Origin of the sequence: Otoolea muris, from assembly GCF_943193115.1 — a bacterium.
Lineage (GTDB): Bacteria > Bacillota > Clostridia > Lachnospirales > Lachnospiraceae > Otoolea > Otoolea muris.
In genome coordinates this window covers 115,343-308,794 of record NZ_CALPCY010000001.1, presented here as the reverse complement: position 1 = coordinate 308,794, position 193,452 = coordinate 115,343, and the positions used below count along the sequence as shown (strand labels likewise).

The 193,452-nt window shown below is 49.3% G+C and carries 230 protein-coding genes, 1 tRNA gene and 15 pseudogenes (1 of these 246 running past the window's edge); 189 read left to right on the top strand and 57 right to left on the bottom strand.

The window, feature by feature from the left end; translation table 11 throughout:
- Window positions 1–24: 24 nt before the first annotated feature.
- Window positions 25–360, top strand: a pseudogene (locus NFS31_RS01705) (winged helix-turn-helix domain-containing protein).
- Window positions 361–501: 141 nt separating this feature from the next.
- Here the strand turns inward: NFS31_RS01705 and NFS31_RS01700 are convergent.
- Entirely contained in the window at window positions 502–849 is a 348-nt protein-coding gene (locus tag NFS31_RS01700; protein WP_251490961.1) for a helix-turn-helix domain-containing protein, read from the bottom strand.
- Between the two features lie 528 nt (window positions 850–1,377).
- On the opposite strand from NFS31_RS01700, the gene NFS31_RS01695 reads away from it, so the two are divergent.
- The 7 genes and pseudogenes from NFS31_RS01695 to NFS31_RS01665 all read left to right on the top strand — a co-directional run bounded on the left by NFS31_RS01695 (window position 1,378) and on the right by NFS31_RS01665 (window position 5,323).
- On the top strand, window positions 1,378–1,818 hold the full coding sequence (locus tag NFS31_RS01695; RefSeq protein ID WP_251490959.1) for a sigma-70 family RNA polymerase sigma factor: 441 nt from the start codon (window positions 1,378–1,380) through the stop codon (window positions 1,816–1,818).
- Window positions 1,819–1,837: 19 nt separating this feature from the next.
- Window positions 1,838–2,050 carry a helix-turn-helix domain-containing protein gene (locus NFS31_RS01690; RefSeq protein ID WP_022741024.1) on the top strand — a complete coding sequence of 71 codons (213 nt, stop codon included), beginning with the start codon at window positions 1,838–1,840 and terminating at the stop codon, window positions 2,048–2,050.
- A 442-nt stretch (window positions 2,051–2,492) separates the two neighbouring features.
- On the top strand, window positions 2,493–2,687 hold the full coding sequence (locus tag NFS31_RS01685) for a DUF6462 family protein (protein ID WP_251391339.1): 195 nt from the start codon (window positions 2,493–2,495) through the stop codon (window positions 2,685–2,687).
- Between the two features lie 111 nt (window positions 2,688–2,798).
- A complete protein-coding gene (locus NFS31_RS01680; protein ID WP_331482417.1) occupies window positions 2,799–2,981 on the top strand; it encodes a hypothetical protein in 183 nt (60 codons plus the stop codon).
- A gap of 33 nt (window positions 2,982–3,014) precedes the next feature.
- Window positions 3,015–4,257 (top strand): annotated as a pseudogene (locus NFS31_RS27320) (tyrosine-type recombinase/integrase).
- A gap of 425 nt (window positions 4,258–4,682) precedes the next feature.
- The gene (locus tag NFS31_RS01670; RefSeq protein WP_251490953.1) at window positions 4,683–5,144 is read left to right on the top strand and encodes a DUF6075 family protein; all 462 of its coding nucleotides are present in this window, start codon (window positions 4,683–4,685) and stop codon (window positions 5,142–5,144) included.
- On the top strand, window positions 5,144–5,323 hold the full coding sequence (locus NFS31_RS01665; RefSeq protein ID WP_004066881.1) for a hypothetical protein: 180 nt from the start codon (window positions 5,144–5,146) through the stop codon (window positions 5,321–5,323). Before NFS31_RS01670 ends, NFS31_RS01665 begins: the two co-directional genes overlap by 1 nt.
- Window positions 5,324–5,484: 161 nt before the next feature.
- Here the strand turns inward: NFS31_RS01665 and NFS31_RS01660 are convergent, their stop codons facing one another.
- A complete protein-coding gene (locus NFS31_RS01660) occupies window positions 5,485–5,691 on the bottom strand; it encodes a tyrosine-type recombinase/integrase (RefSeq protein ID WP_465223426.1) in 207 nt (68 codons plus the stop codon).
- A gap of 52 nt (window positions 5,692–5,743) precedes the next feature.
- Here NFS31_RS01660 and NFS31_RS01655 point away from each other — a divergent pair, with 52 nt between their 5' ends.
- Window positions 5,744–5,959 carry a tyrosine-type recombinase/integrase gene (locus NFS31_RS01655; RefSeq protein ID WP_416389412.1) on the top strand — a complete coding sequence of 72 codons (216 nt, stop codon included), beginning with the start codon at window positions 5,744–5,746 and terminating at the stop codon, window positions 5,957–5,959.
- Window positions 5,960–6,159: 200 nt separating this feature from the next.
- On the opposite strand, the pseudogene NFS31_RS01650 reads toward NFS31_RS01655, so the two are convergent.
- Window positions 6,160–6,519, bottom strand: a pseudogene (locus tag NFS31_RS01650) (helix-turn-helix domain-containing protein).
- 153 nt (window positions 6,520–6,672) lie between these two features.
- Between NFS31_RS01650 and NFS31_RS01645 the strand changes: the two are divergent.
- The 4 genes from NFS31_RS01645 (at window position 6,673) to NFS31_RS01630 (ending at window position 9,478) form a co-directional block, all read left to right on the top strand.
- A complete protein-coding gene (locus tag NFS31_RS01645; RefSeq protein WP_160581639.1) occupies window positions 6,673–6,861 on the top strand; it encodes a helix-turn-helix domain-containing protein in 189 nt (62 codons plus the stop codon).
- A complete protein-coding gene (locus NFS31_RS01640) occupies window positions 6,854–7,552 on the top strand; it encodes a response regulator transcription factor (protein WP_162221497.1) in 699 nt (232 codons plus the stop codon). Before NFS31_RS01645 ends, NFS31_RS01640 begins: the two co-directional genes overlap by 8 nt.
- On the top strand, window positions 7,549–8,778 hold the full coding sequence (locus tag NFS31_RS01635; RefSeq protein ID WP_162221496.1) for a sensor histidine kinase: 1,230 nt from the start codon (window positions 7,549–7,551) through the stop codon (window positions 8,776–8,778). The genes NFS31_RS01640 and NFS31_RS01635 overlap by 4 nt, the downstream gene beginning before the upstream one ends.
- A 64-nt stretch (window positions 8,779–8,842) precedes the next feature.
- Window positions 8,843–9,478 carry an ABC transporter ATP-binding protein gene (locus tag NFS31_RS01630; RefSeq protein ID WP_251490950.1) on the top strand — a complete coding sequence of 212 codons (636 nt, stop codon included), beginning with the start codon at window positions 8,843–8,845 and terminating at the stop codon, window positions 9,476–9,478.
- Here the strand turns inward: NFS31_RS01630 and NFS31_RS01625 are convergent.
- The 3 genes from NFS31_RS01625 to NFS31_RS01615 all read right to left on the bottom strand — a co-directional run bounded on the left by NFS31_RS01625 (window position 9,373) and on the right by NFS31_RS01615 (window position 12,177).
- A complete protein-coding gene (locus NFS31_RS01625) occupies window positions 9,373–10,740 on the bottom strand; it encodes a recombinase family protein (protein WP_251490947.1) in 1,368 nt (455 codons plus the stop codon). The two genes, NFS31_RS01630 and NFS31_RS01625, sit on opposite strands and share 106 nt — an antisense overlap.
- Window positions 10,741–10,877: 137 nt before the next feature.
- Window positions 10,878–11,564: a hypothetical protein gene (locus NFS31_RS01620; RefSeq protein WP_251490942.1), complete on the bottom strand. Its 687-nt coding sequence runs from the start codon at window positions 11,562–11,564 to the stop codon at window positions 10,878–10,880.
- A gap of 247 nt (window positions 11,565–11,811) precedes the next feature.
- Window positions 11,812–12,177, bottom strand: coding sequence for a helix-turn-helix transcriptional regulator (locus tag NFS31_RS01615; RefSeq protein WP_251490939.1), 366 nt, complete (start codon window positions 12,175–12,177; stop codon window positions 11,812–11,814).
- Window positions 12,178–12,346: 169 nt separating this feature from the next.
- On the opposite strand from NFS31_RS01615, the gene NFS31_RS01610 reads away from it, so the two are divergent.
- From NFS31_RS01610 to NFS31_RS01600, 3 genes are all read left to right on the top strand, one after another.
- Window positions 12,347–12,520: a hypothetical protein gene (locus NFS31_RS01610; protein WP_251490936.1), complete on the top strand. Its 174-nt coding sequence runs from the start codon at window positions 12,347–12,349 to the stop codon at window positions 12,518–12,520.
- Window positions 12,521–12,522: 2 nt separating this feature from the next.
- Window positions 12,523–12,588 (top strand) — tRNA-OTHER (locus tag NFS31_RS01605).
- A 154-nt stretch (window positions 12,589–12,742) separates the two neighbouring features.
- On the top strand, window positions 12,743–12,955 hold the full coding sequence (locus NFS31_RS01600) for a hypothetical protein (protein ID WP_251490933.1): 213 nt from the start codon (window positions 12,743–12,745) through the stop codon (window positions 12,953–12,955).
- Between the two features lie 15 nt (window positions 12,956–12,970).
- On the opposite strand, the gene NFS31_RS01595 is transcribed toward NFS31_RS01600, so the two are convergent.
- Window positions 12,971–13,135, bottom strand: a complete 165-nt coding sequence (locus NFS31_RS01595) for a hypothetical protein (protein WP_251490930.1) — start codon at window positions 13,133–13,135, stop codon at window positions 12,971–12,973.
- A 91-nt stretch (window positions 13,136–13,226) separates the two neighbouring features.
- Here NFS31_RS01595 and NFS31_RS01590 point away from each other — a divergent pair, with 91 nt between their 5' ends.
- The 63 genes and pseudogenes from NFS31_RS01590 to NFS31_RS01280 all read left to right on the top strand — a co-directional run bounded on the left by NFS31_RS01590 (window position 13,227) and on the right by NFS31_RS01280 (window position 57,028).
- Complete coding sequence (locus NFS31_RS01590; protein ID WP_251490925.1) at window positions 13,227–13,403, top strand: hypothetical protein; 177 nt, start codon at window positions 13,227–13,229, stop codon at window positions 13,401–13,403.
- A 40-nt stretch (window positions 13,404–13,443) separates the two neighbouring features.
- Complete coding sequence (locus tag NFS31_RS01585; protein ID WP_251490922.1) at window positions 13,444–13,764, top strand: hypothetical protein; 321 nt, start codon at window positions 13,444–13,446, stop codon at window positions 13,762–13,764.
- Between the two features lie 16 nt (window positions 13,765–13,780).
- Window positions 13,781–13,942, top strand: a complete 162-nt coding sequence (locus NFS31_RS01580; protein ID WP_251490919.1) for a hypothetical protein — start codon at window positions 13,781–13,783, stop codon at window positions 13,940–13,942.
- A 20-nt stretch (window positions 13,943–13,962) separates the two neighbouring features.
- Entirely contained in the window at window positions 13,963–14,856 is an 894-nt protein-coding gene (locus NFS31_RS01575; RefSeq protein WP_251490916.1) for a phosphoadenosine phosphosulfate reductase domain-containing protein, read from the top strand.
- 61 nt (window positions 14,857–14,917) lie between these two features.
- A complete protein-coding gene (locus NFS31_RS01570) occupies window positions 14,918–15,955 on the top strand; it encodes a hypothetical protein (protein WP_251490913.1) in 1,038 nt (345 codons plus the stop codon).
- Between the two features lie 31 nt (window positions 15,956–15,986).
- Window positions 15,987–16,181, top strand: a complete 195-nt coding sequence (locus NFS31_RS01565; protein WP_251490910.1) for a hypothetical protein — start codon at window positions 15,987–15,989, stop codon at window positions 16,179–16,181.
- A gap of 413 nt (window positions 16,182–16,594) precedes the next feature.
- Window positions 16,595–17,470 carry a rolling circle replication-associated protein gene (locus NFS31_RS01560; RefSeq protein ID WP_251491003.1) on the top strand — a complete coding sequence of 292 codons (876 nt, stop codon included), beginning with the start codon at window positions 16,595–16,597 and terminating at the stop codon, window positions 17,468–17,470.
- Window positions 17,467–17,763, top strand: a complete 297-nt coding sequence (locus tag NFS31_RS01555) for a hypothetical protein (protein ID WP_251490907.1) — start codon at window positions 17,467–17,469, stop codon at window positions 17,761–17,763. Before NFS31_RS01560 ends, NFS31_RS01555 begins: the two co-directional genes overlap by 4 nt.
- 3 nt (window positions 17,764–17,766) lie before the next feature.
- Window positions 17,767–17,970: a hypothetical protein gene (locus NFS31_RS01550; protein WP_251490904.1), complete on the top strand. Its 204-nt coding sequence runs from the start codon at window positions 17,767–17,769 to the stop codon at window positions 17,968–17,970.
- A gap of 1 nt (window position 17,971) precedes the next feature.
- Window positions 17,972–18,472, top strand: a pseudogene (locus tag NFS31_RS01545) (DNA cytosine methyltransferase); the annotation flags it as partial.
- 201 nt (window positions 18,473–18,673) lie between these two features.
- Window positions 18,674–19,399, top strand: coding sequence for a DNA cytosine methyltransferase (locus tag NFS31_RS01540; protein WP_251491000.1), 726 nt, complete (start codon window positions 18,674–18,676; stop codon window positions 19,397–19,399).
- On the top strand, window positions 19,392–20,093 hold the full coding sequence (locus NFS31_RS01535) for a hypothetical protein (RefSeq protein ID WP_251490902.1): 702 nt from the start codon (window positions 19,392–19,394) through the stop codon (window positions 20,091–20,093). The genes NFS31_RS01540 and NFS31_RS01535 overlap by 8 nt, the downstream gene beginning before the upstream one ends.
- A gap of 94 nt (window positions 20,094–20,187) precedes the next feature.
- A complete protein-coding gene (locus NFS31_RS01530) occupies window positions 20,188–20,412 on the top strand; it encodes a hypothetical protein (protein WP_251490899.1) in 225 nt (74 codons plus the stop codon).
- Complete coding sequence (locus NFS31_RS01525) at window positions 20,382–21,038, top strand: DNA methyltransferase (protein WP_251490897.1); 657 nt, start codon at window positions 20,382–20,384, stop codon at window positions 21,036–21,038. The genes NFS31_RS01530 and NFS31_RS01525 overlap by 31 nt, the downstream gene beginning before the upstream one ends.
- Window positions 21,039–21,053: 15 nt before the next feature.
- Window positions 21,054–21,404 carry a DUF7768 domain-containing protein gene (locus tag NFS31_RS01520; RefSeq protein ID WP_251490895.1) on the top strand — a complete coding sequence of 117 codons (351 nt, stop codon included), beginning with the start codon at window positions 21,054–21,056 and terminating at the stop codon, window positions 21,402–21,404.
- Window positions 21,401–21,763, top strand: a complete 363-nt coding sequence (locus tag NFS31_RS01515) for a hypothetical protein (protein ID WP_251490892.1) — start codon at window positions 21,401–21,403, stop codon at window positions 21,761–21,763. Before NFS31_RS01520 ends, NFS31_RS01515 begins: the two co-directional genes overlap by 4 nt.
- On the top strand, window positions 21,760–22,344 hold the full coding sequence (locus NFS31_RS01510; RefSeq protein WP_251490888.1) for an HD domain-containing protein: 585 nt from the start codon (window positions 21,760–21,762) through the stop codon (window positions 22,342–22,344). Before NFS31_RS01515 ends, NFS31_RS01510 begins: the two co-directional genes overlap by 4 nt.
- Before the next feature lie 207 nt (window positions 22,345–22,551).
- On the top strand, window positions 22,552–23,337 hold the full coding sequence (locus NFS31_RS01505; RefSeq protein WP_251490885.1) for a VRR-NUC domain-containing protein: 786 nt from the start codon (window positions 22,552–22,554) through the stop codon (window positions 23,335–23,337).
- Window positions 23,338–23,356: 19 nt separating this feature from the next.
- The gene (locus NFS31_RS01500; RefSeq protein ID WP_251490882.1) at window positions 23,357–23,614 is read left to right on the top strand and encodes a hypothetical protein; all 258 of its coding nucleotides are present in this window, start codon (window positions 23,357–23,359) and stop codon (window positions 23,612–23,614) included.
- 16 nt (window positions 23,615–23,630) lie between these two features.
- Window positions 23,631–23,972: a hypothetical protein gene (locus NFS31_RS01495; protein WP_251490879.1), complete on the top strand. Its 342-nt coding sequence runs from the start codon at window positions 23,631–23,633 to the stop codon at window positions 23,970–23,972.
- Between the two features lie 14 nt (window positions 23,973–23,986).
- Window positions 23,987–24,346: a hypothetical protein gene (locus NFS31_RS01490; RefSeq protein ID WP_251490876.1), complete on the top strand. Its 360-nt coding sequence runs from the start codon at window positions 23,987–23,989 to the stop codon at window positions 24,344–24,346.
- Between the two features lie 59 nt (window positions 24,347–24,405).
- Window positions 24,406–24,585 carry a hypothetical protein gene (locus NFS31_RS01485; RefSeq protein ID WP_251490873.1) on the top strand — a complete coding sequence of 60 codons (180 nt, stop codon included), beginning with the start codon at window positions 24,406–24,408 and terminating at the stop codon, window positions 24,583–24,585.
- Window positions 24,572–24,805, top strand: coding sequence for a hypothetical protein (locus tag NFS31_RS01480; protein ID WP_251490871.1), 234 nt, complete (start codon window positions 24,572–24,574; stop codon window positions 24,803–24,805). The genes NFS31_RS01485 and NFS31_RS01480 overlap by 14 nt, the downstream gene beginning before the upstream one ends.
- A 136-nt stretch (window positions 24,806–24,941) precedes the next feature.
- On the top strand, window positions 24,942–25,148 hold the full coding sequence (locus tag NFS31_RS01475; protein WP_251490869.1) for a hypothetical protein: 207 nt from the start codon (window positions 24,942–24,944) through the stop codon (window positions 25,146–25,148).
- A gap of 117 nt (window positions 25,149–25,265) precedes the next feature.
- A complete protein-coding gene (locus NFS31_RS01470) occupies window positions 25,266–26,030 on the top strand; it encodes a ParA family protein (protein WP_251490866.1) in 765 nt (254 codons plus the stop codon).
- Window positions 26,031–26,062: 32 nt separating this feature from the next.
- Entirely contained in the window at window positions 26,063–27,496 is a 1,434-nt protein-coding gene (locus NFS31_RS01465; RefSeq protein WP_251490863.1) for a ParB/RepB/Spo0J family partition protein, read from the top strand.
- A gap of 11 nt (window positions 27,497–27,507) precedes the next feature.
- A complete protein-coding gene (locus NFS31_RS01460; RefSeq protein ID WP_251491015.1) occupies window positions 27,508–27,660 on the top strand; it encodes a hypothetical protein in 153 nt (50 codons plus the stop codon).
- Complete coding sequence (locus NFS31_RS01455) at window positions 27,617–28,096, top strand: sigma-70 RNA polymerase sigma factor region 4 domain-containing protein (protein ID WP_251490861.1); 480 nt, start codon at window positions 27,617–27,619, stop codon at window positions 28,094–28,096. Before NFS31_RS01460 ends, NFS31_RS01455 begins: the two co-directional genes overlap by 44 nt.
- Before the next feature lie 183 nt (window positions 28,097–28,279).
- Complete coding sequence (locus NFS31_RS01450) at window positions 28,280–29,083, top strand: phage terminase small subunit-related protein (RefSeq protein WP_251490858.1); 804 nt, start codon at window positions 28,280–28,282, stop codon at window positions 29,081–29,083.
- A 132-nt stretch (window positions 29,084–29,215) separates the two neighbouring features.
- Window positions 29,216–29,698, top strand: coding sequence for a hypothetical protein (locus NFS31_RS01445; protein WP_251490856.1), 483 nt, complete (start codon window positions 29,216–29,218; stop codon window positions 29,696–29,698).
- Entirely contained in the window at window positions 29,688–31,520 is a 1,833-nt protein-coding gene (locus NFS31_RS01440; RefSeq protein WP_251490854.1) for a phage terminase large subunit family protein, read from the top strand. The genes NFS31_RS01445 and NFS31_RS01440 overlap by 11 nt, the downstream gene beginning before the upstream one ends.
- On the top strand, window positions 31,520–31,756 hold the full coding sequence (locus tag NFS31_RS01435; protein ID WP_251490852.1) for a DUF6148 family protein: 237 nt from the start codon (window positions 31,520–31,522) through the stop codon (window positions 31,754–31,756). The genes NFS31_RS01440 and NFS31_RS01435 overlap by 1 nt, the downstream gene beginning before the upstream one ends.
- A 518-nt stretch (window positions 31,757–32,274) precedes the next feature.
- Entirely contained in the window at window positions 32,275–33,945 is a 1,671-nt protein-coding gene (locus NFS31_RS01430; protein WP_251490850.1) for a phage portal protein, read from the top strand.
- On the top strand, window positions 33,932–35,041 hold the full coding sequence (locus NFS31_RS01425; protein ID WP_251490997.1) for a head maturation protease, ClpP-related: 1,110 nt from the start codon (window positions 33,932–33,934) through the stop codon (window positions 35,039–35,041). Before NFS31_RS01430 ends, NFS31_RS01425 begins: the two co-directional genes overlap by 14 nt.
- Before the next feature lie 14 nt (window positions 35,042–35,055).
- Complete coding sequence (locus tag NFS31_RS01420) at window positions 35,056–35,394, top strand: hypothetical protein (RefSeq protein ID WP_251490848.1); 339 nt, start codon at window positions 35,056–35,058, stop codon at window positions 35,392–35,394.
- Between the two features lie 16 nt (window positions 35,395–35,410).
- Window positions 35,411–36,469, top strand: coding sequence for a major capsid protein (locus tag NFS31_RS01415; RefSeq protein WP_251490847.1), 1,059 nt, complete (start codon window positions 35,411–35,413; stop codon window positions 36,467–36,469).
- 65 nt (window positions 36,470–36,534) lie between these two features.
- Window positions 36,535–36,813: a hypothetical protein gene (locus NFS31_RS01410; RefSeq protein WP_251490845.1), complete on the top strand. Its 279-nt coding sequence runs from the start codon at window positions 36,535–36,537 to the stop codon at window positions 36,811–36,813.
- Complete coding sequence (locus tag NFS31_RS01405) at window positions 36,810–37,367, top strand: phage tail protein (RefSeq protein WP_251490842.1); 558 nt, start codon at window positions 36,810–36,812, stop codon at window positions 37,365–37,367. Before NFS31_RS01410 ends, NFS31_RS01405 begins: the two co-directional genes overlap by 4 nt.
- A 4-nt stretch (window positions 37,368–37,371) precedes the next feature.
- Window positions 37,372–37,869 carry a hypothetical protein gene (locus NFS31_RS01400; protein WP_251490839.1) on the top strand — a complete coding sequence of 166 codons (498 nt, stop codon included), beginning with the start codon at window positions 37,372–37,374 and terminating at the stop codon, window positions 37,867–37,869.
- On the top strand, window positions 37,860–38,243 hold the full coding sequence (locus NFS31_RS01395) for a hypothetical protein (RefSeq protein ID WP_251490836.1): 384 nt from the start codon (window positions 37,860–37,862) through the stop codon (window positions 38,241–38,243). The genes NFS31_RS01400 and NFS31_RS01395 overlap by 10 nt, the downstream gene beginning before the upstream one ends.
- A 3-nt stretch (window positions 38,244–38,246) precedes the next feature.
- Window positions 38,247–39,677, top strand: a complete 1,431-nt coding sequence (locus NFS31_RS01390; protein ID WP_251490834.1) for a phage tail sheath family protein — start codon at window positions 38,247–38,249, stop codon at window positions 39,675–39,677.
- Window positions 39,678–39,694: 17 nt separating this feature from the next.
- Window positions 39,695–40,213, top strand: a complete 519-nt coding sequence (locus NFS31_RS01385; protein ID WP_251490831.1) for a phage major tail tube protein — start codon at window positions 39,695–39,697, stop codon at window positions 40,211–40,213.
- Window positions 40,214–40,284: 71 nt separating this feature from the next.
- On the top strand, window positions 40,285–40,689 hold the full coding sequence (locus tag NFS31_RS01380) for a phage tail assembly protein (protein ID WP_251490828.1): 405 nt from the start codon (window positions 40,285–40,287) through the stop codon (window positions 40,687–40,689).
- 333 nt (window positions 40,690–41,022) lie between these two features.
- On the top strand, window positions 41,023–44,379 hold the full coding sequence (locus NFS31_RS01375; protein WP_251490825.1) for a phage tail tape measure protein: 3,357 nt from the start codon (window positions 41,023–41,025) through the stop codon (window positions 44,377–44,379).
- Window positions 44,372–44,587 (top strand): tail protein X, encoded by a 216-nt coding sequence (locus tag NFS31_RS01370; RefSeq protein ID WP_251490823.1) that lies wholly within the window; start codon window positions 44,372–44,374, stop codon window positions 44,585–44,587. The genes NFS31_RS01375 and NFS31_RS01370 overlap by 8 nt, the downstream gene beginning before the upstream one ends.
- The gene (locus tag NFS31_RS01365; RefSeq protein ID WP_251490821.1) at window positions 44,584–45,882 is read left to right on the top strand and encodes a LysM peptidoglycan-binding domain-containing protein; all 1,299 of its coding nucleotides are present in this window, start codon (window positions 44,584–44,586) and stop codon (window positions 45,880–45,882) included. Before NFS31_RS01370 ends, NFS31_RS01365 begins: the two co-directional genes overlap by 4 nt.
- Window positions 45,882–46,196: a hypothetical protein gene (locus NFS31_RS01360; RefSeq protein WP_251490819.1), complete on the top strand. Its 315-nt coding sequence runs from the start codon at window positions 45,882–45,884 to the stop codon at window positions 46,194–46,196. The genes NFS31_RS01365 and NFS31_RS01360 overlap by 1 nt, the downstream gene beginning before the upstream one ends.
- Window positions 46,196–46,597, top strand: a complete 402-nt coding sequence (locus tag NFS31_RS01355) for a phage tail protein (protein ID WP_251490817.1) — start codon at window positions 46,196–46,198, stop codon at window positions 46,595–46,597. Before NFS31_RS01360 ends, NFS31_RS01355 begins: the two co-directional genes overlap by 1 nt.
- Before the next feature lie 5 nt (window positions 46,598–46,602).
- A complete protein-coding gene (locus tag NFS31_RS01350) occupies window positions 46,603–46,935 on the top strand; it encodes a hypothetical protein (RefSeq protein WP_251490815.1) in 333 nt (110 codons plus the stop codon).
- Window positions 46,919–48,070 carry a baseplate assembly protein gene (locus tag NFS31_RS01345; protein ID WP_251490813.1) on the top strand — a complete coding sequence of 384 codons (1,152 nt, stop codon included), beginning with the start codon at window positions 46,919–46,921 and terminating at the stop codon, window positions 48,068–48,070. Before NFS31_RS01350 ends, NFS31_RS01345 begins: the two co-directional genes overlap by 17 nt.
- Window positions 48,063–49,502 (top strand): phage tail protein I, encoded by a 1,440-nt coding sequence (locus tag NFS31_RS01340; RefSeq protein WP_251490811.1) that lies wholly within the window; start codon window positions 48,063–48,065, stop codon window positions 49,500–49,502. Before NFS31_RS01345 ends, NFS31_RS01340 begins: the two co-directional genes overlap by 8 nt.
- Before the next feature lie 16 nt (window positions 49,503–49,518).
- Complete coding sequence (locus NFS31_RS01335; protein WP_251490808.1) at window positions 49,519–49,830, top strand: hypothetical protein; 312 nt, start codon at window positions 49,519–49,521, stop codon at window positions 49,828–49,830.
- A gap of 3 nt (window positions 49,831–49,833) precedes the next feature.
- The gene (locus NFS31_RS01330) at window positions 49,834–50,328 is read left to right on the top strand and encodes a hypothetical protein (RefSeq protein WP_251490805.1); all 495 of its coding nucleotides are present in this window, start codon (window positions 49,834–49,836) and stop codon (window positions 50,326–50,328) included.
- Complete coding sequence (locus tag NFS31_RS01325; protein WP_251490803.1) at window positions 50,328–50,492, top strand: hypothetical protein; 165 nt, start codon at window positions 50,328–50,330, stop codon at window positions 50,490–50,492. Before NFS31_RS01330 ends, NFS31_RS01325 begins: the two co-directional genes overlap by 1 nt.
- A 2-nt stretch (window positions 50,493–50,494) precedes the next feature.
- Window positions 50,495–50,833, top strand: coding sequence for a hypothetical protein (locus tag NFS31_RS01320; RefSeq protein ID WP_251490800.1), 339 nt, complete (start codon window positions 50,495–50,497; stop codon window positions 50,831–50,833).
- 3 nt (window positions 50,834–50,836) lie between these two features.
- Window positions 50,837–51,889, top strand: a complete 1,053-nt coding sequence (locus NFS31_RS01315) for a hypothetical protein (RefSeq protein WP_251490797.1) — start codon at window positions 50,837–50,839, stop codon at window positions 51,887–51,889.
- Window positions 51,890–51,970: 81 nt separating this feature from the next.
- Window positions 51,971–52,381: a diversity-generating retroelement protein Avd gene (avd, locus tag NFS31_RS01310; RefSeq protein ID WP_251490793.1), complete on the top strand. Its 411-nt coding sequence runs from the start codon at window positions 51,971–51,973 to the stop codon at window positions 52,379–52,381.
- A 449-nt stretch (window positions 52,382–52,830) separates the two neighbouring features.
- Window positions 52,831–53,982: a reverse transcriptase/maturase family protein gene (locus NFS31_RS01305; protein ID WP_251490790.1), complete on the top strand. Its 1,152-nt coding sequence runs from the start codon at window positions 52,831–52,833 to the stop codon at window positions 53,980–53,982.
- Window positions 53,912–54,343: a hypothetical protein gene (locus tag NFS31_RS01300; RefSeq protein WP_251490787.1), complete on the top strand. Its 432-nt coding sequence runs from the start codon at window positions 53,912–53,914 to the stop codon at window positions 54,341–54,343. Before NFS31_RS01305 ends, NFS31_RS01300 begins: the two co-directional genes overlap by 71 nt.
- Window positions 54,340–54,747, top strand: coding sequence for a hypothetical protein (locus tag NFS31_RS01295; protein WP_251490784.1), 408 nt, complete (start codon window positions 54,340–54,342; stop codon window positions 54,745–54,747). The genes NFS31_RS01300 and NFS31_RS01295 overlap by 4 nt, the downstream gene beginning before the upstream one ends.
- A gap of 14 nt (window positions 54,748–54,761) precedes the next feature.
- The gene (locus NFS31_RS01290) at window positions 54,762–56,267 is read left to right on the top strand and encodes a CHAP and LysM peptidoglycan-binding domain-containing protein (protein WP_251490781.1); all 1,506 of its coding nucleotides are present in this window, start codon (window positions 54,762–54,764) and stop codon (window positions 56,265–56,267) included.
- A 17-nt stretch (window positions 56,268–56,284) separates the two neighbouring features.
- Complete coding sequence (locus NFS31_RS01285; RefSeq protein WP_251490778.1) at window positions 56,285–56,452, top strand: hypothetical protein; 168 nt, start codon at window positions 56,285–56,287, stop codon at window positions 56,450–56,452.
- Window positions 56,453–56,470: 18 nt separating this feature from the next.
- Window positions 56,471–57,028: a phage holin, LLH family gene (locus NFS31_RS01280; protein ID WP_251490775.1), complete on the top strand. Its 558-nt coding sequence runs from the start codon at window positions 56,471–56,473 to the stop codon at window positions 57,026–57,028.
- A 101-nt stretch (window positions 57,029–57,129) separates the two neighbouring features.
- Here NFS31_RS01280 and NFS31_RS01275 read toward each other — a convergent pair whose 3' ends face one another.
- From NFS31_RS01275 to NFS31_RS01260, 4 genes are all read right to left on the bottom strand, one after another.
- The gene (locus NFS31_RS01275) at window positions 57,130–57,345 is read right to left on the bottom strand and encodes a hypothetical protein (protein WP_251490772.1); all 216 of its coding nucleotides are present in this window, start codon (window positions 57,343–57,345) and stop codon (window positions 57,130–57,132) included.
- Window positions 57,346–57,400: 55 nt separating this feature from the next.
- Window positions 57,401–57,667 carry a hypothetical protein gene (locus NFS31_RS01270; RefSeq protein ID WP_251490769.1) on the bottom strand — a complete coding sequence of 89 codons (267 nt, stop codon included), beginning with the start codon at window positions 57,665–57,667 and terminating at the stop codon, window positions 57,401–57,403.
- Window positions 57,668–57,722: 55 nt separating this feature from the next.
- The gene (locus NFS31_RS01265) at window positions 57,723–58,076 is read right to left on the bottom strand and encodes a hypothetical protein (protein WP_251490765.1); all 354 of its coding nucleotides are present in this window, start codon (window positions 58,074–58,076) and stop codon (window positions 57,723–57,725) included.
- Window positions 58,077–58,210: 134 nt separating this feature from the next.
- The gene (locus NFS31_RS01260) at window positions 58,211–58,549 is read right to left on the bottom strand and encodes a hypothetical protein (protein WP_251490762.1); all 339 of its coding nucleotides are present in this window, start codon (window positions 58,547–58,549) and stop codon (window positions 58,211–58,213) included.
- 169 nt (window positions 58,550–58,718) lie between these two features.
- Between NFS31_RS01260 and NFS31_RS01255 the strand changes: the two genes are divergently transcribed.
- The 6 genes and pseudogenes from NFS31_RS01255 to NFS31_RS01230 all read left to right on the top strand — a co-directional run bounded on the left by NFS31_RS01255 (window position 58,719) and on the right by NFS31_RS01230 (window position 62,958).
- Window positions 58,719–58,979: a DUF1778 domain-containing protein gene (locus tag NFS31_RS01255; protein WP_251490759.1), complete on the top strand. Its 261-nt coding sequence runs from the start codon at window positions 58,719–58,721 to the stop codon at window positions 58,977–58,979.
- On the top strand, window positions 58,954–59,148 hold the full coding sequence (locus tag NFS31_RS01250) for a hypothetical protein (RefSeq protein WP_251490756.1): 195 nt from the start codon (window positions 58,954–58,956) through the stop codon (window positions 59,146–59,148). The genes NFS31_RS01255 and NFS31_RS01250 overlap by 26 nt, the downstream gene beginning before the upstream one ends.
- 12 nt (window positions 59,149–59,160) lie before the next feature.
- Complete coding sequence (locus NFS31_RS01245) at window positions 59,161–59,736, top strand: hypothetical protein (protein WP_251490753.1); 576 nt, start codon at window positions 59,161–59,163, stop codon at window positions 59,734–59,736.
- 65 nt (window positions 59,737–59,801) lie between these two features.
- Window positions 59,802–59,996 (top strand): annotated as a pseudogene (locus NFS31_RS27315) (ABC transporter ATP-binding protein); the annotation flags it as partial.
- Complete coding sequence (locus NFS31_RS01235) at window positions 59,980–62,340, top strand: FtsX-like permease family protein (RefSeq protein ID WP_251490750.1); 2,361 nt, start codon at window positions 59,980–59,982, stop codon at window positions 62,338–62,340. The pseudogene NFS31_RS27315 and the gene NFS31_RS01235, both read left to right, overlap by 17 nt.
- Window positions 62,341–62,574: 234 nt before the next feature.
- The gene (locus tag NFS31_RS01230; protein ID WP_251490747.1) at window positions 62,575–62,958 is read left to right on the top strand and encodes a TnpV protein; all 384 of its coding nucleotides are present in this window, start codon (window positions 62,575–62,577) and stop codon (window positions 62,956–62,958) included.
- Between the two features lie 118 nt (window positions 62,959–63,076).
- On the opposite strand, the gene NFS31_RS01225 is transcribed toward NFS31_RS01230, so the two are convergent.
- The gene (locus NFS31_RS01225; protein WP_251490744.1) at window positions 63,077–63,934 is read right to left on the bottom strand and encodes a helix-turn-helix domain-containing protein; all 858 of its coding nucleotides are present in this window, start codon (window positions 63,932–63,934) and stop codon (window positions 63,077–63,079) included.
- 313 nt (window positions 63,935–64,247) lie between these two features.
- Between NFS31_RS01225 and NFS31_RS01220 the strand changes: the two genes are divergently transcribed.
- The 13 genes from NFS31_RS01220 to NFS31_RS01160 all read left to right on the top strand — a co-directional run bounded on the left by NFS31_RS01220 (window position 64,248) and on the right by NFS31_RS01160 (window position 78,048).
- Window positions 64,248–64,538, top strand: a complete 291-nt coding sequence (locus NFS31_RS01220) for a hypothetical protein (RefSeq protein WP_016303745.1) — start codon at window positions 64,248–64,250, stop codon at window positions 64,536–64,538.
- Window positions 64,522–64,827: a molecular chaperone gene (locus NFS31_RS01215; protein ID WP_120412423.1), complete on the top strand. Its 306-nt coding sequence runs from the start codon at window positions 64,522–64,524 to the stop codon at window positions 64,825–64,827. The genes NFS31_RS01220 and NFS31_RS01215 overlap by 17 nt, the downstream gene beginning before the upstream one ends.
- A 492-nt stretch (window positions 64,828–65,319) precedes the next feature.
- Window positions 65,320–66,708, top strand: coding sequence for a plasmid recombination protein (locus tag NFS31_RS01210; RefSeq protein ID WP_251490741.1), 1,389 nt, complete (start codon window positions 65,320–65,322; stop codon window positions 66,706–66,708).
- Window positions 66,709–66,767: 59 nt separating this feature from the next.
- Window positions 66,768–67,394 carry a CHC2 zinc finger domain-containing protein gene (locus NFS31_RS01205; protein ID WP_251490738.1) on the top strand — a complete coding sequence of 209 codons (627 nt, stop codon included), beginning with the start codon at window positions 66,768–66,770 and terminating at the stop codon, window positions 67,392–67,394.
- Window positions 67,384–68,511 (top strand): virulence-associated E family protein, encoded by a 1,128-nt coding sequence (locus NFS31_RS01200; RefSeq protein ID WP_251490994.1) that lies wholly within the window; start codon window positions 67,384–67,386, stop codon window positions 68,509–68,511. Before NFS31_RS01205 ends, NFS31_RS01200 begins: the two co-directional genes overlap by 11 nt.
- Window positions 68,512–68,787: 276 nt before the next feature.
- Window positions 68,788–68,961: a hypothetical protein gene (locus NFS31_RS01195; RefSeq protein WP_004054174.1), complete on the top strand. Its 174-nt coding sequence runs from the start codon at window positions 68,788–68,790 to the stop codon at window positions 68,959–68,961.
- Between the two features lie 109 nt (window positions 68,962–69,070).
- On the top strand, window positions 69,071–69,241 hold the full coding sequence (locus NFS31_RS28450) for a recombinase family protein (protein ID WP_251490735.1): 171 nt from the start codon (window positions 69,071–69,073) through the stop codon (window positions 69,239–69,241).
- Window positions 69,242–69,395: 154 nt separating this feature from the next.
- On the top strand, window positions 69,396–69,602 hold the full coding sequence (locus tag NFS31_RS01185) for a helix-turn-helix domain-containing protein (RefSeq protein WP_251490991.1): 207 nt from the start codon (window positions 69,396–69,398) through the stop codon (window positions 69,600–69,602).
- 91 nt (window positions 69,603–69,693) lie between these two features.
- Complete coding sequence (locus NFS31_RS01180; protein WP_251490733.1) at window positions 69,694–71,700, top strand: type I restriction-modification system subunit M; 2,007 nt, start codon at window positions 69,694–69,696, stop codon at window positions 71,698–71,700.
- Window positions 71,697–73,058 carry a restriction endonuclease subunit S gene (locus tag NFS31_RS01175; protein ID WP_251490730.1) on the top strand — a complete coding sequence of 454 codons (1,362 nt, stop codon included), beginning with the start codon at window positions 71,697–71,699 and terminating at the stop codon, window positions 73,056–73,058. Before NFS31_RS01180 ends, NFS31_RS01175 begins: the two co-directional genes overlap by 4 nt.
- Window positions 73,048–73,935 carry a hypothetical protein gene (locus tag NFS31_RS01170; protein ID WP_251490727.1) on the top strand — a complete coding sequence of 296 codons (888 nt, stop codon included), beginning with the start codon at window positions 73,048–73,050 and terminating at the stop codon, window positions 73,933–73,935. The genes NFS31_RS01175 and NFS31_RS01170 overlap by 11 nt, the downstream gene beginning before the upstream one ends.
- A gap of 4 nt (window positions 73,936–73,939) precedes the next feature.
- Window positions 73,940–74,962, top strand: coding sequence for a PDDEXK nuclease domain-containing protein (locus tag NFS31_RS01165; RefSeq protein ID WP_251490724.1), 1,023 nt, complete (start codon window positions 73,940–73,942; stop codon window positions 74,960–74,962).
- A gap of 2 nt (window positions 74,963–74,964) precedes the next feature.
- On the top strand, window positions 74,965–78,048 hold the full coding sequence (locus NFS31_RS01160; protein ID WP_251490721.1) for a type I restriction endonuclease subunit R: 3,084 nt from the start codon (window positions 74,965–74,967) through the stop codon (window positions 78,046–78,048).
- A gap of 262 nt (window positions 78,049–78,310) precedes the next feature.
- Here NFS31_RS01160 and NFS31_RS01155 read toward each other — a convergent pair whose 3' ends face one another.
- The 5 genes from NFS31_RS01155 to NFS31_RS01135 form a co-directional block, all read right to left on the bottom strand.
- Window positions 78,311–78,643, bottom strand: coding sequence for a plasmid mobilization protein (locus NFS31_RS01155; protein ID WP_251490718.1), 333 nt, complete (start codon window positions 78,641–78,643; stop codon window positions 78,311–78,313).
- A 319-nt stretch (window positions 78,644–78,962) separates the two neighbouring features.
- Complete coding sequence (locus NFS31_RS01150; protein ID WP_251490715.1) at window positions 78,963–79,337, bottom strand: hypothetical protein; 375 nt, start codon at window positions 79,335–79,337, stop codon at window positions 78,963–78,965.
- Between the two features lie 65 nt (window positions 79,338–79,402).
- A complete protein-coding gene (locus tag NFS31_RS01145) occupies window positions 79,403–81,316 on the bottom strand; it encodes a recombinase family protein (protein WP_251490713.1) in 1,914 nt (637 codons plus the stop codon).
- Complete coding sequence (locus NFS31_RS01140; RefSeq protein ID WP_251490710.1) at window positions 81,316–81,531, bottom strand: transposon-encoded TnpW family protein; 216 nt, start codon at window positions 81,529–81,531, stop codon at window positions 81,316–81,318. Before NFS31_RS01140 ends, NFS31_RS01145 begins: the two co-directional genes overlap by 1 nt.
- Before the next feature lie 533 nt (window positions 81,532–82,064).
- Entirely contained in the window at window positions 82,065–82,448 is a 384-nt protein-coding gene (locus NFS31_RS01135) for a TnpV protein (protein ID WP_251490706.1), read from the bottom strand.
- A 165-nt stretch (window positions 82,449–82,613) separates the two neighbouring features.
- Between NFS31_RS01135 and NFS31_RS01130 the strand changes: the two genes are divergently transcribed.
- Window positions 82,614–84,158, top strand: coding sequence for a recombinase family protein (locus NFS31_RS01130; protein ID WP_251490703.1), 1,545 nt, complete (start codon window positions 82,614–82,616; stop codon window positions 84,156–84,158).
- A 103-nt stretch (window positions 84,159–84,261) separates the two neighbouring features.
- On the opposite strand, the gene NFS31_RS01125 is transcribed toward NFS31_RS01130, so the two are convergent.
- The 5 genes from NFS31_RS01125 to NFS31_RS01105 all read right to left on the bottom strand — a co-directional run bounded on the left by NFS31_RS01125 (window position 84,262) and on the right by NFS31_RS01105 (window position 86,540).
- Window positions 84,262–84,630: a hypothetical protein gene (locus tag NFS31_RS01125; RefSeq protein WP_016286587.1), complete on the bottom strand. Its 369-nt coding sequence runs from the start codon at window positions 84,628–84,630 to the stop codon at window positions 84,262–84,264.
- A gap of 61 nt (window positions 84,631–84,691) precedes the next feature.
- Complete coding sequence (locus NFS31_RS01120) at window positions 84,692–85,222, bottom strand: GNAT family N-acetyltransferase (protein WP_016284634.1); 531 nt, start codon at window positions 85,220–85,222, stop codon at window positions 84,692–84,694.
- Window positions 85,223–85,251: 29 nt separating this feature from the next.
- Window positions 85,252–85,740 (bottom strand): GNAT family N-acetyltransferase, encoded by a 489-nt coding sequence (locus NFS31_RS01115; RefSeq protein WP_120412421.1) that lies wholly within the window; start codon window positions 85,738–85,740, stop codon window positions 85,252–85,254.
- Between the two features lie 48 nt (window positions 85,741–85,788).
- Window positions 85,789–86,274 (bottom strand): GNAT family N-acetyltransferase, encoded by a 486-nt coding sequence (locus tag NFS31_RS01110; protein WP_004604839.1) that lies wholly within the window; start codon window positions 86,272–86,274, stop codon window positions 85,789–85,791.
- 23 nt (window positions 86,275–86,297) lie between these two features.
- Window positions 86,298–86,540: a hypothetical protein gene (locus tag NFS31_RS01105; RefSeq protein ID WP_004604838.1), complete on the bottom strand. Its 243-nt coding sequence runs from the start codon at window positions 86,538–86,540 to the stop codon at window positions 86,298–86,300.
- A 113-nt stretch (window positions 86,541–86,653) separates the two neighbouring features.
- Here NFS31_RS01105 and NFS31_RS01100 point away from each other — a divergent pair.
- Window positions 86,654–86,905: pseudogene (locus NFS31_RS01100) on the top strand (VirD4-like conjugal transfer protein, CD1115 family); the annotation flags it as partial.
- Window positions 86,906–87,332: 427 nt separating this feature from the next.
- Complete coding sequence (locus NFS31_RS01095) at window positions 87,333–87,701, top strand: hypothetical protein (protein WP_251490700.1); 369 nt, start codon at window positions 87,333–87,335, stop codon at window positions 87,699–87,701.
- 317 nt (window positions 87,702–88,018) lie between these two features.
- Here the strand turns inward: NFS31_RS01095 and NFS31_RS01090 are convergent, their stop codons facing one another.
- A complete protein-coding gene (locus tag NFS31_RS01090; RefSeq protein WP_251490697.1) occupies window positions 88,019–89,389 on the bottom strand; it encodes a sensor histidine kinase in 1,371 nt (456 codons plus the stop codon).
- Between the two features lie 4 nt (window positions 89,390–89,393).
- Window positions 89,394–90,095, bottom strand: a complete 702-nt coding sequence (locus NFS31_RS01085) for a response regulator transcription factor (protein WP_251490695.1) — start codon at window positions 90,093–90,095, stop codon at window positions 89,394–89,396.
- Between the two features lie 164 nt (window positions 90,096–90,259).
- Between NFS31_RS01085 and NFS31_RS01080 the strand changes: the two genes are divergently transcribed.
- The 10 genes from NFS31_RS01080 (at window position 90,260) to NFS31_RS01035 (ending at window position 96,566) form a co-directional block, all read left to right on the top strand.
- Window positions 90,260–91,042, top strand: a complete 783-nt coding sequence (locus NFS31_RS01080; RefSeq protein ID WP_160566847.1) for an ABC transporter ATP-binding protein — start codon at window positions 90,260–90,262, stop codon at window positions 91,040–91,042.
- The gene (locus NFS31_RS01075) at window positions 91,039–91,764 is read left to right on the top strand and encodes an ABC transporter permease (protein WP_016284668.1); all 726 of its coding nucleotides are present in this window, start codon (window positions 91,039–91,041) and stop codon (window positions 91,762–91,764) included. The genes NFS31_RS01080 and NFS31_RS01075 overlap by 4 nt, the downstream gene beginning before the upstream one ends.
- 11 nt (window positions 91,765–91,775) lie before the next feature.
- Entirely contained in the window at window positions 91,776–92,540 is a 765-nt protein-coding gene (locus tag NFS31_RS01070) for an ABC transporter permease (protein ID WP_251490692.1), read from the top strand.
- A 3-nt stretch (window positions 92,541–92,543) separates the two neighbouring features.
- Window positions 92,544–92,840, top strand: a complete 297-nt coding sequence (locus NFS31_RS01065) for a hypothetical protein (RefSeq protein WP_016228411.1) — start codon at window positions 92,544–92,546, stop codon at window positions 92,838–92,840.
- Window positions 92,841–92,864: 24 nt separating this feature from the next.
- A complete protein-coding gene (locus NFS31_RS01060) occupies window positions 92,865–93,341 on the top strand; it encodes a tyrosine-type recombinase/integrase (RefSeq protein WP_331482418.1) in 477 nt (158 codons plus the stop codon).
- A 641-nt stretch (window positions 93,342–93,982) separates the two neighbouring features.
- Window positions 93,983–94,552 carry a TetR/AcrR family transcriptional regulator gene (locus tag NFS31_RS01055; protein ID WP_251490686.1) on the top strand — a complete coding sequence of 190 codons (570 nt, stop codon included), beginning with the start codon at window positions 93,983–93,985 and terminating at the stop codon, window positions 94,550–94,552.
- An 18-nt stretch (window positions 94,553–94,570) separates the two neighbouring features.
- Complete coding sequence (locus NFS31_RS01050) at window positions 94,571–95,035, top strand: YbhB/YbcL family Raf kinase inhibitor-like protein (RefSeq protein ID WP_251490683.1); 465 nt, start codon at window positions 94,571–94,573, stop codon at window positions 95,033–95,035.
- A gap of 103 nt (window positions 95,036–95,138) precedes the next feature.
- Entirely contained in the window at window positions 95,139–95,555 is a 417-nt protein-coding gene (locus tag NFS31_RS01045) for a MerR family transcriptional regulator (RefSeq protein ID WP_251490988.1), read from the top strand.
- Between the two features lie 27 nt (window positions 95,556–95,582).
- Window positions 95,583–95,792 carry a 4-oxalocrotonate tautomerase DmpI gene (gene dmpI, locus NFS31_RS01040; protein ID WP_251490679.1) on the top strand — a complete coding sequence of 70 codons (210 nt, stop codon included), beginning with the start codon at window positions 95,583–95,585 and terminating at the stop codon, window positions 95,790–95,792.
- A 48-nt stretch (window positions 95,793–95,840) separates the two neighbouring features.
- Window positions 95,841–96,566 carry an SDR family NAD(P)-dependent oxidoreductase gene (locus NFS31_RS01035; RefSeq protein ID WP_251490676.1) on the top strand — a complete coding sequence of 242 codons (726 nt, stop codon included), beginning with the start codon at window positions 95,841–95,843 and terminating at the stop codon, window positions 96,564–96,566.
- A 112-nt stretch (window positions 96,567–96,678) separates the two neighbouring features.
- Here the strand turns inward: NFS31_RS01035 and NFS31_RS01030 are convergent, their stop codons facing one another.
- Window positions 96,679–97,095, bottom strand: coding sequence for a pyridoxamine 5'-phosphate oxidase family protein (locus NFS31_RS01030; protein WP_251490985.1), 417 nt, complete (start codon window positions 97,093–97,095; stop codon window positions 96,679–96,681).
- A gap of 81 nt (window positions 97,096–97,176) precedes the next feature.
- Window positions 97,177–97,533: a winged helix-turn-helix transcriptional regulator gene (locus NFS31_RS01025; RefSeq protein WP_251490674.1), complete on the bottom strand. Its 357-nt coding sequence runs from the start codon at window positions 97,531–97,533 to the stop codon at window positions 97,177–97,179.
- 235 nt (window positions 97,534–97,768) lie between these two features.
- On the opposite strand from NFS31_RS01025, the pseudogene NFS31_RS01020 reads away from it, so the two are divergent.
- From NFS31_RS01020 to NFS31_RS01010, 3 genes and pseudogenes are all read left to right on the top strand, one after another.
- Window positions 97,769–98,559: pseudogene (locus NFS31_RS01020) on the top strand (ATP-binding protein); the annotation flags it as partial.
- A gap of 18 nt (window positions 98,560–98,577) precedes the next feature.
- On the top strand, window positions 98,578–98,664 hold the full coding sequence (locus tag NFS31_RS01015; protein ID WP_251490982.1) for a transposon-encoded TnpW family protein: 87 nt from the start codon (window positions 98,578–98,580) through the stop codon (window positions 98,662–98,664).
- A 108-nt stretch (window positions 98,665–98,772) separates the two neighbouring features.
- Window positions 98,773–99,594 (top strand): PD-(D/E)XK nuclease family transposase, encoded by an 822-nt coding sequence (locus NFS31_RS01010; protein WP_251490671.1) that lies wholly within the window; start codon window positions 98,773–98,775, stop codon window positions 99,592–99,594.
- A gap of 389 nt (window positions 99,595–99,983) precedes the next feature.
- Here NFS31_RS01010 and NFS31_RS27310 read toward each other — a convergent pair.
- Window positions 99,984–100,085 (bottom strand): annotated as a pseudogene (locus NFS31_RS27310) (DUF6783 domain-containing protein); the annotation flags it as partial.
- Between NFS31_RS27310 and NFS31_RS28445 the strand changes: the two are divergent.
- Window positions 100,050–100,166 (top strand): annotated as a pseudogene (locus tag NFS31_RS28445) (DUF6783 domain-containing protein). The pseudogenes NFS31_RS27310 and NFS31_RS28445 overlap by 36 nt on opposite strands.
- On the opposite strand, the gene NFS31_RS27305 reads toward NFS31_RS28445, so the two are convergent.
- Together NFS31_RS27305 and NFS31_RS01000 are read right to left on the bottom strand one after the other, a co-directional pair.
- The gene (locus NFS31_RS27305; RefSeq protein WP_251490980.1) at window positions 100,142–100,342 is read right to left on the bottom strand and encodes a GNAT family N-acetyltransferase; all 201 of its coding nucleotides are present in this window, start codon (window positions 100,340–100,342) and stop codon (window positions 100,142–100,144) included. The pseudogene NFS31_RS28445 and the gene NFS31_RS27305 sit on opposite strands and share 25 nt — an antisense overlap.
- Window positions 100,343–100,600: 258 nt before the next feature.
- Window positions 100,601–100,876 (bottom strand): hypothetical protein, encoded by a 276-nt coding sequence (locus tag NFS31_RS01000; protein WP_251490668.1) that lies wholly within the window; start codon window positions 100,874–100,876, stop codon window positions 100,601–100,603.
- A 123-nt stretch (window positions 100,877–100,999) separates the two neighbouring features.
- On the opposite strand from NFS31_RS01000, the pseudogene NFS31_RS00995 reads away from it, so the two are divergent.
- Window positions 101,000–101,635, top strand: a pseudogene (locus NFS31_RS00995) (IS66 family transposase); the annotation flags it as partial.
- Window positions 101,636–102,048: 413 nt separating this feature from the next.
- Here the strand turns inward: NFS31_RS00995 and NFS31_RS00990 are convergent.
- The 4 genes from NFS31_RS00990 to NFS31_RS00975 form a co-directional block, all read right to left on the bottom strand.
- Window positions 102,049–102,663, bottom strand: coding sequence for a response regulator transcription factor (locus tag NFS31_RS00990; RefSeq protein ID WP_251490665.1), 615 nt, complete (start codon window positions 102,661–102,663; stop codon window positions 102,049–102,051).
- Window positions 102,632–104,197: a sensor histidine kinase gene (locus tag NFS31_RS00985; protein ID WP_251490662.1), complete on the bottom strand. Its 1,566-nt coding sequence runs from the start codon at window positions 104,195–104,197 to the stop codon at window positions 102,632–102,634. The genes NFS31_RS00990 and NFS31_RS00985 overlap by 32 nt, the downstream gene beginning before the upstream one ends.
- Window positions 104,198–104,336: 139 nt before the next feature.
- The gene (locus tag NFS31_RS00980) at window positions 104,337–106,343 is read right to left on the bottom strand and encodes an ABC transporter permease (protein ID WP_251490659.1); all 2,007 of its coding nucleotides are present in this window, start codon (window positions 106,341–106,343) and stop codon (window positions 104,337–104,339) included.
- A gap of 10 nt (window positions 106,344–106,353) precedes the next feature.
- Complete coding sequence (locus NFS31_RS00975) at window positions 106,354–107,103, bottom strand: ABC transporter ATP-binding protein (protein ID WP_251490656.1); 750 nt, start codon at window positions 107,101–107,103, stop codon at window positions 106,354–106,356.
- 82 nt (window positions 107,104–107,185) lie between these two features.
- Between NFS31_RS00975 and tnpA the strand changes: the two are divergent.
- Window positions 107,186–107,611: pseudogene (tnpA, locus tag NFS31_RS00970) on the top strand (IS200/IS605 family transposase).
- A gap of 8 nt (window positions 107,612–107,619) precedes the next feature.
- Here tnpA and NFS31_RS00965 read toward each other — a convergent pair.
- From NFS31_RS00965 to NFS31_RS00925, 9 genes and pseudogenes are all read right to left on the bottom strand, one after another.
- A pseudogene (locus tag NFS31_RS00965) lies at window positions 107,620–107,917 on the bottom strand (sensor histidine kinase); the annotation flags it as partial.
- Window positions 107,848–108,135: a hypothetical protein gene (locus NFS31_RS00960; RefSeq protein ID WP_251491012.1), complete on the bottom strand. Its 288-nt coding sequence runs from the start codon at window positions 108,133–108,135 to the stop codon at window positions 107,848–107,850. The gene NFS31_RS00960 and the pseudogene NFS31_RS00965, both read right to left, overlap by 70 nt.
- Window positions 108,125–110,125: an ABC transporter permease gene (locus NFS31_RS00955; RefSeq protein ID WP_251490653.1), complete on the bottom strand. Its 2,001-nt coding sequence runs from the start codon at window positions 110,123–110,125 to the stop codon at window positions 108,125–108,127. Before NFS31_RS00955 ends, NFS31_RS00960 begins: the two co-directional genes overlap by 11 nt.
- Window positions 110,122–111,342 carry an ABC transporter permease gene (locus NFS31_RS00950; protein WP_251490649.1) on the bottom strand — a complete coding sequence of 407 codons (1,221 nt, stop codon included), beginning with the start codon at window positions 111,340–111,342 and terminating at the stop codon, window positions 110,122–110,124. Before NFS31_RS00950 ends, NFS31_RS00955 begins: the two co-directional genes overlap by 4 nt.
- Complete coding sequence (locus NFS31_RS00945) at window positions 111,320–112,207, bottom strand: ATP-binding cassette domain-containing protein (RefSeq protein WP_251490646.1); 888 nt, start codon at window positions 112,205–112,207, stop codon at window positions 111,320–111,322. Before NFS31_RS00945 ends, NFS31_RS00950 begins: the two co-directional genes overlap by 23 nt.
- 1 nt (window position 112,208) lies before the next feature.
- Complete coding sequence (locus NFS31_RS00940; RefSeq protein ID WP_251490643.1) at window positions 112,209–113,345, bottom strand: WD40 repeat domain-containing protein; 1,137 nt, start codon at window positions 113,343–113,345, stop codon at window positions 112,209–112,211.
- Window positions 113,346–113,347: 2 nt separating this feature from the next.
- Entirely contained in the window at window positions 113,348–114,382 is a 1,035-nt protein-coding gene (locus NFS31_RS00935; RefSeq protein ID WP_251490640.1) for a hypothetical protein, read from the bottom strand.
- A 116-nt stretch (window positions 114,383–114,498) separates the two neighbouring features.
- Window positions 114,499–115,785 carry a sensor histidine kinase gene (locus NFS31_RS00930; RefSeq protein ID WP_251490638.1) on the bottom strand — a complete coding sequence of 429 codons (1,287 nt, stop codon included), beginning with the start codon at window positions 115,783–115,785 and terminating at the stop codon, window positions 114,499–114,501.
- Window positions 115,773–116,447 (bottom strand): response regulator transcription factor, encoded by a 675-nt coding sequence (locus NFS31_RS00925; protein ID WP_251490634.1) that lies wholly within the window; start codon window positions 116,445–116,447, stop codon window positions 115,773–115,775. The genes NFS31_RS00930 and NFS31_RS00925 overlap by 13 nt, the downstream gene beginning before the upstream one ends.
- A 246-nt stretch (window positions 116,448–116,693) precedes the next feature.
- Here NFS31_RS00925 and NFS31_RS00920 point away from each other — a divergent pair, with 246 nt between their 5' ends.
- The 10 genes from NFS31_RS00920 to NFS31_RS00875 all read left to right on the top strand — a co-directional run bounded on the left by NFS31_RS00920 (window position 116,694) and on the right by NFS31_RS00875 (window position 122,243).
- Window positions 116,694–116,873 (top strand): helix-turn-helix domain-containing protein, encoded by a 180-nt coding sequence (locus tag NFS31_RS00920; protein WP_251490631.1) that lies wholly within the window; start codon window positions 116,694–116,696, stop codon window positions 116,871–116,873.
- A complete protein-coding gene (locus NFS31_RS00915) occupies window positions 116,788–117,090 on the top strand; it encodes a hypothetical protein (protein WP_251491009.1) in 303 nt (100 codons plus the stop codon). The genes NFS31_RS00920 and NFS31_RS00915 overlap by 86 nt, the downstream gene beginning before the upstream one ends.
- A 1-nt stretch (window position 117,091) precedes the next feature.
- Window positions 117,092–117,601 (top strand): GNAT family N-acetyltransferase, encoded by a 510-nt coding sequence (locus tag NFS31_RS00910; protein ID WP_251490628.1) that lies wholly within the window; start codon window positions 117,092–117,094, stop codon window positions 117,599–117,601.
- A gap of 32 nt (window positions 117,602–117,633) precedes the next feature.
- Window positions 117,634–117,837: a hypothetical protein gene (locus tag NFS31_RS00905; protein ID WP_331482404.1), complete on the top strand. Its 204-nt coding sequence runs from the start codon at window positions 117,634–117,636 to the stop codon at window positions 117,835–117,837.
- A gap of 21 nt (window positions 117,838–117,858) precedes the next feature.
- On the top strand, window positions 117,859–118,098 hold the full coding sequence (locus NFS31_RS00900) for a PIN domain-containing protein (protein ID WP_251491006.1): 240 nt from the start codon (window positions 117,859–117,861) through the stop codon (window positions 118,096–118,098).
- A 192-nt stretch (window positions 118,099–118,290) separates the two neighbouring features.
- Complete coding sequence (locus NFS31_RS00895) at window positions 118,291–118,623, top strand: hypothetical protein (protein WP_251490625.1); 333 nt, start codon at window positions 118,291–118,293, stop codon at window positions 118,621–118,623.
- Between the two features lie 38 nt (window positions 118,624–118,661).
- The gene (gene speD / locus NFS31_RS00890) at window positions 118,662–118,997 is read left to right on the top strand and encodes an adenosylmethionine decarboxylase (protein ID WP_251490622.1); all 336 of its coding nucleotides are present in this window, start codon (window positions 118,662–118,664) and stop codon (window positions 118,995–118,997) included.
- A 159-nt stretch (window positions 118,998–119,156) separates the two neighbouring features.
- Window positions 119,157–120,248, top strand: coding sequence for a DUF4178 domain-containing protein (locus tag NFS31_RS00885; protein ID WP_251490619.1), 1,092 nt, complete (start codon window positions 119,157–119,159; stop codon window positions 120,246–120,248).
- A gap of 27 nt (window positions 120,249–120,275) precedes the next feature.
- Window positions 120,276–120,698 (top strand): DUF350 domain-containing protein, encoded by a 423-nt coding sequence (locus tag NFS31_RS00880; protein WP_251490616.1) that lies wholly within the window; start codon window positions 120,276–120,278, stop codon window positions 120,696–120,698.
- A gap of 39 nt (window positions 120,699–120,737) precedes the next feature.
- Entirely contained in the window at window positions 120,738–122,243 is a 1,506-nt protein-coding gene (locus NFS31_RS00875; protein WP_251490614.1) for a polyamine aminopropyltransferase, read from the top strand.
- 235 nt (window positions 122,244–122,478) lie between these two features.
- Here NFS31_RS00875 and NFS31_RS00870 read toward each other — a convergent pair whose 3' ends face one another.
- On the bottom strand, window positions 122,479–122,793 hold the full coding sequence (locus NFS31_RS00870; RefSeq protein ID WP_160225677.1) for a hypothetical protein: 315 nt from the start codon (window positions 122,791–122,793) through the stop codon (window positions 122,479–122,481).
- A gap of 95 nt (window positions 122,794–122,888) precedes the next feature.
- Window positions 122,889–123,371, bottom strand: coding sequence for a hypothetical protein (locus NFS31_RS00865; RefSeq protein WP_251490612.1), 483 nt, complete (start codon window positions 123,369–123,371; stop codon window positions 122,889–122,891).
- 121 nt (window positions 123,372–123,492) lie between these two features.
- Between NFS31_RS00865 and NFS31_RS00860 the strand changes: the two genes are divergently transcribed.
- Window positions 123,493–123,678, top strand: a complete 186-nt coding sequence (locus NFS31_RS00860; protein WP_251490610.1) for a hypothetical protein — start codon at window positions 123,493–123,495, stop codon at window positions 123,676–123,678.
- 59 nt (window positions 123,679–123,737) lie between these two features.
- Here the strand turns inward: NFS31_RS00860 and NFS31_RS00855 are convergent, their stop codons facing one another.
- Window positions 123,738–124,649: a LysR family transcriptional regulator gene (locus NFS31_RS00855; RefSeq protein WP_251490608.1), complete on the bottom strand. Its 912-nt coding sequence runs from the start codon at window positions 124,647–124,649 to the stop codon at window positions 123,738–123,740.
- 199 nt (window positions 124,650–124,848) lie between these two features.
- Between NFS31_RS00855 and NFS31_RS00850 the strand changes: the two genes are divergently transcribed.
- A complete protein-coding gene (locus NFS31_RS00850) occupies window positions 124,849–126,210 on the top strand; it encodes an MATE family efflux transporter (protein WP_251490606.1) in 1,362 nt (453 codons plus the stop codon).
- Here the strand turns inward: NFS31_RS00850 and NFS31_RS00845 are convergent.
- Together NFS31_RS00845 and NFS31_RS00840 are read right to left on the bottom strand one after the other, a co-directional pair.
- The gene (locus NFS31_RS00845) at window positions 126,187–127,140 is read right to left on the bottom strand and encodes an SGNH/GDSL hydrolase family protein (protein ID WP_251490604.1); all 954 of its coding nucleotides are present in this window, start codon (window positions 127,138–127,140) and stop codon (window positions 126,187–126,189) included. The genes NFS31_RS00850 and NFS31_RS00845 overlap by 24 nt on opposite strands.
- A 104-nt stretch (window positions 127,141–127,244) precedes the next feature.
- Window positions 127,245–128,804 (bottom strand): CDP-glycerol glycerophosphotransferase family protein, encoded by a 1,560-nt coding sequence (locus tag NFS31_RS00840; protein WP_251490600.1) that lies wholly within the window; start codon window positions 128,802–128,804, stop codon window positions 127,245–127,247.
- 735 nt (window positions 128,805–129,539) lie between these two features.
- Between NFS31_RS00840 and NFS31_RS00835 the strand changes: the two genes are divergently transcribed.
- A complete protein-coding gene (locus NFS31_RS00835) occupies window positions 129,540–131,159 on the top strand; it encodes a response regulator (RefSeq protein WP_251490597.1) in 1,620 nt (539 codons plus the stop codon).
- Window positions 131,160–131,226: 67 nt separating this feature from the next.
- Here NFS31_RS00835 and NFS31_RS27300 read toward each other — a convergent pair whose 3' ends face one another.
- Complete coding sequence (locus NFS31_RS27300) at window positions 131,227–131,538, bottom strand: DUF6783 domain-containing protein (protein ID WP_334303034.1); 312 nt, start codon at window positions 131,536–131,538, stop codon at window positions 131,227–131,229.
- Here NFS31_RS27300 and NFS31_RS00830 point away from each other — a divergent pair.
- The 15 genes from NFS31_RS00830 to argF all read left to right on the top strand — a co-directional run bounded on the left by NFS31_RS00830 (window position 131,495) and on the right by argF (window position 151,014).
- Window positions 131,495–133,306 (top strand): sensor histidine kinase, encoded by a 1,812-nt coding sequence (locus NFS31_RS00830; RefSeq protein ID WP_251490594.1) that lies wholly within the window; start codon window positions 131,495–131,497, stop codon window positions 133,304–133,306. The genes NFS31_RS27300 and NFS31_RS00830 overlap by 44 nt on opposite strands.
- A 15-nt stretch (window positions 133,307–133,321) precedes the next feature.
- The gene (locus tag NFS31_RS00825) at window positions 133,322–134,290 is read left to right on the top strand and encodes a substrate-binding domain-containing protein (protein ID WP_251490592.1); all 969 of its coding nucleotides are present in this window, start codon (window positions 133,322–133,324) and stop codon (window positions 134,288–134,290) included.
- A gap of 272 nt (window positions 134,291–134,562) precedes the next feature.
- Window positions 134,563–135,591, top strand: coding sequence for a galactose ABC transporter substrate-binding protein (locus tag NFS31_RS00820; protein ID WP_251490589.1), 1,029 nt, complete (start codon window positions 134,563–134,565; stop codon window positions 135,589–135,591).
- 197 nt (window positions 135,592–135,788) lie between these two features.
- A complete protein-coding gene (locus NFS31_RS00815; protein WP_251490586.1) occupies window positions 135,789–136,922 on the top strand; it encodes a substrate-binding domain-containing protein in 1,134 nt (377 codons plus the stop codon).
- An 84-nt stretch (window positions 136,923–137,006) separates the two neighbouring features.
- The gene (locus NFS31_RS00810; RefSeq protein ID WP_251490583.1) at window positions 137,007–138,515 is read left to right on the top strand and encodes a sugar ABC transporter ATP-binding protein; all 1,509 of its coding nucleotides are present in this window, start codon (window positions 137,007–137,009) and stop codon (window positions 138,513–138,515) included.
- A 17-nt stretch (window positions 138,516–138,532) separates the two neighbouring features.
- A complete protein-coding gene (locus NFS31_RS00805) occupies window positions 138,533–139,525 on the top strand; it encodes a galactose/methyl galactoside ABC transporter permease MglC (protein ID WP_251490580.1) in 993 nt (330 codons plus the stop codon).
- Between the two features lie 862 nt (window positions 139,526–140,387).
- Window positions 140,388–141,293: a hypothetical protein gene (locus NFS31_RS00800; protein WP_251490577.1), complete on the top strand. Its 906-nt coding sequence runs from the start codon at window positions 140,388–140,390 to the stop codon at window positions 141,291–141,293.
- Window positions 141,294–141,566: 273 nt separating this feature from the next.
- Entirely contained in the window at window positions 141,567–142,436 is an 870-nt protein-coding gene (locus tag NFS31_RS00795) for a hypothetical protein (RefSeq protein ID WP_251490574.1), read from the top strand.
- A 319-nt stretch (window positions 142,437–142,755) separates the two neighbouring features.
- Window positions 142,756–144,006, top strand: coding sequence for an argininosuccinate synthase (locus NFS31_RS00790; protein ID WP_251490573.1), 1,251 nt, complete (start codon window positions 142,756–142,758; stop codon window positions 144,004–144,006).
- 181 nt (window positions 144,007–144,187) lie between these two features.
- Window positions 144,188–145,573, top strand: a complete 1,386-nt coding sequence (gene argH, locus NFS31_RS00785) for an argininosuccinate lyase (protein ID WP_251490570.1) — start codon at window positions 144,188–144,190, stop codon at window positions 145,571–145,573.
- 5 nt (window positions 145,574–145,578) lie between these two features.
- Complete coding sequence (gene argC / locus NFS31_RS00780; protein ID WP_251490567.1) at window positions 145,579–146,523, top strand: N-acetyl-gamma-glutamyl-phosphate reductase; 945 nt, start codon at window positions 145,579–145,581, stop codon at window positions 146,521–146,523.
- 92 nt (window positions 146,524–146,615) lie between these two features.
- The gene (gene argJ, locus NFS31_RS00775) at window positions 146,616–147,824 is read left to right on the top strand and encodes a bifunctional glutamate N-acetyltransferase/amino-acid acetyltransferase ArgJ (protein WP_251490564.1); all 1,209 of its coding nucleotides are present in this window, start codon (window positions 146,616–146,618) and stop codon (window positions 147,822–147,824) included.
- Window positions 147,821–148,690: an acetylglutamate kinase gene (gene argB, locus NFS31_RS00770; RefSeq protein ID WP_251490561.1), complete on the top strand. Its 870-nt coding sequence runs from the start codon at window positions 147,821–147,823 to the stop codon at window positions 148,688–148,690. Before argJ ends, argB begins: the two co-directional genes overlap by 4 nt.
- A 228-nt stretch (window positions 148,691–148,918) precedes the next feature.
- Entirely contained in the window at window positions 148,919–150,103 is a 1,185-nt protein-coding gene (locus NFS31_RS00765; protein WP_251490559.1) for an aspartate aminotransferase family protein, read from the top strand.
- Entirely contained in the window at window positions 150,100–151,014 is a 915-nt protein-coding gene (gene argF, locus NFS31_RS00760; protein ID WP_251490556.1) for an ornithine carbamoyltransferase, read from the top strand. Before NFS31_RS00765 ends, argF begins: the two co-directional genes overlap by 4 nt.
- Before the next feature lie 526 nt (window positions 151,015–151,540).
- Here argF and NFS31_RS28165 read toward each other — a convergent pair.
- Window positions 151,541–151,684, bottom strand: a complete 144-nt coding sequence (locus NFS31_RS28165; protein ID WP_416389416.1) for a DUF6783 domain-containing protein — start codon at window positions 151,682–151,684, stop codon at window positions 151,541–151,543.
- On the opposite strand from NFS31_RS28165, the gene NFS31_RS27295 reads away from it, so the two are divergent.
- A complete protein-coding gene (locus tag NFS31_RS27295; protein WP_416389411.1) occupies window positions 151,628–151,801 on the top strand; it encodes a DUF6783 domain-containing protein in 174 nt (57 codons plus the stop codon). The two genes, NFS31_RS28165 and NFS31_RS27295, sit on opposite strands and share 57 nt — an antisense overlap.
- A 79-nt stretch (window positions 151,802–151,880) precedes the next feature.
- Here the strand turns inward: NFS31_RS27295 and NFS31_RS00750 are convergent, their stop codons facing one another.
- The gene (locus NFS31_RS00750) at window positions 151,881–152,288 is read right to left on the bottom strand and encodes an RrF2 family transcriptional regulator (protein WP_251490550.1); all 408 of its coding nucleotides are present in this window, start codon (window positions 152,286–152,288) and stop codon (window positions 151,881–151,883) included.
- Between the two features lie 417 nt (window positions 152,289–152,705).
- Between NFS31_RS00750 and cysK the strand changes: the two genes are divergently transcribed.
- The 4 genes from cysK (at window position 152,706) to NFS31_RS00730 (ending at window position 156,176) form a co-directional block, all read left to right on the top strand.
- Window positions 152,706–153,638 (top strand): cysteine synthase A, encoded by a 933-nt coding sequence (cysK, locus tag NFS31_RS00745; protein WP_251490547.1) that lies wholly within the window; start codon window positions 152,706–152,708, stop codon window positions 153,636–153,638.
- 145 nt (window positions 153,639–153,783) lie between these two features.
- Window positions 153,784–155,085 carry an O-acetylhomoserine aminocarboxypropyltransferase/cysteine synthase family protein gene (locus NFS31_RS00740; protein WP_251490545.1) on the top strand — a complete coding sequence of 434 codons (1,302 nt, stop codon included), beginning with the start codon at window positions 153,784–153,786 and terminating at the stop codon, window positions 155,083–155,085.
- Between the two features lie 75 nt (window positions 155,086–155,160).
- The gene (locus NFS31_RS00735; protein ID WP_251490542.1) at window positions 155,161–155,328 is read left to right on the top strand and encodes a hypothetical protein; all 168 of its coding nucleotides are present in this window, start codon (window positions 155,161–155,163) and stop codon (window positions 155,326–155,328) included.
- A gap of 8 nt (window positions 155,329–155,336) precedes the next feature.
- Window positions 155,337–156,176: a Cof-type HAD-IIB family hydrolase gene (locus NFS31_RS00730; RefSeq protein WP_251490539.1), complete on the top strand. Its 840-nt coding sequence runs from the start codon at window positions 155,337–155,339 to the stop codon at window positions 156,174–156,176.
- Here the strand turns inward: NFS31_RS00730 and NFS31_RS27290 are convergent.
- Entirely contained in the window at window positions 156,110–156,268 is a 159-nt protein-coding gene (locus tag NFS31_RS27290) for a DUF6783 domain-containing protein (RefSeq protein ID WP_334303033.1), read from the bottom strand. The two genes, NFS31_RS00730 and NFS31_RS27290, sit on opposite strands and share 67 nt — an antisense overlap.
- Here NFS31_RS27290 and NFS31_RS28160 point away from each other — a divergent pair.
- Window positions 156,260–156,349 carry a DUF6783 domain-containing protein gene (locus NFS31_RS28160; RefSeq protein ID WP_416389415.1) on the top strand — a complete coding sequence of 30 codons (90 nt, stop codon included), beginning with the start codon at window positions 156,260–156,262 and terminating at the stop codon, window positions 156,347–156,349. The two genes, NFS31_RS27290 and NFS31_RS28160, sit on opposite strands and share 9 nt — an antisense overlap.
- Here NFS31_RS28160 and NFS31_RS00725 read toward each other — a convergent pair.
- Complete coding sequence (locus NFS31_RS00725) at window positions 156,339–157,304, bottom strand: LysR family transcriptional regulator (RefSeq protein ID WP_251490536.1); 966 nt, start codon at window positions 157,302–157,304, stop codon at window positions 156,339–156,341. The two genes, NFS31_RS28160 and NFS31_RS00725, sit on opposite strands and share 11 nt — an antisense overlap.
- Before the next feature lie 156 nt (window positions 157,305–157,460).
- On the opposite strand from NFS31_RS00725, the gene NFS31_RS00720 reads away from it, so the two are divergent.
- The 4 genes and pseudogenes from NFS31_RS00720 to NFS31_RS00705 all read left to right on the top strand — a co-directional run bounded on the left by NFS31_RS00720 (window position 157,461) and on the right by NFS31_RS00705 (window position 160,497).
- Window positions 157,461–158,354, top strand: a complete 894-nt coding sequence (locus NFS31_RS00720) for a DUF6282 family protein (protein WP_251490533.1) — start codon at window positions 157,461–157,463, stop codon at window positions 158,352–158,354.
- Window positions 158,351–158,497: pseudogene (locus tag NFS31_RS28155) on the top strand (SLC13 family permease); the annotation flags it as partial. The gene NFS31_RS00720 and the pseudogene NFS31_RS28155, both read left to right, overlap by 4 nt.
- A gap of 220 nt (window positions 158,498–158,717) precedes the next feature.
- The gene (locus NFS31_RS00710; protein ID WP_275563865.1) at window positions 158,718–159,122 is read left to right on the top strand and encodes an SLC13 family permease; all 405 of its coding nucleotides are present in this window, start codon (window positions 158,718–158,720) and stop codon (window positions 159,120–159,122) included.
- Window positions 159,123–159,246: 124 nt separating this feature from the next.
- A complete protein-coding gene (locus tag NFS31_RS00705) occupies window positions 159,247–160,497 on the top strand; it encodes a sodium/glutamate symporter (protein WP_251490527.1) in 1,251 nt (416 codons plus the stop codon).
- A gap of 139 nt (window positions 160,498–160,636) precedes the next feature.
- Here NFS31_RS00705 and pepT (NFS31_RS00700) read toward each other — a convergent pair whose 3' ends face one another.
- Complete coding sequence (gene pepT / locus NFS31_RS00700) at window positions 160,637–161,863, bottom strand: peptidase T (RefSeq protein ID WP_251490525.1); 1,227 nt, start codon at window positions 161,861–161,863, stop codon at window positions 160,637–160,639.
- A gap of 291 nt (window positions 161,864–162,154) precedes the next feature.
- On the opposite strand from pepT (NFS31_RS00700), the gene NFS31_RS00695 reads away from it, so the two are divergent.
- The 3 genes from NFS31_RS00695 (at window position 162,155) to NFS31_RS00685 (ending at window position 163,722) form a co-directional block, all read left to right on the top strand.
- A complete protein-coding gene (locus NFS31_RS00695) occupies window positions 162,155–162,517 on the top strand; it encodes an AAA family ATPase (RefSeq protein WP_331482400.1) in 363 nt (120 codons plus the stop codon).
- Window positions 162,518–162,583: 66 nt separating this feature from the next.
- The gene (locus tag NFS31_RS00690) at window positions 162,584–162,724 is read left to right on the top strand and encodes a hypothetical protein (RefSeq protein ID WP_251490522.1); all 141 of its coding nucleotides are present in this window, start codon (window positions 162,584–162,586) and stop codon (window positions 162,722–162,724) included.
- Complete coding sequence (locus NFS31_RS00685; RefSeq protein ID WP_251490520.1) at window positions 162,721–163,722, top strand: LysR family transcriptional regulator; 1,002 nt, start codon at window positions 162,721–162,723, stop codon at window positions 163,720–163,722. The genes NFS31_RS00690 and NFS31_RS00685 overlap by 4 nt, the downstream gene beginning before the upstream one ends.
- A gap of 65 nt (window positions 163,723–163,787) precedes the next feature.
- Here the strand turns inward: NFS31_RS00685 and NFS31_RS28145 are convergent, their stop codons facing one another.
- Window positions 163,788–163,961 (bottom strand): YitT family protein, encoded by a 174-nt coding sequence (locus NFS31_RS28145; RefSeq protein WP_416389414.1) that lies wholly within the window; start codon window positions 163,959–163,961, stop codon window positions 163,788–163,790.
- Window positions 163,962–164,155: 194 nt separating this feature from the next.
- On the opposite strand from NFS31_RS28145, the pseudogene NFS31_RS28140 reads away from it, so the two are divergent.
- The 3 genes and pseudogenes from NFS31_RS28140 to NFS31_RS00675 all read left to right on the top strand — a co-directional run.
- Window positions 164,156–164,311: pseudogene (locus tag NFS31_RS28140) on the top strand (peptidase T); the annotation flags it as partial.
- A gap of 60 nt (window positions 164,312–164,371) precedes the next feature.
- Window positions 164,372–165,724, top strand: a complete 1,353-nt coding sequence (locus NFS31_RS00680; protein ID WP_251490517.1) for a M18 family aminopeptidase — start codon at window positions 164,372–164,374, stop codon at window positions 165,722–165,724.
- 12 nt (window positions 165,725–165,736) lie between these two features.
- Window positions 165,737–167,206 carry an APC family permease gene (locus NFS31_RS00675; protein ID WP_251490514.1) on the top strand — a complete coding sequence of 490 codons (1,470 nt, stop codon included), beginning with the start codon at window positions 165,737–165,739 and terminating at the stop codon, window positions 167,204–167,206.
- Window positions 167,207–167,369: 163 nt separating this feature from the next.
- Here the strand turns inward: NFS31_RS00675 and NFS31_RS00670 are convergent, their stop codons facing one another.
- Window positions 167,370–167,927, bottom strand: a complete 558-nt coding sequence (locus NFS31_RS00670; RefSeq protein ID WP_251490511.1) for a Uma2 family endonuclease — start codon at window positions 167,925–167,927, stop codon at window positions 167,370–167,372.
- 192 nt (window positions 167,928–168,119) lie between these two features.
- On the opposite strand from NFS31_RS00670, the gene ylxM reads away from it, so the two are divergent.
- The 16 genes from ylxM to pgeF all read left to right on the top strand — a co-directional run bounded on the left by ylxM (window position 168,120) and on the right by pgeF (window position 181,180).
- Window positions 168,120–168,464 (top strand): YlxM family DNA-binding protein, encoded by a 345-nt coding sequence (ylxM, locus tag NFS31_RS00665; RefSeq protein WP_251490508.1) that lies wholly within the window; start codon window positions 168,120–168,122, stop codon window positions 168,462–168,464.
- 84 nt (window positions 168,465–168,548) lie between these two features.
- A complete protein-coding gene (ffh, locus tag NFS31_RS00660; RefSeq protein WP_251490505.1) occupies window positions 168,549–169,910 on the top strand; it encodes a signal recognition particle protein in 1,362 nt (453 codons plus the stop codon).
- Between the two features lie 134 nt (window positions 169,911–170,044).
- Complete coding sequence (rpsP, locus tag NFS31_RS00655) at window positions 170,045–170,284, top strand: 30S ribosomal protein S16 (protein WP_160226559.1); 240 nt, start codon at window positions 170,045–170,047, stop codon at window positions 170,282–170,284.
- Between the two features lie 28 nt (window positions 170,285–170,312).
- A complete protein-coding gene (locus tag NFS31_RS00650) occupies window positions 170,313–170,540 on the top strand; it encodes a KH domain-containing protein (protein ID WP_160226562.1) in 228 nt (75 codons plus the stop codon).
- A gap of 66 nt (window positions 170,541–170,606) precedes the next feature.
- Entirely contained in the window at window positions 170,607–171,119 is a 513-nt protein-coding gene (rimM, locus tag NFS31_RS00645) for a ribosome maturation factor RimM (RefSeq protein WP_251490502.1), read from the top strand.
- A 31-nt stretch (window positions 171,120–171,150) separates the two neighbouring features.
- The gene (gene trmD / locus NFS31_RS00640; protein ID WP_251490499.1) at window positions 171,151–171,900 is read left to right on the top strand and encodes a tRNA (guanosine(37)-N1)-methyltransferase TrmD; all 750 of its coding nucleotides are present in this window, start codon (window positions 171,151–171,153) and stop codon (window positions 171,898–171,900) included.
- 12 nt (window positions 171,901–171,912) lie between these two features.
- On the top strand, window positions 171,913–172,053 hold the full coding sequence (locus NFS31_RS00635) for a hypothetical protein (protein WP_251490496.1): 141 nt from the start codon (window positions 171,913–171,915) through the stop codon (window positions 172,051–172,053).
- A gap of 12 nt (window positions 172,054–172,065) precedes the next feature.
- A complete protein-coding gene (locus NFS31_RS00630; protein WP_251490493.1) occupies window positions 172,066–174,147 on the top strand; it encodes a GGDEF/HDGYP domain-containing response regulator in 2,082 nt (693 codons plus the stop codon).
- 70 nt (window positions 174,148–174,217) lie between these two features.
- On the top strand, window positions 174,218–174,586 hold the full coding sequence (locus NFS31_RS00625) for an Hpt domain-containing protein (protein WP_251490491.1): 369 nt from the start codon (window positions 174,218–174,220) through the stop codon (window positions 174,584–174,586).
- Window positions 174,573–177,134: a response regulator gene (locus NFS31_RS00620; RefSeq protein ID WP_251490488.1), complete on the top strand. Its 2,562-nt coding sequence runs from the start codon at window positions 174,573–174,575 to the stop codon at window positions 177,132–177,134. Before NFS31_RS00625 ends, NFS31_RS00620 begins: the two co-directional genes overlap by 14 nt.
- Window positions 177,135–177,260: 126 nt before the next feature.
- Window positions 177,261–177,608 (top strand): 50S ribosomal protein L19, encoded by a 348-nt coding sequence (rplS, locus tag NFS31_RS00615; RefSeq protein ID WP_160226571.1) that lies wholly within the window; start codon window positions 177,261–177,263, stop codon window positions 177,606–177,608.
- Window positions 177,609–177,679: 71 nt separating this feature from the next.
- Window positions 177,680–178,228 (top strand): signal peptidase I, encoded by a 549-nt coding sequence (gene lepB / locus NFS31_RS00610; protein WP_251490485.1) that lies wholly within the window; start codon window positions 177,680–177,682, stop codon window positions 178,226–178,228.
- Window positions 178,229–178,294: 66 nt separating this feature from the next.
- A complete protein-coding gene (gene ylqF, locus NFS31_RS00605; RefSeq protein WP_251490481.1) occupies window positions 178,295–179,155 on the top strand; it encodes a ribosome biogenesis GTPase YlqF in 861 nt (286 codons plus the stop codon).
- Window positions 179,152–179,802, top strand: a complete 651-nt coding sequence (locus NFS31_RS00600) for a ribonuclease HII (protein ID WP_251490477.1) — start codon at window positions 179,152–179,154, stop codon at window positions 179,800–179,802. The genes ylqF and NFS31_RS00600 overlap by 4 nt, the downstream gene beginning before the upstream one ends.
- Complete coding sequence (locus tag NFS31_RS00595; protein ID WP_275563864.1) at window positions 179,799–180,185, top strand: YraN family protein; 387 nt, start codon at window positions 179,799–179,801, stop codon at window positions 180,183–180,185. The genes NFS31_RS00600 and NFS31_RS00595 overlap by 4 nt, the downstream gene beginning before the upstream one ends.
- A 149-nt stretch (window positions 180,186–180,334) precedes the next feature.
- Window positions 180,335–181,180, top strand: coding sequence for a peptidoglycan editing factor PgeF (gene pgeF, locus NFS31_RS00590; protein WP_251490475.1), 846 nt, complete (start codon window positions 180,335–180,337; stop codon window positions 181,178–181,180).
- A 163-nt stretch (window positions 181,181–181,343) separates the two neighbouring features.
- On the opposite strand, the gene NFS31_RS00585 is transcribed toward pgeF, so the two are convergent.
- Window positions 181,344–181,547, bottom strand: coding sequence for an alpha/beta-type small acid-soluble spore protein (locus NFS31_RS00585; RefSeq protein WP_251490471.1), 204 nt, complete (start codon window positions 181,545–181,547; stop codon window positions 181,344–181,346).
- Between the two features lie 278 nt (window positions 181,548–181,825).
- Between NFS31_RS00585 and rsmD the strand changes: the two genes are divergently transcribed.
- From rsmD to NFS31_RS00570, 3 genes are all read left to right on the top strand, one after another.
- Window positions 181,826–182,392 carry a 16S rRNA (guanine(966)-N(2))-methyltransferase RsmD gene (rsmD, locus tag NFS31_RS00580; protein WP_251490468.1) on the top strand — a complete coding sequence of 189 codons (567 nt, stop codon included), beginning with the start codon at window positions 181,826–181,828 and terminating at the stop codon, window positions 182,390–182,392.
- Window positions 182,389–182,877 (top strand): pantetheine-phosphate adenylyltransferase, encoded by a 489-nt coding sequence (gene coaD, locus NFS31_RS00575; RefSeq protein ID WP_251490466.1) that lies wholly within the window; start codon window positions 182,389–182,391, stop codon window positions 182,875–182,877. Before rsmD ends, coaD begins: the two co-directional genes overlap by 4 nt.
- 95 nt (window positions 182,878–182,972) lie before the next feature.
- Entirely contained in the window at window positions 182,973–183,572 is a 600-nt protein-coding gene (locus NFS31_RS00570) for an ATP synthase subunit B family protein (protein ID WP_251490463.1), read from the top strand.
- Between the two features lie 104 nt (window positions 183,573–183,676).
- On the opposite strand, the gene NFS31_RS00565 is transcribed toward NFS31_RS00570, so the two are convergent.
- A complete protein-coding gene (locus NFS31_RS00565) occupies window positions 183,677–184,669 on the bottom strand; it encodes a nucleoside recognition domain-containing protein (RefSeq protein ID WP_251490461.1) in 993 nt (330 codons plus the stop codon).
- Between the two features lie 53 nt (window positions 184,670–184,722).
- Between NFS31_RS00565 and NFS31_RS00560 the strand changes: the two genes are divergently transcribed.
- From NFS31_RS00560 to pepT (NFS31_RS00520), 9 genes and pseudogenes are all read left to right on the top strand, one after another.
- Window positions 184,723–185,562 (top strand): M23 family metallopeptidase, encoded by an 840-nt coding sequence (locus NFS31_RS00560; protein WP_251490458.1) that lies wholly within the window; start codon window positions 184,723–184,725, stop codon window positions 185,560–185,562.
- 236 nt (window positions 185,563–185,798) lie between these two features.
- Complete coding sequence (locus tag NFS31_RS00555; protein WP_275563863.1) at window positions 185,799–187,331, top strand: RsmB/NOP family class I SAM-dependent RNA methyltransferase; 1,533 nt, start codon at window positions 185,799–185,801, stop codon at window positions 187,329–187,331.
- On the top strand, window positions 187,331–188,065 hold the full coding sequence (locus tag NFS31_RS00550) for a pseudouridine synthase (protein WP_251490455.1): 735 nt from the start codon (window positions 187,331–187,333) through the stop codon (window positions 188,063–188,065). Before NFS31_RS00555 ends, NFS31_RS00550 begins: the two co-directional genes overlap by 1 nt.
- Before the next feature lie 74 nt (window positions 188,066–188,139).
- Window positions 188,140–188,841, top strand: coding sequence for an HAD family hydrolase (locus NFS31_RS00545; RefSeq protein ID WP_251490453.1), 702 nt, complete (start codon window positions 188,140–188,142; stop codon window positions 188,839–188,841).
- A gap of 2 nt (window positions 188,842–188,843) precedes the next feature.
- Window positions 188,844–190,769, top strand: coding sequence for a YgiQ family radical SAM protein (locus NFS31_RS00540; protein WP_251490451.1), 1,926 nt, complete (start codon window positions 188,844–188,846; stop codon window positions 190,767–190,769).
- Window positions 190,766–191,557, top strand: coding sequence for an SDR family NAD(P)-dependent oxidoreductase (locus NFS31_RS00535; protein ID WP_251490448.1), 792 nt, complete (start codon window positions 190,766–190,768; stop codon window positions 191,555–191,557). The genes NFS31_RS00540 and NFS31_RS00535 overlap by 4 nt, the downstream gene beginning before the upstream one ends.
- Window positions 191,558–191,562: 5 nt before the next feature.
- A complete protein-coding gene (locus tag NFS31_RS00530) occupies window positions 191,563–192,132 on the top strand; it encodes an O-linked GlcNAc transferase-like protein (protein WP_251490446.1) in 570 nt (189 codons plus the stop codon).
- Window positions 192,133–192,216: 84 nt separating this feature from the next.
- Window positions 192,217–193,185: pseudogene (locus NFS31_RS00525) on the top strand (RluA family pseudouridine synthase); the annotation flags it as partial.
- A 215-nt stretch (window positions 193,186–193,400) separates the two neighbouring features.
- A protein-coding gene (gene pepT, locus NFS31_RS00520; RefSeq protein ID WP_251490444.1) for a peptidase T crosses the window boundary here: on the top strand, window positions 193,401–193,452 show its 5' portion. It continues 1,190 nt past the right edge of the window; the window shows 52 of its 1,242 coding nt (coding positions 1–52); its start codon is at window positions 193,401–193,403; its stop codon lies beyond the right edge, outside the window.

The window sequence follows — 193,452 nt, the reverse complement described above, 5'->3', positions numbered from 1 at the left end:
GGTGGTTTTGTCAATAAAATTCAGGTGGTTCGGCTAAGTGTGGCGAAAATTCATCGTCACGTTTTCGAGAATCCGGGAGACAGACATCAGGTATTTCAGGGGAGTAGGGAAATTGTATTAACAATGAAGGAATTTCAAATACTTGTACTGCTTGCACAAAATAAAGGTCGAGTATTTAGTAAAGAGCAGATATATAATGTCGTTTAGCAGGAGCTGTACTCTGGAGATTGCAATATTGTTATGAGCCATATCCATAATATTAGAGAAAAGATAGAGGTCAATCCGAGCGAGCCTGTTTACATACAGACAGTGTGGGGCGTGGGTTATCGGTTCAATAAAAATTTATACAATGGTCTGTGATGGAAATATTTTGGATCGTTGTCATTATGTTTAAGATGATAAACAGATAAAAACAAGGCGGCAGATGCGTTGAGAGAGCCGTCTTGTTTTTGCAGAAAAATTCAGAAATAATCCAGAGATAATCAAAATGTTTAAGGTATCCTATTCTTTGGGATGTTTGTATGTCCGAAGATAGGCTTCCACAATAGCGAGTATCGTTGTAATTTGTTCCTCCGTACATTGTGACAGATAGACCAGCAGACGCTTGTAGTCAAGATTGTCTGCCGGGGCAACTGGATAGAAAAACGGATCGGCGGAAATATGTAAGGCTCGTATGAGCTGCCCCAGCTTTTCGGTGCTTGGCACGTTTCCATGATTTTCGATTTCCTTGATATAGCGGGAGGAAACGCCGGATTTTTCAGCCAGTTCTTCATAGGTCAGTTTCTGGTCGGTTCTAGCCTTCTTCAGACGGAATCCCATTTCCTTGTCAATTTTCTTTTTACTTGCCATATATGCACCTCCATGTATAGTGTATATTGCACATTTCGCTTTGAAAATGCACTAATAAATCACTTTATCATAGGGGCATAATGCACACATAAGAATAAAAAGACTTTGGATATTGCATATAAAAAAACGCAGTATCCAGAGGTTTTTTGCGTGGCTTTTATCCTTTGGGTACGTTTAGGGGAATTTATGTGTTCTGAACGGTCTGAGGGATATTTTTTTGACTTTATGAACCTGTCCGGCTTCTGGCGTGGAAAGGCTCTTTTATAAGGTGTTTTACAGGCAGTAAGACAGGATACACCCTGATAAGTGAATTATACGCTCCCATAGCGTGTGGGAAAAACAGAATAACAGATATGAATAACGTCCAGCGGGCATTTTGCCTGTCCGGGCGTTTTTTATATAAAAATATTTTTTTCAACATTTTTTGCTCTTACCCGAACATCAGCCTATCTCCATTTGGCAGATACAACGGAAAGGGAAAAGGCGTATGCCTTTGTCACGTCACAGCGGGGGAGGAGGTGAACTCGCATGAAGAAACCTTCTCACCATGATGAAATGACGATCAGGCATCGTTTTGACCGCCTGTGCCAGATGTCGCTGAAAGGCGAAGCAATCAATTATTACAGGCACATGGATTACCGCAGGGAACATGAAGCCATGTTTTCTGAACTGTCTGAAAAGGAGCTGAACCAGTTGTTTGTTATGAATGAATACGGAGTGGAAAACAGCCATTTTACAGTGCATGGATATGACATTGAGGTGAAAGACACCCTGATTGCGGAAGCGTTGCAGGCACTTTCGGAGAGGAAGCGGAATGTAATACTGCTTTCGTATTTTCTGGAAATGAGCGATGCGGATATAGCAAGGGAGATGAACCTTGTCCGCAGCACAGTCCATGAACACCGGACACGCTCACTTGAGATTTTAAGGAAGATTATGGAGGGAAAAGCAGATGAAATAGAGATGTAAGAACAGAGAAGAAAAGAATTTGTTGCCTTTCCATATCATTAAGGCAGCATCAGAAGGCGATGTACTGGCAATCAACACAGTCCTGAAGCATTATGAGGGATACATAATTACCCTATCCACCCGGAAGATGTATGACGAGGGAGGGCGGCTTCATTATTGTGTCGATGAAACACTGCGCCGGAGGCTCGAAACAAAGCTAATCACAAAGATACTGGCGTTTGAAGCGGTATAAAGGGCGGCTTGCTGCCCTTTTCCATAGCTGACAGATTTACAGCGGTGTACCTTGATAATTGAATACTGTATTGCATACAGGACGTGAGGATATGCAGAGCCACTAAGCAGATGCGCCATGACGTACCTGCCCTGATTTATAACAGGGTGAAACGTGAGGAAATGTTGAAGCAGGACATTGAAGCAAAGGTAAGGAGCGAGTGAGATCGGGCAAAATATGTAGCAGTTACATGGGGCGATGAAGCATATCTGTGATAATGATACTTCCGGGCTGTGGGAAAACCGCAGTCCGGTCAATGAAATGACGGTGCAAGACCGATGTGGGCGGCGTAATGAGCCGCCACCTGTATTGCAGTTTTTATCTGCTAATAAATGGGGAGAAGTGTTATTCTGCCTGTTTATTAGCAGATAAAGCTGTGCAAAGAATTAGGAGGATATTTTTGATGCAGAGAATACCGAAGGCGATTAACAAAAAGAGGTTAGTCAGATATAAAGAAGGCGCAGAAATGTACAGCATGGGAATGAATAAATTTCAGTCTTTGGCGAAAGATGCGGGAGCTATATTGAAAATTGACAGAATGGTATTAGTTGATTTAGATATGTTTGACCAGTATTTAGAATCATTTCGTGTGAAATAGTTAAGATGCGTATATGCAAAGCAGAAAGATTTTTCGTATAACTGAAAATAAGTGTTGACTTTTGGTTAAACTGAAAGTATAATGATTATGAAATGGATGGAGGTGTATATTGTGGCGAGGACAGGCAGACCAAAGTCTGACAATCCGAAAAAAAGCCTTATCGGGTTGAAGCTGACAGAGGAAGAAGCCGCAAAACTCAGGGAATATGCGTCCAAACATGACATGACCATAACGCAGGTGCTACAAAAGGGGATTGATATGCAGTATGCAATGGAAGAACCGATAAGTAGCTAGTACGAAATCTCTTTCCTTGAGAAAGGAGCAGAGATGGCAAAATCAAGAAAGGATAATAAAGGGAGGGTTTTAAGAAAAGGCGAAACCCAACGCAGTTGCGATGGCAAATATGTTTATACCTATACCGATCCGGAAGGGAAACGCCGGAGCATATACTCTAAGGACATTATGGAGCTGCGTGAGAGGGAAGAAAAGCTGATTAAAGACCAGTTAGACGGATTGGATACCTATGTAGCTGGCAGCGCAACGGTCAATTTTGTATTTGACAGGTATATATCTACAAAGTCGGAACTCAGGGGAACAACCATGAGGAACTACAAATATATGTATGACCGTTTTATCAGGAAAGGGTTTGGGAAGAAGAAAATTGCAGCGATAAAATTTTCTGATGTGCTTCAATTCTACCAGCATTTACTGAAAGATAAGGAAATGCAGATTAACACATTTAGAAACAATCCATACGGTGCTTCACCCAACATTCCAGTTGGCAGTGCGGGATGATATTATCCGTAATAATCCGAGTGACGGGGTTATGGCGCAGATAAAAAAACAGCCGGGTAGAAATCATGGCGTAAGACACGCTTTAACTCTGGAACAGCAGAGAGCTTTTATAAACTATATAGAAAACAATCCTACATATTACCGCTGGACATCTTTGTTTAAGTTCTTGTTAGGGACGGGGTGCAGGATTGGGGAAGCAATCGGGATAAGGTGGGAAGATGTAAATTTTGAAAAACGTATAATCAGCATCAACCACAGTTTGGTTTATTACAGCAGGGAATTTAAGGAACACCCGATGTGTACATTTTCTATATCACTCCCAAAGACAGAAGCGGGTATACGATTTATTCCGATGATGGATGCGGTCTATGATGCACTCCGGGCGGAGCTTGCAGACCAGCAGGAAAATGGATTCAATGAAACGGAGATTGATGGGATGAAAGGTTTTATCTTTATGAACCGTTTTGGATACGTCCACAATCCGCAGTCTATCAACCGGGCAATTAAGCGTATATACGAATCGTACAATGCAGAAGAAGTGGTTAATGCTTCCAAGCAACACCGGGAGCCTGTGCTAATACCACATTTCTCATGTCATCATTTGAGGCATACCTTTTGTTCGAGGTTTTGCGAGAATGAAACAAATTTAAAGGTGATCCAGTCCATTATGGGACACGCTAATATTGAAACCACAATGGACATTTATGCAGAAGTCACCGATGCAAAGAAACAGGAAGCGATTGAAAATTTAGCACACAAATTGGATGTATTTTAGGAAAGAGTCCGGCTAGGACTGACAGAGGGTACGACAACTTGTGTGCCATACGACAAGAGTACGACAAATTCAAGAGTTTTAATCAATGAAACAGCGTTAAATTGCTGTGGTCGAGATACCGAAAAGCGGCTAAATAAAGGGAAATAAGCCATTTTAAATTAAACTGACTTAAAATCCCGGCAATGAAAACGCTTGGCGGAAAAGACCAGTAAAATCAAGGGTTTGCGGTACTTGGACTTGTAAACTACAACAAATTTACAACAATTTTACAACGCATAATGAAGAATAATGGGCGTTAATGAATAGTTGTACTCATAAATCCAATTCAATATTTTGTACGATAAGGACATTTTTCTAAAAGAAAATTTAGGGAAGTGTCCTTTTGTTATGGTCAAAAAACAAAATAGGAAATGGAGGAAATGAACATGAGTAGTACAGCGTTAGGAGCAGAGAAAGCGATTATTTTTATCAGCGATGCACATGAAAAATTCTACTATGAAAAATTGAAAGAGGTCAGGTATCAGGACGTATACCACAAAGCGCTTGTATATTGTCTTGGTATCAGCGATGACACAAGAAGAAATATCAAAAGCATTTATAACTTTAAGACAGGATGTGTAAAAACGGAGTGTCTGCATGAAGGATGGCAGACCAGCGGGAGCTTAAAAGTAGTCAGGATGGCGTTTAACCTTTACTGCAATGGTACGCCAAGTGTCTTTGATTACGATGATGCGGAGGAACAGGTGGACGAGTGCAGACGGTACACAGTGGAAGAACTGTTCTGCTGTGTCTATGCGCCTTATTTTTGGCAGGCGGTACAGATTCGTTATCCGGAATATGTAACATATAACCACAACTTGTACGCCGTGCTTGGAGGACGGGATTGATGTTAAAAGTCAGACTTATGGGAACAAAGAACGATATTAAGTGGTTCGGGAAGATTTTACAGAGGAACCCGAAAATTGAAGTGACGGAGTTTTCCGATATGTTCCCAAACAAAGGGACAAAGAAATATTACAGGACTTATGTGGAAGTCCGGAAAAGCAACGTAAAAGAAAACCAGTAGAAAGCAAAGGAGAATTATCATGTGTAAAATAATCGCAATCGCAAACCAGAAAGGCGGAGTCGGTTATGAAAAGTAAGTTATTATGCAAAGTTGAGCCTACACTTTTGCTGATTTTATAGGGTATAGGCTCTTTTGAACTTTGCATAATCAGGAGTAAACCCTTACAAAGATTTCAACCAATCAAGAAGGTCTTTATCCTTTTTCCACGCTGGCAGTTCGTTAGATGATGGACTGTTGTAAGCTTCCATCAATGCTTTTCGCTTCATTTTTTCGTCTGCCCGTGCGTAGATTTCGGTTGTTGAAATATCAGAGTGTCCCAGTAGATCTCTGATATAAACAAGATTGACTCCGGACTGAAGCAGATGCATTGCTTTGCTATGGCGGAAATGGGGAGCTCCCCATTTCCGCCATACCCGTGCCATGCACCTGTACCAGCACGGGATGGACCTGACACTGATCTCCCAATGGCTTGGGCATGCCAGCCTTGAGACCACTCTGGTCTATGCCCATGCCGACACGGAGGCAAAGCGTAAAGCGATAGAAAAAGCCATGGGTTCTGGGACAGGGGCTCCAGAAGATTCTTCAAGCTATACCATAGACGATGAGGATCTCCTAAAGCAACTCTATGGCTTGTAAGCTCTTGTAGGTTATACCGAATTCCTGTGTCGGGGCGGCATTTTTTGTTTTCTACTGTATAAGATCCAGTAAAAAGTTATACCGAAAATCTCCGCAAGAAGCCATGCTTTATCAGCTTTCCATGGAGATTTCGGTATAATAGAAGTTTCGGTATAACCACTTAGCGGCAGCCCCTAAAATGGCGCAAAAAACAGAGGCCCTTATTCTGGAACCTCCGTTTCTCTGGCTTTCTTAATGCCTTCGGCTGTGGCTTCTATCACGACAAGCTCTTTTTCATTCATGGAGTTTAGAAGTACATCAATGTGCTTTCTGCAAGAGCTTGGCCTTGCCCCTCCGTCCGCATGAATAAACTGGTCAACTGAAACGTCAAACATAGTAATGAGTTTAACAAAAAGGTCGAAGCTGGGATATTGACCTTTGTTCTCAATATTCATAATGGTACGGGAGTCACGGTCTACTAATTCCGCAACATAGGCTTGTGTTCAACCCTTTTCTTCTCTGGCTCATTTGAGAGCTGCCCCGAGGCCGTGAAAGTCAAACCTTCTTTCATCTTGGTTCATTCTCATATCACCCTATATCATTGTACATTTCGGGTTGGATTATGAGAATGTAATGAAATTTTACATAAAGTAGTATTTCATTTCATCAATGTGCAGCCTCCAACTTGTACTATTCGAGATAAAGAACTATAATGTATTCTGTGGAGGTGCGAAATGGACTATATGACATTGAAAGAGACCGCCGAAAAGTGGGGCGTGACACCTCGTAGGGTAAATTATTATTGTGCCGGAGGGCGTATCCCCGGCGCTGTGAAAATGGCCGGTGTTTGGCTGATTCCTAAAACTGCGGAGAAGCCGCTTGATGGCCGGACAAAACAAGGAAAGGAATTAAAAAATGAATAGAATATTACTATTGGAGGATGATGTTAGTCTGATAGATGGCTTGGTCTACTCTTTGAAAAAGAATGAATTTGATGTTGAAGTTGCCCGTACTGTATCTGAAGCAAAACAATACTTATCCAAACTCGACAGATACGATTTGTTGATTTTGGATGTCACCCTGCCAGATGGAACTGGATTTGATGTATGTGAAACAGTACGAAAAGAAAATCAGAAAGTCCCGATTATATTCCTGACCGCATCGGATGAAGAAGTCAACATAATCCGTGGGTTAGATAGCGGCGGGGACGATTATATCACCAAGCCTTTCAAGCTGGGGGAATTGTGTTCCCGTATCCGGGCGCTGCTGCGTCGGGCCGGAGTTTCCAAAAGCGAAAAAAACACTTCTATGGAATGTGGCGACATTACCATTGATCTGTTGGGTAGCCGTGCAACCTTAAAGGGAAAAGCATTGGATTTGACAAGCGCTGAATATCGTTTGCTTTGCCTGCTGGTAAGAAATGCAAATCGCGTTGTGACAAGGGACATCATTCTAAATGAGCTGTGGGATGATACAGGAAATTTTGTTGATGATAACACCCTGTCCGTCTATGTACGGCGGCTTCGTGAAAAAGTGGAAACCGATCCGTCCCATCCAGAACACCTTATAACCATCCGGGGATTTGGCTACCAATGGAAAGAGGTGTCTGTATGAGCTTGTACCAAGATAGACAGATTAAAGGCTTCCTGATATTTTTAATTTTGTTTTCCCTGTTGTTTGTAGGTACAGGAGCCGTTTTGACTATTTATCAGGTGAACGATGTGGAAGTCCTATGGCTCAAACACGATGAAGCGGTTTCGTCCTCACTTTTGGAACAGGGTGTTTCTAAAGAAGTGATAGCAGTTGCCTTTACTAATACGAACATTAGTGAAAATGGCAGGTCATTATTAACGGCTGCGGGTTTGGGAAAACAGGCAGAAAGCAGTATGCGGCCTTTTTTTAATCAATTTCAGCGTTCCGCTTTCTTCATCATGCTATGCACTGTGTTATTTTTTCTCTTTGTGCTTACCATAGGAGTATTCGTTTTTTTCTGGAAAAGGAAGCGATTGTACCAACAGGCCGACAAAATATTATCAAATTACATCAACGGGGATTACTCTTCTCATTTGCCACAGAATTACGAGGGTGCAATCTATCAAGTGTTTTCTTCGATAGAACAGCTTGCAACTATGCTCCAATCCAAAAACGAAACAGAGCGTAAAGCAAAAGAGTTTTTGAAAGACACCATATCCGATATATCTCACCAGCTCAAAACGCCTCTGGCAGCCCTCGCTATGTATCAGGAGATCATTGAAAGTGAGCCAGAAAATGCAGAAACGGTCAAACAGTTTGCGGCGAAGATGGGTATTTCTCTAAAGCGTATGGAGCAGTTAATCTTATCCATGTTGAAGATAACCCGACTGGATACGGGAAACATCATTTTTGAGAAAAAAAGTTGCCGTGTGTCCGAGCTGATAGCTCATTCAGTCAATGACCTAACCACAAGGGCTAAAAGCGAAAGCAAGCAGATTCAGATAGATGGCGATGGTGAACAGCAGCTTATTTGTGACATGGAATGGACAGGCGAAGCGATTGGAAACGTTGTAAAAAATGCGCTGGATCACACACAAGCTGGCGGCATTGTCTATATTACATGGGATCGCACTCCTGCCGTGTTTCGTATTTTTATTTCTGATAATGGTAACGGTATAGCCCCGGAAGATATTCATCATATCTTCAAACGCTTTTATCGCAGCAAACATTCTCTTGATACACAAGGAATTGGACTGGGGCTTCCCCTCGCCAAGTCCATTATTGAGGGGCAAGGCGGTGTTATCTCCGTACAAAGCGAAGCTGGAAAAGGTACGCGGTTTACACTTTCTTTCCTTACGGAACTGTAAGGTCAAATTCATCTGCTTGTAAGCTGCTTTTGCTATCCTTTTGAGAAAGGAGGTACTGATGACTATGGAAATATTGAAAGTACAAGATTTATGTAAAACTTATGGAAAGGGTGAGGCGAAAGTCGAAGCGTTGAAGAAGGTTTCCTTCTCTCTGGATAAAGGCGAATTTGCTGCCGTTGTGGGTGAATCCGGTTCTGGCAAAAGCACATTACTGAACTGTATTGGAGCTTTGGATACCCCTACCTCCGGCCACATTTGGGTTGATGAACAAGACCTGTTTTCCATGAAAGAGGAACAGCGCACGATTTTCCGCCGTCGTAATATCGGCTTTATCTTCCAATCCTTTCAGTTGGTTTCCGAGCTGAATGTGGAGCAGAATATCATGTTTCCGCTTCTTTTGGACTATCGCAAACCAGACCCGGCAGCAGTAGAAGAAATTTTGGAACTCTTGGGCCTTACCGAGCGTCGGCATCACCTGCCGAGCCAACTATCCGGCGGACAGCAGCAGCGTGTTGCCATTGGTCGGGCGTTAATCACAAAGCCCAAACTGATTCTGGCGGATGAACCTACGGGTAATGTCAAGTTAGTACAACATTACCCGAAAGAAATACCCGTGATATTATTTTCACTGTCAATGCGTATTTCCGATATGACGGACCGCCACAGTGTACGCTTTTCTTCACGGGTCAGCGATTCATAAATATTCTTGAAATCAGATTGCAGCAGCTTTTCCACGGCTTCAAAGTCGGGCGGGGCTTCTGCTGCGGGTTCCGGGACCTGCCGGAGTGCCGCCGTATATATTTCATAGTCCTTCTTGTATTCTTCAATGTCAATCAGTTCATTCACATAAAGTTCTTTTAATTTTGTCAGCTTCCTTTTCAGGGCGGCTTTATCTGTCCGCAGGGCAGCTTTTTTCTTTTCTGCCGCTTTTACTTCCCATTCCAGCCGGACCCGGCGCAGTTCGGATTCCAGATTGTCAAAAAGCCATTTTTCAATAGTTTCTTCCCGAACGGACTTATTGTGGTTACACCTGCCCCGCTGAAAGTGCTGGTTACACCTGTAATAGTAATACCCCCGTGTTTTATAGCCGACAAGGTTGTGGCTACATTCAGCACATTTCACGATTGAGGTAAAAATATAGACATTGCCGGACGGAGCGGACCGGGAATTTCTTTTCAGGAGCGATTGAACCTTGTCAAATTGTTCCCGGCTGATGATTGCCGGGCAGAAGTTTTCATTCTTCCTGCCGCCCCGGTCATAGATTCCAGTATAGAGCGATTCTAACAGCATACGCCGGAAAGTTGCGTCACACCAGTTCACGCCGTAAGTTTCCCGGATATATTTGATAGTCCCCCGCTGGCTTACGGTGCTTTCAAAGTGATTGAAAGCGTCTTGGACAATCACGGCTTCTTCCGGCAGGACTTCCAGCCGCTTTTCCCCGTTGACCCTGTACCCGAACGGGCAGGAGCCGGAAACGACGGTTCCGTGGGCAATCTTGCTGTCAAATACAACGTCTATCCTTTCCCCGCAAATGTCAGCTTCATTCTGGGCGATTGAAAGTTTGACGTTGATATACAAACGCCCGTTTGCGCTTGTCGTGTCGTATTCTTCATCTATTGTCTTCCAGTCGCAGCCGTGAGCCTGCAATATTTCCATAACCTTGTAATAGTCTGCTACAGACCGGAACCAGCGGTCAAGGCGGCAGAACAGAAGCAAGTCAACTTCATTGCGCTTCACGGATTCTATCATTTTTTGAAATTCTGCCCGCTTGTGCATATTCTTTCTGGCGGTTTTCGCAGCGTCGATATATACCCCGGTCACAATCCAGCCTTTTTCCCGTGCGTATGCTTCAAGGCGTTCTTGCTGGGCTTCAAGGGACAGACCTTTTATTTTTTGTTCTTCCCCTGATACCCGGATATAGAGGGCGACACGGACCAGCGGCGGCAATTCCTTGTTTTTCATGGAAAATCACCTGCATTTCCTTTCATTTCCCGCCCGCTGATGATATAATCAGAATTGCAGACGGTATGTTGTATCTGGTATGATATACTTTGCATTGCGGCGGCGATATTCCCAGTATTGCCGCCGCTTCCCTTTCTTCATTCAGTTTCAGTGTAGCTATAATTCCCGTTATCGTCACGAACCCAAAGACCGTATGCGTCAAGTATACTGCCGTCCTTGTCGAGTTCACCATAAAAGGCAGATGAAATGTCAGAGCCGGAAAAGCAGATACCAGTATCAGAATAGCCCATAATAGAAACCCAATTATAACCAGAATCAGCAACTACATTGTCGGCAAATTCTTTCAACATATCAGGAGTGATTTTTTCAAGGTTATCATTCGTTATACGAATGAACGCATATTCACCAATGACAGTATCACCAGAACCGTTCATAACGTCTTTTACAGTAAGTTCAGAATCCATTAAAAAATTATGAAGAACAGTTTCAGGATATATTTTATCTTTTTTGTTATAGACTTCTGAAATAGTGCTTCCGTCAAGGTAGACTTCCAAAGTATTCAGACCGTAATTGACATTATAAAAGCCGCCAGAAGTGTTTTTTGTGACAGTGAAAAAGCTGTCAACACCACATTTAGAAGCAAGAACAATAAAAAGTTCGTCGGCTTCTTCTGCGGTTACGCCAGTAGCGGTTTTTAAGCCGGAAATACTGGATTTATAAAAATCATATTTTTCAGTAAGTTCCGCAGATTTAGGAGTGGAAGAGCTACAGGAACAAAGCAAAAGGCATATAAGGAACGAAAGAACAAAGGATATTTTTTTCATTGTAAAAACCTCCATGATTGTGTGTTTGTGCTATCCATAGACCATCTTAAAATTGTAATGTTGCTGAAAACATTGCAAAGATAAGGAAGGAGGAAGCGAAAAATGTTGTTGAACGAGTTAAAAGCAGCCATTCACAAGATGGTTGACGCAATTTCAGACAAAAATATTTTGATTAAGATTTACACATTTATTAAGTATCTGAAATAGTGTCAAAGCAAATTGCACGGATGGCGGTATGTGGCGGCGGTTATTCCTGCCGCCGCATATTGTCTGACAGCCTATGTATAAAATCCCTGAAAAGCTGTTTACTGTCTTCATCAAGTTTCCAGTATTCAACAATCAGGCTTCTAACAAAAGAGTCATTTGAGAGAGTAGCAGCAGCTTTTGAAAATTCATCTTCCGTAAAATCAAGAAACATTTCCCCGCTGCCGTTCCGCAGCCATTCTTCCCGCACATTAAATTCACGACAAACGGAAAGTATCATTTGTTCGGTTACATTTACAACGCCGTTTTCTATGCGGCTAATAGCGGAGCGGGTAACGCCGACCCGGGAACCGAATTTTTCAGCAGATAACCCTAAAATAGTACGCAATTCTTTGATACGTTCATTCAACGAATACACCCCCTTTCTGTAGGCTGTACTAATAGCATACACCAAAATGTAAACATACGCAACAAAAATTTTAAAAAAGTGTTGACAAGGGTAACGGAAGCAACTATAATGATAACATAAGCAACAGAAAAAGAAAATCACGCAACAAAACAGAAGGGAGGAAGACCACATGAAAGGCGCAGAGGAAATCAGAAAAACAATACTTTCTTCCGACACGGAGGAAGTAGCAAAGATTCTTGAAACTTTAGACGAAAATTCGATAGTTCTTGCCAGAACCTACATGACGGCTTTAGCAGATAGACAAAAAATCGAAAAGGCAAAGCTGGCAGCAGCGGCGATATAAAAGGACCGGGAGCCGCACGGGGCAGCAGGTGAAGACCTGCGGGGCGGGTCCGATTCCCGCCCGGTTCAATCGGGGGCAAGCCAGACCCCTAAAAATAAAGCACTGTCAAGCGGGCAGCGGTTACGCCAGCTATAAAGCGTATAGTCGGACAACAAGTTTTCCGGGCAGGCGGCTTTTTAAGGTGAAAAGCGGCAGCGGCGGTGCGGAAAGGAACGTGCAGCAATGGAAAAAGAAGCGGAAAGAGAAGTGCGGATAACCAACGGCGTGACATTTCAAAAAAGAATAGTATCAGACGACCCGGACGCATACGCAGAAGTCAATCTGAAATTTGAGGGATTGCAGGAAAGCAGGGTTGCGGAACTGCGGGAATTGTTCAGAAATTTTGCCGCAGAGGTTGAAGGAATGTTGCTTGAAGATACCAGCCTGTATGTATGACAGGCTGGCGGGAAATCACTTCACAATCTCTTTGATGTAGTTTTCAAAATCACGGGAATTGAAAATGCTGTAAATTGCAGACGCTAAAATTTTTTCAATTTCTTCTTCTGGAACGGAAGAACCGTGCTTTTTAACAGCGTCGTTCACGGCTTTTCTGATGAAGTCTTTGTGAAGCGGCATGATGTACACCCCCCTTTCAGTAGAGTTGCCGCCCGGCAGCGGCAATTCTATTGTATCAGGGGACGGGAGAAAAAGGAAGGAGGGAAGACGGATGGCAGAGGAAAAGAGGACAGAAACCATGATTCCACAGGAGGACAGCAAGGAAGCTGCGGAGGTTATGGGCTTCATGGCGATTCTGGACGGTCACGAAAAGAAAGAATTTCTTGCTTTCTTGCAGGGGGCAAAGTTCATGAAAAATCTGACTGCCGGGGCGATTAAAACAGCGTAACACGCCCGTCCCGGCTGCGGGCGTGAGAAAGGAAGGAAACATGAAGAAAAAGACGTGTGCGGCGGTGATTCTGGGGACATTGTTTCTTTGCGCTGCGGCTTATGCTGCGGGAAGCTATGCAAAAGAAAAGCTGATAGAAGAAGCGGTGCAGGAAGCGCAGCGGCAGGGAGCCGGGCAGCAGGCGCAGGACCCGCAGCCCGGATATATCCTGATACATACAACGGACGGGGAAGCGTGGGGCTTCTACGGTGATATGAAAATCATATCAGACGGGACGGACGGAGCGGGAATTGATATTGATATGTCAGGCTGGCTTGTCGGGTCAACGCATGATTGCTATAACCCGGACCCGGAGGAATAGAACGGAGGTGGCACGCATGAAAAAAGGGATTGCGGCAGCAGGCGTTCAGGTAGAAGGGACTTTCAATGCGAAGCGGTTTTTTGAAACACTTGCCTTGATTATTTCCCGGAAAGAAAATCTGTCAATCACAGTAACAGTGCATGAAGAGAAGGAAGAGCAGCAGAAGGCGGCAGGATAAAAGAAAGGGAAACTGAAAGCATGAACAAAGAAAAGGAGCAAAGGGCAATAAAGTATCTGCAATCCTTCCAGCCGGAAAAAGAGCCGTATTATCTTTGCTACAGCGGCGGGAAGGACAGCGATTGCATACGGATTTTAGCAGAGCTGGCAGGCGTGAAGCATGAGTGCAAGCATAATCTGACGACGGTTGATGCACCAGAAACGGTATACTATGTGCGGGAAACGATAGGAAAAGAAAACATTGAACGCCCAGAATTGACAATGTGGCAGTTGATAGTTAAAAAGCGTATGCCGCCGACAAGACTTGTTCGCTATTGCTGCGAACACCTAAAAGAAAGGGGAGGAAAAGGCAGAGTAAAAATAACGGGGGTACGGTGGTCAGAGAGCGCAAATAGGAAAGAGGGCGCAGGAGTAGTTCAGGTAATAGGAAAAGAAAAAACAATGCTGAAAATAGCAGAAGAAAACGAAGTGAATTTCCGGCAGGTGAAAAAGGGCGGGCTTGTGATGAATGATGATAATTCAGAAACAAGGCGTTTCGTGGAAATGTGCTACAGAACCACTTCAACAATGGTGAACCCCATAGTTGACTGGACAGATGAAGACGTGTGGGAGTTCCTGCATTATTACGGCTGTCAGGGGAACCCGCTTTATCAATGCGGAAATAAAAGAATCGGCTGCATAGGCTGTCCGTTTCAGGGACCAAAGGGAATGAAAAAGGACTTTGAACAATATCCGAAATATCGGGCGGCATATGTAGCGGCATTTGACAGAATGTTAAAGGCAAGGGAAGAAGCGGGATTGATAAATAGGAAAGAATGGTGTGACGGGGAACACGTCATGCGCTGGTGGGTAGGTGACGACCCGAATCAGGTAACATTATTTGATTTCATGGACGAAGCAGGGATTGACTATTGAAAACACGCCGGAAACGGCTTGTTATATAAAAATCATACCAGATACAAGGAGGAAAAGAAGAATGTCAAAAATGACAGCAGAACAGGAAAAAGGCATTTTCAAAGCGGCGGTTGTCGTGAATGATGAAGCCGGGCTTCCTAACTTCATGACTATGTTTTACATGGAGCCGGGAACCTATAAGCCGGAGGACGTGCCGGAAATGTTCAAGGTGGACGGGAAGACGGTTGCGGCGGTGCTTATATCGCAGTATACAAACGCAATGATAAACAATATCCCCGTATCCTTGCCGTATCAGAAGCCCGCCGAAAGCATGAGTTTAGACGAATCGGCGGCAGCTTGCCGGAGGAAAGGACCCGGATGGCATTTAATGACTAATGCTGAATGGGTGTACCTGATGAAAGACGCAGCGGCAGCAGGGCATACAATCAGCGGTAACACAGACTACGGGAAGAACGCTGACGACCCGGAGGAAAAGGGCTATTGTTACGACGGCTACACGGTTCTGACTGGGACAGAGCCGCTTTCATGGAGCCACGACGGAACGCCGGAAGGGGTTTTCGGACTTTGCGGGAACTTCTGGGAGCGTGTAGCAGGGCTGCGGCTTCACAAAGGCGTAATTGAGTATATCCCGGACAATAACGCAGCAGCAGAAGACTTCAAGCCGCAGGACCCCGCCTGGACGATTGCACGGACAGAGGAACCGGGGGAAGAAGGGCTTCCGTTCGGAAATCCGCTGTATCTTGACGCACAGTGCGGAAAAGTCGTGCTGACAGACGGACAGATTGCCGGGGGCTGGAATTGCTGTCATATGCGGGATTTGCAGCTTGCCGGGAGCCTGAAAGAAGTCCCGGAAATCATACATAGGCTGGGGATATTGCCGCAGGACTGGCAGCAGGAAAAAGCGGGTATATGGGTTGACAGTGAGCTTGAAGAAGCCGTGCCTTTCCGGGGTTCGAGTTTCAGCAACACTTCCAACGGTGGAGTGACGGCGTTGTTCTTGAACTACGCCCGTTCTTTCGTCTACTACGATGTGTCCTTTCGTTCCGCTTTATATCTGGAGGACTGGAAACTGGTAACTGAAATACTGAAAAGGGCGTGACAACGCCCGCTAAAAGAAAGGCGGCTGGAAAATGGAAGCAAAAGAAAATCTGAAATTCCCGTATGTCGTCGGTCAGCCTGCGGCGATTTTCCATGAAGGGAAGTGGCATGAAGGAACGATTGAAGCCGGGTACAGGTTCCGGGACGGGATAGTAACTATCAGGACGAAAGACGGAAAGAAGTTGTGGTGCGGGGAAAGCAGGAAGGAACTATATAAACCGCTGTAAAACCCGCAGAAATGCGAAAAAGACATAACAAAAAACCTTTGAAGAAGTGCCGCAAACACGTTCGACAAAGGTTTTTCGCTAACATTTTTAATAACTCAATTCACGTTTATTATACCATGTTGGCGGTGTAAAAGCAAGCAAAATCAATGCGAAAAGGCATTGAAAAAGCCGGGTTTTATCCCGGAAAGCGGGCTTGTATGGGGTATTAACATTCCTACGAATAGTATATATATACTTGCGTAATATAGATATAGAATATATACTTGCGTAAGATAATATATATTGTATACTTGCGTAATACATGGATAATAAGCAGGAGGGAAAGAAGGGAAGGGGGAGAGTCCCCGCCCGGAACATACCCACGCCACACAGGTATAAGGACAGAAAAGGAAGGTGTGGTTGCATTGGGTAAAGTGTTCATGAGGGAGAAGAAGGTGGACTGCGGGCAGTACCGGGAAGCGGATATAATTCCCCGGACAGAAAAGGCAGAAAAGGTGGTAAAGGGAAAGAGGGGGAAGCGTAAAAAGGTATCGGAGCCAAAGCAAAAAGACCTGAATGAAAAGAACGCAAAGCGGTATCTGGTTCAGTTAGGGAATGGGAATTTTGGTACAGGTGATTTGCACGTTTCCTGTACATACGATAAAGACCACCTGCCGGGCAGCATAGAGGAAGCGGAAAAGATAGTGAATAACTACTTGCGCCGGATAGCATACAGGCGGGGGAAATTAGGGCTGGACCCGCTGAAATATATCCTTGTGACAGAATATAAATTCGACAAGGCAGGGCAGATGATAAAGAGGGTACACCACCACATTATCATGAACGGCGGTTTGTCCCGTGATGATGTAGAACTGATGTGGACGGCTGACCGTATCAACTGGAATAAAGCGCAGAATGACCCGCAGTATAGGGCAGGTATAAAGCAGATGGGATGGGCGAACGCTGACCGCATACAGACGAATGAAAACGGCATTGAAGCACTTTGCAAGTACATAGTGAAGGACCCGCAGGGGAAGAAGAGGTGGAGCAGTAGCAGAAACCTTGTGCGCCCGGTAGAGCTGCCGAACGCAGATTATAAATACACGAAAAAGCAGATAGAGAAGCTGGCGAAGTCTGATGATTGCGGGAAGGAGTTCTTCAAGAAGCAATTCCCGAATTATGACATTGTAAGCATTGAACCTGTCTACTACGAAGAAACGGGCTGGCATATCTACTTGAAGATGTGGAAGAAGCCGGATAAAAAGCCGGGAAAGAAAAAAGGCAGAAAAACAGGAGGGAAAAAGAAGTGATTCTGGAAGAGTTTATGAAAGGAGCTGTCCCAAGTGACAGGCTGATTGTTGAAGATAACACAGGGGAGCTTTACAGGGGTTTTGTTGCCTGTCTGGGATATACGCAGATTGACAGGAGCCGGGAAGTCAAGCGGCACGGATTGTCAACGGATATACACCGGAAAGAGCTAAAAAGAGTAGGAGCAGCAGAGTACATGACCGCAGGGGAGGAAGTACCAGTTGAAAGTATCAGCGAATTTTCTTTTTCCGACCTTGCAATGGAGATTTATACAAAAGTTGTGCTGGAGGGATAGAAAATGCTGTACGACGAATCAAAGAGGGCATACCCGATATATAGCAGGCTTGACCCGGAAATGAAAAAGGCAGCTTCTGAAATTGCTGCAAAATACCCATATTGTTCGGAACACGTTGCAGAGATAATTGCGGCGAACGGGTTCAACAAAGAGGAAGCAGAAAGGCAGATAAGGCGGGAGCTAGTTCTGGGAAAGGCGGGATTTTAAAATGAAAATGACGTTAGGAAGCCTATTTGACGGGATAGCAGGCTTTCCACTTGCAGCGCAGCGGCAGGGAATAAAGACAGTATGGGCAAGTGAAATCCTGCCAGATTGTGTAGACGTTGCGAAGAAGCACTTCCCGGATATAGAGCATTTAGGGGACATAACAAAGATGAACGGGGCAGAGATACCACCCGTTGACATTATTTCTTTTGGTTCACCGTGTCAGAATTTAAGCACGGCAGGGAATGGGAAGGGGCTTGAAGGTTCCGCTTCCTGCCTGTTTTTTGAAGCGGTGCGAATTATTGATGAAATGAGGTGCGCAACAAATGGAAAATACCCAAAATATGCAGTCTGGGAGAATGTGGCAGGGGCTTTTTCAAGCAATAAAGGCAGGGACTTTCAAAGGGTGCTTGAAGAAATCACAAAGACCGCAATTCCAATGCCTGATAGCGGAAGATGGGCAGCAGCCGGGCTGGTTAGAAGCGGCAGAGGTTCCACGGCTTGGAGAACAATGGACGCTCAATATTGGGGAGTACCCCAGCGAAGAAAGAGAATCTACCTTGTACACGATTTTACAGGAGGAAACGCCGGACAAATACTTTTTGAGTGCGAAAGCGTGTTGGGGTATTCTACGGAGGGCGCAGGAGAAAGAAAAAGAGATACCGACAGTATTAAAAATAGCGTTGCTGGAACGAATAGCGGAGGAATGGAGCCGGACGCAGACGGGCAAATAACCTTTGATTTTGGACGGACAGCAGACAGGATTGAAATAAACCCAGAAAAAAGCGTGACGCTGAAAGCGACGGATGGCGGCGGGGGAGCTTCAACCGGGCTGTATATGCTGCCCGTGTATACCGTTATCGGGAACGCAATAGGACGGACTGGAAAAAACGGAGGGAATCAACTGGGGATAGGTGAAGAGGTTGCGCCGACGCTGACAGAGGGCGACAGACACGCCGTTTGTTATCCAGAAGGGGCGGCAAAATTATTCAGGAGCGGGAGCTTTTCAGGATTTCAGGAAGACAGCGTTTCCGGGACATTGACAAAAGGGCAGGCAGCAATCAGGGGTGGAACGTCGGTTGTGGTGCAAGAGAGCCGTTCATATAGCCTGAACGGGTACGGAGGATATAAAGAAGGGGTGGGACCCTTGCGGGCAAGCGGCGGCAATAACGGCGGCGGTAGCGAAAACCTGATAACGATGGCAAAAAAGGTAAAAGGGATGATGAAATACATTGTACGAAGGCTGACCCCGTTAGAGTGTGAACGGCTTGACGGGTTCCCGGATAACTGGACGCAGTACGGAGCCAGTGGGAAAGCAATGTCAGACAATATGCGCTATATGGCTACAGGAAATAGTATTGCTGTACCGTGTGCAGAACGTGTCTTCCGGGGGATAATTGCGGCAGAACAGGAGGAAAGGGAAGATGGATGAAAAACAGAGGTTGTCCGAATCGGACACAATCATTTTGTCCCTGCATGAACGCTGGTGGAAGAAAATGCTTGAAGGAGAAAAGCCGCTTGAAATCAGGAAGACAAAACCTGCCGGGCGGGGTTTGTATAGGGTTCTTGTGTATGTAACCGGGACCGGGGAAATAAAAGGGGAATTTGTCTGCAAAGATTTTTTGAAAATACGGACTATCCCGGAAGTACAGAGCCGGGCAGGGCTGCAAAAGATAGACGTACAGGCGGGAAGCTGTCTGACCGGGCAGCAGTTGAAAGAGTACGCAGGAGAGAGCGGGAAGCCCTTGTGGGGCTGGTATGTGTCGCAGGTGAAAGAATACTACACGCCGCACAAATTGAGCCTGTACGGGCTGAAAAGACCGCCACAGTCATGGCAGTATTACAGAGGGGAAGACGTGCCGGACATTATGACAATAAATCAGCTTGCTAATATCTGCGGTCACTTCTTCAATGCGGAGCTTGACCCGGACAGTGAGTTTTCCCCGAATAACGGCTATAACTGCCGGAACCCGAAAAACGAAACGAAAGAAAACGGGATAGGTTGTTGTTATCAGTGGTCATGCCCGCTTGAAAATGTCATTCCCGCTGATGAAGAAGACTGCGAAAAGTACGGGCTGGACTATGAAGAAAGCGAATTTGTACTTGTCTACAGGGGAAAGCAATAATATGTTTTTCTGCGAAAAGGAAAAAAGGTGGTGCAGCGTCTGGAGCTGTAAAAGAAGCAAGTGCGAATTTTCAGGAAGGGAGGAAGCGGCAGGAATGTATAAACACGTCAACGGGGTATACACAAATGATGATTTGAGCGTATCAAAGACAGTGCGGCTTTACCCGGAAACGCTGGAAATCATAGAGGGGTACAAGGGGAAGAACTTCACGGAAAAGCTGCGAAACCTTGTAAAAGATTTTGCAAGACAAAATCAGGAAAATGTAAGACAGAAAGAAGGTGAAAGAGGTTGTGGAGATATGAACCGAACACGCTTTTAAATGCGGATTGCCTGCCCATCATGCGCAAGATTCCTGACAAATTTTTCCGGCTTGCTATAGTTGACCCGCCCTATGGGATAGGCAACGACGGGCAGAAAAAGAAGGTATGCAGCAATCCGAAGCAAAGCAGGAAGGAACACGAACAAAAAGACTGGGACAGCAAAGGCATACCGGGTGCAGAATACTTCCGGGAACTTGAAAGAATATCTGAAAATCAGATTATCTGGGGCGGCAATTATTTTGTGAAGCACTTAAAAGCGGGGCATAAAGGCTGGATTGTATGGGACAAAGGGCAGCGGGGCTTGTCAATGTCAGATTGTGAGCTTGCTTACACGTCGTTTGACTGTCCCACAAGAATTGTCACGCTGAACCGGGTGGAACTTCTGAAAGAAGGGACGATTCACCCGACGCAGAAGCCAGCGAAGCTGTATGAATGGATATTAAAAAATTACGCAGAGCCGGGCGACAGGATAATTGACACACACGCCGGAAGCGGTTCTTGTTCGGTTGCGTGTCATAGATTGCGGTTTGAATGGTATGCGGTTGAGATTGACAAAGACTATTTCACGAAAGCTGACAGGCGCATAAAGGCAGAGCAGGCGCAGCTTTCATTATTTGATTTTTGACAGGAGGGAAGGGAAATGCAAAGTAAATTATGCTACATATGCAGCCCGTACAGGGGCGATATTGAGAGGAACACGGAGTATGCAAGGGAATTGACCCGGATTGCCTTAGACTGCGGATATACGCCGATAACGCCGCACTTGTACTTGACGCAGGTATTAAACGAAGAGGACCAGGAGCAGCGGGAAAGAGGAATGGCGGCAGGCACAGAGCTTTTGAAGCATTGCAAATATATCTTTATCGGCAGCAGGTACGGAATTACAGAAGGTATGCTTGCAGAAATACAGATTGCGCTTGAAAAGGGAATAACGGAGCTTGCACAGGAGAAAGGCGGGCTTGTGGAAGTGTACGGAGGGCAGCAGGCATGACAAGAGAACAGGCGACAAAGAAGCTGAAAGCCCTGAAAGCACTTGCGGAGAAGGGCGTGGGCGGCGAAAAAGAGGGCGCACGGCAGCTTTATGAAAAACTGAAAAGCAAGTATGGCATAAGCGAAGAGGAATTGCAGGAAAAGCCGCAGGAGCAGCCGGAAAAGCCGTTTGACGGGGACGCACTATTTCAGGCGGCAACAACGGCAACAATGCTGAAAGCAGAGCAGGAAGAGTGCGACGCTTGCCCCGGTCATTACGGGCAAGAAGAGTGCATGGGCTGCGGGACATATGAGAACATACAAAAACTATGCTTGCAGCTTGAAACGCTGTCAAGGAAGAGGAGGGGGAAAAGACAATGACACAGGAAGAAACAATTCAGATTTTCAGAAATTACTTTGCGTACATAAAAAGACCGGGGGCGGCTGACCTTCTGCAATGGATGGACGCAAACGGCTTCTTTGAAGCCCCGGCAAGCAAGCGACACCACGGAGCAGAACCCGGAGGGCTTGCACAACATTCAATAAATGTGTGTCGGCGGCTTATACAGATGAACGCAGAGGAAGAACGGCGGCAGCAGTCCTTGAACTATGATTTAGAAACGCTGGCAATTTGCGGGCTTCTTCATGATTTATGCAAGATAGACGCATATAGAAAAGCCGAATTTGAAGGTATAACAGAATATCGACTGACAAAGAATTTTCCTGCCGGACACGGGGAAAAGTCCGTTATCCTGATTTTACAGTTTATGCACTTGACACAAGAAGAGATTCTGGCAATCAGGTGGCACATGGGGCAGTATGACTTTTACGCAAGGGGCGGCGGGTATGATTTAGACAACGCTTTTCATCAATGCAAGCTGGCAGTCATGCTTCATCTTGCGGATATGATGGCGACACATTTTGACGAACGGGAGGAAGAAAAAAGCGGTGAAAAGAAGTGATTTAGAACAGTATCTGGGCAAGGTTGTAACAATTACGCTATTCGACAATGAGGTTATCACGGGGGAGCTGCATAAAAGCGGCGAAGAGATATTCAGAAATAACCCGAACTTGTACTTGCCGCAGAAGTGGTATTTCTTAATCAATCCGCAGTCTTGTTTGTTCAGGAGTTCGCACGTTAAAAAGTTGAAAGAAGGGAGCTAAAAGAAATGAGCTACTACACAAGGCAGCAGAACCGCAGGAGAAGCGAAGCGACAGAACAGGAAACAGTAATACAGTGGTGCGGCTGGCAGCAGGCAAGCCACCCGGAATTGAAACTGATTTATCATATCCCGAATGGCGGCAGCAGGAACACGCTGGAAGCGGCGAACCTAAAGCGGCAGGGAGTAAAAGCGGGCGTTCCTGACTTGTGCCTGCCTGTAGCAAGAAACGGCTTCCACGGACTGTATATTGAAATGAAGTACGGCAGGAACAAAACAACGGACAGCCAGGACGAATGGCTGGAAGCACTGAAAGAACAGGGATATTTCACGGTGGTTTGCTACGGGGCAGAGGAAGCAGAAAGGATAATTGCAAGATATTTGCAGTTTCCGGGCTATCCCGCAATAGAGAGCCGGGCAATACAGATGATAGACTTCATAGAAGGACCCGTGCCGGAAGACCTTTGCACGATTGACCGGGAGGGCGGCGCAGATGATTTTATGGGCTGCGGTCATTGTTTCGACGGCAGCGGGGAAGACGGCGCAGACTGCGGAAGTTGCATTGTGAGCCGGATATTTGAAGAATATGCAATACTTACCGGGCAGGCGGAAAGAAGCGGGCTTTCTGCGAAAGAATACGATAACCCGGAGGAAGTGACAGTGAAAAAGCTGATAGAGATTTTAGAGGGCATGGACCCGGAAGCGGTAGTGATAAGCGGAAGGGAAAAGAATATCAGGGTATATCCGGGAAAGGAAAGTAAAGAGGGCGGCAAAAATATTGTTCTTCTTTGCTGATGATAGGAGGGAAGCAGGCGTGACAGAAAAAGCATATAAAAAGGCAGGGGAATTGCTGGAGAAGATACGAAATTTAGAAAATTTCATGTTTTGGTGTAGCGGGAAGAGGGAAGGGGGAAGGAAATACAAGTGGGTAATAGTGAAGCTAAAGCGGAAGTGGTGCGGGGGCGTGAGTGAAAAAGAATTTGAACTGACGGACCGCCTGAAAATGAAAATCTGTCAATGTGTAGAAGAAGAAATTGAATTGCTGAAAAAAGAGATGGAAGAGCTTCACTAAAGGAGGGGAAGAGGATATGCGGCAGAAGATACCGAAAGCAGCAATGAGGGCTTCTAATAACGCCATACGGGGCTATATTCCCCATACTGCGATTGTATCACAGGGGGCAAAGATAGCAGCCCGGCAGCAGGCGCAGGAGAAGCCACAGAGGGGCAGGAAGGGCAGGAAACGGGAAAGGCTTACAGAGATAAGCGCAGGAAGCGGAAAACCCGTTTTAAAGCAAAATGTGGGCGTTGTACGGGCTGCAAAGAAATTATTTGACTATGAGGAAACGGGGCTTTCCCCGTATGAAGTGCGGGCGTTGATAGAGCGGGAAAAGAACCTGACAGAAAAGATGAAGAAAATGCAGGATTGGTGAAAGAAGGCGAGGGCATGAACCGTGCAAAATGTATTATCTGCGGAAAGACGATGCCGGAGGAAGGGCAGCAGATATGCACGGACTGTCTGGCAGAAAAGTCAGACGCAGAAACGGCAGAGGAATTGCGGGATATAGCGGGCGTATTAAGCATTACAGCAGGTACGGACGCAAATATAAAAAAATCAATGGAAGCAATCATGCGGATTGCTTACAGGATAGACAGGAGGAATGAAGGAAGTGGGGAAGAGAAGAAACAGGCATTGTCAGAGCAAACAGGAAGTATTGCAGAGGGTCAGACAGCAGCGGGCGGCAGAACAGCAGGAGAAGCGCAAGCCGCCGTTGAAAAGGCAGTTGCAGACAATCAACAGAATTAAACCTTCCGTTGACCGGGCAAGGGCGCAAATGCGGGAGAAGAACAGGAGGGAAAGCAAAAGTGATATTGTTTGACATAGCGGTGGAAGCGTTTTTCTTCTTCATATCAGCGGTAGTTATTATTTTGCTGATAGGGGCAGCAGGGCTTGTGTTTATCATACTGCGGGAAGTTGCGTGGTATGTCAGAAAACAGAATGAAAAGAAGATGGAGGAAAAAGACAATGCAGATGGCAGCATTTAGCGCAAAGTGTCCGTATGAAATCGGGGACAGGGTTGTGGTACTTGAAGTGGCGGGAAAGAATGAAAACGGGGTAATGTATATGCAGCGGGAAGGGGTAATAACGGATATTGCCTGTACTCATTACATAAAGACCGGGAAAATAATTTTCACATATGAGCTGAACGGGTCCGGGAGGTATGAAAGAATTATGACCATAAAGGAAGCCGGGCTGACCGTCTGAAAACCCGAATATCTTACGCAAGTATACAAAGCATACAAATATACTTGCGTAAGATTGTGCAGTTTGCCTATTGAAAATATACTTGCGCAAGTATATAATAAATACATAATCAATCAGGCAAACGGAGGTAAAAAACATGAGAACATTTGAAATCGGCAAAAGATACGGAGAACACGCAGTTGTATTTGAAATCGTAAAGAGAACAGAAAAGACAATCACATATGCAGCAATACACCATCCGGGAAGGAGCAATGAAAGCAGGAGGGAAGAAAAGAAAGTAAAAATACAGGACTGGGGCGACAGGGAAGTATTTTTTGCAGGAAGCGAAACGGTAGAAGCATAAAAGAGCCGGGAGCCGTAGAGGGGCAGCAGGTGAAGACCTGCGGGGCGGGTTCGATTCCCGCACGGCGCATTACTGGGAAAATAAAAATATCATACCAGATACAAGGAGGAAAGACACATGAAGACAATTTCTATCATCAACTTAAAAGGCGGGGTTGCAAAGACGACTTCCAGCGTCAATATGGCGCATATCCTGAACGCTGTATACAAAAAGAAGGTTCTGCTGGTAGACAATGACAAGCAAGGGAACGCTTCAAAGTTCTTCAACCGCCACAGCTACGAGAAAGCGGGCGTTGCAGAGGTAATGACGGACAGAAACATTGATATGGCAGCAGTCATTCAGCATACGGACTTTGAAGGGCTGGACATTATCACGGCAAACATGAACCTGTCAACGGCAAATTTACAGGTAATGCTGGACCAGAGCCGCCCGCAGCAGACCCGGTTCAAAAGAGCGTTGCAGCAGGTAGCGGGGCAATATGACTACTGCATTATTGACAATGCGCCGGACATTAACATTTCAACAATAAATGCGCTGGTTGCTTCTGATGATGTGCTTGTGCCGATAACGATTGACGACTTTTCACTTGACGGGCTGGAAGAACTGACAGAACAGATTGAAAACGCACGGGAAGAGCTGAACCCGGCATTGTGTTTCCGGGGTTGTTTCGTGACGCAGTATGACAGATTGAACGAAGCAGACCAGCAGGGGGAAGAATATCTGAAAGTTTGCAATAAATACCCGCTTTTTGAAACGCATATCAGACGCACGGCGAAAATGAAGCCTTGCACGTTTGAGCGGAAACCGATTTTGCTTTATTCCAGCCGTTGCGGGGCAGCGCAGGACTATAAAAAACTGGTTGAAGAATATCTGAAAATGTGACCGAATCGGACACGGAAAGGAAGGAAAAAGAGATGGCAGGAAAGGCAAAATTTAATTTAACAGACCTATTAAACAATCGTTCAAAGGAGCTGGAGGGAGTGAGCGGGCAGCAGGAGGAAAGCGCAGCGGGGCAGCAGGAAAACGCCCCACAGCAGGCAGAGGGAAACGAGGTTGTCAATGTTGATGTATATAGCCTTGTACCGTCGCAGGATAATTTCTACCATGTAGACGACGAATTGAAGCGTTCTATTGAGCTTGTGGGCATATTACAGCCGTTACTGGTAAGCCGCCCGGAAAACGGCAAATATAAAGTGATTGCGGGGCATAGAAGACGGCTTGCGGCACTTTCCCTGTTAGAAGAGGGGAAAGAGGAAATGCGGTTTGTGCCTTGCGTATTCAAGAAAGAGGACGTGAGGGACCGCCTGGCACTGATTATGGCAAACAGATTCCGGGACAAGACGGACTGGGAAAAGATGATGGAAGCAATTCAGGCAGAGGAACTGGCAAAGGAACTGAAAAAGGAATACAGCCTGAACGGAAGGACCCGTGAAGTCCTTGCGGAGATAACCGGGACGACGGAAGCGCAACTGGGGCGGTATAAGTCCATCTATAACAATCTGACTGCCCGCCTGATGAAAAACTTTAGAGAAAGTATTATCAATGTTTCCGTAGCAGTTGAGTTGTGCGGCATGAGCGTGGCGGGGCAGGAGAGGGCAGCGGACAGGATAGAGGAAGAAGGGACGCTTTCATTGCAGGAAGCAAGGGAAATGAAGCAGCAGGAGGAAGCGGGAAAGGAAATGCCGGGGCAAATGAGCTTCACAGAAGACATTCTGCCGGGCGTAACGGGAGAAGGTGAAGAAGAACACGGGGAAGAGGAAGAAACGACCACAGAGGGCGCAGGAGAAGCCACAGAGGGCAGGGAAGAGGGGCAGCAGGAAGGCTTCATGAACCAGCCGGAGGAATACGAAGACCCGCAGCCGGAAAATATCACTTCTCTTTGCTATTCCTGCGAAAATTACGAAACGTGCCACGAAAAGAAAAGCACGGTCACTTCCTGCAATGCCTATGTGAACCGGGAAGAAGCAAGAAAGACAGATGAACAGCGGTACGACGAACAGCAGGCAGAAATTGACCGGGAAACGGCAAGGAAGCTGAAAGAACAGCAGCAGGAAGAGAAAATGCAGCAGTTACCGAGTGAAATGGAAAAGAAGGTGCATGAAATCACGCTGGCGGCTTCAAAGTATGAGGAAATCGCAAGCGAAACACTTACATTCTATCTGCTGAAAAATGAGGGGTACAGGGTAGGACATACGGCAATCATGCAGGAATACACGGCAGGAAGGAAGACGGGGCGGGAGGTTGTAGCAGAAATAACGTATGTATGGGAAGACTGGACAGGGCTGGAAGATGATTATTGCATTATCGGTTTTACGGTTCAGGAATTGAGAAGAAGGGAAGAAGGATAAAGACAGTGGGATTGATTGCGGACATTGCGGAGGTTGTGGAAAACCTAAAAGAAAACGGAGAGAGGGCAACGCCGGAAACGGTGATTGCCCTTGCCGTGCGAAAAGAAGGAGGTAAAAAGGATGGCAAAAGCAATGAACAAAAACAAGGTTCTGAAATTGCTTGAATTATTCCCGGGGATTGACGGGGAAATCAAGTCAAGGCGCAGCTTCATTTCAGACTTAGAACAATATTACAATCCGATTCAGGGGGTAGGCTACAGCGACACGACAAAAGGAAAATACGTCAATTCTGACCCGACAGAACGGCTTGCGCTGAATATCCCGGAGTATGTGCGGGGAGATATTCAGAGATACCAGCGGGAAATAGAGGAATTGCAGAAAGTGAAGGTTGAAATCCTGAAAGAAGTGTCACGGCTGACAATGAAACAGAAAAACGTTGTTTTCGGGTACTATTTCCACGGCATGAAGTGGGAACAGGTAGCGGAGCGGACGCACTACAGCGAAAGACAGTGCAAAAATATCAGGGACGGAGCGGTGGAACGGCTTCTGAAAGGTTTTGAGAAGAACCGCATACTTTCTGAATATGACATAAAGGAATGAAGGATTGCCCAGAATTGCACGGAAAAAGCTGGTATAATAGGCGCAGGAAACAGGGCTTCAAAATGCAGGGGGAAGCAGGCGGGCTTCATAATTCTGGGATTTTTGAAACCCTGATTTTTTTATATTTCCGAAATCAGGGCTGGGGAAGGCTACGAAAACAAACGAAGGGAAGTGAAACAGGAGATGGGAAGGAAGAGGAACCCGGAGCGGGACAAGAGCTTGCAAAGGTACATAGAAAGCGGCGGGAAAATGACGCTTGAAGAGCTTGCGGCGGCAGCAGGCGTTCCGAAAGCCCGTATAAGCAAGTGGAAATCAGAGGACAAGTGGGAAGAACGCATGAAAGAAGCCCCAAAGAAAAAGGGCGGGCAGAGGGGCAATAAAAACGCCGCAGGCAGGACCCCCAAAAAGGACGGCAATAAAAACGCCGTCACGCACGGAGCCTTTGCGAAAGCAGGCATTGAAGACATAGACCCGGAGAAAGCGGCGCAGATAACAGCGACGAAGCCGGGCGAAAGCATAGAGAAAATGACGGAAGAGCTGAAAAGCCTGCTAGTGCGCAAAGCCTATTTAGAAGGGCTATTGCAGCAGTACACAGCCCCGGAAGCAGAGGGGGCTTTCTATGCTGATAAGTTAGTGCATATGGCAGTACCGAAGACGCTTGAAGAGATACAGGGGGAGCAGGACAGCGGCATTGATACAGGGCAGGTGAAGGACCCGGAAGGTGGGACAGAGAAGCTAAAGACAGCAATGAAGACAATCATTAAGTCAAGCGCATTTGATAGAGCTATGAAGGTAGAAGCAGAACTGAACCGCCTGCATGGGCGTATCATAAAGCAGATAGACAGTATCAAGTCATACGAGATGGAAGAAAGAAGATTGTCACTGGAAGAGCGGAAATATCAGCTTGCTAAACAAAAATTAACAGGTGAAATCATTATTGATGATGAAACGGAAGAAATCATTGACGATTTGATGGACGACGACTGAACGGGTGATAGGTTCTTTCAGGAGTTCGGAAGCTATGCGGGTACGGCGACGCCCAGAACCTGCCTAGATACAGAATAAAAAAATCGGCTTCCGGTTCTGCCGGAAAAATTTAGAAAGGGGGTTCGTGAAAAAATGAAGTTGTACACGTCGGCGGCGGTGGCACGTTATCTGGATATGACGGAAAGGAACGTGCGAACGCTGCGGGACAAAGGCATACTGACCGAATACAAGCCGGGGTTGTACGACTTGAAGACGGTAACGAAACAGTATATAAATTTTCTGCGGCAGAAGAACCCGGAAGCAGAAGAAAAGGTGGACTATAACACGGAGCGGGCAAAGTTGGTGCGGGCAAAAAGAGAGAATGAAGAACTTGAATTGCAGTTGCGGAAGAATGAGCTTCATACGACAGAAGACATTGAAAAGATTGTCACAGATACGCTTGTAAATTTCAGGACCCGTCTTCTGGCTATTCCCGCAAAATTAAGCCCGATTCTGGCAAAGAAGAAAGACCAGACGGAAATATTTAAGCTGATGAAAGCGGCGATTGATGAAACGCTGGAAGAATTGTCTGATTTTGATAGAATAACGAAGGAGGGCGGGGAAGATGAGGGATAACACGGCGCAGCTTTTCCGCAAACTATTCAAAGTTTTAAAACCGCCGCCAGATTTGACATTATCTGAATGGGCTGACAAGTTCAGGCGGCTTGCTGCCGGGACGACTGCGGAACCGGGGCGGTGGAAGACTGAAAAAGCCCCGTACCAGCGGGAAATTATGGACGCAATAACGGACATATCAATAAAAAAAGTTGTGATTATGTCAGCGGCGCAGGTAGGGAAAACTGACGCAATGGTGCTGAACCCGATAGGGTACTATATACATTATGACCCTTCCCCGATAATGGTAATACAGCCCACCATTGACATGGCAGAAAAATTTTCAAAAGAAAAGTTGTCCCCTATGTTGCGAAGTACGCCCGTACTTGCGGAGCGTGTAAACGATAAATCACGAAGTAGCGGGAACACAATCACGCACAAGATTTTTCCGGGCGGTTTTGTAACGATTGCAGGAGCGAACAGCCCCACAGGACTGCGGAGCCATACAGTCAGGATTCTTCTTGCTGATGAAATAGACGGATACCCGGCAAGCGCAGGGGCAGAAGGGGACCCGCTTCTACTTGCGGCAAAAAGGCAGACAACGTACTGGAACAAAAAGCAGGTGGATATTTCAACGCCGACTATCAAGGGTGCTTCCCGGATAGAAATTGAATATGAGAACAGCAGCCGGGGAGAATGGAACACGCCCTGCCCGTGCTGCGGGGAATTGCAGCCGCTTGTCTGGGGAAATGTCGTCTATGATAAAAACGATTTGTCAGAAATACGGTACGCCTGCGAAAAATGCGGGGTCATTTCAAGTGAAGCAGAATGGAAAGAACACTATACAGAAGGGCGGTTCATACACGAAGACCCAGAAAACCCGGTGAAGGGGTTCCACCTGAATACCCTTGCTTCTACATTGACAACATGGAAAGAAGTTGTTGAAAAGTTCATTGAAGCGAACGAGGAAGTAAAAAAAGGAAATGTGCAGCTAATGAAGGTATGGACAAATACCGAGATGGGGCAGACGTGGGAGGAAGACGGAGAGAGCGTAGACGACGAAGAACTTTTGAACCGCAGGGAATACTATAGCTGCGAAGTGCCGGAAGAAGTTCTGTATTTGACAGCGGGAGTTGACACGCAGGACGACAGGTTTGAAATTGAGGTTGTCGGGTGGGGTCCTGATTATGAAAGCTGGGGCATAAAATACGCCGCAATATACGGGGACTTGCACGGGGACAGGATATGGGAAGAGCTTGACACGTTTCTTGCACAGACCTTCACGAAAGAAGACGGGACAAAGCTAAAAATTGTATGTACCTGCATGGACGAACAGGGACACTTTACAAATGCGGTACGGAAATTTTGCAAAGCAAGGTTCCACAGAAAAGTATTTGCAATCAGGGGTTCAAATAACAGCGCAGCGGCGTATATACAGAAGCCAAAAAAAGGAAACAGAGAAAAGGCGTATGTATTTGAGATAGGAGTTGACACGGGGAAAAGCTGGCTTATGGATAGATTGAAACTTGAAAAGCCGGGTCCGGGGTACTGTCATTTCCCGTTAGAGCAGGGGAAGGGGTACAACGAAAAATATTTTAAGGGGCTGACTTCTGAAAAGAAAGTATTGCGGTACAAAATGGGAAGACCGTACTTTGCATGGGAACTGAAGGACAAGGGGGAACACAAAAGAAATGAACCGCTGGACTGCCGAAACTATGCAACGGCGGCAATCGAAATAACGCAGCTTCCGTTGAAGAAGCCGGAGGAAAAGAAAGCGGCGGCAGCAGGAGCGGCGACAGGAAAGAAAAGAAAAAAGAGAAGAAGCAACGGAGGTATATTGTAATGGCTGGAATTACACTTGAAACAGCGAAAAAGCATTTAGATGTATGGCTGGAAGCAGAAATGACAGTTGCAACAGGACAAAGTTATACAATCGGTTCCCGGACACTGACACGGGCGAACCTGACGGAAATCAGGAACGCTATAGAGTATTGGAACGGGAAAGTTCAAAAGCTGGAGAACGTGCAGCGCAAGGGAGGAAGAAACAGGATAAAGCGGGGAGTGATACGGGACTTGTAAAATTTGTTGAAAAATGTAATATATGTGATAAAATGATTTTGTTACCGCCCCTATACTGGTAACAGGAAGGGGGTGCGCAATGTGAGTTCTTTATTATCCTTTATCCTTTCCGTGTTGGCGGGTGTAGTTGCCTACTACATATGCAAGTGGTTAGACGGTGAGGAATAGCGGTAGCCTAGCCCGAATGGTTTACCTCTCCAAAAAAAAGAGGAAGAACCCCCGGAAGTAGTGACGTACTTCCGGGGGTTCGTTCTTTTTGTGCGCAACATGACACACTTTATTATCCTTTTGTTGCCTGATGGAATTATAGCATATGCAGTTTTGAAATGCAATATCGTAAAAAGAAAAAATTGCCCGGAATTGCCCGCAATTTCCCCCGATTGCCCGAAATGCCGTTTTATTTCCTTTTTTTGCCCGAAAAAAGCTGATATTATATAAACTGGTAAGATTGAAAAAACAGCAGGAAAGCACTGGAAACAGTGCTTTTTTCATGCCATAAAACGGGAGAAGGTGAAGGATTGAACGGGATAGCAAGGGCAATAGACAGCGTAATTGCCACGATTGCGCCGCAAACGGCACTGAAAAGAACCGCTGCAAGACAGAAAATGCAGATTTTAAACAGCGGTTACAGCAATTACGGCGCAAACACAACAAAAAAGTCCTTAATCGGGTGGAATTATGCTGGGGGTTCTGCCCGTGAAGACATAAACGACAATCTTTCTATACTGCGGCAGCGTTCCCGTGATTTATACATGGGCGTACCGATTGCGACAGGAGCTGTGAAGACAATGCGAACAAATGTTGTAGGGCGTGGGCTGATGTTAAAACCAACGGTAGACGCAGAAGTATTAAAGATAACGGCAACGCAGGCGCAGCAGTTAGAAAAGGAGATAACAAGGGAATGGGCGTTGTGGGCTGAAAGCCCGGATTGCGATATGGCAAGGATTGACAATTTTTATGAGTTGCAGCAATTAGCGTTTCTGAATTGGCTTGCTTCTGGGGACACGCTTGTATTGCTACCGACGAAAAAGCGGATAAACCAGCCCTATGATTTACGGGTGCAGCTTGTGGAAGCTGACCGCCTTTCAAGCCCGAATAATTATGATACGTTCGACAATCAGATTGTAGGGGGTGTTGAAGTAGACGCTGACGGGGAAGTTGTAGCGTATCACTTTTCAAAACACCACCCGTTATCATATGCGAATGAGCGCATGGAGTGGCAGCGGGTAGAAGCATACGGGAAAAAGACGGGAAGAAAGAATGTGCTGCATTTAATGTGCCGGGAAAGGATAGACCAGCGGCGGGGCGTTCCCTTCCTTGCCCCGGTCATAGAAGCCTTAAAGCAGCTAGGACGGTATACGGACGCTGAATTGATAGCGGCGGTTATATCAGGGCTTTTTACTGTCTTTATCGAAAAAGAATCGAATGAAGACGGGGAGCCTGTAGGGTCAGGAATATCAGAAGAAGACCTGATAGACGAAGACGACGAAAACAGTCTTGAACTGGGACCCGGCGCAATACTTGACCTTGCGGAAGGGGAAAAGGCACATGATATAAACCCCGGAAGACCGAACAAAAATTTCAGCGGTTTTGTGGAAGCTATCTGCCGTCAAATAGGCGCAGCTTTAGAAATCCCGTATGAATTACTTTTAAAGCACTTTACAAGTTCTTATTCTGCAAGCCGGGGAGCTTTAGAAGAAGCGTGGAAAATGTTTAAAATGTATCGGGCATGGATGGCGAACGACTTTTGCCAGCCTGTATATGAAGAATGGCTTGCGGAAGCAGTAGCGAAAGGGAGGATAAAAGCCCCCGGATTCTTCACGGACCCATTGCGACGGAAAGCATACTGCAAAGCACAATGGAACGGACCCGCAAGGGGGCTTCTGAACCCGGTGCAGGAAGTAGGGGCAGCGGTAACAAGGGTGGAAAACGGCTTTTCTACACGGAGCGCAGAAACAATGGAGATGGCTGGCGGCGATTTCTACAGTAATTGCGAACAGCTAAAGCAAGAAGAAAAGAAATTAAGGGAGGTAAAGAAAATTGTCAACGCAGCAGAACAGAAGCCCGGAAGCGCAGCCGGGCAGCAGGCTTCCGGGACAGAACCCGGAGAACCAGCCGGACAGCAGGATAGCAACGAGCAGCAGTCAGGAAAGCCGGAAGAAAAGCCCGTTCGGAGTGACGCAGAATAAATTCTGGGACTTTATACCGGGAACGGCAACAAAGCCGCCTGAATTGCTTCTGTACGGGACAATCAGCAGCCAGCAAAGCTGGTGGGAAGACCGGGTAACGCCCGCACAGTTTAACAGAGAACTTGCAGCACTGGGGGAAGATGTGCCGGAAATAGTAGTGCGTATCAACAGCCCCGGTGGTGATGTGTTTGCGGCAAACGCAATCTATACTCGATTGAAAGACCATGACGCAAAAATCACGGTGAAGGTTGACGGGTGGGCGGCTTCTGCCGCCACGATTATCGCAATGTCGGGCGACACAATCAAAATACCAAGAAACGGCGTTTTCATGATACATGACCCGGCAATGACCGTCTGGGACACGTTCAGGGCAGAAGACTTTGAGAAGATGGCGCAGGAATTGAAGGTAATAAAACAGTCAATCATAAACGCCTATTCTGTAAAAACGGGGAAGACGGCTGATGAAATATCCGGCTTTATGTCAGATGAAACATGGTGGACGGGCGACGAAGCGGTGGAAAACGGCTTTTGTGATGAATTGATGTTTGAAGAAGCCCAGACAGTAGTGGAAAACGCAAGCAGAATTATTGTAAATTCCGTACCTATCGACATAGGGCATTTTCAGACAGTCCCTAAAATGTTGTTAAACAGTCCGGCAGCAACGCCGGGAGGTTTGCAAAACGGCAGACAGCCGGAAAATAAACCCAAAAAGGAGGAAGAAAAGATGGAACCAAAAGACGCAATCACAACGATTGAAGCATTGAAAGCGGCATACCCCGACTTGACGGCAACAATAGAAGATAACGCCCGCAAAGAGGAAAGAAACCGTATCAAGGCACTTGAAGACGCTGCGGTGGGAGGTTTTGAAGACATTGTGCGGGACGCAAAGTTTGATAACCCTATTTCTGCCGGGGAAATGGCGTTGAAGATTGTAATGGAGCAGAAGAAGCAGGGCGGCACATACCTTCAAAACAGGGAAGCAGACGTGAATGACAGCCACGTTTCTGATGTAGGCGCAGGCGCAAGCGAGAAGGGCGGCGAAACAAAAGACCCGTTCAATGAAGCGATTGACCGCTTGTTTCCTGACGTGAAATAAAGGGAGGGAAGACAATGGGAATGTACGAAATCGAAACAAGGACTTGTGAAGCAAAAAACTTTTTCGCTGGCGACTTCCAGACGCTGACCGAAACAGGGACGGCAGGCGGGGAGCTTGCAGAGCATATGCCCGTAACGGAAGACGGGGAAGGAAAAATTGTTGAGGTAACAGCGGAAACGGCGGCGAATGTTGTTGGAATTACGGCGGCAGCAGCGGCAGCAGATGAACCCGTTGTATATTACATGACAGGGGAATTTTTTCAGGAAGCATTGAACCTGCCGGACGGCGTTACTGTAGAAGACATAAAAGGACCGCTGCGGAAAATGTCAATTTTTCTGCGAACATTAGGTTAAAAGGGAGGATATAAAGATGGCAAATGAAGCAGTAAGCATTTACGACCCACGGACTATGGGGCGGATAGTAACAAAAATGCCCCCGGTTCACACATTTTTCAGAAGCACTTTCTTCAAGAATGAAGAAACTTTTGTAACGGAAGAAGTAGACGTGGACTTTGTAAAGGGTTCACGCCAGGTTGCGCCGTATGTACATAGACTTATCGGTGGAAAGACCATAGCAAATACAGGGTACGAAACAAAAACATATAAGCCGCCGCTGGTTGCGCCAGACAAGATTACAACAGTTGATGAGCTGTTAAAACGGCAGCCCGGAGAAAGCCTTGTTTCAGGAAGGACACCTGCGGAACGTGCAGTATTGAAAATGTCAAGTGACTTTGTAAAGCTGCGGGAAATGATTACACGTCGGGAAGAACTGATGTGCGTGCAGACTATCTTCATGGGGAAAATCCCGGTTATCGGGGAAGGGCTGAATGAAGTGATTGACTTCCAGTTTACGAACAGGGAGGAAATTACGGCGGCAGCAAAGAAGTGGAGCGGGAAGGATTCTGACCCGATAGCAGACTTGGAGAGGTGGCACAAGAAGGTACAGGAAACAGGCTTCATAAACTGCGATATGTGCATTATGGCAGATGATGTGGCAAGAGCTTTTAAAAACAATGAAAAGGTGAAGAGCCTGTTAGATATTAAAAATTATCATCTTGCCGTCATACAGCCACGGCAGCTTCCGGGTGGAGTTACATATGTCGGCACTATCAATGGACTAGGGCTTGATATATACACATACAACGAATGGTATCTTGACGACTGGACAGACCCGAAAAAAGCAACACAGAAACCGATTATCCCGGAAGGAGAGCTTGCACTTATTAGCAGCAATGCAAACTATTCCATGTACTACGGTGCTATTACTTTAGTTGATGAAAATACAAAGTCGTTCCGCACGGTAGAGGGAAAATATGTGCCTGATACATGGGTAAAGAGAAAACCAGCCAGAAGGTTTTTGCAGTTATCTTCCGCCCCGCTTTCCGTGCCGCATGATGTAGATAGCTGGTTTGTGGCAAAGGTTCTCTAATGGACTTCAAGGCACAAATAATAAAAGACCTGAAAGTATTTCACAATCCCGGAGAATTTGCGGAAATGACAGATATATGGTATGAGGGGAAGCTATACACGGTTCCCGCCGTGATAGACCATCTGACGGAAGCAGACAGGCAGCAGCCGGGCGGGGACCATTCAGAGGGGATATATAGAGCGGAAGCAATGCTTTATATATCCCACGCAGATATAGGGATTGTGCCGCAGAAAGGGCGGGAAATCGAGATAGAAGAAGCCGGGTCGGTAAGTGTTTACATGATTGAGAAAAGCAGCTATGAAGCCGGGGAAATCGTGCTTGAACTGGGGGCGTATATAGAATGATTGAAGTATCAGCGGAAGCGATAGAACGGGTGGAACGTATTCTGGCGGGCGTTCCGAAAGGTGCGGAACGTGCGCTGTCAAACGCAATAAACCGGGGATTGTCACGGGTGAAGACCGGGGCGACAAAACGGGTGAAAGAAGTGTACACCGTGCAAAGCAGCGCATTTACAGCGGCGGCGAATACGAAAGTAAGCAAGGCAAGCACGGGAAACCTTGCGGGCGTTGTAACTTTTGCAGGCTGCAAGATACCGTTGTACAAATTTCAGGTAACACCAAAAGCCCCCGGAGTAAGAAAAAGGGTAAAGGCAGCAGTAAAGAAAGGGGGCGGCACACAGTTTGAAGAAGCGTTCATTGCAAACATGAGGAACGGAACGGGAGTTTTTGAGCGTGAAACGTCAAAGAGGTTCCCTGTAGATGAACTGATGGGGCTTTCAGCGGCGCAGATGGTAGGGAATGAAAGGATTGTGCAGGAACTACAGGAGGAAGCGCAAGAAGTCATTAACGAGCGTCTGGAACATGAGATTGAACGCATTTTGAACGGTTACGGAGGTTAGAGGAATGACCGCAATAAATTTGTTAGAGTGCCTGGAAGAGTTTGTGAAAGAGAAAACCGCAGACATTAAACTACAGGTAAAAGTGAGAAACCGGGACCCGCAGGAAGTGAAGGTGAAGGAACGGGCGGCAGAAGTTTACAAAATGCGGCTTCCAACAAAAGAAGACCAGACAGAGAAAGTCCCGTATATCCTTCTGCAATTCCTGACCGGGAAGGACGACAAGGAGGACGGGGAGCCGCAGGAAAGCCAGTGCAAAATAAGAATAGTGGTTGCGACGTATTCAGAGGACGGCGGCGAAGGTTCTTTTGACGTGCTGAACGTGATTTTGCGTATCAGGAGCGAACTGGAAAAAGCCGGGGTTGTCGGTGAAAGGTTTGTACTGCAATACCCGCTTGAATATATCGTGTACCCGGACAGCACACAGCCCTATTATTTAGGGGAAATGGTAACTAATTGGTCAATACCGACAATGGAAAGGGAGGTAACGGACATATGGCAGTAAAGAAGAACGCCACAGAAGCCGCAGAAGCGGCAAAAAAGGAAAAGACGGTAAATACTACCACGGAAGAGAAAAAAGCCGATTCTGGGGCAGATAACGAAGCCACAGGAGGGGAAACGGTGACGCTTGCATACATAGGACCGCCGCTGCCTGCCGGACTTCTGAAAACAAACAAAATCATGATAGGGACAAGGGAAGAAATATTGAAGGAGCTTGCAGCAGTTCTGGAGAAATACCCGCTTGTGGAAAAAATGCTTGTCCCGGTTGAGAAGCTGGCAGAGAAAAAGGGAAAGGCAGCAACGGCAGGAAACATTCTGAACAAATATTACACGGACATTGTTTCTTCTATTGCCGCAAACGAGAGAAAGGAGGAATAAAAGATGGCTAATATTACGCATGGGATTGATACAAAGAAGCAGCAAACGAGCGTTGCAAGCCCGACAGTCGTGGCAACGGGGATTCCGTTTGTAGTAGGGGCTTCCCCGGCGCACATGGTCGGCGGCAAGGTAAATGACGTTATCATGGCGAATGACTATGAAGAAGCCGTGAAAGCGTTGGGATATTCCGATAACTGGGAGGGATACGGGCTTTCAGAAGCGGTATATACGCAGTTTGTATTGTATCAGCAGTCCCCGGCGTTTTTCGTGAACATTCTGGACCCGTCAAAGCACAAAAAGGAAGTAAGCGGGAAGAAATATGAAGTTACGGAAAACCAGATTGCGCTTCCGCTTGAAACGATTGCGGAAAGCGTAGAGATTGAAGGGAAGGAAAAAGGCACAGACTTTGAAGTGTTCTACAATGACACAGCCTGTATTGTTGAGTTTACGGAGGACACGACAGGGGAAATGACGGTATCATGTACGGAGGTTGACCCGTCGAAGGTGACAAAAGCTGATATTATCGGCGGTTACAGCATAGCAACGCACAAGACGACGGGGCTTGAATTGATTGACGATTGTTTCCCGAAATACAGGATTGTCCCTGACCTGATTTTGTGTCCGAATTGGTCACATGACCCGGAGGTGGCAGCGGTGATGTCAGCAAAGGGCGAAAATATCAACGGACTTTTTGAAGCAGACGCACTTCTGGACGTAGACACAAGGGAAGGGAGCGGGGCAACGTATTACACAGAAGTCCCGGCATGGAAGCAGTCAAAAAACTTCATGAAGCCGAATGAATTGGTATGCTTCCCGAAATTGAAACTGGGCGACAGGGTTTTCAACTTTTCGACGCAGCAGGCGGGGTTGATGGCACGGACGGACAACGACGGTTCACTGGGCGACGGGACCCCATGCGAAAGTGCTTCAAACAAGAGCTTGCAGGCTGACAGCATGGTACTGGCAAACGGTGAAGAAGTCGTGCTTGACGTGCAGAAAGCAAACTATCTGAACGACAACGGCATTATAACGGGGCTGAACTTCATTAACGGTTTTGTAAGCTGGGGCGATTATACAGCTTGCTTCCCGGTGAATACAGACCCGGTTGACTATTTTTATTGTATTTCCCGTATGTTTAAGTGGGTTGCAAAAACAGTCACGCTTTCTTACTGGTCACACGTTGACCGAAAGTTGACCCGGCGACTGTTAGACGCAATCTTGCAGGGTATCAACGACTGGCTGGCAGCACTGACGGCAGATGAAAAGATTGTGGGTGGACGTGTAGAGCTGCGGGAAGATGAAAACACGCTGACAGCTTTAATGTCAGGAAAAGCAAAGTTCCATATCTACATTACGCCGCCTTCACCCTTGCGGCTTATGGAATATGTGCTTGAATATGATATTTCCTATCTTTCAAGCCTGTTAGCGGCATAAGGAAGGAGTGGTAAACAATGCCGAAGATTGACGAACTTATTATAAATTTCAGGGTGTATGAAGACGCTAACGAGTATCTGGGAATGTCAGAAGCGACGCTGCCGGAGGTATCGAACCTTGCAGAAGAGATACAGGGGGCGGGGATTGCCGGGAATGTTGAAGCGGTAGTGTTGGGTCATATCGAAGCAATGACGCTGACACTGAATTTCAGGACCGTTACAAAGGCGGCAATCCGGCTGGCAGAGCCGAGAATACATAATATTGATTTACGGGCGGCGCAGCAGGTAAGAAACACGCAAACGGGGAAAATTGAAACGGTTGCGGCAAAGCACGTCTTGAAAGTAGTACCGAAAAAGTTTGCGCCCGGAAAACTTGCGGCAGCTTCCGCAGCAGACGCAAGCGGAGAATATGCTGTTTCATATTATGCGCTTTTCTTGGACGGAAAAAAGATGGTAGAAATCGACCCGTTGAATTTTATTTACTATATCAACGGGACAGATTATCTTGCAGACGTAAGAAAGGCACTGGGCAAATAAAACAGGGAAGAGCAGAGAGCCAGCGGAAGGGACCGCTGGTTTTTATCTGCCTATTTTTAGGAGGTAAAAAGATGGATAACAAAATTGTACAGGGGCAGCAGGAAGACTTTACAGAGGAAATGCAGGAAGCACAGAAAACAGGGATTGTCAGCATGGAAGACAAGAAAAAGGAAAAGAAAACAAGCCTGAACTATACGCACACTTTCAAAGCCCCGGTTGAGATTAACGGGCAGAAACAGAAAGCATTGACTTTCTACTTTGAGAACCTGACCGGGGAGGACGTAGAAGCGATTGAAGAGGAATTGCAGGACCAGAATAAATACGTTTTGACCCCGGAAGTGTCGTCTGTATTCCAGACAATGCTTGCCGCCCGTGCAGCAGGTGTGGGGGCTGATGAAATCAGACGGCTTCCGCTTGGGGAATATATGAAAATCAAAAATCAGGCACGAAGTTTTTTAATAGAATCGGGCTATTAAAAGTAAGCAGCCCCGCAAATTTTATCAGAAAACAGGCTTACAGACTGGCAAGGGCTTCAAATACGCCTATACCGTTTTTCATGCAGCTTACACTTTCCGCACTTTTCCGCTGGATAAAAAGCGTGAATGAAGTAGAAAGAGAAGACGCAAGGGAGCGGGAACGCCTAGCACATAACAAGTGATAGGAGGTGGAAGCGATTGGCAGGGTCACAAAAGGAATTTGAGCTTCTTTTTAAGCTGAAAGCGTCGCTGGGCGGGAATTTCAACAGCACGTTCAAAAGTGCGATTGAAACACAGAAACAGCTACAAAACAGCATTAAAAGCGTAAATTCCATGCAGTCAAAGGTTGACGGCTATACACGGGCTTCAAACGCCATAGAGCAGCAGAGAGGGAAGCTGGAAAGGCTGCAAGCGGAACATGAAAAAGTTTCGCAAAAAATACAGCAACACCAGACGAACGCTGAACGGCTGCGGGCGAAAATCGAAGAAACGGGCGACGCTACGGGAGAACTTACGGCGCAGCTTGTGAAAGAAGAGAACGAAGTCGCAAAGAATACCGAACGCCTGAAAAGCAATGAAAACCAGATACGACAGACCACTGCCAGCATACAATCACAAGAAGAACAGCTTGAACGGATGGCGCAGGAGCTACGGGACGCAGGGATTGACACAGACAATCTGGAACAATCTAACGAACGTCTTCAAAGGTCATATGAACGGCTGCGGGGTTCACAAGAAAACCTGAACCGTATCAATTCCGAACAGGCAAAAATAAAAGAGAATATAGCAGCTACAAAGACACAGCTTCTGGGAACGATAGGGGCGGTTGGAGCGGTAGCAGCGGCATTGTACGCAGGACCCGTGCAGGCGGCGCAGGAGTACGAAACAGCGATTGCGAAAGTGTCAACGATTGCAGACGCAAATGTTGTCCCGATTGAAGAAATGTCAAGCGAGATAATGAAGCTGTCAAATACTACAGGGATAGCAGCCAGCCAGATTGCAGATGATGTGTACAACGCTATTTCTGCCGGGCAGCAGACCGGGGACGCTGTAAACTTTGTATCATATTCAACGAAGCTGGCAAAAGCCGGATTTGCAGAGAGCGCACAGACGCTGGACGTTTTGACAACAATTCTGAACGCCTACGGCATGGAAGCAAGTGAAGTGTCGAAAGTGTCAGATATGCTTGTGCAGACGCAGAATAAAGGTAAAGTGAGCGTTGGAGAGCTGTCAAGCGTTATGGGTAAAATCATACCGACAGCGAACGCAAACAACGTAGCACTTGAACAGTTATGCGCCGGATATGCAATCATGACAAGCAAAGGTATTGCAGCCGCAGAAACAACAACATACATGAACAGTATGTTGAACGAGCTTTCAAAGTCGGGAACGACAGCGGAAAAGACCTTGCGGGCGACGACGGGAAAGAGCTTTAAAGAGCTTATGACCGACGGGAAGAGCCTGGGTGAAGTGATACAGGTTTTGCAGGAGGAAGCAGAGAAGAGCGGAAAGAGCCTAAACGATATGTTTGGTTCTGCGGAAGCCGGGAAAGCTGCCGTGTCGCTTCTGTCCGGGGGTGTTGAAGGGTTCAACGAGCAAGTATCAGGAATGATTGACAGCGTAGGGGCGACGGAAGAAGCCTTTGCGAAGATGGACGATACAACGGAAGCGAAAATGCAAAAGGCAAAGAACAGTATTGCAAATTTGAGTATTGTTCTGGGTCAAAACCTTCTGCCGATTGTCGGGAACGTTGCAGAAAAGGTGGCTGCGGTTGTTATAAAAGTTTCCGAATTTGCACAGGCAAACCCGAAGCTGGTTCAAACAGTTCTGAAAGTAGCGGCGGCACTTGCAGGAATGAGAATTGCAGGGCTGACAGCAAAGCTGGGATTCTTAAACATAGCAAGCGGGATAAAAGACGCACAGAAGATTCTGGAGCTTTTCAAGATTAAGGCAATGGGATTTTCCGGCATAGGTTCAAAGCTGGTGGGATTCATCACAAAGCCTTTTAGCGGTATCGGCGGCATATTAGGGAAAGCCCTGTCAGGTATCGGCGGCATTGTCGCACGTTCCCCGCTTGGGACACTTGGAAAAATCGTTGCGTCAAGTTTTGGAAAAATAGGGACATTGCTTGCGCCTGTAGGAAACATAATATCAAAGGCACTAGGACCGTTGGGGAAAATCGGGTCAACGCTTCTGGGTCCGTTAGGAGGGATAGCAGGAAAATTTTTGCCCGTGATAGGAATAGTTACAGCGGTAATCACGGCAGTACAACTATTGCGGAAGAATTTTGATAAAGTCCGGGAAGCTGTAGGAAATATTTTCGGAGAAAAAGGGCTTGAAATATTCGACAAGATTGTTGCGGTTGTAACAAGCGTAGGCGAAACGATAAAGGGCGTTTTCTCTGACGGAAATTTGGGGGCAGCAAGGGACAAGATACAAGAAATTTTCGGTGAAAAGGGCGTTGCGGTATTTGATACATTTGCAGGCGTATTTCAAAAAGTAGTAACAGCAGCAGGGCAGTTTGTAGGGTTCGTGACAACGCATATAGTCCCGGTTGTGGAACAATTTTTGAATGTGCTTGTTACAACGGTTATTCCGGGAATAATCAGCGGCATACAATCAGCAGCCCCGGTGATAATGCAGGTATTTCAGGCAATAGCCGATTTTATAGGCGGCATTATACCAATTATCGGAGATTTCATAGCAGGCATTATGCCTGTAATCAGCGAAGTTATAACATTTATTCAAACGTATGTTTTGCCGATTGTGAGCGAAGTTTTCAACTTCATTGTGCAGCAGGTTCTTCCGTTCATTGTGCAAGGCATACAGCAGCTAGGGTCCATAATAACAACGGTGCTTTCAGCCGTTTTGCCTGTAGTTCAGACGGTTTTCACTACAATTTGGAGTATCATTCAGCCGATTTTGCAGCAGATTTTGACTACAGTTCAAGCCGTACTTCCTGCGGTGCTGTCAATCTTCCAAACCGTATTCAATACGATAGGCGGCATTATAAGCGCAGTACAGCAGATTTTTTCCGGGCTGATACAGTTTATCACGGGAGTTTTTACCGGGAACTGGGGAGCAGCTTGGGAGGGCGTGAAGTCGATTTTTCAGGGAGCTTGGGATGGGCTGAAATCTATCGCAACGGGCGTTATAAATGGAATTATAGGCGTTATAAACGGGGCTATTTCGGCACTGAACAGCATTAAGATTCCAGACTGGGTTCCGGGAGTAGGAGGAAAAGGGATAAATATACCGACACTTCCGACTTTTGCAAAAGGAACGAAGAACACGCCGAACACATTTATTGCAGGCGAAGAGGGTCCCGAACTGATAACAAATGCGCCGGGAATGACAGTATACACGGCGCAGCAGACAAAAGATATATTGAGCGCACAGAACGCCGCAGCACAGGTGGCACAGACGGCAGGAGCCGGGCAGACTTCACAGGTATTCTACAATACCACGAACAATGCGACGGAAGTAAAGCCGCCAGAAGTCGTAAGCGGTGCAGGACAGGGCGGCGGGAATAGTGTAACAATCAACAGCAATCCAACAATCTACGTTGACGGCGACAAAGCGGGCGACTTAGAAGAGAAGCTGGAAGAGAATAACAGAAACTTGTTGCGGGAGGTTGAAGACCTTCTGGACAAAAGAAGTGATGATGAAAGGCGGTCAAGGCATGAGTAAGGTTTATACAACAATTTCCGGGGATATGTGGGACCAGATAGCGTATAAGCAAATGGGAAGCGTTCTTTACACGGATAAGCTGATAAAGGCTAATGCCGATTATGCCGCAATGTTTGTCTTTCCTGCCGGGGTAGTTCTTACTATCCCGGAGGTGGAAGACAAAGAAAATATGGAGCTGCCGCCGTGGAAAAGGGGGTTGCTGCTATGAGCGACAAAAGACTTGCAAGGCGTGTCGTTTTGAAGCTGAAATTTGAAAATGTAGACGTGCCGGAAAATATAGCATTGCATTTAGTGAGCGCAAATTATACGGACAATGAAGACGGCAGCACAGATGATTTTCAAATTGTATACGAAGACCGGGAAAGGAACCTGATGGGGGACTGGCTGGAAGTAAAGCCGACAATCATAAAAACGACAAAGCAGGTTGTAAAAGAAGTGCAGAAAGAAGAAGTGATAAATTACGTTGTGAAGCGGGGCGACACGTTGTGGGCGATTGCTTCACAGTATTTAGGGAGCGGGACAAAATACCCGCAGATTGCAGCAGAAAATAATATACCTAATCCGAATTTGATTTATCCGGGGCAGGTTTTCAAAATAACAACAGGCGGCACGGCAAAGAGTACGGCAGTTGAAACCGTGGAGGAAGTGCAGCAGGGGGCAAAACCGAAACTTGTAACAGCGGTACTTGTCCAGAAGAACTGGGACGACAACGGGAAAGACGCAACTTTGAATATCGGAACTTTTGAAATAGACGGCATAGACGTATCAGGACCGCCAACAAAAGTGACGGTGAAAAGCACTTCTATTCCCTATACTTCTACAATGCGGATGGCTAAAAAGTCAAGAGCATGGGAGAATATCACACTAAAAGCAATAGGGGAGCAGATAGCGGGAGAAAGCGGGCTTTCCCTGATGTATGAAGCCAGCGACAATCCGACTTTCAAGAGAAAAGAGCAGGTGCAAACGTCGGACATTAAATTTTTGCAGGAGCTATGCCACGCAGCAGGAATGGCGTTGAAGGTAACAACGCTGAAAATAGTAATATACGACGCTGCGGAGTATGACGCAAAGCCCGCAACAAAGATTTTCAAGTACGGGGATAAAAATATACTATCCTACAAATTGGGAACCAGCCTGACAGATACAGCATACACAAGTTGTCACGTTTCCTACACGGACCCGGACAGCAAAGAAACGATTGAATATACATACACGCCGGACAGCAGCGCAGGGACGGGGCAGGTTTTAGAGATTAACGAGAAAGTCAGGAATACAGAGGAAGCAAAGAAGCTGGCAAAGAAACGCCTGCGGGAGAAGAACACACAGGAGTTTACGGCAAGTCTAAAAGTAGTGGGCGACGTGTCACTTGTGGCAGGAATGACCGTAAAACTAAAAGGCTTCCAGAAGTTCGATAGAAAATACAAGGTAACGCAGGCAAAGCACAGCCTGACAGGGGGCTACACGGTAGACCTTTCCTTGAAGCAGGTTCTGGAGGGATATTGATGGCAGACTTGAACGAAGTAAAAAACATGATACGAAAGGGGACCGTGCAGAGCGTGAACGCAGGGACAATGAAAGCCCGTGTGAAGTTCGGGGATAAAGGCGGCATTGTATCAGGAGAATTGCACATACTGACCCGACACAGGGCAGTTGTACCGACTGAAAAGGAAAAGGAAGGGGACAAAACAAAGACGGCAGAAGGACACTTTCACGAAGCGTATATAACGGAGTGGGTGCCGCAAGTCGGGGACATGGTTCTATGCTTGATGATTCCTGACGGCGACGGGGAAGGGTACATTGTAGGGAAGGTGATGTAATGGCAAAAATCGGAAGTTTCGGGGACCTTGTTTTCAGCGTGTCAAATAATACAGTTAGGACTTTTGACAGCATGAGCTGGGACTTTTCCACTGACTATGCGACACACGACAGACACATAAAAGCAGACCTTCTTGAATACATGGGACCAGGACTTGAAGGAATATCATTTTCAATGACGTTTTCTGTATTTCTGGGAGTGAACCCGCTGAAAGAAATAAAGAAGCTGCGGGAAATGGTGCGGAAAGGATATGCAGAACGGCTTGTAATAGGCGGCAAGGTGTACGGCAGTTACAAGTGGGTAATGCAGAAAGGGACGGTTGATTTTCAGCGGTTCGACAACAAAGGAAGTTTGCTGGCGGCAAAAGTGAAAGTGACGCTGAAAGAATATCCGAAAAGGTGATGAAAATGGACATTATCAGAGGTGATGGAAAACTACTTGAAAGCATAGACCTTGCCCCGGCAAACGACCATCAAGCGGTTTTGCAGAATATAGCAATAATCATAGACACATGGGAAAATAGCTGCCCTATGCTGCGAGAATTAGGGATTCCGGCGCAGTTGATAGGAAGACCGTTGCCCGTAGTGAAAAATATCATGGTGGGGCAATTATACGACCAGATTGAACAATACGAACCACGGGCGATTCTGGGGGATATAACTTTTGAAGAAAATGCTTTCACGGGGAAGCTGATACCGATAATTGAAATACAGGGGGTGCAAAATGTCAATGATGATTAGAGAATACCCGGACGTTGAATTTGTCGAAACGGACACGGAAGTAATAGAAAGCAATATGATTGCCCTTTATGAAGAGTTCGTGAAGCAGTCAGGGCGGCGGGATTATAAAGTGTATCCGGCTTCCCCGGAACGTCTTTTTATTGCATGGTGCGCCGCAATTATCGTACAACAAAGAGTTCTGATAAATGAAACAGCAAAGAAAAACGTACCCCGCTATGCAAAAGGGGAGTATCTGGACAGCCTTGCAGAGCTTTTTAAGGATATTGAACGCCTGCCCGCCACGCCTGCGGTTGCAAAATTCCGTTTCTACATATCAGCGGCGCAAAATCAAAGTGTAATCATACCGGAAGGGACCCGGATAACGTTTGACGGGGAAATTACGTTTGAAACCACAGAAGGGCTTGAAATTAAAGCCGGGGAAACATACGGGGAAGTAAACGGGAAATGCCAGACGGCGGGACTGGTAGGGAATAATCTTGCGCCGGGTCAGGTAAAAGAAATCGTAGATATTTATGACTTTTATCTAAAAGCAGAGAACGTGACGAAGACGGAGGGCGGCGCAGAGGAAGAAGAAGACGCTTCATACTATGAGCGTATGCGGGAGAGTATGGAGAGCTTTTCAACGGCGGGTCCGGTAAATGGATATATATATCATACAAAATCGGTCAGCACAGCTATTGCCGACGTTGCAGCAACAAGCCCGGAAGCCGGGGTTGTAGATATTAGGGTATTGCTACAAGGAGGGGAGCAGCCGACGCAGGCGGTTCTGGAGGAAATAGAAGCGGCGTTGAACGCTTCTGACGTGCGCCCGCTGACGGATATTGTCACAGTATCAATGCCGGAGGAAGACCCATTTGAAATAGACCTGACCTATTACATAAACAGAAATAGTCAGGCAAGCACAAGTATCATAGACCGGGAAGCAAGGGCAGCAGTCGAAGACTACATAACATGGCAGACTGGGAAAATGGGACGTGACATAAATCCTTCATACCTTACACAGCTAATCATGGCAGCAGGAGTGAAGCGGGTAGAGGTAAGGAAGCCGACATTTCAGGTGGTAGAGGAAACGCACGTTGCAAGGATTGTGCGGGACACTATGACCGTACTGAATGGGGGGATAGAAAATGCCTAACCCAAAAGGGATAAGAAAAGCCGGACGGGATATATACACCGTGAACTTTGCGGATTATCTGCCGGGGGCGTTGAAGCATGACCCGAAAATGCGGGCGATTGCGGAAGCGGTGACAAAGGAAGCGTTGACGGTCAGCGGGGAAATAGAAAACGTGCTGATATATTCCCGTATAGATGAACTGCCGGAAGAATTGATTGATATACTTGCATATGATATGCACGTTGACTGGTACGACTATTCTTTTCCCCTGAAAGTAAAGCGGGATATTCTGAAAGGCAGCGTAAAAGTGCATAAGAAGATGGGGACAAAATATGCGGTAGAAAAGGCACTGGGCGCACTATACCCGCAAAGCGAAGTTGAAGAATGGTATCAGTACGAAGGGCAGCCCCACCATTTTCACATTGTATGCGACGTGACGGAAAACAGAGTGACCGCAAGTTTTCAGGAAATTATAAATGCGGTGATGATGTATAAAAGGCTTTCTTCACATTTAGATGAAGTTGTATATCAGGCGGGCGTGGGGATAACGGTTGAAACGCATACGGACTTCTTTTTATACAAGAACCCGGCAACGGGGAGCCTGCTGGCTGGCACATATCCGCAGAGGATAAGGAGGGGCGTACAGTCAGGAAGTGCGATTGTAGTGGGGACGGAAGCGGCGGGCTTTATCTTTCTGCCGACACAGGCGGGGACATATCCATATAGAAGCCACATATTCAGGCACACAGACGCACAGATTGACATAGAAACGGCTTCAAACGCTTTCAGGCATACAAATACACCTGCTGGGCGAATAAGAGCCGGAGAAGAGCCGCAGAGAAGCCGCAGAGGGGCAGCAGCCGGGACGGTAGTTGAAGCGCAGACAGAAAAAGAAAGTTTTGTCTTTTCTGTCCCGGAAACAGGAACCGCCCCGGACAGAAACACAGTATTCAGGCACACAGACGCACAGATTGACGCAGAAACGGCGCAGAATGTACAAAGGTATACAAATACATCTGCGGGGCAGATAAACGCCGGAGAAGAGCCGCAGAGAAGCCGCAGAGGGGCAGCAGCCGGGGCAGTCATTGAAGCGCAGGCAGAAACAGAGGGAACGCCGTTTTCCGTTCCGGCAGCAGGAACCGCCCCGGACAGAAACACAGCATTTCAAAACAGCAGCATAAACGTGACGGCAGAAGGGGAAGCGGAAGGCTTTCCCTTTACTATGCCAGCAGCCGGGACAAAGCCGGAAAGAAACATTGTATCAGACAATTCCGAAGCCGGGATTGCGGCAGAAGATGAAGCCGCAGGCTTTATATATACCGTAAAAGCTGCCGGAACCGTGCCAGAAAGAAACACGGGAGAGGGAGCAGGAAGCGGGGGGATTGAAAGCACGGTGGAAGCGGCGGTATTTATACACAAAAGTAAACCATGCGGAAGCCACAGAAAACTTTGAAAGGGGGTGAAAAACCATGCTGACACCACAGGCGATAGAAGATTTTAAGGACTTTCTGGACACAAATATTGCGTATGCGAAAGTCACGGTAAACGACACAGAAAAAAAGATACCGATTCACAGGCGGGAACGCCTGAAAGACGGGCGGGTGGCGGTGTACCTGAACATTACGCCGCAGGCGGGAACGGAAGCAACAATTCAGCGGGTTCAGCTTTACAACAAAAATAAACAGTTGTGGGCAGACAAAACGGAGAATATCGAGCTTTCCAATGTTCAGGAAGGGGCGTTATACCGTTTTGTCTTCCGATTTGTAGAACAGGAGGTATAAACCATGTACGAATGGCAACAGTGGCAGGACCATGTTACAGAGCATGAAAACCGCTACATTGAAACTCAAAACGACGACGGGACAATCACACATGAACCCGTAGAAGGGGAAGTGTTGCAGCAGGGGACCCCGCAGAGCGCAACAAACTTCAATCACATGGAAGACGGCATTTCAAATGCCGGGGAGCTTGCGGCACTTCTGGCAACGGAAGTGATTCACATGAACCAGAGGACGGCAGATGAAACCGGGGAAGCAATCATTCTGACCCTGGCAAATAATCAGGAATACCCGTTCAATAATTCCGTGCAGACCGTAGCGTTGAAAACCGAAAGAAATCATCTTGACTATACCGTGACAGCGGAAGTGCTGGAATATAGCGGTGGTTGTGTAGGCGATATTGAGGTAACGGAAAAGCTGGTGAACGGCTTCAAGATTGCGTATACAGGCAGCGCAAAAGAAGTGAAGCTGAAAGTATTTGTGAAGGGAGGCTTTTACTGATGAATGGGGCAAGCGTGATTATAAAGAGCGAAGGGAGAAAGCAGCATGAAGCGTATGTGCTGCAATCTTTTGGAGTAAAGGGGAGGGGAACCCCGGAGCAGAGGGAAGCAGCGGAAATCATTGCCGCAAGGACCCGTGAAGTAGTGAAAGAAGGAAGGAGATAAACATGGGAAAAATCAAGGTTGTTGAAAAAATGCCGGGCAATCACATTCAGTATGAAGTGAAGGGGAAGAAAATCATTTTCGGAGATGATGAGCTTTCTTTGAATCTGGCAAGCCGGGAAAGGGATTTTGAAGTATCGCTGGATATTTGCATTGACAGTGAAAACGGTGTTGTTATCGGAACGGGCGGCAGGGCGCAGAAGTACGCAGCGCAAATTATCATTCCTGCCCGCCGTTATGATGTAATCGAAGACGGGGTTGACGAAAACGGGGAGCCGAGGGAAGTCCCGATTCCGATTGAACTTGACATTTCATTATGCACTATCATTTTATGGGAGGTATAAAAGATGGGAAATTTTGACGATTTAGCTTTAGCAGTTGCGTCTTTTGGAGGAAATAACCGGGTAATTTTGGACGATTTAGGAAAGCCGTCTATCATGGTGGGCGTTCCGAAAATGAAGTATTCCGACATTATCACGGGCGGCACACAGGAAACATTGCCGTGGTGGGTGATGGAGGGAGTAGAAAAGAACGTAATCTGGGTATCAAAGTACCTGAATTGCGTTGTAAATGACAGAGCCTATTCCCTGCCTATGAAGGACCCGAAATGCTACATTGATTTTGACACGGCGTTGAAATGCTGCCGCAATAAAGGAGAGGGCTGGCACTTGAACCAGAACGGCGTTTTTGCCGCCCTTGCTTTATGGAGTGAGAAAAACGGCACGATTCCGAGGGGTAATACAAATTGGGACGCAGCCTATGAAAAAGCATGGGAACGGGGCGTAAATACATATATCGACGGTTCACACGGCGGCGGCAGGACAGCGACAGGCAGCGGACCCGTAACATGGAACCATGACCACACGGCGGCGGGGATTGCTGACCTTTGCGGGGATTGTTGGGAATGGGTGAGCGGTGCAAGGGTTGTCAACGGTGAAATCCAGATAATTCCTTACGGTAACGCTATGAAGTCAGATTGCAGCATGGGTCCTGATAGTACGGAGTGGAAAGCTATCATGCCGAACGGAACGCTGGTTGAACCGGGGACAGCGGGGACGCTGAAAATTGACAGAACCAGCGCAAGTGACGCAACATTGCGTATCAATACGGGCGTAACGACGCAGACGACGGACAGCAACGACACAAGCACACCTTTCAAAGACACAAAAGCGGTATCAGGTGTGACTATCCCGAAAATCTTAATTGCAGCAGGCTTCTTCCCTGCTGACGGGCAGAGTGCGCCGGGGCGGTTCTGGGCAAGAAATAACGGCGAAAGACTGCCTTTCCGGGGTTCGAGTTTCTACAACACTTCCAACGGTGGAGTGGCGGCGTTGAGCTTGGACAGCGCCCGTTCTATCGTCAGCAGCGATGTGTCCTTCCGTTCCGCTTTTGTTGAATAACTGAAAACTGAAAACTGATACACTGGGAGGGCTGGCGGCAGCCAGCCCTTTCACCGAAAACAAGACAAGGCAGGGTGAAACATGGCACAGGAAGAAAAAGAGCTGCCGGAGCTTGACCCGGTACGGGACAATGCGACGGCAGACGACTTCAAGACGAAAAATAAAGTATATGAGCTGATACTATACACAGGACCAGAGCTTGAACAATTCCCACGGGCGCAAAGAAGACTTGCGGAAGATATACGGGGAACAATGCTTTCTGTCCTGCGGCTTGTGGTAACTTTAGAAAATAAGCACTACAAAAAGACGACATTAGGAGAGCTTGACAATGAAGTTGATGTATTGCGCCATCTTGTAAGGCTTGCAGCAGACCCGCAGTATACACGCAGCCGAAAGCCCTGTCTTTCGCTGCGGAAGTATGAAAACATATCACGCAAAATAAATGAAATCGGCTGCATGATAGGCGGGTACTATAAATCATTAAAGAAATAGGCGGGGGAACCCGCTTTTTTCATATCGGGAAAGAACCGTTATAGAGGACTTGCCGTGCCTATCCGGGGTTCGAGTTTCAACAACACTTCCAACGGTGGAGTGGCGGCGTTGAACTTGAACAACGCCCGTTCTAACGTCAACAACAATGTGTCCTTCCGTTCCGCTTTTCCTCTACAGCCAGAAGTCACGTTCACAAGTGAGCGTGTCCCGTGCGTACAGGGTTAAAAGGGGTTCTTTTCCGTTCCAAAGGCGACTGGGAAACCGGGGACCGTAGGAAGAAGATTGAATTGTCGGGAAGATAGTTAGTAACTTTGTAAGACAGAATCAGGATTTTGTCTTACAGGGCGAAAGTCAGCCGAAAGGCTGAATGAATATATCACGTTTGAAACGGAGTGGTGGACCGGAGTAAATTTGCCCGACACATTTTTAATTGCAGGAGGTAAAAACCATTGAAGAAGATACGGGGAATTTTCCCGAAAATCTATGACTTTGAAAACCTGTTTTGTGCATACAAAGCGGCTATCAAGTGCAAGAGATACAGGCAGGACGTTATGGAGTATACGGACCGGCTGGAAGATAACCTGATTATCCTGCAAAATGAATTGATATGGGGACAATACAGCGTCGGGAGGTACAATATTTTCTATGTGTACGAACCGAAAAAACGCCTGATAATGTCATTGTTATTCAAAGACCGGGTGGCGCAGCACGCAATCTACAGGCAGGTAAACCCGATTTTTGAAAAGAAGTTCATTTTCGACAGTTACGCTTGCAGGGTAGGGAAGGGGACGCACAAGGCAATAGACCGCCTGCAATACTGGTTAAAGCAGACCGACAGGAAGCCGCAGAAATACTATTATCTGAAATTAGATGTATCAAAGTATTTCTACAGGATAGACCACGGCATTTTGAAGAAGATTCTTGCGAAGATGATTGACGACCCGCCGTTGTTAGACCTGATGGCGAAAATCATTGACTGCGAAGATACAAAGTTCGGACTGCCGCTGGGCGCAGATATAGGGGACGTTGCATTTGACAGAATGTTAGATGATGTGGGCTTGCCTATAGGAAACCTGACTTCACAAATGTTTGCGAACCTGTATTTGAATGAGCTTGACCAGTTCTGTAAGCACAAATTAAGGTTGCATTTTTATATCAGATACATGGACGACATTATAATCTTGCATGATGATAAAAAGTATCTGGAAAAGGTAAAACAGGAAATAGCCGTATTTCTGGGAAAGAAGCTGAATTTGCAGTTAAACAATAAAACCTGCATACGCCCGACAAGTATGGGTATTGAGTTTGTAGGCTTCCGAGTATGGGCGACACATAGGAAGTTAAGGAAAAAGACTGCAAAGAAGCTGAAAAGACGGCTGCAATATATGTTTCATGCCTACACAATAGGCGAAATTGACAAAGACACGCTTGACAGAAGCGTTGCTTCATACCGGGGAATACTAAAACATTTTGACAGCTACGGACTGCGGAAAAGTTTGAATGAAATGTATAAAAAGGAGGTATGCGGAAATGTCACAGGAACTATTGCAGACGGCAAAAGAGATTCTGGCGTGGCTTGCGGCGGCAGGGATAATAATTGACCTGACCCCTGGCATTAAAATTCAGCCCGTGCGCTATATCATAAAGCGCATAGGGGCGTTGATGAACCATGATATAAAAGAACAGCTTGACAAGATAGAAAAGGACTTGCAGCAGCACAAGGTGGAGAGCTGGCGGCATGAGATACTATCTTTTGCAAATGAGTGTATGAACCGCAGGAAGCATACAAAAGAAGAGTTTGACAATTTTTTTGAAACGTACAGCGACTATGAAGAGTACATAAAAGCAAACAAGCTGAAAAACGGGCGGGTGGATATGGCGTATAAGTATGTAAGCAATGTATATATGCGCCGTTGTGAAAAGAATGATTTTCTAATGGAAAGGGAGGAAGAAGACGAATGATTATTCTATGGATTGCGCTTGGGTTTATCCTATGCGCTTTTATTGTGTACGCATTTGACGTGCGGGGGATTGCGTCGGCACGTCGAAGGTATAAGAGGACGCTGGCAAGGGAACGGGCAAAGGGGCAGGCGAAGAAAAAGCGGGAGAAAATACAGGTAACGAAAATCATTGTTTTTTCTATCATGATAACGTATTATATCGCTTTTGCGGTTGCGGTATGGGTAGTAATAGCAAAGGACATATACCAGCTTTCAAGCCTGCTGACCTTTACGGGCGGCGTTGCGGCTTTTGCGGTTGCGTTCTATTGCTGGAAGAGCAAAGCGGAAAACTTAGAGAAGATAAAGAAGGGGAACCCGGACTTGTGCGGTTCCCTTTCTGATTTTTCCGGCATGGGTTCACAGTAAGGGAGGAAGCAAAGATGAAAGAAGAGCTGAAAAGGGAGATTGCAGCGGAAGCGGCGAAGGTTATCTTTGCGAATGAGGGAAATTACTCTTCCGTAAATGCTGATGATAACGGGGCGGTGAGCGTCGGCAAGGTACAGTGGCACGGGAACCGGGCATTGTCGCTTCTGAAAAAGATTGCGCAGGGGGCAGGGGCAGAAGCGACGCTGGGGAAAGACCTGTACAACGAGATAATGACCGCTTCAAACTGGGAAAGCCGGACAGTGACAGCGATAGAGAAAGCGAAGCTGTCAAAGATTCTGGGGACCCCCGGAGGAAGGGCGGCGCAGGACAGGCAGGCAGAAGAAGACATTCTTTCATACGTCACGCACGGGGTAAACATGGGGATTGAAGACCCGCAGAGCCTTGTATATTTTGCGGACTTGGAGAATCAGGGCGGGGCGGGAGCTTCAAAGCGTGTCGGGAACGCCGCAGCAGGAAGAGCCGGGGGAGCCGGGAAAGTAAGGCTTGACCATATCCACGGGGCGGCACTTGCTGACCGTGTAATGGGTAAATACAGCAGCCGCAGGAACATTGTATATGAAAAGGCAAAAGGGCTTTTCAAGAGTGCTTCCGGGGCTGCAAACAATCAGACAGGAGGTAAAAAGACTATGACAGAACAGGAGTTAAGAAACAAGGTAGTGCAGACAGCACGGGGCTATCTGGGTTGCAGGGAAGCGGACGGGAGCCACAGGAAGATTATTGACGGGTACAACGCCCACAAGCCGCTTGCACGGGGCTATCTGGTGAAGTATACGGACGCATGGTGCGCAACGTTCGTTTCGTTCGTCGGTATCGTCTGCGGGCTTACGGACATTATGCCGACAGAATGTGGGTGCGGGGCAATGATTGACTTGTACCGGGCAAAAGGACGCTGGCAGGAGAACGACGCATACAGACCGCAGCCCGCAGATATTGTCATGTATGACTGGGACGACAACGGGGTGGGGGACTGTACGGGCTATCCTGAACACGTCGGCATTGTGGAAGCGGTGAGCGGGAACACAATCACGGTCATTGAAGGGAACATGAGTAACAAGGTAGGGGAAAGAGCGTTGCAGGTGAACGGGCGTTATATCCGGGGATATTGCCTGCCTGATTATGCGAGCAAGGCTGGCAGCGTTCCTTCCGCAAGCGTTCCTTCCGGAAATCCTTCTTCCGGGTCCGCTTCTTCCACAGAACAGGTTTACACGGTGCAGGCGGGCGACACGCTTTCAAAGATTGCCGCAAAGTACGGCACTACATACCAGAAGCTGGCAAGCTATAACGGGATTGCGAACCCGAATATTATAAACGTCGGGCAGAAAATCAGGATTCCGGGAAGCGGTGCGAAGACCTACACAGTAAAGCCGGGCGACAGTTTGTGGGCGATTGCGGCGGCGCAGCTTGGGGATGGGTCCCGCTACAATGAAATTAAGACCCTGAACGGGCTGAACAGCAACACGATTTACCCCGGACAGACATTGAAGCTGCCGGGAGCGTAAGAAGGAGGAAAAAGAAAGTGATTAGAATTACATTCAAAAACGGAGAAAAAAGCGAGTGGACAAAAAAGGAATACGACGATTACAAGTATGACGGGAAATGCTTCATTATCGTAAAAGACGGACAGTGGGTGGGAATTTACAATATTGACAGCATTATTTCTGTAGTTGTCGTGCCGGAAGCATAAGAACAGGAGGAAAAGAAGATGAATGACATTATCATTTTAGCGGTGCAGTTAGGGTTTACGGTTGCGGCGTTTGTCGTCGGGAAATATGTATTCCCGAACATTCCGAAAAACGTAGTTGACAAATTGAATACGCTGTCACAGTGGGCGGCGCAGTTTGTAGTATGGGCGAAAGAGTTCATGAAAAAGGAAACAGGGGAAGAGAAGATGGCGGCAGTCGTCGAAAAGCTGAAAGAGATTGCCGACGAAGCCGGGATTGAAGTCACGGAAGACCAGTTGCGGGCAATAGCGCAGTCTGCCTACAACGCAATGAAAGCAGGGGAGAAAGAAGCAATGGTGACGGAGCTGCAGGCGGCAGAAGCGGTGCAGGTTCCGACAGTGAACATTTACACGGGACCCGCAGCGGAAGGAAAAACCGCAGTTGCGACAGATGAAGTCCCGGAAGGTGCGCTGGAGGACGGCGCAGCCGGGGAAGTGAATGTATACGACGCAGACGGGAACAAAACCGGGACAATCACGGCAGAGGAAGCGGCAGAAGCCGCAGAGGGAGTGACGAACATTGAAATTGAAGTAAAATAGACCGCAGACGTGCCACACAAGCCCACAGACAGACGGAAAGCCCCGCAGGTAAGGAAATATACCTGCGGGGCTTTTTTGACGCTTACGGGGCAAATACGGGGCTATCTGAATATCATTCCATTCATAAGACCCCAGAGAAGGTACTCTTGCCACTCTATTTCTTTTGATAAAAAATCATGTTTAGAACTGTCAAAGAATCCGGTTTTCCTACATTCATCATAGAGTTTTCCGCACTCATTCTGCAAAGACAATATTTTTTCTTTGATTGCCCTTATGTCAGTACCCCTTTTAATCCTTTTGAAGTTTTCCCCTGTCATTGCTTGCACTTCCTTTCATGGAGAAGGGCAGCAGCAGGAGCCGCCGCCCGGTCATTTAGTTTTCTTTCCGCAGTTCGTTGTAAACATGGTGTCCCAGTTCATGCATAGCTTCCGGGACTTCCTGGACGAATACGGTAAACATGAAAGTCATAAATTCAGACTTTGTTTGCGTCCATTCTTCCGGGGTCATATGCGGGTTTTGCGCCAGCTTCATTTCAAGCAGCTTTTGTGTAAGTTCCTGACCTGCGGGGCTATTCAGTGCGCTTCTTTCCGCTTCTGATACCTTGTCTACAAAATCGTTGAAGTTTTCAGCTATCATCATTTTTCTTTCCTTCCTTTCTTTGCTGGAGGGGCGGCAGAGCCGCCGCCCGTTGTTTTTATAAATGTGTATACATTCCCGTTACTGATGTAAAAATATCTTGAAGCATATCTGCATATATGCCGGAAACCTTTTCAACGTCTTCTTGCTTGTCCGGGGACCAGGAGAAAGTCTTTTTATTCAGCCGCCCGGCAGTATACTTGAAGAAATACATTGTGTAAGTGTCCGTTGCGTCAAGCGTGATATATAGGCGGTTTGCCTTGCTGCGGTTTTTCGGAAGCGTCATGCGCAGCGTGTTTCCGTCTGATAAGAAGTTCTTTGCGCCTGTCATTGCGATAAACTCATTGCCGCCGAGTTGTTCAAGGATTGTATTTGCTACTGTCATTTTATTTGCCCATTTCCTTTGCTTCATCTTATGCTATTATTATATACTTGCGCAAGTATAATTTCAATAGGCAGAATATACAAAGTTACGCAAGTATATTTGTACAATGTGTATACTTGCGTAAGATAAAAAAGAAAGCCCCGGAGGAACGGGGCAGGGGTTCAGACAATATTCACGTTCCCGGCTTCACCTTCCCGCAGGATAGACAGTATATTTTCTATCATATCCATTTTAGCAAGGCGGGCAAGGCGGGAGAAATCGGCTTTTGTCGTTTCTTTGTAGTGTTTATAAAGACGGTCACGGTATTCTTCAAGATGATAGCAGTAGAAAGCATGACAATTCCCGCCGTAGTCTTCAAGCCAGTTGTTAGCGGCTTGTAAATCGGAGTAGATAGGATAATAGCAGTTCTTCCGGGCGGCTGTAAGGCGTACCGCTTTTATTTGCTTCATGCCCTCATTAAGTGCAAGGCGGCTGTAGGTGGCTTTTTCAACTTTTATCATTGTGCTTTCCTCTCTTTCATTTGATAAGTTTATCATATACTTGCGCAAGTATAATTTCAATAGGCAGGATAGACAAATATACTTGCGTAACATTGTATATTTTGTATACTTGCGTAATACTTGCGTAAGTGATATAATGATACATACCCGAAAGGAAGGAGGGCGGCACATGGAAGAGAAGAGGACGGAAGGAAAGAAGCCGGACACGAAGAACACGGGGCAGCAGAAAGCGGCGACGAAAGCAAAGAACACTTTCAACGGCAAGAATTATGAAAGGCTGTACCCGTTTGTAAAAATGGGGGAGAAAGTGAAAATTGAAAGGGCGGCTTCTGCTGCCGGGCAATCCCTGAATGATTACATTGTAACTGCCGTATATCAGCGCATGGAAAGAGAGGGTCAGGCAGATGAAGAAAAGACCGGGGAAGTGTGAAAGCTGCGGACTTGCCTTGCCGGACGAAAAAGGAAGAGGGGCGTGGAAGTTCTTCTGCATTAAGAATGGGAAAGGGAAAAGGGGCGGCGATTCCTGCGGTGGGTACTGGGAAGCAGGGGAAATGAAAAGAACCATTGACACAATAACGCAGCTTGTTAAAAGCCTATAGGAAGGGGAAGAAATGGAAAAAGAATATCTTTTCATCTACGACGGGCAGACATGGTGGTTGAAGCTGACGGACGCTGAACAGATAATAGACTACCACAAACAGACGGGCGGCAGGTATGAAGGGGCGGTAAACCTTTATATGAAGTTCAGGCAGGAGGGGAAAGAGTGGTACAATCTGCTGGAAGATACGCCGCTACAGGAGCGTATAGAGATAATGCAAAGCAAAGACTTCAAGTATCTTCAATGCGCAATCATAAAGGCGCAGCAGGTGGAGGGGACTATATTTGACGGCTTCCGCTGTCTTAACATGGAGATAGGGCAGGCGGAGCTTGAAACAATCCGGGAACACGGGGCAGTCTTCATCAATCCGGCTGGCGGTCATACGCACGGAATTAAAACGGTGCAGTTCTGCCGCAGGAAACAGCTTGTCTTCCCACACTTCAAGCGGGAGGAAATCAGGCTAAAGCAGTTCAGCGGCGGGCGGCACTGGTACGCATACATAGGAGATATGCAGATAAGGGACGGCGACTGCCTGAAATGGAACACAAGGGAAGCGGCACAGGCGGCAGCGGAAGCGATAGTGAATTAAATAAAAGGACCCCGGAGGGCAGCAGGCTTTCCGGGGGTTCTCTATGTTGTACTAATTGAACAGTGCCGACTGGCAATCTGGACAGCAAGAATAGTCAGGATGTTATTACCTTGCTTACACAGGCTTCCCGCCGCTATCAGCAAACAATCCTGATGATTACCCACAATAAGAATTTGACTGCATCCGTTGATCGGGTGTTTCGGGTATCAGATGGCGTTTTGACGGATTTGGGAGGAAAAACAAATGAAGCATTATCTTGACCTTGTTCCCATATCCGCAAAAATCCACAAGAAGCAAAGCAGAATGTCTATTTTTTGCATTGTGCTGGCTGTGTTTCTGGTTACAACTATTTTTGGAATGGCAGATATGTTCATCCGCAGCCAGATTTTGCAGGCACAGCAGGAGTCTGGGAATTGGCATATTGCCATTCGGAATATCAGTAATGAGAAAGCTGCAATTATCGCTTCACGGCCTGATATAGAAGTGTTTTCACCGTATGGCGTTCTCAATTATCGTGGAAATTTAGGCTATACTTTGGGTGGAAAAAATGTAGCGATATGCGGTTGTGATGAAAGATATATAACTGAAATCTGGACTGACCAACTTGAAGAAGGTGTTTTTCCACAGACAAGTAATGAAGCGTTGGTGACTGAAAATGCAAAGCAGATAATGAGTGTTGCGATTGGTGATCCCATTGCCGTAGAAACTCCTGATGGCGACAAACTGAATTTTACCATATCAGGATTTATGAATAATACCGCCTCGATAATGAGTGGCGACTCCTACGGCATCATTTTGAACACAGAGGATTACTGCACTATTTATCCGAATGTATCAGACGGGGAACCGAATGATTACGGCATTATGTTTTACGCTCAATTTGCAAACACAAGAAATATACAAGGGAAAATTGCTGATTTGAAAGAACAATGCAATTTATCGGATGAACAAATATCTTCCAACAATAATCTGCTTGGATTGCTTGGACAAAGCCGTGTTCCCTTTTTATTACAGGTTTATTTGGCCGCGGCAGTATTGTTTGTGCTGGTAATGTTAGCTGGTATTATGATGATTGCAAGCAGCCTTAACAGCAATGTAGCCCAGCGTACAGAATTTTTCGGCCTTATGCGCTGTATCGGTGCAACACCAAAACAGGTTATGCGCTTAGTACGGAAAGAGGCGCTTAGTTGGTGCCGTTTGGCGATCCCTGTGGGTATTTCCATCGGTGTAGTTGTCATTTGGGTCTTATGCGCGATTTTGCGTTTCCTAAGTCCGGAATTTTTCAAAGCGATGCCTACATTCGGATTTAGCGTACCAAGTATTCTTGCAGGAATCGTTGTGGGCTTGGTAACAGTTTTGTTCGCTGCCTATTCTCCGGCAAAGAAAGCAGCAAAAGTATCTCCGCTGGCAGCGGTGTCCGGTAATGCAAACGACTTGGAGCCTGCAAGAAATGCCGCTAATACACAACTGCTTAAGATTGATACAGCACTTGGAATTTATCACGCAAAAGCAAATCGGGAAAATCTGTTTTTGATGACAAGCTCATTTGCTCTCAGTATTATCCTTTTCCTTTCATTCTCTGTAACAGTTGAGTTCATGCAGCATACCTTAACACCGCTCCAACCTTGGACAGCAGATCTATCTATCATAAGTCCCGATAACTCCTGTGCTATTGACAAAACAGAACTCGATAGTCTAAAGGAAAATCCTGTTGTGGATTTAGCGTATGGAAGAAAATTTGCATACGAGGTTCCGTCTGTCACAAACGGTATTGAAAAAAAGATGGATTTAATCTCTTATGAGCAGTATCAATTTGATTGGGCAAGGGACTATTTATTAGAGGGTTCTCTGGAATCTGTGCAAACTGATTTAGGGACGGGCTTAATTGTTTATAATTCGCAGAACACAATACAAACAGGCGATACGGTATCCCTGAATATAGACGGACAAAGTGAAGAAATTCAAATTGTTGGAATATTGTCCAACTGTCCGTTTTACAGTGCCGCCGATGTTGGAACAATTATTTGTTCAGAGGATACATTTGAACAAATTACTGGCGAGTCGAAATATACGGTTATTGATGTGCAGTTAGTGAAAGGCGCAACAGACGAAGAGGTTTATGTGATCCGCCAAATGGTAGATTCATCATTTACTTTCGCTGATGAACGCATGGGTAACAGCAGTACCATGGGAACTTACTATTGTTTTTGGCTGTTCATCTATGGATTCCTCGTCCTAATTGCAATGATTACAATTTTTAACATAATCAATAGTATTTCCATGAGTGTGTCTGCACGGTTGAAACAGTATGGCGCTTTCCGCGCCATCGGCGTTAGCATGGGACAGCTAAGTAAAATGATCGTTGCAGAAGCCTTCACCTATACCATAATCGGCGGTGTAGTTGGTACGGTGTTGGGACTGTTTTGTAATAAGCTATTGTTTGGAATGTTGATAAGTTATAGATGGGGGGATGCTTGGACTCCTCCATTACCAGAGGTAGCCGTTATTCTGTTGATTGTTGTAATCTCTATAATTTTGGCTGTGCAAGGGCCAATCAAGAGAATACGCAATATGTCCATTGTTGATACAATCAGCGCACAATAAATTCAAATCATATATAAGCAGGTGGGTTTTTAATTAAGCCCGCCTGCTGTTATTGAGCTTACAGTTACAATACCTCTGACACAAGGGGTACATCGCAGTCCTACGGTTTAAATTATCAAAAGACCGGGAAAGATATGCCATACTTGTTCGTGAAGAGTTCAGTTGCCTAACAAATTCACATGAACAGGGACACGAACAACTGGATTCTGGAAAACTGAATACAGGAGGTCACGAATGAAAGAACTGCCAGAAAGAATCCATGACGATACCAACGGCCTTGACTACATTCTTGTGGGTGATTATTACATTCCCGCCCTGCGGCTGACGGAGGAATCCCGCCCTATCGGGCATTGGGGGCGCAGGCGTAAAGCCTATCTGGAAGAAGCCCGCCCCGCCCTTTATTGCAGCCTGCTGTTGTCAGGGAAACTCTGGACGCACCTTGCCGACGTGGACGAGCAGGCACAGGAGCGGCTTGACCTTATCATGGAGCAGATGAAAGCCGCCGAGGGCGTGACGGAGAAATTGAAAGCGGATGACCAGCTTGAATGGGTGCGCCGCTGCAATTCTATCCGCAACCGGGCGGAGGAAATTATCTATGCGGAACTGGTCTATGCGTAATGCGGCTGGCTCCTGTCTGGAAAAAGCGGCTCTAAAGCCGGAAAATTGAACATAGGACACACGATACAGTAAAGAGGACTGCTAACCGGATTTTACGGGAATGGCAGCCCTTTTTGCGTCATTCTTTCGTTTTTTTCTTCCCAAACAGGGACAGCAGCTTTGATTTTCCACGCTGACTGGCAGATACGGGGAGAAGGGGGGATTTTTTAAATACACGGGCAAGGGTGATGCGCTCATCTTCTGGAAGGCTCGTGTAATCTATGCCAAATACCCGGCAGATGGTAAACGCCCGCTTTTCGTCCGCCGTGCCTTTGTGCATGAGGGCGTCCAGCAGTATCACCGGGATGTTCCTGGCAAAATCCGCTGCGGGGGTTTCCGGCTCGGCAGTGGTCTTGTCGGATTCGTGCCGGGTGCGGAGGTCTTTTACAATCCGGTCAAGGTCATCATGGATAACATGGCTGAAAAACAGTTCCTCGCTGACCTGCCCTAATTCTAAAGTACGCATATAGAGGTCGTTTTCAGGGGGCTGCCGCTGTTCTATGACGGACTGCCTTGCTTTTTCCAGAACTAAGTTCATGTCATGGATACGCATATCCGCAATCCGGTCAATGCAGACTTCCATATCCGTCAGCAGGCGCAGGAATCCGGGATGGCAGACAAACTCACAGAGGAGCCGGTTGTTCAGTGCGCCGCTTTTTAACAAATCAACTGTGGAATCATTCAAGTGCAGCTCATGCAGGGCGGTGTTCGGGTAGTTCTTATTTTCGGTCAGCCCCATGAGGTAATCCATGGAAAGACCGTAGTATTCCGCCAGCTTTGCAAGGTTGAACGGGCTTATATCCGTGCATTTGTCGGATTCATATTTTCCCAGCGTGGCTCTTGCTATGCCTGTTGCCTTTTCCAGTTCCGCAAGGGTCATGCGGCGGCTGGTTCTCTCGTCTTTTAATTTCTCCTGAAGCGTCAGTTTTATATACATTGCGCCCCTCCTCTCAAAACAGGGTTCATGACCATTATAGCACAGGGCATTTCCGAAAGCGTGGAAATTTTGGTTTTTCGGGAATTTTTCCAGCCTTTCGGACATACGGGGGAAGCCGGTTTATTTTGATAAGATTTCAGTGTCACAGGACATTGAAAACAGAATGACCGGCTGCAAGTGATACCGTTCCCGGAGAAGTAGTGCCATGACAGGAGCATACCAAAGGAACGGAAAACGCTGGGGTGATTCTGGGCAGGAACGGATTGCAGGCAAAACGGCAGGGAAACAAACTATCAATTATGGAGGATGGAACATGAAGTTAAGCATTGAGGAAAAGAAGATTTTATATGCCTTCGGGTGCGGGAGCCATGAGAACACCGTCCGCAGGCTGAAATGGGTCACTGCCCTGACGGTGGATGAAAAAGTGAAACGCCGGGTGCTGTGCCTGGCAAGGAAGCTGGATGACGGCGGAGCCGGGGAATGGTATCCCTGTTTTTACCGCCATCTCCGTTTGGAAATGGAAGGATATTTTGAAGCAAAGAAGCATATCCGCATGGTTGAAAAAAGCACAGACTGGGAGGGATTTTATGGGAAAGCCGTCTAAGTATGAAAAGGAAACGATTGTCAACTTCAACGAGGGTGAGAAGGAAGCCAGTATTTACACATTCAATGCGGACTTGAAGCGGCGGCTGGCGGAGTTCAGCAAAAAATATCCGCTCCTGTGCCGTTTGGAGAAGTCCACGCCGGAAGGGAGCGTGACCTATGTTCTGGATAAGTCCCGGCTGTCTATCCGGCTGGTTCCGCCTTACAGTGAGGAACGGCGGGCGGCGGCGAGGGCATATGCCAAAGAACACGGCTTCAAGTCCATGCCGGGCGGGAAGGATATTGCCTGATTTGGGGGCGTTTTACGGTCAAAACAACGGGTGCGGAGCCGGTATTTTCCCCGTGGTTCACGGTAGAGGTATCAGACATCAGGGAAGCCCCGGACGGCGGAAATGCCTGTTTTGGGCGTGTTTTTCCGGCTGTCATGGGGCATGGCTTGGGTTTCTGTGGGAAATCAGAACGAGCGCGGCGCGTTCTGATTTTCTGATACGGAAAAAGGAAGCCGTCTTTGACGTGGGCGGGCGCAGTGCACTCACGTTGGCGGCAACCTTTTATGCGGGGTACAGGGGCGCAGCAGCCCTGTTGGGGTCAAGGGGCAACGCCCATTGGCGGGTTAAGGGCGGCAGTCCTTATCGGGTCAAGGGTGAAACGCCTTGCCCAGCTAGAGTTGATGCCTGCGTCAACCCGTACTGGGTATTACCTGACGCAAGTTCCGCAGGTTCGGCAGCTCCGCAGCCCTCCCGCCAGCCGGGGAATCTTGAAAAAGGAAGGAGGATTTGGCATTGAAACTGACACGGCACAACGGACGCTCCGGCAAAAACGGCACGTACAACCCACGCCACAATGACCGCCGCTTTGACCTGAATAACAGCAGCCATATTGATTCGGAGCGGGCAAAGAAAAACGTGTACTGGGACTGCTACCGGGGCTATACCACCGCCGGGAGCCGGGAGGATTCTTCCCAGCCGGATTTCAGCTTTGAGCAGATAGAACTGGCTTACTACACCGAGAATTATTCGGATTTCATTGAAGCCCAGAACGCAAGGAACGAGAAGAACCGGCACACGGAACGCAACCGCACGGTGGGGGATTTGTTAAAGAACAATAAGACCTGCCCGGAGGAAAGCATTTACCAGATTGGGACGGTGGAGGAATCCGTCCCGCCGGAAACCTTGTTCCAGATTGTGAATGAGTTTTATGCAGAGTTTGACCGGCGTTTTGGTTCCCACGTGCATCTTCTGGACTGGGCGCTCCATCTGGACGAGGGGACACCGCATATCCATGAGCGCCATGTATTCGATTGCAAAAACCGGTATGGGGAGTTATGCCCCCAGCAGGAAAAGGCGTTGGAAGAACTGGGAGTGCCGCTCCCTGAACCGGATAAGAAAAAGGGAAGGAACAACAACCGCAAGCAGACTTTTGATGCGGAGTGCCGGAAGATGCTTTTCCGTATCTGCGCCGCACATAACCTTCACTTGCAGGCAGAGCCGTCCTACGGCGGGCGGGATTATCTGGAAAAGCAGGACTTCATCATTGAAAAACAGAAGAAAATACTCTCCGCACAGGGGGAAGCCTTGACGAAAAACACCGTAGCCATAGCGGAGCAGGAAAAGAAGTTTGATAAAGCCGCAAAAGCCGTTTCAGAAAAAGAAAAGGAACTGGAAAAGCAGGAGGGGCTGATTGCGGAAAAAGGGCGGGAACTTTCGGAAAAGCAGGCGGCACTTGCCACTGTCACCATGAAGATTGCGGACATGGAATCGCTGGTGGAGGAAGTGGCGGACACGGCTTATGAGAAAGCCTGCGAGGTTGTGGCGGATACCGTCCGGGCGGAAACGCAGAAGGAGGACATCCGGGCGGTGGAGGATTACAAAAAGTGGCTGGCTTCGCCGGAACGGAAAGCCCCGCAGGAGAAAAGGGATTTCGCCGTGAAGTGCCTGTGTACGGTTCAGGAGCAGATTAAAAATGCGGCGCAGAAAGTGTTAAGGAAAGTCCAGTCTGCGCTCCAAAAGCCGGAGGTGAGCCGTGCAAACAAGGGGCAGATTAAAGAGAAGGCAAGGGAATCCATGAAGGACAGGCTCGCAAGGGGGAAAATAGAAGCTGACCGGGTAAACCGGGAGCGCATGGAGCGCAGGAACGTAAGGGCAGCAACAAAAAAAGATATGGAGATTTGAAGCATTTGCTTTCCGCTGTGGAAATGGCAGATGCTTTTTTATTTCCGGGAAGGGATGGTATGAATGTATTTGAAGCAGTAAAGGAAAATGTAACGGCAAGGCAGGCGGCGGAAATGTACGGCATCCGGGTGAACCGGAACGGCATGGCGTGCTGCCCTTTCCATGATGACAGGAATCCCAGCTTGAAGGTGGATAAGCGGTTCCACTGTTTCGGCTGCCAGGCGGACGGGGACGTGATTGACTTTGTGGCAAGGCTTTACGGGCTGCCCGGTCTGGAAGCGGCGAAAAAGCTGGCTTCGGATTTTGGCATTTCTTATGACAGCCGGGGGCGGGCTTCCCCAAAACTGGCAAGACGGAGCGTGTCGGCAGAACTGCGGTTCTTGCAGGCGGAGCGGAAATGCTTCCGGGTGCTTAGTGATAATCTCCATCTGTTGGAGCGGTGGGAAACGGCATATGCGCCGAAATCGCCGGGGGACGGGTGGAACCCGCTGTTTGTGGAAGCCATGCAGAAACGGGAGTATGTGGGTTATCTTTTAGACACGCTGCTGACCGGGACAAAGGAGGAAAAAGCCGCAGTCATCACGGGGCATGGGAAGGAGGTGGAACGGATTGAGCGGAGGGTATCAAAGTTTGCCGCCAGAGGTCAGGCAAGCCGTGGGAACAGCCGTAGACAGCATGGACGGTGAAAAGACGGTGGGGGAAGTCCGGCAGATGCTGGAAACCACCCAGAAGGGGCAGACCGCCAACACGCCGGGGAATTACAGGGCGGTGTTTTTGCATGACCCGCTGCTTCGAGGGGCGTTCAGCAGCAACCTCCTGACTGACCGGGTTGACATTGTGAAGCCCCTTGGCTGGTATCGGGACGGGAACCGGCTGACGGACGTGGATATTCAATATTTAGTTCTGTATTTGGAGGAACACTACGGGCTGACATCAGAGAAGCGGATTGAGGGGGCTATCAAGGTAGCCGCCAATGAATACCGGTATCACCCTGTCCGTGATGAGTGGTTTTCCGATGACCTGCGGAAGTTAGACGATGATAACGTATACCGGAAGCTGCAAGGGCATTGGATTATTGAAATGTCAGAAATGATTGCTACGGCGAACGCAAAGAGCATTGAGGATATTAAGTCCTTTTTGAGCCGCCAGAAGGAAACCTACAAAGCCCCTTATGAAGTCCACCCAAAAGACCATAAGCGGCAGTGCGTGTTTGCCGGAACTTCCAACACGCTGGACTTCCTGCCCCTTGACCGAACCGGGAACCGGCGTTTCCTGCCGGTGCAGGTGCAGGCGGAAGCGGCGGAGGTTCACATTCTGGAAGATGAAGCCGCTTCCAGAGCCATCGGGCAGATGTGGGCGGAGGTCATGGAGGTTTACCGGAAAGGCGATGTAAAGCTGAAACTAAGCCCGGCAATGGAGCGGTATCTGAAAGAACACCAACGGTCATTCATGCCGGAGGACACCCTAGCCACCCGGATTCTGAACTTCTTGGACGGGTACGGCGGGAAGATGGTCTGCTCCCTGCAAATCTACCATGAAGGGCTGGGGCACCCGGATTATGAGGAACCGAAGCAGTATGACATTCGTGATATTAACTCCATCATGAAGAATTATGCGGCGGGCTGGAAAGCCTTTGAGAATCCACGGCATTTCCCGCCGCCCTATAACCGGCAGAAGGGCTGGGAACGGGCGGAGCCGCCTGACAACGGAGGGCATGGGAAATCGGGTTTCCAGCCTTTGCCCGAAGGGGAAGCCGTCCAGCTTGGGCTGCCGGAGGAATGGCTGGAAGGAGAAAAGCCATAGCCGGTTGCCGGCTGGTTGCCCCTCCCGTTGTCAAGCCCGTTGCCGGGAAGAGAGCCTGCAAATGCCGTATTTCCGGGCTTTTTCTTTTCCTGACAACGAAAGCAACGGAAAAATAGAAAGAAAATCAATCAGGACAGGAAACGGGAAGCCGGGTTTTGTGTGCGGGGTTTTTTAACGTCCGTTGTCAGACCCCGTTGTCAGGCTCCCACCTGCCCGGCAGCACACGACACACGCCCGGACGGAGCCGTCCGGGTATCTTTATGGAGGTAAATGCCTATGGCAAAACAAGCAGACCGCCCGGCGCAGAGCCGGAACAAAAAGAAAAAGGTGCAGTTTATCGTGTCCCGTGAGTTTGCGGGCAGCCAGACCATGCAGGAAGCTTTTGAGCAGCTTATCGAGAGGCAGACCTGTGAGCGGTTCGAGGAATGGCAGAAACGGCAGGCAGGCTAAAGGGCGGAAACCGGAGAAAAACCGGGAATCTTGCAGAAAACAGTTGAACAAATGGCGGGGGCATGGTATTATCATGGTATCGTGTCCCTGTTCATAGAAGGAGAAGCCTATGAGCAGGAAAAATCATCTATCGAATCAGAAAATAACCGCCCTCTATTGCAGGATTTCCCTTGATGACGGCAGCCAGAATGAAAGCATGAGCATCTCCAGCCAAGACGGGATTTGTCAAGGATATTTTCGCCCAAAAACTCACAAAAAACAATTTCTATCACTGGCGTGAATATCATCTCTGTTAGTTGAAGCAAAAAACCAATAGAAATCAGCATTTCCTCCTGCAATCGCAGGAGGAAATCTTGCGTTTAGGGATTAGTCGTGTTATAATAAGCAGCAGAAATCTTCAAATCGGCACATTCCCAGAAAAGGGAGGTTCATTCATGGCTATCAGTTACAAAAAATTATGGAAACTGTTGATTGACAAGGATATGAAGAAAAAAGACTTGCAACAATTAGCGGGAATCAGCGCGGCATCCGTTACGAAGCTCGGCAAAAATGAAAATGTAAATACGGAAATCATTGAAAAAATCTGCACAGCCCTAAGATGTGATGTCTGTGATATTATGGAAATGGTAGAAGAACAGTGAATCAGTTTTACGGAATATGAGTTTTGAAACAAGGATAAATCTGCTGTAAGTCGGAAGACGCCGGTCTCCGTGAGAAGGGAATTAAAGACGCATGGACAATCAAATTCACAATACAATCGTAAGCTTTATATGGGGAATTGCGGATGACTGCCTGCGCGATGTGTATGTGCGTGGAAAATATCGTGATGTCATTTTACCGATGACAGTAATCCGCCGCTTGGATGCCTTGCTTGAGGACAGCAAAGAGGCTGTTCTTGATATGAAGAAAAAGCTGGATGCAGCCAAAATCGATAATCAATGGCCGGCACTGTGCAATGCGGCAGGGCAGGCATTCTGTAACGCCTCCCCGTTCCGCCTGCGCGACCTCACCAGCCGCGCAAAGAAGCAAACGCTAAAGGCCGACTTTGAGGCTTACCTGGACGGTTTCTCCCCTAATGTGCAGGAGATTTTGGAGAAGTTCAAGTTCCGCAATCAGATTGATACGATGATTGAGGCTGATATTTTGGGGGCAGTTATTGAGAAATTTATTTCGCCAGATATCAACCTCTCTCCGAAGCCAGTCTATAAAGACGATGCACAGACTATAGTGAAGCATCCCGGACTTGACAACCACGGCATGGGGACAATTTTTGAGGAGTTGATTCGCAAATTCAACGAGGAAAACAACGAGGAGGCAGGCGAACACTGGACGCCCCGCGATGTCGTTGAATTGATGGCAGATCTTGTCTTTATGCCGATTGCGAATCAAATCAAGGACGCCACCTATTCCTGTTATGATGGCGCCTGCGGGACAGGCGGTATGCTTACTGTCGCGCAGGACCGGCTTCTGACGATTGCCCGGCAGTATGGAAAGAATGTATCTATTCATTTGTTCGGACAGGAAGTGAACCCCGAAACATATGCAATCTGCAAGGCGGATATGCTGCTCAAAGGTGATGGGGAACAGGCGGAACATATCAGTTATGGCTCTACGCTTTCCTTGGACGGAAACGCCACAAGGCAGTTTGATTTCATGCTGTCCAATCCGCCTTACGGGAAAAGCTGGAAGGTTGACGCAGAAAAGATGGGCGGCAAAAAGGAAATTCTGGATATCCGGTTTAATGCCTATCTTGAAGGTGGAGAACAGATGGCCATGATCCCTCGGACAAGCGATGGTCAACTGCTGTTCCTTTTGAACAATGTGGCAAAAATGAAAAAGGATACTCCGCTGGGCAGCCGCATTGCCGAGGTACATAACGGCTCGTCCATTTTCACGGGGGACGCCGGCAGTGGGGAAAGCAACGCCCGCCGCTATCTGATTGAAAACGACTTGGTTGAGGCTATCATCGCACTGCCGGAGAATATGTTCTACAACACAGGAATTGGGACATTCATTTGGATTCTGTCCAACCGGAAGGAGGAACGCCGCAAAGGGAAAATTCAACTGATTGACGCAACTGCCATGAAATCCCCGCTCCGCAAAAATATGGGCAAGAAGAATTGTGAAATCACATCGGAAATCCGAAGTGAAATCGTCCGCATTTTTACGGAGATGGAGCAAAGCAAAGTCAGCATGATTTTTGATAATGAGGAGTTTGGCTACTGGTCTGTCACAGTGGAACGGCCTCTGCGTCTGCGCATATATCCTGACAGAGAAATTCCTGCCGATTTATTCAAGAAAGCGGATGAGTTTGCGGCGGTGCAAAGTGCTGTTGCCGAGGCTGCAAAAAACGCACCTCTGGATGACTGGACAGCATTTGCCAAAGCCACAAAGCTGAAAGCCGCTACCTTGAAGAAAATCCGCCCCTTCATCACAGAGAAGGATGCCATTACACAGCCCATCGAGGGGGAGCCGAATGTTGACCTGCGGGATACGGAGAACATTCCGTTTACCTATGACGGCGGCATTGATGCCTTTATGAAAAATGAAGTGCTGCCATATGCCCCAGATGCCTATGTAGACGAAAAGAAAACGCAGATTGGCTATGAAATCAGTTTTACTAAGTATTTCTATAAGCCGGTGGAACTGCGCCCAATGGAGGAAATTTTAGAGAGCCTGAAAGCTCTTGAACGGGAAGCGGATGGCATGATGGCGGAGATTATGGAGGGGATACAATGAAACCATACCCCGATTATTTCATAACACCGCTTCCATGGTTGCCTAATATACCAGCCCACTGGGAACTGGTGCGTAATAAAAATATTTTTGAGGAAACTAAAGATGTGGTTGGCGATGATATAGATGCATATCCTTTACTTTCCTTGACAACAAAAGGGATAATACTCCGCGATGTGGCATCTGGAAAAGGCAAATTTCCCAAGGATTTTAACACATACAAGATTGTCAAGCCAGGAGACATGGCATTTTGCTTGTTTGACATTGATGAAACCCCGCGCACTGTCGGGCTTTCCCAATATAATGGTATGTTGACTGGCGCATATACAATATTTCATGTTGCAAATATCAATCCGCACTATGCCTACTACTATTATTTGTCACTTGATAATGTGAAGGCAATGCGGCCACTGTATAGCGGCTTAAGGAAAACCATTAACACAGGAACATTCCTTAGCTGTAAATTGCCTCTTCCTCCTCGTCCCGAACAGGATCAGATTGTGCGGTTTTTGGATTGGAAGGTTTCGAGTATCAACAAGTTGATTGGCGTTAATCAGAAGCAGATAGAATGTCTAAATGAAAAACTCCTTACGGTGGTAAATGATTTATTAACACATGGAGTCAAACAAAATCGAGCCTATATGAAGACAAACATGGACTGGGCATCCGAAATTCCACTTGAATGGGAAATAAGTCGTGTAAGAAATCATTTTGAAATACTTAAACGCATAGCAGGTTCAGAGGGGTTTGATGTCTTCTCTGTTACACAACAAGGACTTAAAGTGCGTAATATAAACCTTTATGAAGGGCAGTTGGCTGCTAACTATTCTGGGTATCAATTCGTATATCCCGGCGAGTTTGCTATGAACCATATGGATTTACTTACCGGGGGCGTTGGCATCGCGGATCATCTTGGAGTAACAAGCCCCGACTATCGTGTGTTTAGACTGTTTGATGAAGAACGGTGTTATGCGGCATATTACCTCAAGATATTTCAACTGTGCTATCGCCGCCATGCTTTTTACCGTTTTGGGCGAGGTGCTGCTAATGTAGGAAGATGGCGTTTGCCAGCAAGTGTATTTAAGAATTTCGAGATTCCGCTTCCTCCTTATGATGAGCAAATTGAGATTGTCCGAGCAATTGAAATTGAGGAACATAAAATCAAAACAGTTATTGATTGTTTACAGCAAGAGATTGATGTCCTCAAGGAATTTAAGAAGCGCTTGATTGCCGATGTTGTCACCGGAAAAATTGATGTCCGTGGTATTGAGATTCCAGAGTATGATCTTGTGGAGGAAGATAGTGATGGGGAAAGCGAGGAAAATACTGAGTCAATGGAAGGAGAAATGGATGAAGAATAGGTTGTCAAAATGGTGGTTTTTGGTTGTCCTTGCGGTTCCATTCATTCTCATGTTTTGTCTGCATATAGGGATTGCTTTGGGTAACTATTTCGGTATCAACATCAATGTGCCGAATGTAGATGCCTCAACATGGTTTGTTTTTTGCGGCAGTTACCTGGGCGGTACAATGACCCTTGCCGGGGTGATGGTTACATTGAGACATGAGCGTGGTATTCATCAATATGAAAAAGCGATGGAGATCATTGAAAAAGAAAGGGACGGACTGGGAAAAGTGATTTGCGAATTGAACCTGTTTGCACCCAGCATCCTTTATCAGCGGTTCAACTCTTTACGCATTACAAGCACAGGATACAATCCTGTTGAAGTGGCTGCTATTCGGCAGCAGTTAGCAGAGGAAATGCAAAAAATCAATACTGTAAAGCTGAAAGCAATGTTTTTTACAGATATTTATGCAATCCCGTCCGGATGTTCAACGTGTAAAAATTCATGCAGAATTCCAACAGTCTTGCCGGAATTTCAAAAGACATACGAAAAAATTAGCAATCGGATTTTCACTGTATTGGAAATGATTGATTCTTATATAGCCGTTTGCGACAAAAATGCAATAAAGCGAGCTTTGATCATGAATTGTCAAGAACTAAATCAACAACTGCAATCATGTGGACAACCACCGAAATACGGGGAAACTGAACTAAAGGGATACGAGAGTGAGATTATCAATGTGGAGTCTCGGCAAAATGATATCATTGCGGCATTAACTGAAATCAGCAAATATAGCCAGGCCGAAATTCCGCAGCTTAATGCATTGGCAAGAGAATATATCGCCACAAAACAACAAAACGCTTATAAGAATTGTTTCCCAGCCAAGGAGGGGTAATAAAATGACTGACCTTAACCTAACTCCTTATGAGGACATCTATTCTGAAATAAAGGAAACCCTCCTGCTGTCGCGCAATCAGGCGTACAGCGCGGTCAACTTTGCGATGGTACAAGCCTATTGGCAGATTGGGCGCATCATCGTAGAGTATGAGCAAAACGGCAATGCGCGGGCTGATTATGGAAAATCTGTCTTGCAGGAGTTATCCAGCCGTTTGACCAAGGACTTCGGCAAGGGCTTTTCTGTGCGGACATTGCAGCAGATGAAGAAATTTTATGTGATGTTTCCAAATACGAACGCACTGCGTTCGCAATTGACCTGGACGCACTATCGCCTCCTGCTGTCGGTGGAAAATGAGCAGGCAAGAAAATGGTATATGGACGAGGCCATCGCCTCCGCATGGTCGAGCCGTCAACTGGAAAGGCAGATTTCTACCCTATACTATGAGCGGCTTCTTGCAAGCAGAGACCAGGTATCTGTAAGGACCGAAGCTGTTGAACTCACAGCACCTTTATCTGCGGAAAATTTCATCAAAGACCCATATGTGTTGGAATTTCTTGATTTGAAAGATTACCCGGCCCTACGGGAGTCTGATTTGGAACAGGCATTGATTGATAAATTGCAGGAATTTCTGTTGGAGTTGGGACGTGGTTTCTGTTTTGTAGCCAGACAGAAGCTGATGCGCTATGAAGATGAAGATTTTTACCTTGACCTTGTATTTTACCACAGTATCCTGAAATGCCATGTGCTGATTGACTTGAAAATCGGGAAATTGACCCACGGCGACATTGGCCAGATGGACAGCTATATCCGAATGTTTGATGCGCTATATAAAAATGAAGATGACAATCCTACTATAGGTATCATACTGTGTTCTCAGAAGAATGAGGCAATCGTCAAATACTCTGTTCTGAATGATGCTCAACAAGTTTTTGCTTCACGTTATCGTTTTGCCCTACCCACTGCTGAGGAATTGCAGCGTGAAATTGAAGCTGAGCGCAAGCGGATTGAAGAACAGGAGGGATAACTATGCCAGGATTTACAAACACAAAAGAAAGCGGTTTAGAGGCCCTCATTGTAAAATGGCTGGTTGAGCAGAACGGTTATGAAGAAGGGACTAACGCCGATTATAATAAAGAATATGCGATTGATGAACCCCGCCTTTTTCGATTTTTGCAGGATACCCAGCCCTCACAGATGGGTAAGCTGGGTGTGTTTCAGTCCGAGCAGAAAAGGCGTCAGTTTCTGAACCGCCTCCAGGGTGAGTTGGTCAAACGCGGTATTGTAGATGTTCTGCGCAATGGCATTAAAGTGTACCCGGTTGACCTCATTATGTTCTATCTCACCCCGACCGAAAACAACGAAAAAGCGAGGGAAATGTTCCGGAAGAATATTTTCAGCGTGACGCGCCAGCTCCGCTATTCTCAGGACGCAGGCAAGCTGGCTCTTGACCTGTGCTTATTTATCAATGGATTGCCTGTCATCACCTTTGAACTCAAAAACCAGCTTACAAAGCAAAATGTGGATGATGCTGTCCAGCAGTACAAGGATGACCGTGATCCGCGAGAGATGCTGTTCCAGTTCAAACGCTGCATGGTGCATCTGGCCGTGGATGACGCCCGCATCAAATTCTGCACTCGTCTTGCGGGCAAAGACAGTTGGTTTCTGCCTTTCGATAAGGGATACAACGATGGAGCGGGAAATCCACCGAATCCCATTGGCTTGATGACCGATTATCTGTGGAAAGATATCCTAACAAAAGAAAAACTAACGTTGATTATTGAGAACTATGCTCAGGTCGTTATTGAGGTGGATGAGGATACCAAAAAGAAAAAAGAGAAGCAAATTTTTCCACGATATCATCAGTTGGATGTGGTTACAAAGCTTCTTAGCGATGTGCGGGAAAACGGTGTCGGGCGTAAATACCTGATCCAGCACAGTGCGGGAAGCGGCAAGTCCAACTCTATCGCATGGCTTGCCCATCAATTAATTGGACTTGAACAGAATGGGCGTCCGATGCTGGACTCTGTCATTGTAGTCACTGACCGCCGTATCCTCGATAAACAGATCAGGGATACCATCAAGCAGTTTATGCAGATCAGCAATACTGTGGCCTGGGCAGAACACTCCGGCGATCTTACCAAAGCCATCACAGACGGCAAGCGCATCATTGTTACCACGATTGAGAAATTCCCATACATTGTTCCGCAGATTGGAGCCGCTCACAAAGAGAATCGTTTCGCTATTATCATTGATGAGGCGCATTCCGGGCAGAGCGGGCGCAACTCCGCGCAGATGAATCTTGCCCTCTCCGGGCTTGCCTCGGATGATGAGATGGACAACGAGGACAAAATCAACGCTATGATGGAAGGGCGTAAGCTGCTGAATAATGCCAGCTATTTTGCCTTTACGGCCACACCGAAGAATAAGACATTGGAGACTTTCGGCATACTTGTTGTGGATGAATACGGAACTCCTATATTGAATGACAAGGGCGAATTGCAGCATAAGCCATTTCACGTCTACACGATGAAGCAAGCTATCCAGGAGGGATTCATCTTGGATGTATTGCGGAATTACACACCTATCGACAGTTTCTACAGACTAATGAAGACTGTCGAGGACGATCCGATGTTTGACAAAAAGCGCGCCCAGAAGAAACTCCGTAATTTTGTGGAGAGCGACAGCTATACCATAGCGAAGAAGGCCGCTATGATGGTTGACCACTTCCATGAACAGGTTATCGCTAAGGGAAAAGTTGGCGGGCAGGCCCGCGCTATGGTTGTGACTGCCAGTATTCCGCGATGCATCGAATATTATTATGCGATCAACAAGTGTCTTTCTGAAAGACACAGCCCCTATAAAACTATTATTGCTTTCTCTGGTGAGTGTAAGTACAACGGTCAGGAACAGCCGTTGACCTCGGCAGGCATGAATGGATTCCCGGACTCTAAGATACCAAAGACCTTTAAGGCGGATCCGTATCGCATCCTGATTGTTGCGGATATGTTTCAGACCGGCTTTGATGAACCCCTGCTTCACACGATGTATGTGGATAAGATGCTCTATGACATCAAAGCGGTACAGACCCTTTCAAGGCTGAACCGTTGTCATCCAAAGAAGTACGACACCTTCGTTTTGGATTTCGCTAATAAACCGGAAATTATTGAAGAGTCCTTCTCCCGCTACTATCGTACCACGATTTTGTCCGGCGAGACTGACCCCAACAAACTCTATGATCTTGTGGCAACGATGGAAGGGGATCAGGTATATTCTGGCGATGATGTAGAACACCTGGTTAACCTGTATTTGAATGGCGCAGACCGTGATGAGCTTGATCCTACGCTGGACGCCTGCACAGCGATTTATATGCAGCTGGAAACGGACGACCAGATCAAGTTCAAAAGCGCGGCAAAAGCGTTCTGCCGTACATATGGATTCCTCGGCGCGATTCTTCCCTATGGCAATGCGGATTGGGAACGGCTTTCCATTTTCCTCAATCTGCTGATACCAAAACTGCCTTCTCCCCGCGAGGACGATTGGTCGCAGGGCATCCTTGAGGCAATCGATTTGGAAAGCTATCGCAATGAGGCGCGTGAGTCAATGTCCATCAAACTGGAAGATTCCGATTCCGAGGTTGCGCCAGTCCCCGCTGGCAAGGTCGGTCACATTATCGAGCCGGAGATGGATTTACTTTCTGTTATTCTGTCTGATTTCAACGATATGTTTGGCAATATCAACTGGAACGATGCAGATAATGTGCGCCGACAGATTCTCGAAATTCCTGCTATGGTTTCCAGGGATGAGAAATATCAGAATGCCATGAAGAACTCTGATGAACAGAGTGCAAGACTTGAAAGTGAGCGGGCTTTGCAGCAGGTCATCTTCGCTATCATGGCTGATAATATGGAATTGTTCAAACAGTTTCAGGATAATCCCTCATTCAAGAAATGGCTTTCCGATCTTGTATTTAATCTTACCTACAACAAAGAAGGAAAGCCTTATGAAGCACCACCACAGAAACATAAGTCCATCGTTTATAACTTCGAGCCACAACAGGAAGCTCAGATGGTAGCAGAGGAGCAAACGCCTTACGGAGAAAAAAGTGAATAGTCCAAAGTTCATATAGGCGGGTGTGCGCTACTTGGCAAGCAGTGCCTTTGTTCCCACAAAGGCTCGAAACTGCGGTTCCCGGCGTTGCCGGAAACCGCAGTTTCTGCTTGTTGGGGCCGTACCCCAAACCCTGTGAACAGCCCCGTTGCCGGGGCTGGCTGCGCGTTCGGTTCCCGAACGCTGTTGCTCCTGCTCCGCAGGAACAGGTGGGGCTTGCACCCTCCTACAAAGCGGAAGATAGCAGTCCCGCACTTCGCCGCCATCATCGAATAGCGGCAAGACTGGCAAGGGTCTGTCTGGACAATTCCCATATCTCGTCCAGGCGTTTCTGCAAATCCTCAATGTCCACAGCATAGATGCTCCCGGTTTCGTTCGCCCGCTTTGCGTACTGGTTCAGATTATTCGTGCATCGTTGGAGCATGGAAACAAGCTGGCGCACATCCTGCAAATCCAGCCGGATACAAATTCCGTCCAGCGCCATCTTGCGGACATAGGCGCTCATGGTCAGAATACCGGCATCCTCCATCTTGAGTTTTATCCGCTCCTTGTCCTCCGGCGAAATACGGATTTTCAATTCTTCGTTCAACCTGCTCATAATTTTTTGCTTCCTCCCATCGCAAATACAATCAGCCGTTTTTGATTTTTGGCATCATGCCGCAAGTCAGATTTTCAAAAATATGGCCGGACACAGGAGGCAAAATCCCATGTCCGGCACATATTCCGTGTTTCCGTTACAGATAGTGGTGGTATCATATTCTGTCCGCACCACTAATCCCGTGGTTTTCGTTACGGTTAGTGGTGGTGTTCAATTTGAACACCACCAACAGCCGTAACATTCTAAGCCTTTTTCGTTACGGATAATCGAATGATACTTCTTTGCACTTGATTATCTGTAACGGTTGTTCTCTATTCCGTTACGATTGAGGTAAGTGGCCTTTTTGACCACATACCTTACCCGTAACGCTCTGGCGGTAAGCCCGCTGGCGGCAGGCATTGGAGCAGTAGACCGCATCCGACCGCTTGGGCGTGAAGGTCTTTCCGCAGCCCTTGCATACCCGGTTTTGCCGTCTTTCCAGCCGCCGCTGCTTCAAGTCCTTCTGATAGCCGCGATTTCCGCACAGGTGGTAATAGCAGTATTTCTTGGTTTCAATCAATGTGTAGAAATCCCGTCCACAGCCCTTACAGATGATTTTCCGTACAATGGAATTTGGTCTTATACCAGCGATTTTTTCTTCATACCACTGTTTCAGCGTTTCCTGATTTTCGTATTCCCAATCGCAGTTCCACATGGAATTATCCCTTTCTTCCATAGGACAGGCGGGCCAAAAATATCTGACCCGCCCCATCATCGTGTTTATACGATTTCTGCTTCCTGTTCCTCTGCCCACTTCTGCCGATACCGCATTTTACTGTGCGCTTTCCTCTGGCAAGCCTCACAGCAGTATTTCACATCGCTTCTGGTGGTGGTAAATGCTTTCCCGCAGTTCCCGCAGACACATTCATGGCTCCTGCCTGCCGCCGCTTCCTGTCGGTAGGATTTCGCCCGGCAGTTCGAGCCGCAGAACAGAGTATTCGACCGCGTGGATTCAAATTCTTCCCCACAGCATTTGCAGACCAGCTTGAACGGCTGGCCGACTGCGTGTTCGCCGGCCATGATCTTCTGATAGCGTTCCCGGCTCTTGACCCGATGCCTGTGCAAGGCAGCCTGCCGCTTTTCTTCCTCCGGCGTCAACTCCGGGGCGGGGAGGTCGAACCGCCCAATGAATTTCAGATAAATGTCTACTTGTTGCGTCCGGTCGCCGTTTATCTTTTCCGGGGCATGGACGATGATCTTTTCGATAAACTCGTTTATCATCGGCGTGGTCAGTTCCGAGAAATCCGTGCACTTCTTTGCCAGGGCAAGGAAGCGTTCCACATTGGCGGTGTCTTGCTCGAAGCTGTCCAGAGCCGCTTCCGCCTCCGTGACAGACTGGCAGAGTGCAGTCTGCTCCTGTTCATACCCGGCAAGGAGAGTGTCAAAGCGTTCCTCTCCGATGCGCCCCACCGCGTAGGATTCGTACAACTTCTTGATGATGGTGTCCAGTTCCTCACAGCGCCGCTTGTCCTTGTTCAGCTTGCGCTTCAAATCTTTTGCCGCCTGCGCCTGCCGGACTTCGGACGCCGCCCGGACCTTCTGGATAAACTCGGCCTCGTTGGAAATGGCGTAGGTGCTGGCCGCCCGGATAGTTTCCAGAATCAGCGTCCGCAGTGCTTTGGTGGAGATGTGGTGATTGCTGCAAGCCGTGTCATGGGACTGACGAGCCAGGGTGTAGGTAGAGCAATCGAACCAGTCCGACGAATAAGGCTTGGCGGCGGTTCCCCGTGAGCGGTGGTTATACAGCTTCGCGCCGCAGTCGGCGCAGTAGAGAAGCCCGGTCAGGGGATTGGCCTCGCCGATGGTGTCGTGGCGGCGGGGCGTTTTCCGCAGTTTCTGGGCAAGCTCCCAGGTCTCCTTATCCACGATAGCCTCATGGGTGTCTTCAAAAATCAGCCAGTCCTCCGGCGAATGGACAACGGCTCGCTTATCTTTGTAGGATTCTTTGTGGGTGCGGAAGTTGACCGTATGGCCCATATACTCCGGCTTGGAAAGTATCTGCCCCACTGCGAAGCCGTTCCAGCTATAAGGCCGGGGGATGTCCTCCCTGCTTTTCCAGACGCCTCGGCCCTGTCTGGCGAAATAGGCGGCAGGCGTCTCGATTTTCTCCTCGCAGAGCATTGTGGCGATCTCATATGGCCCGTGGCCCTCGATGGTAAGCTGGAAGATGTGCCGCACAACAGCGGCGGCCTCCTCATCAACCAGCCAGTGGTATTTGTCGTTGGGGTCTTTCTTGTAGCCGTAGATAGCGCAGTTGGTGGTGGGCTTGCCGGACTCGCCCTTGACCCGGATGGCGATGAAGCGCACTCCGAATTTGCGAAAGAGGACTTCCGTATAGAAACCGGTTTGCAGATAATCTCTGCCGATTCTGCTCATGTCCTTGGTGAGTACCAGAGCCACTTTCCCAGCCTCGATGTCGGCCACCAGCCGTTTCCACGCCGGCCTGTCGAAGTTGCCGCCCGACCATCCGTCATCGGTGTAATGGACGATATTGGAAAAGCTGTGCTGAGCAGCGTAGCCCTCCAGGTATTTTTTCTGATTCACGATCGAATTACTGTCCCCAGCAGATTCATCATCACGAGAGAGTCTCTCGTATAAAGCCGTGATTTTCTTTTCAGCCTGCGTTGAGCTCATTATGCGCTCCTTTCAGACTGACGGCTCATTTGTGGTGCATCCATCATACCACGTTCTCCACCGTTTTGCAGCCCCTCATTGCGGATCATCCGCAGAATTTTTTCTTCCATCGTCTCACCGCCGTTGTCGGAAAAGACCACTTTCACCTTGTAGGTGGTGGAGCCGATACGCCGGGTCATATACTGGCAGTTCTGATTGTCGTTGTTTTTCGTCATGGTGTCCTTTCTCATATCATTGAAACTCAAAAACAGAAATTTCTGATATGGGAAGCCGTTTCCCCGAAGCAGTTCCTGGCAGGCATATCCCTTTGCTGGTGCTGTGCCGTTGTGTCTCACCCTCGGTACGCTCGCTTTCGGTCATGGCATACTTTTCCGGCGTGATAGCTGCTTGGACGGTCGTTCAGTTGTCAATCACACCACCTTTCTGCTTCTGGATTTTTGGTTATGTATGAGAAAGGAAAAGCAGATACAAAAAACCGCCCACGGATTTTTCCGCAGTCGGTTATGTATCTGCCAAATGAAATATGTGTACTATATAGACATCAAATATTCAGTTTAAATATGAACTCATTATAATCCAAACATTCGTTCTTGTCAAGCCCTGCCGAAGAAAATTTTTGAGGGAGGCGGCGAATAGGCGGTCAGCGATGGTACAAATGCAAAGGAAAAACTCCCGCAAGGTTCCGCCCATAGAGGGAGCCTTGCGGAAGCCTGTACACTCTTGCGCTGGTGCAAATGCCGGGTGAAAGTCATGTATAAATCAGTTCTCGCTTGATACTTTCCTCGGCGCGGTTTACAATGCTATTCATGGCCTTGACCCATTCCCACTGTGATCGGCGCTTCAAGTCCTCAGTCACGCCCTCGGCGGCCATCTGCCTGATGATGAGCCGATAGCGATCCTGCGCCTGCTCGTCCAGGTCGGCAAGGTAGTTGTGCAGCTTGCCTGTCAAAATCAGGTGGTTGAGCAGAAGCGGATTCGTTTCCTCCAGATACGCCCGGTGCATCCGCCCCCACTTCCCGATGGGGCGGTCATCGTCCTCCGGCAGTCCAATAGCCGGGATGTAGTAGTCCCCGGCAAGGACATAATCAAGGCCGATTGCCTCGTCATGGATGCTCAGTTTCAATTCCTCCATAGCGTTCCTCCGTCATTTCAAAAGTTTTCGGTAGCGGCTACCAATAATGCGATATGGGCTTTATCTCCTTTCCTACAACCGCAAGTCCTATTCACCACAAATGAGCCGCAGTCATATGTATTTGGTGGCAGAAACCACCCTCTACATATTAACTCTCAGAAACTTATGCTCAAAGATTACGCTGAAAAGAACGGTATGCCCCGGTACGAGTATTACGTGGACGACGGGTATACAGGAAGGAATTTCAACCGCCCTTCGTTTAAGCGTCTGATTGCCGACATTGAAGCGGGGAAAATCGGCTGCGTGATAACCAAAGACCTTTCAAGGCTTGGGAGGAACTATATTGAAGCGGGCAGTTATATCGAAATCTTTTTCCCGAAACACAATGTAAGGTATATAGCGGTCACGGACGGCGTGGACAGCCTGACAAGGCAGGAAATGGATATAACGCCGTTCAAAAATATCCTGAATGATATGTACAGCCGGGATATTTCAAAGAAAGTGCTGGCCGGGCGCATGACACGCTCCCGTCAGGGGAAGTTTTGCGGCGGGCAGCCGCCCCTTGGCTTGATGCGTGACCCGGAGGAAAGGGGACACCTTATCCTTGACCCGGACACTGCGCCGACTATCCGAAGAATCTATGACCTTGCCTTAAACGGCTGGGGGTGTATGCGGATAGCCAAACAGCTTATGGAGGATAAAATCCCCATCACACGGGTAAAAAGCAATACGGAATGTGACGTGAATTATTATTCGTGGGGGAGCGCAAGGATTAGCCATATCCTGCGGAACCCGTTTTACAAGGGCGCACATCTTGTCTGCCGGACGCACCAGAAAGGAATCCGCTCCAACACCTATGACATCATTCCCCGTGAGGAATGGGAAGTGCTTGAGGGCTGCCATGAAGCTATCGTAAGCCCGGAGGACTGGGAAAAGGTGCAGGAACTCATTGACCGCCGCCCGCCTATCATGGAGGGGAACGCTTGCCCCTTCTACAACCTGTTCCACGGCATTATCTACTGTGCCACCTGTGGGAAGTCCATGCAGGTACGCTATGAGAAGGTGGGCAGAACCGGGAAGAACCGCTTTACCGGCGGGGAACGGGAGCCGATAGACAAGGCGTATTATATCTGCCAGACGTATAACCGGCTTGGGAAGGATGCCTGCACCAGCCATAAGGTGGAAGCGAGGGATTTGTACAACCTTGTGCTGAAGGATATTCAGGAACTTGCGGCAATGGCGTTGAAAGACGTGGAATCGTTCTACCAGCGGATCAGCAGCCGCATGGAGCGGCGGTATCTGGCGGACGCTTCGGAGATGGAGAAGGAACGGGAGCGGCTGGAAGCAAGGAACCGGGAGATTGACGATATGTTCCTGAACCTGTATACCGACAAGGCAAAGGGAATCCTGTCCGAGCAGCGGTTTGTGAAGCTGACGGCGGCAATGGAGCGGGAACAGGAGGAAAACCAGAAGCAGCTTAAAGAACTGGCACTCTCCCTGCGCCGCTCCAACGAGCAGGAAAGTGATGTCCGCACCTTTATCCGGGAAATCAGGCAGTACGCCGCAGTCCGGGAACTGGACGAGGGTATCTTAAACCGCCTTATCAGCCGGATTCTGGTGGGGGAGGTGAAAAAGGTTGACGGGGAGAAATTTCAGGAAATCAAAATCATTTATAACTTTGTCGGGGAGATACCGGCGGTAACAGAATAACGGCAATGCCCTTCTCTCTTTTTGGGGGAAGGGTTTTCTTTTTGCCCGTACACGAAAAAGAAGCCGGGTTCCCTATTCTCCGGCTTCCAGAAAAAACTGGGATTTATTTGATAGGTGTCCCAATGCGTTTATCCAATCTCCATTGTGGTGCCATTCCATCATCGGCATAATATTCGTCCATTGCTGTAATTTTATCGTTTTTTGTTTGAATAAACGAAGTCACATGAAAAGAAATACTTCTATCTTTGGGATAGATACGAACAACTGTAATAATTAAATCATTCACAATTTCTACTCTTTCAACGAGTCCGTCCCATTCTCCGGGGTACTCACAATTCGCAACAATATATTCATCCACCGTAAAATGCTCGTTGGTGCAATGCCAATTTACATAGGCTTCTGCATGAAAGTATTTTCTAATTTCTCTTTCATCTTGGGCAAGAACGGCTTTCCAAAATTGTTCTATATTCATAATTTTCTCCTTTAAATTGCGATTTCCCAGTATGTCAAACTGGAAATGGTTGAGAAAGACACTATATTGAAATCCAAAATCTTTGAATAATGCCACTTTTACTTAATCCCACTGTATCAACAATTTCATTTTCCATCACTCCACCGTTTTTAATAATCGTCCTTTGCGAAGCTACATTTCGCTTATCGCAGGTTACTAAAACCTTGCTTTCTCCAAACGCACGGCAAAAAGGTAAAACTAATCCCAGCATTTCAGACGCATAACCTTTTCGTCTTTCTGACGGACGAACACTATATCCAATATTACCCCCAAAATTTTTGAGAAAATCCGATAATGGGTGTCGAAAATCAATCATACCAACAACAAAATCGTCTTTTCGCCTTACCGCTAAAAACACTTCTGATGGAACATATCCGCTTTTATATTTTTCTCTTAATCTTCTCTCAAAGTCAATCCACTCATCAAATGATTGGACATCTTCAAGACCTGCACAACCATCAAAACTATCTCCACATTGTAACATTTCTTCTTTATATGACATGACTTGTTTTGCATATAGTTTAGATGGCCTAACCAACATCAATTCACGCATCACATTCATCCTCACAAATTTGAATTTATCTATACAAGGAAATACAATACCTCTCTTATATCTTTCCCACTGATATTATCATCCCGAAATACTTCTGAATAAATAAATCCGTTTTTTTCATAAAATTTTCTTGCTCTATGATTATCCTCCAAAACCCATAAAAGCACTTTACTAAATCCGCATTGTTTTAATTCTTTAATACACTTGTTAAGCAATAACCTACCGTATCCTTTTCCAATGTAATCAGGCAAAAAATATATGGAAACGATTTCTCCATATTCGCTGTATTTTTCCCATCTTGATTTACAGAAACTTGCAGTACCTATAAGACGCCCATGTTCTATCAGAACAAGGTTATTCATACCAATTTTATTGATACTATTAGCCCATTGCCCCGTTGGAATACTATTAAGATAGTTTTGAGGAATAATGTTTTTATATGCGTATTTCCAACTACTTTCATATATTTTGCTTATTTCAAGAGGATTATCATCTTTGGTGATGTATCTAATCTCCATTTCAACAACTCCTTAAATACCGATTTGTTCAAATCTATAAACTGGAATCTATCTATTTTCCATAATCAATTCTTTGCACTTCCATTCCTCACCCAGAATACAATATCTTTCTGTTGTATCAAGAACTACGTCGCTAAAACCGACTGCCTTATAACAGTAATAAGCTGGAAGATTATTCTCAAAAACACCCAATGATACTTTTTTTGCTCCATATATTTCAAATGCAAATTTTAGACCTAACTGGAGCATAGCTTTTCCATAGCCTTTTCCTCTCTTGTGAGGATTTATAATAACAAATCCAAAGCGTAATTCATCCAAAGATTCATCAGGATTCCTTAGTGTAAAAAAACCAACAATTCCAGTTTCATCAAATGCAGTAAACGGCATTAGAGATTCAACAAAGCAAAATTCATTTTGTGTTATTGGGTAATTACCAAGTACACCTGCTGTCCATTGATAAAATGCTTTTTCATCTTGACACCACGATAATATCGTATCTACATCCGAAGCTTTATATGGTCTTATTCTAATCATATATTTTCCCTCGCAAATTTGAATTATAGCAATCGGCTAACCAAATTAAATGCTGTGACTGCATAAACAAAAATTGCTACTCCGCCAAAAATAGCAGCATCTGTTTTCGATTTTTTATCATAGCATTCTTTCGCATTTAATGACATAACTAATCCCATAAACACAAACATAATAGGTAACGTTATATCATAAGGCAGTAATTTCATCAATCCAATAGAACCAAAAACAACTGTCAGAACCGAAAATACTATTTTCCAAATACGCATATATATTTCTCCTTATATTCTGATTTGCTATAGTTTAGCACATTTATAGAACATCTACAAGATTCCGTGTATGAAAAAGCAAAAGGAATGAATTCTTCACTTGACAATGTGTCAAAGAGCTTATGAGCCAAGATGAGATTGCAGTCATGGACGGAGGGAAGTGCATCATGCAGCTTAGAGGGGTAAGACCTTTTTTCTCCAATAAGTTTGACATCACAAAGCATAAGCAGTACCGCCTTCTGTCCGATTTTGATGACAAGAACGCCTTAGACATCGAAAAATATGTAAAGAACCTGTGTAAAGCGAAAGTCAGGGACAATGACACCGTTGATGAGGTGGAGGATGCAGGCGTGATTGAAGCATGACAACTGAATATTGAAAAACTGAATATGGAACCCGTCAACCAGCTACAAAACTTTTGGACAAAAAGTCCAGAAGTGGAACGGAGTTTTGAATGTACTTGGGAAAGGACAAAAACAAAGCGCCCGGCACAGCCAATCGCCAAACTGAATGTGCCGGATGCCCGCAGGGTTCTTCCCAAAGGATTGCCCTGTCTTTATTTTACCATAAGGCAGGGCATTTTAACATGAAAAACTCTTTCAGAAACCAGACAAAAACTATTTTTGAGAAAGAAAGAGGTAGAAACATGGCATTTTTACAACAGCGGTAACAGGTGTAAATTGTGAGTAAAGTGAAAAATGGGAAGAATAAGCAAAGTGAAAATCTGGTGTATGTAGATAGCCCTCATAAAAGAAACATGGTAAAATCTTAGAAGAAACGAGGTAAATCAATATGGAAAAGCAGGTTTATATCACAGAGGAAGAACGGGCAAAGTGCCAAAAGGTGGCGTATGCGTTTGCGGAGCTGTATGAAATGGAAAATATCGTAGTGCTTGATGCGGGCAGATATGGTTTTGTGGAATTGAAATATTATAAGCCGCCGTATGGATTTGAAGAAGATGCAACCTTTACGGACAGCAGGGTATTGTTTGATGCGCTTTGGCAGGAATGGTTTAATACAACACTATATCTGACAGCAAAGGAAATGAAGTTAGATGATATTCTCTATGGGGAAGTATTCAGCCGCCTTTCAAAAGAAAAACAATCGGCAATTATCGGGAGAAAAGCTGACTTCGCACAAAAGGCAGGTATAACTCTATAAAATGAGTTTTACGAAAAGAAAACACTCTATGTAGAGGATAAAAAAGATTAGAAAGGCTCTGTGTACGATAATATGCAGGGCTTTTTGCTTTTGGACATAATGTCTAAAAGTTATAAAAAGGGAATGAATGAGATGGATTCCGTAGGCGTAGTAGCATTGTGGAAAAGTGTATAACTGCCTATTTTATGGAGTTGTGGGTAACTATGTTTGCAGGACGTGGGAAAGCTGCACTTTGCTTTTCCATGTGCTGTGAATATAGTTATCCATAACGGAATAGGCAGTTATACACTTTTCCATGATGCGATTTTGTAATATGTTCACGGTCTGGGATTGCTCGAGAAGTATATGTTAGTTTTATAGCCTTCATGCAGTCTGCTCTCTACGTCGATTGTTCCGTGATGTGCTTCAATAATCTGCCGTACTAAGAGAAGTCCTAAACCATGACGAAGATCTAAGCGGTCATCGATACTTTCCATGTAATGTGGTTTGTTTTTCAGTTCTTCTAACTTTTCAGCAGAAATACCAATACCATTATCCTGAACGGTTAAAAGCAGTCTGTTTTCTGTTATTTGCAGTGACAAAGTAATTATGCAGCCTTTGGGATTGCTGTGAATGCTGTTTTGAACCAGATTATTTACGGCTCGTGTAATCAGTTTTGTATCACATTCTATCATGCTGTTTTCGGAGTCAGGAGAAATATTTACCTCTAAAGAATAGGACTCCGATAGACCGCTGTTTATCAGGTCTATCGCGTAGGAACGTAATAGTTTTGAAAGCCGGGTATTTTCTTTCTGTAGAGGCTGCATTTCATATTCAAGCTTTGACACGAGATTCAAGTCCTGCACTAAATTTTTTATTTTGATACTTTGCCGGGATATAACGGCAGCCTGTTCCTTAATTTGGTTGCTGGCATTTTTGTCATTAACAATTCTATCCGCATATCCCATAATCATGGATAACGGAGTGCGAATGTCATGGGATACACCGCTGATCCAATTTGCCCGTGCGGTGTTTTGGCGGCTGATGATATTGGATGCTTTATTTATACTGTCAGCTATTTCTGACAGTTCTCCGCTTACAGAAAGGTTGATGCTTTTCCCTTCTGACAAGGTTGCAATCGAGGATATAATTGGCTCTGTATTTTTGCTGATTTTCGCTTTAGAACGTGAATAGGCGAGAAACAGAACCAGCAGGTCGAATACAAGGATGCCGAGAAAAAAGAGAGGGATTTTACGAACCGTATCAATGGGATAATAATTGCTGGTAATTTTCATATAGCTGTTTTGGGGATAACCAATAACTAATAAGCCGTTTTCATCACTCCATACAAATACGGGATAGTCTTTCAAATATCCTCTAGAAAATATTGCAATATCCTGAATGGAATATTCAGTTGGAATTTCCTCTGGTAAATTCACAGTCCAATTGCAGGAGCCTTCTGTATTCAGATACATTGCCCATAAAAAGTTGGTTATTAACATTCTTTCTGCCTCGTCCGTTATGCCGTTGGAAGAGGAAGCTGCCGCCACTTCCTTTAGCATATTCTGTGGAGAGGTACTTCCAAAGTTTTTTGATACTGCACTGTAAAATGTAAAAGCGAATGCAGCTATGTTCAACACAACAAGAGATGAAATAAGTCCAATAAAAGACAGTAAATGTTTTGAAATATATTTGCTGAATACTTTCATGGCTTCACTTCCTTGCATTTAATTTATAACCAAGTCCTTTAATGGTTATGAGTGATACAGGTTTTGAAGGATCAGTTTCAATTTTTTCACGTATGCGCCGGATATGGGCATTCAGGCTGTTTTCATACCCAAAAGGATTATCGCCCCATAATGCCTCGCATAAGGCATCAATGCTTACAATTCTCCCTTCGTTGCGGGATAACGTTTCTAACAGTGTGTGTTCTTTTGCGGTCAAAGTAACTATAATTCCATTTTTATTAACTTCGGCACGACTGAAATCTATCGTGCAGCCTTCCAGCTCTAATAATGGGGAATCTGCTTTATAACATCGGCGTAAAACTGCATGGACACGCAGTAACAGCTCCTGTGGCAAAAAAGGCTTTACCACATAATCATCTGCCCCAAGTCCTAAGCCTGCAAGTTTATCAGCCGCTTCATCTTTGGCTGTCAGAAATATAATTGGAATATCTGTAAATGTCCGTAATTTCTTCATAAGGGAAAAACCGTCCCCGTCCGGCAGGATAACATCAAGGATTGCAAGGTCGGGTTTTTCCTGCCTGGCAAAGTTAAGTCCGGTCTGGGCAGTGCCTGCATCAATGATATTTGAAAAACCGTCATCTGAAAGAATGTCGATTACTAATTTACACAATTCCGGTTCATCATCAACCAACAGAATTTTTTTTGTATGCAAAAATGATTGTTCCATTGTCTACACCTTTAAAAAATCAATCAATAACAACAGTAACATTATAGCATAACGGAACGGTTTTCGGAATCTTATGGCAAAAAAGTAAGGTAAAAGTAAGGACACGAGAAAGTTAATGTCAGATTGGGGGTATAGATTAAAGAAAAAAGAAAGGAGAGTTTTTTATGGACTATATTATTACAACGGAGCAGTTGACAAAGAAATATAAGAATTTTATTTCGGTCAATAAGGTTTCCATGCACATTCAGAAAGGCAGTATCTATGGCTTTCTCGGTCCTAATGGAGCAGGAAAATCTACCACAATGAAGATGTTGTTGGGGCTGACATCGCCTACGGGTGGAAGTTTCACGGTTGACGGAGGTCGTTTTCCAGATGACCGGATTAGCATTTTAAAGAAAGTAGGTTCTTTTATCGAATCTCCGTCTTTTTATGCAAATTTGACAGGTCGGGAAAACCTTGATATTATCCGCAGAATTTTGGGGTTGCCGGAGAATGCGGTGGATGATGCATTGGAGTTAGTCGGTTTGACAGAGTTTGGTAATCGGCTTGCAAAAAAATATTCGTTGGGCATGAAACAGCGCCTTGGGCTTGCGGGTGCTTTGCTTGGACGTCCGCCAATCCTGATTTTAGACGAACCTACAAATGGTCTTGATCCTTCCGGCATTCACGAAATCCGTAATCTGATAAAGTCATTGCCGAGCCTTTATGATTGTACTGTCTTGATATCTTCTCATATGCTGTCAGAAATAGAACTGATGGCAGATGACATTGGTATTCTTAATCATGGTCGGCTGCTGTTTGAGGGAAGTCTTGACGAGCTTAGGCAGAATGCAGTACAGGCAGGTTTCGCAGCAGACAATAAGATTAGTTCGGCTAATCTGGAAGATATGTTCCTTTCCATGATTGATAAGGATAACGCAGCCAGAAAGCAGAGGGCGCAATTATGAATACTCTTATCATTGAACTTCGGAAAGAAAAAAGGACTGGTGTTATTCCGCTGCTGTTGTTAGTTGGTGTTTTGGGTGCCGCCTATGCGTTTGTCAATTTTATTGTACGCAAGGATACATTACTGAATCTTCCGCTGGCTCCGATGGATGTTCTTTTAACACAGCTTTACGGAATGATTATGGTTTTGAATATGTTTGGTATTGTTGTAGCTGCCTGCATGGTTTATAACATGGAATTTAAAGGAACTGCAATTAAAAAGATGTATATGCTGCCAATCAGCGTTCCTAAAATGTATCTGTGCAAATTCCTGATTTTAACAGTGTTGCTTTTGGCAGCGATTGTGTTACAGAATTTGGCTCTGTTAAAAATCGGCATCAGTGACTTGCCAAAAGGCACTTTTGAAATAAGCACTTTGCTTAAATTTACGGTATATTCCTTTATTACTTCTATGCCGACATTATCTTTTATGGTTTTGGTTTCCTCACGTTTTGAAAATATGTGGATACCTCTTGGAATTGGAGTTGCCGGATTTCTAAGCGGAATGGCTTTGGCAAATTCAAATGTTAGTTTATTATTGGTTCACCCATTTGTTGTAATGTTAAAGCCTGCTGTTGCCATGAGCGCACAGCCTGACAATGAAATAGCTATTATATCTATGGCAGAAACATTTTTGTTTTTAGGAATGGGTTTGTGGATGGCGAAACATTTACGTTATGAATAGGAGGGATTTGTGTGAATTTTTTTGATTTATTGAAAATTGAATTTAAAAAGGTAAAGCGGTCAAAAATCGTTCCTTTGATATTTATTGCACCTTTGTTGGTAGTAATATCGGGGATTGCCAATTTAAGCAGGTACTTTTCTCCGGAATATACAAATGCGTGGTCTGCAATGTTTATTCAAAGCGCATTAGTCTATGCCTATTATCTGTTACCGTTTTCCATGATTGTTGTATGCGTGATGATTGCAGGGCGTGAAACACAGCATAATGGTATTCTGAAGATGTTGGCATTGCCAGTTAGCCGTTATGCTTTATCTTTAGCAAAATTTGGTGTTTTGATGTTTTGCCTGTTTATGGAAATGGTTGTTTTTCTTATTGTGTTTTTGATTTCTGGTATTGTTGCTACACACATGGCAGGAATCACAGAAACTTTACCATTGCTTTATCTTATAAAGTGGTGTGCAGGATTATTTCTTACAATGCTGCCTTGTCTAGCAGCTATGTGGGCAATTACAGTATTGTTTGAAAAAACATTGCTTTCCGTAGGATTTAATCTGTTTCTTGTTATTCCCGGCGTTTTAATAGCCAATACACCGCTTTGGATTGCATATCCTTATTGTTACAGTGGTTATTTGGTATCTTGTTCGTTACATGATTTTACGGCAGAAGGCACAAGTACAATATTTTCGGTATTTCCATTTTTGCCATGTGCAATAGTGGTTTTTATATTAGCTCTTTTGTTGGCTGTTAGAAAATTTGGTAAGAAAGAAATGAGGTAAACTATGGAGAAGAAAAAATTACAAAATATAAGTATTATCGCCCTTATTATCAGTATACTTCCCTTTGCAACACTGATTCCTGCATTTTTGCAAATCATATTGCCCGATGGAATACGTACAGTTTGGAGTGGTATCAATATTGCCTGTGTTATTACTGGGCTGTGTCTGTCTATCATCTGTGTTAAAAATAATGAAAGCCGGAGCCTGATAAATATTATCTCTACAATTATCAGTGGATTGTTACTTTTACTGGTTAGTGGGATTATTGTTCTGGCATTGTTTTTAACTTTTCTTCAATAAGGAGAGTGTGAAAATATTGAATAAATATTTGAATACCATAATTGTAGTTGGGATTATAAAGCAAGGATCGTCCCACTCATGCCGCAGACTGCAAATATAATAAAAAACTATTTATCGGACACAAAACAGATTTCAGCAGAAATGCCGCTGTTTTACAGTCATTCAGGGAAAAAGCTCACCAGAGCGGGAATCGCTTATATTCTGAAAAAATATGTCCGGCTGGCGCGGGAGCAGAATCCTGTTTTATATCCTGATAAAGTGTCTCCGCACACACTGCGCCACAGTAAAAGCATGCATCTGCTGGAAGGTGGTGTCAACCTTGTATATATCAGGGATTTCCTCGGTCATTCTTCCGTTACAACTACAGAAATCTATGCACGTGCTAACCCGGAAATAAAAAGAAAGGCAATAGAAGAAGCATCTGCATCCATACTTCCGGAAGAAAAATTTGACAGGCAGGAAAAAGCTGATCTGATTGCATGGTTAAAAGAACTCATTTAATAATTATGGAAAGTCTTTCTTCGTAAGATTCCCTTAAAAATGGGAAAAAGGAAAAAGACTTTCCATAATAAATCACTATACATAAGCAGCTTTGACATACATAGACAATAAACACAACCGCAAGTAACGGAAAAGGCTATCCTCTACTGCGAATAGAGAATAGCCAGTGATCCGTTTTTTCTAAAATTGATTACTCGTTTCCGATTGAACAACCGTCGGACGTGCTTGAATCCTTCGGCTTCTAAGATGATTATAAACCAACACTGCGAATTTTGCAAGAGGGTTTAGGGAATGGGGGTGCTTCGGCACTCCTATTTTTTTGGTGTGCCCGGTGGGCACACGTTCTAACGGGTGAAAGTCCCCAATCCGCCCGGCAGTGGGAAGGATACAGCCGAAGCCAAGGGTGTCCATCGTGAGGTGAATCTGAAGAAAGTGGGCAAAACTCTGGCTTGCTACATTTGAGGTAAACGGTAGATACCGTTTACAATAGAAGTCGGAGGTTGTCGGGTACGGATGCGTATGACCAGACAGGAAACAGGCAGTATCTGTCAGGGAATAATTGAGCTGTTGGTTTCTTTATATTGACTTCCTAACAATATTAGGATACAATATTCCTAATATTGTTAGGAATGGAGAAAACTATGCCAAGACAAGGACTTACGAAAGAGGCAGTGGTTAAAGCAGCGGCATTATTAGTAGAAGAATATGGGTATGAAAATTTAACGCTGCATAAACTGGCAGCGAAGCTAAATATAAAACCAGCTTCACTGTATACGCATATTAAGGGAATTGAAGAGTTATATAGCTCCCTTAGCCATTTAGCATTAAGCCGGCTAAGAGATGAGATGTTGGATGCCGTAGCAGAAAAGAAGCAGGGAGAAGCACTTCGGGCGATTGCTTTCTCGTATCATAGCTATGCGAAACAAAATCCTGAGATGTATCGTATTATTTTGAAAGTTCCTCATAGCAATTTAGAAAATCTGGTTGGGGCAGGGCGGGAAGTGAAATCAATTTTATTTGAGATATTATCTCAATATACGAAAGAAAAAACAAAAATAATGTATTATTCCCGATATTACCATAGCATTTTACATGGCTTTGTTTCATTAGAGACGGCAGGATTTTTTGATGATGGATTTTCAGTAGAGAAAAGTCTGTCTGATATAGTTGATGATTTTATCAGACAACTTGAAAATAAGCAGTTTGTTTGATGGAGGTGTGAAATAGATATGGATGTTTTGAATTTTGAATGTAGCAACATGAAAAATGGAGAGACATTCCCGGTAGAAAATACAGGGCGGGGGCAGGATTGCTCTCCTGAATTTATCATAAAAAATCTATCTCCACGTGCGAAAACGCTGGCCATTATCCTTGAAGATATTAAGCACCCGATCTTTAAGAATTTTACACATTGGCTTATCTTTAATATACCAGCCAGAGAAAAGATAGACGGAGCGATTCCGGGAGGCAAAATTGTTTCAGGTCTGGGAAATGCCAGACAAGGAATTGGTTATGGACTGTATCGGTATGCCGGCCCCAAACCACCCAGGGGCAAACAGCATTTATACCGTTTTACAATGTACGCTCTTGATAGAGAGATAGGTTTAACTGGCATTCCTACAAAGAGCCGTTTTATGAAAATAGCGGGGAAATATATGATTCAGCGGGGCAATATCATTGGTAAATATGAGTAATGGGTTGAATTTTATTGACATGAAGCGCGCTTCATAGTTTATACTTTATTGAAATACTGATATTCAATAGAATTTGCTGATAGAGAAGGAAGGTGTGATTGATATGTATTCGGCAAAGGAGGCTGCAGAAATAACAGGTCTTTCCACTGCAACATTAAGATATTACGAAAGAGAGAAACTCATACCACAGATAACCAGAACAGACCAAAAGTACAGACAATATGCGGATACAGATATTGAATGGATAAAAATGATACAGTGTATGCGTATGGCAAATATACCCATCAGATCAATAAAGCAATATGTGGAATTGCTAATACAAGGAGGAAAAACCCTTAAGCAGCGTTATGATATGGTACAGGGCCATATAAAAGATATTGAAAATCAAATAACAAATCTACAAAATGCCCTTATTTTAACGCAAAAGAAATTAATATTTTACGGAGAACTTTTACAACAGCCCTCATATAAAGAAATAACATATATGGAAGAATGGAAGATGTTCAAGCACGGAAATTAAAAAGTAGAATTGCAAAGGAGAAAGAAAATGCCCTACATTACAATTGAAAGTGGTACCTTATCAGATGAACAAAAGGAAAAATTGATTAAGAGATTAACGGAAGTATCTTCTGAGATTATGAAAGTACCGCAAGAATTTTTTATGACGACTATAAAGGAAGTGCCTGATAAAAATTTCGGTATCAGTGGCAAAACAATTGATAAAGTGAAAGCAGAGTATATGCAGTCACATAACTAAGATCAAACCGCTATAAGTTTAGATTAAGTATGGAAATGAGGAATATGGATGAAAAATGTTTTAATTACAGGGACGACAAGCGGGATTGGAAAAGCACTTGCTGAAAAATTTGCCGGTGAGAAGATGAATGTAATACTTGTTGCAAGAGATAGAAAAAAATTGGAACAGCAGCAATTATTTTTGCAAAGCCAATATCAGGTGAAAGTAAATTATATTCTTTATGATCTGACCAAAGAAGATGCTGTTGATTTTATCATAGAACAAATAAAGCAGTGGGGAATCCAAATTCATATTCTTGTTAATAATGCTGGTTTTAATGAATGTGGATATTTTAGGAACACAGATTTAAAGAAAGAACTTGAAATGATAAATATGCATATACGTTTTGTTACTGAACTTTCTAAACGTATATTGATAAACATGGAAGAGAATGGATATGGAAGAATCCTTAATGTTGGCTCAACGGGGTCTTTTATACCGTCTCCTACGGATGCTGTTTATTCTGCAACAAAAGCATATATCAAGTCTTTTTCAGATGCTTTGTGTGGAGAATATAGAAAAACAAATATTAGAGTCAGCACTTTATGTCCCGGAGCAACTCAGACGGAATTTGCTAAAAAGGCTAATATAGATAATACATTGCTTTTCAAATTGGCCGTAATGAAGCCGGAACGAGTTGCAGAAATTGCTTATTTTAAAATGATGAAAGGAAAGAGAATTATTATTCCAGGAATGTATAACAAACTTTTAGTTGCTTTTTCAAAAAAGCCATAGAAAAATCCCCCTTCTCCCACATGGGGCGGTGCGTGGTTTACGGTTGCTTTTTATAATTCAAGGGGCAATAGCACTTTATACTGTCGCCCCACTGATTATCTTTTAGTAATTATTAGATTTCAAAATCTTCTGAATGAAAATTGCTGTAATATCTTCCCTTTATGGCTGTAAACTTCAACACACAATAATCTGGGTCTGTTACGCCGCCCTTGTAATACATAGTATCGCTTTCTTGCCATATCCGTTCTTTTGCCTCACTTGTTTCTAAAACTTCAACCGTTCCTATTAGACTGATTCCTCGAAAGAAACGCCTATCCATAAAATATATACTTGCTTTTGGGTTTTCGCGGAAAAATTTCACTTTATTTGATGATGTATTTGTGCTAAACAAAAATACTTTTATTCCCTGACGTTCTCGCGGTTTCAGCATTGCTTTCGTAACAGGAAAGCCCTCATTGTCAACATAACTAATAAAAGCTGTGCTGGATTTATCTACTAAATTGCCTATTGTCTGCTCTGAATCTTTCATCATTACAAAACCCCTCCCGTTTTTATTTTCATTCTAACAGGGAGAGGTTTATTTGTACATTACACACTTTTTTGTGTGTATCTATATCAATCCTTTATTTTTCAAAAAATCTTCCTTTCCGTCCTCCTTCATTAACTCAATGCCAATTTCCTGCATAGTAATGATAACATTTAACATTCGTTTGCCCTTATCTGTAAGAGAATATTCCACTTTTAGTGGGTATCCTTCAAACTGTTTTTTTTGCACCATTCCAAAATCCTGTAATTCTCCCAAATGTTGTAGTAACATTTTTTGTCCAATTCCAACTATGTCATTTTGTAAAGCAGATAGAGAACTTGCACCTTTTCCCAACTGCCATAGTATAATTGGCTTCCATTTCCCACGAATAATATCATGTGTTAATTCCAGTGGGCATGTATAACTGTCACGTACTTTCACGTCGATTACCTCCCGGTTTTATCAGTTGTTGTATCTCTATGATTTTATCATATCAACGCAAATATATCTATTGTATTAAAGATATAAAGAGAGGGATTCCGTAGTAGTCGGCATTGTGCCGTAATGTGTATAACTGGCTGTCTGGAACCGGGATTACAGCGTAGAGGAAGGAGAAACCATATGATAGAAGATTACCGCAGAAGTCCGGGCGGCCATAGACAGAGCCGCCGGGGATATGGAGTTCGCCGGGGACGAATACATAGAACCGGCTGACGGGCTTATCCACTGTAAGAAATGCCGTGGCAGCCGCCAGACCGTTGTGCCCAGGTTCGGAGGCTCCGACTATTTCATGCCCCGCTGCCTATGCCCCTGCCAGCAGAAGGCGCAGGAGGAACGGAAAGCCATGGAGGAACAGAGGGAACGCATGGAGCGTATCAAATGCCGGAAGGCGCAGGGGCTTCAGGACAGATACCTTTATGATTATACCTTTCACCAATGATAACAGCCAGAATCCCGTCATGGAGAAGGCACACGCTTATGTGGAGCATTGGAAGGAGGCATACCGGGGCAATACCGGCCTTCTGCTTTTTGGTGACGTGGGAACCGGGAAATCCTTTTTTGCCGGCTGTATCGCCAATGCCCTGCTTGACTGTGACGTGCCGGTACTGATGACAAATTTCCCGTCTATCCTGAAACCGGCTGACCGGCGTGTTTGCCGAGGACAGGGCGGCCTTTATCGCCAGCCTGGACGATTACAGCCTGCTTGTCATTGATGATTTAGGCGTAGAAAGGAATACCGAGTATGCCATGGAGCAGATGTTTACCGTCATTGACAGCCGGTATCGGAGCAAGAAGCCGCTGATTGTCACGACAAACCTGAAACTGGAAGAAATCAAGAACCCGCCTGACCTTGCCCACGCAAGGATTTATGACCGCATACTGGAACGGCGTGCGCCGGTTCTCTTTTCCGGTAAGAATTTCCGGGAAGAGGGAGCCAGGGCGACCAAAGCGGCGGAGAAGAAGATTGGCCGGACTACCTACATTGTGCGGGTTCATTTCAGCAAGACGAGCAAGGAAACCATGAGCGACAAAATCAAGCGTATGCTGAAAAATGAGATACGGCAGATGTAAAAAAGCGATAACGGAAACAGGCCGGGAATCAGAAATGCGCTGGCTCCCGGCTTGTACAATCAGGAGGTTTATAAAAAGTATGGAGATACGAAAACAGAAGGAAAGCAGATGGGAAGATTGACAGTGACGGAACAGATAGATCAGAAACATCAGGAAGATTTACAAAGGCTAAAAGGCTTTCGCCTGCTTGATGATGATTTCCTCACAACGTGTTTTGAGGGAGATACGGCAAGCATAGAACTGGTATTGCAGATTGTGCTGGAAAAGCCGGATTTAAAGGCGCTGGACGTCCGCACCCAGGTATTTGTGGAGAATTTGTTGAATCGTTCAGTAAGGCTGGATATCCTGGCTACGGACAGCACAGGGGCGAAACTGAATGTGGAGGTACAGCGCTCCGACAAAGGAGCCGGGAGAAAAAGGGCAAGGTACAACAGCATCATGATGGACGCAAACCTTTTGAAGAAAGGCGAGGACTTCGACAAGCTGCCGGAAACGTGGGTAATCTTTATCACAGAGAATGACGTAATGGGAAAAGGGCTGCCGCTCTATCCGATTGAGCGGTGTTTTTTAGGAACCGGGGAAAGATTTGAGGACGGTTCGCACATACTGTATGTAAATGGCGTTTACCGTGGAGATACGCCAATCGGGAAGTTAATGCATGACTTCTCCTGCACAGACGCAGCGCATATTCCCAATGTAGAACAGGTATCTACACAGACACCCACATATATTTTCCTGATGATGATAGTATTGCGGCAGCAACTCCCCCCGCATCCATATAATCAGATATTTGCCGCCCATTCTGTACTGCTTTTGCCGCCTGAAACATTTCTTTCCATATCTGTTCCATATAATTTCCTCCATTTTTTTGATAAATCTCGATTACCCAGTATGTCAAACTGGAAATGGTTGAGAAAGACGCTATATTGAAATCCAAAATTTTTGAGAAAATCCGATAATGGGTGTCGAAAATCAATCATACCAACAACAAAATCGTCTTTTCGCCTTACCGCTAAAAACACTTTTGATGGAACATATCCGCTTTTATATTTTTCTCTTAAGCTTCTCTCAAATTCAATCCACTCATTAAATAATTGGACATCTTCAAGACCTGCACAACCATCAAAACTATCTCCACATTGTAACATTCTTTATATGACATAACTTGTTCTGCATATAGTTTAGATGGCCTAATCAACATCAATTCATGTATCACATTCATCCTCACAAATTTGAAGTTATCTGTTTTGATTTACAATTTTTTTCCCATACAAAGGGATTCTGGCATATCTACATACGCACCATAATTAGGAATTTGCTTAAATCCTAGAGCGTGTTTGAAAATTGCTTTCTGGTAGCTGTGCGTGCCACTTTGTGGGAGATTTGTGCCAAATGAACGCGGCGCAGCGGGCTGCGTTAAGTGAATTTGGCCCAAATATACCGCGAAGTGGCGCGTGCAGATGCCAGGAATGAATTTTCAAACACACTCTAGCTTTGAATAGATATGACAGGATTCCGCTAAAAGTTCTCCTGTTTCCAAAATCATTTTCTTATATCCCAGTTCTTTTGCCCACTCTGTTAGTTTAGAAACCAACACAGTTCCTATGCCCTTTCCTTGTTCAGTTGGTATGACAAACACTCTTTTTAGCTCTACTGTGTTTTTATTATAAGGACGTATCGAACCACCACCAATCGGTTTATTGCCTCGATAAACAACTATCGCTTCGTTTATTTTATCAATTTAGGTTATATTGAGCGTACTTATTTCGTTTAATTATTTTTCCAACTCGCAAATCTAAGTCTGCGTCAAGTAACCTGCAATTTTCTATAAAATCTTTGTTATTCCCATCGCATCTTAAAAATACAATTTCGCTCATCTTTGTCTTACCTCCCCAAAATTCCAATGTCCCAGTATGTCAAACTGAAATTGTTTTTCTTATAAATCATCTTTAGAAATTGCTATTGAAGGATAATGAGAAAGCTCCGTCAAATCAACATTTAGTGGCACACTGTAAACCATGTAATAATTATTAGGATTGGCAGCAATCAATTCATTCATTTTTTGTTCTGCTAAGTCTTTATCATTTGTAGCATACACAACTGATACAACACCTACTTTATCATTTTCCGTCTCCTGTATATTTCCGCATAAAATTAATTTTAATGGGGCATTCCCATTCAAGCCTTGCTTAATATAGTCCTTATACTCCATAGTTTGCCCTCCATCAATTCTGATTTGTTATTGTGTTCAGTTTAGCACGTTTATAGAACATCTACAAGATTCTGTGTATGAAAAAGCAAAAAGAATGAATTCTTCACTTGACAATGTGGCAAAGAAACGGATGGATATCAGGGATACAACAATCTTCCGGGGATCAGACGCTGATCCTGCCGGGCACATATCCGCCGATACTTTTTCGATGCTGTTCCCAAAGGCAGGCAGTATGATTACAGCCAGCCGGCAGTGCAGGGAGTCCAGCACTGCAGCCGGTTATTCACCATTGAGGACTCCGTAAACAAAAAGTATCCCGGTAATTATGAAAAGCGGAACCGGATGCGTCTCGAGAAGGAAAAACCTGTTCTGGAGCTTTTGGTCGTGGCTCGGGCAGCAGAAGCCAGTCCGGAACACCCGGATAGATAAAGCGGTAAATTATGTTCTCAACCGGCGGGATACAGCGGAGGCCTGTCTGGAAGACGGACGCTGCAGCTTTACGAATAACTCAGCGAAAATGCAATCCGTCCATTCGCAACAGGGCGGAAGAACTGGCTGTTCTGCAGTTCCGCAGAAGGAGCGAATGCCAGTGCAGCAGTCTGCACAATGGTTGAGATGGCAAAAGCACATGGCCTGAATATTTACGAATATCTCAAATATCTGCCGGAGCATCGGCCAGGTAAAGATATGACCGATGAACAGCCGGCGGAACTGGCGCCGTGGAGTGAAAAACTTCAATCTATCAAAAATCGCATGTGAATTATAGTGGATTACTCCAACTCACAAAGGGCTGGGGTAATTTTGTATCTGACCGCATTCATATTTGGCGCTTACCTCCTTTTATTGGAAAAGGGGTACAAGGGCGTATTTGAGAGCCTGCCGGAAGAAAAACAGTCGATACTTATCGGACGAAAAGCTGATTTCGCAGAGAGGCAGGGATAGACCTGTAAAAGAATGTTTTTATAAAAGAAATGGATTCCGTAGGCGCAGGCATTGTGGAAATGCCGTAAAACTGGCTGCGTTCATGGAACTGCGGGAAACCCTGTTTGCAGGATGTGGGAAAGCTGTTTTTGCTTTTCCACAGGCTGTGAATGGGGTTTTCCATAATTCCATAGCCAATTATGCACATTTCCATGATGCAGCTTCTGATGATTTGTTTATTTGATGAGAAATTAACAAATCGGCGGGAGGTATCCTAATTGAATCGCCTTGGTTACAGCTTCGACAGAGGAGGAAACATCAAGTTTTTCAAATATATGCTGTAAATGATTGGAGAGGGTACGCTCGCTGATATAAAGCGTGCCTGCAATCTCTTTCCGCTTCCTGCCGTTAGCTATAAGATGCAAAATCTGTTTTTCACAGTCAGTTAATTCTTCTAAAAACGGAACTGAACCGTTGAAGATAAATTTTCCCTGCATGATCTGTGAAAGAAAAGCTATCAGCATTTCCGGTTCTGTATTCTTGTTGATAAATCCTTTTGCCCCGATTTTTTTGGCTTCGCTGCGGTATACTGGAAGATCGTATCCGGACAGGATAACAATTTTTTGCTCTGGGTGATTGGATAATATCTGCTTTGCTAATTCCAAACCGTCTTCCGATGTTATATTTTTTAAATTGATATCCATGAGCAGGATGTCCGGGGCGTTTTCTTCAATAAATTTATCCAACAGGGAAATATCATTGATACTTTTAAAGTTTTTAATTTCAGGGTAGTCTGATAATGCAATTTCCAGACTTTTGGAAAATAGAACGTGGTCATCGACTAATAAAATATTGATAAGAAGCATCTCCTTTCATTGGCAGGTTGATACAGACGCAGATTCCATGTGGGAAATTTTGGGTTATACTTACAGTGCCGTCCATGCTTTGCACACGGTCAGTGCTTAATGCAAGACCTCTGTGTTTTGATGAATCTGCACAGGTGAGGCTGTCGGTATCAGCACTCCCATTATCCTTTACGCATAATACTATCATTCCATTATCCTGTGTAAGCGTTATCCATGCTTTATCTCCCGTAGAGTGTTTATAAACATTCGTGACGAGTTCTTTCAAAAGCCGGTATATGAAGATATCATATGGCGGGACTAAAAATAAAGCGTCTGAACAGTCAAAAACAATGCTGACACGGCGTTCAGGAAACGACTGTGCAATATATGCAAGCAAATTTTGATAATTCTCTTTTATAGTAAGTTTTGACAGTAATACAGGATGGTAATTCTGCATCTGCTCACGGATATAGATATTCATACTATCAAGAGTTTCTGTGATTATTTTCTGTATATCAGGCCTTGTTGATTTATGCATCATATTTTTTATGGAAAGCAGGTCTTGAAGTATATTGTCATGAAGAAAGTTTGAAAATTCAAGATTTATCTGCTCTTCCTGCTGTAACCGTGCTAATGCAGCATTGTATTTGCTTTCCATAACCATGTTGCCTCCTCCCTGCCTTAAATTAAAATCCAGTATAATATTGCAGACATAGATAAATACAAACATAGCGTCCAACATAAGAAGGAAGGATAACCAGCCGATATCCAGAGTCATTGTAATCAGACCACAAATAGTAACACCGAAAAGCAGGATCAACATTAACTGAAATCTGCTGAATATGGCTGACAATGGAAAACTGTGATGCTCTTTCAGTATAATACCATGAATACTCATCGAGAACAGCAGGACAGGGATATACACTCCAAAGTTTGAAAGATTTCCTGTTATTCCCATTGTGGTAAGACAGTATGCAATGAATAAAATGATTATTACCACAAGAGAGAACAGAATGGATTTCCATTCTGCTTTAAGGACAAAAGCAGTTCTTTTTCTATGGTAAGCGATAACAAAAACGAAGCAAAGCCAGCTTACCAAAAACTGGATGCCATACAGCAAAGCAAACACATTGTCTGATATTAAAATGCCAATTAGGGAGCAGATACAGGTTCCAGTCAGGCAGAAGATTATTGCTTTTTTGAATTTATAACCGCTCCCCTGAAATAAAAACATGAGTATGAAATTGATAAAAATGCACCATATAACTGAGCTTAAGACATAAAAAACAATATCTGCTATAGCGTTGTCCGAAACGGAAAGGAGAATATACCAACCGTCCAATTCCAGCAGACCGCAAAACAAAGAGATAGCTTTATTATCTCTGATGTTGCAGGAGCTTACATAGGCAGCGTCTGTCAGCATCAATGATGACAGGAATAATGATACGATTTTGCTGATGCTGCACGGCATCTGAATATTTATTTCCAACCCCATATATATTATAAGCAGGGTGGAGTTTATAAAAAGCAAAAACTTAAAGATAATACGCTTCATATTTTCGCCCCCTTAGCCATACCTAAATTATATCATTTATCTGTGTGCATACAACTAAAATTTATACATGGTTCCGATAACCCTGCATATAGCTTGCGAAAGTGCCGGATGATTAAGAGGCGGCATTTTCGCATAATCTTTATTTTTCCAAAACCATTTTACAGCAGGTATGGACAGTCATACAGTAATAAATCAGGTAAATGATTAGTGTCAGCGCAATAGCTGATATCGTAGGGGCGTATAAAACAATGCTGTTCGCCAAAAGGTTCTGCATAAGCGCTGTTTTATATACTAATGTGGCAAAGATACAGTCTGCCAGTCCGAACAGGAACGGAATACTAAAAAATGTGATTGCTTGTTTCCTGATAATTTTTTTAATCGTCCTGTTCGTATATCCCATTTTTGTAAGGATATCGTAATCGGATTTTGAATCGGCTATCGCTGAAATGTTATTAAAATACAGGATGCTTCCTGTTGCTATAAAGAATAATACCACAAGAAAGCCTATCAACAGGAAAGTAGAGCTGCTCAGGGAAACCACTTCATGTATTCTGTGGGAATTGCCCTGCAGGTAAGGGCTTTTATCCAAATATGCAGACAAAGCCTGAAACAGCTCCTCGTTACCTGTTATGGAACTTCCATTTATACTTAAGACTTTTGTTTCGGGAGCAGCATTTTCCGATATCATTTTGTATAAACGGTCGCTTACAATTAAAGTACCAACACTGTTCGCAAATGAAATAGGATTATCTAATGTGGTCATAATCACAGTGACAGGCATTTCAGTATTGTTTATGAGCAGTGGATAAGTGCTGCCTGTTTCGTCCTTGCCGGAAGCCGGCTGGTATCTTACAAAAATACACTCATTGTTGTTTAGTGCTGTAAAATGCGCCAAAGCCTTTTGCCGCCCCTGCGCTTTCAGAATGGCGGTATAGTCAGAATATGAGATACATTCAAAACCTGCATTCCGAAGAATTTTTTCGTTCTCAGCATCTCCCTTGGAAGTCCCGACACTATATTCCATGGGAAGCTCTCCGGCAGTAGAAGTAACTTTATAAATATTGGTCTGCAGGAATGTAATATCATCTCCGGATGAATAGTTGTTCACTATCTCCATGATTGCGGACAGATCGCTCTCCTTATCAATACGGCATTCTATTTCTGACGGCGCAATGCGGGATATTGCTGCAATCGGATAATACAGGGTGAGAGCCATAACGCTTGAAACAGTCAGAGTTGCGGCTGACAGTAATGTGAGCATGATCAGCGTTTTTGAATTGGAGCGCATCCGGTATATAAAACCCGGTGAAGTAATGATTCTTGTTTCCGTATAAAATTTCTTCTTGTTTTTCTTGCCAGTCTGTACCGCATAAGGGAGAAAATATGCGATAAAAAGCACTGTCCCCAAAAGGATAAGTGTAAATGTAAGCATTCCAACAGTATAAAACCCGACTGAAAACCAGACAGATTTTTCGCCCCGTAGGATGTCAAGGGCAATACAGTATCCTAAAATGACAGATACAAACCCGATTATGGAAGGAACAGCATGGAATTTTGTCTGCTTTTCCGCACTTTTTTCAAACCGCACTAAATCCATAAGGGAAGATTTAAAAAGAAATTTGCTGTTGGACAGCGATAATATGATAATAATAGCAAAAACAAAACATGCTGTCTTTATCATGGCATTCAGGTTAAAAAACGGTATTTCTGAATTGCTGACTGTCAAGTCCAGCAATTCTGTAATGCCAAATACAATGCCTTTATGAAACAGGCCGCCCAAAAAGATTCCGATTACGAAAGCCCCGAAACAGGAGAGCAGATTTTCTGCTGTAAGCAGGGATAGTATCGTGGATTTCCGGTATCCTAATAATGCATAAATACCTAATTCCTTTGTGCGCCGACGCAGAAAGAAACGGTTAGAATATGACATATAAAAAATAACGAATGCCATAAGGAATACGGAAATCGTGCTGCACATGGTTTCTACCCGTCCGTCGCCTGATATTTTTTCAAGCATAATTTTATTCATGGAAAACGAAGTGAATGCAAAAAAAATAGTAATTACAAAGGAAATGGATAATAAATAGAGGGCATAAAAGGAGAAATTATTTTTTAGGTTCTTAAGTGCCATAGATAAATGGTTCATGGGTACTTTCCTACCTTTCTGTGTCTAATTTTGCGGTTGTCTGTGCAATGGATTCATAGAATGTACGCCTGTCAGCATTTTGTTTCAATAATTCCTGAATAATGCAGCCGTCTTTAAAAATCAGGATGCGGTCGGCAAAACTTGCAGCATAAGCATCATGTGTGACCATTAGTATCGTAGTATGGAGACTTTCGTTTGATTCCTTTAAAGTGTTCAGCAAATCTGTTGCGGAACTTGAATCCAGTGACCCGGTCGGTTCGTCTGCGAATAAAATGCCTGGACGTTTCACAATAGCCCTCAGAGCAGAAGCACGCTGCCTTTGCCCGCCTGAAAGTTCACTTGGATATTTATCTAACTGTGCGTCAATACCAAAGCTTTTCGCCAGGCTCCGTATCATGTGTTCTATTTTTTTAGGCGGGAGTTTCTGTAAAGTCAGTGGAACAGCGATATTCTCAAAAATAGTAAGGCTGTCTAACAGCAGATATTCTTGAAAAATAAAGCCCAGATTATCCCTGCGGAAATCTGCTGCTTTGGAATCAGTCAGATTTTTAAGATTGATACCATTTATTGTAATGCTGCCGCTCGTGGGTGTATCAATCGCAGAAAGAACATTAAGCAATGTGGTCTTTCCTGAGCCGGAAGCCCCCATAATGGCGATGAATTCGCCGTCCGTTACGCTGAACGATACTTTATTAAGGCTTGGGCGCTGTGATTTTGCATAAATTTTAGTTACGTTTTTCGCTTCCAATAATGTAGCCATTTCTTTTATTCTCCTTTGCTTTTTGATAACAGTATTGTAATTTGGGGGCTGTAAAAAAGAATGAGTAAATTACGCAGATTTTTTGCGTGATTTACTCATTTTAAATTTCACCCCTAAGTATAGACGAAAGATTGTTTATAATCAATACAAATTAGATTTGCGGGATATTTTAAAGCAGTTATGCAGTTACAAAGGAGTGGAGATTTTAGAAGGGAATCTTATGCCTGACCATGCGCATATGCTGGTAAGCATACCACCGAAAATCAGCGTATCCTCGTTCATGGGATATCTGAAAGGGAAAAGTGCGCTCATGATGTTTGACAGGCGCGCAAACCTGAAATACAAATTTGGGAATCGTCATTTTTGGTCAGAGGGATATTATGTCAGTACGGTGGGATGGAATGAAGCCGCCATAAAGAAGTATATCCAGGATTAGGAAAAAGCGGACATCATGCAGGATAAGCTGAGTGTAAAGGAGTATGAAGACCCTTTTAAGGGTCAGGGCTGAGCAGTCATTCCCTGTCTGCCTTCAGCTATTCCTTTGCCGCTGTCGGTTATGTTGATTTTTACATAGAACTCCCAGATTTGAACGGAAACCTGAATGTTACCGCCTGCCGGGGTGTACTTCACCGCATTGTCCAAAATGTTGAACAGGGCTTCACTTGTCCATTTCCTGTCGTGGGCCAGCACAATACCTGCTGGACAATCTACACTGACATGAATGAATATTCTTCCTTTCGGCGTTCAACAGAATACCGCCCAACGCCGCCGCCAGAGTATCATAAAGCGGCTGTGTTTTTCTGAGTTGTGAAAGATTGTCCCGGTTTTGGATCCTTTGGTGAAGATGTACGGGCAGCACTGGGCTTTACGATCAGGATGTTGGCAGAACGGGTAAATATTGACCCGCGGTATCTTTCGGAGATTGAGTTGAAGTCTGCCGCCGCGCAGAGCATAGGTGATCATCGGCCTTCTGCCGCGCTTTTTCGCCTTGCTCTGCCGGATGCTTGGCGCTCCCGTACCGTCACGGTTCAAAAACCACCTCCTTCCCGTCCGATTTTAGAATCATGGTAACTTTCTTACCGTCATAACCAACAGACAGGGCCGGGTCATTTGAAATCTTCAGACTGCCAACGCCGTCCCTGCCGCACAGATAAACGCAATCGGAATCCATGCGGTTGATAAAATACAGCCCTTGACCGGTCAGGCAGAAGTCATAAGCAACAACATTCCGAAACGGTCTTGTTTTGCGGGTCTTGGTGTCATACGCTGTCAGCAGAGAATTTTCGTTGATGAAGTAGATCGTCCGCCCATTAAACGCTATATTCCCCCTGGTGGGGATGTCCAGCACTTGCGTTCGCTGGCCCGTCCTGCTCACTTCCGTAATCCCATCATTCGTAATGAAAAAGAGGCTGTCGTTGTTCAGGAAAAAGCCATAGCAGTATTGCAGAAACATCCAGGTATCCCCCACGGTATAGTCAATTCCCAGCAGAGATCGCCCGCTGTCCGTTATTTTCTCGAAAATAACCTGTTCCTCAAAGGTTTCTGTATTAAACTGGACAATGGACACCTGGGTAGCTGTGCTGTTGTAACTGCCGACCCGATCCACATACTGTTCTGTGCGGGAGGCCATATAATAAATGTACGGGGCATCCATATAGACGGCTTTGATGGATTCCCTATCTGAAAAGGCCCCAAACAGCGGAGAGAGGGCCAAATCCGTCAAAGCGCCGGTTGCCCGGTTTTCCAGAGCGTATGTCCGCGTCTGGTCATCGTAGATCACGCTGTAAGTTTCCGACACACTTTGCGAAGATGAATTGAATATCCCGTTTGCAGATTCTGCGACAGAGCAGCCGGACAGCGAGAGCAACACCAGCAGGCAGAGCGCGGCAACCCCGCAGCCTCTGACGGGTTTTCTTCCAGACTGCCAGCAGTTTGTGTTTTGCCGCAGGACCCACCATACCATGAGGGCGCAGCACACAGCAGAAAGGCCAAGCAGGGCCAGAAGCTCTTGGGGGGAACGCTCTGAAAAAGTCACGATGGGTTCACCTGTCAATGAATCCTCCACAGAGGAAGTCCCTTCCAGGAATCCGGTTGCCAGCAGGAACGGCAGGGGCGCCGGCAAGCGGTAGCAAATCTGCCTGGACAGTCCGATGTACGGTATCAAAGTGGATGCCACTCCGATCACCACCGTCAAAGCATATTTCTTCACCAAAACGGAGGTAAAGAGCAGCAGGGCGGCGAGATACACCGAGCCAAAACAGTGCAGGGCGGCCAGAATCAGATACGCGGCCAGCAAAGAGATATTTTTTGTACTGCCTCCGAAACTGGCGATACTCTGAACAGGGTACTCCCCGTGAGGCAGGCCATATTTTATCCCGAAGAATACAAAACGAATCAGGGCCAGCCCTCCGCAGAGAGCGAACACGGCGCAGAGGGTCATCACGACTTTGCTTCTGGCACTCTTGCGGCTCTGCGGAGCCGTCCGCAAAAGCGCGTCCATCTGGCAGCTATACTCCGAGCAAAAAACCGCAGATGCCAAAATCAAAATGACAAGGAACAGCGGGAAGTCCAGCGTTTGGGCGGAAAACAGCCCCGCCCAGCCGTTTGTTTTCAGAAAGTAACGATTGCCGGTGTTCTCGCAGATATATAAATATTGCTGATACGCGGTTTCAAAGCCATGCTCATGGGCCAATACAGTGCCCGCTTCCGCAGTCTGCCGCTCATACTGTTCCGCTGTGATCTGGCCGCTGTAATAGCTTTCCTGGGATTGAGAGCGGGCATAGCGGGCCTCCGTGATGGCCTGGGCCTCCTGCTCCAGCCAAGCGGCTTTTTTCTCTGTGTACGCCCCGTCCAGCCGTTCAAGATACCACTCATATTCTTCGCTGTATTCTTCCATCGCGCTGTTCTGCGGCCTGTCGGTTGCGGCCAGCCAAACCGTACTGACCAGGAGTGCGGCCAGGATATAGAGCAGCCCCCGCTGGAAAATCATCAGTTTTTTCCATTCATAAGAGAAAACACTCATTTTGCCCTCCGAACACAGCGGTGACAGTTTTCCGCTGACAGAAAATAAATCATAGCAGCAGCCGCAAGGCCAGCGATCAGAGCAAACCAGATTGCGGCCTGCCAAGTCAGGACGGGGAATCCGCCCAGGTTTACAAACTCTGTTTTGCCCAGGAGAACACGGTTTGTCAGCAGAGAATAAGGGTTCAGCACCTTTGTCCAGAAGAAATTGGAGTAGGCGCAGGCGGCTCCGCTGACGATCAGCGCCATACAGAGTGCAAAGTCGATGACAAAGGGGAGCAGGGCATTTTTCCAGGACATCGAAACCAACAGCCAGAGCATCCCGATCGCCCATGCGCCGGCGCATTTGAGCGCCGCAGACAGGAGGACATACTGAAAGATGCTGAGATTGACGGATGTCTCCGCAAAGTTCGGAATTGCGAATACCGGCAGGGCCAGCCCTTCAAAGGTCTGAAAGGAGGCTGCAAAGCCAATCAGGTCAAGGAGAGAAAACCACAGCGAGGTCAGGAGCAGAAACAGGGTGGCCGCGAGAATTTTTGCCAGGGCTGTTTTTCTGCCGCCGTTGGGACTTACCAGCAGCAGCATATCCATCTGCGTTTCCCGTTCGCACACAAAGGTTCCGATGATCCCATAGAGACAGAGCAGGAGGGTCAGGACAATGGAAAAATCATAGTTCAGATAATAATTGCACATTTCCCGGTAGGCAAAGGCGGGGATGGTGCGGCCAGCATAAAGGTTATAGATCGCGCCGCTCTCCCTCTGCTGATAGACCGCTCCCTGTTCCCCATAGAGCGCGGCGCTTTGCCGCGCTCTATTTGCCACTTGCTCCGACCGGCCGCTGTACTCATAGAAATACTGCATAGGCTGCACAAAATACTTGTCCAGCAGGTTCCTGTCGCTATACAGGTTCCCGGTCATCGTGTTGGGGTCATCGGTGGCTGTGCTTGCGGTCATATCCGATGTGGCCTCCACAAGAGGCGCATACACGGCAAGCAGGCGCTCCACCTTCTCCGGGGTGATTTCCCCCTGGTATTCCTCATAGAGCTGCCAATGGAGCGTGTGCCAGCTCCGCGCTCCGTTCCCATCCGTCAGATAGGAATAGGATTTGTATTCGCCATAGATTTTGAACAGGTTGGCGAGGCTGAACACCACAAAGAGCGTCAGGATGGAGCGTTTACAGAACTGCTTAATAAACTCATACCGTATCAGACGTATCATGGCGCTCCCCCCTGCAATAGTACAAGAACACATCCTCCAGGTTGGGCTGGACAGGCTGTGCGGTCTTGATCGGGCGTCCATCCTCAACAATGCGGAGGGTAAACTGTCCGTCCTCCTGCTTCATGTTGCTGACACAGTACATATCGGTCAGCAGCGCGGCATCCTCGGCCCCGGCGGCTACATTCCACACCTTGCCCTCAATGTTCTGCTCCAGCGCGGCGGGTGTTCCCTGCATGAGAAGCGTCCCCTGTTTCAGCAGCAGGATTTCCCGCGCGATGCACTCAACATCGGAAACGATGTGGGTTGCCAGCAGGATTGTCCGGCCCTGGGCAAAACGGGAGATCAGGTTCCGAAACCGTATCCGTTCGCTGGGGTCAAGACCGGCGGTAGGCTCGTCCAGGATCAGAATTTTGGGGTCGGACAGCATGGCCTGTACAATGCCGACGCGCTGGCGCATACCGCCGGAGAGCGCACCGATTTTCTTGTCCTGTGCGTCCGTCAGATTTACCGTGGCAAGCAGCTCCGAAACTCGGTCCTGCGCTTCATGGGCGGGAATGTCTTTCAGCGCACACATATAGAGCAGAAAATCCTTGACGGTAAAATCCCGATAGAAGATAGGATACTGCGGCATATAGCCGATTTGGGACAGGAACGCTTTGCCCAGCGTCCTCACATCCCGGCGATCCACCCGGATCGTGCCGCTGTCCCCACGCAAAATGCCCACAAAGGTATTGATGAGCGTTGTTTTCCCAGCCCCGTTTTCACCCAGCAAGCCGTACACGCCCTCGCTCAATGTGGCGGTAAAGTTTTTCAGCGCATACTTTTTCTTGTATTGTTTCGATACGCTTTCAAATGTAATCTCCATGTTATTCACCAAAGGTAAATGTAGACACCAGCGTATCCACTTCACCGATGCTGCCTCCGAGAAGCACCACGGCGGTCCTGGCCCCGTCTAAAAGGTAAATCCTGGGGATGCGGTAGAAATATGTGGGGTCGGAGTTCTCAATCACTTCGGTGGCAACCAATCCGCCGGAGGCCACGTCATAGACGCGAACGGTCAGATCGCTGCCCAGAACGGCGGTAGCGACATAGTTCCCCTGCTCCGAGCCGTACACGCCGTCTTTGCCCTCACCGCTGGCAGAGAAGGAAAGCGTATTGGCACTGCCTGCTGCCCGGTCCACCCAAAGCAGCGTTCCATCGGCCTGGGTAAAGGTCTGCGGGAAAAACAACCGGCTGACGCTGCTCTGTATTTCTTCTATTTCATAACCGGACGGTTTTGTGATCTTCAGACCGCTGCCATCCACGGCGATGCTCCCGTGGATGGAAAAGCCTTCCTCGCCATCTGCCGCGGGAATTGAGTTACCGCTGCCACAGAATACGATTTGGCTGTTGTCCTGGGCAAAGGCAGCGCCGTTCAGCATGGAAATACTGATGCTGGCTGTCCCGGCGTTTTGGGCCATGTTCAGGAGAGTAGTTAGGCTCCCGCTTTCCAGGTCATACAGATACAGCCCGCCCAAGGCGGCGAAGGCCAGCTTCTTTCCGTCCGTGGAGGCCGCTACGCCCCCGGTTTCGCTGACAACAAAATCTCCCTGCAAAAGCTCATTCACCGCGATCTCCTTGTTCAGAGAAAGTGAGCTGTCGTAGATGTACGCCATCATGCCGCTATCGCCCATGCCGGACAGGACGTAGCCCCCGTCAATGGCCTGCGCTTCAAAGTCGCGCAGGGGCGCTTCTGCGGCGGCCAGCACCGAGGAAGTCCCGGTGTCGTAGAGATACAGCTTGTCCGCCAGCACGAAAAGCGTTCCGTTCCCGGCATAGGCGCAGCTCTGGAGCTTGCCGCCAAACAGGGCAGGGTCGAAGGCGCAGGATGTACCAGCCTGAGAAATGGGCTGGTTCTGCTGTCCGTCAGAGGGCGGGACAGCGGCCACGGATGTCGTCTTACCGCAGGCAGACAACGCCAGGGTAAAAATCAGCGCCAGCGGCATGCAGAATGTCTTTTTCATGTTCAGTTCTCCTTATACAATAAAATAGAATTGGTCTTAAACAACGGGCCAGAGGCTCCGTCCTGGGGGACGGCCACACAGTAGAAGGTGTGAGACTGCCCCAGCTTGTCCGGGTCGATCACGGCCTCAAGCTCCATGACGCCCCCCTTGCTCAATGTAATGGAGCGGCAGGTGCTTTCGTCAAGTTTCACCGGCCGGTGATCCAGGAAAAAAGCGATGCTGTAACTTGTTCCGGCTGTGCCGCACATGGTAAATCGCAGGGTAACGGGAGCGGAGACACGCAGGTTGTCATAGGTGATGCCGCCGTCACAGGAGAACGTATAATAGATTCCTCTGTCCAGCGTGTCCATGCTCACACCGTCCCAGCCGTATTTGGGAAGCTCGTTTTCCACATAATGCGCTGTGACCTTTTCCTCCCGCACATCGCTTTTTGAAAAGATTTCCCGGACAGGCGGAAGCTCTGAATGGGCGGCGGGCGCGTCCGCGTTAAACTGCAGTTCAACACAGGAATCCAGCGTCTTATGATACCAGCCATAGCTGGAGGTGGATTCCATATCCGGCTGGAAGTCCGGGTTCGTGATGCTCACCACGGTCAGGGTCAGCGTATCGCCGGTGCTGCCGGTCACAGGCTCAAAGAGGAAGGAAACGCTCTGATCCTCCTTTGCGGGGAAGCTATGGCAATACTCATACTCCGCTGTGGTATCGTTCACCTTGTAGGGCTGGGGCTGGCCGTCCAGGAACAGGAGAAATCCAACGGTATCCATCTTGCCAGTGAGGGAAAACCGATACTCCAGCCGAAACTCGCCGCCGTCATAGGAGAATGGCAGACGCTCCCCGCTCTCGGAGAAATCAGCCGAAGCAGCTTCGTGGGTGAGCATTGCCAGAAATCCGGAATCCTCCTCCGCCGCCTCAAACGGGTTTGCGGCAACAGCCTGTGACGGCGGGGGCGTACTGTCTGGAATGGCATAATTCCCGCAGGCGGCGAGGGATAAAAGTGCGCCGCACATCAGGGGAATGGCAATCGATCGTTTTCGCATACATGACCTCCTTTGCTTTGATGGGGCGAGTATAACGGGCAAAGGTCAAAATTCGGTCAAGAAAAGCGAAATGCCGCCCAAGTTTTTTGGGCGGCATCCGGGAGGGATTATTTTTATCATGCGGATCGCTTGACCGCGATAGAGGCTTTCACACAGGCCCCGTGGGGCAGTCGGTTTAACAGATCTATGGTCCCTCCATGCTTCTGGCAAAGCACCCGGCTCACCGCAAGTCCCAGCCCCAAGTGCTGGCCGGAGGTATCCTCGGAGTAAAACAGGACGGTTTTCTTTTGCAGCAGATTGTCCGAAAAGCCCGGCCCGTCATCGGTCACTGTGGCCGACAGGATTCCATGCTCCAGACAAAAAGTAAGTCCAATTTCTCGCTCCGCGAAACGGAGGGCATTGGAAATCAGATTTTCCAGAACGCGGTACAACAGCTCCCCGTCAAAGACGCCCCTCCCCTTCGGCACATGGAACTCGTAGGAAAAACGCACCCCGGTATTCTGAAACAGGATAGATAGAGAATCCGCCATGTGCTGTAAAAAATCAGGAAGCTCCGCCTCTCTGCGGTGAACTTCTGTTTCTTCGATAGCGCCCAGGTCGCGCATGGTATCGGTATAGCGGCCCATGCGCTCTGCGGTAATGCCGAGATTGGAGAGCGCTTTTTCCAGTTTTTCCTCCGTCAAGGTTCCGCCCCGGCTGTTCTCCTGCAAATATTCCACATAGCCGGTCATAATGGCGATGGGGTTACGCAGATCGTGGGCCACGGATGCCTGCAATGCGCGGCGTTCCTCCAGCATATTCCACATCTGACGGTTATTCTCATATAGGGTCTGCCGCATTTTCTCAAAGGCGGTACAGAGCTGGCCCAATTCATCCTGCCCATCAGAGATGATCTGGAAGTTCAAATCCCGGTTTTGAATATGGGCGGTGGCGTCCATCAGGACAGTGATCGGCGGCTCCAGTACCTTGTGATAAAACCACCATGCGCACAAAGTAATTCCAATGACAGCAAACAGAAACGGCAGCAGCACCATACAGATTTGTGAAGCGCGGTAGGCTGTTCTCACTTTAGGGGAAAACATGGAGTAGCTGGATTCAATGCGCTCTATCATGTAGCTCGTCTGTCCCTGACTCTCGTTGTGTTCCTGACCGTCCGCTACCAGTTGGCCGAATGGCTCTGGCGTGCCATCAAGGACATACCTCACCTTTGCCTCTGTGACAGTTCCATCCGGGGCGGTTGTCTGCTGCGTCAGCCAGACCTCATTGGAATCGGGGAGAATATGTTTTTGGAAACGATAACAGCCGAAAATCGCAAGGCCGCTACACAGGAACACAATCAGCATTGTCATCGCCACAGCTTCCATGAAGGAGCGTTTCAGTGATTGCCTTTTTACTTTTTCCATCGGTAGCCCATCCCCCAAACTGTTTCGATGTATTCACTTCCGCTGGCCTTCATGAGTTTCGCGCGGATTTTGCGGATATGCTCTTTAATCACGTTGCTGCCGCCCTCCGCGTCATAGCCCCATACCGCCTCATAGATACGTTCTTTGTCAAAGACCTGACTGGGGTTAGAGGACAGAAATTCGATGATGTCAAATTCTCTCTTGGAAAATGAAAGCTCCTGCTCATTCCAAAATACTTTTCTATCAGAGAAGTTGATAATCAGCCCCAGGGAGGTCACGACCTCTGGCGGGCGGTTATTCCGCTCGTCCCGGCGCAGATGAGCCTCAATGCGGGCAATCAATTCCTGCAAGCTGAAAGGCTTGGTGATATAGTCGTCCCCTCCGGCCCGCAGGCCGTTGACCTTATCCTGCTCTGTGATCCGCGCCGTCAGGAACAGGATGGGGCAGACGATATGATTCCGAATGACTTTGCACAGTTCCAGCCCATCCATCCCCGGCATATTGATGTCCAGAAGGATAAGGTTTGGCTTTGTATTCAGCTTTGCCAGGGCTTCATCGCTGCTGTTGGCTACGGAAATCGTATAGCCGTGATCCTGCAAATGGGTGGAAAGCAATTCGGTCAGGATAGGTTCATCATCCACGATCAAAATTCTGTATGCCATGCGAACACCTCCAGTCTTTTTCATCATATAGGGAAAAAGTCAAAATTTGGTCAAGTTTTATAGAGCTTCTTATTTTAAAGCAAAATGATTGTCATACACACAACATCAAATACGAAGCATTTTAACAAGACATATTATACTTCCTTTACTCGCATGACACAAGGATACAGATACCGTTCCTTTATCTTGGACATTTCTTGGATTATCGCCGGTATAGGAGCAGGGCATACACTGATAGAGCGCAACATGAGAAAAGAGGATTTAAGGCTTGCCGCTGGCCTGACCACGAATATGGTTGCCAACATGGGCAAAGAAGGGAAACATATCAGCATGGACACACTTGCCCGTATTTGTGAAACGCTGGATTGCGGCATTATGGACGTACCTTGCCGACCTGGACGACAGCGAAAGGATGGGGATTGTTGACCTGAACGCAGACGAGCGAAACAGCCTTCTTACTGTCAGGACAGAGGACGGGAAAGTATTTGAAACCGTATGCCGGAAGGCAGCGGGGAAGGAGGGCGGCTTACTATTACGAAGGATGAGCCAACAACAGAGCATGAAAAATAAATATAGACAAAGGCCGCTTTTGCAGTATAATAGAAACGGCAACAAGTCGGCCAGTGCTGGAGGAACATTTTAAAATGATTGAAACGGAGAGCCTGATTCTTGATAAGGCAGAGTTTTCAGATTGGAAGGAAATGTATTGTAATGTCTGGTCACGGCCGGAAAGTGCAAAATATATGGAATGGAATATTACTACAAGCGAAGAAAACGCCAAAATAAGAATCATGAAAACCATTGCATTTCAGAAAGAGCATGATACCTATCTGGTTTATGAAAAATCAAGCGGTAAGGCGATTGGGTTTGCTGGTGTCGAAAAAATTGAACCTTACATCTATCAGGAAGCAGGGATATGTCTGGGGCCGGATTATGTGGGAAAAGGGTTTGGCAAGCAGATTCTTCAAGGCTTGATACTATACTGCAAAGAAGAATTTAGTGCAGAAGAGTTTATTTATTCAACAAGAGAAGAAAACAGGGCTTCCAATCGGTTAGCAAAGTCATTAGGTTTTACAGTGATTTCTTCAGTACCTAAAACAGACAGCAAAGATGGACACAGTTATAATCTTTTGCAATATAGATTAAAACTTTAACTGCCCATTTAACAGAGCTGAACAGGCAAGGAATGAAAAGTGGAAGGAGGGGCAAAAAGCCATACATTACAGTTGAAAGCGGTACGGAAATGGTGGTTGACCGTTGTGATTTGCCTGACGGTTTTCATGTTGACGATTATGTATTCTTTCAAGGTAGACCAACAAAAGTATTAAATGACCATGATGTAATTGATATTGGCGGCAGGGAAATTGAAGTGATGCATTCCGCCGGTTAAAGGCAGACGGGAAGCTCCATCATGGCAGCGGCACATATCATTATGGCGATTGGGGCGTATGGCTGTAAACGAGATCTATGGAAAAAAAGACAAAGAAAAGTGAATATGGAACCTCTCAAAATGCCGTTGCATGGAAAAATCCCAGGCAACGGCATTCCTTATCTCCGTTTCATCCGGCTCCCCGGCGATGCTTCCCCCTTACGCCCAAATCTTAAGGCCCTTATTTGGTTGCTTTGCAATCAGGCGCCGCTTCTTTTTTGACAGGTGGGAATCTTTCAATATAAACGCTTGACTACTATCTGTCATAAGAGATATACTTAAAACAAGATTCAGAGTGCGCAGGCAAAGGATACACATGCATTTACAAAAATATATGGATGACAAAACGAAGGGAAAGACAAAACGGCGAACGGCAAAGCGGTTCGGATTGCTGTCAAAGGTCAGAGCGTGACAATGGAAGAAAAAAGGATAGAAGGATTGTGGGACTGCGCATATTGCGGCAGGAAAGCGATAAAAGCAAGATTCGGCGCCTGTACATCGTGCGGAAAGCCCCGGGGAATTGAGAATGTTTTTTATCTGCCTGAAGATTTAGAAACGGCAGCTTTAACCCAGGAGGAAAAGGCGGGAACAACCAATGCGCCGGACTGGCTATGCGCATATTGTGGTTCCTATAATCGTTCAGACGTTTCCTGCTGTGTCAATTGCGGCGGAGACAGAGCGGAGTCGAAGGCCGATTACGGGATTCTTCACAGGCTGACCGGAAAATTATTTGGAAGAAAGGACTGATTGGAAGTCCGTGAAAGAAAATGGTTGGGTAAGAGAAAATGGCAATACAGATTATTGCAGATTTATATGATTGTTCTATGCTTATTGACGATACCAAAGCAGTGACGGAGGCGGCGCATAAAGCCATTGAATACGTGGGCGCAAAGATTGTGGAGGAATGCATTCACAAATTTGAACCAATTGGCATTACATATTTTGCTGTTATTTCCACTTCCCACTTTTCCATACATACCTGGCCGGAATATCAATATGCGGCGGTCGATATTTTTTCATGCATGGATGATGTGGCGGATGGGATCGCGCAGATGCTTAAGGATTTATTTGGTTCGGGACGTGTTCGGATTCAGGCCATACAGCGTGATATCAGGGGTTAGGAACTGTCACGAAATAACTTGTGCAAGTTGCTTGTCTTTTTCTCCGAGGGCGCCAATTAAAAATCAGTTACATAGCCCACTGTGCGCCTGATTTTTGATTGGCGCTGCGCGCTTTGCACAAGTTATTTTGTGACAGTTCCTTAAAGAAGGAGGCGGAATATGTTTTATCGGGTAGGTACACTGCTCAATATAAAGGGCCGGCCGGGAAAGGTGATTGGCTATATCCAATATGAAAATCCTCAGGATTCCAATAAAGCATGGACGGAATACCGCATAAAAACATCAGATGGGGAAGTTTGGCTTTCCTGTGATGAAATATATGATGAATATTCTGTTTCATGGCCTGCCAACAATGTCCGCGGAAGGATTGGACCGGAATGGCATAAGGTCGATGAGGGAAAGCAGGTGGTCCGCTGTGCCGAAGGGGATGTGGATGTAGATCCGGGCGAGAGCGCTGATTTTGTGGAATATGAAGATGTATCGGAGGAGCACACGCTTTCGGTTGAGGTTTGGGAAGACGGAAGTGAATTTTCCAGGGGGGAATATATTGAAAAAAGCGATATTGTCGAGACGGGATATGAAGAGCATTCCGCCGGAAATGGAATATCTGCCAATCAGGGCGTGCTGGTTATGGCGGGCATTCTCTGTATTTGTTGTTTTTTGACGCTTATTGGAAACCACGTTTTTTCGTACCTGGGGGTCAACAAAAACATTAGCAGATATTTAGAGGGTTCCGAAAAATATGTATATGAAACTTCCCTGTCCGGCAATGAGAAGCAGAAAGCAGCGGTATATGCGTATCATACGCCGGCGACAACCGATGATGTTGCCAGGGATATCATTCAGGGCATTTCGGGATATACCGAATCAGTGACCCAAAAGGATGATAAAAATAATCGGGAGATTGCCATTTTGACCGATAAGGAATATTGCCTTGTATATCATCCGGAGAATGAGGAGCAGAAAGTATATGTCCAGGTGTCAGGCAGAAAGTATAATTACACATCGGATAATGCCCCTTACCGAATCTCACGCGCCGGCGCTTCATGGTACCGCAGTCACTATTACAGCTCGGGCTACTCATCGGATTCGTCTGCCTATAAAGGTACGCCTTCGGCCTATTCGATGTATAACGGGACGACAATACATAATATAGGTAACGGTTATTTTGACAGCTATTCCAGTTCAATCCGGCAGTCAAGCATCAACAGCCGGCAGTCATCGAACGGAGGATTGAGCAGCGGCAAATAAATTCAGTTTAAGAAAAGGAGAAAAATTATGGTGACGGTTGTATTGGAGACAGTGGTTTATTTCTTTATCGGGCTGATTATGATGATGCTGGGGTATTGGCTGATTGATCTGGTGATTCCGGTGGATTTTCCAAACGAGATCAACGAGGGGAATAAAGCTGTGGGCTGGGTGAGCGCGGGAATCTATGCGGGTCTTGGTTTTGTGATCCGTTCTGCTATCATATCTGACGGAGCCGGCGAGGCGGCGGAGCTTCTGAATGGAGCGCTTGATACCGTAAGTTATGCGGTAATCGGCATCGTCTCATTCATACTGGCATATTTTCTCGTGGATATCGTCAACAGAAAGTTTCATTTTGGCGCCGCGCTGAAGGAAAAGAATGAAGCGGCCGGAATCATGATATTTGGCATTTTCCTGGGAATCGCATTTATTGTCAGCGGTGTGATTCAATAAAACGGGGCTTTGTCCGGGTGAAGGGAAAGGAATATCATTATGAGCAGGAAGTACAGGCTTCTAATGCTGACTACCCTGATTATATCAGGGTGTTCCATGTGTTATGAGCTTATTATCGGCGCGGTCAGCTCGTATCTTTTGGGGAACAGCACCATGCAGTATTCTATCACGATCGGGCTTTATATGGCGGCGCTGGGGCTCGGTTCCTATATCTCCAAATTTTTCAAAAAAAATCTGTTTAATGTTTTTGTGGCAATTGAGCTTGGAATTGGTATAGCGGGGGGCATGAGTTCCCTGCTGCTTTTCCTGTCCAATATCTATATTTCAAATTATGCGGTTGTTATGTATTCGGAAACCATACTGATCGGTATTCTGGCGGGAGCTGAAATACCGATTATGACAAGAATCATTGAGGAGGATGAGAAGAACCTGTCCGTTACTCTGTCCTCCATATTCAGTTTTGATTATATAGGGGGGCTTGTGGGAGCTGTTGCATTTCCGCTTTTACTGCTGCCAAAGCTGGGATTTTTTTCCACTTCTTTTCTATGCGGGCTGTTAAATATCATTGCAGCCATCCTGATTTTGTACCGCTTTGGAGAGCTTGTGGCGCATATCCGGATTTACCGCGCAATTTCTGTCGGGATTGCGGCAGGGATGATTGTTGGGATTGTATTTGCGGATAATATTTCTGAACGTGTGGAGGGAGGCTTATACAGGGATAAGATTATTTATATGGAACAGACGGAATATCAGAAAATTGTGCTCACAAAGCACCGGGATGACGTGAGGCTTTACATCGATGGAAATTGTCAGTTTTCCACGGCAGACGAGTACCGGTATCATGAAGCTCTGGTGCATATTCCCATGAGTGAACTGGAGAGCCGGAGCCGGGTGCTGATTCTTGGAGGCGGGGACGGAATGGCGGCCCGTGAAGTCCTTAAGTATGATGAGGTGGAAAAAATTGATTTGGTGGATCTGGATGCTGAGATGATACGAATCTGCTCCACCAATCAAAATATCCTGTCTGTCAATCAAAACAGTCTTAATTCTGACAAACTGGTTATCTACAATATGGATGCGTATGAATATTTGAAGGATTCCCAGGAACAGTATGACCTCATTATTGTGGATTTGCCGGACCCGAACAGTGAATCACTGAGCAAATTGTATTCCAATATTTTTTACCGCATGTGTAAAAACCGCCTGAATGAGACCGGCGTGATCGTGGTTCAGTCCACAAGCCCTTATTATGCTGCCAAAGCATTCTGGTGCATCCATGAAACCATTAAGAGCGAGGAGCTATATGTAAAAGCCTATCACCTGCAGGTTCCCGCATTTGGGGACTGGGGGTTTAATATGGCAAGCCGGAGGGAACTGACGGAGGATGTGGACTTTGATGTGGACACGAGGTATTTGAGCAGGGAAAATGCTTCGGCGCTTTTTCGGTTCGGAAAGGATGAGATTGCTGATGATGTGGAGATTAACCGTCTGACGAAACCGGTCTTAATGGAATACTATAATCGTGCGGTGGATTTTTGGAACTGACGATTCATACCTTTAATCGAATGTACGGTCAGGGCATAGGGTTTCTTGTTCATTTTGGTATCCTCCGAATATGGAATATATAGCTGTCATGTATTGTACTTTGTCTGGCGCCGGATATACCTGTTTTTTAAGGGAAATCAGAACTTGCCCATATATACTAAGTAAGCGGTGAGCCGGAACATCCCAAAAGGATATTCCGGCTCTCCTTGGTTGTATGCAGGTGATGACCTTTGTTTTAGAGCGTGTTTGAAAAATGCTTTCTGCTCCCGGGCTGCGCTTTGTTTCCAAGCTTCTTTGACAGGGTGCGCAGCGTCTCCACCTGTTTTTTCTGCGCGGGGTTCATGTTGGCGGTCAGGATGGAGACAAGCAGATCGGTTTCCTGATCGTTAAAGTTCATGCCGCCCGGCGCGGCCGCGAGGCCCATGAAGAGCGGCAGCAGCTTGTCTTTGGGCGTTTTACCCGCCTTTTCGGCAAAGTCTGTGAGATATTTAAGCTTTTTGGGATCCATTCCCTTTAACCGCGGATCCTGTCTCCAGTCTGTTTCTTTCATTGTTTTCCATATCCTTTCTGTTGACACAGCATACGGCGTCTGCGATTGGCCTGCTTTGCAGCGTCCGGATGCCCTGGGCGCCTGCTTTCCTCCGGTTATGAGAACTGCTGGAAGGTCTGCACAAGCATCTGGGCCGTTTCAAGCCGGGACTGCTGTTCCGGCGGCAATATGTTCATGAGCTGCTCCATGGGGAAGCGGCGGTGTTCGGTACGGTGGGGCTCTTCCTCCTCCGGCGCGGTTTCGCGGTAGGACTGGTACAGGCGGGATCCCTGCATAAAATTGATTACAAGGTCAATAAAATCCTGCTCTTCTTCGGTGCCGTAGGGCTTCATGGCGTTCAGCATATCGATCGGCGTCGCCGGCTCATCCTCCTTCAGGGAACAGATTCCGACCTCCCCGGTTTCCTTTTCATCAAAGAGACGCATCGTGCGTTCCAGCTCATTGATTTTCACCATCAAAGAAAAAAATCGCTGTTCCGGTATATGGATGTAGGGAAGGGCGGCTTTGATCATCTGAAGATGAGGAGCCGCCGTCAGATAATCAAGCTCCGTCATTTTCATGCCAGGCTCCTGGTTCATGTAACATACCTCCTGGATTCTTTGCCTCAATATATGCGAAAAAAGAGGAGATCATACCGGCTTTGGCAGGCCCTTTTGCATATATTAGAGTACAGATGAAAAACAGGAGGATTGAAAGCGCATGTGTACGCGTTTGATTATAGAGGGAAACAGTGTGTATGAAATTGACGAGGAATGTCTTGCCTGCAGCCGTGAGCCGGAGGCGGGAGCGCACAGGGGAGAGATGCCCTGCCTGCTTAAGACATATGATTCCGAAGACAGGAAGGCGGCAGAGCGGGAGGAAGAAAAAAGGGACGATATGCCGTAAAAAGCCCGGGATGCGCGCTGCCGGGCGATATTTCTTCCGGCAGCGCGCCGGCTGTTCCTTCAGGCATCCGGCGGCCCGCAACGCTCGCTGCATTTTAAATAGCGGTAAAATGTGTCAGCAGCCCGGGATTTCCCATGCCTGTTCTCGGACAGGAGCTTTATGGAGCGCAGAGGCGTCTTGCAGTCAAGCGGGATTTGTATCAGGATTTTTTTAGAGATCAGCGGCCGCGCCAGCCGTTCGGGGACAAAGCCAATCCCGAAATTGTGCCGGATCAGAGGCAGCAGAAGGTCAGAGGTCGCCGCCTCCATGTCAAGTTCCAGCTCGGCGCCGTGCGCCGCAAAGAAATCCCTGTACAAATCGTACGTCACGGTCCCCCGCCCGAGGCCGACCCAGGGGAATGTGAGCAGTTCCTTCAGTGAGTTGCGCCGGCTGCACAAATGACGGTACTGCGTTCCGCCCACAAGAATGTCGAAAAAGTCATGCATATTTTCGCACCGGCAGGCTTTGGGCGCTTCAAAAGGGGAGGTAACGGCCGCGAAATCGAGTTCGCCTGAGGCAAATCTTTTGAGAATCTCAGGCGTGCTGTGATTGTGTACCCGGATGCGGATATCCGGATAGATCATGCGGAAACCCTGCATGGCGGAGAAAAAGAGCAGGTGCAGCGCTGTTTCCGTTGCCCCGATGTCAATCGTTCCGCTCGCTTCCGGATCAGACGCGCCAAGCTCCTCCTGCGCCTTAAAAAGATGCGCGCAGGCCGCCTCAGCATGGACATACAGGCGCTCCCCGTCCCCGGTCAGGCGGATCCCCCGCGGCTCGCGGATAAAAAGACGCCTTCCCAACTGTGACTCAAGCTGCCGGATTACCCTTGTCACATTCGGCTGACTGCTTCCGAGCGCGGCGGCGGCTTTTGTTATATTTCCATATTTCGCGGCAAAATAAAAGATCTTGTAGTATTCAAAATTAATATCCATAGCAATTTTATATTTTTATTATATATTATATATATTTTTCCTATTGTTTCTCTGGTAGTATAATACAGTTTAAAAGAAATGTAAATATGAAAAGGGAACAGAATGGACATGGGAAAAGCGGATGCCCGGCGCTGTTTGTGTAATTGCGCAGCCGGCGCGCGGACCTATCTGAACGGTTACAGGAAAGGACAGGAAACATATGAATCAGGATTTAACGAAGGGATCTCCAGGGAAAGTTTTATGGGCGTTTTGCCTGCCCATGTTCGGCAGCATCGTATTTCAGCAGCTCTATAACATTGCCGACTCGCTGGTGGCCGGCAAATGGATCGGCGAAAACGCCCTGGCGGCAGTGGGCAACAGCTATAACATCACGCTGATTTTTATTGCGTTTGCGTTTGGCTGCAATATCGGCTGTTCAGTGATCGTATCAGAGCGGTTCGGCGCAAAGGATTACCGCTCCATGAAGACATCGGTGTATACCACCCTGGCGGCGAGCGCCGCGCTGTGTACGATCCTGATGGCCGCGGGCCTTTTCTCGTGCGGCGGGCTGCTCCGGCTGATGAAGACGCAGGAGGAAATCATGGCGGATTCGCTTCTGTATCTGCGGATTTACATATGGGGGCTTCCGTTTCTGTTCTACTATAATATCGCGACCGGTATTTTTTCCGCCCTGGGAGACTCAGGGACGCCGTTTCGGTTCCTTGCCGTATCGTCCGCCGCGAATGTGGCGGTTGATATCTTGTTTGTGAAGGCGTTTTCCATGGGCGTTGCCGGCGTGGCATGGGCGACCTTTCTCTGCCAGGGGGTTAGCTGCGCGCTTTCCCTTGCCCTGGTGATAAAACGCCTGTCAGAGATAGAAACCGACGGTCCGGTCCCGGTCTTTTCGTGGGATATACTCAGGAGAATCGCAGTGATCGCGGTCCCGAGCATTTTACAGCAGTCCTTTATATCTGTTGGAAATATGATGATCCAGGGCTGCATCAACGGCTTTGGCGTCAGCGTGGCCGCGGGATACTCGGCCGCTGTGAAACTCAATAACCTGGTGATCACTTCTTTTACCACCATTGGAAACGGCATTTCCAATTTTACGGCGCAGAATCTCGGCGCGGGGAAATATGGGCGGATCCGGGAAGGAGCCCGAGCGGGCGTGAAGCTTGTGTGGTTTTTGTGTATCCCGTTCTGCCTTCTCTATATTGTCTGCGGGAAACAGGTATTGCTTTTGTTTCTGGATCGCAGCTCGGCAGAGGCCATGGCGGCGGGGAGACAGTTTCTGTGGATCCTCTCGCCGTTTTATCCTGTGATCGCGGCCAAGCTGATGACGGACGGCGTCCTGCGGGGGGTGAGCGCGATGAGGAGGTTTATGGCCGCGACTTTTACGGATCTGATCCTGCGCGTGGTTCTGGCGTATGTATGCTCCGGCCTGACCCATTCGCCGGCCGGGATCTGGTGCGCATGGCCTGTGGGGTGGTCCGTGGCGGCCGTCCTTTCCATCTGGTTTTACCGCGGGGAGTGCGGGAGGCTGATGGCGGGAAATGCGTCACGCGCCAAAGAGATCCGCTAACAGGGCGCTTACCCTGCGCGCGCCCGCTTCACTCATATGATCCGTGTCCATGAAATCCGACGGCCCGAAGGAGGGATACTGGTTGAAGTCGATATAGTGGATCGGCTCCGGCACGCAGTTTAAAAGCTCCAGGACAGCTTCCTTCATTTCTCTTAACACAAAGCGGTTGTACTCGTCCGTGAATGGCGTGATGACGACGATGGGCTCTATATGGCGGCTGCAGAGAAAACGGATAAATTCCCGGAGGATGGTTTTATTCTCCTCAAAGCTTTCCTTATGTGCAAAGGAGCGGTTGTGGCTTTCGGCCCGCGCGCGGCCAAGGGACTGCCGCTTTTCATCCGCAAGCCGGGCCCAGGTCAGGCCGTCTAAGTCAAACAGGGGAGTCCGGGGCCGCGCATCCGAGTAATAGGAGCCGCATTCCAGAAGCATCTGCCCAGCCGCCTGTTCACAGATGCGCCGGAGGCTGTCGGACAAGCGGGGGAGGGCAGACGATTGTTCATCAAGGAAGGACCATGGGTCGCCTGCAGCCGGCTCTTCCCAGTTGTGCGCGTCATGGAAGAGAGGGTAGTATACATTTGCGATCACGCGCTCCCGCATGCTGGTGCTTTTGGAAAGATCCTGAAAGGCGATATAGTAGCCCATGACGATGAAACACCGCTTAAATACAGAGTCTTTTGCGGAGCGTATTGCCTGGCGGGCGCACAGAAAATCGTAGTAGAGATCCTGGGAATGCATGGAGCAGTTGACGGCATGGCGCCATGCGCTCTCCTGAACAGCGTTCAGGGCATGGGAGGAGCCGGTTATCAGGGTGGAGCCAGGGGGCGCGCTCTGGCATTTCTCCAGCCTGCTTTTCAGCCAGAGGTAATCGTAATTGCGGCTTACGTATTGGCCGATGAGATAGGTGAGCACGCGTTGTGTTTTAAGCGACATATCGGATACCTCCTGATGGTGTGTAAAATACGTTTTCTATGCTGCTTTTTCTGTATTATGTCTGTGCCGGGACAGGAAAGCTGCGGCAGTCCGGCGGCAGTGTTTTACAAAAGCTCGTCTTCCTCATGCATTTCCTTCCATAAGGCGAGGCTGACCCGCTCGCCGCACCGGCCGTCCGCCAGGGGAAGATCCCGCTGGAGTATGATAGCCCTGAGTTCCCTTTTTGGATCGCTGCCATGGCGTATTTGCTCCAAAAATCGTATGATGCCCTGAAAATTATCTGTGTATTCCATCCATTCGGTACTGATAAACTCTTCCCCGGCAGGGACTAATACCGGGACATCAATCCATAACAGCGGTTTATCCATAGGAAGGTATTGCGGCATCATGGAACTGAGATCAGAGAACTGGGCGTCTGAATATACAAATGAAGCCAGAAATGAGGATTCCTGGTCCAATATGGCATTGGGGGCTTCAGTTACGCACTGGATACAATGCTGTAAAAATGAGTAGTGCTCAGGAGAGTGTACCTTTGTCACGGTTTCCGTCATCGGGTGGGGACGCCAGATGAGCGCGCAGTCTTCATGTTCTTGGAACCATTTGAATATATCATTAAAAAATCTCACGGAAGATACACTGATATCATACCAGGTGTTCCAGAGAAAAACCTTTTTATCTTTTATTTTTTCCCATCCGCCTGGTAAAGCGGCGCCGTTTTTTGCCGCCTTTATGATAGGATCCATTTTGGGTATCCCGGTCACCAGCATATTCTGGCCATGGCAGCGGGAGTACCTGCGATAATATTCGTAATGCTTTTGGCTGGAGCCGAGCACCCGCCATGACACGTCATAAACATTAAGCTGGCATAACTCTTTGGGAGACTGCTCCAGGACGATATCAGTTAAAAAATAAGGTATATATACTAACCGTGTATGCGCCGCGATATGCTCCGGCCAGAACTGCGGGAGCGTACAGCTTTCATAGGGCTGGCAGATAAGCGCCAGATCCGGGCAGTCCTTTTCCAGGCTGTACTGGCTGTATCCCAGAAACGGGATGCCTAAGCGGGTAAGATAATCGCTGTAAATGACCTCCTGGCGCTGTTCGCCGTTTACAGTGGCCATGCGGAAAACGGGCGTAAGGACCACAACCGGGTCAAAGCGGGGATCATCTCTCATAAATTCATAAACGCTTTCCAGAGAATCCCATTTTTCTCCAAGCTCCGCAAAGAAGGCCACGCGGACCCGGTAGTCGATCTCGCCGGGAAGGCGGCGGATCCATTCCGGCAATTCTTCCTGCAGGGCGGCGTATGTCCGGCCGGTTTCCCACTGACGCCGGATGTTCTGCAGCCTCTCCATAAGGCTGGCGGAGCGCAGATCCCCGCGGTGTTCGGTAAGTATGCGTTCGATCCGCTCCAGCATGATTCGGCCGTTTTCATAGAGCTCCTCCTTCAGCGCGGCATTCTCCGCTGCCTGAAGGTATCCCGCCGCGTCCAGCAGGGTCTTCCCCATATTTGTGATGTAAACGAGCATGGAATATCTCATAATGAAACCCTTTCTGCTGTTGTCATTTGTGTGCACAGCCGTAGTGCTCCATCCGGACAGTATTGAACTGCCAGCGCCGAATATTTTGCCATCTGCCGCGTTGTCGTCAGTCAACGATGCCACCGCATCGCCTCCTTGCTCCGCCTTGCAGGCTGACAAAATATTCGGCGCTGGCAGTTCAATACTGTCCGGATGGAGCAGTAGTATGAAATGTTCTTGTTTTCTCTTTCATATTCCCGGAGTCTTCCCCACGCCTGATTATGTGAGAATCCGGGAACCCCTTTTAAACATCGGCTGGATTGGCGGGAAATTAAGGGGAAGTAAGCGGCAACACTCCGATTATTCACGGCCTGGCTAAAAAGCAGCCGTTCCGTGGACTGTAACGGTTGATACGCTACTATTCACGGGTAGTATTCCGCGACGTGCTTCTATAATTAATTCTCAGATAAGATATACAGAGGATTCCGGCTGCCAGAATCCGATGCCCGTTATCTCTGTGTACATCTTGAGACAGCGTTTTTATGTAATGCTCCCCCTAATGCCTTTTACTTTCTGAAAAAAAAACTGCTTAATCCATAACTGCAACACCATACAGCATATTTTGGGAAGATATTGATTCTTTCGGCAGGTTATAGTTGAATAGGTTCCGTGAATAACATTACAAGAGAGTGGACGCAGACGAAAGGGGGAAAAGGGATTGCTACCGGGCGACAGGAATACATAGTCAGGGAATTTATGCTTCACGGCATGCGGGTTTTGTGGAGTACAAAAGTCCAGGGGGTTTGAAAGATTCAGGAAATATGGTAAAATACCCTTAAATACCCAAACGACGCATTTGCACAAAAGAGGTGACACACATTGAATCTGTATAAAATCATGCTGGTTGACGATGAGGAGGAGGTGCGCAAGAGTATTATCCGCAAGATCGACTGGAGCGCGGCCGGGTTTGAAGTGATTGGAGACGCGGAAAACGGCAAGGAGGCCCTTGAAAAGATCGATCAGATTGAACCGGATGTGGTTTTAACCGACATCCGTATGCCGTACATGGACGGGCTTTCCATGGCGGAAGCGATCCGGCAGAGGCATCCGTCCATTAAGATCGTGATATTTTCCGGCTTCGACGAATTTGAGTACGCGAAAAAGGCGATCAAGCTGAATGTGATTGAATATATTTTAAAGCCGGTGAATGTGGAGGAGCTGACCGCAATCCTCAAACGAATCAAAAACAATCTGGATGAGGAGATTGAGCAGAAGCGCAACGTGAGCCTCCTGCGCGAGAGCTACGTCAAAAATCTGCCGATCATCCGGGAGCATTTCCTGAATGATCTGATCCATGGCGGGATGGATCCAAAAGAGATTCCGGAGAAGCTTAAGGAGTATCACATTGACATCGGCGGGGCGGCTGAGTGGGTGGCGGCCGCGATCCATCTGGAGCCGGATGAAAAGGTGGACCGGGCCGTTTCGCTGCACAAGGAGAGGGAGCTGATTCCCATATCCGTCCAGAACCTGATCCGGGGAAAGCTTGAGGGGCGCTACCGCTTTACCATGTTCCACTCCTCGTTTGAGAGCGTGCTGATCGCCGCGATCGACGAGAATAATACGCAGACCGGCCTGGTGGCGCTTCTGGAAGATATCTGCAAGGAGACGAGGAAGATCCTGGAGGTGACGGTGACGATCGGCGTGGGCGTGAGCTGCCCGGATCTGGCGGAGGCCGGCCTTTCGTTCCACTCTGCGTTAAACGCGCTCGGCTATCGCGCCGTGGCCGGGTCGGGCGGCGTGATCTGTATCCGCGACATGGAGCCGGTTCATTCGGAAACGCTGCAGTTCGACAGCCGGATGGAGTCCGCCCTGATTGCGGCCGTAAAATTCGGGCCGGGCGAGGCGATCCGCGCGGCCGTGGACGAGACGGTTAAAAAGATGGAGCAGGCCAGGGTGCATTACCGGCAGTATCAGGCGTATATCCTGGCAGTGATCAACGCCCTGACACAGCTCACGCAGCAGTATGACTTACAGATCAGCGACATGTTTGATGCGGAAACCGATTATTTTGAGCTGCTCGGCAAGGTGGAACAGACAGAATATATCCGCCGGCGCCTGGAGGAGATGGCGCTTCGCATCAACCGCATCATGGCGGAGGAGCGGAGCAATACGACCAAACATGTGATCCGGGAGGCCAAGCGCTATATTCAGGACAACTATCCGGATCCGGAGCTCTCGGTGGAGAAGATCTGCCGCCATTTACATATAAGCCCCGCCTATTTTTCGACGGTTTTTAAAAAGGAGACGGGACAGGCATATATCGCGTATCTGACGGATGTGCGGCTTTCACGGGCGGTGGAGCTGCTTTTGACGACGGGGGATAAGACGTACGTGATTGCGGAGAAGGTGGGGTATCCGGAGCAGAATTATTTTAGCTATGTGTTTAAAAAGAAGTTTGGGGTGTCTCCTACGAAGTATAGGGGGCAGGCGCAGGGGTGAGAGCTGTCCGCGGCGGCCTTTTCATGACCTGCCATGCCGTCATTATTAACACTTAAAGCCTTGCGGTTTATATCACGGCAAAGGCCCCGCAGAGTGGAAATATTTTCATAAATACTATGAAAAAAGACACATTCCAAAGACAGATCGCGCCGCTAGAGCGTGTTTGAAAATTGCTTTCTGGTAGCTGTGCGTGCCACTTTGTGGGAGATTTGTGCCAAATGAACGCGGCGCAGCGGGCTGCGTTAAGTGAATTTGGCACAAATATACCGCGAAGTGGGGCGTGCAGATGCCAGGAATGAATTTTCAAACACGCTCTAAAAGGGGGAACATAAAAATTGAAAGAGCGCAAAAGAGAAAACCGCCTTTTCAACACCAGCATCCGCACCGCGATTTTCATCTATTTCACAGTAACCGCCCTGGCAGCCGGCCTTTTGATCACATTTTTCCTCTACAAACGCCTATCCAACCAGGTGCTGGAGGTGGTGCGGGAGGAGAACCAGAGCCTGATCGGACAGGCGGCGCGGTCGGTGGAGTCGTATCTTCGGACCGTGATGAAGCTGTCGGATTCTCTGTATTACGGCGCGGTGAAGAATGCGAATCTGGCTACGCAGTCGATCTATGACGAGCTGATGCTCCTGTATGACAGCAATAAGGACAATGTGGACAATATCGCCCTGTTTTCGGAGGATGGGAGCCTGGTGGAGGCCGCTCCGGCGGCCCGTGTCAAGGCAAATGTGGATGTGACGAAGGAGGACTGGTTTCTGGCGGCGCTGGAAAAGACGGAGAACCAGCATTTTTCACTTCCTCATGTGCAGTATATCTTTGACGGCGGCGAGGATCAGTACCGATGGGTGATCTCGCTTTCGCGGGCGGTGGAACTGACGCGGGGAACCTCCACTTCGCAGGGAGTCCTTCTGGTGGATGTGAGTTACTCGAGCCTGGAACAGCTTTTTGACGGGATCACCATGGGAACAGGGGGATACGTGTATCTGATGAGCGGAGACGGGGAGCTTTTGTACCATCCGAAGATGCAGCTCATTGATTCCGGGCGCGTGAAGGAGAACCACCGAGCGGCTGCGGGGTACCGGGACGGGAACCACCTGGAGGAATTTGAGGGCGCGAGCCGCATTGTGGCTGTGAAATCCATTGGCTATACGGGCTGGAAGGTGGTGGGCGTCACGCCGGAGCATGTGGTTTCCTTAAATACCATCCGCACCCGGCTGTTTATTGTGTTTCTGATCGCGCTGATTCTGTTTGTCCTGGCCCTGATCAACGCCTACATTTCCTCGCGCATCACGGATCCCATCAAGGAGCTGGAGAAATCGGTAGGCGTGCTGGAGGAGGGAAATTTAGACGCGCCGGTTTATATCGGCGGTTCGTATGAGATCCGGCGCCTGGGGAAATCGATCGGGGATATGGCGGCCCAGATCCGCGTTCTGATGCAGGATATTGTGCGGGAACACGAGGCCAAGCGCAAGCAGGAATTCGACACCCTGCAGTCGCAGATCAACCCGCATTTCCTCTATAATACGCTGGATATTATTGTGTGGATGATTGAAAATGAGCAGAAGGCCGAGGCCGCCCAGGCTGTGACGGCGCTGGCGCGTTTTTTCCGCATCAGCTTAAGCCGGGGAAAGAGCATTATCACGCTCGGAGACGAGCTGGAGCATGTGCGCAGCTACTTAATGATTCAGCATATGCGCTTTAAAAACAAGTTTTCCTATGAGATCCGTGCGGAGGAAGGGCTCCTGGGGCTTGGGAGCATCAAGCTGATGCTGCAGCCTCTGGTGGAGAATGCGATCTACCACGGAATGGAATTCATGGACGGGGACGGGGAGATCCTTGTGGCGGCGTGGAAAGACGGGGAAGAGCTGTATGTGCAGGTGAGCGACAACGGGCTGGGCATGACGGAGCGGCAGGTGGAACGGCTTTTTAGCGACGGCCCGCATACGGCCTCCCCCAAGGGATCGGGGATCGGCGTGAAAAATGTAAACGAGCGGATCAAGCTGTATTTCGGCGAGGAATACGGCCTGTCGATTGAGTCTGAGCCGGATGAGGGGACGAAAGTCCTGCTTCACCTGCCGGCGGCGCCTTACGAGGAGGCGGCCCGGAAAGAATGGGGGATGGCGGCGCTGTTTGATGGCTGAGAGAGGGGGGAGCGGATGTTAAAACGGGAGAAGCTTTTGTGGGCGCTGTTTGCGGGGATTCTGGCAGTCCTTTACCTTTTGTCCTCCACGGATCTGATTATAAAGGAAAAGAAGACGGAGATCTATACGGTGTCTGTGATCATCAGCGACACATCCGATGAATGTTACGGGAGCTTCAAAAAGGGCGTGGAACAGGCGGCGGCCGAATATAATGTCGATATCCGTTTCATCACCCTGTATGAAAAGGGGGACAGCGCGCAGCAGATGGAATTTCTGAGGCGGGAGATCGACGACGGGACCGGGGCCGTGATTCTGGAGCCGGCGGATCCGGCGGAGTGCAGGAGGCTTCTCGACTCCTTTACCCCCGGAAGCCCTGTGATTGTGACCGGAAGCCTGATTCACAGCGACCGGGCGGCGGCCTGCGTCAGCGTGGACGCCTCCCTTGCGGGGCGCAGGCTGGGGGAGGCGGTATCCCGGGACGGCGCGCCCGGCCGTTTCGTTGCGGTTTTTACGGAAAATCTGGACTACGGAAGCGTCCGGGAGCTGTATGACGGCTTTTTGTCCGCTCTTGACGGACAAAACGGCGAAATCTGCCTGTATGAGACGTCAAAGGGAGAACACATGGAGGAGGCGGTGAGATCCCTGTCGTCAAAGGGGGAAAGGGCGGCCGTCGTGGCTCTGGATCCTTCCAGCACCCGGGAAGCGGCGAAGCTTTTGGAGGAGGAACCGTTTTACAGAGAATCTGTTGCCGCGCTCTACGGGACAGGCGCTACGCCGGCGCTGTTAAACAGCCTCGATCAGGGCGTGATCCGGGGCCTTCTGACAAGCAATGCATTTGACAACGGATATCTGTGCGTGGAACAGGCGGTGGGCGCGATCCGCAGGCAGAGCATTGAAGCAGTGATCCTATTGGATTCATATTTTATTGAAAAAGACGATTTGCGGGATCGGCAGTACGAAAAAATGCTGTATCCGATGAGTTAGAAACAGCCTTTTTCGCTGCAGCTAGTACAGCGTTGCTTAAATTTCAGTGAATACATTGCTTGATATCGGTGTCATCTGTGCGTCTGCGAAGCGACGGCGTAGTGGCGCCTACGTCTAGCTTCGCAGGCGTGCAGAGGGCGCTGATAGCGAGTGATTTATTCACTGGAATTTAGGCAATGCTGTACTAGCCTGAATGTACTCCCAAAGTCCGCCGCGCCTGCCTATGGGTCTGATTTTCCGGGAGTTCATCTGGCTGAAGGAGAGGAATACGAATGAAGAAACGATACGCTTTTCTGGCCGCGGCGGCCGTCTCATTCACGGCCGCGGCGCTTTTCTGGCAGAGCCGGACGCAGAGCCGGAACGAAGAAAATAAGGAGATCCGGATCGGGATTGCCCTGTACCGGGGGAATGATCCGTTTATTAACAGCCTGCGCTCCCAGATTGAGGACAGGGCCAAGGAGTACGAGCAGGCGACAGGGATCAAGGTCGTGCTGGACGTAGCGGATCCCAAGGGAAACCAGAACACCCAGAACAGCCAGGTAGAGCGCTTTCTCTCACTGGGCTGCGACGCCCTGTGCGTAAACATGGTTGATCGCTCGGCGGCCTCGTATGTGATCAACAAAGCCATGGACGCCGACGTTCCGGTGATATTCTTTAACCGTGAGCCCGTGGAGGAGGATATGAAGCGCTGGGAGCGCCTTTACTATGTCGGTGAAAATGCCAGGGAATCCGCCGTTCTCCAGGGCACAATCCTGGCAGACGCCTGGAAGGCGGATCCGCTTTCCCTTGATCTCAACGGAGACGGAAGGGTGAGCTACGTCCTTTTAGAAGGCGAGAGCAGCCATCAGGACTCCTTAATCCGCACGGAGTGGTCTGTCCAGACCTTAAAAGACGGGGGAATTCCCATCGAACGCCTCACCGGCGGCATTGCCAACTGGGATCGCAGCCAGGCATCGGCCCTCATGGGCCAGTGGCTGGAGGAATTCCCGGGGCAGATCGAGCTCGTCATCTGCAACAACGACGAGATGGCGCTGGGCGCCGCCGACGCGCTCGAACGCGCAGAAGAAGGCCGTCCCATCCGGATCGTAGGCATAGACGGCACGCCGCAGGGCCTGGAGGGCGTCAAAAAAGGGAAGCTTTTCGGAACCGTGCGCTGTGACATCAGAGAGTATGCGGAGATCATTTTTGAAATCGCCGCCGCAGAAGCCCTGGGACAGGATGTCCGCGGGCAGATTGAGCTTACAAGCGGCATTTACTACGAGTGCGGGCAGGAAGCGGTGACAGGGGAGGATTTGCAGTAAAGTGAGAAGACCCGCTCCTGTGAAATTTGACGATTTTTGGAAGAACCTACAAAAAAAATCCCTTCAAGCGCCTGAATCTGAAAAATTTTTATAAAAGTGCGAAAAAAATCATATGGAAATTTACAAAAAATCCAGGTATAATAAACGTGTCGGTAAGTAAAAACCGACAAAATAAACAGACCAAGGGAGGATCTATTATGAAACTGAAAAAAGTGATGGCAGTCAGCCTTGCAGCAGCGATGGCCCTTTCCATGACGGCATGCGGCGGCGGAAGCAGCCAGCCAGCAGAGACGCCCGCGCCGACTGAAGCGGCGGCGAAGGAAGAGACAAAGGCAGAAGAAGCGGCTGACGCGGCTACGGAAGCGGCGGAGTCAGTTGCAGAGGCTGTGGAAGGAAAGGATCCGGCTGAGATAAAGGTTGGTATTTCCATTTACCAGTTTGCTGATAACTTCATGACCCTTTACCGCACAGAGTTAGAGAACTACTTAGTAAATGAGCTTGGCCTTAAGAAGGAGAACATCTCCATCATGGACGGCAAGAACGACCAGGGCGAGCAGATGAACCAGATCCGCAACTTTATCACACAGGGCTGCGATGTTCTGATCGTAAACCTGGTACAGGCTTCCTCTGAGCCGACCGTTACCGAGGAGTGCGCGGCAGCGAACATCCCGGTTGTTTATATCAACCGTGAGCCGGAGACAGAGAGAGAGCAGGCGTGGGTAGACGAGGGGATCAAAGCTACCTACGTGGGCGCGGATGCCAGACAGTCCGGAACCTTCCAGGGCGAGGAGATTGCAGAGCTTGAGAACAAGGGCGACGCAGACGGCGACGGCGTGGTCCGCTACATCATGGTACAGGGCGATCCGGAGAACGTAGACGCTCAGTACAGAACCGAGAAATCCATCGAAGCCTTAACCGCCGCGGGCGTTGAGGTAGAAGAGCTTGTAAAGATGCGCGGCGACTGGGATCAGACCAAAGGCCAGGAGATCACCGCGAACGCATTGTCACAGCACGGAGCAAAGATCGACGTTGTATTCTGTAACAACGACGCCATGGCTCTTGGCGCTCTGCAGGCCATCGAGGCAGCAGGCAGAAAGGTAAATGAGGACATTTATCTGGTAGGCGTGGACGCTCTTGTTGAGGCGGTTGAGAACGTTATGAACAATAAGATGACCGGTACGGTATTCAACGATTACTTTGGACAGGCCCACACGGCGGCTGACGTTGCCCTTGACTTCGTAAACGGCAAGGACGTTGAGAACGTATACATGGTTGACTATGTAAAGGTTACGACTGAGAACGCAGAAGAGATTCTCGAACTGATCAAGTAATCATCCGCAGGGCGGGAAATAGACAAAGAAACGTCGGGTGTGTCCTCAAAAGACACACCCGATTTTATGAAAGGAGAGAATGGGATGGCAGAGTACAGACTGGAAATGCGTGGAGTTTCCAAAAGCTTCCCCGGCGTGAAGGCCCTGGACGGGATCAACTTAAAGGTCCGTCCCGGCACGGTCCATGCGCTGATGGGCGAAAACGGCGCGGGAAAATCCACCCTGATGAAATGCCTTTTCGGCATTTATCACATGGATGAGGGCGAGGTTTACCTGGACGGGGAGAAGGCGGAGATCCACAATCCGGACGAGGCCCTTCACAAGGGCATGGCCATGGTACATCAGGAGCTGCAGCCGATACCTGAGAGAACGGTGGCAGAGAATATGTACGCCGGCCGTTATCCGATGAAAAGCATCGGCCCCTTTAAGATGGTGGACCACAAAAAGATGTTTGAGGAGACGGAGAAATGGCTGAATGATGTAAAGATGCCGTATAATCCGAAGGCAAAGCTGGGAACCATGTCCATTGCGCAGATGCAGTCCGTTGAGATTGCAAAAGCAGTCTCCCTTCAGGCCAGAGTCGTGATACTGGATGAGCCGACCTCCTCCCTCACGGACAATGAGGTGGAAGCGCTGTTCCGCATTATCCGGGACTTAAAATCAAGAGGCGTTTCCCTCATTTACATTTCCCATAAGATGGCTGAGATCCGGGAGATCTGCGATGATATCACCATCATGCGCGACGGCACGTACGTAGGTTCCTGGAACATGGCGGATATCACCGACGATGAGATTGTAAAACAGATGGTGGGCCGTGAGCTGACGAATATCTATCCGCCCAAGAACGACGCCCAGGCGGGCGAGGTGCTTCTTGATGTGCGGGACTATTCAAGCATCCATGCGCGTTCCTTCCAGGACTGTTCCTTTCAGCTTCGCCGCGGCGAGATTCTGGGCTTTGGCGGCCTGGTGGGCGCGCAGAGGACAGAGCTCATGGAAGCCATTTTCGGTATACGCCATATCATAAAGGGCGAAGTGTACATCAAAGGGCAGAAGATGAATATCAGGCGTCCGCAGGATGCGATCCGCGGCGGGATCGGCATGATCACCGAGGATCGGCGCGGAACCGGTATTCTGGGATGCTTATCCATTGCGGATAACGTATCCATTTCCTCGCTGGATCAGTATGTGGAGATGGGAGTAAAGCTGAACAGAGGCAAGATCGAGAAGCTGGTTCAGGAAAATGTGGCGAAGCTCTCCATCAAAACGCCCAGCAGCAAGACGCTGATCCAGTCCCTGTCAGGCGGCAACCAGCAGAAAGTCCTGATTTCCAGATGGCTGGCCAATAATCCGGATATCCTGATTCTGGATGAGCCGACCCGCGGTATCGACGTTGGCGCGAAATACGAGATTTACCAGATCATGATCGATCTGGCCAAGCAGGGCAAGGGCATTATCATGATTTCCTCCGAGATGCCGGAGCTGATCGGAATGTCCAACCGGATACTCGTTATGTGCAACGGCCATATCACAGGCGAAGTGCAGGGCGATGAGGCAACACAGGAGCGTATCATGAGCTACGCGACCCAGTTCTAGGACAGGAGGAAGAGAAAATGGATAGCAAGAAAGTCAATGTTAAAGACATATTGATCAACAATGGTATTATTATACTGATTCTTCTCATGGTGATCTTTGTGGGAGTGACCAAGGAGAATTTCTTCAGTATCGGCAACTTCAGCAACATTTCCATCAACGTAGCCTGCCGGTTCATCATCGCCGTCGGCGTATCGGGATGTCTGATCACAAAGGGAACCGACCTTTCCGCCGGGCGCGCCGTGGGCCTTGCCGCCTGCGTGGCAGGAACATTGCTCCAGAGAGCGGACTACAGCGGCCGCTTTGAGCTGACCAAGAATTTCCCGGAATTAAACGTATGGCTGATTCTGTTAATCTGCGTCGCCGTGTGCTGTATCTTCGGATTGATCAATGGTATTGTGATCGCGTACTTAAGCGTGCCGGCCTTCATCGGCACCCTGGGCATGCAGATGATCGTGTACGGAATCAACCTTGTGTATACAAAATCCGTGCCGTTAGGCGGCTACCGCAGCGATTATACGAACATAGCAAACGGAAGCTTTCTGGGGATTCCGTATCTGTTCATCATCGCGATTGTGATCGGGCTGATCATGTGGTTTGTATATAATTATACGCGCCATGGAAAATACATGTACGCCATCGGCGGCAACGAAGCGGCTGCTGAGGTGGCGGGCGTGAATGTAAAGAAGACGAAGATTATTATTTATGTGACCGCGGCGGCATTGTATGCGATTGCAGGATTTTTGCTGGGAGCGAAATCCGGCGGCGCGGGCGTAAATACCGGAAGCGGCTATGAGCTGGAGGCCATCGCAGCCTGTACGATCGGCGGCGTATCGGTAAACGGCGGTATCGGGCGCGTATCCGGGATCGTAATCGGCGTGCTGGTGTTTGAGCTGCTGAAGACCTGCCTGCAGTTTTTGGGCATTGACCCGAACTATCAGTTTATTGCGCAGGGTATTGTAATCGTAGTGGCGATTGCTTTGGATATTCGGAAATACATTGCAAAGAAATAGAGCAGTGCAAAAATAAAGGCCAGAAGCGCCGCGTCGTGCTTGCACGAAAGCGGCGTTTCTGGCCTTTATTTTTATAGGGCGAAGCCCGGAGCAGCGAGATGGAGCGAAGCGGAATCGAGCTGCGCGCACTGCGGGGTGGAGAGACGCGGCAGGAATTAGAGGGAGCGAATCCTTTAATCATTTGCGGGAAGGAAAAGTCGCGAGGGGCCCGCCCGTGTCATGGTTCTATATCCAACGGAACCCCGCTTTCGCTCAGAGAAAAGCGCAGCGGACACTAAGGAACTGTGCAAAAATAAATTTACCATCTTGCTTGTCTATTTCTCCGACAGCACGAAACAAAAATCAGTTACATAGCCCGCTATGCGCCTGATTTTTGTTCCGCACTCTCGAAGAAATATCCGGCGCAATCTGGTAAACTTATTTCTGCACAGTTCCTTAGCTCGAAAAGATCTCGCTAAATGCCGGCGGTTTTCTATGGGTTCCTTATGGATATAGAACCACGCCTCGGGCTATGTGATCGGCAGGCTATGGAACAGGATGCATCTTTAGCGCCTGCATGTTACTATCACAGAAAACAAACCTTGACTGGGCTCAGGTTCGTTTTCATATGAGAACAATAACGGCATGAAACGCAACATTAAAAAATTAATGAAAACAGCATCAAAACAACACATATTTCTTGCATTCCCCCATATCCCATGTTATCATAAAAACAAGCAAGGTTTCATATATTCTGTAAATTCTAACTATCATCTAAGCCATGGAAAGCCCTGGCATTCAGACAGACTCTTTGCTTAACCCCATAAAAAAGCAGGGAGGCTGACATCGTCCTTCCTGTACCATTAAGAAAGGAAGGATGGACATGAAAGAGAAACGTTTGTCTCCCGCCCCATGCCTGCCGGAGGAGACGGAATACAACCTCAGTGATTTTGCGCTGTTTTTATCGGTTATGAAGAACTGCGAGGCGCACAGGAATGTGCTGAGCATCATCACAGGGGAGCCGGATTTAAAGCTTGCGCAGATCCATGTGGAGGAGGTTGTCTTAAACCGGAGAGGAAGACGCGCGATCCGCTTGGATGCGTGGGCGGTGGACGCGGCCAGGAGGCAGTTTGGGACAGAGATGCAGAACGATACAGGTTCAGATGATGTGAGGAAGCGCGCGAGGTATTACCAGAGCCTTCTGGACGCGCCGTTTCTGAAATCCGGAAAAAAGACGCGGTACCGGGAACTCCCGTCAACGTATATAACATTTATCACGCAGGAGGATATATTCGGAAAGGATCAGGCAAAATATACGTTTACGGAACAGTGCGAGGAGGTTCCGGGCCTTCATCTGGAAGACGGGACAGTCAAGCTGTTTTTAAATATGGCCAGCAAGCGGGGCGATCCGGTGCTGGTGAGCCTTTTACAGTATATGAAACTCTCCCGTCTGGACAATCCGGAGATACTGGTAAGGGATGAACGGATCGTGAGGCTGGATGAGATAGTGAGGGAAGTGAAGAAATCCGAGGAATGGGAGGATGTGAAGATGAGTATATTGTCAGTTGGAATTGAGATGGGCAGGCGGGAAGGAGAAAAACGAGGGATAAAGCGGGGAGAAAAGAGAGGAGAGAGGCGTGGAATAAAACAGGGAAAAAGGCAGGGAGAAGAAAAGATGGCTAAACTGATCATGCAGTTGAATGAGGACGGCCGTTTATCCGACATAATCAGAATTTCACAGGACGAAGAATACCGCCAGAAGCTTTATATGGAGTACCATATTATGTAAAAAGAGTAATCACAGATAAATCGGGCAGAAATATAAAAGTATAAGCCGTTTATTCGTATAAAAGGAATATGAGAAAACAACCTATTTTCTTGCATTCCCCCATATCTCATGTTATCATAAAAACAAGCAAGGTTTCATATATTCTGTAAATTCTAATCATCATCTAAGCCATGGAAAGTCCTGGCATTCAGACAGACTCTTTGCTTAACCCCATAAAAAAGCAGGGAGGCTGGCAATCATCCTTCCTGTACCATTAAGAAAGGAAGGATGGACATGAAAGAGAAACGTTTGTCTCCCGCCCCATGCCTGCCGGAGGAGGCGGAATACAACCTCAGTGATTTTGCGCTGTTTTTATCGGTTATGAAGAACTGCGAGGCGCACAGGAATGTGCTGAGCATCATCACAGGGGAGCCGGATTTAAAGCTTGCGCAGATCCATGTGGAGGAGGTTGTCTTAAACCGGAGAGGAAGACGCGCGATCCGCTTGGATGCGTGGGCGGTGGACGCGGCCAGGAGGCAGTTTGGGACAGAGATGCAGAACGATACGGGTTCAGATGATGTGAGGAAGCGCGCGAGGTATTACCAGAGCCTTCTGGACGCGCCGTTTCTGAAATCCGGAAAAAAGACGCGCTACCGGGAACTCCCGTCAACGTATATAATATTTATCACGCAGGAGGATATATTCGGGAAGGATCAGGCAAAATATACGTTTACGGAACAGTGCGAGGAGGTTTCGGGGCTTCATCTGGAAGACGGAACAGTCAAGCTGTTTTTAAATATGGCCAGTAAGCGGGGCGATCCGGTGCTGGTGAGCCTTTTACAGTATATGAAACTCTCCCGTCTGGACAATCCGGAGATACTGGTAAGGGATGAACGGATCGTGAGGCTGGATGAGATAGTTAGGGAAGTGAAGGAATCAGAGGAATGGGAGGATGTGAAGATGAGTATATTGTCAGTTGGAATTGAGATGGGCAGGCGGGAAGGAGAAAAACGAGGGATAAAGCGGGGAGAAAAACGAGGGGAGAAAAAACTGGCCAGGCTGATTATGCTGTTAAATGAGGACGGCCGCTCATCCGATATGGTCAGAGCGTTGCAGGACGAAAAATATCGCCGGAAGCTTTATATGGAATACCATATTATGTAAGAAAGAGAAAGGGAGCTCCGGATCGGCGCACATCCCGAAATTGACGGGCAAGGCAATACGCATCCGCTTTTATACATGACATTAACCCGGACGCCGGAAAAATAAAATAAAAAAAGTATTGCATAATTATTCTCGATGAGGTATAATTATGCCAATTTCAGAGCAGCCCATTTTCAGACAGAATGGGCTGCCGCTGTTTTCTTCTTCGCCCCGCGCATGCGGCGCAGGAAGAAAACAGGAAAGATAAAAAAATCAGGCCGGATCGGTTCAGGAAATGGAAACGGGCCCGTCCGGGATAAACAATCGGAGGAGAACTATTATGGAAAAGAAATACAACAAAATCGTGCTTGCATACTCAGGCGGCCTGGATACATCGGTGCTGATCCCGTGGCTGAAGGAGAATTACGGCTGCGAGGTGATCGCGGTTTCTGCCGATGTGGGGCAGGGAGCGGAGCTGGACGGGCTGGAGGAGAAGGCTATTAAGACAGGCGCGTCGAAATTATATATTGAGGATTTGAAGAAGGAATTTGTGGAGGATTATATCATCCCGACCATGAAGGCAGGCGCGGCGTATGAGCACTACCTTCTGGGGACCTCGTTTGCGCGTCCGATCATCGCGAAGCGGATCGTGGAGATCGCAAAGAAGGAGGGCGCGGACGCGATCTGCCATGGCTGCACGGGCAAGGGAAATGATCAGGTTCGTTTTGAGCTGGCGATCAAGGCGTTTGCGCCGCAGATGGATGTGATCGCGCCGTGGCGGTTCTGGGAACTGAATTCCAGGGAGAAGGAGATTGCTTACGCCGAGGCGCACAAGATTCCGTTAAAGATCACAAAGGAGACGAATTATTCCAAGGATAAGAACCTGTGGCACTTATCCCATGAGGGGCTGGATCTGGAGGATCCGGCGAACGAGGCGCCGATCAGCCGTCCGGGCTTTTTGGAGCTGGGCGTTTCGCCGGAGATGGCGCCGGATCAGCCGACGTATGTGACCATCCACTTTGAAAAAGGCGTTCCCACGAGCGTGGACGGAAAAGAGATGGGCTGCATGGAGATCATTGAGGTCTTAAATAAGCTGGGCGGCGAGAATGGCTGCGGGATCCTTGATCTGGTGGAAAACCGCCTGGTGGGTATGAAGAGCCGCGGCGTGTATGAGACGCCTGGCGGAACCATTCTCTATAAGGCGCATGAGAAGCTGGAGGAGATCACGCTGGATAAGGAGACGCAGCACTATAAGCAGCAGCTTGCGTTAAAGTTTGCGGATCTGGTATACAACGGACAGTGGTATACGCCGCTCAGAAAGGCGATGAGCGCTTTTGTGGACTCCACGCAGGAGACGGTGACAGGCGATGTGAAGCTGAAGCTTTATAAGGGGAACATCATTCCGGCTTCGGTTACGTCTCCCTACAGCTTATACTCCGCGGACATGGCGACCTTTGACGAGGACGACTGCTACAACCAGGCGGATTCCGCTGGCTTTATAAGCCTGTTCGGCCTGCCAATCAAGGTGCGCGCTCTGAACGATCAGGCGCTGTCTGCCAAGACGGGAACGCATTTCCCGGGTGTGGAATAGTCAGCGCGGAATAGCAGTCAGTGTGGAATGGCCGCGGTTCACACGCCGGAGCGTGTTTGAAACATGCTTTTTGCCGGATGCGCGCGTCACTTTGGGTGAGATTTGGGCCAGATGGGCGCGGCGTGCGCGGCAGGCATAATATGTGTCAGAACAGGACATGGTAATAAAGGAGCATAGATAAATGGCAAAGCTGTGGGCAGGGCGTTTCGGGAAAGAGACGGATCTGGAAGTAAATGACTTTAATTCCTCCATATCCTTTGACTGCCGTCTGTATAAGGAGGATATCACCGGCTCCATGGCCCATGCGGCCATGCTGGGAAAGCAGGGGATCATCGCTGAGGACGAGGCGGATCGGATTACAGAGGGGCTGCAGGGGATTCTGCAGGATATTGAGAACGGGACGATTGAATTTTCGCAGGAGTATGAGGATATCCACATGAATGTGGAACATATCCTGACCGAGCGGATCGGGGACGCGGGCAAGCGTCTCCACACGGCCCGCTCGAGAAACGATCAGGTGGCGCTGGATCTGCGCCTGTATGTGAAAAAGGAGATTGCGGCCATCAAGGGGCAGGTTCTGCAGTTTATGAAGGCCCTGTGCGGGAGCGCGAAGAAGAATACGGAGACGGTGATGCCGGGCTACACGCATCTGCAGCGCGCGCAGCCGGTGACTTTTGGCCACTATATGATGGCCTATGCCAATATGATGAAGCGCGACGTGATCCGCCTGGAAAACTGCCTGGAGGGCATGGACGATATGCCGCTCGGCTCCGGCGCGCTGGCCTCCACCACGTACCCCATTGACCGCGATTTTGTGAGGGAGAGGCTGGGCTTTGCGCGGATAACGGATAATTCGCTGGACGGCGTGTCGGATCGCGATTACTGTGTGGAGCTCTGCTCGGCGCTCTCGATCCTGATGATGCATCTGTCGCGGTTTTCGGAGGAGATTATCGCGTGGTGTTCGTGGGAGTTTAAGTTTGTGGAGCTGGATGACGCATTTTCCACGGGATCGTCGATCATGCCGCAGAAGAAGAACCCGGATGTGTGCGAGCTGGTGCGCGGCAAGACGGGGCGCGTCTATGGTTCCCTTTTTACCTTACTCACCGCGTTAAAGGGGCTTCCGCTGGCGTATAATAAGGATATGCAGGAGGACAAGGAGGCGGTCTTTGACGCGATCGATACGGTAAAGCAGTGCCTGCGCGTCCTTACGCCGATGTTTGCCACCATGGAACTGCGGAAGGATAACATGGAGCGGGCGGCGTTAAAGGGCTTTATCAATGCGACGGACTGCGCCGATTATCTGACGAAAAAGGGCATGCCGTTCCGCGACGCCTACAAAACTGTGGGCCGGCTTGTGGGAGAGTGTGTGAAACGCGACTGCGCGTTATCGGATCTGACGCTTCCGGAGCTTCGGGCGCATTCGGAGCTGTTTGAGGCGGATGTGTATGAGGCCATTGATTTAAAAACGTGCGTGCGCGGCAGGAAGGCGCCCGGCGGGCCGGCCCCGGAGGAGGTGTCGCGCCAGATTGCGGCGATTGAGGCATTTATAGGAAAACGGGAGGAGTGACGGCCGTGACGGCAGAAAAACCAAAGATTTATATTGACGGGAAGGAAGGCACAACGGGCCTCCAGATATATGATCGCCTGGCGGCGCGGGACGATATCCGGCTGCTCCTGATTGATGAGGAAAAGCGCAAGGATACGGATGAGCGGAAAAAGCTTATCAATGAGGCGGATCTGGTTTTTCTCTGCCTTCCCGACGCGGCCGCTGTGGAGGCCGTGTCGCTTGTGGAGCGGGAGACGGTCCGCGTTATCGATGCTTCCACGGCGCACCGGACAGCGGCGGGCTGGGCGTACGGCCTGGCGGAGCTTTCACAGATGTACCGGGAGAGGATAAGGGAGTCAAAGCGGATCGCCAATCCCGGCTGCCATGCCACGGGATTTATCACCGCCGTGTACCCTCTGGTGCAAAAGGGGATTGTGCCGGCGGACTATCCGCTGTCCGCGTTTTCCCTGACCGGCTATTCCGGCGGCGGCAAAAAGATGATTGCGGAGTATGAGTCAGAGGAAAAGCCGGAGAGCCATTTTTCACCCCGCATCTACGGGCTGAATTTAAAGCACAAGCATCTGCCGGAGATGCAGGCCGTCTGCGGACTTTCCCGTCCCCCGGCCTTCTGCCCGGTGGTGGATGATTATTATAAGGGGATGGCTGTGACGGTGACGTTTGAAAACCGCTTGCTGAACGGGTGTCCGTCTGCTGCGGACCTATGCGCCTGCCTGGCCGAATGGTATGAGGGGCAGAAGCTCGTAAAGGTTCATCCCTTTGGCTATGAGGGCATGATCGCGGCCGGGAGCATGGCCGGAAGCGATGTCCTGACCCTGATTGTGAACGGGCATGCGGATCAGACCATGGTAACCGCCCTGTTTGACAATCTGGGCAAGGGCGCTTCCGGCGCGGCGGTCCAAAATATGAATCTGGCGCTGGGATTTGAGGAGACAACGGGGCTGAATGTGTAAGACTTCGGTTAAATGTGCGAGGTTTCGTAAAATATGTAAGGTTTCGTTCGAATATGTAAGGTTTCATTTAGTTATGGAAGTGAGGAAAAGGCATGAAAATCATAGAGGGCGGCGTATGCGCTGCAAAGGGTTTTAAGGCGGGCGCAATGCGCTGCGGGATCCGCAAGTCCCAGACCAAGAAGGATCTTGCAATGATCCTTTCAGATTGTGAATGTAACGCTGCAGCCGTGTATACGACGAACCGGGTCAAGGCGGCGCCTATTCTCCTGACAAAGGAGCACCTGGCCAACGGGAAGGCCAGGGCTGTGATCGTGAACTCCGGCAATGCCAACGCCTGCGCGCCGTTTGGCATGGAAAACGCCAGGAGGGAGGCCGCGGCCGCGGCCCGGGCGCTGGGCGTGGAGGCAGAGGATGTGATTGTGGCCTCCACGGGCGTGATCGGCCAGACCTTAAACGTGGAGGCAATCGAGGAGCACGCAGGCAGTATGGAAATGAAATACGACAATTCCATGACGGCCGCGGAGGCGATCATGACCACAGACACAAAGGTTAAAACCATTGCCGTGGAGTTTGAGGCCGGGGGAACCGTCTGCCATATGGGCGGCATCTGCAAGGGCTCCGGCATGATCCATCCCAATATGGGAACCATGCTGGCCTTTATCACCACAGACTGCGCGATCACGGCAGAGCAGATGCAGAAGGCATTGCTCGACGAGGCGCGGATCACCTTTAACCGGGTTACCGTGGACGGCGATACCTCCACCAACGATATGTGCGCGCTCCTGTCCAACGGCATGGCCGGGAACGCGGAGATCGCGGCAGAGGGCGCGGATTATACGGCGTTTCGCGAAGCGCTCCACGTGATCACAGAGGATCTGGCCCGCAAGATTGCCGGGGACGGCGAGGGCGCGAGCAAGCTGATGACCTGCTCCGTGTCCGGCGCGGCGGATGAGGAGACGGCGGAGCGCCTGGCAAAATCCATCTGCTCCTCGTCGCTTGTCAAGGCCGCGATGTTCGGCTCAGACGCCAACTGGGGGCGGGTTCTCTGCGCCATGGGCTATTCCGGCACGCCCTTTGACACAGAGGCCGTCACCGTGGAATTTGCCTCCAAAGAGGGCTGCGTCGCCGTTTGCGAGCAGGGAAGAGGGCTCGATTTTGACGAGGATCTGGCAAAGAGAATCTTAAGCCAGGAGGAAGTGGAGATCCGCGTAACTCTCAAGGAGGGCGGCGGGGCCGTGACCTGCTGGGGCTGCGATTTGACGTATGATTATGTGAAAATAAATGGAGATTATCGGTCATGATGAATTTAAAACCGGAGATGCGGGCGGAAACGCTGGTGGAGGCCCTGCCCTATATCCAGGAATACGCCGGGGAAATTATTGTGGTGAAATACGGCGGGAACGCCATGATCAACGAGGAGTTAAAGGAAGCGGTGATCGAGGACATCGTTCTTTTGAATCTGGTGGGTATAAAGGCAGTGCTGGTACACGGCGGCGGCCCGGAGATTTCCGAGATGCTGAAAAAAATCGGAAAAGAGTCTAAATTTGTCAAGGGACTGCGCTATACGGACCAGGAAACCATGGACATTGTACAGATGATCCTCTGCGGCAAGGTCAACAAGAACCTGGTTTCCCTCTTTGAAAAGGCCGGAGGCCGCGCCGTGGGCCTGGCCGGCATGGACGGGGGGCTCTTTAAGGCTGTCCGGCTAGCCGATCCGGACGGGACTGATTACGGCTATGTGGGCGAGATCCGGGAGGTCAATGAGCAGATCATCCTCAACATGCTGGAGGAGGGCTTTATCCCGGTCGTATCCTCCGTGGCGGCCGGTATGGACGAGGATACGAATTACAATATCAACGCTGATACGGCGGCCGAGAAGCTGGCCGTGGCCTTAAAGGCCAAAAAGCTGATCCTTCTGACCGACGTGCGCGGGCTTATGCGGACGCCGGGCGATGACAGCACCCTGATTCCGGAATTAAAGGTGTCCGAGGTTCCGGTGCTTATCAAGGCAGGCGTCATTTCCGGGGGCATGATCCCCAAGGTAGAGTGCTGCGTGGAGGCCGTGCGCCAGGGCGTGGAGCGGGCCAATATCCAGGACGGGAGAGTGCCGCACTCGATTTTGATTGAGCTGCTCAGCGACGACGGCGTGGGAACTATGTTTTCATAGTCCGGCGGCTTATCTGCCTGAAGCGTATCAGATAAGCAGGCGGTTCTTTTGCCTGAAGCATATCAGGCGGGCAGGCGGCTCTTTTGCCTGAAGCATATCAGGCGGGCAGGCGGCTCTTTTGCCTGAAGCATATCAGGCGGGCAGGCGGTTCTTTTGCCTGAAAACCATCAGATAAGCAGGCGGCTGTCCGTATCAAATACCATTAGAATGGCGGGAGGTAGAAGGAAGATGACATTTCAGGAATTGAAGACAGAGGAAGAGACGTATTTAATGCATACATACAACCGCTTCCAGATTGCGCTGGAGCGCGGAGAGGGCGCGACGCTCTGGGACGTGGAGGGGAAATCCTATATTGATCTGACCTCCGGGATCGGCGTGAACTGTCTGGGGCACAACCATGAGGGGCTGATCCATGCCCTGACAGAGCAGGCCCATAAGGTGATGCACGTATCAAACCTTTACTACACCGAGCCGATGGCGCGGGCGGCAAAGGCCCTTGTCACCTCCTGCGGTATGGGAAAGGTATTCTTTTCCAATTCCGGGGCCGAGGCCAATGAGGGCATGATCAAGCTCGCCAGGAAGTATTCCTTTGACAAATACGGAGAGGGAAGAAATAAGATCATTACCTTAAAACAGTCTTTCCACGGCCGTACGGTGACGACCTTAAAGGCCACGGGGCAGGACAAATTCCATCAGTATTTCTTCCCCTTTACCGAGGGCTTTGACTATGCGGCGGCCAATGACATGGACGATCTGAGGGCAAAGGCCGACGCGTCCACGTGCGCGGTCATGATGGAGATGATCCAGGGAGAGGGCGGCGTGCTTCCCCTTGATAAGGCGTATGTGCAGGAGGCGAGGAAGTTCTGCGGCGAGCGCGATATCCTGTTTCTGGTGGATGAGGTGCAGACCGGGATCGGCCGTACCGGGAGCCTGTTCTGCTATGAGCAGTACGGGATTTCGCCGGATATTGTCAGCATGGCGAAAGGGCTGGGCGGCGGCGTGCCCATCGGGGCTGTGATGGCCTCCGCCGCGTGCGCGGACGTCCTGGGCGCGGGGACGCATGGGACCACCTTCGGCGGAAACCCGTTCTGCTGCGCTGCGGCCTGCACGGTGCTGTCTGTGGTCAACACTCCGGAGTTTTTAAAGGAGGTCAGGGAAAAGGGCGACTACTTAAGGAAGGCCATCCTGTCCATCGGCTCTTCTAAGATAAAGGGCGTGCGCGGCATGGGCCTGATGCTGGGGATCGCGGTCGGGGCGGATGAGAGGGCCGGGCTTGTGGCGAATCTGATGGAACACGGCGTCCTTGTGCTGACCGCCGGGACGGATACGATCCGCCTGCTCCCGCCGCTTGTGATCACATATGAAGAGATAGACACAGCCGTTTCGGCCATGAAGGAGGTATTTGGAGAATGAAACACTTATTAAAGCTTTTGGACTGCGCGCCGGAGGAGATCACTTCCATCCTTGATCGGGCGGATCAGCTCAAATACGAGAGAAAGCACGGGATTCCCCACCGGATTCTGGAGGGAAAGTCCGTGGGGCTCATTTTCCAGAAATCTTCAACCAGAACGCGGGTTTCGTTTGAGACCGGGATCTTCCAGCTGGGCGGGCAGGCGCTCTTTCTGTCCTCCCGCGACTTACAGATCGGCCGCGGCGAGCCGGTCCAGGACACTGCCCGCGTGCTTTCCCGGTATTTAGACGGTATCATGATCCGCACCTATGAGCAGAAGGAGGTCGAGGATCTGGCCAGGTACGGCTCGGTTCCGGTGATCAACGGCCTCACGGATTTCTGCCACCCGTGCCAGGTGCTGGCGGATCTCATGACCATCCGCGAGCGGTACGGCGTGCTGGACGGGCTGAAGCTGTGCTATATCGGGGACGGGAACAATATGGCCAATTCCCTGATTGTCGGCGGTCTGAAGATGAAGATGAAGGTGTCGGCCGCATGCCCGAAGGAGTACCGGCCGGATAAGACGGTGCTGGAATTCGCGGGCGGATATGAGACATTTTCCCTGACCGATGATCCGATGAAGGCGGCGGAGAATGCGGATATCGTGATCACCGATACATGGGCGTCCATGGGGCAGGAGGCGGAGAAGGAAGAGCGCATGAAAGCTTTTGCCGGGTATCAGGTGAATGAGGAGCTGATGGCGGCCGCAAGACAGGACGCCATGGTGCTGCACTGTCTGCCGGCTTACCGCGGGCAGGAGATCACGGAGAAGGTGTTTGAGGCGCATGCGGAAGAGATCTTTGAGGAGGCCGAGAACCGGCTGCATGCGCAGAAGGCGGTGCTGGCAGAGCTTTTGGGGAGTGAGCGGAGGTAGGGCTTTTTAAATACGTTCCGTGTGCATCGTATCGTGTAAATAACATGGAGAAGGCCGGATAGAATCGTGAGAGGGCCGCGTATGTTGAAAAGTATCGTTATCGGGAGTCCCGGCGCGGGGAAGAGTACGTTTGCGAGGACGCTTAAGGACTGTACGGGAATTCCGCTGTATTATCTGGATATGGTGTGGCACAGGCCGGATCGCACGAACGTATCCAGGGAGGTGTTTGACGCCGCGGTGCGTAAGATTATTGCGAGGGAACGCTGGATTGTGGATGGGAACTATCAGCGTTCCCTTGAAATGCGTTTGCAGGCGTGTGACACAGTTTTTTTGCTGGATTACCCCCGTTCGGTCTGCCTTGCCGGGGCGCAGGCGCGTGTCGGTAAGAAGCGGGAGGATCTGCCCTGGGTGGAGACAGGGCTTGATGAGGAATTCAGAAGGTGGATTTTGGATTTTCCCAGGGAGCAGCTGCCCCGGATCTATGAGCTTTTGGGGAAGTACCGGGAAGGACGGGAAATATTTGTTTTTAAGTCAAGGGGAGAGGCGGATGCGTATCTGAGGGAGCTGCAGATGGATTTGCAGCCTGACAGCCCCCAACGCGGTTAGAGCGTGTTTGAAAATTCATTCCTGGCATCTGCACGCCCCACTTCGCGGTATATTTGTGCCAAATTCACTTAACGTAGCCCACTACGCCGCGTTCATTTGGCACAAATCTCCCACAAAGTGGCACGCACAGCTACCAGAAAGCAATTTTCAAACACGCTCTAGTACAGCCCTGCACAAATAACAGTGAATTTCAGCGCCCGTTATTTATGCAGGGCTGTACGAATCCTCCCTGTGTGCTTTCAATGATACGATGCGGCATGTTAAAAGCGCCCATTGATTAAATCGTCTAATGTTATCCCATAAAAGAAATCGTGAATATGCGCATTAAATTTTTTCCACAGGGGCAGGGTGGCGCAGGCGCTTTGCCGGGGGCACAGCTCAGAATCCGGCATAAGGCAGGCCACCGGGGCAAGCGGGCCTTCCGTCAGCTCGATAATTTCGCCTACTGTATACGCTTCCCGCGGGCGGGTCAGCCTGTATCCGCCGCCTTTTCCGCGAAGCCCTTTTACAATTTTGCCTTTTACAAGTATTTTTAGTATGATCTCCAGATATTTTTCGGAAATCTCCTGTCGTTTTGATAGTTCCTTTAAGGGAACATAGCTGTCTTCCTGATTTTGGGCAAGGTCGATTAATACTCTGAGCGCATAGCGCGCCTTTGTTGAAATCATCGGAATATACCTCCTGTTTTTGTATTATACGGTTAAATAAAGAAAAGATCAATAAAAACCTATATACCTATTGACATAGTAGGTAAATAGTAATATTATATATCTAATGAAATTCTGGAGGATAAAAATGGTATATGAATTCAGAGGATTACCAGAGAAGCCTTCGGAATTGGGAAGGAGAAGATGAGTCTTCCCGGTCCGGTCGTCCGTAATCGTTCAGATAGGTCTGCGCACTTGCTGCGCTGACCGTACGAAAACGCAGCGGCAGCAGGCGTCTGCCCCCATCGCGAAGCGATTTTCATGGGCAGATGCCATAACAGTTCAGGTTATCTGAACTGTTACGGTTGTCCTGCCCGGGAAAAAGCGCAGGCCGGCGGAACAACGATGTATGAAAAAATAAGAAAGAAGGAATGTAAAATGTCAGGTTATTATCAGGGAGCCCTGGGGTTGATCGGCAACACGCCTCTGGTGGAGATGGTAAATATCGAAAAGGAGCTTGGGCTTAAGGCAACGGTTCTGCTAAAGCTGGAATATTTCAATCCGGCCGGGAGCGTAAAGGACAGAATCGCGAAAGCGATGCTGGAGGACGCCGAGAGTAAAGGGCTTTTAAAGGATGGGTCTGTTATTATTGAACCCACGTCGGGAAATACCGGGATTGGGCTGGCGTCCATCGCGGCCGCAAAGGGATACCGGATCATACTTACCATGCCGGAGACTATGAGCGCAGAGCGGAGGAATATTTTAAAAGCATATGGCGCCGAGCTGGTGCTGACGGATGGCGCGAAGGGGATGAAGGGGGCGATTGAGAAGGCGCGGGAGCTGGCAAAGGAAATCCCGGGCAGCTTCATCCCGGGACAGTTTGTAAATCCTGCGAACCCGGCGGCCCATAAAGCAGGGACAGGGCCGGAGATCTGGAGGGATACGGATGGGAAGGTAGATATTTTCATTGCAGGCGTGGGAACAGGCGGCACCATAACCGGAACCGGGGAATATCTGAAGGAGCAGAACCCGGATATCCGGATCGTGGCGCTGGAGCCTGCGGACTCTCCGGTATTATCAGAAGGAAAGGCCGGCCCCCATAAGATTCAGGGAATCGGGGCGGGATTTGTCCCGGATGTATTGAATACATCTGTATACGACGAAGTGTTCAGGGCTGAAAATGAGGATGCGTTTCAGGCGGCGAAGCTCCTTGCAAAAAAAGAAGGCATTCTGGTTGGGATTTCTTCCGGGGCGGCCCTGCACGGCGCGATTGAACTGGCAAAGCGCCCGGAGAATGAGGGAAAGGTGATCGTAGCTCTGCTGCCGGACAGCGGAGACCGGTATTATTCAACGCCTTTGTTTGCGGAATAATGAGGCGCAAAAAGGGCGGGACTGCGGAACGTAATCCGTGATGTCAGTGCAGCATTGCAGGCGTGCAGAGGGAGCTGACAGCGAGTGATGTATTCACTGGAATTCAGGCAATGCTGTGCCAGGTACGATGAAGGAGGAAATCAACATGGCAGACATAAGGGATTCTAAAAACTGGGGCTTTGAGACAAGGCAATTACATATCGGGCAGGAACAGGCTGACCCGGCCACAGACGCAAGGGCAGTGCCTATCTATGCGACGACTTCATATGTGTTCCATGATTCACAGCATGCGGCGGACCGTTTTGGCCTACGGGATGCGGGCAATATCTACGGGAGGCTGACGAATCCGACGGAGGATATCTTTGAACAGCGCATGGCTTCCCTGGAGGGCGGGGCGGCGGCGCTCGCGGTGGCGTCCGGCGCGGCGGCGCTCAGCTATACATTTCAGGCGCTGGCAAAGTCAGGAGAGCACATTGTGGCGGCTAAGACCATTTACGGCGGGACATACAACCTGCTGGCGCACACGCTTCCGCTGACCAATAATGTTACAACGACCTTTGTGGATCCGGGGCGGGAAGGCGCCTTTGAGGCCGCCATCCGGGAAAATACAAAAGCAATTTTTGTGGAGACATTAGGAAATCCGAATTCCAACCTGGTTGATTTGGAGGAGCTTGCAAGGCTCGCCCATAAGCACGGTATACCGCTGGCGGTGGATTCCACCTTTGCAACCCCTTATCTCATCCGCCCGATCGAGTATGGCGCTGATATCGTAGTCCATTCTGCGACAAAGTTTATCGGGGGGCATGGGACTGCGATTGGCGGCGTGATCATTGACAGCGGAAATTTTGACTGGAAGGCATCCGGAAGATATCCGTGGATCTCAGAGGCAAACCCGAGCTACCATGGGGTATCATTTGCGGATGCGGCAGGGGCGGCGGCGTTCGTGACTTATATCCGCGCGGTCATCCTGCGCGACACAGGCGCGACGCTCTCCCCCTTCCATGCATTCCTGTTCCTGCAGGGGCTGGAGACATTATCCCTCCGTGTGGAGCGCCATGTGAGCAATGCCCTGAGGATTGTGGAATATCTCGCGAACCATCCGAAGGTAGAGGCGGTGCATCATCCGTCTCTTGAAAGCGAACCAAGCCACGCATTATATAAGAAATACCTTCCGAATGGCGGAGGATCCATCTTTACCTTTGAGATTAAAGGAGACGACAGGACGGCCCGGACGTTTATTGACAATCTCGCCATATTCTCCCTGCTGGCGAATGTGGCGGATGTGAAATCGCTTGTGATCCATCCGGCAACGACCACGCACAGCCAGAGCACAGGGGAAGAGCTGTCGGAGCAGGGAATTAAGTCCAATACGATCCGGCTTTCCGTGGGTATTGAGAAGGTGGAGGATCTGATTGCTGCATTGGATGCTGCATTTGAAGCGGTGTAGAGACGGGGCATCTGCGGCCAAAGTCTGATTGACATAAATTTTTCCATATTGTATAGTTAAATCAGAGACACAAACGTGAGAGAGGTAAAAGATATGGAGAATGCAAAGGTTTATTTTGCAAAGGAGCTCATGCCGGATGATGTGCGCAGGATGTACCGCATACTTGAAAAGGGGCTGCCGGGCCGGGCGGCGGAGGAGATGGGGTATGGCGGCAGGGCGTATGAGCTGGTTTGTAAGGAATGAGGAGAACGATGTATCAGTTGATTGCGTTTGATATGGACGGGACGCTGCTGAATTCCAGGAAGCAGATTTTGCCCAAAAGCCGGAATGCGGTTGCTAAGGCGGCGCAGGCCGGAGCGGTCGTGATCCTGAATACAGGGCGCTGCCTCGCGGAGCTTGGGGAGTATCTGCAGGCGCTCCCGGAAATCCGCTATGTCAATTGTGCGAGCGGGGCGATGGTCTATGATGTGCGGGAGCGCAAAGCCCTGTATTCCAGGCTTCTTGGCACAGAGAAGGTGAGACGGATTCTGGAGCTGGGGGCGCTTGAGCAGGCTATGCCGAATCTTTTGCTGGAGGAATCCATTGTCCAGAAAAGCCACTGGGAGCGGATTGAGGAATTTGGTATGGGCGCTTATAAGGATACGTATGAGCGCGTGGCGACCATGTGGGAGGACATTGCCGGAGAATACGGGAGAAACCCGTTTCCGGCGGCGAAGGTAAACCTTTACCACAGGAACCGGGAATCAAGGGAGAGAACGATACAGCGGATCCGCAGCGGGGGACCGGAAGTTTCGATGGCCCTGGGCGAAGCGGCTTCCCTGGAGATGTCGGAGCAGGGGGTCGATAAGGGCGCGGGCCTTAGGATGCTGTGCGGGCATCTCAGTATCCCGCTGGAGCGGACGATCGTCGTGGGGGACGCGGACAATGACCGGGAAGCCATGAAGGCGGCGGGGCTTGCCGTGGCGATGGGAAATGCCGCGGCATCTGTTCGGGCGATCGCCGACGCGGTGGTTGCGGACTGTGATCACGACGGGTGCGCGGAGGCGGTTGAGCGGTATTTATTTTGGGACAGTACACCAGAGCGTGTTTGAAAATTGCTTTCTGGTAGCTGTGCGTGCCACTTTGTGGGAGATTTGTGCCAAATGAACGCGGCGTAGTGGGCTACGTTAAGTGAATTTGGCACAAATCTCCCACAAAGTGGGGCGTGCAGATGCCAGGAATGAATTTTCAAACACGCTCTAAAGAAAGCTCACTCATTCCTTAACTGTTCCGGCAGATGAAGCGTTCTGTAATTGCAAATTCTCCGGCGCATTTCCGGAATACATTGTGTGAAACAGCCGCCCAAGCGCCTGCGCGGCCTTTGAGCGGTATTCCCCGGCCGGGTAGGTGAGGCCGAGTTCTAAGAAAACGCCCTCAGTCCCGATGCGCAGATAGGCGACAGACGGATCGGGAACGATGCAGGAGCGGTACGTGACGCAAAGCCCCAGCCCGGCGCGCGCCATGGAGGCGGCAAAAGGCGCGGATATGTGCGTATTTAAGCCTGCGGGCTCGCGGCCTGCTTTGCGGAATTCCCGTCTGGCCAAGCGCCCCAGCACGGTATCCGGCGGCCCCAGGATGTATTCAAAATCTGCAGTATCCCGGAAATCGACCCACAACTGCCCGGGCTCGTCGGTGCGCTCCTTTGCAAGGGCCATGACGGGATGGCTGTCAGCGGCCACAATTAAAATTTCATCGCGCATGAGCGGGTCAACCCGGCTTTTAATGCGCACCGGAGGGGCGGCGATAAGGGCGATGTCCAGGAGCCCCTTTAGAATCTGATCTTCTAAGTCAATGCTGTCCATTTCTGTGATCTCCACATGGACATTCGGGTGCAGCTCGTGGAATCTTTTTAAGACAGGCGGCAGAAGATACGTGCCGCGGAAGGTGCTGATGCCAAACTCCACCCGGCCGCCGCGCAGACCTTCGATATCCCAGACCTCATTTTTTGCCAGGTGGTAGCTCTGTAATATCTGCCGGGCCCGCCCAATGAATGCCTCCCCGGAAGCCGTGGGCCGGACGCCTCTGGCGGTGCGCATAAAAATCGGCGTCCCGAGCTCCGCTTCATAAACCTGAAGCGACTGGCTTAAGCTGGACTGCGCCATGAAGAGCTTATCCGCCGCCGCGGAGATGCTGCCCTCGTTGGCAATTGTGACGATATACGTCAGTTCTTTTAAATTCATTTCGTGTATTCCCCCTTTTTGATTTCATGTGCCCTATATATCGGTTTTTCCGATGTGTCATATTAAATTTATTGACTTTCTCCGATATCTGAAATAGTATACAATCATTTCCAGAGAAATACAAGCCTGTAAAAAATGAAAGGAGAAGGATGAAACATGGCTGAGATTTCAAAGGAAACGATTTCGATGAAGGGCGTGATTGACATGCACGTCCATTCCAATCCGGATCTGCGCAGGAGGGCGTATGATGATCTGGAGCTGATGGAGGCTGGAATCCGCGTGGGGGCGCGCGCGATTGTGATTAAGACGCACCAGGGGACCACAATGGACCGGGCGTTCTTATGCAACCGCCACAACGAGATTGTACATGGGGGCAGCAATGATTTTACCATGTTCGGGAGCATTACGCTGAACCGGGTGGTGGGGGGAATTAATCCCTGGGCGGTGGAGACGGCGCTGAAGCTGGGGGCAAAGGTGGTGTGGCTGCCTACCCAGTCGGCAAAAAACCATCTGATGAAGATGAAGCAGGATCCCGCGGCAGGGGTGGACGTAGTGTGCGGCGGGAAGGTGGTTCCGGAGCTTCAGGATGTGTTCGGGCTGATACGGGATCACGGCGCGGTTCTGGGAACGGCCCATATCTCGCCTGACGAGGCGTTTGTCGTCGTGGAGGCGGCCCGGAGGGCGGGGGTGAAGCATATTGTCATCACACATCCCGAATGGTGGATTGTAGATATGAGCCTTGAGGATCAGCTCCGGATCGCGCGGGATTACGATGCGGTTCTGGAGCGCTGCTATGCGCAGAACATGGGCGGGGGCAGATATAAGAGCAATCTGGCCTCCAATCTGGAGCTGATTAAGGAAGCGGGGTATGAGCATGTCATGGTGGATACGGACGGCGGACAGACCGAAAATCCATACTGGGAGCTGGCGTTTGGGGAGTACATGCAGTACCTTGTGGACAACGGCATTCCGGCAGAGCATGTGTACCATATGACCAAAACCATTCCGGCAAGGCTTCTGGGACTTGAGGAAGGGGGGCGGGGAAAATGATGAGCGCTCTGATTGTCGCCTCCATCGCGCTGGCAGTGGCGCTGGGGTATAAGACGAAAATCAATACCGGCTTTTTCTGCATCGTGTTTGCATATGCGATCGGCTGCTTCGGCCTTGGGATCAGCGCCAAAGAGCTGATTGCCTGCTGGCCGACCACTGAATCTGATGCTGATTATGATGGGGGTTGTCCTAGAGCGTGTTTGAAAATTCATTCCTGGCATCTGCACGCCCCACTTCGCGGTATATTTGTGCCAAATTCACTTAACGTAGCCCACTACGCCGCGTTCATTTGGCACAAATCTCCCACAAAGTGGCACGCACAGCTACCAGAAAGCAATTTTCAAACACGCTCTAGTATTCCCTGTGCTGAGCCTTCTGCTTCCGGGAAACGCCCTCCTTGGCGCCGTCTGCGGAAAAATCGATGTGGGTCTGGTAGCGGTCTGCTTTGCGGTGGCGGCTCTTCTGATGAACCTGGCCCCGCAGAAGGAGGTCATCGCCCGCGTGCCCTGGAATACCATTTTAATGATCGCCAGAGCCGGGATCCTGATTGCGGTGGCGGTTAAGGCCGGGACGATTGACGCCCTTTCCACCTGGATCGGCTCCAATGTCCCTGTGGCCATGGTGCCCCTGGCCTTCAGCCTGGTAGGCGCGTTTATGAGCTTTTTCAGCTCCACGACCGGCGTAGTGGCGCCGGCCCTGTTCCCGCTGATTCCGTCCCTGGCGGCTTCGACGGAGGAATACGTGGAGGCTGTGACAGCAGAGCTGTAAACGGTTACAATACTTACAAAACACATTATAAACTTACTAAAATTGACTTTACCCCCCGCCATGGTTTACAGTAATTTTATAAAAAACTTACATAAGTTTCATAAAATGAATTGGAGGGGTATTTATGTCAGAAACGATCCTGCGCTATTTTGGTACGTTCACTCCCGCGGCTGACGGGGCGGCCGCGGCCTTTAAGTTTGAGTATCTCACGACGCTCGGCTTTGCAGCTATTGTAATCTTCCTTGGCCGTGCCATTGTGGCGCGCTCCGCGCTCCTGAGGAAGTACGCGATCCCGGCCCCGGTTGTATCCGGTATCATCTTTTCCGTGATCGTGGCCGTTATTAAAGGAGCCGGCATTGTCGCATTCAGCTTTGACGCGGCGATTGTAAAGGACTTATGCCAGAATCTGTTCTTCCTGTGCGTCGGCTTTGGGTTCAGCCTGAAAATGCTTAAAAATGCAGGAGGAAAGCTGTGCGCGATGATCGCGATCGCGGCCTGCCTGCTGATTACACTGCAGGATCTGATTGGCTGGCTTGTCGGCAGCCTGGTCGGGCTTCATCCGCTGCTGGCGCTGCAGTGTTCCTCAGCCGCCATGTCAGGCGGCGTGGGCACAGCTTCCGCATTCGGCCCGATTTTTGAGAGCATGGGAGCGCCGGACGCCACCACGATCGGCGTTGCGGCCGGTACAATGGGAAATATCATGGGCTCCCTGATCGGCGGCCCGGTGGCGGCTTTCCTGATTACCCGCCACGGTTTAAAATCCGACCCGAACGATAAGCCGGAGGCTGCAAAAACGGGATCTGCGCCGACGCTTGACAATGGCAGGATGATCTCCATGTTTGCCATGACGCTCCTGATCGCCGCGCTCGGGATGCCGATCTACTGTCTGCTGGACAATATTCCGATGATTGAAATGCCGAAATTTATCGGCTGCCTGTTTGCCGGAGCGATTGCCCGCAATGTGATGGAAGCATGCAGCATTAAATTCTATGTTCCTGAGGTTGACGCCATTGAGCATATGTTCCTGGAGCTTTACCTGGCCCTGGTACTGATGACCACAGATATCACAAAGCTGGCTCCGGTTGCCGGACAGATGGGACTGATCCTGCTGGCGCAGGCCATCCTCATGGCCCTGTTTGCCATCTTCATCTCCTACAACATGTTTGGGCGCGACTACGGCGCAGCCGTTATGGCAGCCGGAAACTGCGGATGGGGCTGCGGCTCCGGCCCGAATGCGGTTGCAAACGAAAAGGCTGTTATGGAGGAATACGGATGGCACAACATTGCCTGGGTGCTTTATCCATCCTTTGCCGTTATCATTGACGATATTTATAACCCGATCTTCCTTTCCATCTTCGGAAGCCTGATCGCATAGAAGGGTTCACGCATCCTGTCAGGCCCTTTGCGCGCAGCCGGGCGGTACGTTGGCAAAACGTACCGCCCGGCTGTTTTGCCGCTTTATTCCCGCCTGCGCATGGGGCTGCGAATGCTCTTCCAAAGCCTGCGCGCCCCGGTCAGAGGGGCTTTTTTGCGTAGGACCGGACAATCTCAATGAGGATCTGCGAGGCGGTTTCAATGGACTCGGCGGTGATGTGTTCCATCGGGCCGTGGTAGGCGTAGCCTCCGACGCCGAGGTTGGGGCAGGGGAGTCCCTTGAAGCTCAGCCTGGCGCCGTCGGTTCCGCCGCGGGAGGGGCATATTTTGGGGGTGAGGCCAACGGCCCTGACTGCGGCTGCCGCGTGCTCGATGAGGTGGGGGCAGGCTTCGATGATCGGCCGCATGTTGCGGTATTCTTCTTTAATGGTTATGCTTACGGTATGTTCGCCATAGCGCCCGTTCATCTGACGGCACAGTTCGGACAGCGTGTCGAGGCGTTTTTGGAACAGGATCGGATCGTGATCGCGGACGGCATAGACAAGGACTGCTTCCGCCACATTTCCATGGGAAGACAGGAGATGGTAAAAGCCCTCGCGCCCTTCGGTGTGGGACGGGGTTTCAAGCGGAGGCAGGAGCTGGTGGAGCTCCATTCCGATGAGCTGCGCGTTGACCAGCTTGTTCTTTGCCCGTCCGGTATGGAGATTTTTCCCGCGGATATGGATGGTGGCTTCTGATGCGTTGAAATTCTCATAGACGATTTCCCCGGGATCCCAGCCGTCCACCGTATAGGCGAACGCGGCCCCGAAGCGCTCCAGGTCGAAATGATCCGTGCCGCTTCCGATTTCTTCATCCGGTATGAAGGCCACGCTGAGGGCGCCGTGCGGGATCTGCGCGCCGATGATCCGCTCAAGCGCGGCCATGATCTCAGCAATGCCCGCCTTGTCATCCGCGCCCAAAAGGGTGGTTCCGTCCGTGGTGATCAGCGTATCCCCGCGAAGCCCTGGAAGATGCGGGTGTTCGGAAACCTTCAGGACGAGCCCCGATGAGCCGAGGGGTACGTCGCTGCCGTCGTAGTTTTCGATAATCTGAGGGGAAACGTCTTTTCCGGAAAAGTCCGGAAAGGTGTCGAGATGGGCGATAAAACCGATATGCGCCCGATCCTCATAGCCCGGCGAGGCGGGAAGATGCGCGTAGACAATGCCGTAGTTGTTGACCTGTGCGTCAAAAAGCCCCATCTGCTTTAACTCAAAGGCCAGCAAATGCGCCAGATCGAACTGGCGCAGGCTGCTGGGAACAGACGCGCTGCTTCGCTCGCTGGATGTCCAGATTTTGACATAATTAAGAAATCGTTTGTAAGCCTGCATATGTTTTATCTCCTATGTGCGATTCATTTAAGCCGTATAAGCCGGCTGGAGGTATGTGGCGGACGCCTGATGTTATTTTGTCACACAAAGGGGAGAAAGTCAAATTAATTTCCGTTTAGGAACTGTCACGAAATAACTTGTGCAAAGTGCGCAGAAGTTTTCGTGACAGTTCCTCAGGGCAGTGTGTTGACTTAATCACGGCGTTGTTTTATCATAGAAACACAGAAATTCTTTTATCGTAACAGCTCAGACAACCTGAACGGCTACCTTTTGTCACAGGGGGAAGAACGTATGGCAGGGACTGCGGGGAACGGAATTCAGAACTTCGAGAAAGTGGTGGCCAATCACTATTTCTACATTAACAAAACCCATTTCATAAAAGAATGGTGGGAAAGCGGCGATGACGTCACCCTGATCACGCGCCCCGGAAGGTTCGGAAAAACATTGAACTTAAATATGGTGGAGCGCTTTTTCTCCGTCAAATATAACGCGCAGGGCGGGATCTTTGAGGGGCTGTCTATATGGCAGGACGAAAAATACCGCAGCCTTCAGGGAACCTGTCCGGTGATAGCCTTAAGCTTTGCCGATATCAAAGAAACCACCGCGTTCGGCGCGAAAAAACGGATCTTGCCAGATCATAGAAGAACTGTATAACCAATACGATTTCTTACCGGACCGCCGCTGTCTGAATGAAAAGGAAAATGATTTGTACTGGGGCTGATGGCGGAATTAGCGGACCGGTACGTGATCACATCGAACCGGGAAAGCGGTTTTGGCAGATATGACGTCGTACTAAAGCCGGGAAACCGTGAAAAGGCCGCCGGAAGCAGGAGAAAAATCAAAAAGGCAGGAAGAAAATGATATTTAACGGAAAGGAATACGTTTACGAGATCTACCGGGAAAGAAGCTTCTCCACAGCGGCCCAGAAGCTGTATGTCACGCAGCCGGCCCTGAGCAACAAGATTAAACGGATTGAGGACGAGATCGGTTCCCCTATTTTTGACAGGAGCACATCCCCGATCCGGCTCACGGAGGTGGGGAGGGCCTATATTGAGACCGTGGAGCAGATGATCCGTCTGGAGGAGAATTTCGCCAATTTTCTGTCAGATACGCAGAATCTGAAAAAGGGAAGCCTGTCAATCGGAAGCGGGGCCATGTTTTCCTCCTACGTTCTGCCGCCGCTGCTCGCGGAATATAAGGCGGCGTTTCCCTATGTGGAGGTGAGCGTGCAGGAGGGAGGCGTCAATTCCCTGCAGAAACGCCTGCTGGAAGGGGCGATCGATCTGCTCATTGAAAATGAGGAGCTTCCGTTGGTGAATTTTGAGAGGCAGCGCTATCGCACGGAGTATATGATTCTGGCGGTTCCGGGAAAATGGGAGTTAAACGGCCGTCTTCTGGCGTGGCAGCAGAGCCTGGATAATATCGTGACTGGGCGCTTCCTGGCCCCGCAGTACCCGAACGTGCCCCTGGATCAGTTCGCGGAACTTCCGTTTGTGCTGCTGTCGCCGGAGAACCGGACATATCAGAAGGCGCTGGCTGTGTGCGGGCACTATGGCTTTGTGCCCCGGGCGATCCTGACTTTAAACCAGCAGCTCACGGCCTATAACATGACATGCGCCGGGGTGGGGGCTTCCTTTGTGAGCGATACGCTCGTCAGGAGCGCGAGGCCGCACCCGGATGTCATCTACTACAAGCTGGATATGGAATTTGCCAGAAGGGATATCTTTTTTTATTTTAAGAAAAAGCGCTATATTCCGAAATGCATGGAGGAATTTTTTAAGCTTGTGGAGGAAAAGAGCCGCGCCGTTCCCGGGGCGGAATATCCTCTGAACGGATTGGACGGATCCATATCCCGGTAAAACGCGGCGCGCAGCTTTTGGAGTCTTAAAGCCGTCCGAACGGCTGCAGCCCTGATTTTTGCTCTCTATTCCAGAAGGAAGCCCTTTCCGACCACCTCGCTGGAGTTGGTTATGATGAGAAAAGCTTCCGGTTCGCAGGAGCGGACAAAGTTTCTCAAAAGCACGGCCTGGGTCCGTTCTACGGCAGTCAGAATGATATAGCGCTTTTCGCGTGTGTAGCTCCCCTGCGCCTGGTAGATGGTTATTATACGAAACAGGGGACAGAAAGGCCAATTCCATTTGTGTGATAAGTTCTATAATCTTCCTAAACCTTCATGCCCGCACATTTGGCGCCACCATAAATGATCTGCCATCACAAAAACATGATAACTCCTATCATCGTATTAGAATTAGACTATGACATTTGCTAAATAGTATAATAATCTCAGCAAAAGGTACGGATGGCGTGCGTTTAAGCCATATGCATCTCCCATGCCCGAACCTTTCCACAGGAGGCCATAATTTCCACGGTGTCTATGAGTACATACCGGTTGAGTCCATGGAAAAAATGGCAAAGATGCTGGTTGGGCTGGCGTGCGGCTTTGTATGACGGTACAGAACTATTTTCAGCCAATAAATAATGAAACATTTAAAGAAAGGAAGAAAAAAGATGAAATTTGAAGAGATTTCCCGCGACATGATGCAGTTTATCGAAAAAAGCCCGAGCTGCTATCACGTGATCGAGAATCTGCGCGCCCTGTTCCGTGAAGCAGGCTATCAGGAGCTTCTGGAGCATGAGCGCTGGAGGCTTGAGCCGGGAGGAAGGTATGTGACGACGAGAAACGGCTCCTCCCTGATCGCTTTTTCCGTACCGCAGGGCTGCTACCGGGGCTATATGATTGCCGCGGCACACAGCGATTCCCCGACATTTAAGCTGAAGGAAACGCATGAGATGGAGGTAAAGGGAAAATATGTGAGCCTGAATGTGGAAAAATACGGGGGCATGATCCTCTCGCCATGGCTCGACCGGCCGCTTTCCGTGGCGGGCCGGGTGACTGTGGAGCGGGAGGGGCGTCTGGAGAGCCGGCTGGTGGATATCGGCCGCGACCTGGCCCTGATTCCCAATTTGGCGATTCACATGAACCGCTCGGTCAACGACGGGGCTGCGTTAAACCCGCAGAAAGATATGCTCCCGCTGCTGCGCATGGCCGGCGGGGAGCATACTATGATGGGGCTGGCCGCGGAGGCGGCGGGCGTGGAGGAAGCGGATATTTTAAGCAGCGATCTCTTCCTCTATAACCGCATGCCGGGCACGGTCTGGGGGGCGGACAGGGAATTTATCTCCTCCCCGCGCCTGGATGATCTCCAGTGCGTCTATGCAGCCGCAAAGGGGCTTTTGGAGGCGGAAAATGAGACGCATATCGCCATGTGCGCTGTGTTTGACAATGAGGAGGTCGGGAGCGGCACGAAGCAGGGAGCGGGTTCTACGTTTCTGGAGGATGTGATGAAGCGCATAAACGGCGCGTTCGGCCGGGACTTAGAGGATTACCGGATCGATGTGGCCAACAGCTTCATGGCGTCAGCCGACAACGGACATGCCCTGCACCCGAATTATCCGGAAAAAGCGGATGAGGGCAACCGCCCTTTCCTGAACGGGGGAGTCGTGATCAAATACAGCGCGAACCAGAAATATACCACGGACAGCGTTTCCTCCGCGATCTTTAAGGCAGTCTGCAAAAAGGCCGGCGTCCCCTTCCAGGTATTTGCCAACCGTTCGGATATCCTGGGCGGTTCCACGCTGGGAAATATTTCAAATGCGCATGTTTCCCTGAACACGGTGGATATCGGACTGGCGCAGCTCGCCATGCATTCGCCGTATGAGACGGGAGGCGTTCAGGATACGGCGCAGCTCTTAAAGGCCCTGCGCGTCTTTTTCTCAAGCGGGATATTCTGCGGGGAGAACGGCGCATACCGGCTTTCGGGCGGGGAAATTCATGTGCATGAAACAGAGGAAAAAGAATAGGAGATAGGGAACATGAACGATAATAAGGGGAAGAATATTCAGTGGTATATGCTGGCTGTGATGGCGTTTTCCACCGTGTGGGGCTTTGGGAATATCATAAACGGCTTTGTGTATTTCAACGGTATGCAGGTGATTTTCAGCTGGATTATGATGTTTGGCCTGTATTTTATCCCGTATACGCTGATGGTGGGAGAGCTTGGCTCGACCTTCCGGCATTCCGGCGGGGGCGTCAGCTCCTGGATTCACGGGACGATCGGCGCGAAATGCGCTTACTATGCGGGCTGGACGTACTGGGCCTGCCATGTGACGTACATTGCGAGCAAGGGAAGCGGCGCGCTTAAAGCCCTTAGCTGGCTCATTTTCCAGAACGGTTCGACGTATGACACGCTGCCGACCACCTGGATACAGCTCGCCACGCTGGGCGTGTTCCTGTTCTTCTGCTGGGTGGCCAGCCGGGGCCTAAACCCCTTAAAGAAGCTGGCGACCATTGCCGGCACGAGCATTTTCATCATGTCGCTTCTCTACATCCTGCTGATGTTCGCGGCGCCGGCGCTCAATCCGGGAGCCAGCTATGTGAAGGCGGATGTGAGCCTTCAGACCATGATCCCGCAGTTTAACGTGGGATATTTTACATCGCTGTCCATCCTTGTGTTCGCCGTGGGCGGCTGTGAAAAGATTTCACCCTATGTAAACAAGATGAAGGATCCGGCGAAGGGCTTTCCCAAGGGCATGATCGCCCTGGCGGTGATGGTTATGACCTGCGCGTTCCTGGGAACCATGGCCATGAGCCGCATGTTTGATCCGGCTGTGATCAATGAGAGCAGGGAGAGCTTTAATTCCTATGTGTCAAACGGGGGCTACTGGGCCTTCCAGAGGCTTGGGGAATACTATCATGTGGGAAACCTGTTCATGATGATCTATGCGGCCTGCAACACGATTTCCCAGTGCTCGACCCTGGTGCTCAGCATTGACGCCCCGCTGCGCATGCTTCTGGACAATGAAGAGGCGAGGCAGTTTATTCCCTCCGGGCTTCTGAAAAAGAATAAGAACGGGGCCTACAGCAACGGGATTAAGATGGTTGTGATCCTGTCAGGCAGCATTATCCTGATCCAGTCCTTTGTGCCCGGGGCCGCGGCCGTGCTGGCGCAGCTCCAGAAGCTGAATTCCGTGACCATGCCCCTGCGCTATCTCTGGGTGTTTGCCGCTTACATTGCCCTCAGGAAGGCGGCGGATCGGTTTAAGCCCGAGTACCGGTTTACAAAGCATCAGTGGTTTGCGTACCTGGCCGGCGGGTGGTGTTTTGCGGTGACGGCGGCCTGCTGCATACTGGGAATGTATGTGGAGGGCGATATGGCGTCCACCGCGCTGAATATCGTGACGCCGTTTGTACTGACCGCGCTGGGGCTGATTCTTCCGGAGATTCGCAAGAGGGAGAGGAAGAGCGAAAATGCTGTTCACAGCAACCAAAAGGATCAACCGTAAACAGGCTGCTTTCAGGCAGTTCCGGCAGGGATTTGAGACAATGCTGTGACAAATTCAGAAGGAAACAGGATTTTAAAGAGTAAGGAAAGAGAAGGGAAGGCATCCAATATCATAGCCGGTATTGGATGCTTAACTGTATCCGGCGGGGTTGAAGAGAGGCTGATTATAAGCCCAGAGCCTTGAAATCAATCCACAAATCGTCATAGATATAAACCTTTATTTTATCCTGGAAGGTGTAAGAATCGGCCTTAAAGCTCGTTTCCTCCAGATGATAAACAAAGATTTTCGTACTAAGGGGATCTACAATCCAGTATTCCCTCACCCCGGCGTCCATGTAAAGGTTCAGCTTACGCACATAGTCATGGCTGGAATTGCCGGGGGAAATAACCTCAACAATCCAGTCAGGCGCCCCGGTACACCCCCGGTCTGTCAGCTTACCGGGGTCACAGATCACACTGATATCCGGCTCCACCACGTTTTTATCGTTTTCTGGAAACAGCCTGACAGAAAAGGGCGCCGGGCAGACCTCGCAGGGGCCGCCTTTGGAACGAAGATAATTGAAAATCGTGTTATTTACAGCATTTAATATTTTTTGGTGTATCCTGCTGGGGGCTGCCATGTAATAGATTTGGCCGTCAATCAATTCGGCATGAACATTTTCCGGCAGATTATAATAGTCCTCTTCTGTGTAACTGTTTGCGCGGGCGAATGCTTCTGACATCGTACTTCTCCGGATGGTATTTACTCGCTATCCTGATGGCATTATAATATAAAATCAGGTTAGTGATCAATCCTTTAAGGGAGTAAAAAATAAAAATATCGTAATAAAAGGATTAAATCCAAACAAAAGTTTGTAAAGAAAAAACACTTGACACTGCCCCGATCTTGTAGTATGCTATCCCAGGTGATAGAAATGGAACGAATTGTAGAACAGGGATTTTTATATGATTTCTACGGCGTACTTTTAACCGCGCATCAGCGGGAGATTTACGAGGACGTCGTGTTCCACGATTTTTCTGTCAGCGAGATCGCCAGGGAGCAGGGGATCAGCCGGCAGGGCGTCCATGACATGATTAAGCGCTGCGACCGGATTCTTAAGGATTACGAGGAAAAGCTGAAGCTGGTGGAGAAGTTCATGAAGACCAGGCGGATGGTGGAGGAGATCCACGGCCTGACAAAGGAGTTTAAAAAAAGTCAGGATCAAAATCTGATCAGACAGATCGAACAGATTTCCGATGATATCCTGAATCTGGGATAGATATCTGCATTTCAGAGTCCTCTGGGGGCATACGGCGGGAGATGGTTCCGGAAGGCGTTCCGGCAGTGATACGGGAGGTTTTGAATGGCTTTTGAGAGCTTAGCGGACAAATTACAGAACGTATTTAAAAATCTGACGGGAAAAGGGCGTCTGACGGAGAGCGATGTGAAGGCGGGGCTTAAGGAAGTGAAGATGGCGCTTCTGGAGGCGGACGTCAGCTTTAAGGTGGTAAAGCAGTTCATCAACTCCGTACAGGAGAAGGCGGTCGGCCAGGATGTCTTAAACGGTTTGAACCCGGGGCAGATGGTGGTGAAGATCGTCAACGATGGGCTGGTGGATCTGATGGGCTCGGAGCGGACGGAGATCGCCTTAAAGCCGGGCAATGAGATCACGGTCATCCTGATGGCCGGGCTTCAGGGCGCGGGTAAGACGACGACCACGGCAAAGATCGCGGGAAAGCTCAAGTCACAGGGCAGGAACCCTCTTCTGGCAGCCTGTGACGTGTACCGCCCGGCGGCGGTGGAGCAGCTCCAGAAGAACGGCCAGAAACAGGGCGTGCCGGTATTTTCCATGGGAACAGGCCACAAGCCGGTGAATATCGCCAGGGCGGCGGTGGAGCACGCGGCCAAAAACGGGCACAATGTCGTGATCCTCGACACAGCGGGGCGTCTTCATATCGATGAGGATATGATGAACGAGCTGGTTGAGATCAAGGAACATACAGACGTGTTCCAGACGATTCTGGTAGTCGATGCCATGACCGGGCAGGACGCGGTCAATGTGGCCAGCGCCTTTGAGGAAAAGATCGGAATCGACGGCGTGATCCTGACAAAGCTGGACGGAGACACGAGGGGCGGCGCGGCCCTGTCTGTCAAGGCAGTCACCGGAAAGCCGATCCTGTATGTGGGCATGGGCGAAAAGCTCTCGGATCTGGAGCCGTTTTATCCGGATCGGATGGCGTCGAGGATTTTGGGCATGGGCGATATCCTGTCCATCATCGACAAGGCCGCGGCAGTGATCGACGAGGAGCAGGCCAAAGCGCTCGGCCAGAAGCTTAAAAAGGCGGAATTTGACTACAACGATTTCCTGGAGCAGATGAACCAGATCAAGAAGATGGGCGGCATGGCCAGCATCTTAAGCATGATGCCCGGCATGAACCAGATAAAGGATCTGGATCTGGACGGCAATGAAAAGGCCATGGGCCGTGTGGAGGCCATTATCCTGTCCATGACGGCGCAGGAGCGGAGAGATCCGGATCTGATGAACCCGTCGCGCAAGAAGCGCATTGCGAAAGGGGCCGGCGTCGATATCGCGGAGGTCAACCGCCTGGTCAAGCAGTTCGGGGAGATGAAAAAGATGATGAAGCAGCTTCCCGGCATGATGGGAGGCGGAAAGCGCAGAGGGGGCCTGGGCGGCATGTTTGGAAAGATGAAGCTGCCGTTTTAGGCGCGGGACAGTTAGTTAGTATGATGCGGTTTGTATGATTTACGGAACGCTCCGGCCTGCCGGAGGGCGGACGGGAGCAGAGGTACAGCCTGCATTATCTATATAGAAAGAACACTTAAGGGAGGTGAATGAAGATGGTAAAGATGAGACTGAAAAGAATGGGCCAGAAGAAGGCGCCTTTCTATAGAATTGTTGTTGCAGATTCCAGATCCCCGAGAGACGGAAGATTCATCGAGCAGGTTGGCTACTATGATCCGAATACGGATCCGAGCACGATCAAGTTCGACGAGGAGGCTGCAAAGAAGTGGTTAGCAACAGGTGCTCAGCCAACCGAGACCGTCGGTAAGCTTTTAAAAATCGCCGGTATCCAGTAAACCAGCTCAGCCTGTGAGGTAAATGGTTATGAAAGAATTAGTTGAGATTATCGCGAAAGCGCTGGTTGAGAACCCAACTGAAGTTACTGTGACGGAAACGGTGAAGGATGACGAGATTGTGCTGGAGCTGAAGGTCGCGCCTTCCGATATGGGCAAGGTGATCGGCAAGCAGGGCAGGATTGCAAAGGCGATCCGCTCTGTCGTGAAAGCGGCGGCTTCCAGGGACAATAAAAAAGTAATTGTTGAGATTCAGTAACAAAAAAGCCGTTGATCCGTGAGGATGACGGCTTTTTTCTGCGCAAAGGCGCATGAGGAGGAAGAGATGGAGGAGTTTCTGCGTGTGGGAGTGATCACATCTACCCACGGGCTTCGGGGAGAGGTAAAGGTATTTCCCACAACGGATGATGTGAAACGTTTTAAGAGCCTTAAGAGGGCTGTGATCGATACAGGGGCGGGGCTTCTTCCGGTGGAGATAAGCCAGGTTCGTTTCTTTAAAAACCTGGCGATCCTGAAATTTAAGGATCTGGACTCGATTAACGATGTGGAGCCGTACCGGAAGCGGGATCTTCTGGTGAAACGCGAGGACGCGGTTCCTCTGGGGCCGGACGAGCATTTTATAGCGGATCTGATCGGGCTTTCGGTGGTAACGGACGCCGGGGAGGAATTCGGGACGGTGCGGGATATCCTGCAGACCGGGGCAAATGATGTGTATGTCATTGACGGCAGGGATGGAAAGGAATATCTGTTCCCATCGATCAGAGAGTGCATCCTGGATGTGAATCTGGAACAGGGCCAGGTGACGGTCCACATCATGGACGGGCTTCTGGATCTGTGACGTATACGAACGTACCGTGGAGAGAACATACATGCATTTTCATATTCTTACCCTGTTTCCGGAGATGGTGACAGGGACTTTAAATACAAGCATTACGGGCCGCGCGATGGAGAAGGGGCTGATCCGGGTGGATGCGGTCAATATCCGGGATTATTCTAAAGATAAGCATCATCATGTGGACGACGCCCCGTACGGAGGGGGAGCCGGGATGGTGATGCAGCCGGGGCCTGTGTTTGACGCCTATGAGGCCCTGGCCGCCCGCCTGGGGAAGCGTCCCAGGGTTCTCTACATGACGCCCCAGGGGCGTGTGTTTAACCAGGACATTGCCAGGGAGCTTGCGCAGGAGGAGGATCTGGTCTTCCTGTGCGGCCATTATGAGGGCATTGATGAGCGCGTGCTGGAGATGATTGTCACGGATCATATCTCTATCGGCGATTACGTGCTTACCGGGGGCGAACTGCCGGCCATGGTGATGATTGACTGCATCAGCCGTCTGATCCCCGGGGTGCTGAACAACGACGTTTCCGCCGAGTTTGAGTCGTTTCACGACAATCTTCTGGAGTACCCGCAGTATACGCGGCCGGAATCGTTTATGGGCAGGCGCGTGCCGGAGGTGCTGCTGTCCGGACACCACAAAAATATCGGGCAGTGGAGGCGTCAGAAGGCGATAGAGAGGACGCTTAAGGAGCGGCCGGATTTGCTTGAACAGGCGTCCCTGACGCCAGAGGAGCAGGCGTTTTTGGAGGAGCTCAAGAAAAGCGCGGAGTTGACAAACGGATAGCCGGGATATATAATGAAGAAGAATTTTGTTCTTGCAAAATGCTATGCCTGCCGCGGGCCGCTTATCGCAGAATATGTGTTAAAGCCTGTCCCGCAGCGTGGTAAATCCTGCCTCCGGCCGGGCTTAATCAGGCTGATTGATATCAATAATTAAGGAAGGATACTCATGAGAAACAAGCAGAAAATTTTGATCGCAGACGACTCAGAGATGAACCGCGCTATCTTAACAGAAATGCTGGACGCAGAGTATGAGATTATTGAGGCAGAGGATGGGACAGAGGCCGTAGCGGCGCTGCAGAAGTACGGGACCGAGCTTTCTCTGGTCCTCCTTGACATTGTTATGCCGAAGATGGACGGTTTTGGCGTTCTTATGGTTATGGATCAGCACCATTGGATTGATGATATTCCGGTTATTATGATCTCAGCGGAAAATTCGTCTTTTCAGATTGAAAGGGCATATGATCTGGGAGTTACGGATTTTATTAACAGGCCCTTTGACGCGCGTGTGGTCCACCGCAGGGTGGTCAACACGCTTCTTCTGTATACCAAGCAGAAGCGCCTGATCGATCTTGTAACGGAACAGATCTATGAAAAAGAGAAGCAGAGCAGCCTGATGGTGGATATCCTGAGCCACATCGTTGAATTCCGGAACGGGGAGAGCGGCCTGCATGTGCTGCATATCCGTGTGCTGACCGAGCTGTTTTTGAAGCAGCTTGTCACGATGACGGATCAGTATCCTCTCACCCAGACGGATATTTCGATGATCAGCACAGCGTCTGCGCTCCATGATATCGGAAAAATCTCCATATCCGGGAAGATTCTGAATAAACCCGGGAGGCTGACAGAGGAAGAGTTTGCCATTATGAAGACGCACTCCGCGATCGGCGCGGACATCCTGCGGCAGCTCCCCTTCCATCAGAACTCACCGCACGTGAAGACGGCGTATGAAATCTGCCGCTGGCATCATGAGCGATACGACGGCCGGGGGTATCCGGACGGCTTAAAGGGGGATGAGATCCCGATCTCGGCGCAGATCGTGGCCTTGGCGGACGTCTATGACGCGCTTACCAGCGAGAGAGTATATAAAAAGGCGATCCCGCACGAGGAGGCGGTCAGGATGATCCTGGACGGCCAGTGCGGCGTGTTTAACCCGCTCCTGCTCGAATGTCTGACAGCGGTTTCGGAAAGCCTTCCGGAGGAGCTTAAGCAGGACACGGCCAGGATGGATCCCGAAGGGGTAAAGGAGCTCACGGAGGAGCTTCTGCGCCGCCATGAGATCACATCCTCGGAGCGCACGCTCCAGCTTCTGGAGCATGAGCGTATGAAATACAGCTTTTTCGCCTCTCTTTCAGAGGAGATTCAGTTTGAATATACGGAGGTTCCGTCCATGCTCAGCCTCTCCTCGTGGGGAGCGGAGCGGCTTGGGCTTCCGGAGATGATCATGGATCCCATGCATGACGATCAGGTATGCTCGATCGCGGATATGGAGAGTATCGGAAGGCTCAGCAAGCTTCTGCGCGCCACGACGCCGGAGCAGCCGAACGTGCAGTATGAGTGCAAGCTGTCCGTGGGAGGGATTGAGCGGTGGGCGCGCTTTATCTGCAGGGCGATCTGGTCGTCCGATATGCCGCCGAAGTATATGGGCGCGTTTGGCAAGACGGTTGATATCCACGAAGAACGCCTGCGGATTGAACATCTGGAGCATGAGGTGGCTCATGACACGCTGACAGGGCTTTTGAACCACAAGCATGCGAGAAAGCGGATTGTCTCTCAGATGAAGGACGATCCGGGCGCGAAATTTGCCCTGGCGGTTCTTGACCTGGATGATTTTAAATCTGCAAATGATACATACGGCCATATGTTTGGCGATGAGGTGCTCAAACATTCGGCCAATCAGTTAAAGAGCAGTGTGCGGGGCAATGATATAGTGGCCCGCATCGGCGGCGACGAATTCCTGATTTTCTTAAAGTACGAGAAGAACCTGGAGGCGATCATGGATCGGATCTTCCATTCACTGCTTGGAACGTATAAGGCATTTCCGATCTCGTTCAGCATGGGCGTTGCGCAGACGGAGATCGCCGGGACGGACTATCCGGGCCTGTTCCAGGCGGCGGATCACGCGCTTTACACCGTGAAACGCAGCGGTTCAGGGCGTTATTGCTTTTATGATACATCGATGCAGGAGGGAAATGTCACCTTTTCCATGATCGATAAGGTATATGAAGAGGACGGCAGGGACGACGGGTGACACTTGGATAACACAGGAATGAAGGCCGCCGGGTATGGGGACGGTTACAGAAAACAGGAGGGAAAGCGATATGATGAGCCTGGAAGAATGCTATGACGCGCTTGGAGGAAACTATAAGGCGGTGCTTGGCCGCTTAAGCAGCGAGCGGATTGTCAAAAAATTTGTACTGAAATTTTTGAATGATCAGAGCTACGTCCTGCTGGAGCAGTCCATGCAGGATAAAAATTATGAGGAAGCCTTCAGGGCGGCGCATACGATCAAGGGAGTGTGCCAGAATCTGAGCTTTGACAGGCTCGGCGATTCCAGCAGCCGCCTGGCGGAGGCGCTGCGGTCCGGGTGGACGCCGGAGGCGGACGCTCTTGTGGACGAGGTAAAGCGGGATTACCAGGAAACCGCAGATGCGATCCGGGCGTTCCAGACAGAAAATGGGGAGAGTTAAGGTGCGGAACAGAATATCGCGTTTTTTGGTGAGCAGCGCAGCCTTGGTTACGATTCTCTGCGCAGCGGTCTTTTCCTTCCTGGCGTTTTTTATGAACAAGAGGAGTCTGGAAACCATCCGTGAGATCGGCAATATCTATATGTCGGGCATGAGCGAACAGATTTCCCGCCACTTTGGGACAACGATGATTCTGCGGCTGTCACAGATCGAGGCGCTGCTCGACAGCTTACCTCCGGAACGCCAGGGAGGAGAAGAGCTTCGGGAATCGCTCACGTACAATGCAAAGGCCAGGGGCTTTGAATACCTTGCGTTCTATTCGGAAGACGGGCAGTTTGAGATGATTTACGGCGCCCCGGTCCATGTGACGGATCCGAAGCCGTTTCTGGACTCCTTAAACAGGGGAGAAAAGAAGGTTGCCGTCGGGACAGACGCACAGGGCAACAATATCGTCCTGCTGGGCGTTTCATCGACGTATGAGATGTCCGGCGGGCTAAAGTGCACGGCTCTGGTGGCGGGTCTTCCGGTGGAATATATCAGCACTACCCTGTCCCTGGATGTCAATGATTCCCTGGTCTATTCGCATATCATCCGAAAGGACGGCAGCTTCGTCATCCGCAGTGCGGACGCGAGCCGTGATACGTATTTTGAGCGCATCCTGGAGACAAGCTATACGTATGACGGAGTGACGCCCGAGATGACGATCGAAAAACTGGAGGCCGCCATGGAGGCGGGGGAAAGTTATTCGGGGATTGTGCAGACAGATGAGGGAAGACAGCATATTTACAGCATCCATCTGCCGTATTCGGAGTGGAATCTTCTGACCGTTATGCCGTATGGAGCGCTGGATCAGTCTGTCAACAGGCTGGGAAGGCAGTGGTCGGTGATGGCGCTGGGAGGCTGTATTCTGATTGTAGCGGTTCTGATTCTTGTGTTCGCCAAATATTTAAAGCTGGCGCGCCAGCAGATGATCGCGCTTGACGAGGCGAGAAAGGAAGCCGTTCAGGCAGCCAGGGCCAAGAGTGAATTTCTGTCCAATATGAGCCATGACATCCGGACGCCGATGAACGCGATTGTCGGAATGACGGCGATTGCCACAGCAAATATCAACAACCAGCAGCAGGTTCAGAACTGCCTGCGCAAGATCACCCTCTCCAGCAAGCATCTTCTGGGACTTATCAACGACGTGCTGGATATGTCCAAGATTGAGAGCGGGAAGATGACGCTCAATGTGGATCAGATCTCTCTCCGCGAGGTCATGGACAGTATCGTCAATATCGTCCAGCCTCAGATACGCAGCAAGAATCAGCAGTTCGACGTGGTGATTCACGATATTACCGCGGAAAATGTATACTGTGACAGCGTGCGCCTGAATCAGGTGCTCTTAAACCTGCTCTCCAACGCGATCAAATTCACGCCGGAGAAAGGACGGATTCTGATTTCCATGTACGAGGAGCCGTCCGAGATCAGCCAGGATCACGTGCAGATCCATATACGTGTAAAGGACAGCGGGATCGGGATGACGCCGGAGTTCAAGGCGCGTATCTTTGAGTCCTTTGTGCGCGAGGACAACGCCCGCGTCCGCAGGACAGAAGGCAGCGGCCTGGGCATGACGATCACAAAATATATTGTGGACACAATGGGCGGCACGATCGATGTGGAGAGCGAACCCGGCAAAGGCAGCGAGTTCCATATCGCGCTGGATCTGGAGATCGCGGATATCCAGGAGGCGGACATGCTCCTGCCGGACTGGAGGATGCTTGTGGTTGACGACGACAGAGAGCTGTGCGAGAGCACCGTGTCAGCGCTGAAATCCATTGGAATCACGGCTGACTGGACGCTGTCCGGCGAGGCGGCGGTGCGCATGGTCGATGAGCGCTATCAGAGAAATGACAGCTATCACATCATTCTTCTGGACTGGAAGCTGCCGGGCATGGACGGGATCGAGACGGCGCGCAGGATCCGGGAGCGCCTGGGAGAGAATGTGCCGATTCTGCTGATTTCCGCCTACGACTGGGGCGAGATTGAGGAGCAGGCAAGGGGCGCGGGCGTCAGCGGCTTTATTTCCAAGCCCCTGTTCAAGTCTACCCTGTTCCACGGCCTTAAAAAGTATGCTGATATGGACACCGTTCCGGCGGAGAAGGAAAGCGAGCGAAGCATTGATTTTACCGGGCGCAGGATCCTTCTGGCTGAGGACAATGAGCTGAACTGGGAGGTGGCGGAGGAGCTCTTAAAGGAGCTTGGCCTGGAGCTTTTCTGGGCGCAGAACGGCCGGATCTGCCTGGATATGTTTCTGGACTCCCAGGAGGGCTATTACGATGCGATCCTGATGGATCTGCGGATGCCGGAGATGAATGGTTATGAAGCCACGGAGGCGATCCGGGCGCTGCCGCGGGCCGATGCGGGACTTCCGATCATCGCCATGACAGCGGACGCGTTTTCGGATGACATCCGGAAGTGCCTGGAATGCGGGATGGATGCGCATGTGGCGAAGCCGATTGATATCCGGGAACTGTCGCATTTGCTGGAGAAATATATTGGTCAGCCATAAATATGCAGCGGGACTTGCAATTACCGGATTTTTGTGGTAAACTATTACCCTGTGAAATAAAGAGATGCTCCGCTGTTGCCGGGGCGGCATTAAGAGCGTCAAAGATTTTAAAGGAGGTTCACTGAGATGAACGAGATTATCAGGAAGATTGAGACAGAGCAGTTAAAGGAGAGCGTGCCGTCCTTCAACGTGGGAGATACGGTGAGAGTTTCCGCGAAGATCAAAGAGGGAAACCGTGAGAGAATCCAGGTGTTTGAGGGCACTGTGATCAAGAGGCAGAACGGGGGCTTAAGAGAGACCTTTACCGTGCGGAAGAATTCCAACGGCGTGGGCGTTGAGAAGACATGGCCGCTGCATTCCCCGTCGGTTGTGGATGTTCAGGTTGTGAGACGGGGCAAGGTAAGAAGAGCGAAGCTGTACTACTTAAGAGACAGGGTCGGCAAGGCTGCCAAGGTAAAAGAGCTTGTAAAATAAGAGGTATAAAGCGCAGGGGGACAATGAAAATTGTCCCTTTTATCTTCGTATAAAAAGGGCGGGGAGCTTAGATGTATCAGGAAGAGAAGAGCAGCCGTGTGAGGCTGGTTGTGAACTGGATTGTGGATGTGATTGTGGTGCTCTCCATTGCCTGGTTCGTGGTGTTCGCCATGGGACGGCAGCTCGTCGTGTCAGGGCAGTCCATGGAACCGGAGCTTTCCCAGGGGGAAGTGGTTCTGATGAACCGGATTATCTACCATCTGAGGAAGCCGGAGCGCTTTGACATTGTGGCTTTTGAAAAGGACGGGGAAAAGGGGAAGTATTATATTAAGCGGATCATCGGTATGCCGGGGGAGACAATCCAGATAAGGGACGGCGTTGTCTATGTCAATGATCAGATCCTGGAGGCGGAGGACGGGCTTAGGAGGGCGGCCCTGGCGGGCCTGGCCGAGCATCCGGTCACGCTGGGGGAGGATGAATATTTCCTTCTGGGCGACAACCGCGAGAGCAGCGAGGACAGCCGCTTTGTGAATGTGGGCAATGTGAAGGCGGAGCAGATAGGGGGCATTGTGTGGTTTCGGATCCGCCCGCTGAGCCGTTTTGGCCGGCTGGGCTTTTAGGATGTGTCTGAGACATATGTTTTGCAGGATGTGAATGCCGCTTTTTTGCGGGTTAGGAGGTTGACGGTGAATATACAGTGGTATCCCGGCCATATGACAAAGGCCAGGCGGGCGATGAAGGAGGACATGAAGCTCATTGATCTGGTGATCGAGCTGGTGGACGCCAGGGTTCCGCTTGGAAGCCGGAATCCGGATATTGATGAGCTGGCCAGGGGGAAAAGCCGCCTGGTCCTTTTGAATAAAGCGGATCTGGCGGACGAGCGCTGGAACAGGGCCTGGGCGGCGTATTTTAAAGAGCAGGGCATACACGCCCTGGAGATCAATGCCCGGAGCGGAATGGGATTGAAGCAGATTTCGCCGCTGGTGCAGGAAGCCTGCCTGGAAAAGCTCGAGCGCGATAAGCGGCGCGGGATTCTGAACCGGCCGATCCGGGCCATGGTGGCCGGGATCCCCAATGTGGGCAAGTCTACTTTTATCAATTCCTTTGCGGGAAAGGCTTGTACAAAGACGGGGAATAAGCCGGGCGTGACCAGAGGGAACCAGTGGATCCGCCTCAACCGGACGCTGGAGCTTCTCGATACGCCGGGGATCCTCTGGCCGAAATTTGAGGATCAGAGCGTGGGGCTCAGGCTGGCCTTTATCGGCACGGTCAATGATGAGATTATTGACCGGGAGGAGCTGGCCGCGGAGCTGATCCGTTTCTTAAAGGAGCATTATGAGGAGGTGCTTGGCGGGCGTTACGGGGAAGAGGCCGGGGCGGAGGCCGATCCGTACCGGGCGCTGGCGCGCATTGCAGAGGCGCGTTCCTGCCGCTTAAAGGGCAATGAGCCTGACACAAAGCGGGCCGCGAACCTGTTTCTGGATGAATTCCGGGGCGGGAAGCTGGGACGGATCACGCTGGAATTTCCGGGAGGAGTAAACAGATGAGGACATGGAAGGGGGAGGCGCTTTTAAAGGAACTGGCCCGCCTGGAGACGATGAAGGAATATGAGCGGCTTTACGCGGACGACGCCTGTATCTGCGGGATCGACGAGGCCGGCCGCGGGCCTCTGGCCGGTCCGGTCGTGGCCGCGGCCGTTGTTCTCCCTAAGGAGTGCGGGATCCTTGGTTTAAACGATTCCAAGAAGCTTTCACCCGCGCGGCGCGAGGCGCTTTATAAGGAGATCCGGGAAAAGGCGGTTTCCTTCGGCGTGGGGGTCGTAAGCCCGGGGGTGATTGACGAGATCAATATCCTTCAGGCCACCTATGAGGCCATGCGGCAGGCGGTTTCCGCGCTCACGGTAAGCCCGGACCGGTTTTTAAATGACGCGGTTGTGATTCCTGGGATCGAGGCGGAGCGGCAGGTGAGTATCGTGAAAGGGGACGCGAAGAGCGTTTCCATAGCGGCCGCCAGTATTTTGGCCAAGGTAGAGCGGGATCATATGATGGAGGCGTATGACGGGCTCTATCCGCAGTACGGCTTTGCCAGGCACAAGGGCTATGGGACAAAGGCCCATATGGAGGCGATCCGCGCCTTTGGCATGTGCCCTATCCACCGGCGCACGTTTCTTAAAAAAATGGGTGTCAAGGCGTGAGGAGGAAAGCGGAGGATGAGAACCCCCGGGAGGCGGGAAGCCGGTATGAGCGGGAGGCGGCCGCCCGTTTAAGCCGCATGGGATACCGCATCCTGGAGGAAAATTTCCGCTGCCGCCAGGGGGAGATTGACCTGATTGCCATGGAGGGGAATGTCCTTGTTTTCATTGAGGTGAAGTACAGGAGCTCCTTGAGAAGCGGCGATCCGGCGGAGGCGGTTGACGGGAAGAAGAGGGCGCGGATCATCCGCTGCGCTGAATATTTTATGATGAAGCGCGGTTTTGGCGGGGATACGCCGTGCCGTTTTGACGTGGCGGCGTTTCTGCGGGATGAGGCGGGCGGGGAGATCCGCTTCCGGCTGATCCGGGACGCGTTCTGGACGTAAGGGATGGAGGCGGCCGGCGGTTCAGACCGATCATAACCGTTCCCGGCAATCCGGACGGTTGCGGCAGAGCTGCGCATACGTTTTGCCGGCCGCGCGAAAATGTGGGCGGCGGCTGGCGTCTGCGCGGCAGGGAGGAGAGGACAAAAAGGATGGATGTGAGACGCAAGGGCGGCGCGCCGGTTCTGGAGGTAAAGAAGGAAAACGGCGTGACCTTTTTATCGTTCCCGCTCCTGGAGCGGACGGGGCTTGTAAAGCACGCGTTTTCCACACGGCTGGGAGGCGTGAGCCAGGGCGATTTTGCGACGATGAATTTTTCGTTTACAAGGGGCGACGACCGGGAGGCGGTGCTGGAAAATTACAGCCGCATGGCAGGGGCGCTCGGCGTCTGCCGGGAGCGCATGGTCCTGACATGGCAGACCCACACGACGAACGTGCGGCGCGTATATGCCGGGGACGCCGGAAAGGGCATTGTGCGGGAGCGGGATTACCGGGATGTGGACGGATTGATCACGGATATTCCGGGAATGACGCTGGTGACATTTTTTGCGGACTGCGTTCCCCTGTATTTTCTGGATCCGGTGCATAAGGCGATCGGGCTGTCGCATTCCGGGTGGCGCGGGACCGTGAAGCGCATGGGAGCCGTGACGCTTTCTGAGATGGAGCGCGCGTTCGGTACGCGGCCAAATGAGGTCCTGGCCTGCGTCGGGCCGAGCATCTGTAAGGACTGCTATGAGGTGGGAGACGATGTGGCGGGGGAATTTGAGGCGGCTTTCTCTGCCGCCGCCTGTGCGCGGATGCTGACGCCGAAGAAAAATAAGAAATTTTTTCTGGATCTGTGGGAGGCGAACCGGACCGTCCTTCTGGAGGCCGGCGTGAGGGAGGATCATCTGTCCGTGACGGATATCTGTACATACTGCAATCCCGGGCTTTTATTTTCCCACCGCAGGAGCGCGGAAAGAAGAGGAAATCTCTGCGCGTTTTTATCGCTTATATAACGAAACAACTCAGGCGGCGGGTAAGAAGATCCCCTGTCTGAAGTGTGAACGGTTGAAAATGTTAAAAGAAAACGGAGTCAGGCGCGCGTAGGCAGACCTGGCTCCGTTTCCGATCCTGAAAGGAATCGTTCAATTGATGAAATCGTTTCGGGCAGAGCGGGCTTTATTTACCTGCCATCTGCTTTTCCTGGGCTTCGATCATCTTCTTAACCATATAACCGCCCACAGACCCGTTCTGCGCAGAGGTTAAGTTGCCGTTATAGCCGTTGGACAGCGGTACGCCGAGCTCGCTGGCTACCTCCATCTTGAACTTGTTCATGGCTTCCTTTGCCTCCGGTACGTTTGTTTTGTTGTTTGTTGTAGACATAATAAACGCCTCCTTTTCATCTGTTTTGCCCATGTGATTGTGTGTGTGTTTCATGGGCTGTTCTTTATGCTACATTCCTAGTATGGCGCTGAGAAGAAATAATACACTAGAAGCTTTTGGTAACCAAATGATGCGTTTGAATACAGATTTGTTTTGGGAACGCGTAAGAATTTTTAGCTTGTATCTCGTGCGATTACATACTATAATAGATAAAATGCAATTGTTCAGAGATATACGGACGATTACGATAAAATAAAAAATAACGGGGGGCGTGATCGATGCGGGTGATAGCGGGAAGCGCCAGACGGCTTCGGTTAAAGACCATTGACGGGATGGAGACAAGACCCACGACGGATCGGATAAAAGAGACGCTTTTTAATATGATACACGATGATCTGTACGGCTGCGCGTTTTTGGATCTGTTTGCCGGAAGCGGCGGGATTGGGATTGAGGCGCTCAGCCGCGGGGCAAAGTCCGCTGTTTTTGTGGAAAAGGATAAGAGGGCGGCCTCATGCATCCGCGAAAACCTCGCCGCGACCCGCCTGGCGGACCGGGCTCTGGTGATGTGCTGCGACGCGGCGGCGGCGCTTTCGCGCCTGGAGGAACGGGGGCAGGCGTTTGATTTTGTTTTCATGGATCCGCCGTACGGGCGCGGGCTGGAATGCGGGGCGCTTTCTTACCTTGCGCATTCGGCCCTGGCGGACGGAAATACGAGGATCATCGTGGAGACGTCGATCGGGACGGATACCAATTATCTTGCCAAATTGGGCTTTACCCTTGCGAGGGAAAAGATATATAAAACTAACAGGCACTTATTTATTACCAAAGGAGAAGCAATGAAATGAAGACAGCAATTTACCCGGGCAGCTTTGATCCGGTGACGCTCGGTCATTATGATATTATTGAACGTTCTTCCCAGATTTTTGACAGGGTGATCGTCGGGGTTTTGAAGAATCATGCAAAATCTCCGTTGTTTTCTGCCTCGGAACGTGTTAAGATGTTAGAGGACGTGACAGCGGGGCTGCCGAATGTGGAGGCGCGGTCCTTTAACGGCCTTTTGATTGATTTTGTCCGTCAGAACAAAGCGAGCGTCATTGTGCGGGGGCTCCGCGCGATCACGGATTTTGAGTATGAGCTGCAGTTGGCGCAGATGAACCGGGTGATTGCGCCTGAAATTGATACATTATTTTTAACGACAAATCTGAAGTATGCATATTTAAGCTCCAGCACGGTGAAGGAGGTCGCCAGGTACGGCGGCGATATTTCGGCCTTCCTGGATCCGGGCGTCGCGAAGCTGGTGGCCGCGAAATATGCGTCTGTTTCCCGGTAAACAGGCGGTAGGTTAGAATGTACTCTCAGAGTCTCCCCGCACCTGCCTTGCGGCTGATTTTCCGAGAGCACATTAGAGAGGTAAGGAGAGATGCTATGAGCAGGATTGAACAAATTATCAATGAGATTGAAGAATATATTGATAGCTGTAAATTCCAGGCATTGTCAAACTCCAAGATCCTTGTCAATAAGGAGGAGCTGGAGGAGCTTTTGGTGGAGCTGCGCCTGCGGGTTCCTGAGGAGATCAAGAAGTACCAGAAGATCATCAGCAATCAGGACGCGATTTTGAGGGAAGCGCGCACCCAGGCGGACGCGATGGTGGCAGAGGCGACGGCCCAGACGAATGAGCTGGTGAATGAGCATGAGATCATGCAGCGGGCCTACGCGGAGGCGAACAGCATTATCGAGCAGGCGCAGGCGCAGGCGCAGGCCATTGTGGACGGCGCGGTGACAGAGGCGAACAATATCCGCCAGGGCTCGGTGCAGTATACGGATGAGATGCTGGGAAGCCTGCAGACCATTATCAAGCATTCCATGGACGGGGCGCAGGGGCGCTTTGAAGCGTTCATGAGTTCCATGCAGTCCAGCTTTGACATCGTTTCCTCTAACCGGAACGAGCTGGCCGGAAGCGTGATCCGGGAGCCGGAGACAGAGGCCGCCGCGCCCTACATGGGCGGGGAAGCGCCGATGGAGTAGGCGCCCGGCCTGCGGCCAGGATCCAGCCGTACAAGCTTAAGCGGCTGCGCGGGAACAGGGAGGAATTATAACTGTTCAGGCAGCCTGAACAGTTATGGGAAATTTCAGGCAGCCCGGGCGGTTATGATAAGAAGAATGGCCGCGGCGAGGGCGGCGTGGAGCAGTTTCCAGAGTACATAATGCCGGATAGAAAGTCCGGCATTTTTTATAACCGTGTTTGTCTGGGAAACGCCGGACAGCCCTCCGAAGGCGGCGCAGGCGAGCATGGCGGCGCAGGCGGCCCGTCCGCTTAGGGAAGCCGGCCCGGACATGGAGCGGGCGATGGCGTCTATGCCGGTCGTCATCTCCACAATGCCTGACAGGAACGGCTTTATCCGGGCCGGGATGCGGCCGGAGGAGGAGATGAAGGCGGCCAGGATGGAGTAGATCATGAGGAAGCCGCCGATCTTCACCATGATTTCCAGCGCGTTCATCAAAACCTCGTCAAACGGCGCGGGGGCCGGGGCGGGGCGGCGTACCCGGGCGTGGTTTTGCCCAGTCCGGCCGGCTCCTGCGTTTTTCCCGCCCCCGCGCTTTGCAGCCCATTTGACGGGCCGGTTCTGAAGACGGCAGAGCCCCCCGGCTGTAAGGAGAAGAAAAGGGAGCGGGAGATAGAGGGCAAGGGCCGCTTTCCAGAGCGGGATCTCCGGCGCCAGGCGGGGGGCGATATACCCGGCCAGAAACATGGGGCTGGGCCATCCGGCCGCGGCGAGCAGGATACGCCCCTCTTCATTCCGTATGAATCCGCCGCGCAGGAAGTCGGCTGTGGTCTTGGCTCCCATGGGATAGCCGCACAGGAGGCCGGCGATCAGGGCATAGCTCCCCTCCGGAGAGAGGCCGAAACACCTTAAGAGGGGGGCAAAGGGCTTCACGAGCAGCGGGACGCCGCCCCAGGCGACCAGGAGGCTGGAGCAGAGCATAAAGGGCAAAAGCGTGGGCAGTACGACACTCCACCACAGAAGCAGCCCGTTTTTTGCGCCCGTGAAAGAGAGGGCCGGGTGCGTTAAGAGAAGGATCAGGGTCAGGATCGGCAGGATGGGAAGGATGGATTTTTTCATAGCGTTCCGAATAGAATGATTTATATTACTATATGTCCGGGAGCGCCCAAGATATGATGATCCTTTTTCTGATTCTGCTGTCGCTGTTTAATGTGAGCCTGTTTCACTGGCTGGGTCAGGATCCGTCCTTTTACCGGCTGGATGCCTATACCTGGGAGAGCGTGGAGTTCCGCGGCATGCGGCTCGGCCCGGCAATAGCGGGGCTTACGGAGGTGGATTGCGAGCGCCTTTCGGGTTTTATGCTTGACCACGCCTTTGATTTGACGGAGTTTGAGACAGAGGCTGACCTTTCAGGCCCTCTCGAGACGCTTGACATCCTGGACGGCCGCCGGCTTTTGCTGGAGCAGAAATCAGCGGCATACAAAAAGCTGTGCCATGCGTATGAGATCGTATTTTCGGATCTGAAATATTTCCCCATCCCCGCCAGCACCAGGGCGGATACGCCGCCTGTCACTTACGAGGACGGCTGGCAGCAGAAGCGGACCTACGGCGGGGAGCGGGGCCACGAGGGCTGCGATATCATGGGCATGGAGCGTGAGAGAGGCTTTTACCCGGTCATCAGCATCACCGACGGCGTGGTGGAAAAGCTCGGCTGGCTGGAACAGGGCGGCTGGCGGGCAGGCATCCGCAGCCCTTCGGGGCTGTATCTGTATTATGCGCATCTGTTTTCTTATGCGGAGGGCTTAGAGGAGGGAAAGACGGTGCGGGCCGGGGAGCTTTTGGGGTATATGGGCGATTCCGGCTATGGGAAGCAGGAGAATACAGTGGGGAATTTTCCGGTGCATCTGCATCTGGGACTTTATCTGAAGACGGATCACTTTGAGGAGATGAGCGTGAATCCGTATTGGGTGCTTAAGTATCTGGAGAAGAGACGGTTGTATTTTGATTATTAGGCTGTAACGATTTGAAGTCAGGCGTGCCATAATTTCTCTGGTTTCTGCAGATTAGCATATCTGACAAAAAGCTTATATATTCATTTTCAGATGTTGTGAAGAGGGCCGCCGGTTTTCTTACGGATATACTGCCTGCTTCCGGCTGCTTTACTGGCGGGGGCCCTTTTACGACTTTTCCCCGGCCATAAACCGGAACATTTAGAAACATAGTAATTATATGCAAGAGGAACAAAACATTGTACACTTCACCTTTTTCAGAGCGATATATACAAAAAATGAAGGCCCTTCTGGGAAATTCATTTGCGGAGTACGCGGCTTCGTGCTCGCAGCCCCCCTGCTTTGGACTTCGCGTCAATACGCTGAAGTCGGATCCGGACACATTTTACAATAATGCCGCAAAGGCCGGATGGAAGCTTGAGAGGATTGCATGGATTCCCAACGGATTTTATTACGGGGAGGAGATGCGCCCCGGGCGGCATCCGTGGTATTCGGCGGGGCTTTATTATCTGCAGGAGCCGAGCGCGATGACGCCGGCGGCGGTTCTGGGGGTTCGGCCCGGGGAGCGGGTGCTGGATCTGTGCGCGGCCCCGGGCGGGAAGAGCACGGAGCTGGCGGCGGGGCTTAAAGGAGAGGGCGTCCTTTTTGCAAATGATATCAGCGCTTCGAGGGCCAAGGCCCTGCTTAAGAATCTGGAGCTTTTCGGGGCTTCCAATATCTGTGTGCTGAGCGAGACGCCGGAGAGGATTTCCGCACGTTTTCCGGGGTTTTTTGACAAGATTCTGGTCGATGCTCCGTGCTCGGGGGAGGGGATGTTCCGCCGGGATCCGGGGATGGTAAAGAGCTATGAGGAGCGCGGGCCGGAGTATTATATTCCTCTGCAGAGGCAGATTCTCTCGGAGGCAGTGCGGATGCTGGCTCCGGGCGGGCGGCTTTTGTATTCGACCTGCACCTTTGACGAGGAGGAGAATGAGGGATGCATCCGCTTTGCGCTGGATGCGTTTCCGGAGATGCGCCTGGCAGAGATTGAGAAAAAGGATGGTTTTTCGCCGGGCATCGGCATGCCGGAGTGTGTGCGGCTGTTTCCCCACAGGATCCGTGGTGAGGGGCATTTTCTGGCGCTTCTTGAGAAGGCAGGATCCGGGACGGGGGAGGCAGCGGGAGGAGACGGAGGCAGCGCGCCGCTGTCCGGGGGTTCCTGCCGCGCTCAGGAAGGTTTTGGAGCCGGGCGGGCTCTGCGCGGCGCTTTGAGGACATCTCGGGCAGACGGGCGAAGCGGGGGACATGAAGCCTTGACAGGCGTTTCGGATGCGCTCCGTTTTGTGGAAGGATGGGGCGGGAGAGGGCGTTTGGAGCCGGGGCGCGTCCGTCTGGAGCGGGAGAGGCTTTATTATCTTCCGGAAGAACTCTGTAAAGGCCCGGCGGCGGACCGGGGCGGACTGCGCTATCTGCGGACCGGGCTTTTGCTGGGGGAATTAAAGAGAGGGCGTTTTGAACCCTCCCAGGCGCTCGCCATGGCGCTCCCCCCGGGGGACGGGCCAGGGCGCCTGATGCTCTCATCCGGGGATGAGCGGGTGATCCGCTATTTAAAAGGGGAGACGGTTTCCCTGAGTGAGGATGCGTGTGTATGCAGGATACAGGAAGCCGCCCGGGGCGGGCCGCCGTCCGGGGGCTGGAGGCTGGTCTGTGTGGACGGGTTTCCGCTCGGCTGGGGACGCCTGCACAGCAATATGTTGAAAAATAAGTATTATCCCGGCTGGAGGTGGCAGTAATGGGGAAATCCATGCGGCTTGATAAATTTTTGACGGAAATGAAGTGCGGGAGCCGCAGCGAGGTGAAGGAGCGGATCCGGAAGGGAAGCGCCTGCGTGGACGGACAGGCGGTTTTGGATCCGGGGTTTAAGGTGGATCCGGACAGGATGCGGATTACGCTGAACGGAGCAGCCGTGGGCTGGGCGGAGACGGAATACTATATGCTGAATAAGCCGCCGGGCGTTGTGTCCGCCACAGAAGACGGCCTCCACACGACCGTGGTGGATCTGATTACAGATTCTAAGAGAAAGGATCTGTTCCCGGTCGGGCGTCTGGATATTGATACAGAGGGGCTGCTTCTGATTACAAATGACGGCGCGCTGGCCCACCGTCTGCTTTCTCCGAACCGGAAGGTGGACAAGGTCTACCTGGCGCATGTGACCGGAAGGCTTCCGGAAGATGTGAGAGAGCGGTTTGCAGAAGGGCTGGTTCTTAAGGACGGGACGGCCCTGCGCCCGGCCTCGCTGACATTTTTAAAAGAACCGCGGGAGGCGGGGGAGACAGCCGCAAAGGCTCTCCTTACGATCCGGGAGGGGAAGTTTCATCAGGTGAAACGGATGTTTGAGGCTGTCGGGGGAACAGTTGTGTATTTAAAACGTATTTCCATGGGGCCTCTTTCGCTGGATGAAACGTTAAAGCCCGGCCGGTACCGGGCGCTTACGCAGGACGAGCTTCGCAGTCTGGAGCGTGTCTGAAACATCATCCCGCTATCTGATTTGGGTCAATTATAAGAGTTTGCGGCCTGGCCGCCGCCATAGGAGGATTTCATATGATGTTGGAAGGAAAAAGGGCTGTTTTGTTTGATCTGGACGGCACACTGGTGGATTCAATGTGGATGTGGAAGGCCATTGATATCGAATTTCTCGATCGGTTTGGTTACACATGCCCCGACGATTTGCAGACGATGATTGAAGGGATGAGCTTCTCAGAGGGCGCCGCGTATTTTAAGGAGCGCTTCAGGCTCCCGCTTACGGTAGAAGAGATCAAGGAGATCTGGATCGGGATGTCCATTGACAAATACCGGACCAGCGTCCCGTTTAAGCCTGGCGCCGAGGCGTTTCTAAAGGAATTGCGCGCGCGGGGGATACGGATCGGGATAGCCACGAGCAACGAGAGAGGGATTGTGGATACAGTCCTGCATTCATTGAAGGCTGAGCAGTATTTTGACGCCATCACCACGGCCTGCGAGGTGCCGGCCGGAAAGCCTTCCCCGGATATCTATTTAGAGGCGGCCAGGCGCGTGGGGGCGGCTCCGTCGGAGTGCATGGTATTTGAGGATGTGCCGGCCGGAATCCTGGCGGGCAAACGCGCCGGCATGGAGGTCTGCGCCGTGGAGGACGCGGCTTCGAGCCACCTGGGAGGGGAGAAGAGGCGGCTGGCGGATTATTACATACGCGATTATGAGGAGCTGCTGGCCGGGAGAGAATGCGCAGTGACAACAGAAACCATAACTGAAACGGAGCTTCAATAACCATGACAAACGAATTTTTACCGATTACCAGACAGGACATGCAGTCGCGCGGCTGGGAGTCCTGCGATTTTGTCTATGTGACAGGCGATGCCTATGTGGATCACCCGTCCTTTGGACATGCAGTCATAAGCCGCGTCCTGGAATCGCACGGCTACCGGGTGGGGATCATCCCCCAGCCGGACTGGAATGACCCGGAGAGCGTGCGTATCCTTGGCGAGCCGAGGCTCGGCTGGCTGGTGACAGCCGGAAATATGGATTCCATGGTGAACCATTATTCCGTGTCCAAAAAGCGGCGGGAAAAGGATTCCTACACGCCGGGCGGCGTGATGGGAAAGCGCCCGGACTATGCGACGATTGTGTACTGCCGCCTGATCCGCGCTGTTTCCGAAAAGCCTGTGATCATCGGGGGGATCGAGGCCAGCCTGCGCCGCCTTGCGCATTACGATTACTGGTCCGGGAAGATGAAGCGGTCCATTCTTCTGGAGAGCGGGGCGGATCTCATTTCCTACGGCATGGGGGAGCGGTCGGTTGTGGAGATCGCGGACGCCTTAAACAGCGGGATTGACGTAAAGGACATCACCTTTGTGGACGGTACGGTATACCGGGCGGCGGATCTGTCGTCAGTCTATGATGAGATCCGGCTCCCGTCGTATGAGGAGCTCAAAAAGGATAAGGAAAGCTATGCAAAAAGCTTCATGATCCAGTACCGGAATACGGATCCGTTTTCGGGAAAACGCCTCGCGGAGCCGTACGGGGCGTCGCTTTACGTGGTGCAGAATCCGGCCGCGGCCCCTCTTTCCCAGACGGAAATGGATGACGTGTATGCCCTGCCGTATATGCGGCGCTGCCATCCGTCGTATGAGGCGGCGGGCGGCGTTCCGGCGCTTTCCGAAGTGAAATTCAGCATTATCAGCAACCGCGGCTGCTTTGGCGGGTGCAGCTTCTGCGCCCTTACGTTCCATCAGGGGCGGATCGTGCAGACCAGGAGCCATGAATCCATTCTGGCAGAGGCCAGGCTTCTCACGCAGGATCCGGATTTTAAGGGGTATATCCACGATGTGGGGGGCCCGACGGCGAATTTTTACCACCCTGCGTGTGAAAAGCAGACGCGCTTCGGGGCCTGCCCGGACAGACAGTGCCTGTTTCCAGAGCCCTGCAAAAATTTAAATACGGATCACAGCGGCTATATTTCCCTGCTGAAAAAACTGCGCGCGCTCCCGGGGGTGAAAAAAGTCTTTATCCGTTCCGGGATCCGTTTTGATTACCTTCTGGCAGAGGAGAGCCGGGCGTTTCTTAAGGAGCTGTGCCAGTACCATGTGAGCGGCCAGCTTAAAGTGGCCCCGGAGCACATCGCGGATCCGGTGCTGAAACGCATGGGAAAGCCGGAAAATGCGGTTTACCGCCGCTTTATGAAGGAATACTATGATATGAACAGGCGTCTGGGCATGAAGCAGTACCTGGTTCCGTACCTGATGTCGTCGCACCCGGGCTCGGGCCTTAAGGAGGCGATCGCGCTGGCTGAGTATCTCCGCGATCTGGGCTACATGCCGGAGCAGGTGCAGGATTTCTACCCGACCCCGTCCACGCTGTCCACCTGCATGTATTACACAGGCTATGATCCCAGGACCATGGAGAAGGTCTATGTGCCGGTAAATCCCCATGAAAAGGCCATGCAGAGGGCGCTGATCCAGTACCGGAATCCAAAGAATTACCGGCTGGTGCTGGAGGCGTTGAAGGCCGCGGGGCGGACGGATCTGATCGGATTCGGGAAAACATGCCTGATCCGGCCGGAACGCGGCGCGGCGGGCCGTAAAGAGGCGCAGGGAAAGGGCGGCGCATCTGGAAAAGCGTGTCTGGAAAAGCCCAAAAAGAAGAAAACGATACGCAATATACACAAAAAGCAGGACAAAGGAGGGAATCGGATTTGAAAATCGCAATCATTACAGGCGCTTCTTCCGGCATGGGACGGGAGACAGCCGTGCAGCTTTCGGATCGCTTTGGCGGTCTGTCGGAGATCTGGATCGCGGCCCGCAGGGGCGATCGCTTAGACGCGCTGGAGGACGTGCTTCCTGTACCGGTGAGAAAATTTGCCATTGATCTGACAAAGCCGGATGAGCTTAACGTGCTTTCCGAAGCGCTCCGCGCGGCAAAACCGGATGTAAGAATCCTGGTCAACGCATCGGGATACGGGAAGATCGGGCCGGCAGGCGGCGTGCCCTTAGAGGAGGAAACGGGAATGGTGCGCTTAAACTGCGAGGCGCTGCTGGCAGTTACCCACATCGCGCTCCCCTATATGGGCCGCGGCGGGCGGATCCTCCAGTACGCTTCCTCCGCCGCCTTTCTGCCGCAGCCCGGATTTGCGGTGTACGCGGCCACCAAGGCATTTGTCTTAAGCTACAGCCGCGCGTTAAACGAAGAGCTCAAATCCCGGGGGATCCGGGTGACGGCCGTATGCCCCGGCCCGGTGAAGACGGAATTTTTCTCGATCGCCGAGACGACAGGAAAGATGCCTCTGTATAAGCGCCTGACCATGGCGAACGCATCGCGCGTGGTGAAGCTCGCCGTCCGGGACAGCGCGATGGGAAAAACGGTTTCGGTCTACGGGCCGGTGATGAAGGCGTTCCGGCTGCTCTGCAAAATCGCGCCCCACGGGCTTTTGCTGAACGCCATGACAGCGCTTGCGCCCGCCTGCGCCGCCGGACAAAAGAAAGGATGAGACGATTGAAGAGAGTAAAAAAAGGGGAGTACGGCTACCGCAATGCATTTAAAAAGCGCCAGTGCCTGATCGTCTTTGTACTGATCCTGTTTATCCTGGGCCAGCTCGGGGCGCGCTATATGGCGCAGGCGCAGGCGGTCAGAAACATCCTCACCGTGATGGCGATCCTGACGGTCCTGCCCGCCGCCAACGCAGCCTCCCCGCTTGTGGCCTGCTTAAAATACAAGACGCCTCCCCGCGGCTTTTATGACACGTATTCCGCATATGAAGAGAAATTCATCATGCTCTACGATCTGGTGCTGACCACGAAGGACGATGTGCTGCCCATGGACGCCATCGCCGTACACCCCACAGGCATATACGCCTACTGTGTCAACAAAAGAGCGGATGCAAAGCGGGCGGAACAGGCGCTCAACGAGATTTTGACGGCCCAGAAGCTCGATCCCAATATGCGGGTGACAAACGAATTAAAAACCTTTGACAAGCGCATAAAAAGCTTAAAGCCAGCCTCCGAATATGAGGATGACGGGACCGTGGAATATGCGGTCCGGGTGCTTAAAAGCCTTTCGATGTGACATTTGGGCGTGTGAACAGCAGCCTACAGGGCGCTTCCATGCAGCAGAGCATGTTTGAACGATCATAAGACTGGAGAGGAATCGATGCAGACCGTAACCATCACCGAACAGGAGGCCGGACAGCGCCTCGATCATTTTCTGGGAAAATATTTAAGCCGGGCCGGCAAGGGCTTTGTCTATAAAATGATGCGCAAAAAGAACATCACCCTCAACGGGAAAAAATGCGGCGGGGATGAGCGCCTTAAGCCGGGCGACGAGATCCGTCTCTTCCTGTCTGACGAGACGATCCGCGCCTTTTCTGAGATAACGGTGCAGGAGGTGAAAAAGACGCCTCTTGCGATCGTCTACGAGGATGCGCACATCCTTCTGATTAATAAGCCGGCCGGGATGCTGTCCCAGAAAGCGCGCCCCGAAGACGAATCGCTGGTGGAATATATCATCCGCTACCTGCTGGACTCCGGAAATCTTACAGAGGAGTCCTTAAAGCGCGTAAAGCCCTCGGTCTGCAACCGTTTAGACCGCAATACGAGCGGCCTTGTGATTGCCGGGAAATCCCTGCAGGGGCTTCAGATCATGTCAGACCTGATCAAAAGCCGCGCGATTGGGAAATTTTATCTGTGTATTGTAAAAGGCGCGCTTAAGCAGCCCGTCCGGCTGTGCGGATGGCTTTTAAAGGATGAGAGGAACAATCAGGTCAGGGTGTTTGCAGAAGGGGCGCCCCGCCCGCAGGAGGCTGTGCCTATCCGCACCGCGTACCGGCCGCTTAAAAGCGACGGGCGCTATACGCTTCTGGAGGTGGAGCTTGTCACCGGCCGCCCGCACCAGATCCGGGCGCATCTGGCTTCCATCGGCCATCCGATCGCCGGCGATCCCAAATACGGCGATTCTGCGGTCAACCGCGAGGTGAAGAAAAAATACCGCACAGACTCCCAGCTTCTCCACGCCTGGCGTCTCGTGATGCCGGACGGGCTTGCCGCGCCGCTTTCGCATCTTTCCGGCAGGGAATTTATGGCGGATATGCCGGAGAGTATGCGGCGCATGGCGGCGGGGATGCATTGTGATAAAGGCGGGCGGTTTCATATGGCAAGAAAGACAGGCGTCGAAATTCAGGATTTTGAAAAGCTGTCATGCTCTGGAACATGCTCCGCAAATGGTTCTCACGCCGGCCCTGGAGGCAGAGGGAATAGCGCCGGATCAGGGAGTGAAAGTAACGGTTCAAGGCCATCTGAACGGTTACGGATGAAAACAGAAAAATGAGGTATAGTGAAATGAGCGATGTAACAGAACGTTTTTTGCGCTATGTATCCTTTGACACACAGT

Coding starts and splice junctions, on each gene's coding strand:
- NFS31_RS01090 (WP_251490697.1), bottom strand. CDS start 89,389: ATGAAAGTATTCAGCAAATATATTTCAAAACATTTACTGTCTTTTATT.
- NFS31_RS01235 (WP_251490750.1), top strand. CDS start 59,980: ATGAAGCATTATCTTGACCTTGTTCCCATATCCGCAAAAATCCACAAG.
- NFS31_RS01620 (WP_251490942.1), bottom strand. CDS start 11,564: ATGAAAAAAATATCCTTTGTTCTTTCGTTCCTTATATGCCTTTTGCTT.
- NFS31_RS00850 (WP_251490606.1), top strand. CDS start 124,849: ATGAATCAGGATTTAACGAAGGGATCTCCAGGGAAAGTTTTATGGGCG.
- NFS31_RS01355 (WP_251490817.1), top strand. CDS start 46,196: ATGGCAAAAATCGGAAGTTTCGGGGACCTTGTTTTCAGCGTGTCAAAT.
- NFS31_RS00930 (WP_251490638.1), bottom strand. CDS start 115,785: ATGGAAAAAGTAAAAAGGCAATCACTGAAACGCTCCTTCATGGAAGCT.
- NFS31_RS01370 (WP_251490823.1), top strand. CDS start 44,372: ATGAGTAAGGTTTATACAACAATTTCCGGGGATATGTGGGACCAGATA.
- NFS31_RS01320 (WP_251490800.1), top strand. CDS start 50,495: ATGGGAAAAATCAAGGTTGTTGAAAAAATGCCGGGCAATCACATTCAG.
- NFS31_RS00875 (WP_251490614.1), top strand. CDS start 120,738: ATGAGCAGGAAGTACAGGCTTCTAATGCTGACTACCCTGATTATATCA.
- NFS31_RS01505 (WP_251490885.1), top strand. CDS start 22,552: ATGAGCTACTACACAAGGCAGCAGAACCGCAGGAGAAGCGAAGCGACA.
- NFS31_RS00570 (WP_251490463.1), top strand. CDS start 182,973: ATGAGCAGGATTGAACAAATTATCAATGAGATTGAAGAATATATTGAT.
- NFS31_RS01520 (WP_251490895.1), top strand. CDS start 21,054: ATGCAAAGTAAATTATGCTACATATGCAGCCCGTACAGGGGCGATATT.
- NFS31_RS01105 (WP_004604838.1), bottom strand. CDS start 86,540: ATGCGTATTTGGAAAATAGTATTTTCGGTTCTGACAGTTGTTTTTGGT.
- NFS31_RS01075 (WP_016284668.1), top strand. CDS start 91,039: ATGAATACTCTTATCATTGAACTTCGGAAAGAAAAAAGGACTGGTGTT.
- NFS31_RS00600 (WP_251490477.1), top strand. CDS start 179,152: ATGAGGACATGGAAGGGGGAGGCGCTTTTAAAGGAACTGGCCCGCCTG.
- NFS31_RS01580 (WP_251490919.1), top strand. CDS start 13,781: ATGAAAAAAGGGATTGCGGCAGCAGGCGTTCAGGTAGAAGGGACTTTC.
- NFS31_RS00720 (WP_251490533.1), top strand. CDS start 157,461: ATGGCTGAGATTTCAAAGGAAACGATTTCGATGAAGGGCGTGATTGAC.
- NFS31_RS01665 (WP_004066881.1), top strand. CDS start 5,144: ATGTTAAAAGTCAGACTTATGGGAACAAAGAACGATATTAAGTGGTTC.
- NFS31_RS01205 (WP_251490738.1), top strand. CDS start 66,768: ATGAATGTATTTGAAGCAGTAAAGGAAAATGTAACGGCAAGGCAGGCG.
- NFS31_RS01380 (WP_251490828.1), top strand. CDS start 40,285: ATGGATAACAAAATTGTACAGGGGCAGCAGGAAGACTTTACAGAGGAA.
- NFS31_RS01145 (WP_251490713.1), bottom strand. CDS start 81,316: ATGAGCTCAACGCAGGCTGAAAAGAAAATCACGGCTTTATACGAGAGA.
- NFS31_RS00805 (WP_251490580.1), top strand. CDS start 138,533: ATGGATAGCAAGAAAGTCAATGTTAAAGACATATTGATCAACAATGGT.
- NFS31_RS01115 (WP_120412421.1), bottom strand. CDS start 85,740: ATGGAGATTAGATACATCACCAAAGATGATAATCCTCTTGAAATAAGC.
- NFS31_RS01170 (WP_251490727.1), top strand. CDS start 73,048: ATGAAGAATAGGTTGTCAAAATGGTGGTTTTTGGTTGTCCTTGCGGTT.
- NFS31_RS01140 (WP_251490710.1), bottom strand. CDS start 81,531: ATGACGAAAAACAACGACAATCAGAACTGCCAGTATATGACCCGGCGT.
- ylxM (WP_251490508.1), top strand. CDS start 168,120: ATGGAACGAATTGTAGAACAGGGATTTTTATATGATTTCTACGGCGTA.
- NFS31_RS00900 (WP_251491006.1), top strand. CDS start 117,859: ATGGCAGCGGCACATATCATTATGGCGATTGGGGCGTATGGCTGTAAA.
- NFS31_RS00910 (WP_251490628.1), top strand. CDS start 117,092: ATGATTGAAACGGAGAGCCTGATTCTTGATAAGGCAGAGTTTTCAGAT.
- NFS31_RS00565 (WP_251490461.1), bottom strand. CDS start 184,669: ATGAAAAAATCCATCCTTCCCATCCTGCCGATCCTGACCCTGATCCTT.
- NFS31_RS01445 (WP_251490856.1), top strand. CDS start 29,216: ATGAAGTTGTACACGTCGGCGGCGGTGGCACGTTATCTGGATATGACG.
- NFS31_RS01010 (WP_251490671.1), top strand. CDS start 98,773: ATGGGAAGATTGACAGTGACGGAACAGATAGATCAGAAACATCAGGAA.
- NFS31_RS01405 (WP_251490842.1), top strand. CDS start 36,810: ATGATTGAAGTATCAGCGGAAGCGATAGAACGGGTGGAACGTATTCTG.
- NFS31_RS01180 (WP_251490733.1), top strand. CDS start 69,694: ATGGACAATCAAATTCACAATACAATCGTAAGCTTTATATGGGGAATT.
- NFS31_RS00955 (WP_251490653.1), bottom strand. CDS start 110,125: ATGAGTGTTTTCTCTTATGAATGGAAAAAACTGATGATTTTCCAGCGG.
- NFS31_RS00545 (WP_251490453.1), top strand. CDS start 188,140: ATGATGTTGGAAGGAAAAAGGGCTGTTTTGTTTGATCTGGACGGCACA.
- NFS31_RS00950 (WP_251490649.1), bottom strand. CDS start 111,342: ATGATACGTCTGATACGGTATGAGTTTATTAAGCAGTTCTGTAAACGC.
- NFS31_RS00865 (WP_251490612.1), bottom strand. CDS start 123,371: ATGAACCAGGAGCCTGGCATGAAAATGACGGAGCTTGATTATCTGACG.
- NFS31_RS01135 (WP_251490706.1), bottom strand. CDS start 82,448: ATGGAGGAATTGAAACTGAGCATCCATGACGAGGCAATCGGCCTTGAT.
- NFS31_RS01065 (WP_016228411.1), top strand. CDS start 92,544: ATGGAGAAGAAAAAATTACAAAATATAAGTATTATCGCCCTTATTATC.
- NFS31_RS00920 (WP_251490631.1), top strand. CDS start 116,694: ATGAGAAAAGAGGATTTAAGGCTTGCCGCTGGCCTGACCACGAATATG.
- NFS31_RS00795 (WP_251490574.1), top strand. CDS start 141,567: ATGAAAGAGAAACGTTTGTCTCCCGCCCCATGCCTGCCGGAGGAGGCG.
- NFS31_RS01465 (WP_251490863.1), top strand. CDS start 26,063: ATGGCAGGAAAGGCAAAATTTAATTTAACAGACCTATTAAACAATCGT.
- NFS31_RS01420 (WP_251490848.1), top strand. CDS start 35,056: ATGGGAATGTACGAAATCGAAACAAGGACTTGTGAAGCAAAAAACTTT.
- NFS31_RS00810 (WP_251490583.1), top strand. CDS start 137,007: ATGGCAGAGTACAGACTGGAAATGCGTGGAGTTTCCAAAAGCTTCCCC.
- NFS31_RS00940 (WP_251490643.1), bottom strand. CDS start 113,345: ATGAAAAAGACATTCTGCATGCCGCTGGCGCTGATTTTTACCCTGGCG.
- argB (WP_251490561.1), top strand. CDS start 147,821: ATGATGAATTTAAAACCGGAGATGCGGGCGGAAACGCTGGTGGAGGCC.
- NFS31_RS01265 (WP_251490765.1), bottom strand. CDS start 58,076: ATGAAGCAAAGGAAATGGGCAAATAAAATGACAGTAGCAAATACAATC.
- NFS31_RS01000 (WP_251490668.1), bottom strand. CDS start 100,876: ATGGAGTATAAGGACTATATTAAGCAAGGCTTGAATGGGAATGCCCCA.
- NFS31_RS01160 (WP_251490721.1), top strand. CDS start 74,965: ATGCCAGGATTTACAAACACAAAAGAAAGCGGTTTAGAGGCCCTCATT.
- NFS31_RS00945 (WP_251490646.1), bottom strand. CDS start 112,207: ATGGAGATTACATTTGAAAGCGTATCGAAACAATACAAGAAAAAGTAT.
- NFS31_RS01640 (WP_162221497.1), top strand. CDS start 6,854: ATGAATAGAATATTACTATTGGAGGATGATGTTAGTCTGATAGATGGC.
- NFS31_RS01395 (WP_251490836.1), top strand. CDS start 37,860: ATGGCAGTAAAGAAGAACGCCACAGAAGCCGCAGAAGCGGCAAAAAAG.
- NFS31_RS01510 (WP_251490888.1), top strand. CDS start 21,760: ATGACACAGGAAGAAACAATTCAGATTTTCAGAAATTACTTTGCGTAC.
- NFS31_RS01270 (WP_251490769.1), bottom strand. CDS start 57,667: ATGATGATAGCTGAAAACTTCAACGATTTTGTAGACAAGGTATCAGAA.
- lepB (WP_251490485.1), top strand. CDS start 177,680: ATGTATCAGGAAGAGAAGAGCAGCCGTGTGAGGCTGGTTGTGAACTGG.
- NFS31_RS01200 (WP_251490994.1), top strand. CDS start 67,384: ATGGACGGTGAAAAGACGGTGGGGGAAGTCCGGCAGATGCTGGAAACC.
- NFS31_RS00695 (WP_331482400.1), top strand. CDS start 162,155: ATGGCAGGGACTGCGGGGAACGGAATTCAGAACTTCGAGAAAGTGGTG.
- rimM (WP_251490502.1), top strand. CDS start 170,607: ATGGAGGAGTTTCTGCGTGTGGGAGTGATCACATCTACCCACGGGCTT.
- NFS31_RS01150 (WP_251490715.1), bottom strand. CDS start 79,337: ATGTGGAACTGCGATTGGGAATACGAAAATCAGGAAACGCTGAAACAG.
- cysK (WP_251490547.1), top strand. CDS start 152,706: ATGTCAGGTTATTATCAGGGAGCCCTGGGGTTGATCGGCAACACGCCT.
- NFS31_RS01660 (WP_465223426.1), bottom strand. CDS start 5,691: ATGCATCTGCTTCAGTCCGGAGTCAATCTTGTTTATATCAGAGATCTA.
- NFS31_RS01175 (WP_251490730.1), top strand. CDS start 71,697: ATGAAACCATACCCCGATTATTTCATAACACCGCTTCCATGGTTGCCT.
- NFS31_RS01230 (WP_251490747.1), top strand. CDS start 62,575: ATGAAAGAACTGCCAGAAAGAATCCATGACGATACCAACGGCCTTGAC.
- NFS31_RS01245 (WP_251490753.1), top strand. CDS start 59,161: ATGGAAAAAGAATATCTTTTCATCTACGACGGGCAGACATGGTGGTTG.
- NFS31_RS00980 (WP_251490659.1), bottom strand. CDS start 106,343: ATGAACCATTTATCTATGGCACTTAAGAACCTAAAAAATAATTTCTCC.
- NFS31_RS00895 (WP_251490625.1), top strand. CDS start 118,291: ATGGAAGAAAAAAGGATAGAAGGATTGTGGGACTGCGCATATTGCGGC.
- NFS31_RS00630 (WP_251490493.1), top strand. CDS start 172,066: ATGAGAAACAAGCAGAAAATTTTGATCGCAGACGACTCAGAGATGAAC.
- NFS31_RS01440 (WP_251490854.1), top strand. CDS start 29,688: ATGAGGGATAACACGGCGCAGCTTTTCCGCAAACTATTCAAAGTTTTA.
- NFS31_RS01030 (WP_251490985.1), bottom strand. CDS start 97,095: ATGAAAGATTCAGAGCAGACAATAGGCAATTTAGTAGATAAATCCAGC.
- NFS31_RS01495 (WP_251490879.1), top strand. CDS start 23,631: ATGCGGCAGAAGATACCGAAAGCAGCAATGAGGGCTTCTAATAACGCC.
- NFS31_RS01375 (WP_251490825.1), top strand. CDS start 41,023: ATGCAGTCAAAGGTTGACGGCTATACACGGGCTTCAAACGCCATAGAG.
- NFS31_RS00885 (WP_251490619.1), top strand. CDS start 119,157: ATGTTTTATCGGGTAGGTACACTGCTCAATATAAAGGGCCGGCCGGGA.
- NFS31_RS00820 (WP_251490589.1), top strand. CDS start 134,563: ATGAAGAAACGATACGCTTTTCTGGCCGCGGCGGCCGTCTCATTCACG.
- NFS31_RS01450 (WP_251490858.1), top strand. CDS start 28,280: ATGGGAAGGAAGAGGAACCCGGAGCGGGACAAGAGCTTGCAAAGGTAC.
- NFS31_RS00870 (WP_160225677.1), bottom strand. CDS start 122,793: ATGAAAGAAACAGACTGGAGACAGGATCCGCGGTTAAAGGGAATGGAT.
- NFS31_RS01125 (WP_016286587.1), bottom strand. CDS start 84,630: ATGAATATAGAACAATTTTGGAAAGCCGTTCTTGCCCAAGATGAAAGA.
- NFS31_RS00800 (WP_251490577.1), top strand. CDS start 140,388: ATGAAAGAGAAACGTTTGTCTCCCGCCCCATGCCTGCCGGAGGAGACG.
- NFS31_RS01585 (WP_251490922.1), top strand. CDS start 13,444: ATGAAGAAAAAGACGTGTGCGGCGGTGATTCTGGGGACATTGTTTCTT.
- NFS31_RS01390 (WP_251490834.1), top strand. CDS start 38,247: ATGGCTAATATTACGCATGGGATTGATACAAAGAAGCAGCAAACGAGC.
- NFS31_RS01470 (WP_251490866.1), top strand. CDS start 25,266: ATGAAGACAATTTCTATCATCAACTTAAAAGGCGGGGTTGCAAAGACG.
- NFS31_RS01335 (WP_251490808.1), top strand. CDS start 49,519: ATGCTGACACCACAGGCGATAGAAGATTTTAAGGACTTTCTGGACACA.
- NFS31_RS01530 (WP_251490899.1), top strand. CDS start 20,188: ATGTATAAACACGTCAACGGGGTATACACAAATGATGATTTGAGCGTA.
- NFS31_RS00925 (WP_251490634.1), bottom strand. CDS start 116,447: ATGGCATACAGAATTTTGATCGTGGATGATGAACCTATCCTGACCGAA.
- NFS31_RS01600 (WP_251490933.1), top strand. CDS start 12,743: ATGGAAAAAGAAGCGGAAAGAGAAGTGCGGATAACCAACGGCGTGACA.
- NFS31_RS27300 (WP_334303034.1), bottom strand. CDS start 131,538: ATGCTGGTGTTGAAAAGGCGGTTTTCTCTTTTGCGCTCTTTCAATTTT.
- NFS31_RS00905 (WP_331482404.1), top strand. CDS start 117,634: ATGAAAAGTGGAAGGAGGGGCAAAAAGCCATACATTACAGTTGAAAGC.
- pgeF (WP_251490475.1), top strand. CDS start 180,335: ATGGATGTGAGACGCAAGGGCGGCGCGCCGGTTCTGGAGGTAAAGAAG.
- argJ (WP_251490564.1), top strand. CDS start 146,616: ATGAAAATCATAGAGGGCGGCGTATGCGCTGCAAAGGGTTTTAAGGCG.
- NFS31_RS01095 (WP_251490700.1), top strand. CDS start 87,333: ATGGAAAAGCAGGTTTATATCACAGAGGAAGAACGGGCAAAGTGCCAA.
- NFS31_RS00880 (WP_251490616.1), top strand. CDS start 120,276: ATGGTGACGGTTGTATTGGAGACAGTGGTTTATTTCTTTATCGGGCTG.
- NFS31_RS00725 (WP_251490536.1), bottom strand. CDS start 157,304: ATGAATTTAAAAGAACTGACGTATATCGTCACAATTGCCAACGAGGGC.
- NFS31_RS00625 (WP_251490491.1), top strand. CDS start 174,218: ATGATGAGCCTGGAAGAATGCTATGACGCGCTTGGAGGAAACTATAAG.
- NFS31_RS01575 (WP_251490916.1), top strand. CDS start 13,963: ATGAACAAAGAAAAGGAGCAAAGGGCAATAAAGTATCTGCAATCCTTC.
- NFS31_RS01410 (WP_251490845.1), top strand. CDS start 36,535: ATGACAGATATATGGTATGAGGGGAAGCTATACACGGTTCCCGCCGTG.
- NFS31_RS00990 (WP_251490665.1), bottom strand. CDS start 102,663: ATGCTTCTTATCAATATTTTATTAGTCGATGACCACGTTCTATTTTCC.
- argH (WP_251490570.1), top strand. CDS start 144,188: ATGGCAAAGCTGTGGGCAGGGCGTTTCGGGAAAGAGACGGATCTGGAA.
- NFS31_RS01345 (WP_251490813.1), top strand. CDS start 46,919: ATGTCAATGATGATTAGAGAATACCCGGACGTTGAATTTGTCGAAACG.
- NFS31_RS01635 (WP_162221496.1), top strand. CDS start 7,549: ATGAGCTTGTACCAAGATAGACAGATTAAAGGCTTCCTGATATTTTTA.
- rsmD (WP_251490468.1), top strand. CDS start 181,826: ATGCGGGTGATAGCGGGAAGCGCCAGACGGCTTCGGTTAAAGACCATT.
- NFS31_RS01515 (WP_251490892.1), top strand. CDS start 21,401: ATGACAAGAGAACAGGCGACAAAGAAGCTGAAAGCCCTGAAAGCACTT.
- NFS31_RS01385 (WP_251490831.1), top strand. CDS start 39,695: ATGCCGAAGATTGACGAACTTATTATAAATTTCAGGGTGTATGAAGAC.
- NFS31_RS00825 (WP_251490592.1), top strand. CDS start 133,322: ATGTTAAAACGGGAGAAGCTTTTGTGGGCGCTGTTTGCGGGGATTCTG.
- NFS31_RS00845 (WP_251490604.1), bottom strand. CDS start 127,140: ATGTCGCTTAAAACACAACGCGTGCTCACCTATCTCATCGGCCAATAC.
- NFS31_RS01550 (WP_251490904.1), top strand. CDS start 17,767: ATGCTGTACGACGAATCAAAGAGGGCATACCCGATATATAGCAGGCTT.
- NFS31_RS00620 (WP_251490488.1), top strand. CDS start 174,573: ATGGGGAGAGTTAAGGTGCGGAACAGAATATCGCGTTTTTTGGTGAGC.
- NFS31_RS01275 (WP_251490772.1), bottom strand. CDS start 57,345: ATGACAGGGGAAAACTTCAAAAGGATTAAAAGGGGTACTGACATAAGG.
- NFS31_RS00705 (WP_251490527.1), top strand. CDS start 159,247: ATGTCAGAAACGATCCTGCGCTATTTTGGTACGTTCACTCCCGCGGCT.
- NFS31_RS01645 (WP_160581639.1), top strand. CDS start 6,673: ATGGACTATATGACATTGAAAGAGACCGCCGAAAAGTGGGGCGTGACA.
- NFS31_RS01350 (WP_251490815.1), top strand. CDS start 46,603: ATGGACATTATCAGAGGTGATGGAAAACTACTTGAAAGCATAGACCTT.
- NFS31_RS00730 (WP_251490539.1), top strand. CDS start 155,337: ATGTATCAGTTGATTGCGTTTGATATGGACGGGACGCTGCTGAATTCC.
- coaD (WP_251490466.1), top strand. CDS start 182,389: ATGAAGACAGCAATTTACCCGGGCAGCTTTGATCCGGTGACGCTCGGT.
- NFS31_RS01365 (WP_251490821.1), top strand. CDS start 44,584: ATGAGCGACAAAAGACTTGCAAGGCGTGTCGTTTTGAAGCTGAAATTT.
- NFS31_RS00790 (WP_251490573.1), top strand. CDS start 142,756: ATGGAAAAGAAATACAACAAAATCGTGCTTGCATACTCAGGCGGCCTG.
- NFS31_RS00550 (WP_251490455.1), top strand. CDS start 187,331: ATGGGGAAATCCATGCGGCTTGATAAATTTTTGACGGAAATGAAGTGC.
- NFS31_RS01290 (WP_251490781.1), top strand. CDS start 54,762: ATGAAAGAAGAGCTGAAAAGGGAGATTGCAGCGGAAGCGGCGAAGGTT.
- NFS31_RS01130 (WP_251490703.1), top strand. CDS start 82,614: ATGCTCAAAGATTACGCTGAAAAGAACGGTATGCCCCGGTACGAGTAT.
- NFS31_RS01280 (WP_251490775.1), top strand. CDS start 56,471: ATGAATGACATTATCATTTTAGCGGTGCAGTTAGGGTTTACGGTTGCG.
- NFS31_RS01480 (WP_251490871.1), top strand. CDS start 24,572: ATGGCAGCATTTAGCGCAAAGTGTCCGTATGAAATCGGGGACAGGGTT.
- NFS31_RS01630 (WP_251490950.1), top strand. CDS start 8,843: ATGGAAATATTGAAAGTACAAGATTTATGTAAAACTTATGGAAAGGGT.
- NFS31_RS01035 (WP_251490676.1), top strand. CDS start 95,841: ATGAAAAATGTTTTAATTACAGGGACGACAAGCGGGATTGGAAAAGCA.
- NFS31_RS01565 (WP_251490910.1), top strand. CDS start 15,987: ATGGAAGCAAAAGAAAATCTGAAATTCCCGTATGTCGTCGGTCAGCCT.
- NFS31_RS01400 (WP_251490839.1), top strand. CDS start 37,372: ATGACCGCAATAAATTTGTTAGAGTGCCTGGAAGAGTTTGTGAAAGAG.
- NFS31_RS01700 (WP_251490961.1), bottom strand. CDS start 849: ATGGCAAGTAAAAAGAAAATTGACAAGGAAATGGGATTCCGTCTGAAG.
- NFS31_RS00740 (WP_251490545.1), top strand. CDS start 153,784: ATGGCAGACATAAGGGATTCTAAAAACTGGGGCTTTGAGACAAGGCAA.
- NFS31_RS01590 (WP_251490925.1), top strand. CDS start 13,227: ATGGCAGAGGAAAAGAGGACAGAAACCATGATTCCACAGGAGGACAGC.
- NFS31_RS01330 (WP_251490805.1), top strand. CDS start 49,834: ATGTACGAATGGCAACAGTGGCAGGACCATGTTACAGAGCATGAAAAC.
- argF (WP_251490556.1), top strand. CDS start 150,100: ATGAAACACTTATTAAAGCTTTTGGACTGCGCGCCGGAGGAGATCACT.
- NFS31_RS01595 (WP_251490930.1), bottom strand. CDS start 13,135: ATGCCGCTTCACAAAGACTTCATCAGAAAAGCCGTGAACGACGCTGTT.
- NFS31_RS00670 (WP_251490511.1), bottom strand. CDS start 167,927: ATGTCAGAAGCATTCGCCCGCGCAAACAGTTACACAGAAGAGGACTAT.
- NFS31_RS01655 (WP_416389412.1), top strand. CDS start 5,744: ATGCACCTGTACCAGCACGGGATGGACCTGACACTGATCTCCCAATGG.
- pepT (WP_251490525.1), bottom strand. CDS start 161,863: ATGCAGGCTTACAAACGATTTCTTAATTATGTCAAAATCTGGACATCC.
- NFS31_RS01225 (WP_251490744.1), bottom strand. CDS start 63,934: ATGTATATAAAACTGACGCTTCAGGAGAAATTAAAAGACGAGAGAACC.
- NFS31_RS01625 (WP_251490947.1), bottom strand. CDS start 10,740: ATGAAAAACAAGGAATTGCCGCCGCTGGTCCGTGTCGCCCTCTATATC.
- NFS31_RS00815 (WP_251490586.1), top strand. CDS start 135,789: ATGAAACTGAAAAAAGTGATGGCAGTCAGCCTTGCAGCAGCGATGGCC.
- NFS31_RS01540 (WP_251491000.1), top strand. CDS start 18,674: ATGGAGCCGGACGCAGACGGGCAAATAACCTTTGATTTTGGACGGACA.
- NFS31_RS00560 (WP_251490458.1), top strand. CDS start 184,723: ATGATGATCCTTTTTCTGATTCTGCTGTCGCTGTTTAATGTGAGCCTG.
- NFS31_RS01250 (WP_251490756.1), top strand. CDS start 58,954: ATGAAGAAAAGACCGGGGAAGTGTGAAAGCTGCGGACTTGCCTTGCCG.
- NFS31_RS01045 (WP_251490988.1), top strand. CDS start 95,139: ATGTATTCGGCAAAGGAGGCTGCAGAAATAACAGGTCTTTCCACTGCA.
- NFS31_RS00855 (WP_251490608.1), bottom strand. CDS start 124,649: ATGGATATTAATTTTGAATACTACAAGATCTTTTATTTTGCCGCGAAA.
- NFS31_RS01610 (WP_251490936.1), top strand. CDS start 12,347: ATGAAAGGCGCAGAGGAAATCAGAAAAACAATACTTTCTTCCGACACG.
- ffh (WP_251490505.1), top strand. CDS start 168,549: ATGGCTTTTGAGAGCTTAGCGGACAAATTACAGAACGTATTTAAAAAT.
- NFS31_RS00680 (WP_251490517.1), top strand. CDS start 164,372: ATGAAATTTGAAGAGATTTCCCGCGACATGATGCAGTTTATCGAAAAA.
- NFS31_RS01685 (WP_251391339.1), top strand. CDS start 2,493: ATGCAGAGAATACCGAAGGCGATTAACAAAAAGAGGTTAGTCAGATAT.
- NFS31_RS01220 (WP_016303745.1), top strand. CDS start 64,248: ATGAAGTTAAGCATTGAGGAAAAGAAGATTTTATATGCCTTCGGGTGC.
- NFS31_RS00675 (WP_251490514.1), top strand. CDS start 165,737: ATGAACGATAATAAGGGGAAGAATATTCAGTGGTATATGCTGGCTGTG.
- NFS31_RS00860 (WP_251490610.1), top strand. CDS start 123,493: ATGTGTACGCGTTTGATTATAGAGGGAAACAGTGTGTATGAAATTGAC.
- NFS31_RS01435 (WP_251490852.1), top strand. CDS start 31,520: ATGGCTGGAATTACACTTGAAACAGCGAAAAAGCATTTAGATGTATGG.
- NFS31_RS00750 (WP_251490550.1), bottom strand. CDS start 152,288: ATGATTTCAACAAAGGCGCGCTATGCGCTCAGAGTATTAATCGACCTT.
- NFS31_RS00975 (WP_251490656.1), bottom strand. CDS start 107,103: ATGGCTACATTATTGGAAGCGAAAAACGTAACTAAAATTTATGCAAAA.
- NFS31_RS01215 (WP_120412423.1), top strand. CDS start 64,522: ATGGGAAAGCCGTCTAAGTATGAAAAGGAAACGATTGTCAACTTCAAC.
- NFS31_RS00540 (WP_251490451.1), top strand. CDS start 188,844: ATGACAAACGAATTTTTACCGATTACCAGACAGGACATGCAGTCGCGC.
- NFS31_RS00585 (WP_251490471.1), bottom strand. CDS start 181,547: ATGTCTACAACAAACAACAAAACAAACGTACCGGAGGCAAAGGAAGCC.
- NFS31_RS00690 (WP_251490522.1), top strand. CDS start 162,584: ATGGCGGAATTAGCGGACCGGTACGTGATCACATCGAACCGGGAAAGC.
- rplS (WP_160226571.1), top strand. CDS start 177,261: ATGAACGAGATTATCAGGAAGATTGAGACAGAGCAGTTAAAGGAGAGC.
- NFS31_RS00765 (WP_251490559.1), top strand. CDS start 148,919: ATGACATTTCAGGAATTGAAGACAGAGGAAGAGACGTATTTAATGCAT.
- NFS31_RS01080 (WP_160566847.1), top strand. CDS start 90,260: ATGGACTATATTATTACAACGGAGCAGTTGACAAAGAAATATAAGAAT.
- NFS31_RS01085 (WP_251490695.1), bottom strand. CDS start 90,095: ATGGAACAATCATTTTTGCATACAAAAAAAATTCTGTTGGTTGATGAT.
- NFS31_RS01415 (WP_251490847.1), top strand. CDS start 35,411: ATGGCAAATGAAGCAGTAAGCATTTACGACCCACGGACTATGGGGCGG.
- NFS31_RS01695 (WP_251490959.1), top strand. CDS start 1,378: ATGAAGAAACCTTCTCACCATGATGAAATGACGATCAGGCATCGTTTT.
- NFS31_RS00685 (WP_251490520.1), top strand. CDS start 162,721: ATGATATTTAACGGAAAGGAATACGTTTACGAGATCTACCGGGAAAGA.
- rpsP (WP_160226559.1), top strand. CDS start 170,045: ATGGTAAAGATGAGACTGAAAAGAATGGGCCAGAAGAAGGCGCCTTTC.
- trmD (WP_251490499.1), top strand. CDS start 171,151: ATGCATTTTCATATTCTTACCCTGTTTCCGGAGATGGTGACAGGGACT.
- NFS31_RS00985 (WP_251490662.1), bottom strand. CDS start 104,197: ATGAAGCGTATTATCTTTAAGTTTTTGCTTTTTATAAACTCCACCCTG.
- speD (WP_251490622.1), top strand. CDS start 118,662: ATGGCAATACAGATTATTGCAGATTTATATGATTGTTCTATGCTTATT.
- NFS31_RS00935 (WP_251490640.1), bottom strand. CDS start 114,382: ATGCGAAAACGATCGATTGCCATTCCCCTGATGTGCGGCGCACTTTTA.
- NFS31_RS00635 (WP_251490496.1), top strand. CDS start 171,913: ATGAAGAAGAATTTTGTTCTTGCAAAATGCTATGCCTGCCGCGGGCCG.
- NFS31_RS01050 (WP_251490683.1), top strand. CDS start 94,571: ATGGATGTTTTGAATTTTGAATGTAGCAACATGAAAAATGGAGAGACA.
- NFS31_RS01475 (WP_251490869.1), top strand. CDS start 24,942: ATGAGAACATTTGAAATCGGCAAAAGATACGGAGAACACGCAGTTGTA.
- NFS31_RS01295 (WP_251490784.1), top strand. CDS start 54,340: ATGATTATTCTATGGATTGCGCTTGGGTTTATCCTATGCGCTTTTATT.
- NFS31_RS01255 (WP_251490759.1), top strand. CDS start 58,719: ATGGAAGAGAAGAGGACGGAAGGAAAGAAGCCGGACACGAAGAACACG.
- NFS31_RS01455 (WP_251490861.1), top strand. CDS start 27,617: ATGGCAAAAGCAATGAACAAAAACAAGGTTCTGAAATTGCTTGAATTA.
- NFS31_RS01185 (WP_251490991.1), top strand. CDS start 69,396: ATGGCTATCAGTTACAAAAAATTATGGAAACTGTTGATTGACAAGGAT.
- NFS31_RS00650 (WP_160226562.1), top strand. CDS start 170,313: ATGAAAGAATTAGTTGAGATTATCGCGAAAGCGCTGGTTGAGAACCCA.
- NFS31_RS01340 (WP_251490811.1), top strand. CDS start 48,063: ATGCCTAACCCAAAAGGGATAAGAAAAGCCGGACGGGATATATACACC.
- NFS31_RS01260 (WP_251490762.1), bottom strand. CDS start 58,549: ATGATAAAAGTTGAAAAAGCCACCTACAGCCGCCTTGCACTTAATGAG.
- NFS31_RS01360 (WP_251490819.1), top strand. CDS start 45,882: ATGGCAGACTTGAACGAAGTAAAAAACATGATACGAAAGGGGACCGTG.
- NFS31_RS01300 (WP_251490787.1), top strand. CDS start 53,912: ATGTCACAGGAACTATTGCAGACGGCAAAAGAGATTCTGGCGTGGCTT.
- dmpI (WP_251490679.1), top strand. CDS start 95,583: ATGCCCTACATTACAATTGAAAGTGGTACCTTATCAGATGAACAAAAG.
- NFS31_RS28450 (WP_251490735.1), top strand. CDS start 69,071: ATGAGCAGGAAAAATCATCTATCGAATCAGAAAATAACCGCCCTCTAT.
- NFS31_RS01155 (WP_251490718.1), bottom strand. CDS start 78,643: ATGAGCAGGTTGAACGAAGAATTGAAAATCCGTATTTCGCCGGAGGAC.
- NFS31_RS01325 (WP_251490803.1), top strand. CDS start 50,328: ATGAATGGGGCAAGCGTGATTATAAAGAGCGAAGGGAGAAAGCAGCAT.
- NFS31_RS01055 (WP_251490686.1), top strand. CDS start 93,983: ATGCCAAGACAAGGACTTACGAAAGAGGCAGTGGTTAAAGCAGCGGCA.
- NFS31_RS01110 (WP_004604839.1), bottom strand. CDS start 86,274: ATGATTAGAATAAGACCATATAAAGCTTCGGATGTAGATACGATATTA.
- NFS31_RS01195 (WP_004054174.1), top strand. CDS start 68,788: ATGGCAAAACAAGCAGACCGCCCGGCGCAGAGCCGGAACAAAAAGAAA.
- NFS31_RS01490 (WP_251490876.1), top strand. CDS start 23,987: ATGAACCGTGCAAAATGTATTATCTGCGGAAAGACGATGCCGGAGGAA.
- NFS31_RS01120 (WP_016284634.1), bottom strand. CDS start 85,222: ATGCGTGAATTGATGTTGGTTAGGCCATCTAAACTATATGCAAAACAA.
- NFS31_RS01670 (WP_251490953.1), top strand. CDS start 4,683: ATGAGTAGTACAGCGTTAGGAGCAGAGAAAGCGATTATTTTTATCAGC.
- NFS31_RS01165 (WP_251490724.1), top strand. CDS start 73,940: ATGACTGACCTTAACCTAACTCCTTATGAGGACATCTATTCTGAAATA.
- NFS31_RS01570 (WP_251490913.1), top strand. CDS start 14,918: ATGTCAAAAATGACAGCAGAACAGGAAAAAGGCATTTTCAAAGCGGCG.
- avd (WP_251490793.1), top strand. CDS start 51,971: ATGGCACAGGAAGAAAAAGAGCTGCCGGAGCTTGACCCGGTACGGGAC.
- NFS31_RS01315 (WP_251490797.1), top strand. CDS start 50,837: ATGGGAAATTTTGACGATTTAGCTTTAGCAGTTGCGTCTTTTGGAGGA.
- NFS31_RS01535 (WP_251490902.1), top strand. CDS start 19,392: ATGGATGAAAAACAGAGGTTGTCCGAATCGGACACAATCATTTTGTCC.